The sequence below is a fragment of the Cyanobium sp. Alchichica 3B3-8F6 genome, assembly GCF_024346435.1.
Classification (GTDB): Bacteria; Cyanobacteriota; Cyanobacteriia; order PCC-6307; family Cyanobiaceae; genus Cyanobium_A.
The window spans coordinates 1-215472 of record NZ_JAGQCZ010000002.1 but is presented as its reverse complement, the minus strand read 5'-3'; the positions used below and the strand labels follow the sequence as shown (position 1 = coordinate 215472).

The following is a 215472-nucleotide window of genomic DNA, read 5'->3' as shown; positions in this document are numbered from 1 at the left end:
AAACCGCCCTGGCGGCTGAGGGGCAGCCGTTGCGCTGGGCGATCGTCGCGGTGGAGCCGGCCGCTGCATCCACGCTGGATGTGGTGCTGACGATTGAAGCGGTGGTGCTGGCATGACAGCCTCCCGGCCCCTGCCCACCCTGCTGGTGATTCCCACCGGCATCGGTTGCGAGCTCGGCGGTTACGCGGGCGATGCCCTGCCTGCCGCCCGCTTGCTGGCGGCGGCCAGCGGCTGCCTGATCACCCACCCCAACGTGATGAATGGGGCGGCTCTCTACTGGAGCGACCCGCGCATCCACTACGTGGAGGGATCGGCGTTGGATCGTTTCGCCGCCGGGGCCCTGGCGTTGCAGCCGGTGCGCCGGCAGCGGGTGGGCCTGCTGCTCGATGCCGGTATCGAGGAGGAGTTGCGCTGGCGTCACCTGCAGGTGGCTGAGGGCTGTCGCGCCAGCCTGGGTTTGGAGATCGGCCCTGTGGTCACCACCGATGCGCCCCTTGAGGTTTCCTTGCGCCAGGGGGCCAGCGGTGCCAGCTGGGGGCAGCTCGGCCGCCCCGACGCCCTGCTGCGGGCTGGCCGGCAGCTGCAGGCGGCTGGGGCCACGGCGATCGCCGTGGTGGCCCGCTTTCCGGAGGATCCCGGCAGTGAGGCCCTGGCGGCCTATCGCCAGGGCTCTGGCGTGGATGCCCTAGCCGGCGCCGAAGCGGTGATCAGCCATCTGCTCAGCCGGGAGCTGGGGATCCCCTGCGCCCATGCCCCGGCCCTCAGCCCGCTGCCGCTCGATCCGGATCTCGATCCGCGGGCGGCGGGGGAGGAGCTGGGCTACACGTTTTTGGCCTGCGTGCTGGTGGGCTTGAGCCGGGCGCCCGATCTGGTGTCGCTGGCAGCTGGTGCGTCCGCGCCCTGGGCAGCGGGTGCAGACCTGCTGCAGATCGGTGACGTGGGGGCCGTGGTGGCACCCGCAGGAGCCCTTGGCGGTGCCGCCGTGCTGGCCTGCGCCGAGCGCGGCATTCCCGTGATCGCTGTGCACAACCCCTGTGTGCTGGCGGTGTCGGCGGAGGCCCTGGGGCTCGAGGTGCTGACGGCGGGCAGCTATGCGGCAGCGGCGGGGCTGCTGCTGGCCCTGCGGGAGGGGATCTGCACCGCTGCCCTGGAGCGGCCCCTGCCCCGCCTGCGCTAGTTACTGCAGGCAGGCCATCGGGTGTCGGGGTGTCACCCCCAGGGCCCGGGCCACGCCCGGGTGGCACACGGCCCCAGCCGCGGTGTTGAGGCCTGAGAGCAGCTCGGGGCGATCGGTGACGGCCTCCACCAGGCCCCGCCCGGCCATCACCAGGATGTAGGGCAGGGTGACGCTCACCAGGGCTTCGGTGGAGGTGTAGGGCACGGCGCCGGGCATGTTGCCGACGGCGTAGTGCTGCACGCCGTGGAGGGTGTGCACCGGATTGGTGTGGGTGGTTTCGCGGCTGGTGGCAATGCAGCCCCCCTGGTCGATCGCCACATCGACGATCACCGAGCCAGGCTGCATCTGCTGCACCAGCGCTTCACTCACCAGGGTGGGAGCGCGGCCGCCGGCCGTGAGCACGGCTCCGATCAGCAGGTCGGCCTCCGGCACCAGGCGTTCGATCAGGCTGCGGTTGCTCACCAGGCTCACCAGGCGCCCGCGGCGGTGGGCCTCCAGGTTGCGCAATTTCTGGGGCGAGCGGTCCAGCAGAAACACCTCCGCGTCCATCGCGGCGGTGATCCGGGCCGCATTCCAGCCCACACTGCCTGCCCCCAGCACGACCACCCGGGCCGGCCGCACCCCGGTGCAGCCGCCCATCAGGATGCCGCGCCCGCCGTGGGGTTTTTCCAGCAGGTGGGCCCCCACCTGGGCGGCGATGCGGCCGGCGATCTCGCTCATCGGCGCCAGCAGGGGCAGGGAGCCGTCGTCGAGCTGCACCGTTTCGTAGGCCAGCGCTGTGGTGCCGGCCGCCAGCAGGGCCCGTCCCACATCGGGATAGGCCGCCAGGTGCAGGTAGGTGAACAGCACCAGGTCGGGGCGCAGGAAGGCAAATTCCTCCGGCTGGGGCTCCTTCACCTTCACCACCAGGTGGGCGGCCCAGGCCTCCTCTGCGCTCACCAACCGGGCGCCGGCGGCGGCAAACTGCTTGTCCGTGAATCCTGCCCCCAGGCCAGCGCCGGCCTGGATGCGCACCTCCATGCCCTGGTTCACCAGGTCGCCGGCGGCGTCGGGTGTGAGGGCCACCCGCTGCTCATCGCGCTTGATTTCCGCTGGCACGCCGATGCTGGCCATTGGTGCCGTGTGGCCCGCGCCGGGGCTGGGGGCTGCCATGGATCAGCTACGCAGACGTCCCTCCAGATTGGCGGCGGCGATCGGCATCCGCCAGCCACTGCCAAACGACCGGCTGCCGATCTTGAGCAGGGGCGGGGCCTGGCGCCGCTTGAATTCGGCCCGGCGCAGCAGCGCCATCACCCGATGGGCCAGCTCGGCCGGGGTGCCGTCGGCGATCAGCTCCTCCGGGCTTTGCAGGTGTTCGATGTAGCGGCGCAGGATCGGATCGAGCACGGCGTAGTCGGGCAGCGAATCGCTGTCGCGCTGATCGGGCCGCAGCTCGGCGCTGGGCGGCTTTTCGCGGATGGCCTGCCCCACCAGCTCGCCATCGGCCGGCAGCCCCAGCGCGCGGCGGCAGGGGCCGGCGGCAGGGCTGTCGAGCCAGGCGCAAAGGGCAAACACGGTGGTTTTGTAGAGGTCGCCGATCACCGCCAGGCCACCGTTCATGTCGCCGTAGAGGGTGCAGTAGCCCACGGCCAGCTCACTTTTGTTGCCGGTGGAGAGCAGCAGCTGGCCCTGCTGGTTGGCCACCGCCATCAGCAGGGTGCCGCGGATGCGCGACTGCAGGTTTTCGGCGGCCAGGCCGGCGGGCGGGCCGGCCAGCACCGGCGTGAGGGCGGCGTCGAAGCCGGCCATCAGCGGGGCGATGGGCGCGATCTGGGTGGTCAGCCCCAGCCGGGCGGCCAGGGCCTGGGCGTCGCGCAGCGACCCCTCCGAGCTCCAGGGGGAGGGCATCAGCAGACCCTGCACCCGCTCGCCCCCCAGGGCGGCGGCGGCGATCACGGCCACCAGGGCCGAATCGATGCCGCCGCTCAGCCCCAGCAGCGCAGCGTGGAAGCCGCATTTGCGGGCGTAGTCGGCCACGCCCAGCACCAGGATGCGGAACAGTTGCTCGAGCGGCTCGGGCACAGGGGTGAGCAGGAGGGCGTCCGGGTGGGGGGTGCTGGGGGCGGCGTTGGTGGCGGTGCGGTCGGATGGGTGTTGGAGATGTAATTCTTGTTGTGGTCCTTTTTTGGAGGATGCCGGGGAGGGTTGGCAGCAGGACGCGGGATCCCAGGTCAACACCTGCTCGCGGCCACAGGCCAGCTGGCAGACCACTCCACGACCCGCCTCCACTGCGCTGTCGGCATCCACACCGCCACCGGGATCCACCACGAAGCTGGCGCCGTCGAACACCAGCTCGTCGTTGCCGCCCACCTGGTTGACGTAGACCACGGGGCAGCCCAGCCGGGTGGCGGCACGGCGGGCCAGGCTCTGGCGCAGGGCCACTTTGGCCTGGCCAAAAGGGGACGCCGAGAGGTTGAGCAGCAGGTCGATGTGGTGCGGGAGCAATTCGGCGACGGGATCGGCTCCAGCCAGGCGGTGGCCCTGCAGGTCCTCCTCCACCCAGAGGTCTTCGCAGATCGTCAGCCCGAGGCGCCAGTGGCGGCCACCCTGCTCCAGCTCGAGCAGGCTCGGCTCGCTGGCGGCGCAGAAGTAGCGCTGTTCGTCGAAGACGTCGTAGGTGGGCAGCAGCCGCTTGCGGGCCACCACCCGCCAACTGCCGGCTTCCACCAGGGCCACGGCGTTGAACAGGTTGGGCAACGCCGCCGCGCCATTGGGTTCGGCGATGCCCACCAGCACGGCCAGCTGGGGCAGCTCCTCCGCCAGGGCGTCGGCCAGTTGCTGCAGCACAACACCCTGCTGGGTGATCAGGCTCGGCCGCAGCAGCAGGTCGCGCGGCGGGTAGCCCCAGAGCGAGAGCTCGGGGGTGACCACCAGGCTGGCCCCCTGGGCAGCAACCTGGTGGCAGGCCGCCAAAATCCGCGCGCCGTTGCCCGCCAGGTCGCCCACCAGCGGATTGAGTTGGGCCAGGGCGAGGCGCATCAGGGGCTTTCGAGGTGGCGGTCGAGGCGGCGGGTGTGGCTCGAGCGGGTCAGCCCATAGAGATTGTGCTCCAGCAGCAGCGGCATCAAGGCGGCGGGGATCTGGCTGGGGTCTGGGTTCTGGCGCACCGCCGAGCTGGCGGTGGCGGGCACCTCCAGGTTGAGGCTGATCACCCGGCCGCCGAGGGCCTCGAGCGCCTCGACGCTGCCCGGCTGCAGGGGCCAGCCGGCCCGGGGGGCGATGGCCAGCAGGCAGCGCTCCAGCACCGCCTGGGCCTGCTTCCAGCTGGGGATCTGGGGAGCCAGATCGCTGCCCACCACAAACACCAGCTCGCGGCCGGGCCAGCACGCCGCCGCCCGATCCAGGGCGGTGATCGCCCATGGGCTGCTCAGCTCCTGCCGGTGGCTGAGCCGGGGGTTGCCGATGGCGGCCACCAGTTGGCCGAGCAGGGCCGCCCGCTGCTCTAGGGGCGCGCCGTGTTGCTTGTGGGGGTTGTCGCTGGCCCAGGTAACCACCGTGGGATAGAGCTGCAGCAGCTCCTCCAGCAGGGCCTGGTGGCCGCGGGTGGGCGGATCGGCGCTGGTGCCGAACAGGGCGACCGGGCCTTCGCCAGCCTCAACGGACCAAGTGCTCACGGCAGCAGAGCCTGCAGGTTGGCCGGTGGCTCGGGGCGATCGCCCAGCCACAGGCGCGCCTGGGGATCGGTGCGGGCTAGGCGGCGCAGCAGGGCCCCGGGGCGCCCTCCCCGTTGGGCGCCCCGCAGCAGTTCGGCGGCCGCCAGCCGGCCCGTGAGCCGGGTGGTGTGCACAGCCAGGGCCGCCTGGGCCAGGGCCACCGGCGCGGCCGGCGCCAGGCTGAGCCCGCCGGTGAGCGGCGCCGCCAGCAGCAGCAGCTGGCGCAGCGCCCCCAGCAGCAGCTGGATGCCGAGCTGGGCGCCCCCCAGCAGGGCGTTGTGGCCCGAGAGCCGCCGTAGCAGTTGGCGGGCGCCGGCACCGTGCATGGGCAGGCCGTAGAGCTGGCAGAGCTGCAGCACCAGGGCGGTGTCGCAGGCCAGGCCGCCGGCCAGATCCAGCAGCACCAGAGGGTTGGCGGCCACGCCCGTGGCCTTGAGGGCGGCGAAGCGGCCGATTAGGGATTGGGCGGCCTGGCGGCTGGCCCCCAGACGCCAGCGCTGCAGGACCTGGTGGAAGCGGTCGGCGGCGCCGAGAGAATTGAGGGCCAGCAGTAGCGCTCCGTGCTGCTCCAGCAGCTGTACCAACGCCTGGCGCAGCGGTGCCACCCGGGGCGGCTGGGGGACGCTGCGCACCCGGCCATCGGCCAGCAGCTCGGGCTGGCGCGGTGCAGCGGCCACCGGGATCAACTCCAGGTGCCGGGCGGCGGCGGGCAGGCGCCGCTGGATGCTGGCGATCAGCTCGGCTTGCTCCGCGTCGCTCCAGCAGTCGCAGCGGTTGAGCACCAGCAGCAGCGGCTTGCCGCTGGCCAGTAGGGGCGCGAGGGCGTCGTGCTCGACGCTGGTGAGGTCGCCATCGAGTACAAGCAGCACTAGGTCGGCGCCCAGGGCCACCCGGGCCGCTAGCCGAGCCCGGGCTGCAGCGGCAATTTCATCGATGCCGGGGGTGTCCACCAGTTCCACCCGCTGCAGGCCAGCAATCGGCTGATTCCAGGCCCGGGCGGCCTGGTGGCGGGTGCAGCCATGGGCCACGTCGGTGGCGAAGGCCGCCTCCCCTAGCAGGGCATTGAGCAGGCTCGACTTGCCCACCCCCACCCGGCCGAACACGGCCACCCGCAGGCAGCGTTGGCGCAGGCGCTCCAGCTGGCGATCGAGGGCCTGGCGCTGGCCGTCCAGCTGGCTTTGCTCGCGGCCACTCAGCGTTAGCTGGCGGCGCCACTGCTCCAGCAGCTGTTGGCAGCGCTCAGGGGTGGCGGGCACCGCAGTTGCGCCAGCGGTGGGCCTCATGGCCGGGCTCCCTCGGCGGCGGGTTGGGGCCGCCGCCACCAGCCCGCCAGCACCGCCAGCACCGCCTCGGCGCCGATCACCCCCACAAAGCCGCCGAATTCATCCACCACCACCCGCACGCCGGTGCTGTTGCGGCGAAAGCCGGTGAGCAGCCGGTCGGCGCGGATCATCTCGGGCACGTAGTCGACCGGCTCGCTCAGGGAGGCAGCACTGCGGGCCCCATCGCCCTGAAGCAGGGCCGTGAGCAGCTTCTCTCGGCTGGCCACCCCCAGCACCTCATCCACCTCCTCGCCGAGCACCACCCACCACTCGGCGTTCTGGGCCAGCAAGGCATCGCGCAGCTGGTCGAGGCTGGCGGCCCCTTCCAGGGTGGGGGCCGCGACCCGCGGCGTCATCAGGTCGCGGGCGGTGAGGTCGTTGAGCTGGAACACCTTGGCGATCATCGCCGCCTCATCGGCTTCGATCTGGCCCTTCTGGGAGCCCAACCGGGCCAGCAGGCGAATTTCCTCCTCGTCGGTGCTGATTTCGTTTTCGGCGGTGATCGCTGGCAGCAGCTGCTCCAGCAGCAGCACCAGCGGCAGCATCAGCTGCGCCACCACCGCCAGGGCCGGTGCACTGCCCAGGGCCACCGGCAGGGCCAGGCGGCTGCCCAGGGCCTTGGGCAGGATCTCGCCCAGCAGGATCACCAACACGGTGAGCCCCACTGAAAACAGCGGCAGGGCGATGCCTTCGATGCCCTGGCGGCTGAACACGGTGGCGGCATAGCCGCCCAGCATCAGGCTGCCGAAGATGTTGAAGCCGTTGTTGGCGATCACCAGCACCGAGAGGGTGCGGCCTAGTCGCTGCCGCAGCTGCTCCAGGCGCCGGGCGCCGCGTACGGGCCGGCTGCGGGCCGCCAACTCATGCACGCGCACGGGGTTGACCGTGAGCAGGGCCGCTTCCACCCCCGAGCACAGGGCCGATCCGGCGATCACCACCACCACCAGCAGCGCCAGGGCGAGCAGGTCGTTCATTCCGCCGCGTGACTGCAGGCCATGCACCTATTCAATCGTCCCTGCCAACGCCTATCGCCAACGTCTGCAGCGCCGACTGCTCCAGACTGGCGCCCAGCCAGGCCCCCAGACCGTTACCCATGCTCGATCTGTCGATCTTTGCCCAGCGGCGCACGCGCTTCTTCGAGCTGTTGGGGGAGGCGGCTGCGGTGATTCCGGCGGCGCCGCTCGTCACCCACCACGCTGACTGCGAGTGGCCCTTTCGCCAGAACAGCGACTTCTGGTATCTCACCGGTTTCGATGAACCGGATGCGGTGGCGCTGTTTCTGCCCCACCGGCCCGAGGGCGAACGCTTTGTGTTGTTTGTGGCCCCCAAGGAGCCCAGCGCCGAGGTGTGGAACGGGTTCCGTTGGGGCACCGAAGGGGCGGTGGCTGAGTTTGGTGCCGATCTGGCCCATCCCCGCAGCGAACTGGAGCAGCGGCTGCCCCACTACCTGAAGGGCGCTGAGGGCATCGCCTTCCGCGTCGGCCGGCACCCCAAGGTGGAGCCGTTGGTACTGGCGGCTTGGGCCGGTCAGCTCGATCGGGCCCCCCGCAGCGGCTCGGCTGCCTTTGGTCTGGTGGCCCCCTGCCCGCTGCTGCACGACCTGCGGCTGCGCAAGGGGCCCGAGGAGCTGGAGCGGATGCGGGAGGCGGCGCGCATCTCCGCTGAAGCTCACGAGCTGGCCCGTCAGGTGGTGCGACCCGGCCTCAACGAGCGCCAGGTGCAGGCGGTGATCGAGCAGCACTTCATGGAGCAGGGGGCCCGTGGCCCCGCCTACGGCACGATCGTGGCCGGCGGCGACAACGCCTGCGTGCTGCACTACACCGCCAACAACGCCTCCCTGCGCGACGGCGACTTGCTGCTGATCGACGCCGGTTGCTCCCTGGGCGATTACTACAACGGCGATATCACCCGCACTTTCCCGGTGGGCGGCCGCTTCAGTGGCGAGCAGCGGGCCCTGTATGAGCTGGTGCTGGCGGCCCAGGAAGCGGCGGTGGCGTCCGTGGCGCCGGGGTTCACCGCCGAGGGCGTGCACGACACGGCCGTGCGTGTGCTGGTGGAGGGGTTGCTGGAGCTGGGCCTGCTGACGGGCGATCCCGACGGGATCATTGAGCAGGGGGCCTATCGCCACCTCTACATGCACCGCACCGGCCACTGGCTGGGGCTCGACGTCCATGACGTGGGCGCCTATCGGCTGGGCGAGCACCACGTGGAGTTGGAGCCGGGCATGGTGCTCACCGTCGAGCCAGGCCTTTACGTGAGCGATCGCCTGCCGGTGCCCGACGGCCAGCCCGCCATCGATGAGCGCTGGAAGGGGATCGGCATCCGCATCGAAGACGACGTGGCTGTGACTGAACATGGCCACGAGAACCTCACCGCCGCAGCCCTGAAGGCGCCGGCGGCCCTGGAGCGCTGAGGATCAGGGCAGGGCATCAGCCCAGCTCTGGATGACCCGCAGCCCATCAATCTGCTGAAAATGCACGTCGAAGCTGAACAGGACGGATCCCATCTCAACGGCACTGGCGGCGATCCAGATGTCATTGGTGGGAATGGGTCGACCCTTGCGGCGTAGGTCTCGGTAAATCAGCGCATAGGTGTCGGCGGTGGCCAAGCTGCAGGGGCAGTGGTCGACGCGCCCTGAGGCCAGAAACTGGCTGAGTTCCTCACGGTTGCGAGCTTCGCGCGTGCCGCAGGCGAAGCCCGCCAGCAGTTCTCCGATCACGGTGCTGCTGATCAGCAGCCTGTCGGCACGTTGCACCAGCTCCACGCAAGGAAGAAGGCCCCGCTTAAACCCGGTATAGGCATTGGTGTCCAGGGCAATGGGCCGCATGGCTCAGGCCCAGAGTTCCGGGTCGATCTGTTCGAGGGGGGCGATGGCCGCGCTGAAGGCATCGCTCTCTTCCTCAGACCATGTGCCAGCCAGGTCGTCCAGATCTTGATGCTGGTTGTTCGGTGCGGACGGCTCTCCTGTCAAGCGCCGCAGTACGAGGCGATTGAGGCTGATGCCTTGCTGGCGGGCCTGCTCCTTCAATTGGTTCAGCTGGGCCTCATCCAGGCCGCGAACACTGATGGCTGGCATGGCTGATAGCACTATCTGATTGCAAGCTAGTTCAGCTTGATGGCATCCAGGCGCTTCAGGCGGCTCAGAAGTTCCGTGGTGCTTGCAAGCACCGCATCAGCGCCGGCCTGCCGCAGGCGCGCCTCGTAGGCGGCTCGCGCTTCCGGCTGGTCGTGCAGGTGGGGCGGGGCCACCGCCAGGCTGAGGAAGCGCTGACCAGGGCACTGGGCGCGGGCCCGCTGCACGGTGCGCACATCGGCCACGGTGTCGCCCAGGTAAACCACCGCAGGCGCTTCGGGCCCGAGCACTCCCCCCGCCAGCGGGGCGGCCAGCCGCAGCAGGCCGGTGGGATCCGGCTTATCGGGCGCATCCCCCATGGCGATCAGGGGCGGATCGCTCAGGGCCAGGCGGGTTTGCAGCACATAGCGGCAGGAGGGCGGTTCGGCACCGCTGACGAAGCCGTAGGCCAGATCGGCCGCCGTTAGGGCGGCAAAGAAGGACGGCTGCACCAGCAGCGGCTCGTCGCCGATGAACCCCCGCCATTGGCTGGGGTCGCCCTCGGGATCGCCGCCGAAATAGAAGGCTTCGAACACGGCCACCAGTGCCTCCAACGCCGGCAGAGGTGTGTGGCCTGTCCGCCGCAGCAGCTCCAGCGACGCCTCCCAGTCGTTGTTCCAGCGGCCTTCGCTCTTGAGCGCGTCGATGGCAGTCGGCTCTGGCCGCTGGCCGGCGTAGTGGTGCACCGTTTCCACGATCGACCGGCGGTAGCTGGCGCTCACATCGCGGATCACGCCGTCGATGTCAAACAGCACAACGGCCTGGGGGGGGCTTGGCATCGGCGGTGCTGGCGACATCAGGCTTGGGCGTCGCGCTCGAACTGGGCGCTGGCGGCGGTGGTGGCCTCGCAGCTGAACAGGGCTGCGGCCAGCTCCGGGCTGATCGTGAAGGTGTTCAGACCGGCGCCCGCCAGGCGGGTGAGATCGTGGGGCTGGCGCAGACTGGCCACCAGCAGTCGAACGCTTGAGCCAACGCCATCAAGGCTGCGCTGCATGGCGATCACCTCCGCCACGCCATCGCGGCCCTGGTCGTTGATTCGGCCCAGGTAGGGGGCGATGTAGGCGACCCCCAGGGCGGCGGCGATCAACACCTGGTGGGGCTCGTAGCAGGCGGTGAAGGTGATGGGGATGCCGGCGCGCGTGAGGTCGCGAGCCGCCGCCGCGCCCTCCAGGGTCACGGGCAGTTTCACGGCGATGCGGCCGGGGGCCAGTGCCGCAAGGGCCTGGCCGCACTGCAGCATCTCCGCTGCGTTGGCGCCCCAGGCCTGCAGGTGCAGTTCGGCGATGCCATGGGCCAGGGCCACGCGGCTGAGCTCAGCCAGGCCGTGGAGGCTGCAGGGCTGGTTGGCCCGGCGCAGCAGGGTGGGATTGGTGGTGACGCCGTGGAACAGGCCGCTGGGCAGCCACTGCTGCCAGGCTTGCGGATCGGCCGAATCGAGGAACAGGCGCAAGGCCATGGCCGGGGAGCAGGCCGGTGACCGGCGGAGCGGCTGGTAGGCTAGTTGTTTGACGTGTTGCCTTGAGCGCCGACCCCATGACAGCCACCGAGAGCGCTCCAGGCGCTGATGTGACCGATGCGCCCGAAGTGGCGGCGGCCGCTGAAGACACCACCACCCAGGGGCGTCCGGTGATGCGTGGTGGCAGTGCTGCTCTGGCCACTGCCACTATCGACGAAGACGGCGTTCCTTCCGGTTACACCCCGAAGGCCGACGAAGGTCGCTTCCTGCTCAAGATCCTCTGGTTGCCCGACAACGTGGCCTTGGCTGTTGACCAGATCGTGGGTGGCGGCCCCAGCCCACTCACCTCCTATTTCTTCTGGCCCCGGGAAGATGCCTGGGAAATCCTTAAGTCTGAACTCGAGGGCAAGAGCTGGATCACCGACAACGAGCGCGTTGAGGTGCTCAACAAGGCCACCGAGGTGATCAACTACTGGCAGGAAGAGGGCAAGGGCAAGAGCCTCGACGAGGCCAAGCTCAAATTCCCCGATGTCACCTTCTGCGGGACCGCCTGATCGGTCGTTTTTAGTCAGCCACACTGGCAAGCCGCTTAATCATTCCTGCGCCCCCTCAGGGGGCGCTTTTTTGTGGTTGCTGTGCGGATGTTGTCGTGTGTGGATCGCGCCCACCTGCCTGCTTAGCTCCCATCAAAAAGCGCCCCGGGGAGAGGGCGCTCAGTGGAGATGGGAGATGAGCTCCCGGCTGAACTAGCCCGCCTTGGTGGCCTGGAAACGGGCACGGGCCGTGGCCAGGGCCTGCAGTGCCTTCACCTTGTTGGCACTAGTGGCTTGGCCTTCGAAGGCGGCGGCAGCACTTTGGGCGGCCTCAAAGGCTGCTTCAGCCGAGGCGGCATCAATGCTGCTGCCGAGTTCAGCACCGTTAACCAGCACCGTCACCTCGTCAGCTTCCACTTCGGCGAAGCCACCCATCAGGGCGATCGTCGACCAGGCACCGCCGGAGCGCAGGCGCATCACGCCGGTGTCCAGCGCGGCCAGCATGGTGACGTGGCCCGGCAGGATGCCCACCTGTCCGGTGGTGCTGGGCAGGATCACCTCTTCAGCGGTTCCGTCAAAAACGCTCTGATCGGGGGCCAGAACGCGCAGGGTGAGACTCATGGGTAGGGGTCCTCAGGAGGGAGAGGGAATCAACCCTTGGCGTCGGCGAGGATCTTGGCAGCCTTGGCCTTCACCTGGTCGATGTTGCCCACCAGATAGAAGGAGGCTTCCGGCAGGTCGTCGAGTTCACCGGCAAGGATCATGTTGAAGCCCTTGATGGTGTCGTCGAGCTTCACGTATTCACCCTTCTGGCCGGTGAAGATCTCAGCCACAAAGAAGGGCTGGGAGAGGAACTTCTCGATCTTGCGGGCCCGGTCCACGGTTCGGCGGTCGTCTTCCGACAGTTCGTCCAGACCCAGAATCGCGATGATGTCCTGAAGCTCCTTGTAGCGCTGCAGGGTGGACTGCACAGCGCGGGCGGTGCGGTAGTGCTCATCACCCACCACGGCGGGCTGCAGCATGGTGCTGGTGGAATCCAGCGGATCCACAGCGGGGTAGATGCCCTTGGAGGCCAGGCCGCGGCTCAGCACGGTGGTGGCGTCCAGGTGGGCGAAGGTGGTGGCCGGAGCCGGGTCAGTCAGGTCGTCGGCGGGCACATAGACGGCCTGGATCGAGGTGATCGAGCCTTCCAGGGTGGAGGTGATGCGCTCTTGCAGCATGCCCACGTCGGTGCCGAGAGTGGGCTGGTAGCCCACAGCCGACGGCATGCGGCCCAGCAGCGCGCTCACCTCGGAGCCGGCCTGCACGAAGCGGAAGATGTTGTCGACGAACAGCAGCACGTCCTGCTTGTTGGCATCGCGGAAGTGCTCCGCCATGGTGAGCGCCGACAGGCCCACACGCATGCGGGCGCCGGGGGGCTCGTTCATCTGGCCGTAGCAGAGCGCCACCTTCGACTTGGAGAGATCGTCGGGATTGATCACGCCCGACTCCTTGAACTCCTCATAGAGGTCGTTGCCTTCGCGGGTGCGCTCACCCACGCCGGCGAATACGGATACGCCGCCGTGCTCTTTGGCGATGTTGTTGATCAGCTCCTGGATCAGCACGGTTTTGCCCACGCCGGCGCCGCCGAACAGGCCAACCTTGCCGCCCTGGCGATAGGGGGCCAGCAGGTCGATCACCTTGATGCCGGTCTCGAACACCTTGGGCTTGGTTTCCAGCTCGGTGAGGCTGGGGGCGGGCCGGTGGATGGAGGCGGTCAGCTTGGTGGTGACGGGGCCCTGCTCGTCGACGGGCTCGCCGAGCACGTTGAAGATGCGGCCAAGGGTGGCTTCACCCACTGGCACGGAGATCGGGGCACCGGTGTCGAGGGCTTCCATGCCCCGCACCAGGCCGTCGGTGGTGCTCATGGCCACGGCGCGCACCCGGTGGTCGCCCAGCAGCTGCTGCACTTCAGCCGTCAGGGCCACTTGCTGGCCCGCCGAGTTCTTGCCCTCGATCCGAAGCGCGTTGTAAATCTTGGGCAGCTTGCCGGCCGGGAATTCAACGTCGAGAACCGGGCCAATCACCTGCCGGACGATGCCTTTGGTGCCGGTGGCGGTAGCAGCTGCCATAGGGAAGGAAGACGCAAGGAGTGCTGAGGGGGAACCATCCCACCTGAAGCGGCGCAACCTTACCACCGCCTCTAACCCGCCTCCAGGGGTTCGGTCACCCGCACAGCGCGGGGCTGGCCAGCCCGCCGTGTGCCCGCATAGGTTGGCACTCATCGAGCTTGAGTGCTAAATCGCCTTTTCGGCGCACTTCAGCTCGCAATCCTGTGGCGTCTCAGGCGCCATGCCGTTGCTTTCGCAATTCATCCATGGCTGCTGTTTCTCTCAGCGTCTCCACGGTTAAGCCCCTCGGAGATCGCATTTTCATCAAGGTGTCCGAATCGGAGGAGAAAACCGCCGGCGGCATCCTGTTGCCCGACACCGCCAAGGAAAAGCCCCAGGTGGGTGAGGTGGTGCAGATCGGCCCCGGCAAGCGCAACGATGACGGCAGCCGTCAGGCTCCCGAAGTCAGCGTGGGCGACAAGGTGCTGTACAGCAAGTATGCCGGTACCGACATCAAGCTCGGCAGCGACGAATTCGTGCTGCTCTCCGAGAAGGACATTCTCGCGATCGTCAACTGAGCCCTAACGGCTTGGGCTGACTTAGATCCTGTCCATTCAGATTCAACCCTATAAGGACATCGCCTTCCATGGCTAAGCGCATCATCTATAACGAGAACGCCCGCCGGGCTCTCGAAAAAGGCATTGACATCCTGGCCGAAGCCGTTGCCGTCACCCTCGGCCCCAAGGGCCGCAACGTGGTGCTGGAGAAGAAGTTCGGCGCCCCCCAGATCGTCAACGACGGCGTCACCATCGCCAAGGAGATTGAACTCGAGGACCACATCGAGAACACCGGTGTGGCCCTGATCCGTCAGGCCGCCTCCAAGACCAACGACGCCGCCGGTGACGGCACCACCACCGCCACGGTCCTGGCCCACGCCATGGTCAAGGCCGGCCTGCGCAACGTGGCCGCCGGCGCCAATGCCATCAGCCTCAAGCGCGGCATCGACAAGGCTTCCGACTTCCTCGTCAAGAAGATCGAAGAGCACGCCAAGCCGATCTCCGACTCCAGCGCCATCGCCCAGGTGGGCACCATCTCCGCCGGCAACGACGAAGAGGTGGGGCGCATGATCGCCGATGCCATGGACAAGGTTGGCAAGGAAGGCGTGATCTCCCTGGAAGAAGGGAAGTCGATGACCACCGAGCTGGAGGTCACCGAGGGCATGCGTTTCGACAAGGGCTACATCTCGCCCTACTTCGCAACCGACACCGAGCGCATGGAAGCGGTGCTCGAAGAGCCCTACATCCTGCTCACCGACAAGAAGATCGGCCTGGTGCAAGACCTGGTGCCCGTGCTGGAGCAGATCGCCCGCACCGGCAAGCCTCTGCTGATCATCGCTGAGGACATCGAGAAGGAAGCCCTCGCCACCCTGGTGGTGAACCGTCTGCGCGGTGTGCTGAACGTGGCGGCTGTGAAGGCGCCTGGTTTTGGCGATCGCCGCAAGGCCATGCTCGAGGACATCGCCGTTCTTACCAACGGTCAGCTGATCACCGAGGACGCCGGCCTCAAGCTGGAAAACGCAAAGCTGGAGATGCTGGGCACAGCCCGCCGCATCACCATCAACAAGGACACCACCACCATCGTGGCCGAGGGCAACGAGGTGGCCGTGAAGGCCCGCTGCGAGCAGATCCGCAAGCAGATGGACGAAACCGACTCCTCCTATGACAAGGAGAAGCTGCAGGAGCGTCTGGCCAAGCTGAGCGGCGGTGTGGCCGTGGTCAAGGTGGGCGCTGCCACCGAAACCGAGATGAAAGACAAGAAGCTGCGCCTGGAAGACGCCATCAACGCCACCAAGGCGGCCGTTGAGGAAGGCATCGTTCCTGGTGGTGGCACCACCCTGGCCCACCTGGCTCCCGCCCTCGAGGAATGGGCCAAGGCCAATCTCTCTGGCGAAGAGCTGATCGGTGCCACGATCGTGGCGTCCTCCCTCACCGCTCCGCTGATGCGCATCGCCCAGAACGCTGGCGTCAACGGCGCCGTGGTGGCTGAAAACGTGCGCAACAAGCCCTTCAACGAGGGCTACAACGCCGCCACCGGCGAGTATGTCGACATGCTGGCTGCCGGCATCGTCGATCCCGCCAAGGTGACCCGCTCTGGCCTGCAGAACGCCGCCTCGATCGCTGGCATGGTGCTGACCACCGAGTGCATCGTGGCCGACCTGCCCGACAAGAAGGAAGCAGCTCCTGCCGGCGGCGGCATGGGCGGCGGTGACTTCGACTATTGATCGAAGCAGGCCAGCCTGATCACTTCAGGCCAGCCTCCTGTCTTCTGATCACTGTCACTGAGGAATGGGGAGAGTGAGGGTTTACCCTCCTCTCCCTTTTTTGTGGCATTCGCTGAATCGTGGGGGTGTTTTGATTGAGCTGCATGTTTTGGAGGCGCTCGACGCTCTGCTCTGGTTGCGGTCGGCTGAGCAGGTGGAGCGGCGCTATGGCACCACCGAAACCACCACGAGCCTTTACCGCAAACGCTGTCTGCAGTTGTTTGGGCTGGCGATGGAGCGTCGCCACGGCGAATGGGAGCTGATCGGTGACACCAGCCTGTTGCTGCGGGAGCGGCACGTGCATCAGGAGGCCCGTTGGCGCGGCTACAGGCCGCTGCGCCTGGAAGCCACCTACTGGTCGGCGCCGTTGCTCAGCAGCCCAGCCCCGGAGGGATGGCTGTTGGGGGCGTCAAACATCGTGGGGGTGCGGCGCACCTTCCAGCTGGTGGACGAGCGCGTCGTTGATGCCCTGATCACGGGATTGCCCGATCTGCCCACCAACCGCAACCCTGATCAGCATCGAAGCGATTGCCGAGTTTCCCTCCCTGGCTCTGCCGGAGGGCTCCTACCCCCTGGTGGAGCAGGCCTTGCGCAGCCTGGGCCTCTGGAACGACGGCGTGCGCATGGCCCGCTACCGCCGCGATCTCTGGGAAGGACGGGCCGAGCAGGAGCTGGTGGTGGGCTATGGCACCGCGCTCAGCTTGGCGGTGAGCGGCGACTCGCTCTGTCGCTTGCCCCTGCAGTTGCCCTTTGCTTCGGGCGATGCGCTGGTGGTTCGGCGGGACTATGTCCAGCATCCCAGGCTGCAGGCTCTGCTGATACAGCTGCATCGGCGCTATCTGCCGATGGTTCGCAACCACGCCGAGGTCGACTTTGATCCAGTTTTTCTGGCCCGAGTCGGCTTGTGAGCTGGGGGGTTTATGCAGAAACTGCAAGGTCTGCGAGATTGTGCGGTGTTCGGCTGAATTCGCGCTTTTTAGTGAATTGGTGACACTACGGTTGCCCAACTATGGCTGCGCTCTGAGTGGTCTCAGTGGAGGTGTTGGCGGCGTTGGATGCCCTGTTGTGGCTGCGCACCGGTGAGCGCGCTGCCGCCTATCTCGAGTGCACCCAGTCGACGGTGAGCCGCCACAGCCGCCGCTGTCTGCAGGTGTTTGGCCTGGCGATGCAGAAACGGGCAGGCGAATGGTGCCTGCAAGGAGACCAAGCTCTGATTGATCTGGAGCGCGCCGTGCATCAGCTGCTGCGGTGGCGGCAAGGCCGCTGCCTGCGGCTTGACAGCCAACACTGGTGCGGCCATTTGTTGGCCACGCAGCTGCCCGACGCCTGGACGTGCGGCAACTCCAATTATCTCGAATACCAGCGGCCGCACGAGCTGTTGCTCCATGGTGTGATCGATGCCTGGCTTTGCTCCGCACCCGATCTCCCCGACCATCCCGACCTGCACGCCATCCAGCTCACGGCCATGCCGCTGCACATGATGGTGAGGCCCGGTCACCCGCTCCTGCAGCGTGGTGATCGGCTCTCCTTCGCGGATCTGGCCGACTACCCCGTGCTGCCGTTGCCCGATGGCGCCTTCCCCAAGGCCCAGCGCATCCTCGAAGACCACAACCTCTGGTCGTGTCCGGAGCGGGATCGGCGTGTCCAGCAGGCCTGCTGGTTTGACACGGTGCCCGTGGAGGACTTGATGATCGGCTTCGGCACGCCCCTGCAGCGGGTGACGGGCTTCTTGGATGGCTGCGTGCCCTTGCCGCTCACCTTGCCGATCACAGTCGGGGAGGCCCTGGTGGTGAAACGGGAGTTTGTCGCCCGCTCCCATCTGCGCAGCCTGCTGGCCGCACTGGTCGGCAGGGCCACCCAGTTGGCCGCCGGGCTCGAGGTTGTGGAGGTGCTGCTGAGCACTCAGCCGGGCTTGAAGGTCAGCGCAACGCCGTTGTTGCAATAACGCTTGCCGGTGGGCTTGGGGCCGTCGTCGAAGACATGGCCTTGGTGGCCTCCGCAGCGCTGGCAGTGGTATTCGGTGCGCGGCACGATCAGCTTGAAATCCAGCTTGGTGGCGATGCCGTTGGGCAGGGGTTGCCAGAAGCTGGGCCACCCGGTGCCGCTGTCGTATTTGGCCTTGGAGCTGAACAGCGGTAAAGCGCAGCCGGCGCAGAGATAGGTGCCCGCACGTTTTTCGCCGTTCAACGGACTGGAGAAGGGCCGTTCGGTGCCTTCCTGGCGCAGCACCTTGTAGGCGGGCGGGCTGAGCCGTTGTTTCCAGGCGGCTTCGCTGAGCTGCCAGGCCGGATCCTGGGCTTTGGAGGCGGCTTCGGCGCGGGAGGCACCGGTGAAGAAGGCACCCAGGCTGGATCCCAGGGCCACCAGTAGGTTGCGGCGCGGCATTGTCATCCGAGCGTGCCTAGTTCAGCCAGCCGGCGCTGAGCACCACGGCCAGCCCCAGAAAGATGGCCAGCAGCGTCCAGCTGATGCGGTTGAGGGTGGCTTCCGCGCTGCGGGCGCTGGTGAACATGGACCCGCCGCTGGCGGCCAGACCGCCCATGCCGTCGCCCTTGGGGCTGTGCAGCAGCACACTGATGATCAGCAGCACGCCACTGCCGATCCACACCCACGACAACACAGACGTGATCATGGCCTCTCCGCTGATGGACGCAGGCTAAACGCCCAGCGTCTGGGGGATGCGGCTGGCGTCGGCGGTGGCGCCTGCGGGCAAGACCAGCGACGCGCCGCTCATCGTTGCTGGTTTCGGCAGGTTCAGGATTTCGAGGATGGTCGGGGCGATGTCGGCCAGCCCGCCTTGGTCGCGCAGCAGCACATTGGTGCCATGGCCGGGCAGTTTGCGCTTTTCGCCCTCCACCAGGATCACGGGCACCGGGTTGGTGGTGTGGGCGGTCCAGGGGCGGCCATCGGACCCTTCCATCGTCTCGGCGTTGCCGTGGTCGGCGGTGATCAACAGGGTGCCACCCATGCGATTGGTGGCCTCCATCAGTCGGCCCACGCAGGCATCCACGGTGCTGATCGCTTCTGTGGTGGCCTCCATCTTGCCGGTGTGCCCCACCATGTCGGGGTTGGCGTAGTTGATCACCACCAGGGAATAGATGCCCTTTTGGATGGCAGCGATGCAGCTGTCGGTGAGTTGGCTCGCCGACATGGCGGGGGATTGGTCGTAGGTGGCGACGCGGGGTGAGGGCACCAGATGGCGGTCTTCGCCTGGGAAGGCCTGCTCGATCCCCCCATTCATGAAATAGGTGACGTGGGGATATTTTTCCGTTTCGGCGGTGCGGAACTGACGCAGTCCAGCCTCGGAGACCACCTGTCCCAGCAGGCCATCCAGGGATTCCGGTGGGAAGGCCACCGCCACCGGTAGGCCCTTCTCGTATTGGGTGAAGGTCACCACATCGAGTGGGGTGATCGCCTCCCGTTCGAAGCCGTCAAAGTCGGGCACCACCAGGGCCCGAATCAGTTGCCGCACCCGGTCGGGGCGGAAGTTGAAACACACCAGGGCATCGCCCGCCTCAATCAGCCCCTCGGCCAGGCGCAGGGGCTCCAGGAATTCATCGCCAATGTCCAGGGCGTAGGAGGCATGGATGGCATTGACCGGGCTGAGCTCGGAGATGGGGGCTGGTTCGGTGTAGAGGCGGTAGGCCTTCTCGGTGCGGTCCCAGCGGTTGTCGCGGTCCATCGCCCAGTAGCGGCCGCTCAGCGTGGCGATCCGCCCGACGCCAGCCCGGCTGATCTGATCCTGCACCTGGGCGACGAATCGGGGGGCGCTGCTCGGGTCGGTGTCGCGGCCATCGGTGATGACATGCACGCAGACATCTGACAGACCCCGCGCTGCAGCCCAGCGCAGCAGCCCACCCAGGTGGGTGATATGGCTATGGACGCCCCCGTCGGAGCAGAGGCCGATCAGGTGCAGGGTGCCTCCCCGTTGGATCAGGCCATCGGCCAGGGCGTTGAGTACGGGGTTGGCGGCGAGGCTGCCGTCCTTGACGGCCTGGCTGATGCGCACCAGCTCCTGGCGGATGATGCGACCAGAGCCGATGGTGAGGTGTCCGACTTCCGAGTTGCCCATTTGGTCGTCAGGTAAGCCAACGGCCGACCCACTGGCTTCAATCAGGGTGTGGGGATAGGCGTGCCAGAGGGCATCCATCACCGGGGTGCTGGCGGCGCGAATGGCGTTGTGTTCGTCTTCGTGGCGGTAGCCCCAGCCATCCAGGATGGCGAGCACGACGGGGGCGACAGCCGCAGATTCTCGAAACGCCGGAGGTGAGCCTGCGTTCAGGGTGGATTGCTGCTGGGAGGGAATTGTTGTCACCCGTCTCACCTAGCGGCGTTGGGACCAACGCCTTCCAAATCCAACCTACAGTGCAGATGTGCTGCGATCCCCGCCGAACCCGGTACGGTCAGCCTTTGGCGACACCCAATCGGTGCTGATCGATCGGCTTGAACTGCTCTCGGCCCAGGATCTGGGGCGCACCCTCGACCGGCTGGCCTCCCAAGTGTTGGAGAGTGTCACCAACAGTCGGGACTTGGTGCTGCTGGGAATCCCCACCCGCGGTGTCGCGTTGGCCGCGGTGTTGGCCCAGCGCTTGGCGGCGATGACGGCTCACCCGATCGATCAGGGCACAGTGGATCCAACCTTCCATCGGGACGATCTGGAGCGGGTGGGAACCCGACTGTCCCAGCCCACCGATCTGCCGGTGGCGCTGGATGGGCGTGAGGTGGTGCTGGTGGACGATGTGATCTTCACGGGACGCACCGTGCGGGCAGCACTTGAGGCCCTGCAGGCCTGGGGACGGCCGAAGCGGGTGCGCTTGCTGGCCATGGTGGATCGTGGCCATCGGGAGCTGCCGATCCAACCCGACTTCTGCGGTCGGGTGGTGCCGACAAGCCGCCAAGAATCGATCCAGCTCTGCCTGCAGGGGATCGATGGGGAGGAAGGGGTGTACCTGGTGAGGCCGGAGATCTAGGCGGGCTCGAGTTCGTCGCCTCGGAAATGGGCCCGGAATTTGCCGAAGGCCACCACCACCGGCAGGGTGGGGCTGATCACCCGTCCCTTCCACTCGTTGAGAACAGTCACCACTTCGCCTTGCTGACCCTGCAGGTCAAAGGCCTCGCCGCGGTGCTGGGGGTGGTGGTAGACGACCACGCTGTGGGAGACCTTGACCTGATCACCTGGCTGCATGGCCTCGAAGTTTGGAGACGGGGCTAATCCTGTCACGCGCCACTCATCGCTTGCAGGCCGTTTCTGGTCCGGCTTCCACCACCCTGCCGCCCAGGGCCCGGCAGGCGGCCTGGAATGCCGACCATTCGTCCATGCCGCTGGCAATCCGCTGGCGCACCTGGGCGTCGAGCTGTGAGTCGGGCACCGTGTGCGGCAGTTGGCCGTGGGCGTCCCGTTCGCGCTCCTGGCCCTTGAGGCTCTCAATGCTTTGCGTCACCTTGGCCTGCACATCGCGGCTGTGGGTTTTCCACCAGGGATGGTCGATGCGGGTCAGGGCATCGAGGGCTTCCCACCAGCGCTGTTGATCGCCAAGGCGTTTGGCGCGCTCGAACTGCAGTCGGTTGCGGGTCCAGTTTTCACGCAACTTGTCCCCCAGGCTGTTGCCGTCGCTCCGCTGGTCGTCGCCCATCTCGGCCAGGAGCGCCAGGGCGCCGGGCAGGTCGCCCTCCTGGAAGCGGCTGAGCGCCTTCTGTTGCAGAGACTGCTGCCACACCACCAGCTGTTGACGGTCGGCCGCTTGGCCGGCCTGGGAATTCACCAGTTGCAGCTGAAGTTGCAGGGCGGGGCTCCATTGCTGTTGCTGCCACAGCTGGGCGGCCTTGCGGCGCCGGCAGTTGCCCTGCTCGGCCGGGGCCTGGCCACCGAGCCAGCGCAGGGCCTCGAGTTGTTCGCTGTAGCGCAGGCAGGCCTCGAGATCGCCTCCCCGGGCGGCCTGCTCCAGGCGTTGCGGCAGCTGTTGCTCCCACCAGTAGGCCGCCCCGACGCCGCTGGCCACCAGACCCAGGGTGAGGCCGAGCCAGAATCGGGGCAGCCTGTGGCGGCGCAGGGCCAAGGCGGGGCTCATGGAGACAGCTTCCGTTTTATGGGCGCATGGGGCCAAATGCACCCTTGCGGGGGCAGCGCCTGTGGCGTCCACCGATTTGGCGCAAGGGGGCTCAGCGCATGGGGGCTCAGCGCACGGCACCCAGCACCCGCGCCTGCGCAGTCCGGCCGCTGCGCAGGTCGGTGGCCTCCAGCACCAGCTGGCCCTGACCATTCACCTGGAAGGCCAGCCGCAGGCAGTCCTCGCCGGGCTGGCCCGGGGTGTCGAGGGCCACGGGTGGGGGCTGGTGGCTCCAGGCCCGGACCCGGCCCTGACCCGCTGGTCGCTGGCGCAGCACCGGTAGGCCGCCCTCGAACACCACTTCGCTGCGCTGTTCGTTGTCGGGTTCTCCCAACACCAGCTCCAGGGCGCGTTGGTCGGGGTTGTTGCAGGCGAGCACCAGCTCCAGCGGCCGCTCACTGGGCCAGGCTTGCCCCGCCACAAACAGGGGTTGCCAGTGGTGGCGACCGGAGCGCTGGTCCCAGCAGCGCAGGCTGACGCCATGGCGCAGCACGTCGCGCACCTGAACGCCTGGTGTGAGCGCTAGGGCCCCGAGGGCCACGGCTTCGACCGGACGCTCGTCGCGCAGGGGCACGCCGCTGCAGCGCTCGCTCAGCCATTGGCGGATCAGGGGGATGCGGCTGCTGCCTCCAACCGGCAGCACGGCGGTGATCTGCTGCAGGGCCAGGCCCTCGCGCCGGGCCGCGGCCAGCACCTCCTCCAGCAGGCCATCGAGTTGGGCGAGCAGGCCCCGTTGCCGCAGCAGGTTGTTGAGGGCACTGCGGCTCAGCCGCAGGGGCTGGGGCGGCTGGCCTGGCCCCGGGGGACTCCAGAGCGCCAGGGCCTCTTCCTTGCTGCTGAGCTGACACTTCAGATTTTCTGCAGCCTGGAGCAGCGCACCATTCAGCGGTGCTCCAGGGCAGAGCTCGGCGGCGATCCAGCGGTCGAGATCCCGGCCCCCCAGGGCCAGGCCTGCTTTGCCGATCACCCGGGCACAGCGCAGGACCTGGCGGCTGGCCCCCAACTCGCGGCCGGCGAAGCGCAGCAGCTGGGCCATCGGTGCCGGCCTGCCCTCGCCCCCTTCCAGGGCCACCAGGGAGAGGTCGATCGTGCCGCCACCGAGGTCCACCACGAGCACCGTGCTGCCGGCCGGCAAGCCCGCCCCGATTGCGGCGGCGGTGGGTTCGTCCACCAGGGCTAGTTCGGGCACGGCCAACTCGCTGCAAACCTCCTGCAGCCATTGGCGATAGCGCAGGTAGCTGTCGATCGGGGCCGTGAGCACCAGCCGCTGCGGTTCCAGGTCGGCGGGCAGCGCCGCCCAGAGCCGACGCAGCAGCAGGGCGCCGGCTTGCTCCGGCGAGAGGGGCAGGCCGTTGCCTGGGGCGGGCTCCATGGCGGCAGATCCGACTGCGGGGGCTGCGCCGATCTGGCGTTTGAAGTCGCGGTGCAGCTGGGGATCGTCGCCATCGGCCAGGCCGGCCTCGAGCACCTGGCGTCCGATCAGGGGCCGGGATGGGGCGGGTTCGCTGAGCCAGAGCAGGGTGGGCACCACCACCGGTTCACTGTTGCTGTAGGGCGGCAAGGCCAGCAGCTGCGCCGCTGCGCCGGGTGCCTGGTAGGCCACCACCGTGGTGCTGCTGCCCAGATCGATCGCCAGGGTGCCGCCCATCCCCCACTTCTAGCCAGGGGGCTGCCGCTGCTGACTTAGGCTTGCTCCATCGAGGTGGTGTTTATGCAGAGCGGTCTTGATCTCAACCCCAAGGAATTGGCCCAGCGGGCCGAAAGCCTGATTCGCCATTCCAGCAACCGCTACCTCACCACGGTGCGCATTGCCTTCCGGGCCAAGCAGCGCCGCTTCGATGATTTCGATGGCCTGCTCGACGACTCGATGATCAAGCCCGTGCAGCGGGCCATTGTTGAGCTCAGCGACGAGCAGGATCAGCCCGACCTGCTGCCTGGCTGAGGCTGGCCCAGGCAGGTTCAGGATGCAGGTGCAGGAGGGTGAGGGGTGGCGTTGGCTGGTGGATCCAGGCCGCCACCCCTTTGCTGTGTTGATCGGCGGCCAGGATTGGGCGGTGGAGCTGACCGCCGATGAGGCGCAGGGGCTGCAAGAGGGACTGGTCCACTTGGTGCAGGAGCATCACGGCCTGGTCGACCAGCTGATGGTGGAGGAGACGATCAGCCTGGAGCTGGAGCGGGGCCCGCTCTGGATGGCCCTGGAGGGCGGCCGAGAGGTGTGGCAGCTGCGGTTTGTGCTCACGCCGGCCTCACGGAGCCGGGCTGTGGAGGGCGGCTGGCGGCCCGAGGCCAGCGTGGCCCTGGTGGCCGCTCTCGTGTCGGCCTTGGCCCAGAACGATCCCAGCTGAGACCCGGCCAATCTGGGTGTTGATCAGCAGTGCTGATCACGGTCGCTTTCCCGCTTGCCCCCCAAGAATCGCGGGTGTTTTGCCCAGGTTTTCCCCAGGCCAGGGGCCCGGATCTGGGTCTGGGGCTTGGCTCTGGGGAGAATGGTGCCGTTGTCTGCTTTCCCCTTGACAGCGCCCGCGGTTACCTCCCGCAGCGGCCCCGGCGGGGTGGGCCGGGTGCAGGTTCCTTGAGGGGCAGGCGATCTCAGCCTGGGAGCCCTGGTTGTAGGGCGTGGAACGGCGATTTGACGGTTGTGAGCGGATGTGGAGAACTGGTGCCAAGTCTTTGTTGAGCCCCAATGGAGTTGCAGACCACTGTTGATGCTCGTCCAGCCAGCGTCGCCCAGGCTGCTGAGGAGCCTGAGTCAGCGGCTGCTGCGATGGTCAGCTTTCACGCCGAGGTGCCGGAGGTGCTGTTGGCGTCGATGCACGATTTCATGGCGCAGCATCCCAACTGGGATCAATACCGCTTGTTCCAGGCAGCCCTCGCTGGCTTTCTGGTGCAGAACGGCCTGCACAGCCGCGGGGTGACCCGCTGCTATCTGGCCAATCTGTTCCCCGCCCAGGTCGGTTTCAGGAGCCCGTGAGCCGGCCCCGGTCGTCGGGGCCGAACAGCTGTTGGTAAGCCGCCGTGAGGGTGCAGGCTGCCAGCGGCAGGGTGACCACGAGCCCGACGAGCAGCACCAGGAAACCGGCCAGCACCAGGCCGAGCAGCACCATGGCCAGCCCCAGAGACTGGAGCCAGTGGGGGTCGGTCGCAGCCCGGCTGCAACGGAAGGCCGCCAAGGGATTGAGACCGCCGATCAGGGTGAGCGGCAGGCTCAGAATCTGGTCGGCACTGAAGTAGATCACAGCGGCAAGGCCCGCCAGCAGCGGTAGCGGGGCTAGCACCGGCTGAATCAGAGTGAGCAACCACGAACTGGCCTGGGCCAGGCGCACGATCAGCGCCAGCACCGCCAGGATCAGCACCAGCATCCCGAAACAGCGCAGCATGGCCCGTCCATCCACCCGCAGCAGGTCGCCCAGCCGGGGCCGCTGTTGGTTGAGGGCCAGCAGCGCTCCACGCATCAACCCCACCACGAGCCAGAGACCCGTGATCACATAGAGGATCCAGGCGAAGCCCGCCAGGGCAATCGGCAGGGGATCGGGCCGCCCCAGCAGCGAGATCACCAGCTTGCTCTGATGGCGGTAGAGCAGTTGGCTCAGCAGATTGATGCCACCACCGATCAGGGTGAATCCCATCAACGCCCAGGGGCTGCAGGCAAAGGCTGCCCAGCCCCGCTCGACCGCGCTGCGAATCGCCAATGGGTTTTGGTGGCGTGGCGCCAGATTGCTCATGGGGATTCCAGCAGCGTCAGCAGCTGTTCGGCACTGCTGACGCTCACCGGCAGGATCGAGAGCCGATTGCCCCGTTTCACCACCCCCAGCTCCTCTGGGCTGAAGTTGTCCCGCAGGGCATCCAGGCTCAGCAGGCTGTCGAAGTGACGCACGTACCGCAGACGGACGCAGTCCCAGCGGGGGCGCTCCGGAGTGGCGGCGGGGTCGAAGTATTTCGAGCTGGGATCAAACTGGCTGGGATCGATGAGCTGGGTTTCGATCACCTCCATCAGGCCCACAATGCCGGGTGGTTTGGTGTTGGAGTGATAGAAGAAAGCCTGGTCGCCGATCTGCATGGCCCGCATGAAGTTGCGGGCCTGGTAGTTGCGAATGCCATCCCAGAGTGTGGTGCCCTCCCGCTGCAGATGGTCGATCCCGTAGACATCGGGCTCGCTCTTCATCAACCAAAAGGCCATGGGCGTCGCTGCGGACGGCTCTGGACTGGATGCTAGAGGTCGACCTCTGGGCCGCTACAGCGCGGCGACCAGTTGCCGGAAGTGATCGCCGCGGGCTTCGAAGTCGCTGTATTGATCAAAGCTGGCGCAGGCGGGTGACAGCAGCACGGCGCGGCAGTGCAGGGTTGTTGCCAGTTCGGCGGCCAGGGGTACCCCCTCGGCCAGACCCGGGCAGCACTGCACCACCCCCGCAAACGCAGCCTCCTCGAGCAGGCGCCTGAATTCCGTCCGAGCAGCGCCATACAGCACCACCGCAGCGGCTTTGTGTTGCAGCGCGGCGAGCCAGCCGGCGGGATTGCCGCGTTTCGATTCGCCGCCGGCCAGCACCACTAGGGGGCCCTCCAAGGCATGGATCGCCACTTCGGCAGCGTCGTAATTGGTGGCTTTGCTGTCGTTGAAGTAGCAGATGCCCTGCTGATCGCGAATTCGCTCGAGCCGGTGGGGTACGCCGGGAAAAGCCCGGAAGGTCTGCTCCATCTGGGGGCCTGAGAGCCCGGCGGCCAGTCCGGCGGCGGCGGCCATCAGCAGGTTCTGGCGGTTGTGGGCTCCGGGCATGGCCAGGCTGTCGGCGGCCATCAAGGGTTCGGCTGCCGCACCAGCGCCAGGCTTGACGGCGCGCATCACCTGGCCGTTCTCGATCCAGAGGCTGGGGTGGATCGTGGCGGGCAGGTCGTTGCGCTGGCCGGCGGTGATCCAGGTGGCCTGGTCCCAACTGCTGGCATGGGCCCGGAGATCGGGGTCGTCGGCGTTGAGGATGCGCAGCTTGGAACGCTCCAGCAGGCTGCGTTTGATGGCGCGGTAAGCATCGAGGCTGCCGTGGCGCTCCAGATGGTCCGGCGTCAGGGTGGTCCAGATGCCCACGTCGGGGGCCACCTGCGGGGCCGCTTCGATCTGGTAGCTGCTGAGCTCCATCACCAACCAGTCGGGCGGCGCTGTGCTGCGTTGCCGCTGCTCCAGCACCAGCTCGGCGGCGGAAAAGCCCACATTGCCGCCCATGGGTGCATCCAGGCCGGCGTGCTGCAGCAGGTGGCTCACCAGGTGGGTGACGGTGGTTTTGCCGTTGGTGCCGGTGATGCCGATCCAGGGCACGGCAGCATCGTTGGCCTGCCAGGCCAGCTCGAGCTCGCCCAGGGTGGGGATGCCCTGGCGGCGCAGCGCTTCCAGGGTGGGGTGATCCCAGCGGATCCCCGGGCTCACCACCACCGCAGCCAGGGGCGCCGTCAGGGCAGCAAAGGTGTCGGGGTGGAGGGGGGCATCCAGCTGGACAGGGATGCCGCTCTGCCGCAGCGCGGCGGCTTTGGCTTCGAGGGCAGGACCGCTCTGGTTGTCGATCACCAGCACGGCGCGCCCTAGATGGTGCAATAACCGAGCTGCGCCGATCCCGGAGCGAGCCAGACCCACAACCACGGTCAAACCGCTTGCCGTGACTGCCATCTCGGACACTGCAGCTGATCTTCAGTCAGGAACGTGGGCGATCAAAGTGGGCGATACTGGAATCGAACCAGTGACTCCTACCGTGTCAAGGTAGTGCTCTACCTCTGAGCTAATCGCCCCAGAAGCTCGCTCACTTTACAGATCGGTTTGCTGGGGGCCGCACCACCTCAGCAGCGCACCAGCTCGATGCGCCAGCGCTCCCGCTTGGTGGCGGTGATGGTCTCAAGCCGTAGCTCGCCCCGGCCCTCCAGCTGCACCCGATCTCCCGCTGCCAGCAGGCGGCTTGCGCTGGAGATGGGCTGCCAGTTGAGTCGCACGCTGCCCTGGCGGATCAGTTCGGCCATGCGGCTACGCGAGATCCCGAAGCCCGCTGAGGCCACCGCATCCACACGCAGGGAGGCCTCCACGGTGTGGAAGCGCCGCGGCTGACGCGCGGCGGGCAGCTGCAGCTGATCGAGGGGGCGGGCTTCCAGCTGCACCTCCACCGTGCGCACCGTGGTGCTCAGCCCAGCAAGGGCCATCGCCTGCTGGGCGGTGAGCACCGCCTGGGCGCCCCGATCGCCCCGCACCCACAGATCGCCCAGGCTGTCGGACTGTGCACCGAGAGCGAGCAGCCCTGCCCGGAAATCGGCGCGTTCGGCGGGATCGAACAGGAAGTTGCCGCTGATCTCCAGGCCCATCAGTGCCTGGGGCACGGCGTTGGGCTCCAGGGCCGCCTCGCGACGCAGCAGCAGCAGGCGCCGCCGCTCAGCTCCCGGGTAGCCACCGCTGCTGCTCAGGCTGAGTTCGCTCAGGTCGCCCAGCCGTTGCTCGGCCTCCTCGCACACCTCGGCGTCCACAAAGGCTGTCCACACCGGCTCCCAGGTGCGCAGGGCCTGGTCGGCCGCGTTGATCACGGCCTTCAGTTCCTGGGGGTGCTTGCTGCCCTCCAGCAGGTCGCGCCGCGGCAGCATCAGATCCACGCCTGCCTAGCCATCGCCCAGGCGCACCACGGCCAACGGTTTGGCCTGCTGCAGGCTGATCCACGGCATCTCAACGCCATTGGCGGTTTCGGCCAGCAGCAGCCAGTGCCCCTCCTCCACCCGGTTGCGCAGGCTGCGGATCCGGTCGTCTTCTTCTGAGCGCACGCTTGCCGCCGCCGCGAAGCTGCCCATCCAGCCCGAGCCCATGCCCAACAGGGCGCCGATCAGGTGCTGACTCCAAGCGCCAGCAAAGGCAAAGGTGTCGAGGTCGGTGATGTAGGTGAAGGTGAGGCCGGCCAGGAAGCCAAAAGGGATCAGCCAGCGGGCCATCGAGCGCTGGCGGTTGCGCCGCGCCACCGCCGGATTGAGCCGCTCCACCTCCGCCAGGGTCTGCTCGCCTGCGCCGATGGCCTCCAACCGCACCATCGGCGGCTGCAACTCCGCCAGTCGGTCCTTCAATTGATGCAGGCGTTTGCGGTCGTTCAACACCACCACCACACTCGTGCCCACGCTGCGCTCGACTCTTTGAGGATGGAGGGATTCTCGCCGCTCACTACACTGCACCGCCGGCTCACCCTCCCAACCGCCGGGCATGACAAAGGTTCTCGTTTCGGATCCCATCGACCAGGCGGGGATCGACATCCTGTCCCAGGTGGCCACGGTCGATGTGCGCACCGGCTTGCCGCCTGAAGAGCTCAAGGCGATCATTGGCGAGTACGACGCCTTGATGATCCGCTCAGGCACCACGGTGACCGCGGATATTATTGAAGCCGCCGACAAGCTGCGGATCATCGGCCGTGCCGGTGTTGGGGTGGACAACGTGGATGTGCCAGCGGCCACCAGGCGGGGTGTGCTGGTGGTGAACTCCCCCGAGGGCAACACGATTGCCGCCGCTGAGCAGGCCCTGGCGCTGATGCTGGCCCTCTCGCGCCATGTTCCCCACGCCCACGCCAGCACCATGGCCGGCGGCTGGGATCGCAAGAAATACGTTGGCAACGAGCTTTACAAAAAAAAGCTCGGTGTGGTGGGCCTGGGCAAGATCGGCTCCCATGTGGCCCGGGTGGCCAAGGCCATGGGCATGGACGTGATGGCCTACGACCCGTTCGTGTCGGCGGAGCGGGCCCAGCAGATGCAGGTGCGCCTGCTGCCCCTGCCGGCCCTGTTTGCTGAAGCCGACTTCGTCAGCCTGCACCTGCCGCGCACGCCGGACACCGAGAACCTGGTGAACGCTGAGCTGCTCAAGACGATGAAGCCAACAGCCCGCATCGTCAATTGCGCCCGCGGCGGCATCATCGACGAGGCGGCCCTGGCCGAAGCGGTGGACAACGGCACCATCGGCGGCGCCGCCCTCGACGTGTATGCCAATGAGCCCCTCGACGCCGGTTCGCCCCTGCGCCAGGTGCGGGAGCGGCTGATCCTCACCCCCCACCTGGGCGCCTCCACCGAAGAGGCCCAGGAGAATGTGGCCATCGATGTGGCCGAGCAGATTCGTGACGTGCTGCTGGGTCTGCCGGCCCGCAGTGCCGTCAACATCCCTGGCCTCAACGCCGAGGTGATGGAGCAGCTCAAGCCCCATCTGCAGCTGGCTGAAACCCTCGGCCAACTGTTGAGCCAGCTGGCGGGTGGCCCGATCAATGAGCTGGAGGTGCGGCTCCAGGGCGACTTTGCGGCCCATCCTCCCCAGCCGCTGGTGGTGGCAGCCCTCAAGGGCCTGCTCTCCACGGCCCTGGGCGACAGCATCAACTACGTGAACGCCAGCCTGGAGGCCAAGGAGCGTGGCATCCATGTGTTGGAGGTGAAGGATGATGCCAGCCGTGATTTCGCCGGCGGCTCGCTGCAGCTCAGCTCCAAGGGTTCCAATGGCAACCACACCGTGACTGGAGCTGTGTTTGCCGAGGGTGAGCTGCGCATCACCACCATCGACGAGTTCCCCGTGAACGTGGCCCCGAGTCGCCACATGCTGTTTACCCGGCACCGCGACATGCCCGGGATCATTGGCCAGCTGGGCTCCCTGCTGGGCGAGCACAACGTCAACATCGCCTCGATGCAGGTGGGCCGCCGCATCGTGCGCGGTGATGCCGTGATGGTGGTCAGCCTCGACGATCCCATCCCGCCGAGCCTGCTGGCCTCGGTGCACGCGATCAACGGCATCCAGGAAGCCCACCCGGTCACCCTCTGATGGTGGCCGCGTCTGGCGGCGCCCCGTTCGGCGCCGGCCCCAGCTGGTGGCGATTGGAACTGGCGGCGCTACCCGAGCTTGAGGAATCTCTGCTGTGGAAGCTCGGGGCCATGGGGATTTCCCGCGTGGCCGTGCAGCATCGGCCCGAAGATCCCGGTGAGCGTCAGCTGGTGGCCTGGCTGCCGGCCATCGATTGGCCCGCACCGGAGCGCACCCAGCTGGAGCGAGCCCTGGCCCCCCTGGCGCAGACCTTTGGCCTGGTGCTGCCGCCGATCCGCTGGAGTGAGCAGGCCGACGAAGACTGGAGCCTTAGCTGGAAGCAGCACTGGCAGGCCGACCCGGTGGGCCAGCGCCTGCTGATCCTCCCCGCCTGGCTCCCCTGTCCGCCCGAGCATGCCGAGCGTCTGGTGATCACCATGGATCCCGGCAGTGCCTTCGGCACCGGTAGCCATCCCACCACCCGTCTCTGCCTGGAGGCCCTCGAGGGCCTTGAGTTGGCCGGGCTGCGGGTGGCCGACCTCGGTTGCGGCAGCGGCGTGCTGGGCCTGGCGGCCCTGCGCCTGGGCGCGGCCTCGGTGGCGGCGGCCGATACCGACTCCCTGGCGGTGCGGGCCACCGCGGACAATGCCGCCCTCAACGGCCTCACGTCCCAGGTGCGGGTGGGCTTGGGCTCGGTAGAGGCTCTGGCTGCCCTGCTCGACGGCCAGCCGGCCGATCTGCTGCTCTGCAACATCCTGGCGCCGGTGATCCAGGCCCTCTGCCCCGCCTTTGAGACGGTGCTGGCCGCCCACGGCGTCGGTCTGCTCAGCGGCCTGCTGGTGGATCAGGCCCCGGCCCTGCAGCATGAGCTGCTTGAGCAGGGTTGGCGGGCGGAGCTCACGGCCCAGCAGAGCCAGTGGGGGCTGATGACGATCCGGCGTGTTGCATAAGGCACGCTGATCTGTGCCTTGGCTTTGATTGGGCTTCCCGGATCCTGGCGCGCAAATCAGCAGGAAAGGCGTGCGGCGGATGTATGAAGGGCGTGTCCTACAGGCCCGGCTTCCGGGTGCCTGTGAGCCCCAATCCTTTTCATGGCTTCCTACAAGGTCACCCTCATCAGCGAGAGCGAAGGCCTCAACAAGACCATCGAGGTTCCTGACGACCAGTACATCCTCGATGCCGCTGAAGAGCAGGGCATCGATCTTCCCTACTCCTGTCGTGCAGGCGCCTGCTCCACTTGTGCTGGCAAGCTGACCGCCGGCACCGTCGACCAAAGCGATCAGAGCTTCCTCGACGACGACCAGATCGAAGCTGGTTTTGTGCTCACCTGCGTGGCTTACCCCACCAGCGACTGCACCATCAAGACCCACGCTGAAGAAGAGCTCTACTGAGCTTGGGTTCCCTGCGAGGCGCCAGTCAGGTCCTGGCTGGCGCCCCTTGAACCATCCAAGCTTGTTTGCCACCCTGCGGGGTGGCTTTTTATTGTCGTCCTGGAGCCTTGTTCAGTGTCAGGCCAGACAATCCCTTTGCGGGGAGCCTCCACACGCGGCACCGTCGAAGTCCTGCTGGAGCCGGGGAGCGAGCACACCAGCCCTGGAGGCCAGTACAGCTATCGGGTGCTGGGCCCCTGTTGCCGTCTGTTTGATCGCGAGGAGCTGCCCTGGCCTTGCTGCCGCCTGGCCTGGCGCAGCAAGGAGCCCAGCTGGCGGCGGATCGGCCGGCGTTTTGTTCCCGATCTGGCCTCGCGCCGCTGTCCCTCCTATGCGGTGGAGCTGCTCCAGCCGGGAGCCCGACCCACCCGCACGGTCATGACCCTGTTTCCGGTGCGTCTGGGGGCAGGCCTGCAGGAGTGGTGGTACAGCAAGTTGCCGGCCTCCCTCGACCATGCCAACAGCCAGCCTCCCGGCCAGTCGGTGACGCCTGAGCAACGCCCCTGAGTCGGGCACCCAAAACGGGCCACAAAAAAGCCGGCGCTGGGGCACCGGCTGATGGGGGATCGGTTCAGATGGGACGCGATCAGAAGTAGATCTTGCCGCCGCCCCACTGCACGCCCTGCACCTTGGGGGCCACCAGGATGTAGCCGGCCATCAGACGCAGATCGTCGTCGTCGAGATCGCGCATCTTCACGAAGATGTCGCTGCTGCGCATGCTGGGGTGGACGTCGGCGATGCTGTACTCCCCGTCATAGGAGGTGGGGTCCTTCATGTAGTCAACCAGGGCCTCCACGTTGTCCCTGGACGGGGTGGCCAGGGCCAGGGTCTCGGGGTCGAGGCCCACGTTCTGGTTGGTCTTGGTGATCCCGCCGGCATGGCACTCGCCGCAGCTGCTATTGAACACCTTGCGGCCGGCTTTGATCTCCTGCTCGCTGAAGGTCACCAGGGTGCCATCGGGGCTGGCCGGCACGGTGAGCTGCTCGGTGCTCCACGCGGCCGCCAGGGCCGGGCCACCGAAGCCCATGCACAACAGCAGAGCCAGGGGCAGGGCCAACAGGGTTCGGGCCAGTGCGCGAACACCCCTGCGGAAGGTGGCCCTGCTGAAGGTGGCTCTGCTGAAGGCAGCCGAGGAGAAGGAGGAGGCCATTGGGAAAAGCCGGCGGGTAGGCGGGAGAGACCGCATCGGAGACCTTGTATCACGGGGGAAGGGCCCTCCGGAGCGGAATCGCGCGAACTGTTGCAGGCCTAGGCCGTGGCCGGTTTGGGTGGCGTGATGTCGATGCTGAGGAAATCCTTGGCCACCACGGTATTGGCGAAGATGGCCCGGGCTTCCGCCACCAGGTCGTCGGGGGTCATCGCATTGCCCGGCATGTAGCGGGGGCTGAGGTGGGTCAGCACCAGCTGCTTGACGCCGGCCTCCAGGGCCGTTTGGGCCGCCATCGTGCTGGTGGAGTGCTGGCGCTGGTAGGCCAGCTCCGCCTCGGCGTGGGAGAAGGTGGATTCGTGGATTAGGAGGTCGGCCCCGGCGGCCAGCTGCACCGCCGCCGCGCAGAACACGGTGTCGGTGCAATACACGACGCTGGCGCCCGGGCGGTCGGGGCCGCAAAGGCTGGCGCCCTTGATGATGCGGCCATCGTCCAGGGTCACGCTGCGGCCAGCCTTGAGCTCGGCATAAACCGGGCCGGGCGGGATGCCCAGGGCCCGGGCACGCTCCACGTCGAAGCGGCCGGGCCGCGGTTTCTGGTCGACCCGGTAGGCAAAGGCCGGCACCCGGTGGGTGAGCGGGGTGCAACGCACGGTGAGGTCGTCGTCGTCGAGCAGCAGGGCGCCACTGCTGGCGGCGGGCTGCACTTTGTGGGTGCGCAGCGGGTAGCCGATGCGGGTGGAGGAGGTGCGCAGCACCCCTTCGAGGTAGTCGCGCAGCGGGTCGGGGCCATAGAGATCGATGCCCGTGCAGGTGCCCGCCAGCCCCAGGCTGGCCAGCAGCCCCGGCAGGCCGAACACGTGGTCGCCATGCATGTGGGTGATGAAGATCCGCCGCAGCTGGCTCACCCGCAGCTCGCTGCGCAGGAACTGGTGCTGGGTGGCCTCACCACAGTCGAACAGCCACAATTCACTGCGCTGGGGCAGCCGCAGCGCCACGGCCGACACATTGCGGCCCCGGGTGGGCACGCCGGAACTGGTGCCTAAAAAGGTGACCTGCACGGTCGTGCCGCCTCTGGCGCATGCTGCCACGCCGGGCACAATGAATCCCCTGAGCAGGAATCTTTCTTTTGGCGCCGCCTTCCCCTCGCCAGCGCGTCCTCTCCTGGTCGGCGACCTGGCTCGTTGCCGGGCCCGCGGCGGCTGTGGTGCTAGCCGGGGCGGCCCCCATGGCCCTGCAGGCCCAGGCTGCTGAGCCCCAGGTGCGGGTGCTGCTGCTGGAGGCTGACCGGATGCCGCTGGCGGCAGGCCAGCAGCCCTTGGTGCTTCGGGCCGGCAGCCAGCGCTGGTTGCTGGCCCCCAGTGAGTCGGTGGTGCTGCAGCTCGCCGCCGGCGACCTCGTGCTGGAGCGCGGCGGTGCCGTGGAGCGCCTGCCCCAGATGTCCGAGCTCTGGCTCGAGCCGGCGGCGCGGCCTTCCGGCGATGGGGCCGATTTCCAGCTGCAGCAGCGGGGCTACCGCGGGCGTCTGCAGCTCCTGGTGGGCGCCTCTGCGGTGCGGGCCATCAACCACGTGCCCCTGGAGGCTTACCTGCCCAGCGTGGTGGGCAGCGAGATGCCGGCCAGTTGGCCCCAGGCGGCTCTGCGGGCCCAGGCGGTGGCGGCCCGCACCTATGCCCTGCGACAGCGCAAGCCCACGGCCCCCTTTGACGTGAGCGCCACCGTGTCGAGCCAGGTGTACAAGGGCGTCGATGCCGAAACGCCCTCCACCCGCCAGGCGGTGGCCAGCACCCGCGGTCAGGTGTTGATCTACGGCTCCAGCCTGGCCAATGCGGTTTTTCACAGCAGCGCCGGCGGCAGCACCGAAAACAGCGGCGATCTCTGGAGTCAGCAGCTCCCCTACCTGGTGAGCGTTCCCGATTTCGATCAGCACAGTCCAGTGCACGCCTGGGAGCAGCGGTTGGAGCCCGAGCAGCTGCAGAAGGCCTTCGGCGAGATCGGCGGAGCCCAGCGCATCGAGGTGCTCGCCACCACCGGCTCAGGACGGGTTCGCCAAGCCCGGGTGATTGGCCCCAGCGGCACCCTGGTGCTCACGGGTGCCAAGTTGCGCAGTCGCCTCGGCCTCAAGAGCACCCTGGTGCGCTTTGAAGTGCTAGCCCCCGAGTTGGCAGCCCTTCCTCCCTCCCTGCCGCCCCTGCCGCCCCTGCCGTCCCAGCCGTTTGATCCGGGGGGCCAGTCGCCCGTGCAGGTGCCCCCGCCGTCGCTGTTGGCGATCGGCCGCGGCTACGGCCACGGTGTGGGCATGAGCCAGTGGGGGGCCCACGGCCTGGCCCAACGGGGCCAGAGCTACGACCAGATCCTGCGCCACTACTACCGCGGCACCGAGCTGCGTCCTTACACCAGCCCCTGAGCGTGGAGCTGCTCGCGTTGCCAGACGCCCAGGCCGTGGCGACGGCGGTGGCCGAACGGGTGTGTCAGGCACAGCAGGCTGAGTTGCCCAAGCCCCTGGGCCTGGCGACCGGGCGCACCATGGAGCCCGTGTATGCGGCGCTGCGGTTGCAGCTGGGCCGGCTCAGGCCTCAGGAGCGGCAGGCCATCCGCGATGGCTGGCTGAGTTTCAACCTCGACGAGTACGTGGGCCTGGCGGCCGACGATCCACGCTCCTTTGCCGCCTTCATGGCTGATCAGCTGCAGCGGCCCCTGGGGTTGCGGGCGGATCAGGTGCGGCTGCCCGATGGCCTGGCGACTGATCCCCAGGCCGAAGCTCACCGCTATGCGACGGCCCTGGCCGCCGCCGGGGGCTTGGGCCTGCAGCTGTTGGGCCTGGGTGGCAACGGCCACGTGGGGTTTAACGAACCCCCCTGCGCTGCCGAGGCCCCCTGCCGCTGCCTGGAGCTGAGCCCCGCCACCCGCGCCCAGAACGCCGGCGCCTTCGGCGGCGATGCAGGGGCAGTGCCGGCCCGGGCCATCACCCTGGGAATGCTGGAGATCCTGGCGGCCGAGCGGATTCTGCTGGTGGTGACCGGTACGGCCAAGGCCGGGATCCTGCGGCGCGTTCTGGAGCAGCCGCCCCACGACAACCTCCCGGCCAGCTGGCTGCAGGGCCATCCCGCGGTCACGGTGATCGCCGATGCCGCAGCCCTGGCTGGTTAAGCGGGCTTGGCGGGCTGGTTCAGCCCATCAGCGTTGCCAGCACGGACTGCATCAGATCCTCGTTGGCCTCCAGGTTGCTGGTGACGCTGCGCACATCGTCGAGGTCGTCGAGGGCGTCGAGCATGCGGTAGAAGGCCCGCAGGCTGTCCTCGTCGCCGAGGGGGCAGGCGGTCTGGGGAATCCAGCGGTGTTCCCAGCCGCCCACGGGCAAACCCTGGTGGCGCAGGCCGTCTTGTAGGGCTTCGAGGGCCTCGAAGGCGCCGAACACCTCGGCCCCCTCGCCATCGAGCTCGTAGCCCAGGGCTGCTGGCCCGCCCCGCTCCTCCAGCGTCAGCAAGCTGTCCAGCAGCGCCTCCTCCTGCAGGCCGGGCTGCTCGATCCGCACCACCGCCCGCTGCTCAAACAGGTAGCCCACGCAGCCCGTCTCGCCCAGGTTGCCGCCGTGTTTGCTGAAGGCCAGGCGCACGTCGGCGGCGGTGCGGTTGCGGTTGTCGGTGAAGGCCTCGATCAGCACCGCTACCCCGCCGGGGCCATAGCCCTCGTAGCGCACAGCCTCAAAGGCATCGCCCGCGCCGCTGCCCTGCCCGGAGCCCTTGGCGATGGCCCGCTCGATGTTGGCGTTGGGCACGCCGGCGGCCTTGGCCTTCTCGATCGCCGTACGCAGCTGGAAGTTGCCAGCTGGGTCGGCTCCACCCCGGGCTGCCACGGTGATTTCCCGCCCCAGCCGGGTGAACACGGCACCTCGCTTGGCGTCCACCACCGCTTTGGTGCGTTTGATCTGGGCCCACTTGCTGTGGCCGGCCATCGGAGGGTGCGGGGAAAAACGGCGGGGTCAGCCAGTGGCGTTGAACACCAGCTTCGGCTGCAGCAGGCCGGTGCCATTGGCGCGGGCCATGCCGGCCAGGTTGCCATCCGGGGCCAACACGGCGACCGGCTGTTCGGCAGCCAGCTCCTGGCCGGGCTCCAGGGGCGCTGCGGCGGCCAGGGCCCTGCCGCATCGCCAGCCCGCCTGCTCTGTTTCATCCAGCTGCCGTCGGGGCAGGTGCGCCAGGGCCGCCAGGGGATCCAGCAGGGGCGGCAGGGGCGCCTGCTCGAGACGCTCCAGCGGCACGGCTTGTTCGAGGCTGAAGCCCAGGGCCTCGGTGCGTCGCAGCCCGGCCAGGGCGCTGCCGCAGCCCAGTGCCTCCCCCAGGTCGCGTGCCAGGGCGCGGATGTAGGTGCCGGCCGAGCAGCGCACCAGCAGCTCCAGGCTGCCGGCCGCGGCATCCCAGCCCAGCAGCTCCAGCCGCTGCACGGTCACCGGCCGGGCCGCCAACTGCAGCTGCTCCCCCTGGCGCACCCGGGCATAGGCCCGCTGGCCGTCCACATGCACCGCCGACACCTGGGGCGGCACCTGCTGGATCGGGCCGCGAAAGGCCGCCAGGGCCGCCTCCAGATCGGCCGCCGTCAGGGCGGGCACGGCGGCGCGGCTCAGCACTTCTCCTTCCAGGTCGTCGCTGACGGTGCGCACCCCCAGTTGCACCACGCCCCGGTACGTCTTGTCACCCTCCAGGTAGGGCAGCAGCCGGGTGGCGGGGCCAAGGGCGATTGGCAGCACGCCGGTGACGGCGGGATCCAGGGTGCCGCCATGCCCCACGCGGCGCAGGCCGTAGGCACGCCGCACCCGGCCGACGCAGGCGTGGGAGGTGAGGCCGGCGGGCTTGTCGAGCACCAGAAAGCCGCAGGGCTGGTCAGCCATGGATCGGAGCGTCAGCCTTGCAGGGTCCCATGTTCGGCCTCGATGACCCTGCAGCAGCGCCGTGACCTCGCGTTTCTGGTGCTGGCCGGCATCTTTCTCGGCACCATGGGCATGCTCAATATCCTCGGGCTCACCCGCTTTCTGCAGCTGGGCAGCATCGGCTCCTGGCCGATCGTGGTGGCTGTGGGCGCCCTGCCCTATCCGGTCACTTTCCTCTGCACCGACCTGATCAGTGAGCTGTGGGGTGAGCGCAAAGCCGGGCAGCTGGTGTGGGTGGGCCTGGCGCTCAACGGCTGGATCGTGCTGATCCTCTGGCTCGGTGGCATCCTGCCGGGTCTGGCCGGTGCGCCGGAGGCCACCTTCTTCGAGGTGCGCCGCCTGGCCTTCGGGGCGGTGGGGGCCTCGATGGTGGCCTACCTGGCAGCCCAGTTCACCGATGTGCGCCTGTTCCATTTCTGGAAACGCGTCAGTGGCGGCAAAGCCCTGTGGCTGCGCAACAACGGCTCCACCCTGGTGAGCCAGCTGGTGGACACCACGGCGGTGGTGTTGATCAGCCACTACGCCAGCCATCTGCTGCCGGTGCGCGCCGGCGAGCCGGTGCTGCCCCAGTTGGCCTCGTTCATCGCCAGCGGCTACCTGTTCAAACTCATCGCCGCCCTGGCCGACACCCTGCCCTTTTATGGCTTGGTGGCCTGGCTGCGGCGCTGGCTGGAGGTGCCCGGCGACGGAGCCGAGTTGCTCGACGGGGTGCCTGAAGGGGCCCCGAATCCCGGCACCTAGGTTGGCCTCAACCTGCACAGGGATGGCGTTGGTGGTGGAGAGGCAAGAGGGGGCGGCGCTGGCTTCACCCTTAACGGTGGAGCAGTTTTTGGTCGATGGTTTTGCCCTGCGGCCCCAGTTGGCCGCTTTCCTTGAGATCGCCTTGCCGGAGCTGGAGCGCCGCCTGCCCAGCAGCACCAACGATCTTGCTGCCCTGCATCCGGGGGCCTTTGATCCCAACCAGGTGGAGCAGTTCTACGAAGACGCCGTGGGCACCGGCCATCTGCTCGAGTTGGCCGCCTGGCACCTCGGCAGTGCCGATTACATCGCCGACACTCTGCGCCTTCAGCAGCGCTTTGCGGCCGGTCAGGTGCTCGACTTCGGTGGCGGCATCGGCAGCCATGCCTTGGCGGCGGCAGCCCTTCCCCAGGTGGAGCAGGTGTGGTTTGTGGATCTCAACCCCCACAACCGCGCCTTCGTGGAGGTCCGCGCCGCCGAGCTTGGCCTGGCCGGCAAGTTGCGCTGCTTCCGCGATCTGGCCGATCCGGCCCTGCCCGCGCGCTTCGACACGATCGTCTGCCTGGATGTGCTCGAGCACCTCAGCGATCCGGCCGCCCAGCTGGAAATTTTCGCCGAACGCTTAGCACCGGAAGGGATTGCCTTGCTCAACTGGTATTTCTTCAAGGGGTTTCAGGGCGAGTACCCCTTCCACTTCGACGCCCCTGAGCTGGTGGAGGCCTTCTTCCGCACACTCCAAAGCCGCTTCCTGGAGGTGTTCCACCCCTATCTGATCACCACCCGGGCCTACCGGTTGGCCTGAAGGGTCCCCTGAGCGGGCGCGGGGCTCTGGCCATCAAAAAGCCGGCGGGGTTGTCCGCCGGCTGGTGCTTGAAGATCGGCTCGCCGGGATGGCTTGCAGCTCGATCAGCCGACGGCGATGTTGATGCGCTTGCGGCTGCGCAGCCCGCGCTTGATGCTGTCGAAGCTCACCACGCCGTCCACTAGGGCGAACAGGGTGTCGTCGGAGCCGCGGCCAACGTTCACGCCAGGCAGCACGGAGGTGCCGCGCTGACGGATCAGGATTGAGCCGGCGCTCACAGTTTCACCGCCGTAGCGCTTGACGCCCAGACGCTTGGAGTTGGAGTCGCGGCCGTTGCGCGTGGAGCCTGTGCCTTTCTTGTGGGCCATGGATCGGAGGAAGCAGGGATAGGGGTCTCAGGAACGTAGGCGTGGAGCGCGAGGTACCGGGTTTCAGGCGATCGCCATACCGCCGACGGAGATCGACTCGACCATCACACGGGTCAGCTCCTGACGGTGACCGTTCTTGCGCCGGGTCTTCTTTTTGGGGCGCATTTTGTAAACGATGATCTTGGGGCCGCGGCGATGCTCCATCACTTTCAGCGCCACGCTGGCGCCTTTGACGTAGGGCTGGCCGAGGGTGGTGGCTTTGCCGTCGTTGACCAGGAGCACGTTGTCGATGGTGAAGTTGCCATCAACATCGACTGCGACCCTGTCGAAGTCGTAGTAGCGGTTCGGTTGCAGCCAGAACTGCTGGCCTGAGGCCTCAACAATGGCGTAAGGACCGGATGCAGCGGCAGTTTCGGGGGTTGGGCTCATGGCAGCAAGGGCGCGGACAGGCTGACGGGCGGTCCTCAGGAGCGGAGTGGTCTCCGGCGAAGGACTGGCCGTCATTCGGCCTGGCACACACAATCAAAAGACAAACAACAATCTTCCCGCTCTGGCCCTCCTTTCGTCAACATTTGGGAGCCATTCCCGCGGGTTGTCCCGCTGCCGAAGCGGTCCATGCCCGAACCGGCTCTCACCATCGCTTCCCTGATCCGCGACCCCCGGCTGCAGGACGCCAGCTCCCGATGGCTGGCGGGTGGTCGCTGTGCGCTGGTGTGGGTGGATCCGGCCAGCGATCCCGTGGAGCAGCTGGATCGGCGGCGCGAAGAATTCGATGCGGTGCTGCTGGAGCAGGGGGCCCTCTCCCCCCAGTCCTATCAAGCCCTGTCGGATCTCGGCCTGTTATTGCCGGCTGTGGTGATTGGTGCGGTGAGTGGCCGGATCGAATTTCACGATGCGGAGGTGCACCTACCCCCCGATCAGCTGGAGCAGCTCAGCTACAGCCTCGATGCGGCGGTGTCTCGTTTCCTGCGGCATGGCCTGGCGGCGGCGAGCAGTTCCCCTGCCGGCCAGACCCCCGACACGCCCGACCGCTGGAAGTTGGCCAATCGGCTCAAGGGCCGGCTCGGGTTTGTGGGCGTGTTCTACAAGCGCGATCCCTCCCGGTTTCTGCGCAACCTGCCGGAGCTGGAGAGCCATGAGCTGATCCATTCCCTCGAGCGCACCTATCGGGATCTGCTGCTCAGCTACTTCCGGGATCCGGCTGCCGCCAACCAGGCCCTGGAAAGCTTTGTGAATACGGCTTTTTTTAGTGATTTGCCGATCACCAAAACTGTTGAGATTCACATGAATCTCATTGATGGTTTTTCCAAGCAGCTCAAGCTGGAAGGACACAAAAACGATTTTCTCCAGGATTACCGACTAGCCCTACTCGACGTGATGGCCCATCTCTGCGAGATGTATCGCCGCTCGATTCCACCCGATGCCCCCTTGGCTGGCTTGCCGGTCGAGGTGTCCGGCCAGTCCTCGATGGCTTGACCCAGGAGCTTCTTTCACCATGACTCCACGCAAGACCTACATCCTCAAGCTCTACGTGGCGGGCAACACGCCAAACTCGATGCGTGCCCTCAAGACGTTGCGCAACATTCTGGAAACGGAATTCCGGGGGGTCTATGCCCTCAAGGTGATCGATGTGCTGAAAAATCCCCAGTTGGCGGAGGAAGACAAGATCCTCGCCACCCCGACCCTCGCGAAGATCCTGCCACCGCCGGTTCGGCGGATCATTGGCGATCTCTCCGACCGGGAGCGGGTGCTGATCGGTCTGGATCTCCTCTACGAAGAGCTCACGGAGGAGGCTCTGGCTGACGAGGCATTTTCTCAGGAGGCCTTCGGTGATGACCGGCTCGGCGATGCGCCTTCAGCCGCTCCTACAGATCCTCTCCCTTCCCAGGGGCCGCTGACCTGAGTAGTTTTTTATCAGACCCCCACCGTCGATGCAGGATCCCAGCCCTAACATTAACCCCCTGATGCAGGTGCAGAAGCTCCCGACTGGGATCGAGGGCTTCGATGACGTGTGCCATGGCGGGCTGCCGATCGGCCGTTCCACCCTGATCAGCGGTACCTCGGGCACCGGCAAAACGGTGTTTTCGCTCAACTTCCTGTGCAACGGCATTCGCCAGTACAACGAGCCTGGGATCTTTGTCACCTTTGAAGAGTCGCCGCTCGATATCTTGCGCAACGCCGCCAGTTTTGGTTGGAATCTGCAGGAGATGGTGGAGCAGGATAAGCTTTTCATCCTTGATGCTTCGCCGGATCCGGAGGGTCAAGATGTGGCGGGCAGCTTTGATCTTTCCGGTCTGATCGAGCGAATCAACTATGCGATTCGCAAATACAAGGCCCGCCGTGTGGCGATTGATTCGATCACGGCTGTGTTCCAGCAATACGATGCTGTGTCGGTGGTGCGGCGTGAGATTTTTCGGCTGATTGCCCGCCTCAAGGAGATCGGTGTCACCACGTTGATGACCACCGAGCGTATCGATGAATATGGCCCGATTGCCCGCTACGGCGTTGAGGAGTTTGTTTCCGACAACGTGGTGATTCTGCGCAACGTGTTGGAGGGTGAGCGTCGGCGGCGCACCTGCGAGATCCTCAAGTTGAGGGGCACCACCCACATGAAGGGGGAATTCCCCTTCACGATGGGAGCCCATGGCATCAGCATCTTCCCGCTGGGGGCGATGCGTCTCACCCAGCGCAGCTCCAATGTGCGGGTGAGCTCTGGCGTGCCGCGGCTCGATGAGATGTGCGGCGGCGGCTTCTTCAAGGATTCGGTCATCCTGGCCACTGGCGCCACCGGCACCGGTAAAACGTTGCTGGTCAGCAAGTTCGTCGAGAACGCCTGCGATAACAAGGAGCGGGCGATCCTATTTGCCTACGAGGAATCCCGGGCCCAGCTGCTGCGCAACGCCACCAGCTGGGGGATCGACTTCGAGCAGATGGAGCAGGACGGCCTGCTCAAGATCATCTGTGCCTATCCCGAATCCACGGGATTGGAGGACCACCTCCAGATCATCAAGACCGAAATCAGCCAGTTCAAGCCGTCGCGGATGGCGATTGATTCCCTCAGTGCCCTGGCTCGGGGGGTAAGCCATAACGCCTTCCGCCAGTTTGTGATCGGCGTCACCGGCTACGCCAAGCAGGAGGAGATCGCCGGCTTCTTCACGAACACCTCTGAGGAGTTCATGGGCAGCCACGCGATCACCGATTCCCACATCTCCACCATCACCGACACGATCCTGCTGCTGCAGTACGTGGAGATTCGCGGTGAGATGGCCCGCGCCCTCAACGTGTTCAAGATGCGGGGCTCCTGGCACGACAAGGGCATCCGCGAATTCGTGATCACCAGCAACGGGCCGGAGATTAAGGACTCCTTCTCCAATTTCGAGCGGATCATCTCCGGTGTTCCCCACCGCATCACCACCGATGAGCGCAGTGAGCTCTCGCGGATTGTGCGGGGCGTGGCCGACGACGACCGCTAAGAAAACGACCGCTAAGCGAAGGGTTGATTACAGGGTGACAGCCTGGTCGTAGCGGCGCCGCTCAGCCAAGAGCTGCAGCTCGTCGGTGTCGGAATCCTCCAGAGGCAGGTCAAACCAGAAGATGGTGCCCACTCCGGGCTCGCTGGCCATGCGCACCTGGGTGCCGTGCTTCTCGAGAATGCCGCGCACGATTGACAGGCCCAGCCCCGTGCCTGCCTCGGTGTGCACAGCGTTTTCGACCCGGAAGAAGCGCTCGAAGATGCGCTCCTGGTCGGCTTCGGAGATGCCACATCCGCTGTCGGCGATCTCGATCCGCAGCCTGGGCAGCGGTGAGGTGAGCTCGCAACTTGGACTCTCGCTGTTCGGGGCCGTGCTCGGGGAGAGCTGGCAGAGGTCAGGCCACGGGTAGGCCCGCAGCTGCAGTTGTCCGTCCTTGGGGGTGAACTTGAGCGCGTTGCCCACGAGGTTGTCGAACACCTGCAACAGCAGGTCCCAGTTGCCCAACACCCGGGGCAGCAGGGGGTCGGCATTGAAGGCCAGGGTCACGCCTTTTTCGTCCGCGTTGAGCCGGTAGGTGCGCAGGGTCTGCTCGATGGCGGGGGCCAGCTCCATGGGTTCGAGGGTCCACACCCGCTCCGACTCCAGGCGGGAGAGGTCGAGCACATCGTTGACGAGTCGGGTGAGGCGATCGGTTTCGGCATTGGCGATGCCGAGGAATTCCCGTTTTTCCTCCTCGGTGAGCTGGTCGCCCAGGTCGTGGAGGGTTTCCACGTAGCTCTTGATGTTGAACAGCGGCGTGCGCAGCTCGTGGGACACGTTGCTGATGAAACGGCTCTGGGCTGCGTTGAGTTCCACCTCGCGGGTGAGGTCCTGAATGGTCATGGCGATGCCCTTGAGGCTTTCGCCGCTGGCATCGCGCACCGACTGCAGCACGATCCGCAGCGTCCGAGATGGTTCGCCGAAGCTGCAGCGCACATCGGTGGTGTCGCGATCGCGGCAGGTGACGCTGTCCAGGGGGGATTGCAGCTCCATGGCCAGCCGTTCGGGCAGCTCGGCGATCAGGTCATTGCCTTCGAGGTTGCGTCCTTCCCAGCGGAACAGGCGACGGGCGGTCGGGTTGGCCAGCACGATCGCCCCCTCCGCATCGAGCAGCACGGCGCCATCGGCCATGGTGGCGATCAGCGATTGCTGCTTCACCTGGGCAGCGGTGAGCTCTTCGATGTTGGCGGCTTTGTAGTCCTCCAACTGGGAGGCCATGGTGTTGAAGCCCGCCAGCAATTCGCCCAGTTCGCCCCCCACCGGCAGGGCCAGCCGCGTTTCAAACTTGCCTCCGGCGATCGAGCGCACCCCCTGCAACAACTCCTTCACCGGGCGGGTGATGGTGAGGGCGTTGAACACCGCCCCCAGGATCACCAGCACCCAGATCGAGATGAACACCGCCACGGTGACCTCCCGGGTGAGGGCGGCACTGGCCAGCAGGGTTTCATTGGGGTTGATGCCGAGGGCCAGCACCCCCAGGTAGCGCCCCTCGCTCACCATCGGCACGAACACGTCAGTCACCTGGCCGTCTGGGCTGAGGTGCTGGCGGATCAGCGGGGTGTCGGGCCGTTTCTGAAGGTCGGCGGGCAATTCGAGCCGGCGGCTGAGCAGCAGCTCGCTGCTGCCGGAGCTGGCCCCGATCGGGATGCCCAGGTAGATCACCCCTTCGGGGTCGGCGAAGAAGATGTAGCGAAGGCTGCGGCTGGAGCGCCAGAAGCGATCGGCCACCGCCGCCAGCTCGCGGTCGTTGGCCTCGGCCACCAGCGGCGTGACGTTGGCGGAGAGCAGCAGCCCCAGATCGCGGGCATAGCGGGTGTCGCTCATCCGGGCATCCCGCTGGATGCCGTTGAGGGCAAAGAAGGTGATGCCCGTCATCAGCAGGCTCACCACCAGGGTGGCCACCGCCAGCAGCTTGGTCTGCAGGCTGAATTCCGCCCACCAGCGGCCCAGGGCAGCGCGCCAGCTCATCGGCTGCGCACCTGATGGCCGATGTCGCGCCGGGCGGTCATGCCCTCGAAGTGCACCTGGGCCAGGCCGGCGTAGGCCCGCTCGAAGGCGCTGTCGAAGTCGTCGGCCTGGGCCACCACCGCCAACACCCGCCCGCCGCTGGTGCGGCAGCTGCCGTCTGAGTCGCGGCGGGTGCCGGCGTGGAACAGCTGCAGCTGGGCGCTGGGCTGCAGCTGGCTGGTGATCGGATCGCCTTGGCGGATGGTGCCGGGGTAGCCCTGGGCGGCGGCGATCACGCAGGCACTGCAGCCCGCGCTGATCGTCAGCGGTGGGGCTTGGTCGAGGCGGCCGGTGGCGCAGGCCAGCAGCACCTGGGCCAGCTCAGGGCCCAGCAGGGGCATCAGGGTTTCGCACTCCGGATCGCCAAAACGGCAGTTGAATTCGATCACGCTGGGGCCGCTCTCAGTGAGCATCAGGCCGGCGTAGATGACGCCCCGGTAGTCGATGCCGCGGGCCCGCAGGGCGGCCACGGTGGGTTCGAGCACCAGGCGACGCACCTCGTTCAGGCCTTGGGCATCGAGCAGTGGCGCCGGCGCGTAGGCCCCCATGCCGCCGGTGTTGGGGCCTGTGTCGCCCTCGCCGATGCGCTTGTGGTCCTGGGCGGGGGGCAGCAGCACCATCCGCTCGCCGTCGCAGAGGGCAAACACCGAGACCTCTGGCCCGAAGGTTCGCTCCTCCAGCACCAAGGAGGCCCCGGCTGCGTCAGCGTTGGCGTCGAAACGACCATCAAAGATCTCCGCAACCGCGGCCGTGGCTTCCTCCAGGGTCTCGGCCACGGTGACCCCCTTGCCCGCCGCCAGGCCATCGGCCTTGACCACCAGGGGCCGGCCTTCGCGCTCCAGGATCTGCAGAGCCTGCGCGCAGCTGCTGGCAGGCCAGTAGCCGGCGGTGGGGATGCCTGCCTCCAGCATCAGCGCTTTTGCCCAATGCTTGCTGGCCTCCAGCTGGGCCCCATCGGCCCCCGGCCCGAACACCGGCACCCCCGTGGCCCGCAAGGTGTCGGCCAGGCCTGCGGCCAGCGGGGCTTCCGGGCCGACCACCACCAGCTCAATCGCCTGGTCGCGGCAGGCGGAGATCAGGCCGGCCTGATCGGATTCGGCAATCGCCAGCTGCCGGCAGCCGGGCAGGTCGGGGGTGCCCCCATTGCCGGGGGCAATCCACACCGCTTCCACACCGCTGCAGCGCGCCAGCGCCCAGCCCAGGGCATTTTCGCGACCACCGCCACCGATCACCAGGATCTTTGCGGGGGTTGGGCAGGGGGCGGAGGGCATGGGGCCGGGTGAGGGGCGAAACTGGGGGTGGATGGGGTGTAGCAGCTCTTCTAGGTTGAAACCTGCTGAGCGGGCCGCCGCGCCCTGTAGTTCGACATGCCGGCAAGCGCAACGCCATTCTCCCCCCGAGCCCGGCAGCCCTTTTACCGGCAGCCCGTTTACCGGCAGCCCCTGTACCGGTTGCGGTGCCTCCAGGGGCGGGTTGCCATCGGCGTGGGTATGGGGTTGGTGGCGCTTGGGGGCGCCCTGCCTGCAGCACTCTGGGCCAAGGCCCCACCAGCGGCCCCTGATCCGGTCTTGGCGGCTCTGCTGCGCAGCGGTGATCTCAGCGCCCTCAACGGGGCCTGCACCGCCGCCCTTGAACGGGGCGATGGCCTGCAGTTGCGGCGCCTGCAGCAGCGTTTGCTGACGATCCATCCGGCCCCCCAGCCCCTGGCGGTGGTGCTGGCCAATGCCAACAGCTTGCTGAGCTGTGGAGCCCCCGATGGGGCCTTGGCGGTGCTCGGCCGCGTGAGCCCTGCGGCAGGGGCCGAGCGGGCGCAGTGGCTGGTGCTGCAGTGGCGCGCCGCCCAGGCGGGTTTGCACCACCAGCTGGCTGCCGATGCCCTGGAGCGGCTGGCGGCCGGCAACCTGGCGTCTCTGGCATCGCTGGAGCTGCCGGTCGGCCAGCGCCAGGACGGCACTCCGGTGTCGCGCCCGGCCCTGGATCTGCTGGCGAGCCACCTGGAGAGCCTGGGCCAGCGGCAACGGGCGGCCGAGGTGCTGGTCAGCAGTGCCCAGCCCGGGGCTGCGACGGCGGTCCGTCTCTCGCAGGCGGTGGCTCTGCTGGATGGACTGCCCGCCCCTGAGCAGGATCGCTTGCTGGAGCTGGCTCTCGAGCAGGCTGCCGCGGCGGGGGCGTGGGGGCTGGTGGCCCAGATTCTCGATCAGCAGCTGGCCCTCGTCAGCAGCACGCCAGAGTCGGCTGCGCGGGTGCGGGAGCGCCGCTTGCGGCTCAGCGGCGGCATCGACGATGCCTACGGAGAATGGCTGCTGCGCCGCCGCGATCCGGCGGGCTCAGCACGGCAGCTCGAACTGGAGCGTCAATTGCGTTCTCCTCGCGCCCCCGGCGGCCATGCTGCACCCCCTACTCCCGTGTCCCAGCCATGACGGCTTACAGCCTCGGTTCACTCCTCTACGAAGGCAAGGCCAAGCGCGTCTTTGCCACCGACCAGCCCGAGGTGGTAGCGGTGGAATACAAGGATGACGCCACGGCCTTCAATGCCCTCAAAAAGGCCCAGCTGGCTGGCAAGGGTGAGCTCAACTGCAGGATTTCGGCCCTGCTGTTCGAACACCTTGCTTCCCGTGGGGTGCCCACCCATTACTTAGGGGTGGGAGGAGAGCGCTGGATGCTCTGCCGGCCCGTGCGGGTGATTCCCGTTGAGGTGGTGATCCGCAACATCGCTGCGGGCTCGCTCTGCAAGCAGATGCCGATCGAGCCCGGCACGGCTCTGGAGCCACCGCTGCTCGATCTCTATTACAAAGACGACGCCTACGGTGATCCCCTGCTCACCGAGGCCCGGTTGGAGCATTTGGGGCTGGTGACCCCGCAGCAGCGCCGGCAGCTGGAGGATCTGGCGCGTCAGGTCAACCGCGAGCTGTTGGCTCTGTTTGGTTCGCTCGGGCTGCAGTTGGTGGATTTCAAGATCGAACTGGGGTTTATCACCACCGGTGAATTGGTGGTGGCTGATGAGATCAGCCCAGACACCTGTCGGCTCTGGGATCGGGGCGTGGCCGATGCACAGGACCGCATTTTGGACAAGGATCGATTCCGACAGGATTTAGGTGGTGTTGTCGAGGCCTACGGGGAGGTCCTCAAACGGGTCCAAGGGGCCTGTCCAGAACCCAGGGTCTACGGGTAAGGTCGACGGCATTTACGGCCCGACCGCGCCGTCCCCCAATCACATGGCTGGCTTGCTGGGTTTGAAGGCTGCGTGGCCCCTGGTTGGTGCCGCTCTCCTTTCGGCGACTCCTGCCCTCGCCCAGCCAGCCAGCGAACAGCCCCCTGAATCCAGGCCGGTTTCCGAGCAGCTCGATAACCCCCTGGCGGAACCGGCGCCCGCCCCAGCTACCCCTGCCCAGGCCGAACCCGCCCAGCCCGCCGCAAAGGCTGAGCCCAAGGTGTTGATTGCCGAGGTGGTGATCGAGGGCCTCCAGGGCCATCCCGAGCAGGAGCGGCTCGAGTTGGCCGCCTACGCCGCCATGGCGGCCACCCCCGGCACCCAGGTAACCCGCTCGGAACTTCAGACCGACCTGTCGGCGATCTACGCCAGCGGCTGGTTTTCCGATGTGCGCATCCAGCCTGTTGATGGCCCCTTGGGCGTCCGCCTCGTGGTGGTGGTGGTGGCCAACCCGGTGCTGGAGCAGGTCAAGCTCGATCCCGCCGACCTGAAGCTGCCTGAGCAGGTGGTCAAGGACACCTTTGCGGCGGACTACGGCAAGACTCTCAACCTCAACACCCTGCAGACCCGCATGCAGGAGCTGCAGCGCTGGTATGCCGACCAGGGCTACTCCCTATCCCGGATCACCGGCCCCAGTCGGGTGAGTCCGGAAGGGGTGGTGGAGCTGCTGGTGCGTCAGGGCACTGTCGAGGGGGTGGAGGTTCAGTTCCTCAACAAGGAGGGCTCGGCCACCAACGACAAGGGCGAGCCGATCCGGGGCAAGACCAAGCCCTGGGTGGTGACCCGAGAGGTCTCCCTGCGGCCCGGTCAGGTGTTCAACCGCCGTGAGCTGGAGGAGGACATCAAGCGCATCTATGGCACCGGCCTGTTCAGCGACGTCAAGGTGACGCTCAGGCCGGTGCCGGCCGAGCCCGGCAAGGTTGTGATTGTGCTGGGCATCGTCGAGCAGTCCAGCGGTTCCCTCTCCGGTGGCCTGGGGTACAGCCAGAGCCAGGGTGTGTTCGGCCAGATCCAGCTGCAGGACAGCAACCTGTTTGGTCGCGCCTGGGACCTGGGCACCAACATCTCCTACGGCCAATACGGCGGCCTCGGTGATATCACCTTCACCGACCCCTGGATCAAGGACAACAAGTACCGCACCTCGTTCCGGGCTCGCGTCTTCTTCAGTCGGGAAGTTCCCCAGCTTTTTCAAAATGAAAACAATTTTGCCTTGAATGATCAGGATCTTAACGGGCGAGATTTTGTTGTTTCCAAAATTGTAGGCAGGGATCTTGACGCTGGCACTACTGAAGTAACTACTAATTTTGACACGGTGGCGCTTCAGAGGATTGGTGCCAACGTACAATTTGTGCGCCCGCTCAATGGCGGCAATCCCTACAAGAAAGCGCCCTGGAACTTGATCCTGTCTTTCGGTGGTCAGGAAGTGACACCGATGGACTTTTCGGGCAGCAAATATTCCTACGGCGTGGTGGGAGCCACCAGCTCTCCGATTACCGTTCCCAGCAACCAGGTGATCTGCCTGGCCTACAACTGCGCTTCTGAAAACCAGTTGCTGAGCTTCCGCGTGGGTGCTACCTACAGCACCCTCAACGATCCCCGCAATCCCACCAAAGGCAACTTCCTGAGTCTGGGCACCGAGCAGTTTATTTCCGTTGGAGAAAATTCCCCCACGTTTAACCGTGTGCGGGGCAGCTTCACCCACTACATCCCTGTGGAGTGGTTGAAGATCTTCAAGGGTTGCCGTCCTAAGCCTGGTGAGACCAAGGATTGCAAACAGGCCCTCGCCTTCCAGGTGTCGGCTGGTTCGTTGATCGGCAGTGAGATTCCGCCTTACGAGGCTTTCTGTTTGGGGGGTGGCAATTCCGTGCGCGGTTACTACGACTGTGACCTTGGCGTGGGCAAGAGCTTTGCTGAGGCCACGATCGAATACCGCTTCCCGATCTTCAGCATCATCAGTGGTGAGATCTTCTTTGACGCCGGCACCACCTTCGGCACCCAGGGCGATATCCAAGGTAATCCGGGTGGTCTGCTGGGTAAAAAGGGTCAGGGCTATTCCCCGGGGATCGGCGTGATCGTCACCACTCCCGTGGGCCCCCTACGGCTGGAAGCCGCCACCCAGGACTTCACCAGTGACTGGCGCTTCAACCTCGGCGTCGGCTGGAAGTTTTAGTGGTGCAGTGGCCAGCTGATTACACCGGAGCCTGGACTCTCCAAACCCCGGTGCAGCGCCGCGGTGTGGGCCTGCATAGCGGCCAGGAGGGCACGGTGCGGCTTCAGGCCTCGGAGCGTCCGGGTTTCTGGGTGGGCTGGCTCGATGCGCCAGAGCTTCCGCTGTGCCGATTGGCGCCGGGCCAGGTGAGTGACACCCAGTTGTGCACGGCCTTGCATCTGGGCCCACGCCGGTTGGCCACGGTGGAGCACCTGCTGGCAGCCTTGGCCGGTATCGGGGTGACCCAGGCCGAGATTCTGGTGAGCGGTGAGGAGATTCCCCTGTTGGATGGATCGGCCCTGCCCTGGGTAGAGGCCTTGGCCGAGGCGGGGTTGCGGGCCCTGCCGGCCCCCTCTACCGGCGTCGAGCTGGAGGCTCCGCTGACGGTGAGCCATGGCTCCAGCTTTGCCACGGCGTTGCCTTACGCCGGCCTGCGGCTGGGCGCTGCCATCGAATTCACCGATGCGGCCATCGGGCGCCAGCTGTTTTCTCTGGAGCTCACCCCTGGCACGTTTGTCGATGAGATCGCCCCGGCCCGCACCTTTGGTCTGCGCTCCCAGGTGGATCAGTTGCGGGCAGCGGGGTTGATTCAGGGGGGCTGTCTTGAGAACGCCCTGGTGTGTGACGGCGAGACCTGGCTCAACCCGCCGCTGCGGTTTGCCGAGGAACCCGTGCGCCATAAAATCCTGGACTTGTTGGGAGACCTTGCACTCGTCGGCCTACCTCGGGCCCAGGTGTTCGCTTACCGCGGCTCCCATGGGCTTCACACCTCCCTGGCGGCTGCTTTGGCTGACTTGCCTCCCGCCATTCCCTCTCCCGGTTGATCCCCTTGTCTGAGTCCAGTTCTCCGGTTCCCGCATCTCCGCTGCCCGCCTCAGCGGGAGCCAGCAGGGAGGTGATCCTCACCACGGAGCAAATCCAGGGATTGCTGCCCCACCGCTACCCCTTCGCCCTGGTGGATCGGGTGATTGAGCACGAGCCCGGCAAGCGGGCTGTGGCGATCAAAAATGTCACCATCAACGAGCCGCAGTTTCAGGGCCATTTCCCGGGTCGCCCGCTGATGCCGGGGGTGTTGATTGTGGAGGCCATGGCCCAGGTGGGCGGTCTGATCGTGACCCAGATGCCCGATCTGCCCAAGGGGTTGTTTGTCTTCGCCGGAATCGACGGGGTGCGCTTCCGCCGGCCTGTGGTACCTGGCGACCAGCTGCTGATCACCTGTGAGTTGCTCAGCCTCAAGCGCCAGCGCTTCGGCAAGGTGAAGGCTGAGGCCAGCGTCGATGGCCAGCTGGCCTGCTCCGGCGAACTGATGTTTTCACTGGTGGCTTGAGCGATGGCCACGACCATCCATCCCACCGCTGTTGTTGATCCCAGGGCCGAGCTGGCCGATGGGGTCAGTGTGGGGCCCTATGCGGTGATCGGCCCTGAGGTTCAGCTCGGCCCCGATTGCCGCATCGGCCCCCATGTGGTGCTCGATGGTCGGGTGCGGATGGGCCGCGGCAATCGCATCTTTCCTGGCGCCTGCATCGGCCTGGAGCCCCAGGATCTGAAATACACCGGCGATCCCACCGAGGTGGTGCTCGGCGATGACAACACCATCCGTGAGTGCGTCACCATCAACCGCGCCACGACCGGCCATCAACAGACGCGCCTGGGCAGGGGCAACCTGTTGATGGCCAACAGCCATCTCGGCCACAACTGTGAACTGGGTGACCGGATTGTGATCGCCAATGGGGTGGCTGTGGCCGGCCATGTGGTGATCGGCGACCGTGCCGTGATCGGCGGCGTGTTGGGTGTCCATCAGTTTGTGCACATCGGCACTTTGGCGATGGTGGGGGGGATGAGCCGGATCGAGCGGGATGTGCCCCCATTCACGATGGTGGAGGGCCATCCATCCCGCGTGCGGGCCCTCAACAAGATCGGCCTGCGGCGCAGTGGCCTGGTAGAGCTCGACGACGGCCGGCAGTTTGAGGACCTCAAACAGGCCTGGACCCTGCTGTATCGCCGCTCTCTGACTCTGGCTGAGGCCCTGGGGCAACTGCGCTGTCAGCCCCTGCATGGCGCAGCCGACCAGCTCTGCACGTTCCTGGAAGCCTCCCTAGGCCCATCGCGCCGCGGGCCGATTCCGGGGGCGCGCTGATGCTGCGGTTGCTGGTGAGCACCGGCGAGGTGTCTGGGGATCTGCAGGGGGCCCTGTTGGTCAGGGCGCTGCATGAGGAGGCCCAGCGCCGCCAGCTGGATCTGGAGATCGTGGCGCTTGGCGGCGAGCGGATGGAGCGGGCCGGGGCCGAGTTGCTGGCCAACACCACCCGCATGGGGGCTATCGGCCTGCTGGAGGCCATCCCCTTTGTGTTGCCCACCTTGAAATTGCAGCGGCGCCTCAAGCGTTGGTTCCGCCGTGACCCGCCCGATGGTGTGGTGCTGATCGACTACATGGGCCCCAACGTGAGCCTTGGGCTACGCCTCAAGCACAAGTTCCCCAGGGTGCCGGTCACTTATTACATCGCCCCCCAGGAATGGGCGTTCAAATTCGGCAACGGCGGCCGCTCCAATCTGATCAGCTTCACCAACCAGATCCTGGCGATCTTCCAGGAAGAAGCCCGCTTCTACCGCTGCCGCGGCGCCAACGTCACCTACGTGGGCCATCCGCTGCTGGACACCATTGGCCAGCTGCCCAGCCGCCAGGAGGCCCTGCGTCAACTTGGCCTGCGTGATGCGCCGGTGCTGCTGCTGATGCCGGCGTCTCGGCGCCAGGAGATCCATTACATGCTGCCCCACATCGTGGCGGCGGCGGCGGAGCTGCAGCGTCAGCGGCCCGAGCTGCAGGTGGTGGTGCCAGCAGGCCTGCCGGGATTTGAAGCCCATCTGTCGAGGCAGTTGAGCCAGGCAGGGGTGCGCGCCGAGATCATTGCCGCCTCCGATTCCGACCAGCTCAAGGCCTACCTCTGTGCCGCAGCGGATCTGGCGCTGGCCAAGTCGGGCACCGTCAACCTCGAGCTGGCCCTGCGGGGCGTGCCGCAGGTGGTGGTGTACCGCGTCAGCGGGGTCACCGCCTTTGTGGCCCGCTACATCCTGCGCTTCAGCGTGCCCCACATCTCGCCGGTCAACCTGGTGCTGGGCGAGCGGCTCGTGCCCGAGTTGCTGCAGGAGGATCTCTCAGCTGCGGCGATTGTGAGGGAAGCTCTGCCCCTGCTCGATAGCGCCAGTGCGGCCCGCCACAGCATGCTGGAGGGCTACCGCCGTCTGCGGCTCGAATTGGGGGAGCCTGGCGTCACCCAGCGGGCGGCCGCGGCCATCTTTGACCAGGTGCTCAACGCCGCATGATCCAAACCCCCCGGCCCCTGGCCTGGCTGCCCAGCCTGGTGCTGCCTGTGCTGCTTCCTCTTCTGTTCCTGCTGCCGTTGGGCCTGTTGTCGCCTGGCCCAGCCTGGGCGGACCCGGCCCAGAAGGCTGCTTCGGTTCAAGAGGCTGTGCTGGCGGGGGGCTGTTTCTGGTGCCTGGAGCACGACCTCGAGAGCTTGCCCGGGGTGCTGGATGCCGAGAGCGGCTACAGCGGCGGGACCGTGGCCCAGCCCACCTATGGCCAGGTGTCGGCCGGAGGCACCGGCCACCAGGAGGTGGTGCGGGTGCGCTTTGATCCAGCTCGCCTCAGCTACGCCGCTCTGCTGCGGGCGTACTGGCGCAACATCGATCCCCTCGATGGCGGCGGTCAGTTCTGCGATCGCGGTACGTCCTACCGGCCCGTCATCTTCACCAGTGGCCCCGAGCAGCAGACCCAAGCCGAGGCCAGCCGCCTGGCGACAGCTGCGGAGCTGGCGCGGCCCGCTGCCAGCCTGCAGGTGCAGATCAAGCCCCTGACGCGCTTCTGGCCGGCGGAGGGCTACCACCAGAACTACGCGGAACGCAACAGCGTCAAATACAACTACTACCGCTGGGCCTGCGGCCGGGATCGGCGGCTCGATGCGGTGTGGGGCAAGCGAGCCCGCAGTGGCATGGCCTGGGTTTCGAGCAGGAAGTCCTGACGCAAGAGCAGTAACTGGGGAGCAGCGGACCCGTGGACTCTGCTGCAATTATGAGGAAAATCTGTAGGGGCAGGGTGGTTTTGGTCAATCAGACGGCTGTAGTAGAGCGGCTTTCCGCCCTTCCCAATCCCTTGACGCTTCTCTACCGTGATGCGTGCCTCTGTGCGCAGCCCTGTATGTATCTGCTGACCATTCGCGACGGTCTGCAGACCCGCCACGTTGGGCCTTACGGGAGCCCGAAGCAGGCTGCGGATGATCTGGATCGCCTGCTGCCCCTCTGTGGGGAGCGGGCCCGCTGGCAGATCCATGCCCTCGAATCGCCTGCCCAGCTGATGGCCAGCCTGGGGGCAGCCGCTAGCGCTGATTTGGGCGTGGCTGCCTGAGAGCCGCCTTCAGCTGCGGCCGGGATAGCCGCGCAGCAGGCCGCTTTCGACCATCAGACCCACGCCCGCATTGATCAGAATCAGGCCGAAGGTGCCATACCAAAACCAGGGGCCTGGGCTGGTGAGTGTTTCCACCTTGCCGCTGGCCGCCAGCACCTGAATTCCCTTGCGGATCACCGCTTCGCCGAAGAGGCAGAGCCCCGCTGGCAGCAGCAGCACCCCCAGCTGAGCTTTGACATACCAGCGGATCTTCTGGACGGCCATGGAGCGAGCTAAGGCGTCAGGACTCCAAACCTAGGCTGCTGATCAAATCCGGGCTGATGGTCCCGTGGCGGCGCCGGAGCAGATCCAGTTCACCAGGGTGCGTACGCCGAAACCAGTGGCTCCGGCCGGGTCGGCCCCCCGCCCCTTGTCACTCCAGACGGTGCCGGCGATGTCGAGGTGGGCCCAGGCCAGCTTCGGGGTGACGAAGTCCTGCAGGAACAGGGCGGCGGTGATCGAGCCGCCAGGGCGGGGGCCGGTGTTTTTGAGGTCGGCGACCGGGCTCTTGAGCCCGGCCTTGTAGGAGCTGCGCAGGGGCATCCGCCACAGGTCTTCGCCGCCGGCCTGACCAGCGCCCAACAGCGCTTCGGCCAGGCCGTCGTTGTTGGACCACAGCCCCGCCATCTCCTCGCCCAGGGCGATCACGCAGGCACCGGTGAGGGTCGCCAAGTCCACCACCGCATCGGGCTCCAGCTTGCAGGCATACACCAGGGCGTCGGCCAGGGTGAGGCGCCCCTCGGCGTCGGTGTTGTTGATCTCGATGGTCTTGCCGTTGGAGGCGGTGAGGATGTCGCCGGGGTGCACAGCGCCGCCGCTGATCATGTTTTCGCAGGCCGCCACGATCACGTGCACCTCCACGCCGGCGGGCTTCAGCTCAGCGATGGCGCGGGCCGCTCCCAGCACCGCGGCGCTGCCGCCCATGTCGTATTTCATCATCTCGATCTGGGAACCGGCGGTTTTGAGGTTGTAACCGCCGGAATCGAAGGTGAGACCCTTGCCCACCAGGGCAATGCGGCGTTGCACGGGCCCGGCCGGGGTGTAGGTGAGATGGATGAATTTCGGGGCCAGATCGGACCCCTGGGCGACGCCGAGGTAGGCCCCCATGCCGAGGGCTTCGCAGTCGCTGCGCTCCAGCACCCGCAGCGTGATGCCGAAGTCGCGGGCGATGGCCGCGGCGGTGTCGGCCAGGTGCTGGGGTGTGGCCACATTGGGGGGCGCAGCCACCAGTTCGCGGGCCAGTTCGACGCCGGCGCAGGTGGCGTTCACCGCAGCCAGGGTGGGCTCGGCTGCCTTGGCTACCCCGATCAGGCTGACCGTGGCGGGCTGGGGTCTGGGCTCGGCTTCGCTCTTGAAGCGTTGATCACTGAACAGGGCCAGGCGGGTGGCCTCAGCCATGGCGCCGGCAGCGGTGCCGGCCTCCAGCCCTTCGAGCGGCAGGGCCAGGGCCAGGTGGCGGGCTCCGGCGGCCGCCGCGGTTTGGCTGGCGGCGGCGCAGGCCTGGCGCAGGCCGGCCAGGCTGAAGTCGGCCGGGGCGCCCAGGCCTACCAGGATGAGGGTCTGGGGGGTGGCGTCCAGGCGATCCAGGCTGATGCATTCGCCCGGCTTGGCCTTGAAGCGCCGCTGTTCGAGGCGTTTGGCCAGAGGCTGGCCCAGGGCCGTGGTCAGCTTCTGCAGCTGGGGGTGCTCCGGGCGATCGTCGGCACCGGCGAACAGGCCGACGGCCAGGCAGTCGCCGTCCCACTGGCTCAGGGCCGCGGGCAGGTCGTCGGGGATGCAGCGAAACTCCATGGGCCGGCCGGGGTTGGCGGCGATCGTAGCCAGCGCGCCTAGGCGGGATCGGCCTGGAACGGTGTGGCCCAGCGGCTGCGCGTTTCCTTGTTGAAGGGCGGCAGCCAGCGGCGAATCAGCGCCTGCTCCAGGGCCCGTCGCGGCCGAACGGCGGCGGGCACATCCAGCCAGAAGCGAATGCTGAGCTGGCAGCCCAGGCCGACCTTCAGCAGGGCCTCGCTGTAGGCGGCCAGGTAGGCCTTGCAATCGTGCTCGCCTTTCCAGCGCCGATCAGCCCGGCCGGTTTCGCCCACGTAGAGCAGCAGCGGCTGGGGCAGGCCGGCGGGGCGATCGGTGACCACGTACAGGGCGGCCCCCTGCTGGGGTGCGGCGGGCCAGCGCCAGAACGACAGGGGCTGGGGCTGCAGGCTGAGGGGCTGGAAGCGCTCGGCTTCGCCCTGGGGATCCTCGGGAGGGGTGGCAAACAATGACCCCTGCTGGCCGCCCCCCTCCTGGTTGGCAAACAGGGGTTGCTGGTGGGCCGCCAGCCGGGCCTGCCACTCCTGCAGCTGGTGGGTCAACAGAGGAAGATCGGCGCCCTCGGCATGGGCCGCTCCCCCGAGGGCCGATCCAGCAAACAACTCCCCTTGGCGCGCCACGGCCCTAGGACCCCTTGCTGGCCGGCGGCAGCACCGGACCGGCTGGCCCCGGTTGGAAGCGCACCTTGCCGATCCAGGCTTCCACCAACGCCGCCGGCAGCTGCAGGCGCTGTTGCAGGTCGGCCAGATCGCGGAAGGGGCCGCGCCCCCGCTCGCGCAGCAGCCGGCGCAGCCGTTCCGGATCCAGTCCCAGTTCTTCGAGTTGCGTGGCCGTGGCGCGGTTCAGATCCAGGGGGCTGAACGGTTGCACCGGCAGGGCGGGTTCGCCATACCAGCGAAACTCCAACAGGGGGCCCCAGCTCTCCACCACCGCTGCGGGCAGCTCCAGCAGCCGTTGCAGATCCTCGATCCCGCTGAGCTGCACGCCCCCGGCCTGGAGCCGCAGCAACAGGTCCACCTGGGCCGCTTCGATGCCCGGCAGCCGCAGCCAGTCGGCGGGGGTGGCGCGGTTGACGTCCAGCCGCCAGCCCAGGGCGGCAGCGCGACGAACCGCCCCGGCATCCTCAAGCTTGAGCGCGGGGTTCTGCTGCAGCTTGAGAGCCAGCATGTCGCGTTCCACCTGCTCGCGATCCGAGCTGTCCGGCTGGTCGGCGGGGGCCGGCCGCTCGGGCTGGGGGCTGCGGCGGGCGGCTGGGATCTGCCCGGTGGCCCTCAGCAGCTGACGAGCGAGGGGATCCAACCAGTGCCGCTGGGCCATGGCGGATCGCGACTGCAACAACGGTGATCTGAACCTAGCGGCCAGCTCAGGCTTCAGGCCAGTCGATCAGCCCCCAGCGCAGGCCCAGCACGGCGGCGTGGGTGCGGTCGCGGGCCGGCAACTTGCGGCACAGGTGACGCAGGTGGGTTTTCACCGTGTCTGCTGAAACGTACAGCTGCTGGCCGATTTCGCCGTTGCTGTCACCCTGGGCCACGAGGCTGAGCACCTGCCGCTCCCGCTCGCTCAGCGGTTCGAGCGGGCCGCCATCGCCATGGCCCCGGCGAAACAGCTCTGCCAGGCTTCGGTCGACATACACCCCGCCGCCGCTGATGGCATGGATCGCAGCAAGCGAACTGCCCAGCCCCATGCGGGATTCCACCAACAACCCATCACAACCAGCCTCGATGGCGCTCTTGATCGCCTCCTGGCGCTGCTCCTGACTGATCAGCAGCAGGGTGTGAATGGTGGGCCAGCGCTGTTTGATCGCCTGCACCAGGGCCACGCCAGAGCCCTCCTCCAGGGTGTCGCTGAGAACCACCATGCTGGGCTGATGCTGTTCCACCAGGGCAAGGCCGGCCGCTTCGCAGGTGGCGGCCACCACCAGGTGGTCCTGTCCGATCAGACCGCCCACAAACGTGCAAAGCAGGGCCCGGTTGCCGAAGCAGACCACCAGCCGGGCGTCCCGCAGCAGGTTGTGGATCTGGCTGGTGTTGCGGCGGATCTGGTCAAGTTTTGGCGTGAAGTCCATGGGTGGGGTTCACGGCAGCATGAGCCGCATGCTGGCTGAGGCTGGCCGGGGTGGCATCGCGATTACGTCTATCCGCACTCCCCAGGGCGGCTTGACTTCACCAGAATCACAGAATCGCTGCACTGCCAGGGGCATGGCGTTCTTTGAATCCGAAATCGTTCAGGACGAAGCCAAGCGCCTCTTTGGCGACTACCAGCAGCTGATGCAGCTGGGCAGTGAGTACGGCAAGTTCGATCGGGAGGGCAAGAAGCTCTACATCGAAAAGATGGAGGACATGATGGAGCGCTACCGGGTGTTCATGAAGCGCTTCGAGCTCTCCGAGGATTTCCAGGCCAAGCTCACCGTCGAGCAGCTGCGCGCCCAGCTCAGCCAGTTCGGCCTGACGCCGGAAACGATGTTCCAGCAGATGCACCAGACCCTCGAGCGCATGAAGGGTCAGCTCGATGCTCCCGCCTAGGGCCTGACGGCGATCCCGTCGCGGCTGCGTACGATCCGGCCACCCAGTCGCCCCTGGCCCCGGTGCCGATGACAGGACCGCAACCAACCGTCGTGCATCCTCATGGGGCCTTGCCGGCCTGGCTCGCCCGGGGGATGGCGGATCTGTTTCCGGCCGGCGCCGCCGTCGGGGCTGGCGAGGATCCCGATCAGCAGCTGGCGGCTCGCCTTGCCGAGGCGGAGTGCAGCGGCAGGCCCCTGCGCATCAAGCTCGGCATCGATCCCACCGGCTCCGACATCCACCTGGGCCACTCGATTCTGTTCCGCAAGCTGCGGGCCTTTCAGGACGCCGGTCACACCGCGGTGCTGATCATCGGCGACTTCACCGCCCGCATCGGTGATCCCACCGGCAAGAGCGCCACCCGGGTGCAGCTCAGCGCCGCCGCGGTGGAAGCCAATGCCGAAACTTATCTGGTGCAGCTCGGACTCGGCCAGGATCCGTCGCGCGCGCTCCTGGATTTCGACACCCCTGGCCGCCTCGAGGTGCGCCGCAACAGCGAGTGGCTTGCGGGTCTCGATTTGCCCGAGGTGATCGAGCTGCTGGGCATCTCCACCGTGGGTCAGATGCTGGCCAAGGAGGATTTCGCCAACCGCTACGGCTCGGGCACGCCCATTTCCCTGCACGAGTTCCTGTATCCGCTGCTGCAGGGCTACGACTCTGTGCAGGTGCAGGCTGATGTGGAGCTGGGTGGCACCGACCAGAAGTTCAACGTGGCCATGGGCCGCGACCTGCAGCGCCACTTCGGCCAGCGGCCCCAATTTGGCTTGTTGTTGCCGATCCTGCCGGGGCTTGATGGCGTGCAGAAGATGAGCAAGAGCCTGGGCAACACCGTGGGCCTCTCTGAAGACCCGCTCTCGATGTATTCGAAGCTTGAGAAGGTGCCGGATGCGGTGGTGAACGACTACCTCACCTTGCTCACCGATCTGGAGCTGGCCGCCCTGCCCGAGAACCCCCGCGAGCGTCAGAAGGCGATGGCCCTGGAGATCACCCGGGCTCGCCATGGTGATGCGGCGGCTGATGCGGCCCAGGTGGATGCGGCCAAGCTTGTGGCTGGTGCCCAGGGCGCCGGGGCGGCCGATGCCGAGGTGCCGGAGGCTTCGCTGGCGGCAGTGAACTTCCCCGCCAAGGCTTTCTATCTGCTCAGTGCTGTGGGGATCTGCGCCAGCAGCAGCGAGGCCCGGCGCCAGATCCAGGGGGGTGGGGTGAAGCTCGATGGCCAGAAGCTGGCCGATCCCAACCAGGAGTTCACCGGCCCGGCCGAGCTGGCGGGCAAGGTGCTGCAATTGGGCAAGAAGACGTTCCGGCGGCTGGTGGTGGGCTGATGGCTGGGCTCCTGGGTGCACATCCGGCTGATCGAATCATCGTGGCCCTCGATGGCATGGGACCGGATCAGGCACTCGCCTTTGCCGCGGCGATTCCTGAGCTGCGCTGGGTGAAGGTGGGCCTCGAACTGTTTGTGGCGGGCGGCCCGGCGGTGGTGCGGCAGCTGCGCGATCAGGGCAAGCGGGTGTTCCTGGATCTCAAGTTCCACGACATCCCCGCCACCATGGCCGGCGCCTGCCGCAGCGCCACGCGCCTCGGGGCTGAGCTGATCACGGTGCACGCCTGTGCCGGCCATGACGCCTTGGCTGCCACCCAGGCTGCTGCCCTGGAGGCCGCCAACGACGCCGGCCTGCCCGCTCCCACCTTGCTGGCCGTGACGGTGCTCACCAGCTGGGAGTCCACCGGTTTCGCTGCCCAGCTTGCGATTGACGAGCCTGTGTCCGCCTACGTGCCCCGCTTGGCCCGGCTGGCGGCGGCGGCCGGCATCGGCGGCTGCGTGTGCTCGCCCCTGGAGGTGGCGGCCCTGCGGGCAGCCCATCCTGAGCCCTTTGCTCTGGTGACACCAGGCATTCGCCCGGCCGGCTCTGCCCTGGGGGATCAGCAGCGGGTGATGACGCCGGCCCAGGCCCTGGTGGCGGGTGCCAGCCAATTGGTGATCGGTCGCCCGATCACGGCCGTGCCCGATCCGGCGACGGCTTTTGCTGCCTGCTGCGCTGAGCTCTCAGGCCACCAGTGAGCCCTGAGGCACCAGCTCGGCGTAGAGCGCCTCGAGGGCATGGATGTTGCCTTCCAGGGTGTAACGCTCCAGGGCCCGGGCCCGGGCCCGGCGGCCCAGCTCTTCCGTGAGCACCGGCTGATCCCGCAGCACCGGCAGCAAGGTGCGCAGCTGGGTGGTCACCCCCTGGGTGCTGATCACGATGCCGGCGCCCCCCTCCAGCACTTCACCATCGGCTCCGGCGTCGGTGGCGATGCAGGCGGTGCCACTCGCCATGGCCTCCAGCAGGGCCAGGCTCAGCCCTTCCACCAGCGAGGGCAGCAGAAACACTTCGGCCAGTTGCTGAAACGCCACCCGCTGCTCGAGGCTGGGTTCGTATCCCCACCACACCACGTCGGGTTCATCGCCTGGGGTCTGCAGGGCGCTGCGCAAGGGACCATCGCCCACGATCACCAGCACGCAACCCGCCGGGCGCACCAGCCGCCAGGCCTTGATCAGGGCTTCCACGTTCTTCTCGGTGGCCACCCGGCCCATATAGAGAAAAACGCGCCGGCCGGCAAACCGCTGGCGCAGCTCCTGCAGCTCGGGGCTGGCCGCTGCCTGGGCACCGGTGGCCGGTGCCGGCCGCCAGGTGTCGGTGTCGACGCCATTGGGGATCACGGCCAGCCGTTCGGCCCGCACGCCCAGGCGCAGCAGCACCTCGGCCTGCAGCTCCGAAAACACGATCACCCGGTCGAATTTGGCCAGGGTTGGGGCGTAGAGCTGGTAGGTGAGCTGCTGGGTGCCGGCGGTGAGGTTGCGCAGGCTGGCATCGAAGGCCGGATGGAAGGTGGCCACCACCGGCAGCCCCAGCTGCTGGCAGAGATCGGGCAGGCGGAAATCCAGCGGCGAGAGCGTCAGGCTGGCGTGCACCAGGTCGGGCTTGAGCCGCTCCAGGGATTCCCGCAGCTCCCGCTGGGCGCCCAGTGAAGGAATCGTGTACACCTGCGATTTGACCAGGTAGGGCAGGGCCACTTCCGGGCCGCCGCCGTTGCTGTCTCCGAGGGTTTCGACCTCCGTGAGGGCCTCGCCCGACCGGCCCAGGCTGCCGGCGGGGGTGTCGAAGTGGATGAAGCTGATCCCGTGGCCACGGCTGCGCAGCGCATGGGTGGTGCTCAGTCCATAGGTGACATTGCCGCAGAACGGGTTTTTTTTGCCCAGCCAGGCAATGTGGGCCACCAGGGCTCGCGCGTCCGGAAATCCACGCTAACAGCGCTGCCAGGGCCGCTCCATCACCGCTGCCGCCAGGGCGATCGCCGCCAGCCCCCACAGCACCGGCAGCAGGCCGTAGCGGCTCACCACTGCACCAGCCAGCACCAGCGGCAGGCTCAGGGCGATGTTGATCAGGTTGTTCTGCAGGCCAAACACCTTGCCGCGCAGGTCCTCGGGCGTCTCCTCCTGGATCGTGGTCTGGGCGGGGATCGCCAACAGGGCCGAACCCACGCCCAGCACGGCGCAGAGCAGCAGGGTGAACACGAGGTTGCCGCGCAGCTGGCCCAGCAGCACCAGGCTCCAGCCGATGGTGCCCAGCCCCGTGGCGGCCAGGTGGCGACGGTTGAGGCCTTGGCCGAGCTGGGCCACCGCCAGGGCTCCGGTCGCCAGCCCCAGGCCGCTCATGGCCAGCAGGGTGCCGAACTGGGTGGGCCCCAGCCCGGGGATCGCCGAGGCCAGGCTGATCGCCAGCACGTAGAGGGCCGCCAGCAGGCTGTAGAGCAGCACCAGTTGCACCATGGCGCTGCGCACCCGTGGCTGCTCCCGCAGCACCTGGAGGCCCTCGCCGATTTCCTGCCACACGGAGCTGCGGCTGAGGGGCCTGGGTTGTTCCCGCCAGCGGATCCGGCTGATCGCCACGGCCGCCAGCCCATAACAAAAGGGCAGCAGCAGGAATTCACCGCCATCCATGCCGATCTGGCGCAGGCCCAGGTGCAGCAGCCGCAGGATCGGGTCGCCCAGGGCGAAGCCCACGATCGTGGCGGCCATGCTCGTGGCCTGATACAGCGAATTGGCCGCCAGCAGCTGATCGCTGGGCACCAACTGGGGGATGGCCGCCTGTTCGGCGGGGGCGAAGAACTGGGTGAGCACCGATTCGAGCAGGGTCATCAGCACCAGACCCCAGTAGCCCCAGCTCAAGCCGAGCCACTCGGGCCCCTCCACCAGGCAGAAGGGGGCCAGCAGCACCAACGCCGCCCGCAGGCCATTGGAGGCCACCATCACAGCCCGTTTGGGCCAGCGGTCGGCCCACACCCCGGCCACCGTGCCGAGCAGCATCGCCGGAATCGTGTTGGCCACGTAGATGCCCGTGGCCAACAGGGTGATCATCTGGGCCCGGGTTTCGGGCAGATCGAGGCGGATCGCCGAGGCCGCCTCGGCCAGGGCGGGGTTGGCCTCCGGGGTGCCCTTCACCCAGGTCTGGGCGATCAGGAACACCATCAGCACGATGTAGAACTTGTCAGCCAGCTGCGAAAAGATCTGGCCCAGCCACAGCCGGCGGAAATCGGGCAGCGCCAGAACGCCTTGCAAGCCGGTGGCGTTGGAACTGCCGCTCAATCTGGCCTGGGCTGCTGCTGGCCCGTCATGATGCCGCAAGGCCTGGGGCCAGGCCCGTGCGCAGCAGCCGGTAGGCCCGCGGTTTGCGGCCCAGGTGCTCCTGGGTCCAATGCTCCACCAGCTCGAGCAGGTGCAGCCAAACCGGCAGCGGTCCCATCAGCTCGCCATCGCGCCGGCGGGGCAGGTTGGGCCGAAGCAGCCGTTGCAGCAGGGCCAATTCCGAGGCGTTGAGCACCACCCGCGCCCCAGGCACCCCGCCGATCGCCAGGCCCTCGCTGGGCACCAGGCTGCAGCGCCAGTCCCAGTTGCCCAGCGGCGGCTCCAGGGGCTCGCCGCTGCGGGCGCAGCGTCCGAGCGGTAGGGCATAGCCGCCCAGGGCGAGCAGGTGAACGCTCCCTTGCACCGCAACCGCCAGGGCCTCCAGATCGCAGCCCCGCTCCCGCACCAGCGCATCGAGGCGCCCCAGCTGCATCAGCAGGTCGGCGAGCATGCCCGGCGCCGGAGCTTCGCTGGGGACCAGGGCCAGGCAGAGCTCGCAGAGGGCCTGGGCAGCGGCCAGGGCCTCGAGTTGCTGGGCCAGGCCGCTGTAGCTGCGCAGCACCTTCAGTTGGCGCACCCGCCGCAGGCCGCTGCGGCCACCCACCTGCAGCCGCAGATGGCTCAGGGGCACGGCGGCGGCCAGGCTGCTGCGGGGTTTGCGCGCCCCGGGCACCGCGAGTCGGATCACCCCCTGGTCGTCGCTGAGCAGGGTCAGCAGGCGATCGTTTTCACCGAGGGGCTTGCAGCTCAGGGCCAGTCCTTCCAGGCTCTCCTCGGGCACGGCAGACTCAGCCCCGCAGCGCCTGGGCCAGGGCCACGCCGCGGCTGGTGCCCAGGCGTGTGGCGCCGGCTTCCACCAACGCCAGGGCCTGCTCGAGGTTGGTGATGCCGCCTGAGGCCTTGATCGCGGCCCTGCCGCGGGCCAGCTCCTTGAGCTGCCGCACCTGCTCCACCGTCACCGGCGGACCGAAGCCGCTGCCGGTTTTGAGGAAGCGGGCGCCGGCGTCGATGCTGATCTCCACCAGCAGGGCCAGGGCCTCGGGATCCAGCTTGCCCACCTCCAGGATCACCTTCACGGGCAGGTCCAACTCGCAGATGGCCGCCAGTTCGTCGTGGACCGGTGTGCTGGCCCGGTCGGCCAGGGCTCCGAAATCCGGCACCACATCAAGTTCATCGGCGCCGGCCGCGGCGGCCGCTTCGGCTTCGGCCTGCTTCACCGCCGATGGCACCGCGCCGAAGGGAAACCCCACCACCGCAATCAGTTGGGGGGTGCGGCCCTTGCCCTCCCGGGGCAGCTGCTCCCGGGCCGTGGCCACCCAGCGAGAGGCCACGCACACCCCGGCAAAGCCGAAGTGGCGGGCCTCCTCGCAGCATTGCCGGATCGCGCCCTGGCCCTGGTGAGGATCCAGCAGGGCATGGTCGATCAGGGGGGCCAGGTCGGGCCGGTCGGCGCTCACGCCTCCTTGGCCTGGATCACCCCGAAGCCGCCATGGTTGCGGTGATACACCACCTGGATCTGGCCGCTCTCCGCGTCGCGGAACACGTAGAAGTCGTGGTCGATCAGCTCCAGCTGATGCTGGGCGTCGTCGAGGGTCATCGGCGGCATGGCAAAATACTTGCGCCGCACGCCTCGGTTGGGCAGTTCGGGCTCCTTGCCGTCCACCAGGGTGGCTCCCGGCGGCGGCAGGTTGGCAGCAGCGCCGGCCTCCTCATCGCGGGCGGAGCGGTGCACCGGACCCTGGGCCTGCTCGTGGATGCGGTCTTTGTAGCGGTGCAGCTGGCGGCTGAGCTTGCTGGCCACCAGGTCGATGCTGGCGTAGAGGTTGTCGCTGCGCTCCTGGGCCCGGATCACGGTGCCGTTGGCAAACATCGTCACCTCCACGGTTTGCTGCGGCACCCGCGGGTTGCGGGCCACCGACAGGTGCACGTCGGCCTCTTTGACGAGGCCTTCGAAGTGGTGAATGGCGCGGGTCAGCTTGGTTTCGGTGTACTCCCGGATGGCCGGGGTGACGTCAAGATTGCGGCCATGGATCAGCAGTTTCATCAGATGGCAACCGCCTCCGGTGCTCTGGTGCCCCAACGCTAAGAACGGTTGGTGATGTGCCTCAAGCTCGACGCAATCCTTTTCGAAGCGGCGCAACCGGTGCCGTTTCTGCTGGGCTGGGAAGCCCAGCGCAGCCTGCAGCAACGGCTCCTGCTGGACCCTGAAGGGCCGGAGGCGGTGCTGCTGCTGGAGCATGAGGCCTGCTACACCCTGGGCCGCGGTGCCTCGGAGGCCTTCCTGCGCTTCGATCCGGCCGCCCCACCGCTGCCGCTGCACCGCATCGATCGCGGCGGCGAGGTGACCCACCACGCCCCGGGCCAGCTGGTGCTCTATCCAGTGCTCAACCTGCAGCGCCATGGCGCCGACCTGCACCTCTACATGCGCCAGCTGGAGCAGGTGGTGATTGATCTGTTGGCCGGCCTGGATCTGCAGGGGGAACGGATCGCCGGGCTCACCGGGGTGTGGCTGGAGGGCCGCAAGGTGGCGGCCATCGGCGTGGGGGCGCGCCGCTGGATCAGCCAGCACGGCCTGGCCCTCAACGTGGATGGCGACCTGGCGGGCTTTGCGGCGGTGGTGCCCTGCGGCCTCGCCGACCACCCGGTGGGGCGACTGGCCGACTGGCGGCCTGAGCTCACCAGCGAGGGGCTGCGCCAACCGCTGCTGGCGGCCCTGGCCGATCGGTTTGGTCTGGCCCTGCGTCCACCGAAGCCCCAGGAACGGCTGCAGGGGTGGTAACCCTGGGGCTGAGCTCCGCCGCCCCTCTCGCCATGGCCCGCGCCGTCTCCCCCGCTGAGATCCACTGGAGCGGCAGCCGTCGCGATCAGCAGGCCCTGGCCCGTCGCAGCGACTGGAGTCAGATCACCGGCCTGGAGCAACTGTGGCCCGTGCTGGCCGAGCGCCATGGCGAGGCCCTGGCCCTGGAGGCACCGCACGCCTCCATCCCGGAGCAGCTCAGCTATCGCCAGCTGCACCAGCGCATCGAGCAGGCTGCGGCGGCCTTCGCCGGCCTTGGGGTGGGTGCGGGGGATGTGGTGGCCCTGTTCGCCGAAAACGGCCCCCGCTGGCTGCAGGCGGATCAGGGGCTGATGCGGGCCGGCGCCGCCGATGCGGTGCGGGGCAGCGCCGCGCCGCTGGAGGAGCTGCGGTACATCCTCGACGACTCCGGCGCCGTGGCTCTGGTGGTGGAGTCGGCGGCGTTGCTGGAGAAGCTCGCCCTCGAGAACACCCGGCTGGCCCGGCTGCGTTTCGTGCTGGTGTTGGAGGGCGAACGGGGTGAGGGAACGCCGCCGGTGCCCTGCCTGAGCTGGGGCGAACTGCTCGAGCGCGGGGCGGCGGCGTTGGCCTCCGGCACGCCGGCCCCGCCCCCGCCAGGGGACGGAGCCCGCCTCGCCACGATCCTGTACACCTCCGGCACCACGGGGCAGCCCAAGGGTGTGCCCCTCAGTCACGCCAACCTGCTGCACCAGCTGCGGCACCTGGGGGTGGCCGTGGCTCCCCGGCCCGGTGACCGCGTGGTGAGCGTGTTGCCGATCTGGCATTCCTACGAGCGCAGTGCCGAATATTTCCTGCTGGCCTGCGGCTGCCGGCAGACCTACACCACCCTCAAGCAGCTGCGTGCCGATCTGCAGCGGGTGCGGCCCCACTATCTGATCAGCGTGCCGCGCCTGTGGGAGGCCCTGCTCTCCGGCTTCGACGATGCCCTGACGGCGATGCCCGCCTCGCGGCAGCGGTTGCTACGGGCCGCCCTGGCCAACAGCCGCGCCTACGGCCAGCAGCGTCGCCAGGCCTTCGATCTCACCCTGACGCCAGAGGGCTGGCCGGCCCGGGTTGGAGCCGCGGGGCTGGCGCTGTTGCGCTGGCCGCTGCACCGGCTGGCGGCGGCGCTGCTTTGGCCCAAGGTGCGTCAGCAATTGGTGGGCGGGCGGTTGCGCACCGCCATCAGCGGCGGTGGCGCCCTGGCCCTGTACGTGGATGGTTTTTTCGAGGCGATCGGCATCGAGCTGCTGGTGGGCTACGGCCTCACCGAAACCAGCCCGGTGCTCAGCTGCCGCCGCAGCTGGGCCAACCGCCGCGGCAGTGCCGGCCAGCCGCTGCCGGCCACCAGCCTGCGGATCGTCGATCCCGAAACCGGCGCCCTCCTGGCCCTTGGCCAGCGGGGCCGGGTGCTGGCCCGCGGCCCCCAGGTGATGGCGGGCTACTGGCGCAAGCCTGAGGCCACCGCTGCGGTGCTGGATGGCGAGGGTTGGTTTGATACTGGCGATCTGGGCCAGTTGCTGCCCGATGGCTCCCTGGTGCTCACCGGCCGGGCCAAGGACACGATTGTGCTGAGCAGCGGCGAGAACATCGAGCCCGGCCCGCTGGAGGAGGCCCTGGTGGCCAGTCCCCTGATCGAGCAGGTGATGCTGGTGGGCCAGGACCGCAAGCAGCTCGGCGCCCTGCTGGTGCCCAAGCCCGAAGCCCTGGCTGCCTTCGCCGCAGCCGCCGGCCTCATCACCCAGGTGGACGGCGACCCGGCGGGCGAGGCGGCCCTGCTGCGCGCCCTCACCCGCGAGTGCAACCGGCTGCTGGCTGCTCGCCCGGGCTCCCGGCCCGATGAGCGCCTGGCCGGGGTGGCCTTGGTGGAGCCCTTCAGCCTCGACAACGGCCTGCTGACCCAGACCCTCAAGCAGCGCCGCGACCGCATCGCCGCTCGGGATGGCGGCGCGATCGCCGCGATCTACACGCCCCGGTGAGGTGCGGCCAACCGACCGTTGACCCCCGCCCGCCGCGCTGACAGCCTGAATGCTGCTTTGCATCCCCCATGGCTGACGGCTCCCTGACGATCAAGCGCACGATCACTGTGCGTGCCGTGGTCACACCCCGCTGGAAAGAGGATGCTGAGCGCGAGCTGAGCAACGCCATCGCCAACGTCGACGGTCAGTTGTCCCAGCTGGAGCAGGAGGGTCAGCAGCTGGTCGACGAGATCCGTCGCCAGAGCGCCAATCCGCTCGATCCGCGGGTGCAGGACCAGGTGGCTTCGGTGCAGCAGCAGGTGGCCGCCAAGCGGGCCGAGCTGGAAGAGCAGAAACGTCAGATGCTCGAGCAGCAGCGCCAGGTGCGGGAGCTGGAGATGGAGCAGATCGTGGAGCAGGGGCAGATCGAAAGCCTGTGCGAGGTGAAGGTGGGCGACAACCTGGTGGAGAAGCTGCAGGCGGCTGTGCTGGTGCGCGATGGCGTGATCGAGGCCATCGAAGCCGGCGCCTGAGCAGCTCCACTCGCCGAGCCCAGGAGCCCCAATCAGGAGCCACGTAAAATCCGCCCAACTGCGCGGCAGACCCCCGTTGGCCACCCACCAAATCTTTATGCCGGCCCTCTCCTCCACCATGACGGAGGGCAAGATCGTGGAGTGGCTTAAGAAGCCCGGCGACAAGGTGGAGCGCGGTGAATCCGTGCTGGTGGTCGAGTCCGACAAGGCCGACATGGACGTTGAGTCGTTCAACGAGGGCTTCCTGGCTGCGGTGCTGATGCCGGCCGGTGGCACGGCGCCGGTGGGCGAGACCATCGGCCTGATTGTGGAAACCGAGGCCGAGATCGCTGAGGCGGCGGCCAAGGCCCCCGCCGCTCCCGCGGCTGCGGCCGCTCCCGCACCGGCTCCCGCTGCGGCGGCTCCAGTGGCAGCTCCTCCGGCTCCGGTGGCGGCTCCACCGGCCCCCGCTCCCGCTCCAGTGGTGGCGGCTCCGGTGGTGGCCCCCGCGTCGACGGCCAGCGGTCGGGTGGTGGCTTCCCCCCGGGCCAAAAAGCTCGCATCCCAGCTGGGCGTTGACCTGGGCGGTTTGCGCGGCAGCGGTCCCCACGGCCGCATTCAGGCCGACGACGTGCTCGCCGCCACCGGGCAACCGATCACGGTGCCCCGGGTGGCCGAGGGCTCGGGTCCGGCCGCCGTGGCGGCTGCCGGCGGTAACGGTGCAGCCCCGGCGGCTCCTGCGCCTGCCGGTGAAGCCTTTGGCCGGCCCGGTGAGAGCGTGAGCTTCAACACCCTCCAGGGCGCGGTGAACCGCAACATGCTCGCCAGCCTGGCGGTTCCCTGTTTCCGGGTGGGCTACACGATCAGCACCACCAAGCTCGACGCCTTCTACAAGCAGGTGAAGCCCAAGGGCGTCACGATGACGGCCCTGCTGGCCAAGGCCGTGGGCGTGGTGCTGGCCCGCCACCCCCAGGTGAACGCGGCCACCAGTGCCGATGGCAGCGCCATGAGCTTCCCCGCCGCGGTGAATGTGGCGGTGGCGGTGGCCATGGAGGACGGCGGCCTGATCACCCCGGTGCTGGCGAATGCCGACAAGACCGACATCTATTCGATGGCCCGCAACTGGGCTGATCTGGTGAGCCGCGCCCGCAGCAAGCAGCTGCAGCCGGAGGAATACAGCACCGGCACCTTCACCCTGTCCAATCTGGGGATGTTTGGCGTCGATCGCTTCGACGCGATCCTGCCCCCCGGCACCGGCGCCATCCTGGCGGTGGCGGCCTCTCGGCCCACCGTGGTGGCCGGCAAGGATGGCTCCATGCGCGTGGCCAACCAGATGCAGGTGAACCTCACCTGCGACCACCGCACCATCTACGGTGCCCACGCTGCCGCCTTCCTCAAGGATCTGGCCCAGCTGATCGAGACCAACCCCGAAAGCCTGGCGCTCTGATTCTCTTGCGACTGTGAATCAGCCTGCAGCCACCGCTCTGATCCGCTGGCTGCTCGGCAGGCCTCTGCCGAAAGCTGCCGCTGCCTCCGAGCGCCTGCCCAGCGTGCAGGCCCTGCCGATCCTGGCTTCCGATGCCCTGTCTTCGGTGGCCTATGCCACGGAGGCTGCCCTGGGGGTGCTGGTGCTGGCCGGCAGCCAGGCGCTGCGGTTGTCACTGCCGATCACCCTGGCGATCATCGCCCTGATTGCCATCGTGGTGGCGTCCTATCGCCAGACGATCGAGGCCTACCCCCAGGGCGGCGGCTCCTACGTGGTGGCAAGGGAGAACCTAGGCACCGGCCCCTCCCTGCTGGCGGCTGCCGCCCTCTTGGTGGACTACACCCTCACGGCGGCGGTGAGCCTGATGGCCGGCACCCAGGCCCTCTCCTCGCTCTGGCCAGGGCTACTCCCCTATGAGGTGCCCCTGGCGCTGCTGTTGCTGCTGGCGGTGGGCTGGGCCAACCTGCGCGGCCTGCGCGAAGCCGGCCAGGCCTTCAGCATTCCCACCTACGCCTTTGTGGTGATGGTGGCGTTGCTGGCGGTTTTTGGCCTCCAGAACCTGGTGGTTGCCCATGGCTTTACCCCCGACGCCCCGCCGGACATCCGGGCCGTGGAGCCCCTGGGTCTGTTTCTGGTGCTGCGAGCCTTCAGCTCCGGTTGCTCGGCCATGACCGGCATCGAGGCCATCGCCAACGGCGTCTCGGTGTTTCGCGAGCCAGCCGCGCGCCGGGCCCGCGCCACGATGCTGGTGATGGGACTGATGCTGGGGGCCATGTTCCTGGCCGTCAGCGGCCTGGCCTATCTCTACGGGGTGGCGCCCGACCCCGATCGCACCGTGCTGGCCCAGGTGGGCATGCGGGTGTTCGGTGCCGGCAGTGGGCTGTTCTGGGCGCTGCAGATCACCACCCTGCTGATTCTCACGCTGGCGGCCAACACCGCCTTCGCGGGCTTTCCGCGCCTGGCGGCGATGCTGGCCCAGGACCGCTTCCTGCCACGTCAGATGGGCTGGATCGGCGACCGGCTGGTGTTCCAGAACGGCATCGCCGTGCTGCTGGCGGCCACGGCCCTGATCATCCTGGTGTGCCGCGGCGACACCACCGTGGCGGTGAACCTGTACGCCCTGGGCGTGTTCATGGCGTTCACCCTTTCGCAGGCCGGCATGGTGGTGCGCTGGTGGCGCCGGCGCGGTGCCGGCTGGTTCGGTCGGCTGGCCATCAACGCGTTGGGGGCCTTCACCACGTTGGTGGTGCTGCTGGTGATCGTGGTGAGCAAGTTTGCCGAGGGCGCCTGGACGGTGGTCATCGCCATCCCCCTGCTGGTGTGGTTGCTGGCCAGCATTCGCCGCCGCTATCGCCGCGTCTACGCCGCCATTGCCTTGCCTGTCGATGCCCAGAGCAGCGTTGTTCTGCCCCAGCGGCGCGATCCGGTGGGCAACCGCAGCATCGTCTGGATCGCCTCCTTCTCCCGTCCCTCCCTGGATGCTCTGCGCTACGCCGCCACGGTGTCGGATCAGGTGACGGCGGTGTGGGTGCGCTCGGAGGGCGACGACATCGAGCTGATCCGCGGCGACTGGCAGCGGCTGGTGGGCGAGTCGCCCGGCATCAGCCTGCGGATCCTGGACAGCCCCTTTGCTTCTCTGATCGATCCGTTCGTGGCGTTTGTGACTGGAGAGCAGCAAGCCCACCCGGAGGTGAGCCTCACGATCGTGATGCCGATGGCGATCCCGCGCTATCGCTTTGATTCCCTGCTGCTCAACCAGCGCGGCATCAACATGCACCGGGCGCTTGATGCCAGCGGCAACCGGGTGTTCACCCTGGTGCGCTACTACCTGCCGGCATGAGCCAGGGCCTGCTGCCATGAGCGATCCCGCCGATCTGCGGCTCTCCAGCTACGACTTCCAGCTTCCCGAGGAGCGCATCGCCCAGCAGCCGGTGGAGCCCCGCCATGCCGCCCGGCTGCTGGCGGTGGACCCGCCCGGGGTGGGCCCTGCTCCCCTGGCCCGCCACCTCACGGTGTGGGAGCTGCAGCAGGAGTTGCAGCAGGGTGATCTGCTGGTGGTGAACGACACCCGGGTGCTGCGGGCCCGCCTGGAAGCACGCCGGCCCAGCGGCGGTGCTGTGGAGCTGTTGGTGCTGGAGCCCTGGCAGGGTGGCCAGGGCCAATGGCTCTGCCTGGCGAAGCCCGCCAAGAAGCTCCGGCCGGGCGATTGGATCGAGGTGGTGGCCGATGGCCAGCCGCCCCTGGCGGTGCAGGTGCTCGGCAGCGACCCCACCACCGGCGGTCGCATCGTGCAGTTTCCGCCGCAATATGCCGATGCGGCGGCCCTGGAACCGCTGCTGATCCATTACGGCGCCATCCCGCTGCCGCCCTACATCCACGAGCACGACGCTGCCGACAACGAGCGCTACCAGACCCGCTATGCCGCTCGCCCCGGAGCGGTGGCTGCGCCCACGGCGGGCCTCCACCTCAGCGACGCCTTGCTGGCGGCGATCCGGGAGCGGGGCGTTGAGCTGGCCACCACCACCCTGCACGTAGGCCTGGGCACCTTCCGGCCGGTGGAAACGGAAGATCTGCGCCACTTGGAGCTGCACAGCGAGTGGGTGGAGGTGAGCCCGGCGCTGGTGGCCGCGGTAGCCGCCTGCCGGGCCCGCGGCGGCCGGGTGATCGCCATCGGCACCACCTCGGTGCGCAGCCTCGAAGCCGTGGCCCAGCTGCACGGCGGCGAGCTGCGGCCCCACACCGGCCCCGTGAATCTGGTGATCCAGCCCGGCTATCGCTTTGCCGTGGTGCAGGGCCTGCTCACCAACTTCCACCTGCCCAAGAGCTCCCTGCTGCTGCTGGTGAGTGCCCTGATCGGTCGCGAGCGCCTGTTGGCGTTGTATGCCGAGGCGATCGAGCGCCAGTATCGCTTCTTCTCCTATGGCGACGCCATGTGGATCGCGCCGGAGGCGGTGCTCAGTTCAGCCGCTCCATCGCTTTAAAGGGCCGGAGCTGCCAAGAACCTCAAGGCAGGATTACTGCTGGACTGCTGGCCAGAGAGGGAAAGAGGGGCCAGCAAAAAGCCCCCGGTTGGGGCCGGGGGCTGGGCAGGGCTGGCTTCAATCAGCCGAGCATGTGGGGATCAGGCAGCAGCCAGGTTGGCAGCCACGAAGTCCCAGTTCACTAGCTTCTCGAGGAAGGTGGTCATGTAATCGGGGCGGCGGTTCTGGTAATCGAGGTAGTAGGCGTGCTCCCACACATCCATGGTGAGCAGGGCCTTCTGGCCGTGGGCCAGGGGCAGGTCGGCGTTGGGGGTTTTGATGACCTTGAGGGTGCCGCCATCGAGCACCAGCCAGGCCCAGCCGCTGCCGAACTGGGTGGCGCCGGCGGTCTTGAACTGCTCGACGAAGGCTTCAAAACTGCCGAAGTCAGCGTTGATCTTGTCGGCGAGGGCGCCGCTGGGCTGGCCGCCGCCACCGGGCTTCATGCACTGCCAGTAGAAGCTGTGGTTCCACACCTGGGCAGCGTTGTTGAACACACCGGCCTTGCTGGCATCGCCGGCCACGGAGGTGATGGTGTCTTCCAGGCTCTTGCCGTCCAGGTCGGTGCCGGCCACCAGGTTGTTGAGGTTGGTCACGTAGGCGGCGTGGTGCTTGCCGTGGTGAAACTCAAGGGTGGAGCGGGAGATGTTGGGCTCGAGCGCATCGAGGCCGTAGGGCAGCGCGGGCAGCGTATGGGCCATGGATGGGAAACAAAGGAAGGGGGCAGGGTGGATTGGCGCAGCACAGAATCAGCGCAACCCACCAACCAGAGTAGGCATCTTAACGATTGCGTTCTGCGGCTCAGCCGCCGATGCGCAGCAGTTCGACCTCGAAGGTGAGGGTGGCATTGGGGGGAATGACGCCGCCGGCGCCGCGCTCGCCGTAGGCCAGATCAGGGGGAATCACCAGCTTGCGCTTGCCGCCCACCTTCATGCCGGCCACGCCCTCATCCCAGCCCTGAATCACCCGGCCACCGCCAAGGGGGAAGGAGAACGGCCCGCGGCCGTAGCTGCTGTCGAATTCGCTGCCGTTGGCCAAGGTGCCGCGGTAGTTCACCACCACCGTTTCACCGGCCACGGCTTCGGCGCCATCGCCCACCACCAGATCGGTGATGCGCAGGCCGCTGGGGGTGGTGCGCTCCTTGGGAGCGTTGAGCTCGCCCCCGAGGCCGCTGGCCTGGGCGATCTCAGCGCCGCTGGTCTGGTCGTTGTCGCTGGCCATCACAAACAGGGTGGGGTTGGGGTCGTCGGGGTCCAGTTCGAAGCGGCTGGTCACGGCCGGCCTGGCCGGCGCGTTGGCTGGAGCTGGGCTGGACAGCACGGCCGCTTCGGCAGCGCCACCGGGGTTGGCCGCCTGCACGGTGGTGGGATTCACCAGTTGGCTCACCAGGGCCAGCACCAGGCAGGCCACACACACGGCCGAGCTGATCAGGATGTCGCGCATGGGACCCCGCAGGTTGATCCGATTCTGCCGGGCAGTCGGCTGGCGTGCTCCCTTCAGTCGGGACTGTCTCAGTCGGGAATGTCCACTTCGGGGGGGGCTTGGGCTGGTGGTTGCTGGCGCAGGCCCCGCTCCAGACGGTCAATCCGGCCGCGCAGTTCATCGAGCTCCCGCTGCCGGGCCAGGCCCAAATCCTGCAGCAGCTGGTCTTTGTTGCGCTCCAGCTGGCGCTCGGCCTGCTGCTCCAGTTCGGGCGTTTCGCCCCGTAGGGCCTTCAGCACGTCGTCCACCAGGGCTGGGGCCTGGCTGGGATCGAGCTTGCCGCTGCGCACCCAGGCCTGGGTGACCGTGCGCAGTCGCTCCGACACCAGTGAGGTGGTGCCGAGGCCACGCAGCAGCAGTTGTTGGAGCGGGTTGTTCGGATCCATGGCGGCAATCGTCCTGCTTCACCTTGGCGCTTCCTACGCTCACTGGCCATGGGCAATGACCGGCTAGGGGGGTGGTGGCTGGCCGGGATGTCCGGGCTGCTGGCGGGGTTGGCGCTGCCCCCCCTGGGGCTGCCGCCCCTGCTCTGGCTGGCGCTGGCGGGGCTGTGGGCCCTGCCGGGCTCGGCGATCGGGGCCCGGGGCGGGGCCCTGTGGGCAGGGGCGGCCGTGCTGGTGAGTCACCGCTGGTTGCTGGGGCTCCACCCCCTCGACTGGATCGGCGTGCCGGGCCCCTTGAGCCTGCCGCTGGCCATGCTGCTGCTCGCGATCTGCGCCCTGGCGGGGGCTGGCCTGGTGGCCTTCTGGGTGGCCCTGGCCCAGCGCTTCGACCCCCGCCGGTTGAGCAGTGCCCTGTTGTTGAGCGCCGGTTGGGGCCTGGCGGAGGTGCTGCTGGCCAAGGGGCCGCTGTTCTGGCTGGGGTTGGGTGCGGCGGCGCTCCCCGGCGACCGACCCCTGGCAGGCCTGGCCGCCCTCGGCGGCAGCGGCCTGCTGGCCACCTTGCAGCTGCTGATCGGTTGGGGCCTGTGGCGCTGCGCGACGGTGCCCCAGCCCCGGGCCTGGATCGCTGCCACCGCTGCTGGCGTGGTTCTGAGCCATGGCCTCGGTGCAGCCGTGCTGGCGGCGCTGCCCCTAGGCCTGCCTGCGGGGCAGACCAGCTCCGGCGTGGAGCGGGTGCTGGTGCTGCAGCCGGCGATCCCCACGCGCCAGAAGTTTCAGTGGGCCCAGCAGCAGCGGTTGCAGCAGCGCTTAACGGCGGCGCTGGCGGAGGCGCAACAGCGCCGGGTGGATGCAGTGCTGCTGCCCGAGGGGGCCCTGGGGCTCGAGCCTGAGCTGGCGGCGCCGGTGCCGGTCGAACTGATCAGTGGTGGTTTCCGCTGGCAGGAGGTGGCCGGGGAGCCGCAGCAGCGCAGCGCCCTGCTGCGCATGGCTCCGGGGGAGCAGCAGGCCAGCAGTTGGCTCGACAAGCATCGGCTCGTGCCCTTGGGGGAATGGGTTCCCCTGGCGGGGCTGGGGCGATGGAGCGGTTTGTCGGCCGTGGGCGGCATCGAGCCGGGAGCGGCATCGCGGCTCCTGCCCCGGCCAGCGGGGGCCATTGCCGGGGCCATTTGCTACGAGCTCTCCGATGGTGCCGCCCTGGCCACCGCCAGCCGCGCTGGGGCGGGCTGGTTGCTGGCCAGTGCCAACCTCGACCCCTATCCCGCGCTGTTGCAGCAACAGTTTCAGGCCCTGGCCCAGCTGCGGGCGATTGAGACGGGCCGCTGGCTGGTGAGTGCGGCCAACACTGGCCCGAGTTTGTTGGTGAATGCCCGCGGCCGGGTGGTGGCCTCCCTGCCAGCGGGTCGGCCAGCCACGGGCGTGTTTGCCGTGCCCCGCCTGCAGACCCTCACCCCCTACGACCGCTGGGGCGAGGCTCCCTTGCTGCTGCTCGCCGGAGCCGCGGCGTGGCAGCGGCGGCCGAGGGCGTGACCCAGGGCCACCAGCACCAGGCCGCCCAGCAGGCTCGCCGCCAGCACCAACAGGCTGTCCCAGGCTTCGCCAGCCCGCAGGGCCCGGGCCAGTTGCAGCATCCAGGAGGAGAAGGTGGTGAGGGATCCGCAGAAGCCGATGCCGGCCCACAGCATCAGCCGCTTGCGCCGGACGGACTGGGCCAGCACCAGGCCCAGCAGCAGGCAGCCCAGCATGTTGGCGATGAAGTCGGCTCCCACCAAGCCGCGCAGGCCGCCGACTTCCGCCGTGCCGATGGCCTCAAGGCGCCAGCGCAGCAGGGCCCCGGGGATCGCTCCGGCGGCCACCAGGGCTAGATCGCGCAGGTCGCCACGGAGGCTGCGGGCGGGGGTGGTGCTCATGTCTCGGCCCCCAGGGAGAAGCCCGTCAGCATCGCCAGCAGCCCGCCGGCCACCGAGCCCCCGGCCAGCACGGCCGCTTCGCGCCAATGCCTGGCCACCAGCTCCGCCCGCAATTCGGCCGAGAAGGTGGAAAAGGTGCTGAAGCTGCCCAGAAAGCCGGTGCCGATCAACAGGAGCACCCGGCGGGATGCATCACCACAACTCTGCTCCAGGCCCACCATCAGGCCGAGGGCGAAACAGGCAATCAGGTTGACCCCGAAGGTGCCCCAGTGCCGCCTGGGCAGCACCGGTTCGAGGTGATCGACGACCCGGCAGCGCAGCCAGGCGCCCGGGACAGCGCCGATGGCCACCAGCAGGGCGTCAGCTCCTGGAGCTCCTGCGGCCATGGTTCAGCACTGGTGCCCCATCAGTCTGCAGTTCTGGGTGTTGGGGTCGCCTCGCTCAAGGCAGGGTTGGTAAGGGTGTCGGATCCTGGCGGCGAAACAGGCCATCGAGGTAGTGGCGGGCCACAACGCGGTCCTGGCAGCCGTGCTGGAACAGGAAGCCGGCCAGGGCGGCCTGCATCAGGCGGTACTGGTCCCACTGGGGATGCAGCCGGACAAACTCCCGCATCGCGTCGTAGAGGTCTTCCGGAAACTGGTTTTCGACCGAGACGGAGTTTGGGGGGGTGGTCCGGGATCTGGAGCATGGAGGCGTTGCCCTGAGCGAGCCCCCATCAGGCCACGCCACTGGCTCCGCCGTCAAAGGGCGTCCCAACAGGCGAGTCCGGCAAGACCCACAGACCCCAGGCCCGGGCCACAGGCACTTTCGGGCTTTTTTCCAGTTTGGCGCGCGCTCGGAAGTCGCCTGCGCAGAAGCGTCAAGGGGCCGGCCCGTTTTCCCCATCCCCGGACTCAGACGGGTGATGGACGGGGCCCTTCCGCCTCTCCATCCCTGTGGAAAAGGCCTCTAAACATTGGGGAGAAGCGACCCGGCTTGGGGAAAAGATCACTGCTCAGCAGTGGTGATCAATCCCAGGCTTGCGAGCAGGAGCGCTCATCTCTGGGGGCTAGATGCACCCACCACACCCGTCTGCTTCAAGATCTGTTACGATCATGTCAAGTTTCGTAACCAACGAACATTCATGGCTGATTCCGCTTCCCGTTTCGGTTTTGTTGCTTTTGCTGAAACCTGGAATGGTCGCCTGGCCATGCTCGGTTTCGTGATCGGCCTCGGCACCGAGCTGCTGACCGGACAGGGCATCCTGGGCCAGCTGGGTCTGGGCTGAGCCCCTCGGGCTTCGGCCTAACGAAAAGCCCGGCCAGCTCTGCTGGTCGGGCTTTTTTGTGTTGATTCAGAGCCTGCTGGTCTGATTGAAGTCGCTCACTCCGCCTTGGCCGCGCTCACGGCAAAGAAGGGATCGCCCTTGCCGCCGATCCAGCCGAGCACACCCGGCGCGGGGGTTTCTTCTGCCAGCAGCTGGGGCTTCGACCAGCCCTGGGCCAGCAGCACCTTCGCCACGGTGGCGAGGTGGTCGCGGTCGCCGCCCTCGGTCCAGATCTGGGGGGCTTTCTGGAAGAACATCCGGTTGCTGAAGGCCACGATCACCTCGCCTCGGGGCCGCACCACCCGCAGCAGTTCGGCGGCTACGGCTTCGGGTTGCTGCAGGTACTGCCAGCCGGCCACGATCAGCGCAACATCCACGCTGTTATCGGCCAGGGGAAGATCCTGATCGGTGTTGAGGTTTTGCACCCAGTGGCGATCGAGCCGGGGGTTGGCCGCCAGCTCTTCGGCGTTGAGGCCGTGGCCGATCACCTCCTGGTAGGTGAGCTCTTCGGGCAGATGGCTGACCCAGCTGCTCATCAGGTCCAGCACCACCGCGCAAGGCGGGATCCGCTCGCGATACAAGGTGGTCAGGCGCGCCCGGAAACTGGCATCAAGGTGATGCACGAACCGCGGCTCGGCGTAAAAGAGGGCGTCGTCGGAGCGATCGAGCTTGTCGCGATCAGCGTCGCTCAGCACGGGAACAGGCACAGGCACGGGAGCGGATGGGGGCACGGTCTAGGTGGGCCGGGCCGCAAATCAGATGCGCCTTACCAGGCGGGACCCTGTGAGGCTAGAGTTTGCAAATCTCTTTAACAATTGGGAGCGACGGCGCATGTTCACGCTTGAGAAAGCCACCCAGATCTTTCCCGACACTATGTCGGCCGACGTTGTGCCGGCCATCACGGCCCGTTTTCGGCTGCTGAGCGCCGAAGACCAACTGGCGCTGATCTGGTACGCCTACCTCGAGATGGGCAACACCATCACCGTCGCGGCCCCCGGTGCTGCGCGCATGCAGTTTGCCGAGCCCGTGCTCAACCAGATCAAGGCGATGAACTTCGCCGAGCAGAGCGCGGTGATGTGCGAGCTCGCCAACCGCACCGACACCCAGATCGGCCGCACCTACTCCTGCTGGTCGGTCAATATCAAGCTGGGCTTCTGGTATCAGCTGGGTGATTGGATGGCCGCCGGCCTGGTGGCGCCGATCCCCGAGGGCTACCAGCTCTCGGCCAACGCCTCCGCCGTGCTGAGCTCGGTCAAGGGCGTGGATCAGGGTCAGCAGATCACCCTGCTGCGCAACTTCGTGGTGGACATGGGCTACGACCCCGCCAAGGGCGAAGGCCAGCGCGTGATGGAGCCGATTGCCGCTCCCACGCCCGAGGAGCAGCGCAAGCGCGTGTTCATCGAGGGGGTGATCAACCCCACGGTGAACAGCTACATGGACCAGCTCAACGCCAACGACTTCGACAACCTGATCGACCTGTTCCTGGCCGACGGCGCCCTGCAGCCCCCCTTCCAGAAGCCGATCGTCGGTCGCGACGCCATCCTGCGCTTCTTCCGCGAAGACTGCCAAAACCTAAAGCTCCTGCCTGAGCGCGGTTTTGCTGAGCCCACCGAGGGAGACTTCACCCAGATCAAGGTCACGGGCAAGGTCCAGACCCCCTGGTTTGGCGCCGGCATCGGCATGAACGTGGCCTGGCGTTTCCTGCTCAATCCCGAGGGCAAGATCTACTTCGTGGCCATCGACCTGCTGGCCTCCCCGGCTGAGTTGTTGAAGCTGGGCCGTTGAGCAGGGCTTTGTGCCCCAGCCAAAGCCGTCTGACCACCACCACCCATCGCGGTCTGCTGCTCGCCGCAGTGATCTTGCTCGCCTGGCTCGCTTCCCTGCTGGGGCTGCTCAGTCTTGATTTGAGTCGGCTGCACGGGGCGGCCCTGGTGGCTCTGGTGGTGGTGTCCACGCTGGGGAGAACCTGGCTGCAGACCGGCCTGTTCATCGTTGGTCACGACGCCATGCATGGCGTGCTGGTGTTGGAGCGGCGGGGCTGGAATGATCGCCTTGGTGTCGTTGCCCTGGCGCTCTATGCGGCTTTGCCCTACGTGGCTTGCAGCCGCAATCACCAGAACCATCACCGGTTCACCGCCAGTGCGGATGATCCCGATTTCCATGGCGACCCCCGCGCCGGAACGCTGGGTTGGTACCGGCGCTTCATGGCTGGTTACCTTTCGGCGGGCCAGATGATGCGGCTGCTTGGCGGCTGGGGCTTGTTGGCGTTGATCGCCTGCCGGCTCCATCCGGCGGGCTGGATCAACGTGCTGCTGTTCTGCACCTTGCCCCTGCTGCTCAGTTCGCTGCAGTTGTTTGTGTTCGGCACCTATCTGCCGCACCGGCGCCAGCGGCTGCCCCATCAGCAATCCCAGGCCGACAGCCTCGATCTGCCCCCCTGGCTTTCGCTGCTGGCCTGTTATCACTTCGGTTACCACCGGGAGCACCACGACAGCCCGCAACTCGCTTGGTTCGAATTGCCCGCCCAACACCGCCGCGCCCGCCCGTCTCGGCGGGACCCAGGGCTCGCGGCAGCCTGAACCCCCGACTAACGTCCCTGCCAGGGCGCTTAAATCAAATGATGGAGACCATGCTGGAGGGATGGACGGAATCGGAACAGGCCGTCGCCCGCGAGGCCTTTGACCGCGCCTACGGCAGGGCTGTCGACCAATTGGTGGCGTCGGTGCAGGCCCAGGCCGTGGCGCTGGGCTCTGCCGAAACCGTGTGGGAGCTCCACGATTTTCTCAGCATCGAGCGGCACACGATTGAAGGGCGGTTTGATTTCCGCCTCGACGGCATTTTGTTTGTGTTTGCCAGTTTGGTGAAGGAAAGCTTGCTACAGATCGACGAACTGGCGGGTCTGGACGCTGAAAAACTGGCCAAGATCGAGGCCATGTCTCGCTTTTAGGCCCTGCTGTCTCCCCGCTTGGGCTGCGTCGGCAGCGGTAGCGGTATGGGTTGCTGGAGCACCGGCAACAGGCTGTTGATGCCGAGCATCACAAAGGCAAGGGCCCCCACCAGCGCCAGCAGACGCAGCCCCCAGGGCCGACCTTGGTCGTTGGGCCAGTCGTCGGAATCGGGCATGGGCCTAGATGTAAAACATCGGCTGTGGCTGCCTGAGGGCATCCCGCTCTCGCAACAACTGGGCCAGTGAGGTGGAGGCGAGCAAAGTCTCTCGGGCCTGCTCCAGTTTCTGCTCAAGGGCCGTCAGCACCAGGAACGTGGCGTCGCCAGGATCGCCCTGCCGCTCGCTGTTGCGGCTCCCTTCCAGAACATTGACCACGTCGGCAACGGTGATGCAGTCGGGATCCCTGGCGAGCTGAAAGCCCCCTCGTGGGCCGCGGATGCTGGTCAGCAGGCCGACTTTTCGCAGGTCGGTGAGCAGTTGCTCGAGGTAGCGCTCTGGGATGCCATGGCGCCGGCAGATCTCCCCGCTTTGCACCAAGGTGCCTGAGGGATAAGCTGCCGCCAACTCCATCAGGGCGACGAGTCCATAGTCGGTCTTGGCGCTGAAGCCCATGGCCGGGGATGGACAACCGTCATTGTGTCAGCCCAAGACCGGTGGTATGGATGCAATGGCAGCTGACCCCGTGGATCCCCAGCGTCAGGTGGGCCCTGCTCCGGTGAGCCTGGCCGATGCCAGCCGCTTCTGGCTCCAGCTTGGGGTGGTGAGCTTCGGTGGACCCGCCGGTCAGATCGCCCTGTTGCACCGTGAGTTGGTGGAACGCCGCCGCTGGCTGAGCGAGCGGCGCTATCTGCACGCGCTCAACTACTGCATGCTGCTGCCGGGGCCGGAGGCCACCCAGCTCGCCACCTATCTGGGTTGGTTGATGCACGGCGTGCCTGGTGGCCTGATTGCCGGAGGGCTGTTCCTGCTGCCCTCGGTGCTGGTGCTGACGCTGCTCTCCAGCGTCTACGTGCATTGGGGCCAGTTGCCCCTGTTGGTGGCGGTGTTCGCGGTGCTCAAGCCAGCGGTGCTGGCGATCGTGGTGGTGTCGGCCTGGCGGCTGGGTCGGCGTGCGCTGCGCTCGTTCTGGCTCGCCGGCATTGCGTTGGCTGCCTTTTTGGCCCTTGCGGTGCTGGGTCTGCCCTATCCCTTGGTGGTGGGTGTGGCGGCGCTCACGGGTGCCTTGGTTGGCCGCTGGCGTCCCGAGGCCTTGCTGCTCCCACCGCCGCTGGGGCCGGCCGTTGCAGGGCTGGTGCCAGGGCCGGCCCAAGCGCTGCTGCAGCCTGAGCCCATCCATGGCGATCACACGCCCACGCCAGCCCACGCCCGCTTCAACCGGCGACGCCTGGCCCGCACCCTGCTGATCTGGGCGCTGGCCCTGATCCTGCCCCTGGCGATGCTCACCGCAATGGCCGGCTGGAATGGCACCCTGCCCCTGATGGCCCGCTTCTTCACGCGGGTGGGCCTGCTCAGCTTCGGCGGGGCCTATGCGGTGCTTCCCTACGTCGCCCAGGGGGCGGTCGAGCAGTTTGGCTGGCTGTCGGCGGCCCAGATGGTTGACGGCCTGGCCCTGGGGGAGACCACGCCGGGGCCGCTGATCATGGTGGTGGCCTTCGTGGGCTTCATGGGCGGCTGGACCACCGGTGCCGGGGCTGTGGCCGCCACCCTGGTGACCGTGTGGTTCACCTTTCTGCCCTCCTTCGGTTTCATCCTGGTTGGCGCCCCGCTGGTGGAGGCCAGCCGAGACAACCTCCGCATCGGCGCACCCCTCACCGCCATCACCGCTGCGGTGGTGGGCGTGATCGCCAGCCTGGCCCTGTTCTTTGCGGGCCCGGTGCTCTGGCCAGCCGGGCGCTTCGATGCCGCGGCGGCTCTCGTCGCCGGGCTGGCGATGCTGGCTCTGGTGCGATGGCATTGGAGTGTGCTGCAGCTGATTGGTGTGGCCGCAGGCCTGGGTGTGTTGATGCAGTTGCTGGCCCCGCGTTGAGCGCGCCAAGCCAACGCCTCATCGCCTCGCACCTCCCAACTTCCTATTGTTCGATGGAGCTATGGCTCCTGGTATGGATTTCGCCACTGCTGCTTCCGCGCCTGACCCCAAGGCACCGCTAGCTAAGCAACGCCAGTGGCTGGAGCTGCAGCGTCTCGCCTTTGCCAACGACCAAGCCGAGATGCGCTTCGAAAGCGAGGCCCTGGCCGATGAGATTGGTCTGACGGTCAACCTCACCCGCTTTGAGCCCCGGGAGAAGCATCAGGCGTTTGCCCATAAAGCCTCCTTACTGCTAGCCGGCGACATGGCCGTCAGTGCTGCTGCCTATGTGCCCTTGGTCGCCAGCACCGAGGACTACAGCGAAAGCACCCTTGGGATTCCATATCAAGGTGGCACGCGTTATCGGATTGAGGGACGCGATTGGTTTGATCGGGCCGGCCATCAGGCCATCTACCTCCCAGGTCAGGCTTATGAAGTGGAAACCGACCACTTCAATGGCCTGCTGTTCAACCTCAATCCCCAGCGCCTGGTTCAAACCATTGGCCGGGAAAGCAAAAGCCGGATTCCGCTTGAGCTGGCCGAGCGTTGGGTGGAGCGGCCCGTGCCGATCAATCTGTGCGATCCGCGCATGATCCAGCAGCAGCGCATCATTGAGAGTGGTCTCGAAACTCTGGCCAGCAACAGTGGCATTGGTTTGGGGCACCCCTATTCATCACTGGCACTTGGGCTGGAAACATTGGTTTATCAGTGCAGTGCCCGCATGCTGCTGATTTCCCTAAACTGAGCCAATCTGCTCTTGGTATAGCCCCCACTACTGGCAATACGAGCTGAGTTCGTTGGCATTGAGGCCAGCAGTCTTCAGCGCCACCATGAATTTGTCGGCAGCACTCCCTGCAACTGCCAAGCTTCCATCTAGTTGTAGAGGGTGACCACGTGGATGCCCAACTCCTCTGAAATCCGAGCTTCGCCTGGCGCTTCCACGGCCACCACCATCATGGTCAGCATGATTGAAACAGTCCTGCGGGATGAGCTCATCGGCGATTGGAAAGCAAAGATGCGCGAAATCATTCCCTCCTATGGGCACGATCTCAAGCAGGATGCGGCGATGTTGACCAAGGTGCGCGCTGAAACAGCTGAGATCCTTGGTTTGCAGAATGCTTAAATTGTACTGATTCGACCCAGGAGGCACGCTGATCGACCTGTTCAAACCCCTGGTGCTTGATCCCGGCAATGCCTGCTTGCAGAGCTGCCCGTGACTCCGGTTCGTGCTCCGGCAGCGGTTGCCCTGGCTGGCTGGTTGCTGCTGGGGCTGTTGTTTGGGCTGCTGATGTGGCCCTATCAGGCCCTCTCAGAACTGGGCTTCCTGTTGCAGCGGGGGCTCTGGCTGGCGGCTCAACCCCGGCCGCTACTCGGCTGCGTGGTGGTGTTTGCGGCCACGAGCCTGCTGGTGCTGCTGGCTTGGGGGCCGCTGGCCGCGGGCCGCGGTGGCGGCACGACGGCGCTGCTCGCCCTCGATCGCGCGCCCCAGGCTGAGCGCAGCGCCCGGGAGGCGCTCTGGCTGCAACAGCTCAGCCTCGCCACCCAGCTGCGGCGGCTGCCCCTGATGCTGCTCACCCACCTGGGCGGCTTGGCGGTGGGGGTGGAGTCGCCCTCGGTGGCGCTGGGGGCGAGCGTGCTGCTGGCCATCCGCCGGCGCTGGCCTCGTTTTCAGCTGCTGGCTGCCCTTCCGCCGCAACTGGTGGCCGTGATCGGAGGCGCAGCCGGGCTGGGGGCGGCGTTTCGCTCCCCCCTGCTGGCCGTGGCCTATGGCCTGGAAGAGCTGGGCCAGCGCAGCGGTCTGCCGCTGGTGCTGCCAGCGCTGCTGCTGGCGGGCAGTGGCACCCTGCTGGCCACCACCACGGGCCAGCCGGCCCGTCTGCCGGGCCTGGATCTCGGAGCCCTGGCACCGGAGCTGTGGGGCTGGGTGGTGCTGCTCACCCTGGTGGGAGCCGCTGGAGGAAGCCTGTTCGTGCGCTTGCTGCTGCCCGCAGCCGCCTGGGTGAAACGCCTGCTGGCCAAGCGGCTGCTGCTGGGTGCCCTGCTGCTGGCCGCCAGCCTCACGCTGCTGGCGTTCGTCAGTGGCGGCCTCAGCCTCAACGACGGCTCTCTGTCGCTGGCGGCGGCCCTGAGTGGTGAATCCGTGGGATCACCGCTCCTCTGGCTGTGGCGCCTGCTGGCCAGCGTGCTCAGCCTTGCCCTGGGGGCCCCCGGGGGGTTGATGCACGACAGCATGAGCCTCGGAGCCTTGCTGATCAGTCCGCTGCAGGGCCTGCCAGGGCTCACCAGCAACGACCTGGCCCAGCTGGCAGCGGTGGGGGCCACGGCCCTGTTCGCCGCTGCCCATGGCGCGCCGCTGTTCTGCGCCGCTTTTGTGTTCACCTTGCAGGGGGATCCGGCTCTGTTGCCGCTGCTGCTGCTGGTGGCCGCGATGGCGGCAGCCCTCGGCGAGCGCTGGCGTGGCGAGGGCTGGAACGACCACCAGGTGCGGGTGTTGCTGGAGGCGAAGCCCAGCGCCCCTCAGAACCCGAGCGCGACCCCATCGAGCCGGTGATCCACGGCCTGCTGGGGATTCATGCCCCGATCGAGGGCGTTCACCAGGATCTCGGTGAGCCCATGGGGGTGGGCGTTGCCCTCCGGATCCACGGCGCACACGTAGCTGGCGTCGCCGGTAATCTTCAGTTGCGGCTTAGATTGTGAACCGTTCCTGGCATTGCCGTGGAGCTATGTCTAATCGTGGATGACCAGCGGGGTGTGGCGGGCTGCGATGACGGCCTGCACAAAGCTGCGCTTCTGAAAACGGGTCCAAATGTTGGCTGATTGAAACCCTGTTCTTGTTTGGAAGTGCTGCCACCACTGACGGATATCGTCCCGTTCGAGCAGCTGGAGCTCGTCGGTCATGCTGAGACGAGCCAGTAATACCGCCACCACGATGTCGGCCCGGCTAAGACGATCCCCAAAAAGGCCTGCTTCAAACTGTGGTGCTGGCAGAGCACAGAGATGAGCGTGCACCTGCTCGCGCATGGATTTCAAGGTTTGGGCTGGTGGCACATCGGTCAAGGCCGCCAACCGCTCACGATCCTGCTGGGCTTTGGCCCGCAGGGATGCGCCACCGTCAGCTGCCTGCTCCGCCCTGGCCTCAAGGCTTCGGCTCAGGCCCCCTAGCACCCTCTTCACAACTGGAAGGAGCAGGGGCTTGCTCACCAGCAACTTGCTGAAGGTGAGGTTTTCGATCGAAATGGCGTAGTGGTCAGTTACAACCTGGTCAATCGCTGGCGCCAACCCCGCATCAGCATCCAGCCAATTCGCGCCGGCCTGGTGAGCGCTGAAAGCGAGGATGTCGGCGCTGTCGGTCAGCAGCAGTCCGGGGCCACGCAGCGTGGGCACCGTCATATGGGGGTTGAGCTGGCGGTAGGCATCGCTCAACTGCTGCTTGGCGATGTGGATATCCAGGAGTCGACTGATGGTCGCCACCCCCGCTTCTGCCAGTGCCAACCGCGCCACCATCGAGTAGTAGGAGGGGGCAGCATGAAACAGCTCCAGCACGGGTCTCTCCAGATCGACCTGAGTGTGATGTACGGGGCTCCTGAATGCCAGGCTCACCACGTTGGGGCTGTGGCTTGGCTCAAAGCGCCCCATGCGCTCCGATGCAGCACACACAAAAAAACCCAGGCTGGGCCTGGGTTCTCTCGATGGAGCCAAGCGGATTCGAACCGCTGACCCCCTGCATGCCATGCAGGTGCTCTACCAGCTGAGCTATGGCCCCGAAAAGGCGCTTTGGCAGCAATGACGCTGGTCGTCTCGCTTTGGCCCGTGGGCCTTGCCGTGCGCTAGTTGAGCTTACAACGCTGCCTGTTCAGACCTGGCGCCAGACGGCCACCAGCTTGCCCTGCACCGTCACTTGGTCTGCGGGAAGCACGATTGGTTCGTAGGCCGGGTTGGCGGCCTCCAGGGTCACCGTGGCGCCACTGCGGTGGAAGTGCTTGAGGGTGGTGCCACTGCCTGGCACCAGGGCGCTCACGATCGTGCCGGCCTTGAGGCGGCTGGGGTCGGGCACCGGCTCCAGCAGGACCACGTCGCCATCAGCGATGTGGGCATCCACCATCGAATCGCCGTTCACCGTGAGGGCAAACAGGCCGCGGGTGTCGAGCACCGGGGCCAGGTCGAGTCGCTCCTGGACGTCGTCGAAGGTTTCCACCAGGCCACCAGCGGCCACGGCGCCTAGCACCGGAATGCCGCTGGCCATGCCGCCCAGCAGTTGCAGGGTGCGGGCCTGGCCCTCCTGCCAGGTGATCCAGCCTTTCAGCTGGAGGTGGCGCAGGCGGCTTTGGATCGGCGCCGGCGAGCGCAGCCCCATGGCCTCCATCATCTGGCGGATCGAGGGGCTGTGGCGGTGGGCGCCGATGTAGTCGGCCAGCCAGTCGTAGAGCTCCCGCTGGGCCGTGGTCAGCTCTTGCTGGGTGTCGTGATGGCCTTGATGAGCAGGCTGGGGCACCGGGTTGGCGTCGCTGATACAGATGTACCGCCTCGTGGGCGCTTTGTCCAGCTCTGTCGCGGGCGGATTTCGCTTAAAGGCTGGGCGACAGGGATGGAACCGGCGAAGTCGACGGGAGCGTGCCGCCATCCGGTTCAGGGCTCGGCCAGCAGCGCCGCCAGCAGGGCCTGCTGGGCGTGCAGGCGGTTTTCGGCCTGATCGAAGATGCGGCTGGCGCTGCCCTCCATGGCACCGGCGCTGATCTCCAGGCCCCGATAGGCCGGCAGGCAGTGCAGCACGATCGCCCGGGGATCGGCCTCCGCCACCAGCTCTTCGTTCAGGCACCAGCCGGCAAAGGCCCGCTCCCGCTCCGCCTTTTCCTCTTCCTGCCCCATCGACGCCCACACATCGGTGTAGAGAGCATGGGCGCCGCGCACGGCCGCCACCGGCTCATGCAGCACCTCCACACTGCTGCCGTGGGCCGCTGCCAGGGCGCGGGACTGGTCGAGCACCGCGGCGTCGGGCTCGAAGCCTTTGGGGCAACCGATGCGCACGTTCACACCCAGCAGGGCACCGCTGAGCATCAGCGAGTGGGCCACGTTGTTGCCATCGCCCACGTAGCTGAGGGTAAGACCAGCCAGCTCGCCGAAGGCCTCCTGCAGGGTGAGGAAGTCGGCCAGGGCCTGGCAGGGGTGCTCCAGGTCGGTGAGGGCGTTGATCACGGGGATCGAGGCCCAGTGGGCGTAGTCCGCCAGTTCTTCCTGGGCGAAGGTGCGGATCGCCAGGGCATCCACGTAGCGGCTCAGCACCCGGGCCGTGTCAGCCACGGGCTCGCCCCGGCCCACCTGGGTTACCTGGGGGTTGAGGTCGAGGGTTTGGCCGCCGAGGCGCGCCATGGCCACCGAAAAGCTCACCCGGGTGCGGGTGGAGGCCTTGGTGAAGATCAGGCCGAGGGTCTTGCCGTCGAGATTGATGTGGCTGCGCCCGGCCTTGAGGTCGGCGGCCAGCCGCAGCATGCTCAGCGTCTGTTCGGCGCTCAGGTCGGCGGAGGAGAGGAGATCCCTGCCGCGCAGCTCAGCCAGGGCCGGGTATCCGTTGATGGCAGCCATGGCTGCATCTCTAAAGAACCCTTATCCGTGATCAGGTGCCCCGGCGTCAAGGCCTCAGGCCGTCACCCCGGCCTCCTCGGGCAGCACGCTGCTGGCCAGCAGTTCCTTGAGGTTGTCTCCTTCGATCACCTCCTTCTCCAGGATCTGTTGGGAGATGCTCTCCATCAGGTCCCGGTTGTGGTGCAGGATCGCCAGTGCACGCGCGTGGGCGTTGTCAACCAGGGTGCGCACCTCCTTGTCGATCGCCTGAGCCGTGGCATCGCTGACGGAACGGCGGGGGTTGTTGCCGCCGCCGAGGAAGCGGCCGCCGCCTTGCTTGTCGTAGGCAAGGGGCCCGAGGGTTTCACTCATGCCATAGGTGCCCACCATCTGCTCGGCGATGTCGGTGGCGCGCTGCAGGTCGTTGGCGGCTCCGGTGGTGACTTCACCAAACACGATCTCCTCGGCGCTGCGGCCGCCCAGCAGGGTGGCGATCTGGCCTTCGAGGTCTTCCTTGGAGTTGAGGAAGCGCTCTTCGGTTGGCAGCTGCAGGGTGTAGCCCAGGGCGCTCATGCCCCGGGGCACGATCGAGATCTTGGCCACCTTGCTGCCGCCGGGCATCAGGTGGCCAACGATCGCGTGGCCCACTTCGTGGTAGGCCACCACTTTCTTCTCGTCGGGCTGGAGCACCCGGCTCTTCTTCTCCAGGCCAGCCACCACGCGCTCAATCGCTTCGTTGAGGTCGGCCTGCTCCACTTCGGTGCGGTAGGCGCGGGCCGCCAGCAGGGCCGCCTCGTTCACCAGGTTGGCCAGGTCGGCACCGGCAAAGCCACTGGTGGCCTGGGCGATTTTGTCAACGTCAACGCTGCTCGAGAGCTTCACCTTCTTGGCGTAGATGTCAAGGATCAACTTGCGACCAGACAGGTCGGGGCGATCCACCAGCACCTGGCGGTCGAAACGACCCGGGCGCAGCAGTGCAGCATCGAGGGTTTCCGGCTGGTTGGTGGCCGCCAGCACGATCACCGGTTTGTCCTGGCCGGTGAAGCCATCCATCTCGGTGAGCAGCTGGTTGAGGGTCTGCTCGCGTTCGTCGTTGCCGCCGACCACACCCATCGAGCCGGAACGGCTCTTGCCGATGGCGTCGAGTTCGTCGATGAAAATGATGCAGGGTGCTTTCTTTTTGGCCTCTTCGAAAAGATCACGCACTCGGGCTGCGCCGGCGCCGACGAACAGCTCCACGAATTCGGAGCCGGAAATGATGAAGAAGGGCACTTCCGCCTCGCCGGCCACAGCCTTGGAGAGCAGGGTTTTGCCAGTGCCGGGAGGGCCCACCAGCAGCACGCCTTTGGGAATGCGGGCGCCGATGGCGGCGTAGCGCTCGGGCTTCTTGAGGAAGTCGACGATCTCGGCGAGTTCGGCCTTGGCCTCATCCACACCGGCCACATCGGCGAAGGTGACCCGGGATTCCTCATCGGGCACGTACACCTTGGCCTTGCTCTTGGTGAAGCTCAGGGCCCCCTGGGCGCCGCCGCCCATCTGGCGGCGGGCGAAGAACTGGAGCACCAGGATGAAGATCAGCGGCGGCACCACCCAGCTCAGGGCCGTGGTGATGAAGCTGGGCTTCTGGGGCGGCGCGGCGGCAAACTCGACCCCGTGCTGCTCCAGCCGCTGGGGCAGATCCATGTCGAAGATCGGCGTGGTGGAGAGCACGGTGGGTGCGCCCTCCTCAGAGGCTTCCTTGAGCTCGTAGCGGATCTGGTCGGAGGTGATGTAGGCACGCTTGACGTTGCTGTCGTTCACCTGGTCGATGAACAGCGAGTAGGGCACCCGCGGCACCTGGGCTCCCTGGTTGGGTAGGAAGTTGCTGAACAGCAGCAGCACGCCGAAGCCGATCAACACCAGGTTGATAATTCCGAAGCGGCGGTTGGGGCGGTTGTCGTCCTGGCGGATCGCCATGGTGCGGCAGCCAAAGGTCTAACCAAGCTAGGCCTGTGCTCCCCATCGGCGATCGAGCCAAGGTTGGGAGAACCGAACGCGCCCCCCCAGTCCTCAAGTCGCCTATTGCTGCATGTGTGGTCGCTTTTCGCTCGGCGCCGATCTCGCCCGCCTGCTGCCGCAGCTGCAGGGCCCCCTGCCGCCGGGGCTGGCGGCCCACTACGCCCCCCGGGCCGAGGTGCGCCCGGGCGAACCGCTGTTGATCCAGCGTCAGGAGCACGGCCAGCTGCAGGTTGCCCTGGCCCTGTGGGGGCTGCTGCCCGAGTGGGTCAAGGACCCGGCCACCGCCCACCGGTCTGTGCATGCCCGCGCCGAGACCGTGGCGCTCAAGCCCAGTTTTCGCGGCGCCTGGCGCCATCGCCGCTGCCTGATCCCCGCCGATGCTTTCTGGGAACAGGGCCGTTGGATCCGCCGGCGCGACGGCAAGTTGTTCTGGCTGGCCGGCCTCTGGGACCGTTGGATCGGCCCGGATGGCAGCGAGCTGGAGAGTTGCTGCGTGCTCACCAGTGCCCCCAACACCCTGCTGGCGCCGATCCACCGGCGCATGCCGGTGGTGATTCCCACCGGGCTGGAGGAGGCCTGGCTGGCGGTCGCTGACGGCCCCGGCCTGAGAGCCCTGGAGCCGCTGCTGCTCCCCTGGGATCCCGCTGGCTGGCTAGCCGATGGCCCGCCGTCGTGGCTAGACCAGCCCCAGTTGGAGCTGAATCTGTGAGCCTCGAGCAACTGGACGCCTTCCTGGCCGCTGCCCGGCAGACGCCCGACCTGGCGGCCCAGCTGGCGGAGCCCCTGGAGTTGCCGGCCTTCCTGGAGCTGGCCCGCGGCGCCGGCTATGCGCTTGAGGAGGCTGATGTGATCGCCGCGCAGCAGCGGCAGGAGGCCAGCCTCAGCGATGCGGAGCTGCAGGAGCGGGCCGGAGCGGAAGGCCGGCGGTTGCGCAATTTCATCCATGCCTGAGCCCGCCATGGCGGCAGCCGTTGAGCGGGTGTGCGACTACCCCCGGCCGCCAGCCCTGGTGGAGAGCGCTGCCCATGTGCGGGTGGAGGCCCTGGGCCAGCTGCTGGCGGAGAGCCATCGCATGTTGCGGGTGCTGGAAACCTTCCATCCCCCCACCATCTACCTGCCGCCCGAAAGTGTGCGGCTAGAGCTGTTGCAGCCCAGCGCCGGCACCAGCTTCTGCGAGTGGAAGGGGGTGGCCCATTACTGCGATGTGGTGGTCGATTCGGGCAGTCCGGCCGAGCGCCGCCTACGCCGGGCAGTGTGGACCTACCCCGAGCCCACCCCCGCCTTCGCGGCGCTGGCGGGTTGGTTTGCTGTGTATCCAGCCCTGATGGATGGCTGCTGGCTCGATGGCGAGCGGGTCGTGCCCCAGCCGGGCGGTTTCTACGGCGGCTGGATCACCTCCGCGGTGGTGGGGCCCTTCAAGGGGGATCCGCTGCATCCGCAGTTGAGGTAGGGCCATCGTTTGAGATCACCGTGCGGGTGGGGAAGGGCATGGCGGCCCCGGCCTGCTCCACCACCTCGCCGATCAACAGCAACACCTGCTGCCTCAGGGCCCAGGCTGCTTGCAGGTCGCCGCTGGCGCCGAAGCACAGCAGTCGCAATAGCAGGCCCGAGTCGCCGTAGTCGACGAAGTGCACCAGCCGGTCCCTGACCCGGTCAATCCCAGTCAGGGTCTCAAGCCGCTCCCCCAGGGTGTGGATGATGGCCTCGATGCGGCCGCGGTCGGCGTAGCGGAGTCCGAATTCGATCCAGATGCGGCGGTTGTCGATCTGGGCCAGGTTTTGCAATGCCTGGCTGGTGAAGATGCCGTTGGGGATGTAAATCCGCTGGCGGTCGGGATCACGCAGCTCGGTGTAAAACCAGCCCACCTTCTCCACCGTGCCCAGCAGGTTGAGCGCCGGCAGGTTGATCGTGTCGCCGAGAGTGAAGGGCCGGTTGATGTAGAGGCTCAAGCCGCTGAGGCCGTTTTCCACGATCGTGCGGGCACCGAAGCCCAGGGCCGCGGCGCCGAAGCCCCCGGCGGTGATCAACACCCCTGCCGACACCCCCAGCAGCTCGAGTGCCTTGAACAGCACCACCAGCAGGGCAGCGCTGCAGAACAGCTTGTCGAGCACGTCGAACAGGAAGAGCTGGTCTTTGGGGGCGAGGTGCGGCAGCAGCTGAGCGGCGTAGTGCTCATCGCGCTGCTTGAGTTCTCGGCGCCAGCGCAGCAGGGTCCACACCACGCCGATGCTGAGCAGCAGATCGCGCACCTGCAGGCCCTGATCCGGCCCCGCCAGCCACCAGCCCACACTGCTGAGCAAGACTGTTCCGGCCAGGCTGAGCCGACCGTTGAGCAGCAGGGCGCGAACCAGGGAGCCGCTGCGGCAGCGCCGGCCAAGCCGATCCAGCAGCAGCCACACGACCAGGGCCAGCACCGCCCCCGCCAGGGGGAGCTGCAGCGCGAAGGGCAGGTTGGTGGTGGGCATGGCGCTCAAGGGAAGGAGGGGGCTGGGGGTTCGGGGGTTGGGGTGGTGAGCCGCCAGAGCAGATCGGGGCCGAGGGCCAGGGGGGGGTGGGCAGGCCAGGCCGGCACCTCGGCCATGGCGCTGTAACCCAGCTCGCCCAGGGGTGTACGGGCCGGCTCGCCGCCCATCAGTTTCGGGGCGATCACGGCGGCCACCTCCTGCACGCAGCCGTCGCGCACGGCCGCGGCGGCCAGCTCCGGCCCGCATTCCCACAGCACCTGGTTGCAGCCGCGGGCCGCCAGGGCCTCCAGCAGGGCCCGGGGACTGCAGAGCTCCAGTTCCAGCCGGGGTACGCCCTGCTGATCGAGGGCGGCGCAGGCCTGCGGCGGTGCCTCGGGGCCATGGGCCACCAGGGTGGGCGCGGCGGCCTGGCTCCAGAGCTGGGCGTTGGCCGGCAGATCCAAGCTGCGGCTGAGCACCACCCGCAGGGGTTCGGGATCGCGCCGTCCGCGGCTGGTGAGCAGGGGGTCGTCGGCGCGCACCGTGCCGCCCCCCACGATCACCGCATCACACTGGCTCCGCAGCCGGTGCACCCACTGCCGTGCCTCCGGGCCGCTGATCCATTGGCTGGCGCCGTTGCTGAGGGCGGTGCGGCCGTCGGCACCCATGGCCCATTTGAGCAGTCCCAGGGGGCGGCCCGTGGCGACGCGATGGCAGAAGGCGCGGTTGAGGGCGCGGGCTTCCGTCTCGGCCACCCCGGTGATCACCGCGATGCCGGCGGCCCGCAGTTGGGCCAGGCCGCCGCCGGCCACCTGGGGGTTGGGATCGGCCATGGCCACCACCACCCGGGCCAGCCCCGCGGCGATTACGGCGCCTGTGCAGGGGGGCGTGCGGCCGTGGTGGCAGCAGGGCTCCAGGGTGACCACCAGCGTGCCGCCGCGGGCCCGCTCGCCCGCCTGAACCAGGGCGCCCACCTCGGCGTGGGCGTCACCAGCCCGGGCGTGGTAGCCCTCCCCCACCAACGCTCCGTTGGCATCGAGCACCACCGCACCCACCAAAGGGTTGGGGCTGGTGCGGCCGGTGCCGAGGGCCGCCAGCTGCAGGGCTCGCTGCATCCAGGGGCGCCAGGGGCTGGGTTCGGGGCTGGATAAGGGGGGTGGCACTGAAGAAGGTGTGGAAGAGCAACAAAGCGAGTGGAGAAAAACTAAAAGAGATATCAGTCGTCCCTGAGGGATGTTTGATCCATCCGTTGTTTCCCTGAATTCATCATTTCCGTGTAAGACAGGGCCCTGGGGCGTTCCTGATCCAAGGAGATCGTCTTCAGAGAAATCGTCTTCAGAGAAATCGTCCTCTGATCCTCGCCTTGACTCCGAGCCTTTCCGGCCAGGAGTTTTGCAGCCATCCAGCCGATGGTCAACGAAAAAGCCAGGCCAATTGTTATGCTCATGGCTGCATGATGGCGTGGAAACGCAGCGCTGCAATCTCTGTTTGTTCGCGTCTGAGCAGAAAGGTGATTCACGGGTTGTCTGGCGTCACTGCGCCGATGCCGGAGGCCTTATCTCGTCTGCAGCTGGTGCAGTGGGCAGCGGGGGAGGATTTTGAAGGGGCATAGAGGCCGGGGCAGGCAGAGATGGAGCGCCGGGAGACTGAGACTGCGGACTCTGGGTGCTATTTCCGCGGTCTTTGAGCTCTTTTTGCAACGTCTCAATTAAAAGCCGCTGATCTTTTATTTGCCCATCCATTCCATCAAAGTATCTCACGGCAGCAACGGCGGCAACCGCAATGGTTGTCAGGCTTGCAACAACCGCGATGCTCTTGGAAAAGCTAACCATGATGCCGTCCTCGTGCGCAATTGTTTCGTGATTCTATCTTGATCAATTCAGCTGTGCCCTGTGGCTCAGTGCCCCGCCCTGATTGATACTCGTTGCGTTGCAGAGGGGCTGTCGTTGGCAATCCTGACTTGCTGGCTAAGCCATCGGCAGGCTGCGCCATTCCGCCACGACAAATGGCGGCACCGGCAGTTCCACAAACACTCCCGGCAGCACCAGGCGCAGGGGCCGGTCCTGCTTCAGGTCGGCCAGCAGCGGGGCCAGGTCGAATTCGGCGGCGGCGGCGCGGCCGTCTCCGGCCAGCTGGGGATTGGCCAGGGTCACATCGGCCAGCTCCCAGCGGAAGCGACCGCTCTGCACCTGCAGGGCCGTGGGGTGGTCGAGGCGCACCTTGCCGGGGTAGCCGACGATCCGCAGCTTCAGGGGCCCGCCGGGAGGGCCTTCGCGGTAGGCCACCACCTGCCAGCTCTGGTAGTCGAGGTCGCGCAGGCTTTCGAGGCTGCGCACCACCGGGGTGCCGTTCTCGTCGTTGTGGGCATGCACCAGGGACTGGGCGGCGGGGGGTAGGCCCAGCCAGAGGGTGGCGGCCAAAAGAGGGGCCAACAGAGGGGCCAGCAGCAGGGCAAGCAGGCGCTTCATGGCTGGCGCTCCGCCCCGGGGATCGCTTGCCAGTTGGTGTGGGTGGCCCACAGGGCCCAGATCGCCATCGCCCGCAGGTAATGGCAGGCCCGGAAGGTGTTGACCCCGGTGATGGCTTCCGGAGTGCGGAACTGCAGGCCGCCGCTGTACACCTGCTCGACCACGGCAGCGGTGATGGCGAAGGCGGTGTCGGTTTCGCCCATCAGGCGGTAGTAGGCCGCCAGGCCGAAGTTGATGCCGGTCCACACCTCCAGCGGGTGGGTGCCGTTGGGATCGAGGGGCGTGCCGTCGCGGCGTAGGCCGTTGGCCACGCCGAGCGTGCCGCCCTGGAAGCCCTCGAAGCAGGCCTCCTTCACGGCCCGCAGCGCACTCTGGGCCCGGTCGGTGGCGACCACCGGCGGCAGACCCAGCAGCCGGGCGTAGAAATCACCGCAGAGCTGGTCGGCCATCACCACGGGCGTGCCGCTCTCGGCGTCGATGTTGTAGTACTCGCCGTTCCACAGCAGTGGGTCGAAGTTGGCCCGGCTCTGCTCCAGCCAGCTGCCGAATTCGCGCTGCTCGCCGCTCGTGTCGAGCCCCAGCTCCAACTGCAGCTGCTGGGCCATCGCCAGGGCGGCTTCCAGGGCTGCGATCCAGAGGGCGCCGCAGTAGGCGCTCACGCCCTTCAGCGGCCAGTCGTCGAAGGTCTGGTCGGGGGCGCCGCCGTTGTCGGGTAGGCCGTCGTTGTTGGCATCGAAGCCCTTCAGATACCGCAGGGCCTGCACCGCCGCCGGCCAGCAGGACGCCAGAAAGCTGAGGTCTTCGCCGCTTGGGGCCAGCTTGAAGGTGCGCCACACCTGCAGCACGTAGTCGCTGGCCAAGTCCTTCCAGAGGTTGCAGTCTTGATAGGCGGTGTAATTGGTGGCTTCAAACGGCCGCTCGTTGGGGGCGCCCAGATCGTGCGGTGTGGCGCCGGCCACCTTGCGGGGGGCCTCCACCCGGCCCTTGCCCTGGGTGAAATACCAGCCGATCGGCCGGGGAGTGGCATCGGCGGCCGGGATGGCGCGGGCGAAGCTGCGCAGCACGGCCTTGTCGAGCTCGGGCCAGAGCTGCAGCAGGGCAAACGAGCCGTAGAGCCGCACGTCGAGGCTTTCGTACCAGGCGTAGTCGAGGCACTCCAACACCCCAAACTGACCCACCGGATCGCCGCTGCTGGCGGCGGTCCAGAGACTGCCGCCGCTGGCCAGGTCGTAGAGCTCGTTAAACAGCGCCATGCGCAGAGCGTCGGGCAGATCCGTGCGCTCCAGCACCGGCCGTTGCCACGCCTCGATCTGGGCGCGCCAATCGCGCCAGTCGCGCAGGGCCTCGGCGGCGATGGCAGCGGCGCTGCCGGCCTTTCCGCCAAAAAAGTCGGTGTAGCGGCGCAGGGCCCGGGTGCCGGTGGCGAAGGCCGTGACCGGCAGGTCCCAGCTGATCACCAGGGGGATCTCGATGCTGGCGCCGGGCTCCAGCTGGCACCTCACCGCCAGGGCGGCGCTGCTGGGGTCGCCCTCGCTGCTGCGGCGGTCGTTGTTGCTGTCGGGGATCGAGCCATCGCGCGCGAAGGGCTCCCATAGCTCGGCGCCGCTGCCGTGGGGGTTCCAGCGGCTGCAGCGCTGCACCTCCAGGTGATCAGGGGCCGCCAGGCACCACTGCCCCTCCCCTTCCCCGATCGGCGTGGAGCGATCACCCTCCAGCAGCACGCCGCGCAGGTTCTCCCCATCCACCCAGCGGTTGCGCTGGCCCTTGCTGAGGCCGATCGCCGGCACGTAGTTGTGCTCTGGGCTGCCGTCGTCGCGAAACTGGACTGCTGCCGTGGGATCGGTGTTGCTGAACCAGCCGGTGGTGTTGCGCCAGCTCAGCAGCAGCGAGAGGTCGAGGGGGCGGTCGCTGGGGTTGCTCAGCGTCCAGACGAACACCGCCACCGGGTAGCTGGTGCGCTGGTAGTCGCCGGGCAGGATCGGACTGAAGGCCTCACAGCTCACCTCGGCCTGAAACACGCCTTCGTAGCTGGTGCTGCTGAGGGGGTAGCGGGCGGCGTAGGTGCCGGTGGGTTGCTCAGGGGTGCTGGCGGGGTACCAGCTCCAGGCGCTGAGGGGCTCGCCGCCCTCGGGGCGGGAGGCATCGGCCGCCGGCTTCACCGCCAGGGCGTGGGCACGGCTCTGGGTCCCGTCGCTTTCAAACAGAGCGAACTGGCAGTCGGGCAGCGTGCCAAACCAATGCTCGCCGCCGTCGAGGTGCCAGAGGTTGAAGCTGCCGTCAGGGGCTCGGCCGATGCAGCCGGCACCGAAGCCCCCCAGGGGCATGCCGTGGTTGGGGCCGTCATCGAGGTTGCTGGCGTAGCGCACCGTGTAGGGCTGCTGCCAGCCCAGGCCGAACGGGCGGCTCCAGCTGGCGGCGGGTGCGGTCCACCTGCTGGTGCTCGTCCGGCGGCCCCCCTTCCCTTGGAGCAGGGAGGTCAGGGCGGAGAGGCCGAAGCGCGCCATGGGGCCAGAAAAGGTGCGCCCAGCTTGTCAGAGGTCGTTGGCTGGGGGCTGGAAGCCGCCCTGCACCTCCTGATCCACCAGGGCATCGAGGGTGACGGCGGAGCGCACCAGGGCCTGGTAGCGCTGCACCACCCGGCGGTTGCGCTCGATCCAGTTGCCGGGATCGCCGCTGGGCAGGCCCGTGCCATCGCCGGCCAGCAGCTCCAGGTCGCCCTGCTGGGCCAGCAGGGCGAGCACGAGGTCGTGGATGCGCTGGCGGCGGTCGTTCATGGCCAGGCCGAAGGGCACTCGGCTGAGCATCATGGCTCCAGTAACCGTGAAGCGCCCTGGCGCAGCAGGCTGTGTTGGAGGTGATCGGCACCGATGCCAGTGGCTTGGCCGCTCTGGCTCCCCGGGCCCTGGAGCTGGTGCGCCGGGCACGGCTGGTGGTGGCGCCGGCGCGGCTGCTGGGGCCGTTGGAGCCTTGGTGGCACGCGGAGCAGGCGGCCGGGCGCATCGCCCAGGAGCAACCCTGCCCGGCGCTGCTGGCCAGCGACCGGCCGGATCAGATCGTCGGCCCCTTGGAGCAGGCCCTGGCCAGCGGCGAGCCGGCGGTGCTGCTGGCCAGCGGTGATCCGCTCTGGTTTGGCATCGGCCGGTTGTTGCTGCAGCGCTTCCCGGCGGCCCAGCTGCGCTTTCATCCGGCCCCCAGCTCGCTGCAGCTGGCCTTCGCCCGGATCGGCCGCCCTTGGCAGGACGCCAGCTGGATCAGCCTGCATGGTCGCGACCCGGAGCCCCTGGCCGCCGCCTTGCAGAAAAGGCCCGCCGCCCTGGCGGTGCTCACCGATCCGAGCCGGGGCGGGGCCGAGGAGGTGCGGCGGATCCTGGCGGCCTCAGGGCTGGAGGCTGCCTATGCCGTTTGGCTGTGCGAGCGGCTGGGGCATCCCGAGGAGCGGGTGCAGCGGCTCGCCCCGCAGGCGGCGCTGCCCGCCGCAGTCGATCCCCTGCACCTGGTGCTGTTGATCGCCGAGCCGCCGGCGCCCCCCGCCGATCCGGCGGCTCTGCCCTTGTTCGGCCTCGACGATGGCTTGTTTCTCCAGCACGACGACCGCCCGGGCCTGATGACCAAGCGGGAGGTGCGCATCCAGCTGCTGGCCGATCTGGAGCTGCCCGAGCGCGGCGTGCTGTGGGACATCGGCGCCGGTGTGGGCTCGGTGGGCCTGGAGGCCCTGCGGCTGCGGCCTGGCCTGGCGGGCTGGTTGTTGGAGGCGCGGGGCGGTTCGGCGGCGCTGATCGCCGCCAATGCCGAACGGCTGGGGGTGCGGCCAGCGGGGATCCACGAGGGCCGGGCGCCCGACGCCCTGTCGGCGCTGCCCGATCCGGATCGGGTGCTGCTTGGCGGTGGTGGCCGCGAGCGGGCGGCCGTGCTGGCGGCGGTGCTGCAGCGGCTGCGGCCTGGCGGCGTGGTGGTGATCCCCCTGGCCACCGTGGAGGCCCTGGCGGAGCTGCGGCCCCTGCTGGAGCAGGCAGGCTGCCGGGTGGCGGTGGGCCAGCATCAGGCCTGGCGGGGGGCGCCCTTGGCCGACGGCACCCGCCTGGCGCCGCTCAATCCTGTGCTGGTGTTGAAGGGGAGGCTTTCCCAAGCGGCTCAATCCGCACCGGGCTGCCCACCGTGATCCCCAGGGCTTCGGCCTGGCCGGCGGCCAGTTCGAGCACGCCGTCCACCGCTTGGTCGGGGCCGTAGCTGCGGCAGGGCAGCTGAAGGCAGGGTTGGGTGTTGGCCTCGATCGCCACCACCCGGTTGCCTTGCACAAACAGCATGTCGAGGGGTTCGGGGGTGCGGTGCATCCAGAACCGCGCCAGCGAGGGCGGGCTGTAGGGGAACCACATGCCCCGCAGGGGCGGCAGGGGCGGCCGCAGCTGCAGGCCCTTGCTCTGTTTCTCGGGGGTGTCGGCCACCTCCAGGGCGATGCAGCGTTGGGGATGCAGCGGGGCCAGGCACCACTGGGCCGTGATCGGTAGCCATTGGGGCGGGGGCGTGAAGCCGCTCAGCAGCAGGGCCAGGGCCGCCTGCCCGCACCAGCGCAGCTGGGAACGGACACCCATCAGCTGCGCGCCTCCAGCGGGGGCAAGCGCTCGCTGAGGCAGTAGCCCTGGCCGCGGATCGTGTGGATCAGCCGCCGCTCGCCGCCCTCCTCCAGCTTCTGGCGCAGATAGCGCACGTACACCTCAATCACGTTGCTGGTGGTGGCCTGATCGTCGTTCCACACCTGGCGCAGGATCAGCTCGCGGCCCACCACCGTGCCCTTGCGCTCCAGCAGCAGGAGCAGCAGTTGGTATTCCCGCGCCGTTAGGCCCACAGGCCGGGGGCCGCGTTTCACCTGGCGCGTGCTGGGGTTCACCACCAGATCGCCCACCTGCAGCAACTGGGCCGGCACGTTGGTGCGACGGGTCAGATCCAGGTGCAGTCGCAACCGCATCAGCAGGTCGCTGGGGCCGAGGCTCGAGAGCCAGAAGTCGTCGGCACCCGAGCTGAGGCAATGGATGCGGGCCTCCACCGTGTCGTTGCCCACGTCGAGCAGCAGCGGAATGGTGCCCCACTGCGCCCGCAATGCGCCGATCCGCCCGGCCTCTCCTGCCGACAGCAGCACGGCATCGGGGCTGGCAGCCGAGCCCTGGCCAGCGCCGATCCCAAGCTGGGCTTCGCTGCTGCAGGCGTAGCCCGAGGCTTCCAGTCGGGCCGCCAGCGCCTCGGCTTCCGGGCCCACCAGCAGGATCAGGGCTTCGCTCATGCTGCGGTGCCGTTGCCGGGCTTGGCCACGTGGGGCAGGCCCCAGCCCAGTTTGTTGCGTAGCACCTGGAAAAACTCATGGTCGGCCAGGCGCACAAAGCGCACCGGCTGCTCACTGCGGCGCACCAGCACCCGGTCTTCCGGCCAGATGTAGCAACCGGCGCTGCCGTCCACCACCATCATCAGCCGCTCCGGTGTGGCCGGAAACACCGTCACCGGCTCCCGGTCGCTGAACACCAGGGCCCGCGAGGCCAGGGAGTGGGGTGCGATCGGCGTGAGCTGCAGCACCGGGCAATCCGGCGTGATCACCGGGCCACCGGCGCTGAGGGCATAGGCGGTGGAGCCGGTGGGGGTGGAGAGGATCACGCCGTCGGCGGCGATGTCCACCGGGGCGTGACGGCCCACGGCGATCTCGAAATGGCACATCGAGGTGAGCGGCTCGCGGTGCAGGGCCATCTCGTTGAGGCACAGCACCTCCCAGCGCCGCTGGTCGCCGCGCATCACGCTGACGATTAAGGATGTGCGCTCCTCCACCGTCCATTCGCCGCTGAGCACCTGGTCGAGGGCCGTTTCCAGCTGGTGCAGGTAGGCCTCGGCCAGAAAACCCAGATGGCCGGTGTTGACCGTGAGAATCGGCACGCCAACGGGCGCGGTCTGGCGGGCGGCCGAAAGCACGGTGCCGTCGCCGCCGAGCACCACCGCCAGGCTGAGGTCGCGATCGAAGCCCGCCGGCACGCAGGCCGTGTAGCCACGGGTGCGCAGGTGCTGGTCGGGGTTGGCGAAGCCCACCATGCCACCGGAGCTGCTCACCCGCACCACGCCATAGCCCGCCGCCGTGAAGCGCGCCTCAATGGCATCGGCGGTGGCCAGGGCCAGGTCCTTGCCGTCATTCACGATCAGTCCGACGCGGGGCACCGATCGGGGGCGCGGAGGGCAGTCTGAGTTTATGGGGGGGCTGGTTGGATGGGCCTTGGCGGTCTGCTCAGAACTGCTCCAGAAAGCGCAGATCGCTGGTGTAGAGGCGGCGGATGTCGTCGATGCCGTGGCGCACCATGCAGAACCGTTCCACCCCAAGGCCAGCGGCAAAGCCGCTCCAGCGCTCGGGATCGAGGCCCATGCCCGTGAGCACGGCGGGGTCGACCATGCCGCAACCCATCACCTCCAGCCAGCGGCCGCGCCACTGCACATCCACCTCGGCGCTGGGCTCGGTGAAGGGGAAGTAGCTGGCGCGGAAGCGCACCGGCAGATCGCCGAAGAACTGCTGCAGGAAGGCGGTCACCGTGCCGCGCAGGTGGCTGAAATCCAGGCCCTCATCGATGGCCAGCACCTCCACCTGGTGGAACACCGGCGAGTGGGTGGCATCCACCGCGTCGCGGCGATACACCCGGCCCGGGGCGATCACCCGCACCGGCGGCGGGTTGTTTTCCAGATAGCGGATCTGCACGGGCGAGGTGTGGGTGCGCAGCAGCCGGCCGTCCTCCAGGTAGAAGGTGTCCTGCATGTCCCGGGCCGGATGGTGCTCCGGGATGTTGAGGGCGGTGAAGTTGTAGTAGTCGCTTTCGATCTCGGGGCCTTCTGACACCCGATAGCCGAGCCCGGCAAAGATGTCGGTGATCTCCTCGATCGTGCTGATCAGCGGGTGGCGGTGGCCCGGCGGCGTGTAGCTGCAGGGGGCTGTGACGTCGAGGGTTTCGCGGGCAATGCGCTCAGCCATGGCGGCGCTTTTAACAGCGGTCAGGCGCTCGCCCAGCAGAGCCTGCACCTGCTCCTTGAGCACATTGGCCCGCTGGCCGATCAGCGGTCGCTCGTCGCCGGGCAATTTGCCCATCGCCCCGAGCACCCCCGACAGACGCCCTTTCTTGCCCAGCAACCCCACCCGCAGCTCCTCGAGCTCAGCGGCGGTGCTGGCCGCGGAGATCTCTGCCGCGGCCTGGGTTTCCAGCTCCTGGAGCTGGTTGGTGAGCTGCTGCAGGGACACGGTGGCGCTCACGGCTGAGGCGGAGGGAGTGCCGACTGTAAGGAGCCGCCCCAGACCCAACCCCAGTACCGTTGCAGCGAGATGGCGCTGGGCCTGATGGCACCACTCAGGATCCTGATCAGCAACGACGACGGGGTCTTCGCTGAGGGCATCCGCACCCTGGCCAATGCGGCCCTGGCCCGCGGCCACCAGGTGAGTGTGGTGTGTCCGGATCAGGAGCGCTCCGCCACAGGCCATGGCCTCACCCTGCACACCCCCATCCGGGCGGAGCGGGCCGATGAGCTGTTTGACGATGGAGTCCAGGCCTGGGCCTGCAGCGGCACCCCCTCCGACTGCGTCAAGCTGGCGCTCTTCTCCCTGCTCGAGGAGTGGCCGGATCTGGTGCTCTCCGGCATCAACCACGGCCCCAACCTGGGCACCGATGTGCTCTATTCCGGCACGGTGAGCGCGGCGATGGAGGGCACGATCGAGGGCCTGCCCGCCCTGGCGGTGAGCAGTGCCGACTTCCAATGGCGCCAGTTTGCGCCGGCAGCAAGCTTGGCCCTCGATGTGGCCGAGCGGATGCTGGCCGAGGGCTGGCCGGAGCGCATGCTGCTCAACCTCAATGTGCCGCCCCGGCCGGCGGAAGCGATCGGGCCGCTGCGCTGGTGCCGTGCGGCGGTGCGCCGCTACACCGATCAATTTGAGCAGCGGGTGGATCCCCGCGGGCACACCTACTACTGGCTGGCTGGCGAGGTCGTCAACGACCTGGAGGCCGAGGTGTCCGGGCCGGCGGCCTGGCCCACCGACGTGGCCCAGATCAACGGCGGCGGTGCCTCGCTGACACCGCTGCAACCCGACATCTTCTGGCGCGGCGCCACCCGTGACCTGCCCGAGCCGTGAACGATCAGGTTGAGCGGTCGATCAGGCTGATCGGTAAATCCGTTGCAGCATCCACAGGCTGATCCATAGCCCGATCAGGTGGGCAAACAGCACCTGGGTGTTGCCCAGCACCGAAAGCATCTCGATCGAGGTGATCGGCAGCCCCACCAGTCGTCCAGCCGTGCCAGGGGCCGACTGGATCTGCGCCCCGAAGAAGCCCGGCACCTGCTGGGAGGCCTGCACGAACAGGCTGCCCGCGAGCGACTGATAGCCCAACACCGCCAGGGTGAGTCCAACCAGGTCGGCGAACACGCCGCGTTTGATCAGCCGGGCCGTTTCGCCCTTGCTGGGGTGCACGGGGCTGGCCAAGGCCCGTCCGCAGCGCACCACCAGCCAGCTCTGCCAGATGCACCAGAGCAGCAGCAGGAAGGCCAGGGTGGTGAGCGAAATGCCCGGCCCCAGGCCCAGGGCCCGGGCCGAATTGGCGGCAAGGCGACCGCCGATGTTGTTGAACAGCTGCACGCCCACCACCACAACACCCAGCACCACCTGGGCCCAGAAGCGCACCCAGCCCATGCGCCGCAGCGCTGCGGCAATCAGCTGCAGGTCGAGGCGGTCAGCCATTCAGCCATCGCGAGAACAACAGGTCCCAAAGGTGCCATGGGAAGATCGCTTTGGCTCCTGTTGCCTTTGGGTTCCGTAGCGTTGATACCCCTGCGATCACCCCAGGAGGCGCGGCGGCCCACGGCCATTGCCCTCGGCAGCTTCGACGGCCTGCATCAGGGACACCGCCGCGTGATCGCGGCCGTCACCGGAGCTGCGGGCGGGGCGACGCCGACGGTGGTCAGCTTCTGGCCCCATCCGCGCGAGGTGCTGTACGGCGAGCCGCGACTGCGGCTGGATCTGCCCGCCGAGAAGCTGCATCTGCTCGAACCCCTCGGCATTGAGCAGCTGGTGCTGGTGCCTTTCACCCGCGAGCTGGCGGCCCTCAGCCCCGAGGCGTTCGTGGAGCAGGTGCTGGTGGGCCAGCTGGGGGCCCAGCGCGTTGCCGTGGGTGACAACTTCCGCTTCGGGGCCGGCCGCAGTGGCGACAGCCACACGCTGGCAGCGATCGGCCAGCGCCACGGCATCGACGTGCAGGTGCTGCCGATGCTCTGGGACGGCCAGGAGCGGGTGAGCAGCAGCCGCATCCGCCGGGCCCTGGCGGCGGGGGATGTGGCCGAGGCCCGGCGGCTGCTGGAGCGGCCCTATCGCTTCAGCGGCCGGGTGGTGCGGGGCCGGGGGTTGGGTCAGGAGCTCGGCTGGCCCACCGCCAACCTGCAGGTGGACGGGCGCAAGTTTCTCCCCCTCGAGGGGGTGTATGCCGCTGCGGCAACGGTGGCCGGTGGGCCGCTGCTGCCGGCCGTGATGAACCTCGGCCCCCAGCCCACCGTCGATCCGATGGCGCCCTCGGCAGTGGAGGTGCACCTGCTGGATCGCCGCCTGGAGCTCGACGGCCTGGAGCTGGTGGTGGAGCCGCTCCAGCTGCTGCGCCGCCAGCAGACCTTCGCCAGCTTCGAGGCGTTGAGTGCCCAGATCGCCCGCGATGCCGACGAGGCCCGGGCCCTAACCGCCGGGATAGGCGTGGGTCAGGCCCCAGCCGATGAAGGTGGCGATCCCGCCGAGCAGCAGAATCCCTGAAATCAGCACCAGCATCGGGCTGTCGGAGTTGCCTTTGTCCACTCCGCCCGGCTCGCCTGCCATTGGCCCCTGCGCGATGGACCCCACCCTAAACAGCATGGCCAGCGAGGGTCTGGATGACCCAGCTCGCGATCGCTTGATCGACCCAGCTCGCGATCGCTTGATCGACCCAGCTCGCGATCGCTTGATCGACGCCAACCTCGATCGAGCCCGAGAGGGGTTGCGGGTGCTGGAGGACTGGGCCCGTTTCGGCCTGGATCGACGCGACCTGGTGGTGCGCACCAAGGACATGCGCCAGCGGCTGGGCCGGTTGCACCGGGATGCCTACAAATTTGCGCGCCACACAGCCACCGACCCGGCCGCGGGGCTCGGCCATCCGGCCCAGGCGGAGCGCCGCAGCCCCAGCGCCGTGGTTGGTGCCAACGCCGGTCGGGTGCAGGAGGCGCTGCGGGTGCTGGAGGAGTTTGGCCGCAGCAGCGATCCGGAGCTGGCGGAGGAGGCCTCCACCCTGCGCTACCTGCTCTACGACCTGGAAGTGGATCTGCTGCAGGCCTGTCGTCTGGCGGCCACGGGCGGGGAGGGGCGCCGCGAGGCCCTGGCCCACTGCCGCTTGTATCTGGTTACCTCGCCGGTGGCCGATCTGGAGGGCGTGGTGGCCGCGGCCCTCGGGGCCGGGGTGCGCCTGGTGCAATACCGCGCCAAGGAGGCTGCTGGTCTCGACGACCTGCAGAAGCTTGGCCAGGCCCGCGCCCTGCGCCAGCTGTGCGCGGCCCACGGCGCCCTGTTTCTGGTCAACGACCGGATCGACATCGCTCTGGCGGTGGAAGCCGATGGGGTGCATCTGGGCCAGGGGGATCTGCCGCCGGTGGTGGCGCGCCAGCTGCTGGGGCCCGATCGCCTGATCGGCCGCAGCACCCATGCCCTCGCGCAGCTGCAGCAGGCGGTGACCGATGGCTGCGACTACGTGGGCGTCGGGCCGGTGCACGCCACGCCCACCAAGCCGGGCCGGGAGCCGGTGGGCCTTGACTACGTGCGCCAGGCCGCGGCGGCCAGCCCGATCCCCTTCTTCGCCATCGGCGGGGTGGAGGCCAGCAACCTGGCGGCGGTGCGGGCGGCCGGTGCCGATCGGGTGGCGGTGGTGCGGGCCATCACCGAAGCCGTTGATCCGGCTGCCGCCACGGCCGCGCTGCTGCAGGCCCTGGAGGGTTGCCCATGATCACCTTGCAGGTGAATGGCGAACTGCGCCAGTGCTCAGCAGGCCTGAGCCTGGAGCAGGTGCTCGCCGAACTGGGCTACCAGCCCCGGCTGGTGGTGGTGGAGTTCAACGGCGCGATCCTGCTCCGGCAGGCCTGGCCCTCCCAGCCGGTGATGGAATCCGATGTGCTGGAGGTGGTCACCATCGTGGGTGGCGGTTCCTAGATTTCAACCACTTGCTTGCGGAGCCTTGGCGCTTCCGACCCGTCCGACCTTCGGACCCAGCCTGAGCCTGCGGCGCTGTGTCAGTTGGCTGGCCGTGCCGGTGCTGGCGCTCACCCTGCTGCTTGCCCATCCAAGCCCCAGCTGGGCGGCCAGCGGCGGCCGGATTGGTGGCGGCAGCTTCCGTTCGGCCCCCTCGATGCCCCGCAGCTACGGCGGCGGTGGCTATGGCGGGGGATATCGAGGTGGCTACAGCGGCGGCTATCGCGGTGGTTATGGCGGCGGTGGAATTGGCTTTCCCTTCCTGATCCCGATCTTTGGCTTCGGCGGCGGTGGGCTGTTCGGCTTCCTGGTGCTGATGGGCGTGGTGGGTCTGCTGCTCAATGCCGTGCGCGGTGGTGGTGGTGGTCAGGGCCCCGCCCTTGGCAGCGGCCGCGGCGGCGATCTGATTGGCGCGGGACGCCCCGATGGACCGGTCACGATCAGCCAGCTGCAGGTGGGGCTGCTCGCTTCGGCGCGCCAGCTGCAAACCGACCTGCGTCGGTTGGCCGGCAGCGCCGACACCAGCCATGCGGCCGGGCTCCAGGCACTGCTCCAGGAGAGCACCCTGGCCCTGCTGCGCCACCCCGACCTCTGGGTGTACGCCAACGGTGAAGTGGGCCAGGTGCCCTTCGTCAGTGCGGAAGCCACCTTCAACCGTCTGTCGATGGCCGAACGCAGCAAGTTGCAGCGTGAGGTGACCAGCAATGTCGGCGGTCAGCGCTACAGCGATGCCGCCGTCGCGGCGGGCGACAGCGATGCCAGCAGTGATTTCATCGCCGTGACCCTGCTGGTGGCCACCCGCAACCGGATCAACCTCAAGGGTGCGGGCAGCGCCGACCAGCTGCGTGAATCGCTGCAGCAGCTCGGGGCGGTGGGCTCTGCGGACCTGCTTGCGATCGAGTTGATCTGGCAGCCGGAAGGGGCCGGCGAAGTGCTCAGCACCGAAGAGCTGCTCACCGCCTACCCCCAGCTGCAGCACCTCTAGCCCTGGGGGAGCAGCAGTCCTGGGGCGAGTCGCAAACGGCCCGAGGAGATTGGTCCCCAGGCCCTTGCGGTCACCTTGTGGGCTTTCCACACTGCGCTTCACTGCCGGTTGCACCGATGGGTCGTCGCGCGCTGTCCTGGGCGAACACTCCCGTGCTGCTGCAGGCGATTGAACGCTACGAGCAGGGACGGCTGCCCCGATCGATGCAGCTTTGGCTGCAGACCCTGCTGGAAATCGAGGAGTCCGCCCCTACCCCCTTGCGCCCCGGCTGCTGAGGATGCGCACAGCGGCCATGGCGGCCCCGTAGCCGTTGTCGATGTTGACCACCGAGAGCCCTGGGGCGCAGCTGGCCAGCATGCCGTGCAGGGCAGCCACCCCACCGGCGCTCACCCCGTAGCCCACCGCCACCGGCACGCCGATCACCGGCTGGGGCAGCAGCCCGGCCAGCACCGTGGGCAGCGCTCCTTCCATGCCAGCGCAGGCGATCAGCACATCCGCGCCGCGCAGCTCCTCGAGCCGATCCAGCAGGCGATGCAGCCCGGCCACGCCCACGTCGAGCACCAGCTCGGCGGCGATCCCATGGCAGTGCAGGGCCAGCTGGGCCTCGGCCGCCACCGGCAGGTCGCTGGTGCCGCCGCTCAGCACCACCACCCGGCCGCGGCGGGGATCTGGATCCGGCAGGGGGCCGGCCGTGAGGCAGCGGGCCTGGCCGTGGTGCTGGAGTGCCAGCTGCGGCAGCAGCGCCTGCGGCAGCTGGGTGGCCACGGCTTCCGCTTTCTCCGGGGAGATGCGGGTGGCCAGGGCCAGCTCCCCGGCGTCGTGCAGGGCCTCAAGGATCCGCGCGATCTGCTCAGCGCTTTTGTGTTCCCCCCAGATCGCCTCCACCATGCCCAGCCGCTGGCGGCGGCCGAGATCCAGCCGGTGCTCGGCGCTCATGGCCGCTCCCACACCATCTCCACCAGCGCTGGCGTCACCCAAAGGCTGGCGTGGCGCTGCCCCCAGGCCAGTTCGGCTTCCAGGCCGGCCTGCTCGGCGGCGCTCCAGCGGCCGGCGGCGATCAGCTGGGCGGGATAGCTGCTGAGGAAATCAAGCAGCCACTGGGTTTTGGGGTGGTCGCTGGGGGAGCAGGCCATCAGGCTGGAGCTGTGCAGCAGCCGGAAGCCGCGGGCCTCGAGCAGGGCCGGTAGGCGCTGGGCCACGTCGGGATCGCCGCCATGGTCGCGCCAGTGTTGGATGCAGCGCTCCACAAAGCGGGCTAGGGCGCTGCCGCCCGGATGGAGCGCGAAGGTGTTCCACTGCACGTATTCGTGCAGCACCAGCCGGCCGCCGGGGCGCAACGCCTGGCTCACCAGATCCAGCAGGGGCTCAAGCCGGGGTAGAAACATCGCCACCCAGCGACACCAGGCCCCGTCCCAGCTGTCCCCCTCCAAAGCCAGGGGTGGCGACCCGTTGGAGGAGGCCAGGTCGTGTTGCAGGGTGCGCAGCTGGGGCATGGCCTTCTGCTGCAACTGCTGCTGCAGGTGCGCCAGGTAGGCCGGGGCGCTGTCGATGGCCAGCACCTGGCCGGCCGGCCCCACCCGCTCGGCCAGCTCGCAGCTGGCGAAGCCGGGGCCGCAGCCCAGATCGAGCAGCCGCTGACCCGGCCCGAAGCCAGCCCGGTCCCAGGAGCTCAGCATCGCGTCGCGCCAGATCGCATGCTGGCGCGCCAGCCGTTCCCGCTCGATGGCGTGGCTGCCGAGCACATAGGAGGCTCCCCTGGTGGCGGCGCTCATGGCGGCAGCAGTTCCCCTTCAAACACCAGCGGGAAGGGATTGCCCTGCTGCGCACCGGTGGCCTGGCGGGCCAGCTGCTCGAAGCGTTCCTGCACCGCCTCCAAGTCATGGTTGGGGATCGCTTTCCACTGGTCGCGGCTGGCCCAGCGGATCAGCAGGGTGCCCTCCTCGGTGGCGGGGTCCCAGAGCAGCTGGCGATCAAGGAAGCCATCCTGCTGGGCCAACCAAGGCTCCCAGCTGCCCTGTTCAGCGTCGATCCAGGCCTGGCGGGCTTCGGCTGGCACCTTCAGCCGCAGATGTTCCACCACAGCAACCTCAAAACCGCCATCGGGCCGATCCTGCTCGGCGATCGCCACATCGGCATGACCGGCCAGCAGCATCGCCAGGCACAGGGCAACGGCCAGCAACCTAGCCAGAACGCTCATGGCTGCTGCAACAGGGCCACGGCATGGCAGGAGATCCCCTCCTCACGCCCCTCGGCCCCGAGCCGCTCGTTGGTGGTGGCTTTCACCCCCACCTGCTCGGGCTCCAGGCCCATCCGGCTGGCAATGGCGCTGCGCATGGCCTCGATGTGGGGCTTGAGCTTGGGCCGCTCGGCCACGACCACGCTGTCGATGTTCACCACACTCCAGCCCCGTTCCATCACCAGGGCCACCACTTGTTCCAGCAGCTCCAGGCTGTCGGCCCCTTTCCACTGGGGATCGTCGGGCGGGAAGTATTTGCCGATGTCACCCAGCGACAGGGCCCCCAGCAGGGCGTCCATGATCGCGTGCACCAGCACGTCGGCATCGCTGTGGCCATCGAGGCCCAGGCCATCCGGGTGCTCCAGCGGTTGCCCCCCCAGGATCAGCGCCCGACCCGGCACCAGGCGATGGATGTCGTAGCCGTTGCCGATGCGGAATTGCATCTGCCCCTGATGTCTGCTCTCAGTCTCCCCCAGGCCCCATCACCTGCAGCTGGTTGCCGTCACGGCCCATCACGGTGACGTAGCTGCCCGGTGGCAGGGGGTGGGAGCCCTTGAGGTTGACGGCGCTCCAGCTCTGGCCTTGCCAGCGCACCCGACCCGTATCGCTCTCGGCAAAGCCGCTGATCACCTCGGCCGTCTCTGCAAGCGGCAGGCTGCGGTGGCGTTGCCGCCGCGACCAGCGCCGCAGGCCCAGCACCCCCAGGCCCGTGAGCCCCAGCAGCAGTCCCAGCTGCAGCCCTGGTGGCAGGGGCCACCAGGCCGTGGCCACCGACAGCCCCAGGGCTGCCACCGCGGCGGGCAGCAGCCCCTCGACATCCGCGCCCGCCAGGCCCAGCACCAGCAGACCGGCGGCCAGCAGCAGCCAGAGGAGGGGCATGGGGGCCATGGGGTGCGGGCGCGGGCGGTTCGTTGTGCCCATGCTGACTAGCGTTGGGATTCCTAGCTCGGAGCCCGGCCGTGGAAGCGCTGTTGTCTTTGCCCGCCCTGGCCTTGATGGCCCTGCTGGGGGTGAGCAGCGTCAAGGTCACCAGCGGCGGCCAGTCGCGGCTGGTGGAGCGGCTGGGCAAGTACGACCGCCAGCTGCAGCCGGGGCTCTCCTTCGTGTTGCCGGGGGTGGAGAAGGTGGTGAGCCACGAATCCCTGAAGGAGCGGGTGCTCGACATCCCGCCCCAGCAGTGCATCACCCGCGACAACGTCGGCATCGAGGTGGATGCGGTGGTGTATTGGCAGCTGCTCGAGCACGCCCGCGCCTACTACGGCGTCGACAACCTCCAGGCGGCGATGGTGAACCTGGTGCTCACCCAGATCCGCGCCGAGATGGGCAAGCTCGACCTGGATCAAACCTTCACCACCCGTCAGGAGGTGAATGAGGCGCTGCTGCGGGAGCTGGATCAGGCCACCGATCCCTGGGGGGTGAAGGTGACTCGCGTCGAGCTGCGCGACATCCAGCCGTCACGCGGCGTGCAGCAGGCGATGGAGCAGCAGATGACCGCCGAGCGGGAGAAGCGGGCGGCGATTTTGCGCTCCGAAGGCGAGCGCGACTCCCAGGTGAATGCGGCCCGGGGCCGGGCCGAAGCCCTGGTGCTGGATGCCGAAGCCCAGGCCAAGCAGCAGACCCTGCTGGCCCAGGCCCGAGCCGATGCGGCCACGCGCCTGGCCGAGGCGATGCAGGCCAACCCCCAGGCGTCAGAAGCGATCCGGCTGTTGCTGGCCCGCGACTGGATGGCGATGGGCGAGCAGATGGCCCAGGCCCCCGGCGGCAGCGTGCTGATGGTGGACCCCCAGAGCCCGGCGGCCCTGCTCACCGCCCTGCGGAATCTGCAGCAGGGTCAGGGCTGAGGCCTATTGCTGCTGTTGTTGCTCCTGCCAGCGGGCATACAGATCGGGCCGGCGCGTGCGGGTGCGCTGTTGCTGCTGCTCAGCGCGCCAGCGGGCGATGGCGCCATGGTCGCCGCTGCGCAGCACTGCCGGCACCTCCATGCCCCTGAACTCGGCAGGCCTGGTGTAGTGGGGGTGCTCCAGCAGCAGGGCGCTGTGGCTCTCGTCGTCGAGGCAGGCCTCGGTGCCCACGGTGCCGGGCAGCAGCCGCACCACCCCGTTGATGATCACCGCCGCCGGTAGCTCGCCGCCGGTGAGCACGAAATCGCCGATCGACACCTCTTCGTCGGCCAGGCTGCGAATGCGCTCGTCGAAGCCCTCGTAGTGGCCGCAGATCAGCACCAGCTGGTCGAAGCTCGTGGCCCAGCGGCGCAGATCGGCCTGCTCCAGCGGCTGGCCCTGGGGCGACATCAGCAGCACCCGCCGCCGCGGCAGCACAGGGATCGCCTCCACCGCGGCAAACACCGGCTCGGGCTTGAGCACCATGCCGGCGCCGCCGCCGTAGGGGTCGTCGTCGACTTTTTTGTACTTGTCGGTGGCGAAGTCGCGCGGGTTGTGGGTGTGCAGCGCGGCGATGCCCGCAGCAAAGGCCCGGCCGATCACCCCCAGGCTCAGCAGGGGTGCAAAGGCCTCCGGGGCCAGGCTCACCACGTCGAGACGCATCAGCTGGCGGGCTCGGCGGGCCGGCTCACCCGCCGGATCTCGGAGCTGAAGCAGGCGCGGCCTGGGCTGCCATCGGCGCGGCTCTCCACGGTGGAGCGCAGGCGCAGGTTGGGCTTGGTAAACCAGATGCGCTCGCGCACCTCCGCGTCGCCGCTGCTGAGGCTGAGCTCCAGGCTGCCGTCGGGCCAGAGCTGCCAGCGGCCCTGTTGGTCGCCGTTGCGGAAACTGCCATCGGCACTGAACTGCAGCTCTTGGGCGGTGCCGTCCTTCGGCCCCACCTGCAGGCCGCCGGGAGCGTCTGCGGTTTCGGGCTCCAGATAGGCAACCAGCAGCTCGCCGCGTTCGCTGCTGTGCCACTCGTCGCCGTTCTCCCCCTCCAGGCCGGCATCGAGGGCAAAGCGGCTGCGCAGCCCCATCCACTCGCCGGCGCAGCAGCGCAGGAAGGCGCCGATCTCCTGGGGGGGAAAGGGGGCAGCGTTGGTGCGTGACTCGGTGCTGGGCTCGCTCATGGCCTCGATTCTCTCAGCCGCCTGATCTACGCGTCGCCAATCCAGATCACCTGCTGGCCGTAGCCGCGGAGGATTCGATCAGCCGTTAGCAGGGTGAGGCCGTGATGGATGGCCTGGGCCACCAGCAGCCGATCGAAGGGGTCGCGATGGATCAAGGGCAGATGCTGTACCGCCACACAGTGTTCAGGCGCGATTCCCAGTTCCTGAAGACCCTGCTGCTTCAGCCCATCACGCAACTGAGTGGCGTCTACGAGGAATCCGGGTTTGCCGAGAGAGGTTTTGATCGCCACTTCCCAAAGGCTCACAACGCTGTATAGCAACGGCAAGCGGCGATCACTGAGGTTCCCACGCAACGTTGCCGGTAGGCGCTCCGGGGCGATGGCCATCCAGAGCAGAAGCTGGGTGTCGAGCAGTTGCGGGCTCAAATTCGGTTGGCTTGAGCTGGCTGTTTCCATCAGCCGAACATCGACTCGATGTCCTCCTGGAAGTCGGCTTTGAGGTCGCAGTTCAGAACAGCAGACCCCTGCAGAAAGCCGAGCTCGCGCTGGCGAGGAGTCTCATCCACCGGCACCAGACGCACCAGCGCCTTGCCGGCTCGGGCGATCACCACCTCCTCGCCATCGAGTGCCTGCTCCACATACCGGGAGAGATGGGTCTTGGCGTCGTGGAGGTTGACCTGCATCAACACAGCTTAGCCGGTAAAGCGGCTAAGCAGCCTCGACCTAGTCCCCTCGGTAGCCCAGCTCAGCCAGGCGGGCGGCGCTGCGGCGCCAGTTGGGCACCACCTTCACGAACAGCTCCAGATACACCGGCCCGCTGAACACCTTTTCCATCTGCAGCCGCGCCCCCTGGCCGATGGTTTTGAGCATGCTCCCCCCCTTGCCGATCAGGATGCCCTTCTGGCTGGAGCGCTCCACCAGCACCGTGGCCAGCACGGCGGTGCGGGGGCCGTCGTCGACCACCCGATCAATACTCACCGCCACCGAGTGGGGCACCTCCTCGCGGGTGTGGCTGAGCACCTGCTCACGGATCAGCTCGGCCATCAGCAGCTGCTCGGGCTGGTCGCTCACCGCATCGGCCGGGTAGAGCTGGGGCCCCGGCGGCAGCTCGGCGCTCAGCGCCGTCACCAGGGCTTCGGTGCCCTCGCCGTTCAGGGCGCTCACGGGGTGCAGGGGCCAGTCGCCCACCAGGTCGCGGTAGCTGGCGGCCAGCTCGTCGGCCCGGGCCGGATCCACCAGGTCGGCTTTGTTGAGGGCCACATGCACTGGGGCCCGGGAGTGCTGCAGCAGCTCCACGATGAAGCCATCGCCACGGCCCGCCGGCTCGCTGCCATCCACCAGCAGCAGCACCACATCCACTTCGCCGATGGCGCCCCGGGCGCTCTGCACCAGCCGCTCCCCCAGCAGGTGGTGTGGCTTGTGGATGCCCGGGGTGTCGAGCAGCACCAGCTGGGCCGCCGGGGTGGTGAGGATCGCCCGCAACCGGTTGCGGGTGGTTTGGGCCACCGGCGAGGTGATCGCCACCTTCTGGCCCACCAACTGGTTGAGCAGGGTGGATTTGCCCACGTTGGGCCGGCCGATTAGGGCCACGAAGCCGGAGCGGTAGTCGGCGTTCCGTCCTGGTGCCGATCCGGCCCCACCGGCTCCCAGTAGCCGCGCCGACTCCTGCGGATCGGGGATCGGCAGGATCTGGCCTTCCAGGATCTCACCGTCGTTGATCGCGTCGTCGTTGGAGGGGGGCGGGGGCGTGGTTGTCATGGGTTAACAGTGCCAGCCCATCGGACCCGGGGGAGTTTCCATAGGCTCGGAGGGCAGAGCACCGCTGGCTCCATGTCTGAGACACCCGACACCCTTCGCGAACCCACCTTCCAGCAGGCCATGGAGATCACGGCCCAGTGGCTGGCGCTCTGGGAAAACGGGGAGCTCAGTGACGAGGTGCTGGGCGATCGGGTGGCCGAGTTGGTGGCCAGCCGCGATGGCGCCCGGGGCTTCTTCGTGGTGAGCCTGGCCGGTGATGGCCCGCTGATGGATCGTTTGCCGGAGCCGCTGCTGCTGCAGCTGCGGCTGGCTGGCGCGGGGGTGGTGGATCTGACGGCCCGCAACCTGGCCATGAGCACGGCGATGGTGTTGCACCATCAGCGTGCTGGCGATGGGGTGCAGCAGGGGGCGTCGGAGCGGGTGCAGGCCCGCTGCACCGACTTGCTGCGCGGCTTGGAGCCCCAAGCCGTCAAGCAGCGGCTCGAAACCTTGTTGGCGGCCACGGCAGGGGAAGGGGAGGATGTGGCATTTCTGGACCGCTGGGGCTACGACACCGACCAGAGGGCAGCCATTGCTGCGGCGATCGACGCGGTGGCTGAGGGGTAACGCAGGCCAAAATGGCCGAGCCAGCAGCTGCCCTGTTCATGGTGATGCGCTCCAGGGTTTTCGCTTTGGCGGCGGCGGCGTTGCTGGCGCCAACCTCCGCCCGGGCGATTGAAACCATCAAGCTGCGCTTGCCGCTGCTGGAGACCGATTTCGTGATCCGGGTTTCGGAGTTGCGCAGCCCCCAGGCCCTGATGGCAGGGGACAGCGATCTGGCCGAACTCGACCGGGCGACCGGCGGAGCGATCGGTCAGAAGCTCAAGGCGGTGATGCAATCCAACCTGCCCCTGGAGCTGGGGGCCGTGGTGCGCAATGCCCAGGGCTCGCCGCTGCTGGAGCAGGTGCTGTTGTTGGTGGGGGCCCTGGGCGACATCGACGGCCTGCCCGAGCCCCTCCAGCCAGCCCAGTTTGAGGCGGCCATGCAGCGGGCCGCCGCCCAGGGAAGCATCAGCCTGCTGGATGTGCTGGAGCAGTTGCCCGGCGACAGCGTCACGGTGCAGCTGGGGCGCCTGGGCTCATCGGTGCAGCGATTCCGGGCCCAGCGCCGTCAGGCCGACCAGCTCGTGGCCTCCCTCCCGGCCGTGACCAGCCAGGGGCCCTGGCTAGAGGCCGGGCGGTTCTCCACCGCGCGGCGGGAGCTCACCATTGCGGTGAAGCACCGCCCGGAGCCCCTGGCTGTGGTGGTTCTGGAGTCGAGCGCATCAGTACCCGCATCCGCTCCTGCCAGCGACCGGTTGGTGGTCATCTCCCATGGCCTGTGGGACGACCCCAGCAACTTCGAGGGTTGGGCCAGCCACCTGGCCAGCCACGGCTACACGGTGGTGTTGCCCCGCCATCCCGGCAGCGACCAGAGCCAGCAGCGGGCGATGCTGGCCGGCAAGGCGCCGCCGCCGAGCCCGCTGGAGCTGGCCTTGCGGCCCAAGGATGTGTCGGCGGTGATCGATGCGGCGGCAGACGGCCGGCTTGGCTTGCGCCGGCCGGTGAACACCCAGGCGGTGCTGGTCGCCGGCCATTCCTGGGGAGCCACCACGGCGCTGCAACTGGCTGGAGCCCGCCCCACCCCCAGCCGGCTCAAGGAGCTGTGCGATGAGGTGGGACATCCCTCCCGCAATCTCAGCTGGGTGTTGCAGTGCAACTTTGTGGGATCCGCCGAGAGCGCCGCCCTGGTGGATTCCCGCGTGCTCGCCGCCGTGGCTGTGAGTCCGCCGATGCTCCTGTTGTTTGACGTCGAGTCGGTCCAGACGATGCCCGCCAAGGTGTTGGTGGTGAGCGGCAACAGCGATTGGGTGGTGCCTTCTGGCCCGGAGGCGATTGAGCCCATGGGTCGGGCCACCCGCTCAGCTGGCAGCGGCCACCGCCTGGTGTTGGCTGAACGGGCGGACCATTTCAATCTCCGCTCCCCCCAGGGCGATGGCGGTGGGGCCCTGCGTGGCTTGCTGTTGGCCTGGTTCAATGCCGCTGCCCAGGCTGGCCCGGGAGTGACTCCCCAATTGCCCGCTGGTGGTTGGGGCAGCAGCCGCCATCCGCTGCGGGATGTCACCACCACCCTGCCCCAGCTCGCCGTGCCGGCGGTCGTCCAGCCATAAAAAAGCGCCCCACTGGGGCGCTGCAGAAAGCTCTGGGACGCGAGCTCAGTCGCGGCGGCCGCCGCCCTGGAGGGCAATGATCAAGCGCAGGATGAAGATAAACAGGTTGATGTAGGTGAGATACATCCCCAAGGCGCCTGCCAGATATTGGTCGTCGCTGTAGGTGCGTGGCATCGTGTAGAAGTCAACAAATGCTGCCCCTACGAACAGCACCGTGCCGAAGCCGGCAATCAGCAGTTCGAAGGTGCCGCCACTGAACACGCCTGGGGCAAAGATGCCACCGACGATCTGCACGACCATGGCGATCAGCAGGCCGACGATGCCCAGACCCACTACGCCGCTCAGCGCTTGGCCGATGTTGTCGCTCATGCGGCGACCCACCACTGAGGCCACCACAAAAGTGATGCCCGTAGCCAGGGTGGCTGTGCCGATGGCGCCGACACCAGCAGCACTCACCGCGTAGGAAACGATGCCGCTGAGGGTGAAGCCGGTTAAAAGGCTGTAGGCCGACAGCAGCGGCAGGGCAGTGTTGTTGTTGCCCTTCAGGGCCACATTCTGGGCCACGAAGAACAGGATGAAGTTGCCGATCAGGGCCACCCAGAACAGGGGCATGAACAGGGCTGGGCTGCTGGCCATCAGGGCCAAACCTCCCATCACTCCACCGGCGGTGAGCACCATGCCGCCGCCCACATAGGGCAGGGCCTTGTTGACCACATTGGGGCCAACTAGGGCACTCGATTGGGCCTCACGGATGGCCTGTTGAAAATTGCTGCTGGCCGGCATGGCACACCAGTGGTATCGAAGTTTCTATATCCTGCCAGCGACATGCAGGCAACGGGAGGCCCTGCTGGCGCTCGTCGGTGCGGATCTCCCTATCGGGACGGGCTCAGGTTTGGCGCTTTGGCTTCAGAACTTGTCACCAGCCTGGTTGTTTGAGCTGGGCCATAGCTCCGCCGCGAGCACTGCAACGCCGATGCCGATGCATGATTCAGCCAAGCGCAGCAGGGCATTTAGCCCCGGACTCAGCTTCGGATCCAGGCTGCCGGTGACCATCACAACGACCACGGTGATAGCTGCCAGGCGGCCATGGCTCGGCACATTGATCGCTGCGCAGAGCGCAACGGTGGCGAAAATTGCCACGGCCATGCCCAAAGGGTGAAAGGGAAGCAGCGTCAGGTAGATGGCACTGGTGCCGGCGCCTATGGCTGAACCCAAAATTCGCAGCGAGGCTGAGTTGGTTGCCTCCCTGCGGGTGGCCTGGGTTACCACGATCGCGGAGATCGCCGACCAAAGCCCGCCGATCTTGGGTAGGTAGCCCGGGAACAGATTCGTGAACCAGTAGCCGAGCAAATAAGCCACCAAAGCCGCTACGGCGATCTCGGCGGGGATGCGCAGACGCTCTGCTTTGTTCATGGCTCAGGCTCACTGCACTGACCATCGAATCGCCTTTTAACGGCAGGCGCCAGCTTGGTGGCATCGCGATCGGCATAGGCCTCCACCAGCCGCTGCACTAGCGGGTGGCGCACCACGTCAGCCGCGGTGAGCTCGCAGATCGCCACCCCCTCCACCCCCTGCAGCACCTGGGCAGCTTCCTGCAGGCCGCTTTTTACCCCATAGGGCAGGTCCACCTGGGTGGGATCGCCAGTCACCACCATGCGGGAGTGTTCCCCCAGCCGGGTCAGCACCATCCGCATCTGGGTGGTGGTGGTGTTTTGGGCTTCGTCGAGGATCACAAAGGCGTCGGCCAGGGTGCGGCCGCGCATGTAAGCCAGTGGCGCCACTTCAATCACCCCTTTTTCCAGCAGGGCACCGGTGCGCTCGGCGCCAAGCAGGGCGTGCAGGGCGTCGTAGAGGGGGCGCAGGTAGGGATCAACTTTCTGCTGCAGATCGCCCGGTAAAAAACCGAGCCGCTCGCCCGCCTCCACCGCCGGGCGAGTGAGCACCAACCGCTCGACTTTGCGCTCGGTGAGCATGCGCACCGCCTGAACTGCGGCCAGAAAGGTTTTGCCCGTGCCAGCCGGGCCGAGGGCAATGGTGAGGTCGTGGCGCTCCATAGCTTCCACGTAGGCCAGCTGGCGCAGGGTGCGCGGGCGCAGCAGCTTGCCACTCTGGCTGCGGGCCAGCACCTGGCTGCCCAGTTGTTGATGCTCCGTGCTCCTGCCGGTGTCGAGGGCCTGCAGGGCTACCCGCACATCCACCTGGGTGATGGCTTGGCCTTCCTGCCACAGGGGGCGAAGCAATTCCACCAATGCGGCAGCTCTCTCCATCTGGCTGGGAGGTGCCTGAATGACCAAATCCAGCCCCCGCAGCACTAGCGAAGCTCCGGTGAGGGCTTCGAGATGGCGCAGGGTGGATGATTCAGCGTCACCTGCCAGGGCTAGAGCCGCGGCAGGATTGGGCAGGGGAATGGCAAAGCTTGTGGGCCCCTTTGGCTCCGCCATGGGCCGAACGCTCAAGCTTCGGCGGTAGCGGCGGCTTCCGTAGTTGCTTCTTCGGCACTGGCGGCTTCGGCACTCGCGGCTTCAGCAGCGGCCTTGGCTTCGGCGGCAGCAGCAGCTTCAGCAGCTTTTGCTTCAGCAGCTTCCTTGACAGCCTGCTTGGCGGCAGCTTCGCGGGCATCAGCCTGCTTTTGCTTGCCAACGACCTCGGCAGGGCGCACGGTCTTCTCGATCAGACCACCCTTCTCCAGCAAGGAGCGCACCGTGTCGGTGGGTTGGGCCCCTTGGCCCAGGCGAGTGCGGATCGCCTCGGTGTCGAGACGGGTCTCTTTAGTACGGGGGTTGTAGAAGCCCAGCTCCTCGAGCGGACGACCGTCGCGACGGGAGGTGCTGTTGGTGGCCACGAGGCGGAAACTCGCTTCCCGCTTCTTTCCAAACCGCTTCAGGCGGAGCTTGATCATCGTGGCCTTGCGCTAGGTGTCCAAAGAAGCAATGTACCCGGTCGGGTGCTCATAGCTCCCCGAAGCCCTTGCGTTTCTTGGCCGGCCTGGCGGGCCGCCGCCCCCCACCCCCAGCGCCACCCATGGGACCGGGCATGGTTGGTATTCCTGGCATCCCTGGCATCCCGGGCATGCCGCCCATTCCCGGCATGCCGCCGCCTTTGGTCATCTGCTGCATGAAGCCGCGCATCTTCTGGAAGTCGGCCAGCACCTTGTCGACATCGGCCGGCGCGTGACCACTGCCTGCGGCGATGCGGCGGCGGCGGGAGGGCTGGGAGGCCAGCAGTTCCGGCTGCTGCCGTTCGGCCTCGGTCATTGAGCCGATCATCGCCTCGATCCGCTTGAGCTGCTGCTCGCCTTGCTTGAGCATGCCGTCGTCGATCTTGTTCATGCCCGGGATCAGCTTCATCAGGCCGCCCAGGGAGCCCATGCGCTTGATCAGGCGCATCTGCTGCAGGAAGTCGGAGAAGTCGAAGCTGGCTTCCTGCAGCTTCTGCTGCATCTTGGCCACATCGGCCAGCTCCACCTCCTTGGTGGCCTTCTCCACCAGGGTGAGCACGTCGCCCATGCCGAGGATGCGGCTGGCCATCCGCTCGGGGTGGAAGGGCTGCAGCGCCTCCACTTTCTCGCCGGTGCCGATGAACTTGATCGGCGCTCCGCTCACCTTGCGGATCGAGAGGGCCGCACCACCGCGGGAGTCGCCGTCGAGCTTGGTGAGCACGGCACCGGTGATGCCCACCTGCTCGTGGAAGGAGCGGGTGAGCTCGGCCGCTTCCTGGCCGATCATCGAATCCACCACCAGCAGCACCTCGTCGGGCTGCACGGCCTCCCGGATCCGCACCATCTCCTCCATCATCGCGGTGTCGATCTGGAGGCGGCCGGCGGTGTCCACCAGCACCGTGTCGAAGCCTTCGGCCTTGGCTTTGGCGATGCCGGCGGCGGCGATGGCTTCCGGCTTGGCGTCGATGCCGAGGCTGAACACCTCCACGCCGATCTGGTTGCCGAGGGTTTTGAGTTGCTCAATGGCGGCTGGGCGGTACACATCCGCTCCCACCAGCAGCGCTTTGCGACCCTGCTCCTTGAGGTGCAGGCCGAGCTTGGCGGTGGCGGTGGTCTTGCCGGCGCCCTGCAGGCCGGCCATCAGCACCACCGTCGGGGCCCCGGCCACGCCGCCGGCAGCCAGGGGCGCGTTCTCGCCGCCCATGGTCTCGACCAGCTGTTCATGCACCAGCTGGATGAATTTCTGATCCGGGCTCACGCCCCGCACCACTTCGGCGCCAACCGTCTTGCGGCGCACCTCGTCAACGAAGTCCTGCACCACCGGCAGGCTCACATCCGCCTCCAGCAGGGCCCGGCGCACCTGCTTGAGCGCCCCCTGCACGTTCGTTTCGGTGATTGAGGCCTGGCCCCTCAGGCTCTTGACCGCATCTTCAAATCGCTGGGACAGCTCGTCAAACATCGCGTTGCCGCTCGGGGACCAGGGGCGGGGCGTGGCCCCAGGAGTGAAGCGATCGTAAAAACCGGCCCGGCGGGCACGGGGGCGGTGTTCCGGGAGGTTGGTGATTCAGGGGGCTTTTTGGAAGCTCACCAGCCGCCAGATGCCACCATCGCGGCCGAACACATAGCGGTTGCGCAGCGCGAGCTTGGTGGGCTCGCCTTGTGGGTCTCCCTTGGCGTTGAGCCGCTGGTCGGCATAGCGCAGGTTCACCGTGGCGGCGATCCGGTTGGCGCTCTGTTCATCGATCACCACGGAGGTGATCGCGGTGCTGATGGTTTGGGTTTCGCCGCGTGCCTGATCGGCTGCGCGCTCAGCTTCAAGGCGAGACAGTTGAGTCGGACGGGCCAGCATCTCCAAGGGAATGCGGCTGTTCTTGCCAGCCAGGATGGAGGCCTTGGCATCGAGCCAGGCTTCCAGCAGCGCCTGAACCTGCTCTTCGCTGGGGGTCTCGGCGCGCAACGGCACAGTGGCGGGTGGAACCGGGGTCGGTGTGGGCTGCACGGGGATCGGGGTGCGGCCCGGGCCGGGGGCTGGGGGCCGTGGGCGCATCACCGAGGCGAGGGCCACCAGCACCACGCCGGCCCCAACGGCCGCTGCCGTGGCCGTGCGGCGCGAGGGTCGCTCCAGCTGCGGCCAGCGCCAGTTGAAGCGCATGGTCTCCAGCCAGGCTGCCGGGTTCCAGCCGTCACCATCAACGTCCCCGTCGTCGTTGTTGACCGGGGTCAACGGCTGGGTGGTGGTGTCCGCTGGGCTGCCGGCATCGACGGCCACGCCCCAGGGGAGGGTGCTGTCGGTGACGGCCGGAGCGGGCGGACGGTCGTGCTGCTCCACGTAGGTCTGCACATCGCGATCGGCGAAGTAGGCCTCCAGATCAGGATCGGCCTCAAGGTCGCGGTAGCCGGGCAACACATCGCGGGCCAGCCAGTCGCGGCAATAGGCACAGAGCTGGGCCAGGGGATCCGGGCTCTGCTGGTCGGCCCAGCGCTTCAAGTCCGGCGTGGCGCCCTGTTCAAAGGCGGCGCGGGCTTGCTTTACCTGGCCCAGCAGCAGGTGCTGGCAGGCCAGCAGCGGTTGCACACCCTCCTGGCCGCTGGCCTCGAGCCGTTGCCGGGCGGCGGCAATGCGTTCGGGTTTGCGTTGGGCAAAGCCGGAGGCGGTGAGGGCGGTGCTGGTCAGAAAATCGGCTGCGGCGGAGGTTGGCGCCCAGCGGCTGAACAGGTCCACCTGCTCCTGCACCGTCAGGAAGGCGCGGATCTGCTTGAAGAAGGCCTGGAACTCCTCGGGGCCCATGCTGGGATCCCCGAAGCCTTCGAGTCCGCCGCGACGGGCCACCAGCGCCTCGAGCAGGGCCAGTCCCTCGGCCCGCTCCGTCTGGGCCGTGAGGTTGCGGCTGAGCAGGTCGAGTACGCGGTAGGGCCGGAGGTTGTCGAGCTCGTCGCTCAGTTGCTGACGGATCGCCGGCAGTTGGCCCATCCGTTGCAGCAGCTGCTGGCCCCGCTGAAGGGTCTGGGCGGCGGCCTCATAGTGCCGTTGCTGATGCAGATCGGCGGCTGCGGCCAGGCAGGCCAGGCCCGCTAGCAGGGTGAGGTCGGCCTCACGGGTGCTGCCCAGCGCCGGTGCCTGGGGCGGCTGCAGGGCGCGGCAGGCGATTTCGAAACAATCAAAGGCCTGACCTGCCTCCAGCATCAGCAGCAGGCCTCCCACGTCCTTGCTGGTGGGCACATCCAGCGCCGGCATTACAGACTGCTCGCTGCCCGCCAGGGCGGTGAGGTCGGATTCGTAGGCCTGGCGCCGGCTCGCGTCGCTGAGCAGGTCGGCGCTGGCCCGCAGCAACTCTTCGCGGGCCAGCAGGGTGTCCTGGGTGAAGCCCTGGTCTGGGGCGCGGTCGATGCGTTGCTGCAGGGTGTGGAGCAACGCCTGCAGGTCGGTGGTCGGGCTAACTCCGAGCAACCGGAAGTGATCGATCGGCAGTTCCAATCCAGACCCGTCACTGACGGCTGACTCTAGGCAGGGTCAGCAGTTTTGCCAGAGATTGCCGGTCCCATTGAGATCGGACCTCGTAGAGTTGATTCATGACGCAGGCAGACATGGGCCCTGACATCACGGCTGTTTCTGGAACGGCTGCTACCGGAGCACCGTCCTGTTCCGCCGACGCCACCAGCCTGGTTGGTGCTCATGCCGAGCGTCTGGAGAACCTTTACCCCTCCACCCCGGCCACGGTGACGCGGGAGGAGGGCTTGATGCTCTACCGCGACATGACCCTGGGGCGGCGCTTCGAAGACAAGTGCGCCGAGATGTATTACCGGGGCAAGATGTTTGGCTTCGTGCACCTCTACAACGGCCAGGAGGCCGTGAGCACGGGCGTGATCAAGGCGATGAAGATGCAGCACGACTGGTTCTGCAGCACCTACCGCGATCACGTCCATGCCCTCAGCTGCGGCGTGCCGGCCCGCGAGGTGATGAGCGAGTTGTTCGGCAAGGAAACCGGCTGCAGCAAGGGTCGCGGCGGCTCGATGCACCTGTTCTCCAAGGAGCACCATCTGCTGGGCGGTTACGCCTTCATCGGGGAAGGCATCCCTGTGGCCCTCGGCGCCGCCTTCACCAGCCGCTACAAGCGCGACGCCCTGGGAGATGCCAGCAGTGATGCGGTCACGGCGGCCTTCTTCGGCGATGGCACCTGCAACATCGGCCAGTTTTACGAGTGCCTCAACATGGCGGCCCTCTGGAAGCTGCCGATCCTGTTTGTGGTGGAGAACAACAAGTGGGCCATCGGCATGGACCACAACCGCGCCACCAGTGATCCGGAGATCTGGCGCAAGGCAGCTGCCTTCGGCATGGCCGGCGAAGAGGTGGATGGCATGGATGTGCTGGCGGTGCGCGGTGCTGCCCAGCGCGCCATTGAGCGGGCCCGGGCCGGTGAAGGCCCCACCGTGCTCGAGTGCCTCACCTACCGCTTCCGCGGCCACTCCCTGGCCGACCCCGACGAGCTGCGGGCCGAGGCGGAGAAGGAGTTCTGGGCGAAACGCGACCCGATCAAGGCCCTGGCCGCTCGCCTGATCGAGCAGGGCCTTGCCTCCGGCGAGGAGCTCAAGGCGATCGAAAAGGAGATCGACGCCGAGGTGGCCGATTGCGTGGAATTCGCCCTCGCCGCCCCCGAGCCCAAACCCGAGGAGCTCACCCGCTACATCTGGGCGGAAGATTGAGCGGAAGGCCGATCAGATCCCGTGCAGACGGGCCTGCTCAGCGGCGGCCCTGAACACCAGGCTGTGGCGCTTCACCAACGGCTCCAAGGCGTCGTAACCGCCACCGATCACCGTGGCAACCGGGATACCGCGCCGTAGGCAGGCATCGAGCACCAGTCGGTCGCGGTTGATCAGGCCATCGCTACTGAGGCAGAGACGTCCCAGGCGATCGTCGCGGTGGGGATCCACTCCGGCGTTGTAGAGCACCAGTTGGGGGAGCTGCTGATCGAGCAGCTCGGGGATCAGATCTCCAATGGCGTGCAGGTAGTCGACATCCTCGAGGCCATCGGCGAGCGGCAGGTCGACGTTGCTGCGCTGTTTGCGCAGCGGGAAGTTGCTGGCGCAGTGGGCCGAAAAGGTGAACACCCGCGGCTCATCAGCAAAGATCGCCGCCGTGGCATCCCCCTGATGCACGTCCAGGTCGATCACCATCAGCCGCTGCACCGCCCCCTCTGCCAGCAACACCTGGGCCGCCACGGCACAGTCGTTGAAGATGCAGAAGCCGCTGCCGTGATCCGGGAAGGCGTGATGGGTGCCGCCGGCGAGGTGGCAGGCCACCCCATGGCGCAAGGCCAGACGGGCGGTGAGCACCGTGCCGCCAACGGCCAGCCAGGTGCGCCGCACCAGCGGCAGGGTTGCGGGTAGACCGATGCGCCGCTGATCGGCGGCCGTGAGCGCGTTGCGGGCAAAGGCCTGGTGATAGGTGCGTTCATGCACCAGTTCCAGCCAGCGGCGCGGCGCGGGCAAGGGGGTGTGCAGTTGCTCAGGGCTGGCGAGCCCCTGCTGGTGCAGCAGCTGGTGCAGCAGCCGAAACTTCGCCATCGGGAAGCGATGGCTGCTGGGCAGCGGGGCCGAGTAGGCCGGGTGGTAGATCAGCGGCGGCCCCAGAGCCCTAGAGCGTGGTGGGCGTGCGGCGGGTGAGGTTGCGCAGCTTGCGCAGGGCCTTGAGCTCCACCTGGCGCACCCGTTCCCGTGACACATCCAGCTGGCGGCCGATTTCCGCCAGGGTGTGGCGCTCCTCGCCTTCCAGCCCGAAGCGCAGGTGCAACACCTGACGCTCCTGGTCGCTCAGGTGGCTCAACCAGCGTCCCAGTTGCTCATGGTGGATGACCCGCTCCACCCGATCGAGGGGTTCCTCGTTGGAGGAGTCAGCGATCAGATCACCCAGGAAGCTGCGCCCCTCATCGCCGTTCACGGGCGCATCCAGGCTGGAGGTGGTGAGGGCCTGGCGCAGCAGGCCATCGAGCTCGTCGATGGGTATCGCCATGGCTTCGGCGATTTCCTGCCGGCTGGGCATGGCACCCAGTTTGTGGGCCAGATCCAGGCTCACCTTGCGGATGGCCGACAGCCGTTCGCTCAGGTGCACCGGCAGGCGGATCGTGCGCGACTGGCAGGCGATCGCCCGGGTCATGCTCTGGCGAATCCACCAGAAGGCGTAGGTCGAAAATTTATAGCCCCGGGTTGGGTCAAATTTCTCAACGGCCCGCTCCAATCCCAGCGATCCTTCCTGGATCAGATCGAGGAGTTCGAGGCCTTTGCCTTGATACTTTTTGGCAACACTGACCACTAAACGCAAATTGGCCTTCATCATGCGCTGCTTGGAGCGCTTGCCGATGCGGAGCAGCTTCTTTTCCAGGTCGGTGTAGTCCCGCTCTCCTTCTTCCAGCAGGCGCATCATTGTCTGCACCTGGTTGCCGAGTTCGATCTCTTCGGCTGGTGTGAGCAGAGGTTCGCGACCGATCGTCGCCAGATACCAGGTGATCGGGTCGCTACTTCGTCGACGACTGCTTTCGCTAGCTCCTAGGGGAGAGGAGGTCATCGGAGCGCCTAGAGAGGACAATGACTATCCAGGCAAATTCACTGTTTCGAGTGTGTTTTCAGCAACCCTTTAGCTTTCAATTGCAAAACAACACAGAACCGTCCTGGGTTGGGGCGGCTGCGCTGCAACTTGGTGTGGTGATCAACACAACTGGGCTAGCTTTTGCGCCACCTCCAGGGGGGTGGCGGCGCCCTGGTTGCTGGGTGCACGGAGTTGCAAGCCGGCCTGGGCGTGGGCCAGGGCCGCTGCAGCCAGCCAGGAGGCATCGGCGCCGCCTGTGGCGGCCATGGCCATCGCCCCCAGGCCTGCGGCGTGGCCCGCCAGCACATCGCCGAGGCCGGCCCTGGCACTGGTGGGATTGGCCTCCAGCAGTTGCCAGCGGCGGCCATCGGGGGCTGCCACCACACTGCGCGCCCCTTTAAGCAGCACGCAGGCGCCGCAGCTCCGGGCCGCCTGGGCGGCGGCCTCCAGGGCGGTACTGGTGGTGGTAGAGGTGGCGGCGAGCTCAGGAAACAACCGGGCGAATTCCGCCGGGTGCGGGGTGATCCAGGTGGGGCCCTGGCGCTGTTGCAGCCAGCTGATGGCGCTCAGGCCGAGGCCCTGGGCCACCGGCCCGGCCAGTCGGTTGAGTCCATCGGCATCGAGCACCAGCAGCCCGCTCCAGCCCAGCAGGCTGCGCCAGCAGTCGGCTTCTCCAGGGCCAGCCTGGGGCATCGGTGGAGCCAGCTGGCCCGCAGGCGCGAGGGGCCCGATTCCTGGTCCGATCAGCAGGGCATTGAGCCGCTGCGGGTCGAGCTCGGTGAGTTGATCCAGCCGCAGGCTGCCGTGGTTGTGGCAGGCCAGGGTTTGGCTCACCACCACGTGGGGGTGCTGCTGCCAGAGACTGCTGGCCAGGGCCTCCGGTAGGGCCGCCTGCAGGCTGCCGCAGCCGCTGCTGGAGGCCCCTGCCAGCGCGAGGCTGGCCGCCCCCTGGTAGGCCTCGCTGCCCGCTACCACCAGCAGCCGGCCCCGCTGGTATTTGTTGGCGGCCGGACTGAGTGCGGGCCGGGGTCGGTCGGCCAGATCCCGCGCGGCCAGCCCCAGCGGCTGATCGCAGGGCAGGGTGTCCAGCAGGGATCGGGGCAAGCCCAGGTCGATCCATTCCAGCTGGCCCACGCTCGCCAGGGCCGCGTCCTGCACCAGGCCGGTCTTGACCAGCCCGATCGCGTAGGTGGTGAGGGCCAGGGCCGTGACCGGGCCGGTGGCCTGGCCGCTGTCGGCGCAGAGGCCTGTGGGCACATCCACCGCCACCAGGCCGCCGGGGCGTTGTTGCTGGCGAGCGTGCAGCAGGGGTTCGATCACTGCCCCGGGGGGACGCCGCTGGCCGATGCCCAGCAGAGCATCAATCCAGAGGGGGCTGGCTTCGGGGTTTGGATTGTGATCGAGCAGGGGAATGCCCAGCCAGCGGGCATGGCGGAGGTGCGCTTCGGTGAGCGGCTTGCGCCGCTCAAACGGGCTCCAGAGGGTGGTCGCGACCCCGGCCAGGTGCAGCTCCCGGGCGATCACCAGGCCATCGCCGCCGTTGTGGCCGGGCCCCACCAGCACCAGCGCGCCATCGCGCCTCAACCGCTCGCCGTGCTGCTCCAGCAGCCGCCGCGTGACCGCCAGGGCAGCCTTTTCCATCAGGGCTTCCACCGGCAGGCCACTGGCGAACAGCTGCTCCTCCAGCGCCGCCATCTGGGCGCTGCTCACCAGCAGATGGCGGCCGTCCCGCGCGGGCCAGGCGGGCAATGCGGCTGGCTGCACCAACCCTGTTTCAGCAACTGGGTTTCATGATGGGAGCACTCCTGCCCGCTGTCTGCCCTGTTGTCCGTTTCCGTTGCCACCTCCAGCAGTCCCGCAGCACCGTCCACTCCGGCCGGCCTTGCGGCCCTGGAACGCCTGCGCGCCTGGCCTGGCGAGCATCGGGTGGCCGTGGGGCTGTCGGGCGGTGTCGATAGCTCCCTCACGGCGGCGCTGTTGGTGGAGGCGGGCTGGCAGGTGGAGGGGCTCACTCTCTGGCTGATGAGCGGCAAGGGGGCCTGCTGCGCCGAAGGCCTGGTGGATGCGGCCGGTATCTGTGAGCAGCTGGGGGTGCCCCACCACGTGGTGGATTTCCGCGCGCACTTCCAGGCCCAGATTGTCGATTTCCTGGTGGAGGGCTACGCGGCTGGGGTCACGCCGCTGCCCTGCTCCCGCTGCAACCGGGAGGTGAAGTTTGGGCCGATGCTGCAGTGGGCCGAGGCGGAGCGGGGCATCGGCCGCCTCGCTACCGGCCACTACGCCCGGGTGCGCCACGGCGCGGTGAGCGACAACGGCCGCCACCAGTTGTTGCGGGGCCTGGATACCCAGAAGGATCAGAGCTACTTCCTCTACGACCTGCCCCAGGAGGCCCTGGGCCGTCTCGTGTTTCCCCTGGGTGAGCTGACCAAGGCCGACACCCGCCTGGAGGCGGAGCGCCATGGCCTGCGCACGGCCAAGAAGCCCGAAAGCCAGGACCTCTGCCTGGCGGATCACCACGGCTCAATGAAGGCCTTTCTGGATGCCTATTTGCCGCCGCGCCAGGGCCAGATCGTGCTCGCCGATGGCACGGTGGTCGGCGAACACGACGGCATCGAGCACTTCACGATTGGCCAGCGCAAGGGGCTAGGCGTGGCCTGGAGCGAGCCGCTGCACGTGGTGCGGCTCGATGGGGCGATGAACCAGGTGGTGGTGGCGCCCCGGCGCGAGGCGGCCCGCCCTGAAGCGGTGGTGGGCGCGGTGAACTGGGTGTCGGTGCCCCCGCCCGAGGAGCCGATCGTGGAGCCGTTTGAGGTGGCGGTGCAGGTGCGGTACCGCAGTGCCCCGGAGCCCGCCCTGCTCTTCCCCCTGCCCGCCACCGAGGCCGACCGGGCCGCTGGCCGGCCCCATCGGGTGCGGCTCGAGTTTGCAGACGCGCAGTTTTCGATCACGCCCGGGCAGGCGGCGGTGTTTTACGAGGGTGAGGTGCTGCTCGGCGGTGGGCTGATTCAGGCCTGATCACCAGCGCTCATCACCAGCCCTGATCACCAATAGGGATCGCTCGCCAGCTCCACCGTTAGCGTGCCGCTGCGGCTGGCGGGCACCGTGGCAATGCAGGCCCGCACCACCTGGCCGTTCACCTCGATTTCGCAGGCCCCGCAACTGCCCCCCAGGCAACCGGTGGGGATGGCCACCCCGGCCTGGCGGGCTGCTTCCAGCCAGTCGCTGCCGCTGGCGATGCGACTCTGGTGGCCGTGGGGCCAGTGGATCAGCACCTCGGTCATGGCTCCTGCAGTAAGGGATCCAGGTTGACGTGCTGCGCAAAGGCATCGGCGAGCCGATCGAGCAGGGCTTCGCGCTGGCGGCTGTGGTGCGGTTGCCGTTCGCTCAGGCTCGGCAACCCCTTGCGCTGCCGCAGTTGGTTGAGCCAGCGCCGCCGCCAGGGGCCGCTCTCAAACACCCCGTGCAGATAGGTGCCGACCACCAGTCCGCCCTGGTCGCCAAAGGCGGCCACCCAGCCCAACGCCGCATCGGCGCAGAGGGGCTGGCAGGCGTCGAGCGCGGTGGTGCGGCCGCGGTGCAGCTCGAAGCCCTCCAGCTCCAGGGCATCGCCCGCGGCAGCTGGCCAGAGGGCGGGGCTTCGGCGTTGGCGCAGGGCCTTACCCTCGCCAAACACTGTGCTCAGTGGTAGCAAGCCGATCCCGGCTGCACCGGTGCCGGCTTGCCCCTCCAGCCCATCGGGATCACTGAGCTCGCGCCCCAGCAGTTGCATGCCGCCGCAGATGCCGAATACGTGGCCGCCGCAAGCGACATAGCGCTTCAGTTCCTCTCCCAGGCCACTGGCGTCCAGGGCGGCCAGATCCCGCAGGGTTTGCTTGCTGCCCGGCACGATCACCGCATCGGGCTGGCCCAGCTCCTCCCCTGGCGCGAGCCAGCGCAGCTGCACCGTCGGTTCGGCCTCTAGGGGGTCGAGGTCGGAGAAGTTGCTCAGCGACGGCAGCCGCAGCACGGCGATCTCCAGCTCTGCTCCCCGCTTGCGGCCGCGGCGCTCCAGCAGGTCGAGGGAGTCTTCCGGGGGGAAGAGCTCATCGAGCCAGGGCATCACCCCCAGCACCGGCACGCCGGTGTGGGCCTCCAGCCAGCGCCGCCCTTCATCGAACAGCTCGCGGCGGCCGCGGAAGCGGTTGATCAGCAGGCCGCGCACCAGGGGGCGCTCCACCGGCCGCAGCAGGCCCAGGGTGCCCACCAGCTGGGCGAAGACGCCACCGCGCTCGATGTCGGCCACCAGTAGGCAGCGGGCCCGCAGGTATTGGGCCAGACGCAGGTTGGTGAGGTCGCGGGATTGCAGGTTGACCTCCACCGGGCTGCCGGCCCCCTCCAGCACCAGACGCCCGCCGGGATGGGCCGCCTGCAGGGTCTGCAGCCCCTGGCGGATCGCCGCCCAGCCGGGGCGAAACCAGTCGCGGTAGTAGCGCTCGGCGCGGGCGCTGCCCACCGAACGGCCCAGATGAATCAGCTCACTGGTGGAATCGCCCTGGGGCTTGAGCAGCACCGGGTTCATGCTGTGGTGCGGCTCCAGGCCGGCGGCCCAGGCCTGCAGCGCCTGGGAGTAGGCCATCTCGCCGCCGGTCTGGTCCACCCAGGCGTTGTTGCTCATGTTCTGCCCCTTGAAGGGCAGGGGCGTTTCACCGCGGCGGCGCAGCACCCGGCAGAGGGCGGCGGTCATCAGCGATTTGCCGGCACCACTGCTGGTGCCTAGCACCATCAGGGGGTTGGGTGGGGCCTGGCTCATCCGTTGGCCCTGCTGTTGTCGACAAACCAGCGTTCGAGTTCCAACCAGGGCAGCTCGCCCGCCGCAAGCCGTTGAATCGTCAGAACAATGCTTTCATTGCCGGCTTGGAAGCTGAAGCCGTTGAGGCCCAGGAAAACAACGGCTACGAGAAACCCGCTCCTTTTGTTCCCATCGCTGAAGGGGTGCGCGCGCACAATTGCCTCGGCGTAAGCGGCTGCCAGTTGGGGGATTGTGCCCAGTTCTCCGTAGACCCAACGCTGCCTGGGCCTGGCAAGGGAAGAGGCCAGAGCGATCTCGCTGCGAACACCCCGAAGTCCACCATGCTCCAGGGTCTGCTGGTGGTGGATGGCTTTCACCGCAACGGCAGGCACCCATCGCGGTTCCTGGACGTCGCTCAACGGGCCAGTTCACGCAGGGCGGCTTGGAATTTGCGCGCCGCATCCGTTGCGAGTGCCAGTGCTTCCTGCACCGTTGGATCGAAGGGGGAGAGCAGGATGCCGTGCTCAGTTTCGATCGCTTGCACGCGGTCTCCCGGAGCCAGGTGAAACCGGCGGGCCATCTCGGAAGGGATTGTGGCGCTGACAGACCCGCCAGCCTGACGAAGCGTGACTTCCGTTGGCATCGCCCTGTGGCAAGTAGCACTTGAATGCTACGCGCTACTGCCGTTCACAGCCGGGGTCGCCGCCGGCGCAGGCCGTGCTGGAGCCGATCCAGCAGCGTGGCGGTAGGAATCTCATCGGGCCATTGGGCCAGCAGCGTGCGGCCCATCGGCGTGAGGCGCACCCGTTCGGTGAGGCCCTGGCCATCCACCTCCCGCCGCAGCACTCCCAGTTGGATCAGCCAGATCCACTGGGCTTCGATTCGATCGGGAGTGGGGGTGCCCCGGCAGAGGCTCCGGTGGTCGTTCCGGCGGCAGAGTTCGTTGCTGCTGAGGGCCTGCTCCGCCACCGTTCTGTAGAACGCCAGGCGAAAGGGCAAGCAGCGCAGGGCCTGGCTGGCGCGCTGCTGGGCACGCCGGTCGTGGAGGAGGGGGTCGAGGAGCAGGCGGTCGATTGGGGTGGCGGCCCGGTGTTGCATAGAGGGATTCTCCCTGACCCCATGCTCGTTCTTGCTTCGGCGTCTCCCGCCCGTCGGCGTTTGCTGGAGCAGGCCGGCATCCCCCACCGGGTGCAGGTGAGCGGCGTGGACGAGGCAGCGATCCAGCACAGCGATCCGAGGCAGCTCGTGCAGCAGCTGGCGCGGGCCAAGGCGGCGGCGGTGGCATCCACCGTGGCGGAGGGCTTTGGCGAGGGCGCTGCGGTGCTCGGCTGTGATTCGCTGTTGGTGTTTGAGGGGGAGGTGTTTGGCAAGCCCGCCGATGCTGCGGAAGCCCAGGCGCGCTGGCAGCGGATGGCCGGGCACTGGGGAGAGCTGATCACCGGCCACTGCTTATTTGCTGGTGGCCAGGGTCTGGGGGGCCACTCCAGCCCCCAGCTCGCCGCGGTGGTGACCCGCGTGCAGTTCGCGTCCCTGAGCCCAGCGGAGATTGAGGCCTATGTGGCCACCGGCGAACCGCTGCAGTGCGCCGGCGGCTTTGCCTTGGAGGGCCGCGGCGGCTTGCTGGTGGAGCGGATCGAGGGGTGTTTCAGCAATGTGATCGGCTTGAGCCTGCCCTTGCTGCGCCGCTGGCTTGCGGACTAACCGCAAGCCAGGGCTTCACTGGCCCAGCAGGATGTCGAGCAGCTGGCCCCAGCTGGTGCCGCTGGTGGCTGCGGTTTCGGGCGTCATGGTGAGCACCCGATCCGACCAGCTGAAGCTGAGCGTTCGCCCCTGGTCGCGCACCTGCACCGGCCAGGTGGTGCCGTTGCGATCACTGATCTGGTACGTCCCGCCCCTTGGCCTTCGCGGCAGGCAAGACGGGGTTCAACCCAAGGGCCGTGCTGAGCAGGCTGGCGCTCACGGCGCTGACCAGCACCGGCGGAAGCTGGGGACGCTTCATGCAGGCAGTCTTGAGTACTGCTGGAAAGCTATGCAGCCTGGAGCGGGGCAATAAAAAAGCCCCCGCATGTGGCGGGGGCTGAGGCAGAACTGCATCCGATGGTTGCGGATTCAGATCAACACAAGGGCTCAGTCGAGGTCCGGCATGGCCAGGGTGGGCTCGGCCTTGCGGTCGATCCCTTTCTCGAAACCGGCAGCGGCAGCGCGGGCGCGGCCGGCGTGCCAGAGGTGACCCACCAGGAAGAAGAAGGCGAGCACAAACTGCGTGGACGCCAGCCACTGGCGGATGTTCACGAAGTTCACCGAGTTGGGCTCGGTGATGATGCCGCCCACCGAGTTCAGGGACGCGTTGGGAGCGTGGGTCATGTATTCAGCCGCGCGGCGCACTTGCCAGGGCTGAATGTCGTTCTGGAGCTTGTCGAGGCTCAGGCCGTTGGGGCCGCGTAGGGGCTCCAGCCAGGGGCCGCGGAAGTCCCAGAAGCGCATGGTTTCACCACCGAAGATGATCTCGCCGGTGGGTGAGCGCATCAGGTATTTGCCCAGACCGGTGGGGCCCATGGCCGAACCGATGTTGGCGCCCAGGCGCTGGTCGCGCACCAGGAAGGTGAAGCTCTGGGCCTGGGAGGACTCGGCGTTTGTGGGGCCGTAGAACTCCGAGGGATAGGCGGTGTTGTTGAACCAAATGTAGGCCGAGGCGATGAAGCTCATGAAGCTCAGGGCGCCAAGGCTGTAGCTCAGGTAGGCCTCACCATTCCAGATGAAGGCGCGGCGCACCCAGCCGAAGGGCTTGGTGATCGCGTGCCAGATGCCACCAAAGATGCAGATCAGACCGATCCAAATGTGGCCACCAATGATGTCTTCCATCGAGTTGACCCCGATGATCCAACCTTCGCCACCGAACGGGGCGCGGGTGAGATAGCCGAAGATCACTCCGGGGCTGAGGGTGGGGTTAGTGATGATGCGCACATCGCCACCGCCCGGGGCCCAGGTGTCGTAGACGCCGCCGAAGAACATGGCCTTGAAGACCAGCAGCAGGGCGCCGACGCCGAGAAGGATCAGGTGATAACCAATGATGTTGGTCATCTGGTTTTTGTCGCGCCAATCCTGGGAGAAGAACGAGGAGTAGTTCTCGAGGATTTCAGGGCCGCGGAGGGCGTGATACAGACCGCCCAGGCCGAGCACGGCCGAGCTGATCAGGTGCAGCACACCGACCACAAAGAACGGGTAGAGATCGGTGACCTCGCCGCCGGGGCCCACGCCGTAGCCAAGGGTGGCCACGTGGGGGAACAGGATCAGGCCCTGTTCATACATGGGCTTGTCGAAGGTGAAGTGGCTCACCTCGAACAACATCATGGCGCCGGCCCAGAAGACCATCAGACCCGCGTGGGCCACGTGGGCGCCGAGCAGGCGGCCGGAGAGGTTGATCAGACGGGCATTGCCCGCCCACCAGGCATAACCGGTGGAGTCGAGGTCTCTGCCTCCGACCACCAAGTTGGAATTAAAGGGCGTTTCCACGGGGCAGAACCTCTTCAGGGAAGACGAAGTTTTCGTGCGGCTGGTCAGCCGGTGCCATCCAGGCACGCAGACCTTCATTCAGAAGAATGTTCTTCGTGTAGAAGGTTTCAAATTCGGGGTCCTCAGCGGCGCGGATTTCCTGCGACACGAAGTCGTAGGCGCGCAGGTTGAGAGCCAGGCCGATGATGCCGATGCTGCTGGTCCACAGACCCATCACCGGCACGAACAGCATGAAGAAGTGCAGCCAGCGCTTGTTGGAGAAGGCGATCCCGAAGATCTGGCTCCAGAAGCGGTTGGCGGTGACCATCGAGTAGGTCTCCTCTTCCTGGGTGGGCTCGAACGCCTTGAAGGTGTTCGACTGATCGGAGTCTTCGAACAGGGTGTTCTCCACCGTGGCGCCGTGGATGGCGCACAGCAGAGCACCGCCGAGGATGCCGGCCACGCCCATCATGTGGAACGGGTTCAGCGTCCAGTTGTGGAAGCCCTGCAGGAACAGCAGGAAGCGGAAGATCGCCGCCACCCCGAAGGACGGAGCGAAGAACCAGCTGCTCTGACCGAGCGGGTACATCAGGAAGACACTGACGAACACCGCAATCGGGCCGGAGAAGGCGATGGCGTTGTAGGGGCGGATGCCCACCAGACGGGCGATCTCGAACTGACGCAGCATGAAGCCGATCAGGGCGAAGGCGCCGTGCAGGGCCACGAAGGGCCAGAGGCCACCGAGCTGGCACCAGCGCACGAAGTCGCCCTGGGCCTCAGGGCCCCAGAGCAGCAGCAGGCTGTGACCCATGGCGTCAGCGGGGGTGCTGACGGCGGCGGTGAGGAAGTTGCAGCCCTCCAGATAGGAGCTGGCAATGCCGTGGGTGTACCAGGAGGTGACAAAGGTGGTGCCGGTCAGCCAGCCACCCAGTGCCAGATAGGCGGTGGGGAACAGGAGCAGACCCGACCAACCCACAAATACGAAGCGGTCGCGCTTGAGCCAGTCATCGAGGATGTCGAACCATCCCCGCTGCGGCATGCGCCCTACAGCGATCGTCATGGTGATGAAACGGAGCGGAAAACCCGCGGAAGCTGAGGGATTACTGGGCAATGGTAACAATGTTGAAGGGGATCGCGAGGCCGTTTGATACGGGCTGACATGGGCCGCTCTGGCTGGGATTTCGGGATCCGTGCCGGCGTTGCATCCAGGCGCTGCGACCGGTCAGGATGACAGCCATTGTTTGTGCGTTCCCATGGTCTCCTCCCCCGCGATCGAGTTGCTCGAGCTGCCGGTGCTGGGGTCGCGGCGGCTCTCCAACGTGTTGGTGGCCGTGGTGGTGACCACCGGCGGCCTCGGCTTCCTGCTCACCAGTGCGTCCAGCTATCTGGGCACCGACCTGCTGCCGATCGGCCACCCGGCTGAGCTGGCCTGGTTGCCCCAGGGGCTGGTGATGGGGCTGTATGGCCTGGCGGCCATGGCCCTATGCGCCTATCTCTGGGCCGTGATCGGCATCGATGTGGGAGCCGGCAGCAACCGCTTTGACCGGCAGGCCGGCACGGCCACGATCAGCCGTCGCGGCTTCCGCCAGATGATCACAGTGGACATCCCCCTGCGTGATATCCAGGCGGTGAAGGTGGAGGTGCGCGATGGTCTCAATCCCCGCCGCCGCCTGGCGCTGAAGGTGCAGGGACGCCGCGACATGCCCCTCACCCGGGTCGGCGAGCCGATGCCCCTGGCCGACCTGGAGCTCTCCGGCGCCCAGTTGGCCCGCTTTCTGGGTGTTCCCCTGGAGGGCGTCTGATGGCTCGGATCTGGTTGAGCCGCCTGGTGCTGGGCGGGCTGTTGCTGCTGGCGCCGTTCACTCTGGTGGCTTGCGCCGCCGATAGCAGCAGCCGTCAGCTGGGTTGCAGTGCTGCGAGTACCCCCTGCCTGAGTGGTTCGGCCACCGTGGCCCTGCAAACCAGCAAGGGCGAGGTGCAGCTCCAGCTCGAGGGCGCCGCGGCGCCGCTGACCGCCGGCAATTTTGTCGATCTCGTCAAACGGGGCGTGTACAACGGCACGGTGTTCCACCGGGTGGTGCGCGAGCCGGTGCCGTTTGTGGTGCAGGGAGGGGATCCCGGCAGTGCTGATCCGAAGGTGCCAGCCAGCCAGTACGGCCTGGGCAGCTATGTGGATCCCGTCAGCGGTGAAGCCCGCCTGATCCCTTTGGAGATCAAGCGCAGCGATGAGCCCGAGCCCCGTTACGGCGAACCGGTGACGGCGCCGGGGGTGACCCGGCAACTAGCCCTGGCCCACCAGCGCGGGGCGGTGGCCATGGCCCGCTCCGCCGATCCCAATTCCGCCAGTGCTCAGTTCTATGTGGCTCTGCAGGCTCTGCCTGAGCTCGATGGCCGCTATGCCGTGTTTGGCCGGGTGAGCAAGGGGATGGAGGTGATCGACCAGATCCGCCAGGGGGACAAGATCGTCAAGGCCACGGTGGTGGAAGGCGGCACCCTGGTGCAGGGCAAGCCCTAGGCCGGCACCCGTTTGTTGGAGGCCGTCACCTTCAGGAAGGCGGTGTTGACCCCGGAGGCCCGCTCCAGGGCCACCTTGCCGGTGCGGGCGATCTCGAGGATCCCGTAGCTCTCCATCACCTGTTCGAGGGCCACCAGCTTGCCCGGATCTCCCACCACCTCCAGGGTCAGGGCGTCATCGGCCACGTCCACGACATTGGCTCGGAACACCTGCACCAAATCGAGGATGGCGCTGCGGGTTTCGGCCGGGGCCGACACCTTGAGCAGCATCAGTTCGCGCTCCACGGCGGGAATGCGCGAGAGGTCGATCACCCCGAGCACGTTGACCAGCTTGTCGAGCTGCTTGGTCATCTGCTCGAGGGTGTGGTCGTCGCCCTCCACCACCATCGTCAGCCGGGAGATGCCGGCCTGCTCGGCCGGCCCCACCGCCAGGCTCTCGATGTTGAAGCTCCGGCGGGCGAACAGGCCGGAAATTCGGCTCAGGGCCCCGGATTCGTCTTCCACCAACACCGAGAGGGTGTGTTTCATCGCCTGAGGAACCCGCTGCGGTGGCTTTGCCCCAAATTACCGCCCGGGGCTGGGAATGGGGCCGGTCGCCGGCAGCTGCTCCAGCCAGGCGAGCAGGGCGCCGTTGAAGGCCTCGGCCTGTTCGTCGTGGGGGCAGTGGCCACTGCCATCCAGCAACACCAGGGGCAGATCCGGACGCAACCGTTGCACCTGCTGGGCCACCTGCACCGGCACCAGCCGATCGCGCTGGCCCCAGATCAGCAGCAGCGGCTGCTGGAGCCGTTGCAGCAGAGCTGGCGCGGTGGCGGCATGGGGGCGTAGCGCCATGGCGATGCTCATGGCCCTGAGGGCGCGAACGGCGCCGGGGCGCCTGGCCGGCCTGGCGATCACCCGGTGCAGGTCGCGGTCGCCGATCACGGGCGTGTTGTAGGCCGACTGGATGCCCAGGTCCAGCAGGGGCGAGTGGGCCAGCAGCGGCACCAGCAGCTCCAGCGGCAGCAACCGGCAGAGCAGGGTCACCAGCCAGCGCTGCAGCCGCCGCCACCACGGTGGCCGGCGGGGGGGTCTACCCCGGCTGGTCAGCATCAAGGTGGGGTCCGGCAGGGGGGCGGCCACCACGGCCCGCACCCAGCGGGGGAACAACACGGCGCAGCTGAGGGTCACCAGGCCCCCGAGGGAGTGGCCCACCAGCACCGCCGGCCCCTGCACCACCTGCTCGAGGAAGGCCTGCAGCTGCCGGGCCCAGAGGCGGTTGTCGAGGCGCAGGGCCGGCTGACTGGAAGCCCCGAAGCCGATCAGATCCAGCCCGTAAACGCGCCAGCCCGCGGCGGCGAGCACCGCCGCGTTGCGACGCCAGTGGCCGCTGCCGGCGGCAAAACCATGCACCAGCACCAGGGCCGGCGCCGCTGCATCCCCCAGCGCCCGCCAGTGGCAGCGCTGCCCGCGCCAGAGCCACTCGGCATGGACGCCCCAATCGGTGTCGTTGCCAGCGGCCCCATCGGCCGGAGCTGGGGGTGCAGGCTGGATTGTGACCGCCACCTCGGGATCTCCTGACAGCACACACCGACGATCACTATTGCGAAGGGCGGGCCCGGCTGGAGCCCGGCAGCGGCTTTTTCCGGCCGGAGTCGCGCCCCTCCCGCGATCTGGGGGTGCTGCTGGCGGCCTCCCTGGCGGCCCGCGGCCCGCTGCGGGTGCTCGATGCCATGGCTGGCTGTGGCATCCGCGCCCTGCGTTATGGGCTGGAGGGGGGAGCCGAGGCGGTGTGGGCCAACGACGCTGATCCCGATCGGCTGCCCCTGCTGGAGCGCAATCTCGCGGGCCTGAAGGGTTTGCGCTGCAGCGCCCGCACGGCCCAGCACCTGCTGGCGGAGTGCCTGCAACGCCAGGAGCGCTTCGAGCTGGTGGATCTCGATGGCTTCGGCTGCCCCACGGCCCTGCTGCCGCTGGCCCTGGAGGCGGTGGCCTTCGACGGCGTGCTCTATCTGGCCAGCACCGACGGCCGCTCCCCCACCGGCCACGACCGGCCGGCCGCAATCCGGTTGCTGGGGGCAGCGGCCCGTGCCCATCCGGCCAGCTGGGAGCTGGCCCTGCGTCTGCAGCTCGGCACGGTGGCGCGGGCAGCCTGGGCGATGAGGCGTGGGGTGGAGCCCCTGTTCAGCTTCAGTGAGGGACGCACGTTTCGCACCGCGGTGCGGTTGCGGCGCCGAGCTGGATGCGGTGAGGAGCAGCAGCTCGGCCTGCTGGCCCACTGCCATGGTTGCGGCGCCCAGGAGGTGCAGCCGTTGCTGCGGCTGCGCCAGTGGCTGCCCTGTCTCTGCCCCGCAAGCCAGGCCCAGCCCAGGGTTGCCCAGCCCCTAGCGATCAGTGGGCCCCTCTGGATCGGCCCGCTGCAGGATCCGGCGCTGCTGGCAGCGATGGCCAGCCTCGGCGACACCCTGCCCGGCAGCCTCGGCGCTGCGGGTGCCCGCTTGCTGGGCCAGCTGGCGGCCGATCCAGGGGTACCGCCCGTCTGCTGGCCAACCGCTGAGATCGCCCGCCGGCTCAGTTGCGGCCCGCCGCCCTTGGCGGCCCTGGTGGCCGCCTTGCAGGCCGAGGGCTGGGTGGCGCTGGCCAGCGGCGTGATGCCGGCTCAGCTGCGCAGCGACGCGCCCTGGAGCGTGATCCTGCAGATTGCCCAGCGGTTGGCCGCCCCGGCCGCTGGCGCTGCTAAATAGGAGGGCCTTTCGCCCACCGGCCCATGGCCTCTGAAATCTTCGGCACCGCAGCCCTGTTCTGGGTGCTGATTCCCGTGGGGCTCGCCGGTGGTGCCCTGTTGCTGAAATTGGCCGACAAAGACTGACGACTGCCTGTCGAAGCGGCCTCTGCTCCCGGCTCGACCCAGCCGACGCCTAGGCTCAGGCCCGCTTGAGCGTTGGCGATGCAGGTTCTGGTGGTTGGCGGGACGGGCACTCTGGGGCGTCAGGTCGCCCGCCGAGCCCTCGACGCCGGCCACCAGGTGCGCTGCATGGTGCGCTCGCCCCGCAAGGCGTCCTTCCTGCAGGAGTGGGGTTGTGAGCTCACCCGCGGCGACCTGCTGGAGCCCGAGAGCCTGGCCTATGCCCTCGAAGGGCAGGACGCGGTGATCGACGCGGCCACCGCCCGGGCGACCGATTCCGGTAGCTCTTACGACATCGACTGGAGAGGTAAACAGAACCTGTTTGCGGCCTGCCAGACCGCCGGTGTGAAGCGGGTCGTGTTTGTGTCGCTGCTGGATGCGCATCAACACCGTGATGTGCCCCTGATGGACATCAAGGCCTGCACAGAAGACTGGTTGATGGCCTCTGATTTCGACTACACGATCCTGCGTGGCGTGGCCTTCATGCAGGGCGTGATCAGCCAGTTCGCCATTCCCGTGCTGGAAAGCCAGACGGTGTGGGTGAGTGGTTCGCCCACCCCCATCGCCTACATGAACACCCAGGACATGGCCCGCTTTGCCGTGGCTGCCCTGGAGCATCCCCAGACCGTGCGTCAGGCCTTTCCGGTGGTGGGTCTGCGCGCCTGGACCACCAGCGAAATCACCCAGTTGTGTGAGCGCTTCACCGGCAAGGAGGCCCGCACGTTCCGCGTGCCACCGGCCCTGCTCGGCCTGATGCGGTCGGTGACCGGCTTCTTCGAAGCCAGTTTGAATGTGGCCGAGCGGCTGGCCTTTGAGGCGGTGACCGGCGGCGGTACGGCCCTCGACGCACCGATGCAGGCCAGCTACGAGGCGTTTGGTCTCGACCCAGCCGAAACCACAGGCCTGGAGGCCTATCTCAAGGAGTACTACGACACGATTCTCCGGCGCCTGCGGGAGATGGAATCGGATCTCGACAAGGAAGCCAAGAAGAAGCTGCCCTTCTGAAGCTCGGGCGCCAGTGCGCCTGTACTATTGGGCTGTCGCTCGGATGCGTGCATGTCGGTTGCCCAGATCAAAAACCTGCAGCGCCGTCTGGCGAACCTTGAAGCCGAGGCGATTGAAGAGCTCAACCGAGCCTGCGGCCACGAGCTCTGGCAGGCCCTGGGTTTCGATGCCTTCGACACCCTCGAGGATGGCGACCGTCGTGCTCGGGCGAATTACTACTACGGTCAGTTGCAGACCGTGCGCGAACTCAAGGATGTGGTCGGCTAAGCCGCCCTATCCGCCTCCCCCGGCTCGGCCGGATTTCCCGCCCCCCGCCCGGCCGCCCCGTCCGGGTGAGCTCCAGCCCACGCCTGCTCGGCGCTGCAGCAGCTGCTCCAGGCGGGCCGCTTCCATTGCCGTCACCTCGCGCCATTCACCCGGGGCCAGGCCCGCAAGGTCGAGCGGGGCGTCCCCATCCATCAGGTCGATGGCCACCCGCAGCAGCCGCAGGGTGGGCAGGCCCACGGCGGCGGTCATGCGTCGCACCTGGCGATTGCGACCCTCCCGCAGCTCCAGCTCGATCCAGCTGGTGGGAATGGCGGCGCGCTGACGGATCGGGGGGGTGCGCTCGGGCAGGGCTGGATCGGCGATCACCTGGGCGCGTGCCGGCATGGTGCGTTGGCCCTGGATCAGCACGCCGCTGCGCAACTGCTCCATCGCTTGGGGCTGGTTGGCTGCCTGCCCTTCCACTTGGGCCCAGTAGCGGCGCCAATGGCCGCAGCTGGGATCGGTGAGGCGCTGCTGCAGCCGGCCGTTGCTGGTGAGCAGCAGCAGCCCCTCGCTGTCGGCATCAAGTCGGCCGGCGGCGTACACCCCAGGCACCTTGATGAAGGTCGCCAGGCACTCCCAGTGGCTGCCCGGTTCGGGAGTGAACTGGCTCAGCACCCCGTAGGGCTTGTGGAAGAGGAGGGTGGTCAGGGGAGGCTGATGAGGAGCCTGGCCTCAACTGGCCTGGCGGGCTTTCCAGAGGTTCACCACGCCGATGGAGATCAGCAGCAGCCCCAGATCTATTGACAGAGGCGGCAGAAGCATGGCGATGCCGGAACGGCACAAGTGCCAGAGACCCTATCGCCTGTCGGGCGGCAATTAAGCTGTTGGCAGCGATTGATTCCCAAGACAGCCTCCCCGCATGATCGAGACCTCCGGTGTGATTGAAAAGGAACAGGGCAACGGGTTTTACCTGGTGACCCTGGAGCAGCCGGCTGGTCACCAATGCCTCTGCCGGGCGGCGGGCAAGCTCACCAAGTTCCGGATCAAGCTGCTGGCAGGCGACAAGGTGCTGGTGGAGATCAGCCCCTACGACCTCACCCGCGGGCGCATCACCTACCGGGAGCGCAATGCGGCCGCTGGTCCCCGTCCCGGCGGCAACCGTCCCGGCGGTCCGCGTCGCCGCTGATCAGGCCGGCACTCCGATCAGGGCTTCGATGGCGGCCTTGAACTCGCTGCGTTGCTTCACGCCCCGGAAGGTCTGCTTGAGCTCCTTGTTGTGGAACAGCTGCACCGTGGGCGTACCGGTGACCCCGGCCTGCACAGCGATCTCCTGATCGGCTTCGATGTTGATCTCCACGCCCTGGGCCGCACCGCCGAGCTCATCGAGCACGCGCTTGAGTTGGGGCTTGAGCACGTGGCAGGGTCCGCAGCTCGGTGAGGTGTACACCACCAGCAGGGGCCTGGTGCTGTCGTGATACAGCTTGCGCAGCGCAAATCCACCTTTCTGCCAGAGAGCCTGGGGGTCGTAGTTGCTCTCATCGCTTTCGGCGGTGCGCTTGGGTTCGCCCACCTCGGCGGGGTCCACCGGCTCGTGGCTGACGGTGACTGCCAGGTTGTGGTGGGTCAGCCAGCGCTCGGCGGCGAGGGCTGCCTGGCAGCCGCTGCCCGCCGCGGTGATGCCCTGACGCCACTCGGCATCGGCCACGTCACCGGCGGCGTAGACGCCTTCGCGGCTGGTTTCGGGTCGGCCGGGCTGGGTTACCAGGTAGCCATGGCCATCCACCTCGAGTTGGCCCTTCACCAGACGGGTGTTGGGGGTGTGGCCGATGGCATAGAAGAGGCCTTTGATGGCCAGCTCCTCGGTGGCGTCGCTGTGGGCATCCCGCAGGGTGATGGCCTCCAGCCAGTCCCCGCCGCTGGCATCAGCCAGCTGACGGTTCCAGTGCACGGTGATGGCTGGGTTGGCCAGCACGCGGTCGGCCATGGCACCGCTGGCCCGCAGCTTGTCGCCGCGCACGATCAGGTGCACATGGCTGCCGTATTTGGTGAGATAAACCGCCTCTTCACAGGCCGAGTCGCCACCGCCGACGACGGCCAGTTCGGCCTGTCGGAACTGGGGGGTGGCGCCATCGCAGATGGCGCAAGCGCTGATGCCCCGGCTCCAGAACTGTTCCTCACTGGGGAGACCCAGCCGGTTGGCGCTGGCGCCCGTGGCCAGAATCACAGCCTGGGCTTCGATCGTCTGGCCTTCCGCGGTGATGCGGTAGGGCCGCTGGGCGAGGTCGATGGCGGTGGCATCGGCCTCCACCAGGCGGGTGCCCCAGCGCACGGCCTGGGCCTTCATCTGGTCCATCAGCTCCGGGCCGAGGATGCCGTCGGGAAAGCCGGGAAAGTTTTCAACGTGGGTGGTGGTCATCAGTTGACCGCCGGGAATGCCGCCGTCCTGGAAGCCGGTGACCAGCAGGGGGCTGAGGTTGGCCCGCGCCGCGTAGATCGCGGCCGTGTAGCCGGCGGGGCCCGAGCCCACGATCACCAGATTTTCGACAGCCAGCCCCGGAGCGGTCATGACGTAAGCGGATCGACTATGAGTTGAGCCTAAGGGATGGGCTGCTCGGGCGTGTTGGCCCGGGGCGTGCAGCAGCAAAGGCCAAGGCTGCAATCTTCGAAATTTTTTTGAGTTAACTCAAATTTCCAGGAGTCCGTCGCTTTCCGGGCAAATGCCCTGGCCCAGGTCGTTGGGCACCATCAACACGCTGGCGGCCAGGAGTTCGGGATGCTCCTCCAGGCAGAGCAGCCACTCACGGAATTCTTCTGTGACCGCAAAGCTTTCTTCGTAGTGCTCGAGGCAGTCGAGGGTGGCGCGACGGGCCAAAGCCCAGCTGACGGCAACGGTGAGACGGCGATTCACTGCTGCGTTCATGCTCCGCTCTCCCCCTTGGTTGGAACCACGCTGCCGGGGCGTGCGCCCGGATGAGGTATTGGTTGACACAACGTCGCGTATTTGCAGTAAATGCTTGTATTTCTGCAGCACGGATAGCGCCATTTAGTGCAGAAAACCCGGCAGCTGCGGTCCGCCCATGCGGATCACTTCTCCCAGGTGCTCATCCACCGCTTCCAGGGGGAGCTGGCCGCCCCGGGCAAGGCCGCCGGCATCGCTCAGTGGGGCCGCCAACTTGGCGCGGATCAGATAGGGCTCGCTGAGCGACCAGCTGCGGGCGTAGCGGATCAACAGCGGGTCGGCGGGGGCAAACACGAAGGAGGCATCCCGCGGCACCCCTTCCACTGCGGCTCGGTGGCCATCCATGCGCACGGCCCGGGTGATCGCCTGCACAAAGCGGCTGCGGGTGACCACGGTGGTCAAGTAGGCCACCACCCGCAGCCGCGGGGCATCGAAGCCTTCGGCGCACATGTCGACGCTCACCAGCCAATCGGCTTCCCCGGCCTGGAAGGCAGCCAGGCGCGCGGCGGCGTCCGGATCCTGGGAGTGCACCAGGTGGACCCGATCGCCCTCCTCCTCCAGGAGCCCTGTGATGCGGCGGGCGTGGGCGATGTCGCGGGCGATCACCAGCCCTCCCGCCTCGGGATGACTGGTGCGCACCCGCTCCAGTCGCTTGCGGGCATTGAGCAGCAGCCGCAGGGCAATGCTGCTGCTGTCGCCCAGTTGGATCGCCCGGCGCAGATTGCGGGCCCGCCAGCTCTCGCGCACTTCGGCCGAGAGGGGCGAGGTTTCGGTATCGGCGCTGGCCTGGGGCCGGCCGTGCTCCACCCAGCCGTCCTGAAAGCGGAATTCCAGCGGCCGCACGTCTCCGGCCAGGATCAAGTGGCGCGGTTCGACGCTCAGGTCGGGGACGATCCGCTCGATCACGTCATCACCCTCCTGCACCCGCACCCGGCGGGCGGCGCAGAAGGCCAGGTTGTCGGCCCGGAAGGGGGTGCCGGTGAGCCCCAGTCGCAGCTGGGCTCCGGCGGTGAGCTGGCTGAAGGCGAATCCCCAGGCGGCGGCTTCCGGTTCGTCCGGATCGAGGCCCAGGTGGTGCACCTCATCGGCAATGGCCAGCCAGCGGCCGAGCCCGGCCTCGGGCAACCTGGCTTCGAGATGGCTGCGGTGCCGGCCGGCGCTCTGGTAACTCAACAGCAGTCCATCCCAGGCGCTGGGGGCCCCCAGGGCGGCCAGCCCCTGCTCGGGGTCCCACTCCCGCAAACGCAGGTTCAAGCGTTCTGCGGCCGCCAGCCACTGGCGGGCGATCGAGCTGCGGTGGCAGAACACCAGAAAGCGATCGAGCCGTTGCTCCCGCTGCAGGGTGTGGAAGCTGAGCAGGGCGCCCAGCGTCTTGCCGGCTCCCGGGCCGGCGTGAATCAGCACGTCGTGACCGCCCGGCTGGCTATTAACCAGGCGGGCTCGCAGCAACTGGATCAGGCGGCTCTGCCACTGCCTGGGCCGGATCCCAGGAGTTGCCGGCGCCTTGATGCCCAGATCAAACGAGGGGAAGGCCATCGCGCCATTGTGGCCAGGGTGGCCGGGCCGTCAGCAGGCTTGCGGCAAATGAGTGATGTGGCCTATGGGTTTGGGCCCAGCCGTGCCTACGTTCGGGCCATTCACAAGGTCTGCGCTGCGCTCGCCATGGCCCATCCCTGCTCCGATCCCAATGGCTGGGCCTGGCCCCTCGCCCAGCAGCAACGCCATCTCAACCAGTGCTGGGCCCTGGAATGCGACATCGATCCGATGATCCTGCGGGCCCGCCACCTGCGTCACCAGGGCGCCCTGCCCCAGGCCAGTTGCGTGGAACAGGAGCTCTTGCCCCTGTTCTGACTCCCTGCCGGGTTGGCCGGGCAGCTGCTAGATGGGCAACTGCGATGGGCAACTGCGCACATTTTCCTTCAGTGTGTTGCCCCCAGTAGGGGCATTCCCCCCTAATAGAACGAGAGGGCCTCTGGGGATCCACTTGGCTGATGTCTTGATCCTGCGGGAGCGCAGTGCTGGGGAGTGCCGAGTGGCGGCTACCCCAGAAACGGTGCGGCGCCTGCGGGCCCGCGGCCTGAATGTTCGATTGGAACAGGGGGCGGGCCTGGCTGCCGGGTTTGCCGACGCCGACTACGCCGATGCCGGCGCCCAGCTGGTGGAGTCTGGGGCCGGCCTTGGCGGGGGAGTTGATGCGGTGCTCTGCGTTAACCCGCCAGCTGCCGAGGTGCTCGATCAGCTCAAGCCCGGCGCCTTGGTGGCCGGGCTGCTGGCTCCTTACGGAGCGGCGGCGATGGTGGAGCAGCTCCAGGCCCGCCGCGTTTCGGCTCTGGCCCTGGAGCTTTTGCCCCGAATCAGCCGGGCCCAGAGCATGGATGTGCTGTCGTCGCAGGCCAACATCGCCGGCTACAAGGCGGTGCTGCTGGCGGCGGCGGCCCTCGATCGCTACGTGCCGATGCTGATGACGGCCGCCGGCACGATCCAGCCAGCCCGGGCCCTGATCCTCGGTGCTGGGGTGGCCGGTCTGCAGGCCCTGGCCACGGCCCGGCGGTTGGGAGCGGTGGTGTACGTGAGCGACGTGCGGCCGGCGGCCAAGGAGCAGGTGGAATCGCTGGGTGGGCGTTTTCTGGCGCCGCCCGAGCAGGAGGAGCGCCCGGCCGAGTCGGGCGGCTATGCCAAGGCGGCCAGTGAGGCTTTCCTGGCGGCCCAGCGGCAGCAGCTGGCCGAGCAGCTGGCCCTGGCCGACATGGTGATCTGCACTGCCCAGGTGCCGGGCCGGCGGGCACCACGGCTGATCTCCGAGGAGATGCTGGCGGGCATGCGGCCCGGCTCGGTGGTGGTGGACCTGGCGGTGGCCCAGGGCGGCAACTGCGCCGGCACGGTGTGCGGCCAGACCGTGGAGCGCCATGGGGTGCTGCTGATTGGTGGCGACGGGTTGCCCAGCTCCGTGGCCAACCACGCCAGTGCCCTTTATGCGCGCAACCTGGCTGCCCTGGTGGAGCACGTGCTCGGTGAGGGCGGCTTCCAGCTCGACGAGCTGATCACCCAGGAGGACCCGATCGTGGCGGGTTGCCTGCTCACCCACGCCGGCGCTTGCCGTTTCCCCGACCTCGTTTCCGGAGCCAACTGATGAGTGCCCTGACCCAAGCCCTGTGGGTGCTGCTACTCGGCAGCCTGCTGGGCCTTGAATTGATCGGCAAGGTGCCGCCCACCCTGCACACGCCGCTGATGAGTGGCGCCAATGCCATCAGTGGCATCACGATGCTGGCGTCGCTCACCCTGATCGGCCAGGCCAACGGCCAGGTGCCCTTGTTGGTGTTGGGTTCCCTGTCGCTCGGCTTCGCCCTGTTCAACGTGGTGGGCGGCTTCCTAGTCACCGACCGCATGCTCGCGATGTTTTCTCGTAAAAAGACCCGCTCCGGGGGGGCACGCTGATGGCCGGACTGAATCTGTTGCCCGCCCTGATCGACCTGGTGGCGGTGTTGCTGCTGGCCCTGGGCATCAAGGGCCTCTCCAAGGTGAGCACGGCCCGCTCCGCCAATGGCCTGGCCGCCCTGGCCATGGGTCTGGCGGTGCTGGGCCTGCTGATTCAGCAGCCCCTCAGCCCCCAGGCCTGGCTCTGGATTGCCATTGGCACCACCGTGGGCGGGTTGCTGGGGCTGGTCACCGCCCGGCGGGTGCCGATGACAGCCATGCCCGAAACCGTGGCCTTGTTCAACGGCTGCGGCGGCATGGCGTCGCTGCTGGTGGCCCTCGGTGTGGCGCTCTACGGCTCGGGAGGCTCCCCGGGGTTGGTGGAGCAGATCTCGATCGTGATCTCCGTGTTTGTGGGCGCGATCACCTTCAGCGGCTCGATCGTGGCGATGGGCAAGCTGCAGGGCTGGATCGACACCCCCGGCTGGACCCAGAGCTCCCTGCGCCACGGCGTCAACATCGCCCTGGCGGTGGCCTGTCTGGTGGGGGCTTTGGCCCTGCCTGGGGCGATGGCCGGCTCTCCCCTCTGGCTGCTGGTGGTGGCCTCGAGCTTGCTGGGCATTGGCGTCACCCTGCCGATCGGCGGGGCCGACATGCCCGTGGTGATCTCCCTGCTCAACTCCTATTCCGGGGTGGCCGCTGCCGCTACCGGCTTTGTGGTGGGCAGTCAGCTGCTGATCGTGGCCGGCGCCATGGTGGGCGCAGCGGGCCTGATCCTCACCCAGGTGATGTGCACCGCCATGAACCGCTCCCTGGTGAGCGTTCTGTTCGGCGGCGCCCTCGGGGGTTCTGCGAGCGTGGGCGGTGGCGGCGACGAGGCGGGCTACACCCGCATCACCAGCTGCAGCGCCGAGGAATGCGCCCTGGCGCTTGAGGCCGCTGAGCGGGTGGTGTTCGTGCCGGGCTACGGCCTGGCCGTGGCCCAGGCCCAGCACGCTCTACGGGAGCTCTCCAAGCTGCTGGAGGCCCATGGGGTGGAGGTGAGCTATGCGATTCACCCGGTGGCCGGCCGCATGCCGGGCCACATGAATGTGTTGCTGGCGGAGGCCGACGTGCCCTACGAGCAACTGCTCGAGATGGACACGATCAACCCCGAATTCCCCCGCACCGATGTGGTGATCGTGCTGGGCGCCAACGACGTGGTGAACCCCGACGCCAAGAGCGATTCCAGCAGTCCGCTGTACGGCATGCCCGTGCTCGAAGTGGATCAGGCCCGCCAGGTGTTTGTGGTCAAGCGCAGCCTGGGAGCGGGCTACGCCGGCATCAAGAACGCCCTGTTTGAGCTGCCCCAGACGGCCATGGTGTTTGGCGATGCCAAGGTGGTGCTGAATGGCCTGCTCAGCGAGCTGCGCAGCATGGGCGTGGGCAAGAAGGCGGCCGCCTGAAGCGGGTGATGCAGGAGCTGGTGCAGGGCCTGGGGCTGGCTCCATTCCAGCAGCGCTGGCCCTGGATCGGCCCCGACCTGCAGACCCTGCGGGACACCTTCAAGCCGCCCCTGTTGCCGCCGGATCAGGGGGAACCCCTGGCCCTGGCGGTGGGGGATCAGGCCTCCCTGCTGGCAATGGTCGACCCGCCGCGGCCGGTTGCTCCTGGCCAGCGGGCGGAGCCGCGGGGCTTGGTGGTGTTGCTGCATGGGCTGGGGGGATCCAGTGAGCGGGAAGGCCTGCGGCGGATGGGCCTGAGTCTGCAGGCCGCTGGTTTTGCGGTGTGGCGGTTGAATCTGCGTGGGGCGGGCCCGGGCCGGCCGCTGGCGCCGGGCACCTATGCGGCCCGCTGCGATCGCGATCTCTTGCCGGTGCTGCTTCGAGCGCGCGAGCAGGCCGGAAGCCGGCCGCTGCTGGGGGTGGGGATTTCGCTGGGGGGCACGATGCTGCTGAACGCAGCCCTGGCCGCCCCGGGGGCGTTGGATGCACTGGTGTGCACCAGCAGTCCGCTGGATCTGGCCCGCTGCTCCCAGCAGATTGAGCAGCCCCGCAACCGCGTCTACCAGCGCTGGCTGCTGCGCCGGCTCTGTGCCCAGACCCTCGCCGATCCCTTCGGGGTGAGCGCCGCCGAGCGCTGGGCGCTGGAGGGTCCGGATCGCCCCCGCACGATCCGCGCCTTCGACGCCGCCATCACCGCCCCCCGTTGGGGCTACCGCTCAGTGGAGCACTACTACCAGGAGGCCTCGCCCCTGCCCCGGTTGCTGGGTGCCCATGGGGACGGCAGCAGCGACCCACCGGCCCTGCCGCCCACCCTGTTGCTGCATGCCCTCGACGATCCCTGGGTGCCGGTCAGCGGTGCCCAGGCCCTGGCGGCCCAGTCGCTACCCGGGGTGGAGGTGGAGTTCACGGCCCGTGGTGGCCACAACGGCTTCCATGGCGTCGGCGATGCCCCACTGAGCTGCTGGGGCGATCAGCTCACGGTGCGCTGGCTGAACCGGCTGCTGGTGCGCTGAAGGACATGCGCTTGAGGATCCAGGCCTCGATCGGGGTGCCGCCGAGCACGTGCTCCCGCAGGATCCGCTCGATGCGCTCGGGGGTAACGCCGCCGTAGACGATGCCCTCGGGCCAGATCAACAGGATCGGGCCCTCGGCGCAGATGCGCAGGCAGTCGGCCTTGGTGCGCAGCACGATCCCCTCGGGGCGTTGCGGATCCTCCAGGCCCAGCTCGCGCACCAGGCGCTTGAGGGTGTCCCAGCTGGCGGCCCCCACGGCTGGATCGGGGCAGCAGAGCGCTTTGTTGGGGGTGGCGCAGAGCAGCAGGTGGTGGGAGATCACGAAGTTTTCACCACTGGCGCTGGCTCAGGCGGGGAGTGCGGCGGTGGGGCGAGCGTTCAACCGGGCTGCAGCCTCACGCACCGCCTGACGGGACCAGGCGTCCACGGCCAACACGTCGGACAGGGAGGGGTTGGCGGTGAGGTCGGCCTGGTGGCGATCACACACCACGTCGATCAGTTTCGGAATATCGAGGAAGTGGATCTGCTCCTCGAGGAAGAGAGCCACGGCCTGCTCGTTGGCGGCGTTCATCACCGCCGGCATGGTGCCGCCAGCGCGGCCGGCTGCGTAGGCCAGCTGCATGCAGGGGTATTTGGCCGGGTCGGGGGCGCGGAAGGTGAGCGAGCCCACTTCGGTGAGATCCAAGCGGCGCCAGGGGGTGGTGAGCCGCTCCGGCCAGCTGAGGCAATACAGAATCGGCAGCTTCATGTCGGGCCAGCCCAGCTGGGCCAGCACCGAGGAATCGGTCAGCTCCACCATCGAGTGGATGATCGATTGCGGGTGGATCACGATCTCAATGGCGTCGTAATCCAGGCCGAACAGGTAGTGGGCTTCGATCACCTCGAGGCCCTTGTTCATCAACGACGCGCTGTCGACGGTGATCTTGCGGCCCATGCTCCAGTTGGGGTGGCTGGTGGCATCAGCCACGGTGGCCTTGGCCAGATCAGCCGCATCCCAGTCGCGGAAGGCGCCGCCGCTGGCGGTGAGCTGGATGCGGCGCAGGCCCGGGGTGGGCACGCCGGTGGAGAGCCGCGCGGTTTCGGCGTAGGGGGTGCCCTGCAGGCACTGGAAGATGGCGGAGTGCTCCGAATCGGCCGGCAGCAGCCGCGAGCCTGATTTCGCCAGCTCCGGCAACACCACCGGGCCGGCGGCGATCAGGGTTTCCTTGTTGGCCAGGGCCAGGTCTTTGCCGGCGCGGATGGCGGCCAGGGTGGGCAGCAGGCCGGCGCAGCCCACAATTCCCGTCACCACCAGATCGGCCGTGGGCCAGGCGGCTGCTGCGCAGAGGCCGTCGGAGCCGCCCAGCAGTTCGGGCAGCTGGGCCGGCCGGGCGGCGGGCTCCAGGGCGTTCAGCCGCTCGCGCAGCTCGGCCACGCGTTCGGGATCGGCCAGCGCCACCGCCTCGGGGGCGTGGCGGCGGATCTGCTCCACCAGCAGATCGAGGTTGTTGCCGGCGGTGAGCGCCACCACCCGGAAGCGATCCGGAAACTCCTCGGCCAGCTCCAGGGTTTGGGTGCCGATCGAACCAGTGGAGCCCAGCACGCTGATGGCTTTCACGGCGGGTCCCCTTAAGGTTTCGGCGACTCAGTCTCCCATTGCCCCCTGCTGATGACCGAAGCGCGTTCGCTGGCTGCCCAGCCTTCGCGGCCCTACGTGCTGCTGTGCGGGTTGGCCATGGGTGCCGCCGATGTGGTGCCCGGCGTCAGCGGCGGCTCGATGGCTTTCATCCTGGGCATCTACGCCACCCTGCTGGAGGCCATCGCCGGCTTCGATCTGGGGCTTTTGAAGCTGATGGGCCAGGGGCGCTGGGCGGCGGCGGCGGCCCGCGTGCGGCTGGGTTTTCTGCTGCCGCTGCTGGCTGGTGTGGCGGCTTCGGTGCTGCTGCTGGTGCGGCCGATCACCTGGCTTTACGAAGATCACCCGGTCTTTTTGTTTGCCTTCTTCTTCGGCTTGATCGTGGGTTCGATCGTGTTGATCGCCCGCCAGGCCCACTGGGGAAGCAGCGGGCTGGTGGCGATGGCGATTGGGGCGGCGGCGGCGCTGGTGTTCGTCACGCGGGTGCCGGTGACCATGCCCCACGACCCTTTCACTGTGTTTTGGAGCGGGGCTGTGGCGATCATGGCGATGATCCTGCCGGGGATTTCCGGCTCCTTCCTGCTGCTGATCCTGGGCCAATACCAGCACGTGATGGAGGCCGTCAAAGGACTCGACCTGCCGACCCTGCTGCCCTTCGCCCTGGGCTGCGTGGTGGGGCTGCTCAGTTTCGTGCGGCTGCTGCGTTGGTTGCTGCAGCGCTGGCATGGCCAGACCGTGGCCCTGCTGGTGGGTGTGATGGCCGGCTCGCTCTGGAAGATCTGGCCCTTCCGCACCGTTCTGGACAGCGCCACCAACGCCAAGGGCAAGCTGGTGGTGCTGCGCGATGCCCTGGCGGCTCCCCCCGATGCTGGGGCCCTGGTGGTGGCGCTGCTGCTGGGGGCACTCGGCGTGGCCCTGGTGGTGGGCCTGGAGTGGCTGCAGCAGCGCGTTGGCGTGGCCGAGATGGGTGGCTGAGCTCCTGGGGCAGGACCTGGCTGACGTGGAGCTGGTGTTTTGCGACTCCTGGCTGCTGGCGCTGGCCAAGCCGTCGGGCCTGCTGAGCCAGCCGGGGCTGGGGCCCGAGTTGGCTGATTCGCTGATCAGCCGCGCCCAGCGCCGCTGGCCCGAAGCCCGGCTGGTGCACCGCCTCGATCGCGACACCTCGGGCCTGATCCTGCTGGCCCGGGATGCCGACACCCACCGACTGCTGAGTGGCGCCTTTGCCGATCGGCGCGTGCACAAGACCTACCTGGCGCGGGTGCAGGGGGTGCCGGCGGCCCGTGGCGGCCTGATCGATCAGCCCCTGGCGCGCCTCGCCACCCGGCCGCCCCGCTATGGCGTGGTGCCGGTGGCGGCCGGCGGCAAACCGGCCCTCACCCGCTGGCGGCGGCTGGATCCTTGCCGGTCTGGCAGCACCCTGCTGCTGCAACCCCATACCGGCCGCTCCCACCAGCTGCGGGTGCACCTCGCCTGGCTGGGGCATCCGGTGCTTGGCGATCCGCTCTATGGAGATCCGGCCTCAGCACCACGCCTGCTGCTCCATGCCGCCGGCCTGCGGCTGCGCCATCCCGTTACGGGGGCGCCGCTGCGCTTGCGGTGTGCCGGACACTGGGGCAACTTCGGCAGCCCCCTGGATGGTCCGCCCCCGTTCAAGCCAGCCAGCCCCGAGCCCCTCAGCTCCAAACCCTGCTGCCGTTGAGCGGGGCCGCCCGCCCGAGAGCTGGGGCTCGGCCCTGAGCTTTGTGCTGGCGGCCGCCGGCAGTGCGGTGGGGTTGGGCAATCTCTGGGGCTTCGCCTACCGGGCCTCCCAGGGGGGCGGGGCGGCCTTCGTGCTGCTCTACGTGCTGATCGTGGCCCTGGTGTGTCTGCCGGTGCTGGTGGCCGAGATGGTGCTGGGCCGCAGCACAGGCCACTCCCCACTGCTGGCACCGATCACGGCTGGCGGTCGCCGCTGGGCGCCGCTGGGCTGGTTGTTTCTGGCGGCGGCCGTGGGGATCCTGGCTTACTACGCCGTGCTGATGGGCTGGACCGGCCTGAGCCTGGTGGAGGCGCTGCTGCGCGAGCTGCCGGCTGACATGGCCGCAGCGGAAGCCCATTTCGTCGGCATCAGCAACGGCGGCCCGGCGGTGCTGGGCCAGGTGCTGAGCATGGGCCTCACCGGCCTGGTGGTGGCGGCCGGGATTCGGCGCGGCATTGAGCGGCTCACCAGCTGGGGCGTGCCGCTTCTGTTTGTGTTGCTGCTGGCCCTGGCGATCTGGGCGAGCTTCCTGCCGGGCGCCCAGGAGGGCTACCAGGGCTTTTTGCTGCGCTGGGATCCCAGCAAGCTGATCGATCCCACCACGATCCGCAACGCGTTCACCCAGGCCTTCTTCTCGATTGGTGCTGGCATCGGCTGCATCCTGGCCTACGCGGCCTACCTCGATCAGAGCAGCGCCCTGCCGCGCGAGGCCGTGAGCGTGGTGGGGCTCGACACGGCCGTGGGCCTGATGGCGGGTTGCGTCACCTTCCCCGTGGTGGCCAGCTTTGGCCTGGGCGATGTGGTGAGTGGCAGCACGGTGGGCGCCCTGTTCATTGCCTTGCCCACCGGTCTGGCTTCGCTGGGGGGAGCCGGGCGGCTGGTGGCGGTGTTGTTTTTCGCCCTGGCCTACATCGCGGCGATCACCTCATCGGTGTCGCTGCTGGAGGTGCCGGTGAGTTCGCTGATCGACCGGCTGGGCTGGAGCCGACGCCGCACCACCTGGTTGTGCGTGCTGGCGATCACCCTGCTGGGCCTGCCCGCCGCCCTCAACGTGACGGTGCTGGAGCGCATGGACGCCCTGTTTGGTGGGGTGCTGCTGATTGCCGCGGGGTTGGCGATGGCGGTGCTGCTGGGTTGGGTGGCCCCCCAGCGCCTGCAGTCCGACCTGGCTGGCTGCGACAGCTCGCCGCGGCTGCAGCGGCTGCTGTTGTTTGGCTTGCGCTGGGTGTCGCCACTGGCGATCGCAGTGGGCTTGACCGTGTCGATCGCCGATCTGCTGCACAGCTGGACGGGCTAAAGCTGCCCCCGGCTCCATCGCTGCTTCGTAGGCTCCGTGGGCTGCCGAGGCTTGGGCCCGTGAACGCTTTTTTCCAGCGCTGGAATTTCATCGAGCGGGCCCGGCTAGAGCGCCAGCTGTGGGATGCCTTCGAGCGCAAGGAAGACCTGGAAGCGCTGGTGGAAACCTGCCCGCCCGGGTTTCAGAAGGAGGTGTGGATCGCCACCCTGCGGCGGATTCGCAAGATCGAGCGGCTGATGCAGGGTCAGGAGGCGCCGGCAGCCGGCAGGGGCGAGGACTGACGCCTCAGCTGCGCAGCCACTCAGTTCCGCAGCCACTCGGTGACGCCGCCGGGTCGGTCGATCAGCTCGATGCCCTGGGCCTTGAGGGCGTCGCGGATGCGGTCGGCCTCTGCGAAGTTGCGGGCGGCCTTAGCGGCCTGGCGCGCCTCGATCTGGGCTTGAATCTCATCGGTGCTGGGGCCTTCTGTTGCGGCTTGGGCGGCATCGCCGGCTTCGGGTTCGAGGCCCAGCACCCCCGCCAGCTCCCGCAGCAGCTCGCCCTGGGCGGCCAGGGATGGGCTGGTTGCCTCGGCAGCGGCGCTGGTATCGCCCCGCTCCAGCCGGTTGGCGAGCGCGCGCAGCGGTTTGGCCAGCTCAAACAGCACCGCCAGGGCTGCTGAGGTGTTGAGGTCGTCGTCCATGGCGGCGGTAAAGCGCGCCCGGGCGGCGGCGAGTTCTGGGGTGGCGCCGGGTGCGGCGCTTGCGGTGCTGGCCAGGCCGAGGGCGGCGTTGAGGCCCTTCCAGCCGGTGGCGGCGGCCTCGAGGGCTTCGGCGGTGAAGTCGAGGGGCTTGCGGTAGTGGGCCTGCAGGGTGAACAGGCGCAGCGTCATCGGTGAGACCCCCGAATCCAGCAGGGCGCGGATGGTGGTGAAGTTGCCGAGGGATTTCGACATCTTCTGTCCGCCCACATTCACCATGCCGTTGTGCAGCCAGTAGCGGGCCAGCTGTTGGCCGGTGGCTGCTTCCGACTGGGCGATCTCGTTTTCGTGGTGGGGAAAGATCAAATCGGCACCACCGAGGTGGATGTCGATCGTGTTGCCCAGCTCCTCGCGCACCATCGCCGAGCACTCGATATGCCAGCCCGGCCGCCCCGGTCCCCAGGGGGAGGGGAAGCTGGGCTCGCCGGGTTTGGCGCCTTTCCAGAGGGCGAAGTCGAAGGGGTGCTGCTTGCGGGCTTCCTCTTCCGTGCCCACCCGGCCCGCCGCATTGTCCTGCTGTTCGGCCAGATCGCGGCCGGAGAGCTTGCCGTAGCCGGCGTGCTTCATCACGGCGAAGTACACATCGCCATCAGCGCTGTAGGCGGCCCCTTTGGCCTCGAGCTCCTCAATCAGGGTGCGAATGGCATCGAGCGATCGGGTGGCCCGGGGCATGCGATCCGGCGGCAGGATGTTGAGCCGGGCCATGTCGGCCACGAAGGCCTCGATGTTGCGCTCGCTCACCGCTTCCATCGAGCTGCCCTCCTCGGCGGCGCGGCCGAGGATCTTGTCGTCGATGTCGGTGTAGTTCTGCACGAACGTCACCCGGTAGCCGCTCCAGCTGAGGTAGCGGCGCAACACATCCCAGGCGATGTAGCTGCGGGCGTGGCCCAGGTGGCAGAGGTCATAGACCGTCACCCCGCAGCAGTAGATGCTTACCTCCCCCGGCACTAGGGGCTCAAACGGCTCGACGCGGCGGCTGAGGGTGTTGGTGAGCTTCAGGGTCATTAGGCTAGCTGTCACTTCGCATCCATCCAGTTAGGGCCGACGCCGGTTTCCACCACCAGGGGCACCGAGAGGGTTACGGCCCGCTCCATGGTTTCACGCGTCAGGGTGAGCACCGGCTCGAGCGCTTCGGGAGCCGCCTCCAGCACCAATTCGTCGTGCACCTGCAGCAACAGCCTTGCCGGACACTGGGCCGCCTCCAGCTCGCGATGCAGCTGGACCATCGCCAGCTTGATGATGTCGGCGCTGGAGCCCTGGATCGGCGCATTGGCGGCGGCCCGCAGCTGCTGGGCCTCCATGCCGCCGCGGCGGGCCACCTCCAGGTCGATCTCCAGGGGATCCTTGCCGCGCAGGCGGCCTAGGCCGTTGGGATCGAAGTGGAACGGCCGGCGCCGGCCCAGGATTGTTTCCACGTAGCCCCTGCTCAGGGCCAGCCGCTCCTGCAGCTCAAGGAAGGCAAACACCTTCGGGTAGCGCTGTTTGTATTTGGTGAGGAAGTCTTTGGCCTCGGCCTGGCTGACGCCCGTTTCCCTGGCGAAGCGCTGGGCGCCCATGCCATAGATCACGCCGAAGTTGATCGTTTTGCCCAGGCGGCGCTCATCCGGCGTCACCGTGTCCTTCTCCAGCAGCAGGCGGGCGGTGAGGGCATGCACGTCATCACCCGTGCGGTAGGCCTCCACCAGCACCTCCTCGCCGCTGAGGTGGGCCAGGATACGAAGCTCGATCTGGGAGTAGTCGGCGCTGATCAGGCTCCAGCCTTCCTCCGGCAGAAAGGCTTTGCGGATCCGCCGCGAAAACTCGGTGCGGATCGGGATGTTCTGGAGGTTGGGGTTGCTGCTGGAGAGCCGGCCAGTGGCCGTCACCGCTTGGTTGAAATCGGTGTGCACCCGCCCCGTTTCCGGCTCCATCAGCACCGGTAGGGCATCCACATAGGTGCTCTTGAGCTTGCTGAGGGTGCGGTGCTCCAGCACCAGAGGCACCACTGGGTGGGCGTCTTCGAGTTTTTCGAGCACCGCCGCATCCGTGCTCCAGCCGGTTTTGGTCTTGCGGGATTTCTTGCGGTCGAGCCCGAGGGTGTCGAACAACAGCTCGCCCAGCTGCTTCGGCGAGGCCAGGTTGAAGTCGACCCCAGCGGCCGCTTTGGCCTCGGCATCCAGGCGCTCGAGCGTGGTTTTGAGCTCGCTGCTGAGTTCGCCCAGGTAGGCGGTGTCGATGCGGATGCCGGTGGCCTCCATCAGGGCCAGCACCGGCTCAAGGGGCAGCTCCAGCTGGTCGAGCAGCTGGGGCAGGGCCTCGCCCATGGCCGTGAGCTCGCGGCGCAGCAGCTGGGCCAGGCGCCAGGTGAGGTGCACATCCATGCCGCAATACAGGGCGGCTTCGGCGATTGCCACGGCGGCAAAATTGGCGCCCTTGGGCACCAGGTCGGTGTAGCTGGTGGGGGTGAATCCGAAGTTGCGCGCGGCCATGGCCTCGAGGCCGTGTTTGTCGCCGGCATCGCGCAGGTAATCGGCCAGCAGGGTGTCCATCACCACCCCGCCCAGCGGCAGGCCGTGGCGCAGCAGGATCAGTCGGTCGTACTTGGCGTTCTGGAGGGCCTTGGGGTGGGCGGCGCTGGCGAGCCAGGGGGCCAGGGCGGTGAGCACCGCATCCAGGGGCAGCTGAGGCGGTGTTGCCGGCGGCTCGCTGAGCAGATCGGGCGCCTGCGGGCTGTGGTGGCCGATCGGGATGTAAGCGAGCTCGGCCCGGCCGTCGCCCCAGGCCAGGCCGATGCCCACCAGCTCGGCCTGGAAGGGATTGAGGCTGGTGGTTTCGGTGTCCAGGGCCACGGGCCGCCCGGGGTCGGTGCAGCTGTTGAGCTGGGATACAAGGGTCGCCAGGGCCTCGGGGCTGGTGATCAGCTGGGGCTGCAGGGCCGGTAGCCCAGTGTTGAGCGGCTGATTGGGATCTGTTGAACGTTCTGTTTCACAACCTGAAACCTGATTTGCGGTGGCTGTGACGGCCGCACCGCCCGCGGGGCTGGATCCCTCGCTGGGCTGCGGCGGCACGGCCGAGAACAGCTGGGCGAAGGTGGGCACTTGTTTCACCAGGCTGTAGAGCTCCAGTTCCTCGAGGCTGCCGGCCAGGGCCTCGGCCTTCACAGCCCCCAGTTCCAGCCGCGGCTCGGCGGGCAGGGGAATGTCGATCAGGATTTCGGCCAGCATCCGCGAGCGGTAGGCGTTCTCGCGGTCGGCGCGCAGTTTGTCGATCAGGGCTCCCTTGAGGGCCCCCTGGGCGGGCTTGGGGCGGGAGGCGTCGGACTCGGCCAGCTGGTCGAGGGCGGCGTAGATGCCGTCCACATGCTCGAACTCCTTCAGCAGGTTGATGGCGGTCTTGGGGCCCACGCCCTTGACGCCGGGGATGTTGTCGGAGCTGTCGCCGGTGAGTGCCTTGAGGTCGACCACCTCCTCCGGGGTGACGCCGAGCTTGGCGATCACGCCGTCGCGGCGGATCTCCGTAGGGCCGCTGTTTTTGGCGTAGGGGCCGCCGCCCATGTACAGCACGGCGATGTCGCGCTCGTCGTCAACCAGCTGGAACAGGTCGCGGTCGCCGGAGAGAATCCGCACCCGCCAGCCGGCGTTGGCAGCCCGGTTGGCCAGGGTGCCCAGCACGTCATCGGCCTCGTAGCCCGGCGCCATCGCCAAGGGGATGTCGAGACTTTCGGCAAGGATTTGCTGCAGGTTGGCCAGATCGGCAAAAAAGTGCTCCGGCGCCTCGTCCCGGTGGGCCTTGTAGGCCGCGTCGGCCTCGTGGCGGAAGGTGGGCTCGGCCGTGTCGAAGGCCACCACCAGACCATTGGGCTTGAGTCCCTTGCAGTTGTCAAGCAGGGCCTTGAGGAAGCCGTAGGTGACGCTCGTGGGGATGCCCTCTTTCGTGCTCAGGCCCCCCTCGCCGCCTTTGGAGAAGGCATAGAAACTGCGAAAGGCCAGGGAGTGGCCATCGATCAGCAGCAGCAGGGGCTTGGTGCCAGGGGCCACGGTGCTGCAAGCGGTGATGGGTCGAGCCAGCCTGCCAGAGCTCAGGGGGTCAATTCGGATGCCGCGATTGTCACCACGGGGTCAGCCATGCTCAGGCTAGGGATCGGGGCCCAATCTGCACTGGGTGTGCCGTGTCGTCGACTGTCCGGGCCCTGTTCTCCTGGCCCTGTTGTCGGGATCCTCTTGTCGACGCCTCTCAGAAATGTGGTTCTTTTTGTGGTCACAATTTTGACAGGAGACGCCGAGACCATGCAGGCGACCACGACCACGGCGACGGCCACCGCCAGCACCAGCACCGCCACCTTCAGCCCCTGCGGCCAGTACCGCTGGTGGCTGGAGCGGGTGTGGGAGCCGGCGGCGCCGCGGCTGATCTTCATCGGCCTCAATCCTTCGCGGGCCGACGGCCGGCGCGACGATCCCACCCTGCGGCGGCTGCTGGGCTTTGCCCGCTGTTGGGGCTACGGCGCTTTGGAGGTGCTCAATCTGTTTGCCCGCGTCAGCCCGTCGCCCGCGGTGCTGCGCCGCGCTGCGGATCCGGTGGGGGGCGCCAGCGATGACTGGATCCGGCGGCGCCTGGTGGCGAATCCTGAGGCCACCTTTTGGCTGGGCTGGGGCAACCAGGGGGCCTGGCGGGGGCGGGATCAGGTGGTGCTTGCGTTGCTGGTGGGTCGCCGTTTGGGGGCCCTGGGGCTCACGGCCGCCGGCCAGCCCCGTCATCCCCTCTATGTGGCCGGCGATGTTGCGCTGCAGCGCCTGGCATGGCACAACCCTGAGGCTCTGGGGCATCCTGTGGGCATGCCCGAGTTCTCCGTCCCCCCGCCGCCGGCAGCGACGCCATGTCCCGCATCCCCCGCCGCTACGCCGTGCATCTGCACATGAGCGGCGGCCAGACCGAAACCGTCCACTTCCAGACCCTGGAGGCCTTCCAGCAGTGGTATGGCGGTGTGCTGACGGCCTCATCGCCCGACACCTTCGTGAACGTGCCGATCAGTGATCTGGAGGGCGAATACCTGGTGGTGCGACCCAGCGGCGTGATCGGCATCCACGTGGAGCCCAAGTTCAACGCCCTCGATGAATGACACCTGAGCGGCTGGGTCTGCTCTGGGGCGTCACTGTTTTTTCCGGGGCGATCGCCCAGGCTCTGGCCTGGCTCACGGGTTTGCCCGGGGTGGTGCTGTTGCTCAGCGCCGGCCTGGTGATTGGCCGCTCCGGCTTTGGTTTGGTGGAGCCCTTGGATCTGGGTCCAGGCCTGGGCACGGTGGTGGGCCTGCTGGTGAGCCTGGTGCTGTTTGACGGCGGCATCAACCTGCGCTTGCCCGACGATGGCACCAGGCAGGCGGTGCTGCGCATCGTGCTGGTGCGGCTGGTGCTGGCCCTTGCCGCCGGCCTGCTGGCCGCCCACTGGCTGGCCGGGCTCAACTGGTCGCTGGCGGCGGTGTTCAGCGCCATCGTGCTGGCCACCGGGCCCACGGTGGTGAATCCGCTGGTGCGCCAGATCCGCCTCTCGCCGCCCCTGGGCGAGGTGCTGGACGGCGAGGGGTTGGTGCTGGAGCCGATTGGGGCTGTGCTGGCCCTGCTGCTGCTGGAGCTGGCGCTGGGCGATTTGCACGGTTGGCGGGAGCTGGCTCAGGGGCTGCTGCAGCGGCTCGGCGGTGGGGTGGCGATCGGGGCCGTGTGCGGCTGGGTGCTGGCTGAAGTGCTGCGCCGTATTCCTGCCCAGCCGGCCGGGGCCCTGCGGCTGCAGCTCACGGTAGGCAGCCTGTTCCTGATGTTCAGCGGCTGTGAGCTGCTGCTGCCCGAATCGGGCTTGCCGGCGGCCGTGGCGGCCGGGGTGGTGGTGGGTCGCCGTCCTGACACCGACGCCGCCGAGCTCGATGCGCTGATCCGCCAGCTGGCCCAGTTGGCGATCACGATGCTGTTTCCCCTGCTGGCGGCTGATGTGAGCTGGGCCGAGCTCAGCCCCCTGGGCTGGGGCGGCGTGGCCTGCGTGCTGGTGTTGATGCTGGTGGTGCGCCCCGTGGCGATCGGCTTGGCCACCTGGGGCCTCGACTTCAGCCTGCCCCAGCGGGCCCTGCTGGCCTGGTTGGCGCCCCGCGGCATCGTCACGGCTGCCGTGGCCAGCCTGTTTGCGATCCGCCTGGAGCAGGCTGGGGTGGTGGGGGCCGGCCGCCTGCAGGGGCTCGTGTTTCTGACGATCCTGCTGACCGTGGGCCTGCAGGGCCTCAGCGCCGGTCCCCTGGCCCGCAGGCTGGGGCTCTCAGAGGCAGCGGCTGATGCGGAGCCGGTCGGCGCCGCTGCGGTGCAGCAGCAGCCAGGTGGCCAGTAGGTCGGGACCCTGGAGGCTGCCGAGCAGGGCGGCCCGCAGGCTCTTCATGATCACCCCTTTTTTCACCCCGGCGGCGGCGCAGGCTTCGCCCAGCAGGGCCTGGGCCTGCTCAGCGTCCAACGCCCCGTCCAGCGCTGCGTTGGTTGCGGGCTCGGGCAACCGCTCCAGCAGCGCGGCGAGGGCTGGGCGGGCGCCCTCGCTGGCGAGCTGGGCCACGGCGGCCTCCTGCAGCTCCGGGGTGGTGAAGAAGGGGCGCGCCTGCTCCACCCCATCGGCGAGCAGGCTCAGGGACGGGCCGATCAGGCTGCAGAGGTCGATCTGCCAGGCGGGGTCTGAGCTGACCTGGCCGGGCTCCGTGCCCCAGCCATGCTCAGCCCACAGGGGGGCCAGCTGCTCCCGCAGGGTCTCGGGGCCGAGGCCGTGCAGCACCTGGCCATTGAGCCAGTTGAGCTTGTCCCAGTCGAAGCGCGCACCGGCCCGGTTGACCCGCTCGAAGTCGAACACTGCCGCGGCCTCGGCCAGGGTGAAGCGCTCGCCCATGCCCTCCGGCGGCGACCAGCCCAGCAGGGTCATGTAGTTGGCCAGGGCTTCGGCGGTGTAGCCCATGGCTCGAAACTCGCTCACCGAGGTGACGCCATCCCGCTTGGAGAGCTTCTTGCCCTCCTGGTTGAGGATCAGCGGGGTGTGGGCAAACACTGGAGGCTCGGCGCCGAGGGCTGCGTAGAGCAGCAGCTGCTTGGCGGTGTTGGCGATGTGGTCTTCGCCGCGAATCACGTGGCTGATCGCCATGGCGGCGTCGTCCACCACCACCACCAGGTTGTAGAGGGGGTCGCCGATCTGATCGGCGGGGGCGCGCCGGGCGATCACCATGTCACCGCCTAGGTCGCTGCCGCTCCAGCGCATCGGGCCGCGCACCAGGTCGGTCCAGGTGATGGTGGCGTCGTCGTCGATGCGGAAGCGGATGGTGGCTTCGCGGCCCTCGGCGATGAAGGCTTGCTGCTGCTCGGGCGTGAGATCGCGGTGGCGGTTGTCGTAGCGGGGGGCTTTTTTCTCGGCGGCCTGCTGCTCGCGCATGGCGGTGAGCTCCGCTTCGCTGGCAAAGCACCGGTAGGCCTGGCCGGAATCGAGCAGCTGCTGGATCGCGGCCCGGTGCTCGGCGATGCGGGCGCTCTGGATCACTGGATCGCCGTCCCACTGGAGCCCCAGCCACTGGAGCCCGTCGAGGATGTTGGTGGTGTATTCAGCCTTGCTGCGCTCTTTATCGGTGTCCTCAATGCGCAACAGAAACTGCCCGCCCTGGCGCCGGGCAAACAACCAGTTGAACACCGCCGTGCGGGCGGTGCCGAAATGCAGGGTTCCCGTGGGGCTCGGGGCCAGTCGCACACGCACTGGACGAGAAGCTTGCCCTGCCACGGACTGCGCAGCACCCACAGGGACAACTCCTAATTCAGGGGAAACGGGACTGACGGGATTCGAACCCGCAACTTCCGCCGTGACAGGGCGGTGCTCTAACCGGTTGAACTACAGTCCCAGTCAGCCTTTCGGCGTTCTGTGTCGTGCTCGGGGTTTGACCCTTGAGCAACTTGAAAAGTATCCGTGATCGCCGGTCCGATCGTCAACCAACTGGGCAAAAGACCAGCGAATGCAAATCAGACCGGCATCCCGAATGGGCATTGCGCAGCCTTAGGGCTGATCAGGGGCGAAAGCCCGCAGGCTCAATCAGGCGCACCTGATTTCCCCGTGCCGTGAATTCACGACCTTGATCGCTCTGAACGACCACACGGCCACCGGATTTCACCCGGATCACCCGCGCCCGAACCCACCCCAGAGCGGCTGATTCGAGCACCTTGACCACATCTCCGGGTTGTAGATCCAACTCCATGCTCGAAACCTGGAAACTGCAAAATGGGACATCGAACGCGCCGTGGAGGACTTGAACCCCCGACATCAGGTTTTGGAGACCTGCGTTCTACCAACTGAACTAACGGCGCAAGGCCGATGCCCCGTAAACATGAGGCCGCTTTTGTTAAACCACCCTGTCTGAAGAATGCTCGTCAGACAGTGAGGAAACATGTTGGCAACCTCAGCGGTCGAAGCGTTGCTTGACCCGTGTGGCTTTACCCACCCGATCGCGCAGATAGAAGAGCTTCGCCCGACGCACCTTACCGCGGCGCTCCACTTTCACGGAAGCAACCTGGGGGCTGTGCAGCATGAAGACCCGCTCCACACCGATGCCCTGGAAGATGCGGCGCACGGTGATGGTCTCATTGAGACCGCCGTGGCGCTTGGCGATCACCACCCCTTCGTAGGGCTGCACGCGCTCCTTGTTGCCCTCGCGAATTCGCACACCCACCTTGACGGTGTCACCGACGTAGATCTCGGGGAGTTCGTCCTTGAGCTGTTCGGCCTCAAAGGCGCGGATCAGGTCCTGGGCGCTGAGCTTGCCGGTGGTGGCCTTCACGGACGTGGCGGGCTTGGCCTGCACAGCGGTGGCCGTGCTCGCTTCTGCCGTCTTGGTCTCGGTGGCGCTGGCCTCCTCAGAACCCTGCTCTGCCGGGTTTACGGCTTGATTGTCTGTCGACTCCGTTGCCATCTCAGCTCCGCGACGCCTTGCCAAACCGACAGTGTACCGGCTGAGGTGTCGCTCTTCCCTCAAACGCCATGCCTGAGCCCGCAACGATCCGGTCCCATTGGTAGCTTGAAGGTGAGCCTTTTCCATCGCTGCCGGCGTCTCCCAGCATGAATCTGTTTGCCGATCTGCTGGCCAGCACCAAGGGGTCTGCCGGCAGCGCAGTGGTTGAGACCGGCCCCCGCATTCAGAAAGGTCGCCGCGGGGTTGAGATCAAATCGGCCCGCGAAATCGACACGATGCGCCAGGCCAGCCGCATCGTGGCCACGGTGCTGCGCGAAATCCTGGAGATGGCGGCCCCCGGCATGACCACCGGCGACCTCGACCGCCACGCCGAGAAGCGCATCCGCGAGATGGGTGCCACCCCTAGCTTCAAGGGGTATCACGGTTTCCCCGCCAGCATCTGCGCCTCGATCAACAACGAGGTGGTGCATGGCATCCCCAACAGCAAGCGCGTGATCCAGGCCGGCGATCTGGTCAAGATCGACACCGGCGCCTACTTCGACGGCTACCACGGCGACAGCTGCGTCAGCCTCTGCGTGGGGGAGGGCGCCACCGAGGAGGCCCAGACCCTCTGCCGGGTGGCCCAGGAATCGTTGATGAAGGGACTGGCCCAGATCAAGGCCGGCAACACCCTGCTGGACATCGCTGGTGCCGTGCAAGACCACGTGGAAGCCCATGGCTTCGCGGTGGTCGAGGACTACACCGGCCACGGCGTCGGCCGCAACCTGCACGAGGAGCCCTCGGTGTTCAACTTCCGCACCCGGGACATGCCCAACATGAAGCTGCGCCCGGGCATGACTCTGGCGGTGGAGCCGATCCTCAATGCCGGCAGCAAGGCCTGCCGCACCCTCAAGGACCGCTGGACCGTGGTGACCGTGGATGGCAGCTGGTCGGCCCAGTGGGAACACACCATCGCTGTCACCAGTGATGGCTGCGAAATCCTCACCGACCGCGAGTTCTAAGCTCCAGCTCAGCGGCTGGGGCGCGTTAATGCCTTGAAGTAGGCCCAGCGGCCCAGGCTGGTGAGCGGCATCAGCACGTAGGTGAGGGGGTTGGGGGTGACGATGATCAGGTTGAAGCCCAGGCGGGCCTGGGCCAGCACCTGGGAGGCCACGAAATCAGCCCCCATCACCCCGATCGGGTTGAGGGCGGAGCGGAATGGTCCCAGCACCAGCCGGCGGATCCGCAGGGGCCCTTCGGCTCCGGCCAGATCCAGGGCCCGCAGGCTCACAAGTGTGCCCAGCAGCCGTTTGCTCAGCTCGTAGAGCGGGCTGAAGGCTGGTTGGATCTCCGCTTCGGAGGTGTTGATCCACACCTCCGCCCGGGGGCGGCCGTTGCTGGGCCGCTGCTGCACCACCTCGGCAAACAGCTCCAGCAGCCGCCAGCTGCTGAGGGCGTTGACCTCCAGGGCCAGCTCTGTGGTTTCGCGGCTGCGGGCCTGTTGCTGGTTGACACCGTGGTTGAGCACCAGCACATCGACCCGCTCCAGCAGCGGTCGCAGGGCCTGCTCTTCGCCGATCTGCCATGACACCTGCTCGAGCGCGATGGTTTCGCCGGCGTCATCGCGCAGGTCGAGGGGCCGGGTGCTGCTGGTGAGGGCCACCAGCTGCGCGCCCTGGCGCGACCACCGGCGCAGCAACGCCTGTCCGAGGCTGCCGCTGGCGCCGGTCACGGCCACGGTGCACGCATAAGAACTGGACATGGGCCTGGTGCAAACGGCGGCTGAGGTATCACCATGGTGGAATTCCGCCGACGGACTGGCCGCCTGGATGGCTCCTGGCACTCCCCCTGAAGCCGTTGCGCCCCTGGTGCCTCTGTTTGCTCCCTACTGCGGGGGCTTGGTGCATCAGGCGTTGTTGGAGGAGGCGCTGGCCAGCCTGCTGGTGGGCGAGTGGGCCGGCCGGCGGTTGCTGCAGGGCGGCCGCAGCCACGCCCTGCAGCTGCGTTGGAGTGGCGAAACGGCGCCCCTTGAAGTGCTCCACTGCGACCTCACCTTCCCTGCCCTGCCGCAGGTGGCCTACGCCTTTGATCTGCCCTGCCACCAGCTGGTGCAGTGGTTGATGGAGCGGCAAGGGGATGAGCTGCCGTCGAGCTTCTGGCATTGGTTGCTGCTGGGGCAGCCTCCCATCGCCACCGAACCGGTGGGCAGCGCCGCCTAAATTTCACGGTCAAGACATGCCCCAGCGAGGTTGACCGATGGCCCCCACCTTGCTGATCGGGTCCTGCGAAGCCTTCAGCGGCAAATCCGCCGTGGTGTTGGGCCTGGCTCGCCAACTCAGCCGTCAGGGCATTCCTGTGCGGTTTGGCAAACCCCTCGCCACCAGTCTTGATGAGGCGTCCACCGAATCGGGCCAGTCGCCCCTGTTGGATGCGGATGTGCGCTTCATCGGCGCCACCCTGGGGCTACCGGAAGCCCATCTGATCCCCTCCTTGCATGTGCTGGATGGGGCGACGGCCCAGCAGCGCTTGGTGCAGGGCGATCTGGAGCCCGGCCCAGGCTTCGCCCTCTTGCGCCAGCAGCTGGCCGAGACCCCCGATGGTTTGACCCTGCTGGAAGCTGCCGGCAGCCTCCATGAGGGCCTGCTCTATGGCCTCAGCTTGCCCCAGCTGGCCGAGGGCCTCGAGGCCACCGTGGTGCTGGTGCATCCATGGTTGGACAGCCGCAGCATCGATCCGTTGCTGGCTGCCCAGGCCCAGCTCGGTGAGCGCCTGGCGGGGGTGGTGCTTAACGCCGTCAAACCGGAGCTGGTGCCCCAGCTGCGGACCGAGCTGATACCGGCCCTTGCCCAGCTCGGCTTGCCCGTGCTGGGGGTGATGCCCCAGAGCCCACTGCTGCGCAGCGTCACGGTGGAGGAGCTGGCCCTGCGGCTCGGGGCCCAGGTGCTCTGTTGTCCGGAACGGCTCGATCTGTTGGTGGAAACCCTGTCGATCGGTGCCATGAACGTGAACTCGGCGATGGAGTTTTTCCGCCGTCGCCGCAACATGGCCGTGGTGACCGGGGCTGATCGCACTGACATCCAGCTGGCGGCTCTGGAGGCCTCCACCCAGTGCCTGATCCTTACCGGGGCCGGTGAACCCCTGCCCCAGCTGCTCAACCGGGCCGAGGAACTGGACGTGCCCCTGCTCAAGGTCGAGCACGACACCCTCACCACCGTTGAGGTGATTGAGCAGGCCTTTGGTCACGTGCGCCTGCATGAAGCGGTCAAGGCCAGCTTCGCCTTCCGGCTGGTGGAGGAGCATTGCAATTTCGAACCGCTGTTCAGGCGATTGCAGTTGCCCGCGATGGCGAAATAACGCTGCTAGTTTCAAAGCGCAGGCTGCGGGCTACTGGTGACCCGGTCCCTTGATCTTCCGTCGCTCGATCGGATCGACACCCTTGCCCAGGAACTGGCGATGCTCCAGGACAGGAGCAAACGGCGCATTGCCATTTTGGGCAGTCGCCACGTTCCAGTCGTGTCCATCCACCTGGTGGAACTGGTGGCCCGCTCCTTGGCCCAGGAAGGCCACAATCTGATCACCTCCGGCGCCCAGGGGGTCAATGCGGCCGTGATCCGCAGCGTGCTGGAGATCGATCCGGCCCGGCTCACCGTGTTGCTGCCCCAGAGCCTCGATCGTCAGCCGGGTGAATCGCGCGACCAGCTCGAGCGGGTGCTGCATCTGGTGGAGAAGCCCGAGCACGACGATCTGCCCCTGCCAATGGCCAGCAGCCTCTGCAACCAGGACATCATCAGCCGCTGCGACCAGTTGATCTGCTACGCCTTCCACGACAGCGAAACCCTGCTGGCCAGCTGCCGCGTGGCCGAGGACATGGGCAAGGTGGTCAGCGTGATGTTCTTCGACTGAGGCCTGGTTGCTAGGCGCCCAGCACTGCCCTCAGCCCTTCCACGTAGAGCACCCCGGAGCACACCAGACCGCCAGCCCAGCACAGGCCGCGCACCGCAGGCACGTTGCCCACGTAGACGCCGATGTAGGCCAGGCGCAGGGCGGGGTGCAGCCAGGCGGCGATCAGGGCCACCGGGCTGCTGACGCCGGCCAGCAAGCACAGCAGGGCTGCTGGAGCATGCAGGGTGAAGGCCTCAAAGCAGTTTTGGTGCGCCCAGGCGGCGCGCTTCCCCCAGGCCGGCAGCCGCTCAAACATCGCCCTCGGGGCGGCCAGGTCGGCCATCTGGAAATTCGCCTGGGAGCGGGCGGCCCCGAGGGGCACGGTGCTGAACACCACCACACCGGCGGCCAGCAGCAGCGACCAGGCAAAGGGGGCGAGGGAGGCACTCATGGCGGCAGGCAGCGTGGACGATGGATCCAGGTTGGCAGGCCGCACCTACGATTCGCGCACGTTTCCGCCCGACCGACCAGCCCCATGGCCGACACCTATTCCTTTGATGTGGTGAGCGATTTCGATCGCCAGGAGCTCGTCAACACGATCGACCAGGTGCGCCGCGACGTGGGCACCCGCTACGACCTCAAGGACTCCAACACCGAGATCGAGGTGGAGGAGACCAGCCTCACCATCACCACCGCCAGTGACATGACCCTCCAGGCCGTGGAGGATGTGCTGCGCCAGAAGGCCACCAAGCGCAATCTCTCACTGAAGATCTTTGACTTCCAGACCCCCGAGCCCGTCGGCGGCAACCGGGTGAAGCAGGTGGTGAAGCTGCGTAAGGGCCTCAGCCAGGAGCTGGCCAAGAGCCTGAGCAAAACCGTCCGTGATGAGCTCAAGAAGGTGACCGTCTCGATCCAGGGCGACAGCCTGCGGATCACCGGCAAGAACAAGGACGACCTGCAACAGGCCATCAGCCTGCTCAAGGCCCAGGACGTGGAGGTGCCGCTGCAGTTCGAGAACTACCGCTGAGTGGCGGGCTGGCGGTTCTGGATTGATCGCGGCGGCACCTTCACCGATGTGGTGGGGCGGAGTCCTGCCGGTGAGCTGGTGGTGCGCAAGGTGCTGTCGGTGCAGCCTGATTGCCCGGGCGATCCGGCCGTGCGTGCCATCGGGGCGGTGCTGGGCCTGCCCTCCGGCGGCGCGCTGCCAGCGGGGTTGGTGCAGGAGGTGCGGCTCGGCACCACCGTGGCCACCAATGCCTTGCTGGAGCGGCGCGGGGCCGGGGTGGTGCTGCTGATCAACCGGGGCTTTGCCGATCTGCTCACCATTGGCGACCAGCACCGCCCGGACATCTTTGCCCTGGCGATCGAGCGGCCCCAGCCTTTGCGCCTGCGGGTGCTGGAGGTGGATGGGCGGCTGGCGGCCGATGGTGCAGAGCTCGAGCCCCTATCGCTGCCCGAGGGGTTGCGCCAGCAGTTGCGGGCCGCCCAGGCCGACGGCTACACCAGCTGCGCCGTGGCCCTGCTGCACAGCACCCGCAATCCCTGCCAGGAGCTGCAGCTGGGTGCCTGGCTGCAGCCCCTGGGCTTTGAGGCCGTGGTGCTCTCCCACCAGCTCAGCGGCCAGCCCCGGCTCGTGCCCCGCGGCCAGACCGCCGTGGTGGAGGCCGCGGTGGCACCGGTGCTGCGGCACTATCTGGGCCAAGTGGGGCAGGCCCTCGGGCCGGATACCCGGCTGCGGGTGATGCGCTCCAGTGGTGCCCTGGCAGCTCCGGAGGTGCTGCTCGCCAAGGACACGATCCTCTCGGGGCCTGCCGGGGGCATGGTGGGGGCCGTGGCGGTGGGCCGTCGGGCCCTGGAGGCTGCCGGCTTGCGGCCCCAGCCGATCGTCGGCTTCGACATGGGTGGCACCTCCACCGATGTCTTCCATTTCGATGACCGGCGAGGCGATCTCGCCTGGGAGCGCAGCCCCGCCACCGAGATCGTTGGCCTGCAGCTGCAGGCGCCGATGCTGCCCATCCACACCGTGGCCGCCGGTGGTGGCTCGATCCTGCGTTTCGATGGCCTGCGGCTGCGGGTGGGGCCGGAGTCGGCTGGTGCCGATCCGGGGCCAGCGGCCTACCGCCGCGGCGGCCCGCCCACGATCACCGATGCCAACCTGCTGCTGGGCCGGCTGCCCATCGCAGCCCTGCCGGCGCTGTTCGGTCCCAGCGCCGACCAAACCGCCGATGGGCAGGCCGTGGAGCAGGCCTTTGCCGAGCTGGCGGCCGTGATGGCGGCGGTGGCGCCAGGCATCACACCCGAGCGGGTGGCCGAGGGGGTGCTGCAGATCGCCATCGAGACGATGGCCGGGGCCCTGCGCCGCATGTCGATCCAGCGCGGCCACGACCTGCGCGAGGCGTTGCTGGTGAGCTACGGCGGCGCCGGCGGGCAGCACGCCTGCCGTCTGGCCGAGGTGCTGGGCCTATCGCGGGTGCTGCTCCATCCCCTGGCGGGTGTGTTGTCCGCCTATGGGCTCGGCATGGCCGAGCAGTCGCTGTTGCTGGAGTGCTCGCCAAGGCTGCCGCTGGCGCCTGCCTCGTTGCCCGTGTTGCGCCAGCACTGCGCAGCCCTGGTGTGCCGGGGCGTGGAGGACTTGCGGCAGGTGGGAGATCTGGGTGACGCCTCCCCTCAGATCCGGGTGCGGCTGGAGCTGCGGGCGCCCGGCAGTGAGCGGGGGTTGGAGGTGCCCTGGTCGCCCCAGGATTCCGCCCCTGATGCTGCCGCCGATGTGGTCCCCGATGTGGCCGTGTTGGCTGCGCTGCGGCAGGCCTTTGCCGCGAGTCATCAGCAGCGCTACGGCTACTTCCCGGTTGGCGATGACTGGATTGTGGAGCGGTTGCTGGTCGACATCACCTCCTCCGGTCAGGAGCTGCCCGGTCAGGAGCTACCCGCTGACGGGACGGAGTCCGGTTGGGCAGCAGGGGGGGATGGGGCTGGGACTGCGACTGGGAAGGGCGCGCCGGCCGCCGCCAGCACACGCCTTTGGCTGGGTGAGCAGCTCGGCTGGCAGAGGGTGCCCCTCTGGCAGCGCGACCACTTGCGGCCCCAGATGCATCTCCAGGGCCCGGCCCTGGTGGTTGATCAAACCACCACCACCGTGCTGGAGCCCGGCTGGCAGGCGTTGGTGCTGCCCGACGGGGCGCTGCTGCTGGAGCGGCAGTCGCTGGCACACCCGGTTTCCGCTGAGAGTTCTGTTGGCGGTTCCGTTGCGAGTTCTGTTGCACAACCTGTTGAACATCCGGTTTCGAGCCCCGCCGCGCCTGCCGACCCCACTGTTCTGGAGCTCTACAACCACCGCTTTTCGGCCATCGCCGAGCAGATGGGCGGCCGGCTGCAGCAGAGCGCCCGGTCGGTGAACATCCGCGAGCGTCTCGACTTCTCCTGCGCTCTGTTTGACGCCGCCGGGTTGCTGGTGGCCAATGCCCCCCATATTCCGGTGCATCTGGGCTCCATGGGAGACAGCGTAGTCAGCCTGCTCAAAGCGATCGCGCGGGGTGATCGCCCTCCCTTGGCGCCCGGGGATGTGGTGCTCTCCAACAACCCCTACAACGGCGGCACCCATCTGCCGGACATCACGGCCATCACACCCGTGTTCGCGCCAGGATCGCTACCTGGGGCCCAGGTGCCCGCGTTTTTTGTGGCCTCGCGGGGCCACCATGCCGATGTCGGAGGCATCACCCCCGGTTCGATGCCCGCCTTCAGCCGCACGATCGCTGATGAGGGGCTGCTGCTCGACAACGTGCCGTTCTTCAGCCATGGCAGCTTTGATGAGTCGTTGTGGCGGCAACGGCTCGCTGCCGGTTGTCATCCGGTGCGTAACCCCGACCAATTGCTCGCCGATCTCCAGGCCCAGGTGGCCGCCAATCGCCTGGGGGTAGACGGGCTGGGGCGCCTGATCGATCGCCATGGCCTGCAGGAGGTGCAGGCCTATATGGCCCATGTGCAGGCCCATGGGGCCGCGGCAGTGGGCCAGGCCATGGCGCGGCTCCGCAGCGGCCAGGCCCGGGTGGAGCTCGACCATGGCGCCCACATCCAGGTGGCCGTGTCCATCGATGCCCAGGCCGGGCGCGCCCGGGTCGACTTCAGCGGCAGTTCGCCCCAGCACAGCGGCAATCTCAATGCCCCCCTGGCTGTCACCAAGGCGGTGGTGCTCTACGTGCTTCGCTGTTTGGTGGGCGAGTCGATCCCGCTCAATGCCGGTTGCTTCGCGCCCATCGAGCTGATCGTTCCAGAGGGATCCCTGCTGCATCCCCGTCCCCCGGCGGCGGTGGTGGCCGGCAATGTGGAGATCTCCCAGGCGGCGACCAATGCCCTGTTTGCCGCCCTGGGCATCCAGGCGGCGGCCCAGGGCACGATGAACAATCTGAGCTTCGGCAATGCCCAGCTTCAGTACCACGAAACGATCTGCGGTGGCACCGGTGCCGGCCGGCATCCAGGAGGCGTGGGCTATGCGGGTGCTTCAGCCGTGCAGAGCCACATGACCAATTCCCGGCTCACCGATCCAGAAATCCTGGAAAGTCGCTTTCCGGTGCGGGTTGAGCGCTTTGCGATCCGCGCCGGCTCCGGCGGGGCTGGCCGGTTCTGCGGTGGCGATGGGGTGGTGCGGCAGCTCCGCTTTCTTGCGCCGATGGACGTTTCCATGATTTCCGGCTCGCGCCGCGTTCCGCCGGCGGGTTTGGCCGGCGGCGCGGCGGGGGCCTGCGGCCGCAACAGCTGGATCGGGGCCGATGGCTCCAGCCGGGAGCTGGAGGGCTGCTTTGAGCAGACGCTGCAGCCGGGGGAGGCCTTGCGCATCGAGACGCCGGGCGGTGGTGGTTACGGCGCGCCGGAGCAACCATGAGCGTTCGCATACTGGCGCTGGCGATCACGGCGGTGCTGGCCTCCCCGGCCCAGGCCGAGATCCTGCAGGAGCGCAGCCAGCGCTTCCATCCCCAGTGGTCACCGGGCGGCATGGTGGCCAGCCAGGAGCAGTGGGCCTCCCAGGCCGGGGCTGAAATTCTGGCCCGTGGCGGCAACGCGGTGGATGCGGCGGTGGCCACGGCCTTCGCCCTGGCGGTCACCCTGCCCCAGGCCGGCAATCTGGGCGGCGGCGGCTTTCTGGTGCTGTGGCTGCCGGGTCCGTCGCCGGCGGCCGCGCGCGGTTGTCTGGCGCTCCCTGGCGCGCGGGCTGGGGCCAGCCCTGAGCTGCGCCTGGGCCGCGGCACGGCCGTGGCGGTGAACTTCCGCGAAACCGCCCCTTTGGCCGCCACGGCTGGGATGTTTCTCGGCGCCGATGGTGAGGTGGACCGTGCGCGGGCCACCCGCAGCCCCTTGAGCGTGGCCGTGCCGGGAACCCCCGCCGGGCTGCTGCTGACGCACCGTTGTTACGGCCGGCTGCCCCGGGCTGCGGTGCTGGCGCCGGCCATCCGGCTGGCCAGCCGCGGCTTCCCGGTGGGCAAGGAGCTAGCCGATTCCCTGCAGCAGGCTGCGCCGTTGCTCCGCGCCGACCCCACCTCCAACGCGCTGTTCCTGGCGCGCCCGCTGCGCCCCAGCGACCGCTGGCGCCAGCCTCTGCTCGCCACCAGCCTGCAACGCCTCGCGGCCCAGGGTGAGCGCGGCTTCTACCAGGGCCCCATCGCCGAGGCCCTGGTGGCATTGATGCACCAACGGGGCGGGCTGATTCGCCATGCAGATCTCGACGGCTACCAGGCTCAGCTGGTGCGCCCCTTGCAGGTGCGGTTCCAGAGCCATCCGGTGCTCACCATGCCGCCCCCCAGTGGCGGTGGGGTCACCCTGGTGCAGCTGCTCCAGGTGCTGGAGCCCATGCCCCTGGCTCAGCTGGGCCTCAACAGTGCCGCCAGCCTGCACCGGATGGTCGAGGCGATGAATCTCGCCTACCGCGACCGCAACCACTGGCTCGGCGACCCCGACCAGGTGGCCATGCCGCTGGAGCGCCTGCTCAGCCCGGCCCATGCCAACAGCCAGCGCGCCCGCATCCGCAGCGATCGCCACCGTCCTGCGGCCGAATTGGCTGCGGAGGGCCCCAGCTCCGGCGGCACCAACACCACCCATCTGTCGGTGGCTGATCGCCAGGGGGGCCTGGTGGCCCTCACCACCACGCTCAACTTCGCCTACGGCAGCGGCATCAGCGTTCCTGGCGCCGGCTTCCTGCTCAACAACGAGATGGACGACTTCACCACAAAACCCGGTGTGGCCAATGCCTATGGCCTGGTGCAGGGAGCCGCCAATGCCATTGCCCCCGGCAAGCGGCCCCTGAGCTCGATGACGCCCACCCTGGTGTTTCGTGCCGATGGCAGGCCCTGGCTGGCCACCGGCAGTCCTGGAGGCAGCCGCATCATCACTACGGTGTTGCAGGTGCTGCTCAACCGCATGGTGCATGGGCTGAATCTGGCCTCAGCCGTGGCCAGCCCCCGCATTCACTCCCAGCTCTGGCCCGACCAGATCAGCGTGGAACAGGGCCTCAGCCCCGACACCACCGCCAAGCTGGAGGCGATGGGCCACCGGCTTGTGATCACGGCGGCGATGGGTTCAGCCAACAGCGTTGAGGTGCTGCGCGAGGGGGGCAGCCTGGGGGTCGCCGACCCCAGGCGCCTCGATGCGGCGGCCGTTGGCGACCTGCAACTCAGCTGGCCGGCTGAGTTGGAGCCGTGATCAGGTTGATGGCGGAGAACCCCAGGCCGATGCCGAACAACATGCCGATGGCCCAGATGCTGTCGGAGGGCCACTCGGCGATCAGCATGCCGCCGAGCACGGCGGTGACGATGCCGTCGAGCAGCACCAGCGCGCGGGCAGGGCCCTGGCCGGTGGCCGCGGCGGCCAGTTCCATCACCCCCTCAAAGGCGAGCAGGAAGCCCACAAACAACGTGAGGCTTACTTCACTGGCGATCGGGAAGGCGAGCACCCAAACGCCGCCGCCCAGGTAGAGCAGGCCGGAGAGCAGGCGGAAGATTTTGCCCTTGGTGTCGCCCTCGCCGGTGAAGCGTAGCAGCTGGGACACCCCCGCGACCACCGACACCCCCCCCACGGCAATGGTGAGCAGGGTGGCCGAGACGAAGGGCAGCACGATCGACAGCCCGGCTGCGGCAAACAGCAGGGCGGCGGTCACCCAGTGCAGGGTGGGGGAAGCGGGAACCGTCACCGGAGAAAACACAGAAGAGCAGCCACCCTAAATCGCCCGCTTGGCAGGAATTGCAGCTTGATTAAGTGTCGCTGTCAGCAAACCATAACCGCCGTGTAGCAAACCATCACAGCTTGCTGGCCTGTTGGTGAGTTCGCTGCAGTGTGGAGTTCAACCGTGTTGGTTAGGGCCCCATGCTTGAGCTGCTGCCGCCGCTCAACGACCACAACCTTCCCTGGATGGACACCATCCATCCGATCGTGGTGCATTTTGTGATCGCCATGGGCTTGATCACGTTTGTGTTTGATCTGATCGGTGTGTTGACCCGCCGGCCAGCGCTGTTTGAGGTCAGCTTCTGGAACCTGCTATTTGCCACCGCAGCAATTTTTGTGGCGATTATGTTTGGCCAGATCGAGGCGGGACTGGCCAATCCCTACGGAGCCTCGCGCGATCTGCTCAACCTGCACAGCACGATCGGCTGGTCGCTGGCTGGGGTGTTGTCGCTGATGTCGGGGTGGCGCTACGTGATCCGCAGCAAGGACCCCCAGCAGCTGCCGCTGGCCTTCCTCGGTGCTGGAGGCCTGCTGACGGCCCTGATCGTGGTGCAGGTCACCCTCGGCAATCAGCTGATCTGGGTGTATGGGCTTCACACTGTGCCGGTGGTGCAGGCGACGCGGGCGGGGTTGGTGTGATGGAAAGCGCACTGGAATTCATTCCGGCCGGCTCACCCATTGAGCAGTTGGCCGCTGACCTCGGCTCCAATGGCTTGCCCTATGCCCTGCCGATTCACCCCAACCTGGTGCATCTCACGATCGGCTTGTTCGTGATCGCCATTGCCTTTGATATCGCTGGCGCTCTCTATCCAGTGGAGAAGCGGGTGTTCCGCTTTCTGGCCCTGCCGGTGACCCGCGGCGGCTTCCACGATGTGGGTTGGTACAACCTGCTGGCCTGCGCCATTGCCACTTTTTTCACCGTGGCGGCCGGCTTCTTCGAAATGCTGCTGGCGGTGCCGCTGCCCGGTGTCACCAGCACCATCGGGCTGCAGAGCATGGAGACGATGCTGTGGCATGGCGTGGGCGGTGTGGTGATCCTGCTGGTGATCGTCGCGATGACGGTGTGGCGCGGCTACCAGCGCTTCGTCTGGCGCCGCGACATGGGACGCCAGGTGCAGTGGCTCTACCTGCTGGTTGGCCTCGGACTGTTTCTGGTGATCGGGCTGCACGGCACCCTCGGGGCGGAGTTGGCGGGTGAGTTTGGTGTGCATGTCACCGCCGACCAGCTACTCGCTGCCGGTGCCGATCTCAAGGAGGCCCTGCCATGAGCAACGCTCCCGGGCGCCCCCAGCCTCCCGTGGGCTCCCGGCCGGCCATCAGCCGCCTGGGCCTGGTGGCCTTGATCGGCTGGATCGCCCTACTGGTGGCCTTGAGTTGGTGGATGGCGCAGCAGGCCTACCGCTGGCTGCCGGTGCAGGCATCCACCGCAGCCCCGCTCGTGGATGGGCTGTTCAGCTTTGAAACCGGGATTGGCACCTTCGTCTTCGGAGCGGTGGTGTCCGTGATGGTGTGGGTGATCGTGATGCACCGCGCTGAGAAGTACGACGAGAGCGATGCCGAGCCCATCGAGGGCAACACCCGCCTCGAAGTGATCTGGACGGCCATCCCTTTCGTGTTGGTGATGGCCATTGCCGTCTACACGATGCGCGTGAACACCAGCCTGGGGGTGCTGGGCCCGATGGAACACATCCATCTGGCCAATCCGATCGAAGACCAGGGCGGCTACCCGGGGGATCGGCTGCCGGCTGAGCAGGTTGAGGTGATTGCCCGGCAGTGGTCGTGGGAGTTTCGCTATCCCGAGGCCAACGTCTCCTCCACCGAGCTCCACCTGCCGGTGGATCAGCCCGTCACGTTCCGACTGGTGTCCGACGATGTGCTTCATGGCTTCTACATCCCGGCTTTCCGCCTCAAGCAGGATGTGATCCCCGGCCGGGCCATTGATTTCAATCTCACCCCCATCCGGGAAGGTCGTTATCGCCTGCGGGATTCCCAGTTCAGCGGCACCTGGTTTGCGGCCAACCAGGCCGATGTGGTGGTGGAAAGCCCGGAGGCCTATCAGGCCTGGCTCCAGAACGCAGCAGGCCAGCCCCTGCAGTCCGGCCTCAGCGATGCCACGACGGAATTCGTAGCCCGGCGGCAGCTCAAAAAAACCGGCTGGGCCACGGTGAAGCCGGCTCCACCGCCCCAGGTGAACGTTCCCGGATCCAACACCTTGCCGCACGACGCCTGAGCCCGATGACCTCCGCCACCTTCCCGCCCAGTCCCCCTGAAGAGGCCTCTTGGAGCCGTTATTTCGGCTTCAACACCGATGCCAAGGTGATTGGCATCCAGTACATCGTCACAGCCTTTTTCTTCTTTCTGATCGGTGGCCTGCTGGCCATGATCATCCGTGGTGAGTTGATCACACCAGCCTCCGATCTGGTGGACCGCACGGTGTACAACGGCATCTACACGATGCACGGAACGATCATGTTGTTCCTGTTCATCTTCCCGGTGTTGAACGGGCTCAACAACCTGTTGATCCCCACCATGATCGGCGCCCCGGACATGGCCTTCCCTCGCCTCAATGCGGTGGCGTTCTGGCTGGTTCCCATTTTCGGAACCCTGCTGATCGCCAGCTTCTTCGTGCCAGGGGGGCCCGCCTATTCCGGCTGGTGGTCCTACCCCCCGGTCAGCATCCAGAACCCCTTGGGGCACTTCATCAATGGCCAGGGCCTTTGGCTCACCGCCGTGGCCCTATCGGGGGTGTCATCGATCATGGGGGCGGTGAATTTCGTCACCACGATTCTGCGGATGCGGGCCCCTGGTATGGGCTTCTTTCGCATGCCGGTGTTTTGCTGGACAGCCCTGGCAGCCCAAAGTTTGCAGTTGATCGGTCTGCCGGCGCTCACCGGTGGGGCGATCATGCTCTTGATGGACCTCAACTTTGGCACCAGTTTCTATCAGCCGGAGGGGGGCGGTGACCCCGTGCTCTATCAGCACTTCTTCTGGTTCTATTCCCACCCGGCCGTCTACGTGATCATCCTGCCGGTGTTCGGCATCTTCTCCGAGCTGTTCCCCGTCTATTCCCGCAAACCCCTCTTCGGCTACGTCTACGTCTGCCTGGCCTCGTTCATCATCGTCGGCCTGGGGCTGATCGTGTGGGTGCACCACATGTTCCCCAGCGGCGTTGCCCAGTGGATGCGCAATCTGTTCATGTTCACCACCATGTTGATTGCGGTGCCTACTGGCGTGAAGGTGTTCGCCTGGCTGGGCACCATCTGGCGCGGTAAATTGCGGCTCACGACGCCGATGCTGTTCTGCCTCGGCGGCCTGTTCAACTTTGTGTTTGCGGGCATCACGGGCATCATGCTGGCCACGGTGCCAGTGGATATTCATGTGTCGAACACCTATTTCGTGGTGGGCCACTTCCACTACGTGATCTATGGGGCGGCGGTGATGGGCATCTTTGCTGCCATCTACCACTGGTTTCCCAAGTTCATCGGCCGCATGCCCTATGAGGGCCTTGGCAAACTTCATTTTTTGCTCACCTTTGTTGGGGCCAACCTCAACTTCCTGCCGATGCATCCCCTGGGGCTAATGGGCATGCCCCGTCGGGTGTCGAGTTACGACCCGGAATTTGCCTTCTGGAATGTGCTGGCCAGCCTGGGGGCTTTCCTGCTGGGGGTGTCGATCATTCCCTTCCTACTCAACATGGTGAGCGCCTGGGTGCGGGGACCGAAGGCCACCCACAACCCCTGGAATGCCATTGGCCTGGAGTGGTTGCTGCCCTCTCCTCCGCCGGAGGACAACTTTGGTGAGCACGTGCCCACCGTGATTAGTCGTCCCTATGGCTATGGCACTGGTGAGCCCCTGGTTGACCATCAGGCCGAAATCGAACGGGAGCTCACCCTTCAGGAGGCCAGCACATGACCGCCACCGTTGATTCAAATAGACCCGATTCCAACACCGCCCATCCCAAGCACAACCTCACGGGCTTCATCATCTTTCTGTGCTCTGAAAGCGTCGTTTTTCTGACGTTCTTCAGTGGGTTCGCCATTCTGAAAACCAGTGCTCTCAATTGGTTGCCTGCGGGCGTGGCGGGTCTGGAGTGGCGTATGCCGCTGATCAACACCGTGGTGCTGGTGTCCAGTTCCGGCACCATCTGGCTGGCAGAGCGCTGCATGGCCAAGGGCAACCTGCTGGGGTTCCGGGCGTTCTGGCTGGTCACCATGGCCCTGGGGGCCTATTTCCTTTACGGCCAAGCCGTTGAGTGGAGTGGTCTGCAGTTTGGCTTTACTTCAGGCACGTTCGGGGGCACCTTCTATTTGCTCACAGGCTTTCACGGCCTGCATGTGGCCACTGGCGTGTTCCTGATGGGCCTGATGCTGGTGAAGTCGTTCATTCCCCAGAATTATGCGGGGGGAGAGCAAGGGGTGCAGGCCACATCCCTGTTTTGGCACTTCGTGGATGTGATCTGGATCATCCTCTTCGTGTTGATTTACGTCTGGCAGCGCACTTGAGCTGCACGTCCTGTTGAACACCTACGCATGATCATCGACGACCGCCATTACGACGTCATCATCATCGGCAGCGGTGCAGCCGGCGCCACCATGGCGAGGTCCTTGGCCAATGCTGGTCACGCGGTGCTGTTGCTGGAGCGTGGCCAGCAGATGTCCTTGGCCGACCAAAACGTGGCCGATGTCGACCTCTTCCGCAAGGACCGCTATCACCCCAAGGAGCAGTGGTTTGGTACCGACGGGGACCCGTTCTCTCCCCAGACCATCTACGCGCTCGGTGGCAACACCAAGATCTGGGGGGGCGTGCTGGAGCGGTTGCGTGAGCAGGAATTGGCCGGCCTCGCGCTGCAGGAGGGCCAGGCGCCAGCCTGGGGGCTCAGCTATAGCGACCTCGAGCCCTGGTACGACCAGGCGGAAAGCCTGTATCGCGTGCATGGACAGCGGGGTGTTGATCCCACAGAGCCCCGCTCCAGCGGCAATTACGCCCTCGCCCCCAAACCCGTTGAGCCCTTCTTCGAAGAGCTGCGTTTGGCGTTTGACCGCCAGGGCGTGAATCCCTATCCCCTGCCTCAGAGCTGGTCGGAATCGCTGGCTGATCCCTCCGGTGATGCGGAGCTGTTTGGGGTGGATCCCGCCCGCGCTTCTGCCGCGGTGGTGGTACGAACCGGCGCCCAGGTGCAGCGGTTGCATGTCAATCCCACCGGCACGGAGGTGCGGGGTGTGGAGGCCCTGGTGAATGGCCAGAGCTGGTTGTTCATGGGCCATCAGGTGGTGCTGGCGGCCGGGGCCATCAACAGCGCCGCGATCCTGTTGCGCTCGGCCACCGATCGCCATCCCCGGGGCCTGGCCAACGGCTCCGACCAGGTGGGCCGCAACTTGATGAAGCTGCAGCTCACCTCCATCCTGCAGCTCGCCACCGAGCCCAATAGCGGTCGCTATGGGCGCAGTTACGGCATCAACGACTATCTCTGGGGCGACAAGAACGTTTCCTTCCCGCTGGGTTCGATTCAGAACGGCGGCGGCGTTCTGCAGGATGCCCTGTTTGCTGAGTCGCCGCCCGTGCTCTCGCTGGTGACCAAGCTGCTGCCCAACTTCGGCCTCGAGCAGCTCGCTTCCCGCTCGATCAGCTGGTGGGCGATGAGCCCGGTGCTGCCCGATCCCCACAACCGCGTCAGCCTGCGTGGGGATCGCATTCAGATCACCTATCAGGCCAACAACCGCGAGGCCCATGACCGCCTCGTCTACCGCTGGATCGACACCCTCAAGGCGGTGGAGGCCGATCCTGATTGCCATGTGGTGAAAGAAGCCCCCACCCATCCCCGCGGCGAGGCGCCCCTATCGGCCATGGGCTACAGCTGCGGCAGCTGCCGCATGGGCGACAACCCGGCCACCTCGGTGGTGGATCTGCAGGGCCGCAGCCACGAGGTGTCCAACCTCACCATCGCCGATGCCAGTGTCTTCCCGGCCTGTCCGGCCATGGGCTTCGGTCTCACCGTGATCGCCAATGCCCTGCGCATCGCCGATGGCCTCAAGGCATCCCTGCGATGACGTCAACCCCCCCGGTGACCACCATTCCCGAGGCCGCCCGCATCCTGGAGCGCGACCAGGGCCTCCAGCCCTGGACCCTTTGGGGCAGTTACCTGCCCGATCGCCAGTGGGGCACCGTGCGGGAGGACTACTCCGCCGATGGCGATGCCTGGCGCTCCTTCCCCCACGATCAGGCCCGCTCGCGGGTCTATCGCTGGGGAGAAGACGGACTGCTGGGCATCTGCGATGAGCAGTGTCGGCTGTGTTTCTCCCTGGCCCTCTGGAATGGGGTCGATCCGATCCTCAAGGAGCGACCCTTTGGCCTGAGCAACCCCGAGGGCAACCATGGCGAAGATATCAAGGATTACTACTACCACCTCGCCAACACTCCCACCCATAGCTTCATGCGGGGGCTGTACAAGTATCCCCAGGCTGAATTCCCTTACCAGCAGCTGGTGGATGAAAACGGCCGCCGCAGCCGCAGCGAGCCGGAATACGAGCTGGTGGATACGGGCATCTTTGATGCCAGCCGCTACTTCGACGTCGTCATTGAATACGCCAAGGCCTCAGCCACCGACCTGCTGATCCGCATTCGCGTCACCAACCGCGGGCCTGATCCTGCCCCCCTCACCCTGTTGCCCACCCTGTGGTTGCGCAACACCTGGGGCTGGGGCTACCCCGACGAGCAGCGCCAGCCGATGGGCCTGGACGGTGACGCACTGGTTACCGGTGACGTTCCAAATTTGGGGGCCTACGAGCTGCTCTGCCGGGATGGGGGCACCTGGTTGTTCACCGACAACGAGACCAACCACCAGCGCCTCTACGGCCAGCCCAATACCACCCCTTTTAAAAAGGATGGGTTTCACCGTTATGTGATCGGCGGTGAGGTGGAGGCGATCAATCCAGCCCAGTGCGGCACCAAGGCGGCCCGCTTGTTGCAGCGCACCCTCGCTCCGGCAGAGGAGTGGGTTGTCGAACTGCGCCTGCGGAAACGGTTGGATGGGCGCGTGCCCAATGCCGATGCTGAACCACCTTTCGGGCCCGCTTTTGATGCGCTGTTCCAGGTGCGGGAGGCGGAGTGTGTGCAGTTCTTTGAGCACACCTTGCCGGGGCTAGACCCCGAGGATCGCTTGATTCACAGCTCCGCCCTGGCGGGGTTGCTGTGGTGCAAGAAGTACTACGGCTGGAGCGTGCTGCGCTGGCTCGAGGGGGATCCCACCCAGCCCACGCCACCGGCCAACCGCTGGCACACCGATACGGCTCTGTGGAGTCGACTTCACGCCCACCATGTGATCTCGATGCCGGATGCCTGGGAGTACCCCTACTTCTGCCAGTGGGATCTGATGTTCCACGCCGTCGCCTTCGCCATCTTCGATCCAGAGATGGCGAAGCAGCAGGCGATGTTGCTGCGCAGCCCCCACTACACAGCCCCCAGCGCCCAAACCCCCGCCTATGAGTGGGCTCTCTCCGATCCCAATCCGCCGATCGGCGCCTGGGCGGCGATGCGGATTTACCAGATCGATCGCAAGCAGAGCGGCCAGGCCGATCAGCCCTTCCTGCGGGCCGCCCTGCGCAAGCTGTTGCTCGAATACGGCTGGTGGGCCAACCGCAACGATCGCTCCGGCGACAACGTGTTTGAGGGGGGCTTTCTGGGTCTCGACAACATCGCCGTGTTTGATCGGCGTTTTCCACTGGCCGATGGCAGCCGCATTGAGCAGTGTGATGGCACGGCCTGGATGGCGTCCCTCAGTCTCAATTTGCTCAACATCTCGGTGGAGCTGAGCCGTGAGGAGCCTGAGTATGCCGACACCTGCGAGCGCTTCGTTTACGACTTCACGCAACTGGCCATCACCCTCAACACGCGTTCAGAAAGAGGCTTCCTGAACTGGGATGAGGACGATGGCTTCTACTACGACGTGATCAAGAGGCCGGACGGCAGCACCGACTACCTGCGGACCCGTACCCTTTCGGGTCTGGTTCCCCTGCTGGCGGTGGCGAGTTTCGACCGTGAAACCGTCGGTCGCCTACCGGTGCTCGATGTGCTCAAAAGCATGGCCTGGTTTGTGCATGAGCACACCACGCCCACCTGGTTGGAACACAACCTCGGCCAGTGGCATAACGACCGCATCCTCTACACCCTGGTGCCGGAGGATCGCCTGCGACGCATCTGTGAGCGTCTGTTTGACGAAGAGGAGTTCCTCTCCCCCTACGGGATCCGCTCCCTGTCCAAGGTGTACGGCGACCATCCCTATTCGTTCACGGAGGGCTCCGATAGCCAGATCCTGGCCTACAGCCCGGGGGACAGTCCTGTGGCGATGTTTGGGGGCAATTCCAATTGGCGTGGGCCGGTGTGGATGCCGATCAACTTCCTGCTGATTGAGTCGTTGCAGAAATACGCCCATTACTACGGGGACAACTTCAAGGTGGAGTTCCCTACGCGCTCCGGCAACTGGCTCAATCTTTGGGAGGTGTCGCTTGAGCTCGAGAAGCGCTTGGTGGGCCTCTTCAGGCGGGATGGATCCGGGCGGCGGGCCTTCAATGGTGATGTGGAGTTGTTCCAGACGGATCCCCACTGGATGGATCTGATCCAGTTCAACGAATACTTTCACGGAGACAATGGCCGTGGTGTGGGTGCTTCCCACCAGACCGGATGGAGCGCCACCGTCGCCAAGATGGTTAACCAGTTGAGTCGTTATTCATCTGGTTAACGCTTGATCTGTTCAGCCTTCAAAGCCTCCTGATTCTTCTCCGATTCTTCCAGCTCAGCCATGACCCACGCCTCCCATCACAGCGAGCTTCCCGGTCCTTCCCTGGCCATCTCTCCGTTGCCGGCAGCTGGTCAGTTGGAGGTGGCCGATGGGGCCCACTTTGATGTGGTGATCATTGGCAGTGGTGCCGGTGGTGGCACCCTGGCGCGCCATCTGGCTCCCAGCGGGCTGAAGATTCTGGTGCTGGAGCGGGGCGATTGGCTGCCCCAGGAGCCCCAGAACTGGGATGCGGAGGAGGTGTTCCAGAAGGGGCGCTACGTGTCCAAGGATGTGTGGCACGACAAGCACGGCAAGCCGTTTCAGCCCGGCAGCCATTACTTCGTGGGTGGAGCCACGAAGATATATGGCGCGGCTCACTTCCGGCTGCGCCAGCAGGATTTTGAGCAGCTCAATCATTTCGACGGCATTTCGCCAGCCTGGCCCCTGCGTTACAGCGACTTTGAGCCCTATTACCAGCGGGCCGAGGAGATGTACCACGTGCACGGCCAGCGGGGGGAAGATCCAACCGAGCCCCCCTGCAGTGGTCCGTACCCCCATCCGCCGGTGGCCCATGAGCCCCGCATCCAGCAGTTGGTGGATGATCTGCGATTGGCCGGATTGCATCCGTTCCATGCCCCCAGTGGGGTGATGCTGGATGAGGCCAACATGCCCTTCAGCCGCTGCCGCAAGTGCAATTGCTGCGATGGCTTCCCCTGTTTGGTGCACGCCAAATCCGATGCGGAGGTGCTGGGGATGCGGCCGGCCCTGGCAGCGCCGAACGTGTCGCTGCTGACCCGGGCCCATGTGCGCCGTCTGCAGACCGACCCCTCCGGCCGCAGCGTGCAGGCGGTCGAGCTGGAGCGCGATGGCCAACCGATGACCGTGCGTGGGGATGTGGTGGTGGTGAGCTGTGGGGCTGCCAACAGCGCCCGGCTGCTGTTGATGTCAGCCAACGACAAGCATCCCCGCGGGCTGGCCAACAGCTCCGACCAGGTGGGGCGCCATTACATGTTCCACAACAGCAAGGCCATGGTGGCCCTGGCCCATGAGCCGAACACCACCGTGTTTCAGAAAACCATCTCGATCAATGATTGGTATCTCGGTGATGCCGACTTTGACTACCCGATGGGCAACATCCAGATGACGGGGAAGACCAACGGCACGATCATGAAGGGCTATGCGCCGCTGGAAACCTTTCTGATGCCGGGTTGGTCGATGGACAAAATCGCCGAACATGCTCTCGATTTCTGGATCTCCTCCGAAGACCTCCCCGATCCCAACAACCGCGTGACCGTGGATGGCGAGGGTCAGATTCATCTGGCCTACACGCCCAACAACCAGACGGCGGCCCAGCGACTCTACGGCCGGCTTACGGGGATGCTCGACCGGCTCTATCTCAAAAATCACCTGGTGGAGCGGCAGTTTTATATCAAGAACGACATGTCGATCGCGGCGGTGGGCCATCAGGCTGGCACCTGCCGCTTCGGCAGTGATCCGGCCACCTCAGTGCTCGATCTCAACTGCAAGGCCCACGACCTCGACAACCTCTACGTGGTTGATACCAGCTTCATGCCGACCATCGGCGCGGTGAACCCTTCGCTCACTGCCATCGCCAATGCCCTGCGGGTGGGCGATCATCTGCGCGAGCGGCTCAGCCGCTGAGATCAGGCCAGCATCGTTTTGAGCAGATCAGCGATCAGCAGGTTGTCGAGGGAGAACAGGCCGCCACCGCAGCTGGCCAGCACCGCACACATCACCACATACATGGCGGCCTTCTCCCAGCTGGGGGGGTCACCCACCCCCATCGGGCCGGCGTAATCGCCTGGGGGGATCTGGTAAGGGTCGGGGCCGATGAATGGAAAGCCCGCCTTGAGCTCCACAACCACCGCATAGGCCATCGACACCAGGATGGCCAGGGCCGCCAGGGGGGTGAGCAAGCCCGGAATCAGGGCGATGCCCGCGCCCCACATCGAAGCAGCGGAGAGAAAGCACAGCCACTCGGGGGTCTGCATCGCCGTGGCCCAGGTTTTGAGGTTGCGCAGTTTGGGCCAACCGTGGCGAATGAAGCAGATCCCCAGGAACAGCCGCAGGATCAGCAGAGATGCCTGGGCCAGGGTGGATGGTGCCGCCGGCACCAACAGCTCCACCACGGTGATCTCCATTGATTCTGGGCTGCAAGGTGGGCTCAACGTACCCAGTTCAGTCAACCCTGGCCATGATCGTCACAGGCTCCAGATCCGGTCGTGCCGGCAGCACCCATGGTGATTTCCGCGCCCCCTGCCCGATGCACGCCTGCCCCTGGATCCAGCGCTCCGCTCGGGGCCACGCCGGGTGATGGCGGCGTCAACTTCAGCCTCTATGCCAAGGACGCGACCCTGGTGGAGCTGTGTTTGTTTGATCGCCCGGACGATGATGAGCCGGCTGTGGTGGTGCAGCTTGAAGGAGAGCAGCACCGCACCTCCCACTACTGGCATGCCTGGCTGCCGGGGCTGCAACCGGGCCAGGTGTACGGCTACCGCGTGCATGGCCCCCAGGATCCATCGCGGGGTTTGCGCTTTGATCCCTCCCTGCTGCTGATCGATCCCTACGGATTAGCTCTGGCGATGCCGAGCGACTCCGCCGGTGCCATGAAAAGTGTGGTGGTCGATCCCGATGGCTACGACTGGGAGGGGGACCAGCCCCTGCGCCGTCCGGCCCGGGAAACGGTGATCTACGAGTTGCATGTGCGGGGCTTCACGGCTGATCCCAGCTCGGGAGTGGCCGCGCCGAAGGCCGGTACCTATGCCGGTCTGATCGACAAGATTCCCTATCTGCAGGAGCTGGGCATCACGGCGGTGGAGCTGTTGCCGGTGTTCCAGTTCGATGTCCACGACGCGCCAGCGGGGCTGCCCAACTACTGGGGTTACCAGCCGATCTCCTTCTTTGTGCCCCATCACGGCTACAGCACCCGCTGCGATCCCCTGGGCCCCCTCGACGAGTTTCGGGATCTGGTGAAGGCGTTGCACCGCGCCGGCATCGAGGTGATTCTCGATGTGGTGTTCAACCACACGGCTGAGGGTAATGAAACCGGCCGCACCTTCAGCTATCGGGGGATTGCCAATGCCGATTACTACCTGCTGGATCAAGATCCCAGCCGTTATGCCGACTACACCGGCTGCGGCAACACCCTCAACGCCAACAATCCGGTGGTGCGGAGGCTGATCCGCCACAGCCTGCGCTATTGGGTGGAACACATGCATGTGGATGGATTCCGTTTCGATCTGGCTTCGGTGCTCGCCCGCGACGAAACCGGTCAGCCCTCACCGTTGCCGCCGATTCTCTGGGATATCGACACCGATCCGGTGTTAGCCGGCATCAAGTTGATCGCCGAGGCCTGGGATGCGGCCGGGCTCTATCAGGTGGGTCGCTTCGTTGGCGACAACTGGCAGGAGTGGAATGGACGCTTCCGGGATGATGTGCGCCGGTTCCTCAAGGGCGATGGGGGAATGGTGCCCCAGGTCAGCCAGCGGTTGATCGGCAGTCCCGACATCTACGGCTATGAGCATCGCCGGGCGGAGACCAGCGTCAACTTCATCACCTGCCACGACGGCTTCACCCTGGCGGATCTGGTGAGTTTCAACGCCAAACACAACGAAGCCAACGGCGAGGCCAATCGTGATGGTAGTAGCGATAACGCCAGCTGGAACTGTGGCGTTGAAGGGCTGACGCAGGATCCGGATGTGCTGGCCCTGCGCCAGCGGCAGATGCGCAACTTCTTCACCCTGTTGTTGCTGGCGGATGGCACCCCGATGCTGGGCATGGGGGATGAGGTGTGCCGCAGCCAGCAGGGCAACAACAACGCCTACTGCCAGGACGCCCCGATCAGTTGGTTCGACTGGAGCCTGGTGGAGCGCCATGGAGATCTGCGGCGCTTCGTGCAGCAGTTGATCGCCTTCCGGAGCCGTCGTGATGTTGTGCTCGAGGGGCAGGAGCTGTTGCTCGAGGATCTGCTCCTGCGCAACCAGGTGACCTGGCATGGGGTGGTGCCGGGTCAGCCCGACTGGAGCGATGCTTCCCGTTCCTTTGCGGTCACCATCACCAGCAGTTGCCATCGCTACCGCCGGCATCTGATGGCCAATGCCTGGTGGGAACCGCTGGACTTTGGGCTGCCCCCCGCCGATGCTGGTTCCCAGCCTTGGCGCCACTGGATCGACACGGCCCAGCCGAGCCCTGGCGATGTTGTGGGCTGGGGCGACGGCCCGCCCGTGGTTGGGGATCACTGCGAGGTAGCCCCCCGCTCGATTCGGGTGCTGGTGGTGGAGTTACCGGCCTAACCCTGGATCACTTGCAGCTGGTGGCCATCGGGGTCGGCCAGCTGCAGGGCGCGCTCGCTGCCTACCAAGGCGGCCTGGTCGCCCAGCGCAATCACGCCGCCATGGAGCACCTGGCCTCCGAAGGCCTCCGCGGCTGTGGCGATGCGATCCAGATCGGCAACCCGCAGGCGGATCTGCCAGTGGGCCAGGTCCTGGGCCCCCTGATCCGCGGGCCTGGGTCTGCCGCTGTTGGGGGGCTGGTAATTGAGGCATTCCACGCCGGCGCCCGTGGGGCAGCGGTGGCCTGTGATGCGCACCCGGGTGTCCTGAAGGCCATCGAGCCCATCCTGGGTGGGGCCGCTGTTCACTCCATCGCCGCCCAGCTTCAGGCCCAGCAGCGTGTCGTAGAAGCGGCAGCTGCGCGGGGTGTCGGCCACAGAGAGAGCGCTGTGGTCGATCCCCAGGAAGGGGGCGCTGGCTGGCGGGGGGGCATGCCAGCGGGCCTCGCCCTTATCGGGGGGAAACTGCAGCAGCTCCAGGTTGTGCCCCTCCGGATCGCGAAACTTGAAGGCCTGGATGCCGGCGGCGGCGGTGTTCCACGCCGGCAGGGTCTGGGGGGCGGTGGACACCTCCACCAGGGAGCCGTTGGCAATCGCCTGGCGCGCCTTGGCGCTGGCGGCGTCCAGATCGCTCACCACGATGCAGATGTGTTGAAACCAGAGGTCGCAGCTGCGGGAATCGGCCGGAATCGGGCGCCCAGGCCGCAGGCCGTCGCCCAGGCTCAGCACCTCGGTGAGCTCGAGGGTGGCGTCGCCCAGGTGCAGTTGCACCAGCTTCAACCGCGAGCCGGGCAGGCCCACCAGCTGGGCATAGGGGCCTGCTTCCACCAGCAGGCTTTCGCTACGCCTGAAGCCCAGGTTGGTTTCGAAGAAATCGGCAGCCCTTTCAGCGTTGGCTGTGGTGAAGCCGATGCTGCTGATTTGGGGAGTCTGGAGAGCCATGGCGCAGGAGCTGTCGATCGTTAGGTGTCCAGGGCATGGGCACCAGCGGCGGCGATGCTGCTGTCGATCTCGGGCGTCATGCCGGACACGCCGACCGCTCCCAGGCAGCTGTTCTCCTGCAGCAGGGGCAGGCCACCAGCCATGGCGGCCGCTGGTTGTCCGAAGAGCCCTGCGAGTTGCAGCAGCGCCGGCCGCTCACCGTTGATGCTGGCCTCCAGGGCCGCGGTGGGCTTGCCGTTGAGGGCTGCCATGCGGGCCTTGGCGACGGCGGCCTCGGCGCTGGCCGGGCTGGATCCATCGCGGCGCTCGAGCACCAGCAGGTGGCCGCCAGCATCAACGACGGCGATCGACACGCAGGCCTGATGCTGGTCGGCCGCCAGGTGGCTGGCCGCGACAATCGAGCGGCAGTCGGCGAGCTCGAGGTGGGGTTGGTGACGCATCAGCTCCAGACGATTTTTGCCAGCCACAGGTGCCCCTGAAGTTCAACGCCAGCGGCGGCGGCCTCCAGGTCGGCTTCTGAGAGCTTCAGGGTGGCTTCGGCCTGGTGCTGGACCAGCTCCACGCCGCTGAAGCTGTAGCCCATGGTCGCCCCCAGCTCGGCGATGGCGTTGAGGTTGGGGCAAGTGGTGAAGCGCTCCAGCAGGGCTGGATCCCCCTTGACGGTGGTCAGAAAGGCTTCGAGTTGGTCGCGGGCCATGGTGGGGAAGAACGTCAGGGCGCCTGGGCGCCACGGGTATTGGTGAACAGGGCGTAGATCGCCTTGGAGGCGCACAGGAACAGGCGGCTGTGGTGCCGATCGCCGAAGCAGAGGTTGGAGACCCGGTGGGGTACCAACACCTTGCCCAGCAGGGTGCCATCTGGGGCGATGCAGTGCACCCCGTCGGCGGCACCGCACCAGAGGTTGCCGTGTTCGTCGACGCGGAAACCGTCGGCCCAGCCAGGGGTGACCTTGTGGAAGATCTCCCCACCAGAGAGGCTGCGGCCGTCTGCAGCTACATCAAAAACCCGGATGTACTGCCGCGGTTCGGCGACGCCAGCGGCGCCCGATTCAGCCACGTACAACTTGCGCTCATCCGGCGAGAAGGCGAGGCCATTGGGGCCATCGAAGTCGCTGGCCATCACGGTGACTGCACCGGTGCTGGGATCGAGGCGGTAGAGGGCGGGTGGTTGCTCCGACGGTTGGCGACCGCCTTCGTAGTCGTTGAGCAGCCCATAGAGGGGATCGCTGAACCAGATCGAACCGTCGCGCTTCACGACGACATCGTTGGGGGCGTTGAGGCGCTTGCCATGGGCCTGGTTGGCCAGCATGGTGACCGTGCCATCGGTCTCCAGGCGCGTGAGGCAGCGGCTGGCGTGGTGGCAGGTGATCAGGCGGCCCTGGCGATCACGGATCTGACCGTTGCCGTAATCGGAGGGTTCCCGAAACACGCTCACCCCGTGCTCGGGGCTCCAGCGCATGGTGCGGTTGTTGGGGATGTCACTGAACAGGAGACAGTTGTGGTCGCCGAACCACACCGGGCCCTCCACCCAGCGAAAGCCGTCGGCCAGCAACTCCAGATCGGCGTTGAACAGCACCAGCGCGTCGAAGCGCCGATCGAAGCTCACCGTGCATTCAGAGGGTTGGCTCACGCGAAATAGCCGGGCCGCACCCCGGTCCATAGGTTGTCGTTGCGCTGAATGATCAGCTGCAGACAGGGTTCATCGCCCACCTGGGCCGAGAGATGACCCTTGGCTCCCGAAGCGATGGCGATGCATTGCTGGTCGCCGCCGAAGGAGAACTCCCCGGGGCCGAACACCTGCTTCTGGCCATCCATGCTTTCCACCGACCAGCTGCCGCGCAACACGTAGATCCACTTGGGGATGTGGTTTTCGTGCCAGTCGGCAGTCCAGCCCACCGGCAGCAGGGTGAGAAAGGCATTGCCTTCCTTGATCAGGTCCAGGCTCCACTGGGGGGAGTCATTCGGACCCAGCACCCCCAGGGTGTACGGAGCCATGGTGCAGAGGGTCTGCCGGCTGATGCCGTTGTCGTCGGTCCAGAGGTGCCAGTAGGGCAGCGAGGCTGGCTGGTTGGGATCCGGCATGGGAGGTGACGATCAGTCTTTGATGGCGATGGCGGAGATTTCCAGCTGGATGCCCAGCACCAGGGCTGACACCTCCACCACGGCCCGCGACGGGTAGGCCTGGGGGTCGGTGAAGAACTCCTGCCAGACGGCATCCACGGTGTCGAGCGTGTCGATGTCGGTGAGGTAGACGACGGCACTCACCACATCTCCGGCCGAGAACCCCGCCTCCTCCAGCACCGCCATCATGTTGCGCATCACCTGCCGGGCTTCCAGGGTGATGTCGCCGTCGCCAACCTTGTTGCTGGTGAGCGGATCCACCGGCAACTGACCGGTGATGAACAACGTGTTGCCCACCTGGAATCCCTGGCTGTAGGAGGCCACAGGCTTCGGGAATCGATCACTGTGAATCGCCCTGCGAGCAAGCGGGGTCATGGTGAGCGGTCGGTGTGCCATTCACCGTAGTGAAGGCGCTCCTTCTGTCACCCACTTGTGATGGACGTGTTTCAGCCTGCGGCGCGAGCGCGCCGAGCTGCTTACCCTGCAACCATTCCACCGATTCCTTCCATGACTGCCAGCTCCAGCACCAATCCCCTGGCTGGCCAGAGCCTCTCCACTTTCCTGCAGGGCAAGGTGGCCATCGTGACCGGTGGCAACAGCGGCATCGGCAAGGCGATCGTGGAAAACCTGGCTGAACTCGGCGCCAAGGTGGTGATCGACTACCGCTCCCATCCAGAGGCGACAGAGGGGCTGGAGCGCGAAATCGGCAGCTATGGGGGCAGCAGCTTTGGCGTTCAGGCTGATGTGTCGAACCTGGATGATTTGCAGCGGCTGGTGCAGGCGGCAGTCGACAAATACGGCCGCCTCGATGTGATGGTGAACAATGCCGGCGTCGAGACCCGCACCTCGATCCTCAACACCACACCCGATGATTTCGACAAGGTACTTAACGTCAATTTGCGTGGTGTCTTCTTTGCCTGTCAGTACGCCGCCAAGCAGATGATTGCCCAAGGCGGCGGCGGCCGGATCATCAACATCTCCTCGGTGCACGAGGACTGGCCCATGCCGGAGAACACTCCTTATTGCTGTGCCAAGGGAGGGGTGCGCATGCTGACGCGTACCGCCGCGCTGGAACTGGCTTCCCATGGCATCACGATGGTGAATGTGGGCCCCGGCGCCGTGGCCACGCCGATCAACGACTCCACCATGAACAATCCGGAGTTGCTGGCCAAGCTCGATGCGGCCATTCCCTTGGGGCGGATGGCCCAGCCCGAGGAGATCGCTCGGGTGGTGGGTTTCCTGGCCAGCGATGCCGCCAGCTACATCACGGCCACCACGATCTTCGCCGACGGCGGCATCATGCAGAGCAGCCCGGGTCTGTGAGCTGCCGCTGAACCGGAGAGGTCAGGATGCGCCTGACACGAGCCGACATCTCGCGACTGCGCAACCGGCATCGGGGCTATCTGATCACCCTGGCGGTGGAGGTGGCCCTGCTGCTGCTGTTGCCACTGGCGCAGGTTCATCTCTGGCTGCTGTCAGCGATGTTGATCGTGCTGGCGTTGGTGTTGATGGTGTTTGTGAGCCGTTATTCACCGCTGCGCCAAACCCGTCCGCTGATCTATGGCCTCGGTGGACTGGCGATCGCTCTTGAAGTGGTCTGGCATGTCGCCCTGAATGGGATGCCGCTGCTGGGCCGTGCGTTCACCATCCCCCACGTCATCGTGTGGCTGGTCTTTCTGTTGCTTGCGGTGATCCGCAAGGTCAAGACCCTGATCCGCGAGCCGTTTGTGACGGTGTCGGTGGTGATGGGGGCAGCATCGGGCTATCTGCTGGTGGGGCTGGCGGGGGGGCTGCTGCTCACGGCCCTGTGGGTGCTGCATCCGGCAGCGTTCGACCTCACGTCCCTGCCGCCGGTACTGCCGTCGTCGGGGGCGAACGTGGCGGTAGCCCCAGCGCTGATGGCGGCCTCCTTCACCATGCTCACCACCATCGGCACCACGGTGCTCAAGACCAGCCATGTGGCCGGTCAGGTGGTGACCACAGTGATCACCGTGGTGGGCCAGCTCTATGTGGCCATTTTGATTGGCCTGATTCTTGGACGTTTCCGCTGGAGGGCCTGATGCGGCGCCGCCACCGCTTTTATCGCCATGTGTTTGTGGTGTCCCTGCTGGTGATGGCCTCCATGCCGTTGCCCTATCCGTTCCGCCGTCTGGCGCTGTCCGGTACGGCCGTGCTGATCGGGCTGTTGGCCGTTGAATTGGGCCAGCCCGTTCGCCCACACCAAACCCGGCGCCACTGGAGCGACACCCTCTACCGCTGGAGCGGCCTGGCCGGGATTGTCTTTCAGCTCATCTGGATGGCCAGCCCCACCACCTTTGCGTTCGTTGGATTTCCGGTGTTGCTGGTGATCACGCTCTTCATCTTTTGGAGCCTCAAACGGCTGCTGATCTGCCTGGCCCAGGAAACCCGCATCGGCATGCCCGTGCTGTCGGGTGCGGTGGCGGGCTACCTGTTGCTCGGTATTAGTGGTGGGTTGCTGTTTGGCGTGATGGAAACGGTGGCGCCGGGCAGTTTTCTTAACGAGTCGCAAGGAGGGCGGGAGCTGGTGCTCAGTCAGCTGCCTCTGAATGCCGCGGGGCTGCAGGTGTGGAGCCTCGACTTCACCCGGATCCACTACTTCGCGTTCGTCAGCCTCACCACCGTTGGCTACGGCGACATCATTCCAGGCACCCCACCGGCCCAGATGGCGAGTGTGGCGCTCAGCATCTGTGGCCCGCTGTATCTGGCGATCGTGATGGGTCTGTTGATCAGCCGCTACACCCTGCAGAGTGAGGAGGAGCAGGCCCTGCTCACGGAGCGAGAGTCTGCTCCTCCAGCCCCACCTCCACGTTCAGGTGCTGATTCGGACGGCCCGTGATCAGCATCGAGGCCCGTTGACGGGTGGCGATCGCCCACAACCATTTGGTGAGCAGGGTCAATCGATTTTCATTGGCGGGCATGAACATCAGGTGGGCCAGGCCCCAGAGAATCCAGCCCGGTAGGCCGCTCACCTTGAGGCCGCGGAGGTCGGCGACGGCATGGAGTGGACCCAGCACCGCCATCGTGCCGAAATCGGTGAACGCAAACGCCTTGTGGGAGCGGCCCTGGATCTGGGCCACGATGTCGGCTGCCACCCAGCCACCCATCTGCACGGCGGGCCCGGCCATGCCGGGTAGAGGTTTGCCGTCCGCTGTGTGGCTGTAGGCGCAGAGGTCGCCGATCACCCGGATTTCCGGATGGCTCGGCACCGAGAAGTCGGGCTCCACCACCACACGGCCGCCCCGGTCGACGGTGCAACCGCTGGCATCGGCCAGCACCTGGCCCAGATGGGAGGCCCGCACGCCGGCGGTCCAGCAGATGGTGGCGGCCTCCAGGTTGCGGGGGCCATCGGCGGTGTTCACCACCACCTTGCCGGCCTCGATCGTTTGCACCCGCCCGCCCAGCAGCAGCTCCACCCCGGCCGACTGCAGGTAGCTGCCGGCGGCTGCCGACAGGCTGGGGTCCATGGCCCGCAGCACCCGGTCGCCCGGGTCCACCAGGGTGACCTTGCACAGGCGAGGATCCAGCTGCTTGAAGTCGCGGCCCAGGGCATGGGCCATCAGCTCCATCAGGGAGCCGGAGAGTTCGCAGCCCGAGGGCCCGCCCCCCACGACGACGGCCGATTGCAGAAAGGCCCGCCGGGCCGGATCGGGGGTTTGCTCGGCTTCTTCAAGGGCCAGCAGCACCCGGCGGCGGATCTCATCGGCGTGCTCGAGGATCTTCATCGGCGGCGCCGACTCGCGCCACTCGTCGTGGCCGAAGTAGCTGCTGCCGGAGCCCGCCGCCAGGATCAGGTGGTCGTAGGCCAGTTGGCGGTCGTTGAAGACAATCTGGTTCGCCTGGGTGTCGATTTCTTTGACCTCACCCAGCAGCACCTGCACATTCGGGGCCTGGCCCACCATTTGGCGCAGCGGCGAGGCCACGTCGCCCTCTGACACCAGCCCTGTGGCCACCTGGTAGAGCAGCGGCTGGAACAGGTTGAAGTTGCGCTTGTCAACCAGGGTGACCCGCACCGGTTGATTGATCAGGGCGTGGCAGGCCTTGAGCCCGGCGAAGCCGCCGCCCACGATCACCACATGGGGAAGGGTTTTCAGCCTCTGATCGGGGGGCTCGAGTTCCAGGAAGAAGCGTTCGCGGGCCATCATTCCCAAAACAGTGGCTTCAAGGTATCGATCCCGGGCCGGTTTGGCCTGCTAGAGGTGGGCTGATTGTGGACACCGACATGTCTGTTGCATCGATCCAGGCTTTTGTGGCCCGCGTGGCTGATGACGTCGCCCTGCGCGACAAGCTGCATGCCGCTGCCGGGGTTGATGACATCGTTGCCCTCGCCTCGGAGCATGGCCACGCCATCGACAAAACTGTGCTGCTGCGCGAGCACGCCAAGGCCCTGGGCAGCGCCAAGGACCATGAGCTCGCCGGGATCAACAGCTGGGGCGATGCGCTGATGCATTGCTTTGGTGTCAGCGATAACGAGTGACGACAACCTGCTTGGGCGCGACCTTTACGGCGCGCCCAGGTAGGCCGCTCTGAGGCTCGGGTTGGCCAGCAATTCGCGCGCGGGCCCCTCCAGGGTCAGCTGGCCGGCTTCGAGCACATAGCCGCGGTCGGCGATCTCCAGGGCCGCCTGGGCGTTCTGCTCCACCAGCAGCAGGGTGAGGCCGTCCTGGTGGAGTTGTGCCAGCACCTGCATCACCTCGCCCACCAGCTTGGGTGCGAGCCCCAGGCTGGGTTCATCCAGCATCAGCAGCGCGGGCCGGCCCATCAGCGCCCGGGCAATCGCCAGCATCTGCTGTTCGCCGCCGGAGAGGGCTCCGGCCAGCTGCTGGCGGCGCTCTGCCAGCCGCGGGAACAGGCCGTAGCAGCGCTCCAGGTCGGCGGCGATGCCGGCGCGATCACGGCGGAGGTAGGCGCCCAGGATCAGGTTGTCGGCCACGCTTTGACGGCCGAGCACCCGCCGGCCCTCGGGGCAGTGGCCGATGCCCAGCTTCAGCAGGCGATGGGCGGGCACCCCCGCCAGTGAAGCGCCGCGCCAGAGGATCTGCCCTGCGCTGGCCGGCACCAGGGCCGAGATGGCCAGCAGGGTAGTGCTCTTGCCGGCGCCGTTGGAGCCCAGCAGGGTCACCAGCTCGCCCTGGTGCACGGTCAGATCGATGCCGCTGAGGGCCTGCACGCTGCCGTAGCGCACGCGCAAGCCCCGCAGTTGCAGCAGCGGCGTGCTCATGAGGCACTGCCTCCAGTGCCGAGATAGGCCTCGATCACCTGGGGGTTGCGGCGCACCTCCGCGGGCGTGCCCAGGGCAATCCGCACGCCGAAATCGAGCACGGCCAGGCGGTCGCACAGGCGCATCAGCAGCGGCACGTGGTGCTCGATGATCATCACGGTGAGCTGGTGGCGCTGGCGCAGCGCGCCGATCAGCTCGCAGAGCTGGTCTTTTTCGGCGGGGTTGAGGCCGGCGGCGGGCTCATCGAGCAGCAGCAACTCGGGGCTGGTGGCGAGGGCCCGGGCCATCTCCAGCCGGCGCCGATCGCCATAGGCCAGGGTGCCCGCCTGCCGTTCGGCCAGGGCGCTGAGCCCGAGCTCCTCCAACAGCTGCCAGGCCGTGTCCAGCCGCTGGCGTTCGGCGTGCTGGTGGTTGGCACTGTTGAGCACCCCCCCGATGACGCTGCTGCGCGGGCGGCGCTGCAGGGCCACCAGCAGGTTGTCCAGCACCGAGAGGCCCTCGAACAGGCGCAGGTTCTGGAAGGTGCGGGCCAGGCCCAGGCGGTTGAGTCGATGGGGCGCTTGGCCGGTGATGGCGCCGCCGCGCCAGAGCACCGCGCCACTGCTGGGCGGTGTGACGCCCGAGATCAGATTGAACAGGGTGGTTTTGCCGGCGCCGTTGGGGCCGATCAGTCCAAAGATCTCACCGGGTTGCACGGCGAAGTTCACCCGATCGAGGGCCAGCAGGCCGCCGAAGCGGCGGCTCAGATCCATCACCTCCAGCAGTGGCTGGCTCATGGTTTGACCTCCTCGGCTGGGCTACCACCACGGCGCTCGCCCCAGCGGCCCAGCCGCTCCAGCAGCCCCGGGGTGATCAGCCCTTGGGGGGCCAGCACCGGCCCCAGCAGGATCACCAGGCCGAACAGCACCAGGCGCACATCGCCCACGGGCCGCAGCAGCTCCGGCAGGGCCGTGAGCAGCAGGCCGCCCACCACCGGGCCCAGCCAGGTGCGCGAGCCGCCCAGGATCACAAAGGCCAAGGTGGTGATGCTGGCGTCGAAGGAGCCCTGGCGGGCATTCCAGGTGTTGAGGAAGTGGGCGGCCAGGGCGCCGGTGCTGCCGGCCAGCACAGCGCTGAGCACGAAGGCGGTGAGCTTCACCCGGGTGGTGTCGATGCCCATGCAGCGGGCGGCCAGTTCGTCGTCGCGGATGGCGGCCATGGCACGGCCCAGGGGCATCCCCTCCAGCCGCTGGCAGAGCCAGCCCGCCAGCGCCAGCAGGGCCAGGGCCGGCAGCAGGTAGCCGGCGGCGGTGGCGAAGGGCTGGGGGATGGCGAAGATCCCCACCGCTCCGCCGGTGAAGGGCAGATTCAGGATCGCCACCCTCACGATCTCCACCAGGGCGATGGTGGCAATGGCCAGGTAGATCCCCTGCAGCCGCAGCACCAGCCGCCCCACCAGCAGGGCCAGCAGCCCGGCCAGCAGGCCCCCCAGCACCAGCTCCAGCAGCAACGAGGGCACCGGAAACCCGCCAGAGGCGGTGGCCCCGAGGGCGCTCCAGCGGGTGGAGAGCAGAGCCGCCAGGGTGCCGCCCACCGCATAGAAGGCTGGCGTGGCCAGCGACAGCTGCCCTGCCGCCAGCGGCAGGTACACCGAAAGGCCGAGCAGGGCGCCCAGCAGCATCTGCACCAGCAGGCCGTTGTCGATCACGGGGCGGCCCTCCTCACACCTTCTCCACCGTGCTGCGCCCCAGCAGACCGCTGGGGCGCAGCAGCAGCACCGCAAACAGAATCGCGAAGGCCAGGGCATCGCGCCAACCGGAGGCCGCACTGGGCACCAGCGCTTCTGCTAGGCCCATCAGCAGCCCGCCGGCGATCGCGCCGGGCACGCTGCCCAGCCCGCCCAGCACCAGCACCGCCAGCCCCTTGAGTCCGTAGCTGATGCCGAAGTAGGGGCCCGGCAGGCTCACGCTCACGCCGATCAGGCCGCCGCCTAGCCCCGCCAGAGCACCACTGAGAAAGAATGCCAGCCGCACCATCGCCGCGCTGGGGATGCCGAGCAGCTGGGCGGTTGTGGCGTCTTCCGCCACCGCCCGCAGGGCTCGGCCGCCCTTGCTGCGCTCCAGCCAGAGGCTGAGCACGAGCACGGCGGCGGCCGAGATCAGCAGCAGCAAGAGCTGGATTGTGCGGATTCGCGCGCCGCCGATCACCAGCACATCCGGCAGCCCGGCCAGGGCATCGGTGCTCTGGGGGAAGGCATAGCCCTCGGCCCCCATCAGCAGTTGCAGCAGGTTCACCAGCACCACGCCAGCGCCGAGGCTGGTGATCAGGGCCAGCAGGGGCTCGGCGTTGCGGCGTCGCAGCGGCGCGAAGGCCACCTGCTCCACCAGCAGGCCGATCAGGCCCGAGCCAGCCGCCGCCAGCAGCAGCGCCAACCAGAAGGGCAGCCCGCTCGGGAACCCCCAGCCCGGCAGGGCGCCGTTGACGCCGATCTTGCCGCCCATCAATAAAAACGTGAGATAGCCCCCCACGGAAAACAGGGCGCCCTGGGCGAAGTTGATCACCCCGAGCACCGAGAACACCAGCGTGTAGCCCAGGGCCACCAGGGCATACACGCCACCGCTGGCGGCGCCATTGAGCAGGAGTTGCAGCAGGGCTTCGATCACGGCTTGCTCTCCTGCCCTTGAATCTCCGTGAGTGTGCGCTCGCGCACCAGGGCAAAGCGCCCGTCGCGGCCGCCGGGGGCCATGCGCACTTCGGCCACATAAAAGCGATCCTGCAACACTTCACCCTCGGGGCTGAAGCCGATCGGGCCCAGTGGCGTGTCGTAGGTGCCGTTGAGCAGTTCGGTCATCAGGTTGGCGCGTGCCTGGCCGAGGGTCACGCCCGTGAGCCCGCCTTTGCGTGCCAGCCGTTGGATGGCTTCAAACAGCACCTGGTAGGCGGCAAAGGCCTGGGCGGTGATCTGCGGCGGCGGCCGATCGCCGTGGGCTTGTTGAAAGAGTTGCAGGAAGCGGCGGTTGATCGGCGTGTTGAGCTCGGGGCTGTAGGCCTGGGCGATCAGGATGCCGTCGCACCAGCGCTGGCAGATCGGATAGATGTTCGGCGTGTTGAGGCCGTTGCCCACCACGATTTGGCCGCGGTAGCCCAGCTCGCGCAGCTGGCGGATTAAGTTGCCGCCGGCCACCGCCTGCACTGACAGCACCACCAGCTGGGGATTCAGCGGCAGGGCTGAGGTGATTGGCGTCTGGAAGTCGTTGTCGGCCAGCTGGGTGCGCTGCACTGTCACAGGGGTGAGCCCGCGGGCGGCGAGGGCTTTCTGGAAGATGGCCACCTCGGCGGTGCTGTAGGCGTCGTCCTGGGCGTAGAACACCGCCACGCGCTTGATGCTGGGGTCGCGGCGCAGGGCCTCATCCAGCGAGAGCGGCGCGATCACCGAGCTCTGGGCCGACACGCGGCTAATGAAATGGCCGATCTCGGGGATCCCTTGGGCGGTGTTGGAGGGGGCTACCACCGGCACCCCCTGGCGCTGGGCGATTGGATCGGCCGCGAAGGCCTGCTGGGAGAGGGTGGGACCGATCAGGGCGATCACCCCCTTGCGGATCAGCAGGTTGAAGGCGGCAATGGCGCTGGGCTCATCGGAGGCACCGTCCTCTAGTTGCAGCTGCACCGGTCGCGAAGGGGCTTCAGCCTGCTGGGCCCAGCGCTCGGCCACGGCCAGACCCATGCGCTGGTCCTGGCCGTAGAGGTTGGCGTTGCCGGTGAAGGCGATGGCGGCCCCAAGCGTGAGCGGGCCCGCCGGGAGTGGCTTGGCGGCTGGATCCGCGCTGCGGCCCAGCCAGGCGAGGGCGCCGATGCCGGCGGCCAGTAGGGCTGCCAGCCTCAGGGCTCCGCGCTGGCGGCCCTCGATCGGGCCAGCGCTGGGCAGCCTGTCTTGGCGAACAGCCGTCGATGGCGGGGGGGTGGTCGTCATCAGCAGGGCATTGGTGCGGATGCTGGGCGCTGGCGTGAGCCCTGTCAACACGTCCAGACTCAGTCAGCTGGTCTAGTTTGGTCTGGTCTGGTGTTAATGGGCCATGGAAGGACGTGTCCGTGTAACGCGCACGGTGAACATGCTGGAAGCCAAAACGCAGCTCTCCCGTCTTGTGGATGGGATTGAGCGAGGGCTGGAAACGGAGGTTGTGATTGCACGCAACGGCCGCCCTGTGGCCCGGCTCACCAGCCTGGCGTCTTCGCAGCGGCCGCGACGGTTGGGCTTGGCCAAAGGGATTGTCGTGGCGCCGGCTTCGATTGATGCAGCCAACCCGCTGATCGCTGATCTGTTCGAGCAAGGCTGATGCGCGTTCTTCTTGATACGCACACCTTCCTGTGGGCCATCAGTGACGATGCTCGGCTTGGGGATGTCAGCAGGTCTCTGATCTTTGATCAGGCTGAGAAGGTGCTGCTGAGCCACATTTCACTATGGGAGATTGCGATCAAGCACGCGCTGGCTCGGGCCGATATGCCGGTATCGGCGGCTGAGGCGACCCACTGGGCAGAGGCCTCTGGTTTTGATGTGCTCCCTTTGGCACTGGAGCACATCCTGACGCTGGAGCAACTCCCACTCCATCACCGTGATCCTTTTGATCGCCTGTTGGTGGCGCAGGCGATCAGCGAGCCTTTGACCCTGCTGAGTGCTGATGCTGCGTTGGTTCCCTATGGAGCCATGCTCCTCGATGCACGGTGTTGATCACGCCACCGCCGCGAAGCACTCCCGGAAGGCTGCAATCGTGGCGTCGATGTCTTCGTCGGAGTGGGCCAGGGAGGTGAAGCCGGCCTCGAAGGCGCTGGGGGCCAGATACACGCCGCGCTCGAGCATGGCGCGGTGCAGCTTGCCGAAGCGGGCTGTGTCGGCGGCCTTGGCGTCTTCGAAGTTGTGCACCGGGCCCTCGCACAGGAAGAAGCCAAACATGGCGCTGATCGAGCCGCCGGTGATCGGCAGGCCGGCGCTGCTGGCGGCCTCGAGGATTCCGGCGATCAGACGCTTGGTGATCGCGTCGAGGCGCTCGTAGGTGCCGGGCTGCTTGAGCAGCTCCAGGGTTTTGATGCCGGCGGTCATGGCCAGGGGGTTGCCGCTCAGGGTGCCGGCCTGATACATCGGGCCGGCCGGGGCCACCATGCTCATGATGTCGGCCCGGCCGCCGTAGGCGCCCACCGGCAGGCCGCCACCGATCACCTTGCCCATCGTGGTGAGATCAGGGGTGATCCCAAACTTGGCCTGGGCGCCGCCGTAGCTGATGCGGAAGCCGGTCATCACCTCGTCGAACACCAGCAGGGCGCCGTTGTCTTTGGTGAGCTCCCGGATGCCCTCCAGGAAGCCGGGCTCTGGGGTGATGAAGCCGGCGTTGCCCACCACGGGCTCAAGGATCACGCCGGCGATCTCACCGGGGTTCTCGGCGAACAGCGTCTTGACCGCTTCGAGGTCGTTGTAGGGGGCCGTGAGGGTGCTGGCGGCGGTGGTGCGCGGCACGCCCGGCGAATCCGGCAGGCCCAGGGTGGCCACCCCGGAGCCGGCCTTCACCAGGAACATGTCGGCGTGGCCGTGGTAGCAGCCCTCGAACTTGATGATCTTTTCGCGGCCGGTGAAAGCGCGCATCAGACGCAGCACCGACATGCAGGCTTCGGTGCCGCTGTTCACGAAGCGCACCATCTCCACCGACGGCACCGCGTCGATCACCATGGCGGCAAGGGTGTTCTCCAGCTCGCAGGGGGCGCCGAAGCTGGTGCCCTTGTCGAGGGCGGCATGCAGGGCGGCGATCACCTCAGGGTGGGCATGGCCGCAGATGGCGGGCCCCCAGCTGCCGATGTAGTCGATGTAGCGGTTGCCGTCCACGTCCCAGGCGTAGGCACCCTTGACCCGGTCAAACACGATCGGCTGACCGCCCACGGAGCGGAAGGCCCGCACCGGTGAGCTCACGCCGCCTGGCATCAGCTTCTGGGCAGCACTGAAGAGTTCCTGGGACCGGGTGGTGTGATGCACAGGAGCCGAAACAGGAGCCGAGGTCAAGGCGGGATCCGCGGAGGGTGAAAACCGCCAACCATCCTGACCTAAAACCGGCCCCTGTGCTTCCTCGGTAAGTTCAGGGGGCTTGCTACGGATCTCCTGAGCGTCAACTGGCCAGAGCTGGAGCGGCACCTGCGGCGGTTGTTGCCCTCCCGTGCCGTGGTGTCGGCCCGCCAGGAGCTGCTGGCCTACGACTGCGACGGCCTCACCCTGACCCGCCACCAGCCGCGCCTGGTGGTGCTTCCGGAGACGACAGATCAGGTGGCTGCTGTGGTGCGGCTCTGCCACCAGCAGGGGGTGCCGTTTGTGGCCCGGGGCAGCGGCACCGGCCTTTCCGGCGGCGCCGTGGCTGAAACCGAGGCCCTGGTGATTGTCACCAGCCGCATGCGCCAGGTGCTGGCGCTGGATCTCGTCAACCGCCGCATCACGGTGCAGCCCGGCGTGATCAACAGCTGGGTGACGCGGGCGGTGGCCGGCGATGGCTTTTATTACGCCCCTGACCCCTCCAGCCAGGTGGCCTGCAGCATCGGCGGCAATGTGGCTGAAAATTCCGGCGGCGTGCACTGCCTCAAGTACGGCGTCACCAGCAACCACGTGCTGGAGCTGGAGGTTGTGTTGCCCGATGGCAGCGTCACCACCCTGGGCAGCGCGCTCGACGAAACCCCCGAGCTCGACCTGCGCGGTGCCTTCATCGGTAGTGAGGGCACCCTGGGTATCGCCACGGCGATCACCCTGCGGCTGCTGCGGGCTCCCCAGAGCGTGGCGGTGCTGCTCGCCGATTTCACCAGCATGGAAGCGGCAGGAGAAGCGGTGCGACTGGTCACCGCGGCAGGGATGTTGCCCGCGGGCATGGAAATGATGGATCGCCTCACGATTGAGGCGGTGAACGATTACTTCGGTGTGGATGAATACCCCCGTGATGCGGCGGCGCTGCTGCTGATCGAGCTGGACGGGCAGGAGCGGGAGGTGACGGCGGCGGTGGAGCTGGCCACCGAGCTCTGTCACCAGGCGGGGGCCCGCACCGTGCGCCAGGCCACCGATGAGCAGGAGCGGGCCCTGCTGTGGAAGGGCCGCAAGTCGGCGATCTCCGCCCTGGGGCGCCGCTTTCCCAGCTACTACCTCCAGGACGGCGTCGTACCCCGCAGCGCCCTGCCCCGGGTGCTGGCGGCAATCGAGGAGCTCAGCGCCAGCCACGGATTGCCGGTGGCCAACGTGTTCCATGCCGGCGACGGCAACCTCCACCCGCTGATCCTCTATTCGAGCCAGGAGCCCGGCATTCAGGAGCGGGTGCAGGCCCTCGGCGCCGCAATCCTGCGGCTGTGCGTGGATGCCGGCGGCAGCATCACCGGCGAGCACGGCGTGGGTGCAGACAAACGCTGCTATCTCGACTGGATGTATAGCCCCGACGACCTGGCCACCATGAAGCTGGTGCGCCTGGCCTTTGATCCGCACGGCTTGGCCAACCCCGGCAAGATCTTCCCCACTCCCCGCAGCTGCGGCGAGTCGGCACGGCGACGCAGCGCCGACGAGGCCCTGGCTCACCTGCCGGTGTTCTGAGCGCCGCCGCCGCTAGAGCGCGTTGTCGTTTTCGTTTTCGTTGTCGTTGTCGTTGTCGTCTTCGTCGCCCTCGTCGTCTTCGGGTGGCCACACCAGGTTGACCACCACCGGCGCGTGGTCGCTGGGTTGTTCGTTGCCCCGGGTGGCCTTGTGGATTACGCAGCCGGTGGCGCAGTCCATCAGCTCCTCGGAGAGGTAGATGTGGTCGATCCGCCAGCCCCGGTCCCGGTCCCAGGCGCCGGTGCGGTAGTCCCACCAGCTCCAGTGGCCGCTCTCGGGCTCGAACACCCGGAACACGTCGCTGAGCCGCTCACCCAGCGCCGCCTGCAGGGCCGTGCGCTCGGCGTCGCTGGCCATGATGCCGCCGCTGAGGCGATCGGGATCGTGAATGTCGCGGGCCTCGGGGCCGATGTTGAAGTCGCCCACCATGCAGAGCGGATCGCCCTGCTGGTCCTGTGCGTCTAGATAGCGCTGCAGGCAGGCCAGCCACTCCAGCTTGTAGGCGTATTTCTCGCTGGTGAGGGAGCTGCCGTTGGGCACATAGAGATTCAGAACCCGGATGCCGTCGATCAGGGCACTGATCACCCGTTTCTGCTCGCTCAGTCCCGGGGCCTCCTGGTCGTTGGGCAACAGGGCGTCCAAGCCGATCTGCACGTTCTCGAGGGGCAGGCGGCTGAGGATGGCGACGCCGTTGTAGGCCTTCTGGCCGCTGATTGCCGCGCTGTAGCCCAGGGCCTCGAAGGCCTGCTGGGGAAACAGCTCATCGGTCACCTTGGTTTCCTGCAGGCAGAGCACGTCGGGCCGTTCCTGCTCCAACCAGGCCAGCACCTGATCCAGGCGGGTGCGCACGGAGTTGACGTTCCAAGTGGCGATCCGCATGGGCCTGAAGAGGCGCAACTAAGATGAGTATCCGAGCAATCCGGAGAGGTGCCCACCATGCCTGCTGTGCGCTTCCCTGTTTTGATCGGCACGGTTTTGGGATTTTCCACTGCAAGCCTTTTGGGAGCCAGCGTTTTGCTGGTCACCGGAGCTGAATCCGCCCTGGCCCAGGAGAAGGGCTACGGCCAAACCATCAGCAGCCCCCAGCAGCAACGGGAGCTCGATTACGGCACCGGCCCCGCTCGGGGTGGATCGGTGCTGGATTCTGCCAATCCGATCGACCTGATGAACAAGCTGCGTCGGGCCACGGCCATGGACGACGCCACCCAGCCGGGTGATGCGGTGGATGCCGCCCTCAGGGATTTTCACTCCCAGCCGTCGCCGCCGGCGTCGGCTTCGCCGGCAGCGACGGTGAAGGGGCCTTGAGTGGCGCCAGGCCCCAGGCGGCGGCCACCTGATCCAGCTGCGGGTCGCTGGGGCCAGGCTTGCGGGCCCGGGCCAGGGCCAACGACTCCTGGGCGCCCTTGGTGTCGCCCCGTTCCTGCTGCAGCATGGCCCGCGCCAGCAGCGGGCGCTGGTCGGTCGGAAAGCTCGCCGCCAGCTTCAGCAGCAGGGATTCGGCCTGGCTGGGTTGGCTGCGCTTGTGCAGCACGTTGGCCAGCAGCAGGCCGATGGGCAGGGCCTCTGGTTTGAGTTGGGGTTTGCTGGCCCGCGTCAGGGCGGCCTCCAGCTGGCTCTGGGCCTGGGCGCCCCGCCCGGTTTCCAGCTGCAGCAGGGCCATCAATTGCAGGCCTTCGATCTGGTCGGGCCGCAGATTGAGCAGTTGCCGCACCTCCCGTTCGGCGCCGCTGCGGTCCTGTTGGTCGCGGCGTAGTTCCGCCAACAACAACCGCAGCGACCACTGCTGGGGTCGCTGATCGGCCAGCTGCTCCAGCAGCGCCGTGGCTTCCGCCTTGCGGTTGAGGGCCACCAGCAGCTCCAGCAGGCGCTGCTGCTCGGCCTCGCTGGCCTCGCCCTGGTCGAGGCGCTGCTGCAGCCCGGAAGCCTGGCGCTCCAAGCCCTGGCGGCTGGCATCGATTCCAGTGGCTCCGCTTTGCAGCTGGCCCAACCACCAGCCACCGGCGATGCACAGGGCTCCGAATCCGGCTGCGGCCGCCCCTATCCAGATGCCGGAGCGGTCAGGAGCGGGCGGCATCGGCGCAGGGGATGCGGGGATGTCCAGTCTGCCCCGCGTCCCTCGACCTAGGGCCAATTAATGTTGGGCTCATGCGCCAACACCCGATTTCTCCGGTCACCGAACCCACGCAGTACCGGGCCATTGGCGTGGTGCGTGGCGTGTACGTGCCGACCGACGCTGAGCAGCTCACCCGCGGGGTGATTCGCACTGCGGATGGCACCGAGCTTGAGGCTGTTGTGCTGGGCCGCCTGCTCACCCTGATGCGGCGCCATCTCAACCTGGAGGAACCCCATCTGTGGGTGGTGTATCCCCGCTCTCGCGAGGAGGAGGGGCTGCACCTGCAAATGGTGGGTGTCTGGGAGCCCAGCACCCTGGCTGCCGGCGAGGAGACCGAGGCGCCTGCTGAGGAGGTGGCTTCGACGAAGCCAGTCGCAACCGAGAGCGCTGCCGATGCCCTGCCGGAAGGCGACGACTACTTCTCGGTGAGGGGCGAGCTGATTTACACCCGGCCCGAAACCGGCGACCTGGTGGTGAAGGTGCGGGTGATGCCCCGCCCCGATGGCAGCAAGCCGGTGCCCTTCAAGCTGCAACTCAAGGGGGAGCTGCCCCTGGAGCACCTGCGCCACTTCGTGGCCCTCAACCTGCGCCGTCAGGGTCAGCTGCTCCAGATGGAGAGCTTTGAGGTGATCGGTCCGGTGGCCCAGCGGGGCAACCGGGGTGGCAAGGGGCGCCGCGATGGGGGCTCGGCCAACAAGGGTGGCAAAGGTGGCAAGGGGCGTCCCCCCGCGGCCAGCCAGGGTGGTGGTCACACCGGCGGGCAGCGCAACAGTGCCGTCAGCCGGCCGGCGCCCTAGGTGAACGATCGGGGCCGCCAACCACAACCCACCAGTCATGAGCAACCAGCCATGACCAAACCCCTGGCGGCTGGCCTCGCCGTGGCCCTGGTGAGTTTGGCGGCCATCCTGGGGCCGGCCCTGGGGCTGTCGCCCTGGCTGATCACCGGAGTGGTCGCCGTCGGCATGGGCGGCCTCACCCTGGATGCAGCCCGCTTCGGCGGCCGTGGCGGCCATGTGCTGGCCGAGGCCCTGCCGGGGGGGCAGGCGAGGCTGCGGCGGATTGCCATTCATGAGGCCGGCCACCTGTTGGTGGCACGGCAGGAGGCGATGCCAGTGCGGCAGGTGCTGGTGGGTTCCTTGGCTTGCCTGCGCGCCGGCCTCAACACCAGCGGCAGCACCGAGCTGGAGCCGCCGGCCCACGCCAAGTTGCCCCCTGAAGAGCTGCGCCGCTGGAGCCGGGTGCTGCAGGCGGGCATGGTGGCCGAGCAGCTGATCTATGGCCAGAGCGTTGGCGGCTCCGACGATCGCGCCCTGCTGGGCCGGCTCTGGGGCCTCTCCGGCCACGATGTGGAGTCGGCCCAACGGGAACAGCGCCGGGCCCGCCGTGAGGTGGAGCAGCACCTGCGGAGCCTCCAGGTGGAGTTGCAGGCGGAGGCCGAAGCCCTGCTGGCCCTGGCCCCGCGGCTAGGGCGCTCCCAGGCCGGAGAGGCCTGAATGACGCTGGCGCTGCTGGATGCGCCCACCGGTCTGGCCGGCAACATGCTGCTGGCGGCCCTACTGGATCTGGGGCTGCCCGAGGCGGAGATCCATCGTCCCCTGGCGGCCCTGGGCCTGGCCGAGGCCTATCGGCTGGAGCAGGAGGAGCGCCGCAGCGGAGGCCTGCGCGGTTTGCACCTGGCGGTGGTGAGCCTGGAGCCGCAGCCGCCCCATCGCCATTGGGGCGAGCTGCGCGGTCAGCTGCAGGCGGCCCCCTGGCCGGTGCCGCTGAAGCAGCGGGTGCTGGAGGTGTTTGGTTTGCTGGCGGCGGCAGAGGCGGCGGTGCATGGCCATAGCCCCGAGCAGGTGCACTTTCACGAGGTGGGAGCCCTCGATGCCCTGGTGGACGTGGTAGGCGTGTGTGCTGGCCTGCTGCACTTCGGCGTGGGAGAGCTGGTGTGCAGCCCGCCGCCGGCGGGCCACGGCGAGGTGGCTACCGCCCACGGCACCCTGCCCCTGCCGGCGCCTGCCGTGCTGGAGCTGGCCCGCTTGCGGGCGATTCCTTTGGCTTCGGCCAGGGGCTTTCCCCCCGGGGAACTCACCACCCCCACGGGCCTTGCCCTGGCGGCCTGCTGGGCCACGCGCTTTGGCCAGCCCCCGACCCATGTGCCCCGTCAGGTGGGGGTGGGGCTGGGCTCAAGGACCTTGAACCGCCCCAACCTGCTGCGGCTCAGCCTGGCCGATGGCGGCAGGTTTGATTCCAGTACCCACCAGCACCAGAGCACCCCCCAGCTTGAAACCGTGCTCCTGCAGCAGGCCCAGATCGACGACGCCACGCCCGAAGATCTCGCCTTCCTGAGCGAAGAGCTGCGTCGGGGCGGGGCTGTGGAGGTGTTCAGCCAGCCGATCGCCATGAAGAAGGGGCGGGCGGCTCAGCTGCTCACGGCCCTGGTGCCACCGGAGCGGGCTGAGGGGTTGCGGGCGGTGTGGTGGCGGCACAGCACCACCCTGGGGGTGCGGGAGCAGCTGCAGAGCCGCTGGGCGCTGCAGCGCCGCAGTCTGGAGTTGGCCACGCCCCTGGGGCCGGTGCGGGTCAAGCAGGCCCAGCTGCCCGATGGGCGCTGGCGCAGCAAAGCAGAACACGACGACCTGGTCGCCCTGGCGCGCCAGCACACACTGGGGATCGATCAGGTGCGGGCCATGGTGCAATCGGCCCTCGACTCCCTCCCCCCTCCCCAGCCTTGATGCTTCCGCCTTCGTTCCACGCTCTGGTTCAGCGCTGCCGGGGTGGGCTGGCGCGTCTGGCTGCCCGGCTGGGGGGTTGGTTGGGGGCCCTGCCACCTGTTCCCGGGGGCGTAAAGCTGTGGATCAGCTTGCTGAGCTTCGGGTTCCTGTTGGCGGCCCTGGCGGGCCACGGCCGCCAGCTGCTCCAGCTCAGCCTCGACGGCCAGGGATGGCTGTGGCTGCTGCTCGGGGTGGGCGTCAGCCTGCTGAGCCTGGCTGCCAACGGGCTGGCCCTGGGGGTGGTGCTGCGCTGGCTGGGGCAGCGCCCCCGTTGGCCAGAGCTGGTGCGCGCCTACCTCGACACCAACCTGCGCAAGTATTTGCCCGGTGGCATTTGGCACCTCACCAGCCGGGTGCAGCTGCTGCGCAGCGCTGAGGCCCCGTTGCAGGCGCCTGCCCCGGGGGGGCTGGCCCTGGCGGCGGTGCTGCTCGATCCCCTGGTGGCGGCGGTGGCGGCCTTGGCGCTGGTGGCAGCTGGCGGCTGGCAACACGGCCTGGCCCTGCTCTGTTGGCTGCCCCTGGCGCTGCTCATGCCCCGCTGGCTCAACCCGGTGCTCAGCCGCCTGGAGCGCCGTAGGGCACCGGAGCTGGGGATGGACAGCGAAACCGCCGCAGGGGCACCACCCATTCGCGCCTATCCCTGGCCCCTCCTGCTGGTGCAGCTGGGCTTTGTGCTGCTGCGCTTTGCCGGTTTCGCCTGCTGCGTGCAGGCCTTCGACCTCTCCTACAGCCTCGGCTGGGGCGGCTGGCTCGCGGGTTTCGCGGTGGCCTGGACCGCCGGACTGGTGGTGCCCGGGGCCCCCGGCGGCCTTGGGGTGTTTGAGGCGGTGCTGCTGCTGCGCCTGGGTTTTGCGATTCCTGAGGCGCCCCTGCTGGCGATCGCGATCAGCTACCGGCTGGTGGTGACGCTCGCCGATCTGTTGGCGGCGCTCACGGCCCGGCTGGATCGGCCGCGGCTGCCCCAGAGCTCAGCAACAGCTCCCTGAGGCCTGCCCGTCGCCCGTTGTGCCGAAGGGCAGGCTGCTGCCACAGCCGGGGAACAGACCGTAGTGGCGGCTGAAGTCGCCGATGAAGCTGAAGTGGGGGGCGAAGCGCGTGGCCTGCAGCATCCGGAATGTGTTGCCGCACACCGGGAACACGCGCCCGGTCTCGATGGCGTGGTGGCCATCGAGGTCGAAGCGATGGGGGTGATGGGGGATCGTGCCCCGGTAGATCACCGCTTGGCCATGGTCTTCGCAGGCATCTTCCAGCTCGGCGATGTGAAAGAGGCGATAGGTGGCCGAGAAGAAGCGGGCTTCGCCCACCAGCGGTGCCAGGGCCGGGTCGGTGATCTGGATCTCGCGATCGGCCACCAGCCGCGGGTCGATGAAGCCGGCCTCGCGGGCCAGGCGCAAAAAGTCGTTCCAGTAGAGGGCGCCGCCGAGGCATTCGCCATAGAGCATTGGATCGCGCCGCACCGCCTCCGGTAGGCGCCGATCCACGTAGACGTCGGAGAAATACATCTCGCCGCCCGGCTTGAGCAGCCGTTTGACACCCCGCAGCACCGCGGCTTTGTCGGTGGAGAGGTTGAGCACACAGTTGCTCACCACCACATCGAAACTGCCAGGCTCCAGGGGTAGCTGGTCGAGCGCTTCGATGGTGCCCTCGAGGAACGACACATTGGCGTAGCCGAATTGCTCGGCATGGAAGGCCAAGTGCTCCCGGGCCACCGCCAGTTGCTCCGCGGTCATGTCGACCCCCACCACCGAGCCGGAGGGTCCCACCAACTGGGCCAGGGCGTAGACGTCGCGGCCGGAACCACTCCCCAGGTCGAGGACGCGACAGCCCTCCAGCAGCGGCGGACAGATCAGCCCGCAGCCGTAGTAGCGGGCCAGCACATCCGGGTGGATGCGGGCCAGCAGGGGCCGTAGCCAGTCGGGCACCGCATCGGCATCGCAACAGGCGCTGGTTTTCAGGTCGGCCGTGCAGCTCAGCTCCTGGCCGTAATAGGCCTGAACGGCGGCTTGGGTGGGCATGGCGGCGCGCGACCGGTGGGAATGGTTCAGTCTGCCTGCGCCGGTTGGGGAGTGGGGAGGGCGCAGGCCCGATCGAGGGCCATCACCCGGGCCCTGCACCCCATGGCATCTCTTCGCAACTGTGTTTATTGTTGAGAAGCCTGAGGACGCTGCGTTGCCCGCCGAACCCAGCCTGCGCAACAGTCTCCACGATCGTGGCCAGCGGCTGACCCCCCAGCGCCAGCGCGTGCTGGCCCTGTTTGAGCGCATCGGTGAGGGCAGCCATCTGGGCGCCGAAGAGGTGCACCAGCGCCTGCTGCGCAGTGAGGAGCGGGTGTCTCTGGCCACCGTGTATCGCACCCTGCGGCTGCTGAGCTCGATGGGGTTGTTGCAGGAATTGGAGCTGCCCGAGGGGGGGCGTCGCTTTGAGCTCGCCAGCGATGCCCACCGCGACCATCACCACCTCGTGTGTGTGCGCTGCGGCCGCACCGAAGAGTTTGAGAACGCCGAGGTGCTCCAGGCCGGCGAACAGGCCGCTGTGCACCATCGTTTTCGCCTGCTGGAGTGTGTGCTCAATGTGCGGGCCCTCTGCCCCAGTTGTGCGGCGGAGGAATAGGTCCGCGCGTGCGCGCTGATCCGCGCGCAGCTCTTTGCAAAAGCGCCAGCGAGGCTGACGCTCTCAGGCGCCCTCCTTAGCCTGAGGGTCCTGCGTGCATCCACGGCAATGCCTGGATCGGTCAGTTGTTCTCCGCGGGCCCATCCCAGTCGCCTGCTCGGCGCCGTGGCGGAGCGGCACTGATGAACCTCACCAACGAACTGGCCAAGCAGCGCAACCGTGATGCGGCGGAGCGCACCTTGATGGCTTGGATTCGCACCTGTCTGTCGTTGATCAGTTTCGGGTTCGGTCTCGACAAGATCATTGCCGCCATTGATCGCGCCACGGCGGACAACGGCGTTCAGGTGGAACGCGGCGTGCAATTGGTGGCGGCGGCTTTCATGATCACCGGCGTGCTGTCAATGGCGGGCGCCACGGTGCAATACCGCCGGGAATTGCGCCGTCTCCAGCACGACGACTACGTCTACCGCAACAAGCCTCAGCTGGCGGCGGCCACCGCGGTTCTTATCACCCTGATCGGTGTGGTGGCACTCGTGCTGATCACGGTGCGCTCCAACAGCTGAGTCCACCCGTTTCAGCCGCTTGATTTCCACCGCTCGCGTTCTGTGTCGATGGCTCCTTCCCCGTCTGTATTGGTTCCGGCCACCCTGTTCACGATCATGTTTGCCCTGGGGGTAGGCCTGCCACTGGATGGCTTCAGCCGCTGGCAGCAGCAGCGCGGCGTGTTGCTGCGAGGTCTGCTGGGTACTTGCGTGCTGGTGCCCCTGGCGGCGGTTGCGTTGCTGCTGTGGCCGGCCACCCTGAGCCTGTCCCAGCCTGCCCGTTTTGCCATCGCCCTGATGGCGGTGAGTCCGAGTGCACCGTTACTGCTGCGCAAGGCTGGCAAGCAGGGGGGCGATCGCTCCCTGGCGGCCCTGCTTCAGGTGGGGGCCGCCCTGGTGGCGATCCTGTCGATTCCCCTGTTGGCGATCCTGATCACCCGCATCTTCGGGGTGTCCGGTTGGGCGATTGAGGCGCGCCATGTGGCAGGCCAGGTGGCGCTGGCCCAGCTGGTGCCGCTCCTGCTTGGACTGCTGCTGCGGCGCTTTGCGCCCCAGTGGGCCAGTCGCCTGGAGGCACCCCTTGATCGGATCGCCAATGTGCTGTTGCTGCTCCTGGTGCTGGTGGTGTTGGCCAAGACGGCACCGCTATTGACCACCTATGTCGGCGCCAATCTTGTGGCCCTACCCGTGATGGGGGCCTTGGTGTTGATCAGCTTGGCGTTGGGCTATGGCCTGGCCGATCGGGATCCTCAGCAGCGGGTCACCCTGGCCTTGGTGACCTCGATGCGCAATCCCGGCCTGGCGCTCCTGCTGGCTGGAACGTATGCCCCGGAGGTGCCTGCGGTAAAGCTGGGCATCCTGATGTATTTACTCATCACTGTGCTGCTCTCGATTCCGTTTTTGCATTGGCAACGGCTGCGGCAGGCCTGATCGGGCCAGACCCAATCCACCCATCGATGGCTTTGCGGTTTGCGCCGAAGTTTAGCGTTCGCGCCAATGTTTTTCTCTTTGAAATTGGGTGTGAAGAAGTGCACGAATCTGCTGCAGTCGGAAGTGCCTATCACCATCCTTCGAGGAGGTGCAGTTGCCTCCTCTCACTCCCATGCCCAACGGAAAGCCCAACATTCTCATTCTCTGGGGCGATGACATCGGCCAGAGCAACCTCAGCTGCTATAGCCACGGGCTGATGGGGTATGAGACCCCCAACATCGACCGGGTGGCCAAAGAAGGCGCCAAGTTTATCCACTACTACGCCGAGCAGAGCTGCACTGCCGGCCGATCCGCCTTCATCACCGGTCAGAGCGTGTACCGCACCGGCCTCTCTAAGAGTTTGCTGAAAAACCCAGCCCGCGTGACAATGGGCCAACTGCCCACCTGAGGTGCGAGGTCACCGGGAGCGCAGCGGCTCTCTGTTCTCCTGCGTGTCGATCGAGGAGCGGATCCCGGCCAGTCATCCACTGCGGCGGATCCGGAAACTGGCCGATCAGGCCCTCGATCGGCTCAATCCCACCTTCTGCGCGCTTTACGCCTCAGAAGGCCGGCCATCG

General features: G+C 67.5%; 243 protein-coding genes, 4 tRNA genes and 1 pseudogene (1 of these 248 only partly in view). 118 read left to right on the top strand and 130 right to left on the bottom strand.

Annotated features, from left to right (window positions below):
* On the top strand, window positions 1-116 hold the 3' portion of the coding sequence (locus KBY65_RS02985; protein WP_254988526.1) for a hypothetical protein. Its footprint begins 79 nt before the window's first position; the window shows 116 of its 195 coding nt (coding positions 80-195); its start codon lies off the left edge, out of view; its stop codon occupies window positions 114-116.
* Complete coding sequence (locus tag KBY65_RS02980) at window positions 113-1177, top strand: DUF3326 domain-containing protein (protein ID WP_254988527.1); 1065 nt, start codon at window positions 113-115, stop codon at window positions 1175-1177. Before KBY65_RS02985 ends, KBY65_RS02980 begins: the two co-directional genes overlap by 4 nt.
* Here the strand turns inward: KBY65_RS02980 and ald are convergent, their stop codons facing one another.
* From ald to KBY65_RS02955, 5 genes are read right to left on the bottom strand one after another with little or no spacing between them, the layout of a single operon-like run.
* On the bottom strand, window positions 1178-2329 hold the full coding sequence (gene ald / locus KBY65_RS02975; RefSeq protein ID WP_255000469.1) for an alanine dehydrogenase: 1152 nt from the start codon (window positions 2327-2329) through the stop codon (window positions 1178-1180).
* Window positions 2330-2332: 3 nt separating this feature from the next.
* Window positions 2333-4195 (bottom strand): NAD+ synthase, encoded by a 1863-nt coding sequence (locus KBY65_RS02970; RefSeq protein WP_255000468.1) that lies wholly within the window; start codon window positions 4193-4195, stop codon window positions 2333-2335.
* Window positions 4195-4830, bottom strand: coding sequence for a nicotinate-nucleotide adenylyltransferase (locus tag KBY65_RS02965; RefSeq protein WP_254988530.1), 636 nt, complete (start codon window positions 4828-4830; stop codon window positions 4195-4197). Before KBY65_RS02965 ends, KBY65_RS02970 begins: the two co-directional genes overlap by 1 nt.
* Window positions 4827-6152, bottom strand: a complete 1326-nt coding sequence (locus KBY65_RS02960; RefSeq protein ID WP_094561345.1) for a GTP-binding protein — start codon at window positions 6150-6152, stop codon at window positions 4827-4829. The genes KBY65_RS02965 and KBY65_RS02960 overlap by 4 nt, the downstream gene beginning before the upstream one ends.
* Window positions 6149-7165 carry a CNNM domain-containing protein gene (locus KBY65_RS02955; protein ID WP_254988531.1) on the bottom strand — a complete coding sequence of 339 codons (1017 nt, stop codon included), beginning with the start codon at window positions 7163-7165 and terminating at the stop codon, window positions 6149-6151. The genes KBY65_RS02960 and KBY65_RS02955 overlap by 4 nt, the downstream gene beginning before the upstream one ends.
* A gap of 119 nt (window positions 7166-7284) precedes the next feature.
* Between KBY65_RS02955 and KBY65_RS02950 the strand changes: the two genes are divergently transcribed.
* On the top strand, window positions 7285-8604 hold the full coding sequence (locus tag KBY65_RS02950) for an aminopeptidase P N-terminal domain-containing protein (RefSeq protein WP_254988532.1): 1320 nt from the start codon (window positions 7285-7287) through the stop codon (window positions 8602-8604).
* A gap of 3 nt (window positions 8605-8607) precedes the next feature.
* On the opposite strand, the gene KBY65_RS02945 is transcribed toward KBY65_RS02950, so the two are convergent.
* Genes KBY65_RS02945 through KBY65_RS02930 form a run of 4 tightly spaced genes read right to left on the bottom strand, consistent with a single transcriptional unit; the run spans window position 8608 to window position 10759 of the window.
* On the bottom strand, window positions 8608-9018 hold the full coding sequence (locus KBY65_RS02945; protein ID WP_254988533.1) for a type II toxin-antitoxin system VapC family toxin: 411 nt from the start codon (window positions 9016-9018) through the stop codon (window positions 8608-8610).
* A 3-nt stretch (window positions 9019-9021) separates the two neighbouring features.
* Window positions 9022-9267, bottom strand: a complete 246-nt coding sequence (locus KBY65_RS02940) for a FitA-like ribbon-helix-helix domain-containing protein (RefSeq protein WP_094561341.1) — start codon at window positions 9265-9267, stop codon at window positions 9022-9024.
* Between the two features lie 26 nt (window positions 9268-9293).
* Window positions 9294-10082 carry a TIGR01548 family HAD-type hydrolase gene (locus tag KBY65_RS02935; protein ID WP_255000466.1) on the bottom strand — a complete coding sequence of 263 codons (789 nt, stop codon included), beginning with the start codon at window positions 10080-10082 and terminating at the stop codon, window positions 9294-9296.
* Window positions 10083-10099: 17 nt separating this feature from the next.
* Window positions 10100-10759 carry a transaldolase family protein gene (locus KBY65_RS02930; protein WP_094561339.1) on the bottom strand — a complete coding sequence of 220 codons (660 nt, stop codon included), beginning with the start codon at window positions 10757-10759 and terminating at the stop codon, window positions 10100-10102.
* Between the two features lie 77 nt (window positions 10760-10836).
* Between KBY65_RS02930 and KBY65_RS02925 the strand changes: the two genes are divergently transcribed.
* The gene (locus KBY65_RS02925; RefSeq protein WP_409996614.1) at window positions 10837-11313 is read left to right on the top strand and encodes a 30S ribosomal protein PSRP-3; all 477 of its coding nucleotides are present in this window, start codon (window positions 10837-10839) and stop codon (window positions 11311-11313) included.
* 192 nt (window positions 11314-11505) lie between these two features.
* Here the strand turns inward: KBY65_RS02925 and atpC are convergent, their stop codons facing one another.
* Both atpC and atpD read right to left on the bottom strand, forming a co-directional pair.
* Window positions 11506-11913 (bottom strand): ATP synthase F1 subunit epsilon, encoded by a 408-nt coding sequence (gene atpC / locus KBY65_RS02920; RefSeq protein ID WP_254988534.1) that lies wholly within the window; start codon window positions 11911-11913, stop codon window positions 11506-11508.
* A gap of 29 nt (window positions 11914-11942) precedes the next feature.
* Window positions 11943-13403 carry a F0F1 ATP synthase subunit beta gene (gene atpD, locus KBY65_RS02915; RefSeq protein ID WP_094561336.1) on the bottom strand — a complete coding sequence of 487 codons (1461 nt, stop codon included), beginning with the start codon at window positions 13401-13403 and terminating at the stop codon, window positions 11943-11945.
* A gap of 245 nt (window positions 13404-13648) precedes the next feature.
* Here atpD and groES point away from each other — a divergent pair, with 245 nt between their 5' ends.
* Window positions 13649-13960 (top strand): co-chaperone GroES, encoded by a 312-nt coding sequence (gene groES, locus KBY65_RS02910; RefSeq protein WP_094561335.1) that lies wholly within the window; start codon window positions 13649-13651, stop codon window positions 13958-13960.
* A gap of 68 nt (window positions 13961-14028) precedes the next feature.
* Complete coding sequence (gene groL / locus KBY65_RS02905) at window positions 14029-15663, top strand: chaperonin GroEL (protein WP_094561334.1); 1635 nt, start codon at window positions 14029-14031, stop codon at window positions 15661-15663.
* A 390-nt stretch (window positions 15664-16053) separates the two neighbouring features.
* On the opposite strand, the gene KBY65_RS02900 is transcribed toward groL, so the two are convergent.
* Window positions 16054-16203: a hypothetical protein gene (locus tag KBY65_RS02900; RefSeq protein WP_255000462.1), complete on the bottom strand. Its 150-nt coding sequence runs from the start codon at window positions 16201-16203 to the stop codon at window positions 16054-16056.
* 74 nt (window positions 16204-16277) lie between these two features.
* Between KBY65_RS02900 and KBY65_RS02895 the strand changes: the two genes are divergently transcribed.
* Both KBY65_RS02895 and KBY65_RS02890 read left to right on the top strand, forming a co-directional pair.
* Window positions 16278-16610 carry a hypothetical protein gene (locus tag KBY65_RS02895; protein ID WP_255000461.1) on the top strand — a complete coding sequence of 111 codons (333 nt, stop codon included), beginning with the start codon at window positions 16278-16280 and terminating at the stop codon, window positions 16608-16610.
* A 116-nt stretch (window positions 16611-16726) separates the two neighbouring features.
* Window positions 16727-17647, top strand: a complete 921-nt coding sequence (locus KBY65_RS02890; protein WP_255000460.1) for a LysR substrate-binding domain-containing protein — start codon at window positions 16727-16729, stop codon at window positions 17645-17647.
* On the opposite strand, the gene msrB is transcribed toward KBY65_RS02890, so the two are convergent.
* From msrB to gpmI, 3 genes are read right to left on the bottom strand one after another with little or no spacing between them, the layout of a single operon-like run.
* Complete coding sequence (gene msrB / locus KBY65_RS02885) at window positions 17605-18087, bottom strand: peptide-methionine (R)-S-oxide reductase MsrB (protein ID WP_094560117.1); 483 nt, start codon at window positions 18085-18087, stop codon at window positions 17605-17607. The two genes, KBY65_RS02890 and msrB, sit on opposite strands and share 43 nt — an antisense overlap.
* A gap of 16 nt (window positions 18088-18103) precedes the next feature.
* Window positions 18104-18334 (bottom strand): preprotein translocase subunit SecG, encoded by a 231-nt coding sequence (gene secG, locus KBY65_RS02880; protein ID WP_094560118.1) that lies wholly within the window; start codon window positions 18332-18334, stop codon window positions 18104-18106.
* Window positions 18335-18358: 24 nt separating this feature from the next.
* A complete protein-coding gene (gpmI, locus tag KBY65_RS02875; RefSeq protein WP_255000459.1) occupies window positions 18359-19930 on the bottom strand; it encodes a 2,3-bisphosphoglycerate-independent phosphoglycerate mutase in 1572 nt (523 codons plus the stop codon).
* Window positions 19931-20129: 199 nt separating this feature from the next.
* Here gpmI and pyrR point away from each other — a divergent pair, with 199 nt between their 5' ends.
* Window positions 20130-20672, top strand: coding sequence for a bifunctional pyr operon transcriptional regulator/uracil phosphoribosyltransferase PyrR (pyrR, locus tag KBY65_RS02870; protein WP_254988442.1), 543 nt, complete (start codon window positions 20130-20132; stop codon window positions 20670-20672).
* Here pyrR and KBY65_RS02865 read toward each other — a convergent pair.
* From KBY65_RS02865 to KBY65_RS02855, 3 genes are all read right to left on the bottom strand, one after another.
* Window positions 20669-20887 (bottom strand): ferredoxin-thioredoxin reductase variable chain, encoded by a 219-nt coding sequence (locus KBY65_RS02865; RefSeq protein WP_094560119.1) that lies wholly within the window; start codon window positions 20885-20887, stop codon window positions 20669-20671. The two genes, pyrR and KBY65_RS02865, sit on opposite strands and share 4 nt — an antisense overlap.
* Before the next feature lie 43 nt (window positions 20888-20930).
* Entirely contained in the window at window positions 20931-21770 is an 840-nt protein-coding gene (locus KBY65_RS02860; protein ID WP_233128550.1) for a hypothetical protein, read from the bottom strand.
* 106 nt (window positions 21771-21876) lie between these two features.
* Entirely contained in the window at window positions 21877-23457 is a 1581-nt protein-coding gene (locus tag KBY65_RS02855; RefSeq protein ID WP_254988444.1) for an Hsp70 family protein, read from the bottom strand.
* Window positions 23458-23520: 63 nt separating this feature from the next.
* Between KBY65_RS02855 and KBY65_RS02850 the strand changes: the two genes are divergently transcribed.
* The 3 genes from KBY65_RS02850 to KBY65_RS02840 all read left to right on the top strand — a co-directional run bounded on the left by KBY65_RS02850 (window position 23521) and on the right by KBY65_RS02840 (window position 24780).
* Window positions 23521-23751 carry a DNA-directed RNA polymerase subunit omega gene (locus tag KBY65_RS02850; RefSeq protein WP_094560121.1) on the top strand — a complete coding sequence of 77 codons (231 nt, stop codon included), beginning with the start codon at window positions 23521-23523 and terminating at the stop codon, window positions 23749-23751.
* Window positions 23752-23773: 22 nt separating this feature from the next.
* Window positions 23774-24154, top strand: coding sequence for a DUF1818 family protein (locus tag KBY65_RS02845; RefSeq protein ID WP_094560122.1), 381 nt, complete (start codon window positions 23774-23776; stop codon window positions 24152-24154).
* 338 nt (window positions 24155-24492) lie between these two features.
* Window positions 24493-24780, top strand: a complete 288-nt coding sequence (locus KBY65_RS02840) for a DUF2811 domain-containing protein (protein ID WP_409996613.1) — start codon at window positions 24493-24495, stop codon at window positions 24778-24780.
* Here the strand turns inward: KBY65_RS02840 and KBY65_RS02835 are convergent.
* The 6 genes from KBY65_RS02835 to KBY65_RS02810 form a co-directional block, all read right to left on the bottom strand.
* Complete coding sequence (locus KBY65_RS02835; protein ID WP_255000458.1) at window positions 24767-25498, bottom strand: hypothetical protein; 732 nt, start codon at window positions 25496-25498, stop codon at window positions 24767-24769. The two genes, KBY65_RS02840 and KBY65_RS02835, sit on opposite strands and share 14 nt — an antisense overlap.
* A 29-nt stretch (window positions 25499-25527) precedes the next feature.
* Window positions 25528-25986: an EVE domain-containing protein gene (locus KBY65_RS02830; RefSeq protein WP_094560124.1), complete on the bottom strand. Its 459-nt coding sequence runs from the start codon at window positions 25984-25986 to the stop codon at window positions 25528-25530.
* Window positions 25987-26040: 54 nt separating this feature from the next.
* The gene (gene murD, locus KBY65_RS02825; protein WP_255000457.1) at window positions 26041-27459 is read right to left on the bottom strand and encodes a UDP-N-acetylmuramoyl-L-alanine--D-glutamate ligase; all 1419 of its coding nucleotides are present in this window, start codon (window positions 27457-27459) and stop codon (window positions 26041-26043) included.
* A gap of 47 nt (window positions 27460-27506) precedes the next feature.
* Window positions 27507-27578 (bottom strand) — tRNA-Val (locus KBY65_RS02820).
* A 48-nt stretch (window positions 27579-27626) separates the two neighbouring features.
* Window positions 27627-28412 carry a photosystem II S4 domain protein gene (locus KBY65_RS02815; RefSeq protein WP_094560233.1) on the bottom strand — a complete coding sequence of 262 codons (786 nt, stop codon included), beginning with the start codon at window positions 28410-28412 and terminating at the stop codon, window positions 27627-27629.
* 15 nt (window positions 28413-28427) lie between these two features.
* Entirely contained in the window at window positions 28428-28931 is a 504-nt protein-coding gene (locus tag KBY65_RS02810; RefSeq protein WP_094560125.1) for a hypothetical protein, read from the bottom strand.
* Window positions 28932-29013: 82 nt separating this feature from the next.
* On the opposite strand from KBY65_RS02810, the gene serA reads away from it, so the two are divergent.
* From serA to KBY65_RS02790, 4 genes are all read left to right on the top strand, one after another.
* A complete protein-coding gene (gene serA, locus KBY65_RS02805; protein WP_094560126.1) occupies window positions 29014-30600 on the top strand; it encodes a phosphoglycerate dehydrogenase in 1587 nt (528 codons plus the stop codon).
* On the top strand, window positions 30600-31529 hold the full coding sequence (prmA, locus tag KBY65_RS02800) for a 50S ribosomal protein L11 methyltransferase (protein ID WP_255000456.1): 930 nt from the start codon (window positions 30600-30602) through the stop codon (window positions 31527-31529). Before serA ends, prmA begins: the two co-directional genes overlap by 1 nt.
* Window positions 31530-31670: 141 nt before the next feature.
* Complete coding sequence (locus KBY65_RS02795; protein ID WP_094560128.1) at window positions 31671-31970, top strand: ferredoxin; 300 nt, start codon at window positions 31671-31673, stop codon at window positions 31968-31970.
* Between the two features lie 114 nt (window positions 31971-32084).
* Window positions 32085-32516: a hypothetical protein gene (locus tag KBY65_RS02790; RefSeq protein ID WP_409996612.1), complete on the top strand. Its 432-nt coding sequence runs from the start codon at window positions 32085-32087 to the stop codon at window positions 32514-32516.
* A gap of 79 nt (window positions 32517-32595) precedes the next feature.
* On the opposite strand, the gene psbV is transcribed toward KBY65_RS02790, so the two are convergent.
* A complete protein-coding gene (psbV, locus tag KBY65_RS02785; protein WP_094560129.1) occupies window positions 32596-33159 on the bottom strand; it encodes a photosystem II cytochrome c-550 in 564 nt (187 codons plus the stop codon).
* A gap of 98 nt (window positions 33160-33257) precedes the next feature.
* Window positions 33258-34217, bottom strand: coding sequence for a ribonuclease Z (gene rnz, locus KBY65_RS02780; protein WP_255000455.1), 960 nt, complete (start codon window positions 34215-34217; stop codon window positions 33258-33260).
* Between the two features lie 68 nt (window positions 34218-34285).
* Here rnz and KBY65_RS02775 point away from each other — a divergent pair, with 68 nt between their 5' ends.
* Window positions 34286-35563 carry a SpoIID/LytB domain-containing protein gene (locus KBY65_RS02775; RefSeq protein ID WP_255000454.1) on the top strand — a complete coding sequence of 426 codons (1278 nt, stop codon included), beginning with the start codon at window positions 34286-34288 and terminating at the stop codon, window positions 35561-35563.
* Window positions 35564-35580: 17 nt separating this feature from the next.
* Window positions 35581-36306: a glucosamine-6-phosphate deaminase gene (locus tag KBY65_RS02770; protein ID WP_255000453.1), complete on the top strand. Its 726-nt coding sequence runs from the start codon at window positions 35581-35583 to the stop codon at window positions 36304-36306.
* Between the two features lie 19 nt (window positions 36307-36325).
* Here KBY65_RS02770 and KBY65_RS02765 read toward each other — a convergent pair whose 3' ends face one another.
* Complete coding sequence (locus KBY65_RS02765; RefSeq protein ID WP_094560131.1) at window positions 36326-37111, bottom strand: YebC/PmpR family DNA-binding transcriptional regulator; 786 nt, start codon at window positions 37109-37111, stop codon at window positions 36326-36328.
* A gap of 27 nt (window positions 37112-37138) precedes the next feature.
* Window positions 37139-38044, bottom strand: a complete 906-nt coding sequence (gene truB / locus KBY65_RS02760) for a tRNA pseudouridine(55) synthase TruB (RefSeq protein ID WP_255000452.1) — start codon at window positions 38042-38044, stop codon at window positions 37139-37141.
* Between the two features lie 42 nt (window positions 38045-38086).
* Here truB and KBY65_RS02755 point away from each other — a divergent pair, with 42 nt between their 5' ends.
* A complete protein-coding gene (locus KBY65_RS02755) occupies window positions 38087-38824 on the top strand; it encodes a queuosine precursor transporter (protein ID WP_094560133.1) in 738 nt (245 codons plus the stop codon).
* 31 nt (window positions 38825-38855) lie between these two features.
* Window positions 38856-39623 (top strand): class I SAM-dependent methyltransferase, encoded by a 768-nt coding sequence (locus tag KBY65_RS02750; RefSeq protein WP_255000451.1) that lies wholly within the window; start codon window positions 38856-38858, stop codon window positions 39621-39623.
* Window positions 39624-39727: 104 nt separating this feature from the next.
* Here the strand turns inward: KBY65_RS02750 and rpmA are convergent, their stop codons facing one another.
* Window positions 39728-39991 (bottom strand): 50S ribosomal protein L27, encoded by a 264-nt coding sequence (rpmA, locus tag KBY65_RS02745; RefSeq protein ID WP_094560135.1) that lies wholly within the window; start codon window positions 39989-39991, stop codon window positions 39728-39730.
* Window positions 39992-40054: 63 nt separating this feature from the next.
* A complete protein-coding gene (gene rplU / locus KBY65_RS02740) occupies window positions 40055-40420 on the bottom strand; it encodes a 50S ribosomal protein L21 (RefSeq protein WP_255000450.1) in 366 nt (121 codons plus the stop codon).
* 186 nt (window positions 40421-40606) lie between these two features.
* Between rplU and KBY65_RS02735 the strand changes: the two genes are divergently transcribed.
* From KBY65_RS02735 to kaiC, 3 genes are all read left to right on the top strand, one after another.
* Window positions 40607-41467: a circadian clock protein KaiA gene (locus KBY65_RS02735; RefSeq protein ID WP_255000449.1), complete on the top strand. Its 861-nt coding sequence runs from the start codon at window positions 40607-40609 to the stop codon at window positions 41465-41467.
* 19 nt (window positions 41468-41486) lie between these two features.
* Entirely contained in the window at window positions 41487-41894 is a 408-nt protein-coding gene (gene kaiB, locus KBY65_RS02730; RefSeq protein WP_255000448.1) for a circadian clock protein KaiB, read from the top strand.
* A gap of 61 nt (window positions 41895-41955) precedes the next feature.
* Window positions 41956-43464: a circadian clock protein KaiC gene (kaiC, locus tag KBY65_RS02725; RefSeq protein ID WP_409996611.1), complete on the top strand. Its 1509-nt coding sequence runs from the start codon at window positions 41956-41958 to the stop codon at window positions 43462-43464.
* Window positions 43465-43491: 27 nt separating this feature from the next.
* Here the strand turns inward: kaiC and nblS are convergent, their stop codons facing one another.
* Both nblS and purD read right to left on the bottom strand, forming a co-directional pair.
* Complete coding sequence (gene nblS, locus KBY65_RS02720) at window positions 43492-45471, bottom strand: two-component system sensor histidine kinase NblS (RefSeq protein WP_255000447.1); 1980 nt, start codon at window positions 45469-45471, stop codon at window positions 43492-43494.
* Window positions 45468-46781, bottom strand: a complete 1314-nt coding sequence (gene purD, locus KBY65_RS02715) for a phosphoribosylamine--glycine ligase (protein ID WP_255000445.1) — start codon at window positions 46779-46781, stop codon at window positions 45468-45470. Before purD ends, nblS begins: the two co-directional genes overlap by 4 nt.
* A gap of 96 nt (window positions 46782-46877) precedes the next feature.
* On the opposite strand from purD, the gene KBY65_RS02710 reads away from it, so the two are divergent.
* The 9 genes from KBY65_RS02710 (at window position 46878) to KBY65_RS02670 (ending at window position 55332) form a co-directional block, all read left to right on the top strand.
* On the top strand, window positions 46878-47930 hold the full coding sequence (locus KBY65_RS02710; RefSeq protein ID WP_255000443.1) for a hypothetical protein: 1053 nt from the start codon (window positions 46878-46880) through the stop codon (window positions 47928-47930).
* Complete coding sequence (purC, locus tag KBY65_RS02705; RefSeq protein ID WP_255000442.1) at window positions 47927-48682, top strand: phosphoribosylaminoimidazolesuccinocarboxamide synthase; 756 nt, start codon at window positions 47927-47929, stop codon at window positions 48680-48682. Before KBY65_RS02710 ends, purC begins: the two co-directional genes overlap by 4 nt.
* Before the next feature lie 43 nt (window positions 48683-48725).
* Window positions 48726-50891 carry a BamA/TamA family outer membrane protein gene (locus KBY65_RS02700; RefSeq protein ID WP_094560144.1) on the top strand — a complete coding sequence of 722 codons (2166 nt, stop codon included), beginning with the start codon at window positions 48726-48728 and terminating at the stop codon, window positions 50889-50891.
* Window positions 50891-51754, top strand: a complete 864-nt coding sequence (gene lpxC, locus KBY65_RS02695) for a UDP-3-O-acyl-N-acetylglucosamine deacetylase (protein WP_094560145.1) — start codon at window positions 50891-50893, stop codon at window positions 51752-51754. The genes KBY65_RS02700 and lpxC overlap by 1 nt, the downstream gene beginning before the upstream one ends.
* A 5-nt stretch (window positions 51755-51759) precedes the next feature.
* Window positions 51760-52257, top strand: coding sequence for a 3-hydroxyacyl-ACP dehydratase FabZ (gene fabZ, locus KBY65_RS02690; RefSeq protein ID WP_369802030.1), 498 nt, complete (start codon window positions 51760-51762; stop codon window positions 52255-52257).
* A 3-nt stretch (window positions 52258-52260) separates the two neighbouring features.
* Entirely contained in the window at window positions 52261-53067 is an 807-nt protein-coding gene (gene lpxA, locus KBY65_RS02685) for an acyl-ACP--UDP-N-acetylglucosamine O-acyltransferase (RefSeq protein ID WP_094560146.1), read from the top strand.
* The gene (gene lpxB, locus KBY65_RS02680; RefSeq protein ID WP_094560147.1) at window positions 53067-54251 is read left to right on the top strand and encodes a lipid-A-disaccharide synthase; all 1185 of its coding nucleotides are present in this window, start codon (window positions 53067-53069) and stop codon (window positions 54249-54251) included. The genes lpxA and lpxB overlap by 1 nt, the downstream gene beginning before the upstream one ends.
* On the top strand, window positions 54248-54949 hold the full coding sequence (msrA, locus tag KBY65_RS02675; RefSeq protein WP_255000441.1) for a peptide-methionine (S)-S-oxide reductase MsrA: 702 nt from the start codon (window positions 54248-54250) through the stop codon (window positions 54947-54949). Before lpxB ends, msrA begins: the two co-directional genes overlap by 4 nt.
* Window positions 54950-55125: 176 nt before the next feature.
* Window positions 55126-55332 carry a hypothetical protein gene (locus KBY65_RS02670; RefSeq protein ID WP_255000440.1) on the top strand — a complete coding sequence of 69 codons (207 nt, stop codon included), beginning with the start codon at window positions 55126-55128 and terminating at the stop codon, window positions 55330-55332.
* 9 nt (window positions 55333-55341) lie between these two features.
* Here the strand turns inward: KBY65_RS02670 and KBY65_RS02665 are convergent, their stop codons facing one another.
* Genes KBY65_RS02665 through KBY65_RS02645 form a run of 5 tightly spaced genes read right to left on the bottom strand, consistent with a single transcriptional unit; the run spans window position 55342 to window position 59245 of the window.
* The gene (locus KBY65_RS02665; RefSeq protein WP_094560150.1) at window positions 55342-55596 is read right to left on the bottom strand and encodes a hypothetical protein; all 255 of its coding nucleotides are present in this window, start codon (window positions 55594-55596) and stop codon (window positions 55342-55344) included.
* A gap of 42 nt (window positions 55597-55638) precedes the next feature.
* Window positions 55639-57162, bottom strand: coding sequence for a leucyl aminopeptidase (locus KBY65_RS02660; protein ID WP_254988465.1), 1524 nt, complete (start codon window positions 57160-57162; stop codon window positions 55639-55641).
* A 38-nt stretch (window positions 57163-57200) separates the two neighbouring features.
* Window positions 57201-57800, bottom strand: a complete 600-nt coding sequence (locus tag KBY65_RS02655; RefSeq protein ID WP_094560152.1) for a hypothetical protein — start codon at window positions 57798-57800, stop codon at window positions 57201-57203.
* Between the two features lie 4 nt (window positions 57801-57804).
* Window positions 57805-58497, bottom strand: coding sequence for a type II secretion system protein GspK (locus KBY65_RS02650; protein ID WP_255000439.1), 693 nt, complete (start codon window positions 58495-58497; stop codon window positions 57805-57807).
* Between the two features lie 46 nt (window positions 58498-58543).
* Window positions 58544-59245: a response regulator transcription factor gene (locus KBY65_RS02645; RefSeq protein WP_255000438.1), complete on the bottom strand. Its 702-nt coding sequence runs from the start codon at window positions 59243-59245 to the stop codon at window positions 58544-58546.
* 133 nt (window positions 59246-59378) lie between these two features.
* Between KBY65_RS02645 and KBY65_RS02640 the strand changes: the two genes are divergently transcribed.
* The 3 genes from KBY65_RS02640 to pyrF all read left to right on the top strand — a co-directional run bounded on the left by KBY65_RS02640 (window position 59379) and on the right by pyrF (window position 61800).
* The gene (locus tag KBY65_RS02640) at window positions 59379-59702 is read left to right on the top strand and encodes a DUF1825 family protein (RefSeq protein ID WP_094560155.1); all 324 of its coding nucleotides are present in this window, start codon (window positions 59379-59381) and stop codon (window positions 59700-59702) included.
* A 68-nt stretch (window positions 59703-59770) separates the two neighbouring features.
* Window positions 59771-61063 carry a tyrosine--tRNA ligase gene (gene tyrS / locus KBY65_RS02635; RefSeq protein WP_255000437.1) on the top strand — a complete coding sequence of 431 codons (1293 nt, stop codon included), beginning with the start codon at window positions 59771-59773 and terminating at the stop codon, window positions 61061-61063.
* Window positions 61063-61800: an orotidine-5'-phosphate decarboxylase gene (pyrF, locus tag KBY65_RS02630; protein WP_094560157.1), complete on the top strand. Its 738-nt coding sequence runs from the start codon at window positions 61063-61065 to the stop codon at window positions 61798-61800. The genes tyrS and pyrF overlap by 1 nt, the downstream gene beginning before the upstream one ends.
* On the opposite strand, the gene KBY65_RS02625 is transcribed toward pyrF, so the two are convergent.
* The 5 genes from KBY65_RS02625 to hpf are packed head-to-tail and all read right to left on the bottom strand — an operon-like array spanning window position 61786 to window position 66448.
* Window positions 61786-62997 carry a glycosyltransferase family 4 protein gene (locus KBY65_RS02625; RefSeq protein ID WP_255000436.1) on the bottom strand — a complete coding sequence of 404 codons (1212 nt, stop codon included), beginning with the start codon at window positions 62995-62997 and terminating at the stop codon, window positions 61786-61788. The genes pyrF and KBY65_RS02625 overlap by 15 nt on opposite strands.
* A gap of 27 nt (window positions 62998-63024) precedes the next feature.
* Window positions 63025-64365: an MFS transporter gene (locus tag KBY65_RS02620; protein WP_255000435.1), complete on the bottom strand. Its 1341-nt coding sequence runs from the start codon at window positions 64363-64365 to the stop codon at window positions 63025-63027.
* Window positions 64366-64390: 25 nt separating this feature from the next.
* Entirely contained in the window at window positions 64391-65185 is a 795-nt protein-coding gene (gene recO / locus KBY65_RS02615; RefSeq protein ID WP_094560160.1) for a DNA repair protein RecO, read from the bottom strand.
* Between the two features lie 7 nt (window positions 65186-65192).
* Window positions 65193-65861: a deoxyribose-phosphate aldolase gene (gene deoC, locus KBY65_RS02610; protein ID WP_094560161.1), complete on the bottom strand. Its 669-nt coding sequence runs from the start codon at window positions 65859-65861 to the stop codon at window positions 65193-65195.
* The gene (hpf, locus tag KBY65_RS02605; RefSeq protein ID WP_094560238.1) at window positions 65858-66448 is read right to left on the bottom strand and encodes a ribosome hibernation-promoting factor, HPF/YfiA family; all 591 of its coding nucleotides are present in this window, start codon (window positions 66446-66448) and stop codon (window positions 65858-65860) included. Before hpf ends, deoC begins: the two co-directional genes overlap by 4 nt.
* 54 nt (window positions 66449-66502) lie before the next feature.
* Here hpf and lipB point away from each other — a divergent pair, with 54 nt between their 5' ends.
* The 6 genes from lipB (at window position 66503) to queA (ending at window position 74138) form a co-directional block, all read left to right on the top strand.
* Window positions 66503-67183: a lipoyl(octanoyl) transferase LipB gene (gene lipB / locus KBY65_RS02600; protein ID WP_094560162.1), complete on the top strand. Its 681-nt coding sequence runs from the start codon at window positions 66503-66505 to the stop codon at window positions 67181-67183.
* A 32-nt stretch (window positions 67184-67215) separates the two neighbouring features.
* Complete coding sequence (locus KBY65_RS02595; RefSeq protein WP_255000433.1) at window positions 67216-69180, top strand: AMP-binding protein; 1965 nt, start codon at window positions 67216-67218, stop codon at window positions 69178-69180.
* Window positions 69181-69248: 68 nt separating this feature from the next.
* On the top strand, window positions 69249-69692 hold the full coding sequence (locus KBY65_RS02590) for a YlqD family protein (RefSeq protein ID WP_094560163.1): 444 nt from the start codon (window positions 69249-69251) through the stop codon (window positions 69690-69692).
* Between the two features lie 76 nt (window positions 69693-69768).
* The gene (locus tag KBY65_RS02585; protein ID WP_255000432.1) at window positions 69769-71118 is read left to right on the top strand and encodes a dihydrolipoamide acetyltransferase family protein; all 1350 of its coding nucleotides are present in this window, start codon (window positions 69769-69771) and stop codon (window positions 71116-71118) included.
* Window positions 71119-71131: 13 nt separating this feature from the next.
* Window positions 71132-72997, top strand: a complete 1866-nt coding sequence (locus KBY65_RS02580; protein WP_254988478.1) for an APC family permease — start codon at window positions 71132-71134, stop codon at window positions 72995-72997.
* Window positions 72998-73013: 16 nt separating this feature from the next.
* A complete protein-coding gene (gene queA / locus KBY65_RS02575) occupies window positions 73014-74138 on the top strand; it encodes a tRNA preQ1(34) S-adenosylmethionine ribosyltransferase-isomerase QueA (protein WP_254988479.1) in 1125 nt (374 codons plus the stop codon).
* Window positions 74139-74278: 140 nt separating this feature from the next.
* Here the strand turns inward: queA and KBY65_RS02570 are convergent, their stop codons facing one another.
* From KBY65_RS02570 to KBY65_RS02560, 3 genes are all read right to left on the bottom strand, one after another.
* Entirely contained in the window at window positions 74279-74878 is a 600-nt protein-coding gene (locus KBY65_RS02570) for a superoxide dismutase (protein WP_094560166.1), read from the bottom strand.
* A 100-nt stretch (window positions 74879-74978) separates the two neighbouring features.
* Window positions 74979-75620 carry an FKBP-type peptidyl-prolyl cis-trans isomerase gene (locus tag KBY65_RS02565; RefSeq protein WP_255000430.1) on the bottom strand — a complete coding sequence of 214 codons (642 nt, stop codon included), beginning with the start codon at window positions 75618-75620 and terminating at the stop codon, window positions 74979-74981.
* A gap of 68 nt (window positions 75621-75688) precedes the next feature.
* Window positions 75689-76045 carry a phasin family protein gene (locus KBY65_RS02560; protein WP_094560168.1) on the bottom strand — a complete coding sequence of 119 codons (357 nt, stop codon included), beginning with the start codon at window positions 76043-76045 and terminating at the stop codon, window positions 75689-75691.
* A 48-nt stretch (window positions 76046-76093) separates the two neighbouring features.
* On the opposite strand from KBY65_RS02560, the gene KBY65_RS02555 reads away from it, so the two are divergent.
* The gene (locus tag KBY65_RS02555) at window positions 76094-77569 is read left to right on the top strand and encodes an apolipoprotein N-acyltransferase (RefSeq protein ID WP_255000428.1); all 1476 of its coding nucleotides are present in this window, start codon (window positions 76094-76096) and stop codon (window positions 77567-77569) included.
* Here the strand turns inward: KBY65_RS02555 and KBY65_RS02550 are convergent.
* The 3 genes from KBY65_RS02550 to KBY65_RS02540 are packed head-to-tail and all read right to left on the bottom strand — an operon-like array spanning window position 77494 to window position 78561.
* Window positions 77494-77949, bottom strand: a complete 456-nt coding sequence (locus KBY65_RS02550; RefSeq protein ID WP_255000426.1) for a FluC/FEX family fluoride channel — start codon at window positions 77947-77949, stop codon at window positions 77494-77496. The genes KBY65_RS02555 and KBY65_RS02550 overlap by 76 nt on opposite strands.
* Window positions 77946-78335: a fluoride efflux transporter FluC gene (locus KBY65_RS02545; protein ID WP_255000424.1), complete on the bottom strand. Its 390-nt coding sequence runs from the start codon at window positions 78333-78335 to the stop codon at window positions 77946-77948. Before KBY65_RS02545 ends, KBY65_RS02550 begins: the two co-directional genes overlap by 4 nt.
* A 55-nt stretch (window positions 78336-78390) precedes the next feature.
* Entirely contained in the window at window positions 78391-78561 is a 171-nt protein-coding gene (locus tag KBY65_RS02540; protein ID WP_094560172.1) for a DUF2811 domain-containing protein, read from the bottom strand.
* Window positions 78562-79072: 511 nt separating this feature from the next.
* Here KBY65_RS02540 and KBY65_RS02535 point away from each other — a divergent pair.
* On the top strand, window positions 79073-79216 hold the full coding sequence (locus tag KBY65_RS02535) for a chlorophyll a/b-binding protein (protein ID WP_254936282.1): 144 nt from the start codon (window positions 79073-79075) through the stop codon (window positions 79214-79216).
* Window positions 79217-79311: 95 nt separating this feature from the next.
* Here KBY65_RS02535 and KBY65_RS02530 read toward each other — a convergent pair whose 3' ends face one another.
* The gene (locus tag KBY65_RS02530; RefSeq protein WP_255000422.1) at window positions 79312-79962 is read right to left on the bottom strand and encodes a class I SAM-dependent methyltransferase; all 651 of its coding nucleotides are present in this window, start codon (window positions 79960-79962) and stop codon (window positions 79312-79314) included.
* A gap of 124 nt (window positions 79963-80086) precedes the next feature.
* Between KBY65_RS02530 and KBY65_RS02525 the strand changes: the two genes are divergently transcribed.
* From KBY65_RS02525 to KBY65_RS02515, 3 genes are read left to right on the top strand one after another with little or no spacing between them, the layout of a single operon-like run.
* Window positions 80087-81040, top strand: coding sequence for an orange carotenoid-binding protein (locus KBY65_RS02525; RefSeq protein ID WP_094560174.1), 954 nt, complete (start codon window positions 80087-80089; stop codon window positions 81038-81040).
* Window positions 81037-81834: a fatty acid desaturase gene (locus KBY65_RS02520; protein ID WP_255000421.1), complete on the top strand. Its 798-nt coding sequence runs from the start codon at window positions 81037-81039 to the stop codon at window positions 81832-81834. The genes KBY65_RS02525 and KBY65_RS02520 overlap by 4 nt, the downstream gene beginning before the upstream one ends.
* Window positions 81835-81884: 50 nt before the next feature.
* The gene (locus KBY65_RS02515; protein WP_255000419.1) at window positions 81885-82202 is read left to right on the top strand and encodes a hypothetical protein; all 318 of its coding nucleotides are present in this window, start codon (window positions 81885-81887) and stop codon (window positions 82200-82202) included.
* Here KBY65_RS02515 and KBY65_RS02510 read toward each other — a convergent pair.
* A complete protein-coding gene (locus KBY65_RS02510) occupies window positions 82199-82378 on the bottom strand; it encodes a hypothetical protein (protein ID WP_094560176.1) in 180 nt (59 codons plus the stop codon). The genes KBY65_RS02515 and KBY65_RS02510 overlap by 4 nt on opposite strands.
* A 4-nt stretch (window positions 82379-82382) precedes the next feature.
* Window positions 82383-82814, bottom strand: coding sequence for an RrF2 family transcriptional regulator (locus KBY65_RS02505; protein ID WP_094560177.1), 432 nt, complete (start codon window positions 82812-82814; stop codon window positions 82383-82385).
* A 55-nt stretch (window positions 82815-82869) separates the two neighbouring features.
* On the opposite strand from KBY65_RS02505, the gene chrA reads away from it, so the two are divergent.
* The 4 genes from chrA (at window position 82870) to KBY65_RS02485 (ending at window position 86818) form a co-directional block, all read left to right on the top strand.
* A complete protein-coding gene (chrA, locus tag KBY65_RS02500; RefSeq protein WP_255000418.1) occupies window positions 82870-84228 on the top strand; it encodes a chromate efflux transporter in 1359 nt (452 codons plus the stop codon).
* Between the two features lie 73 nt (window positions 84229-84301).
* Complete coding sequence (locus KBY65_RS02495) at window positions 84302-85012, top strand: hypothetical protein (protein ID WP_255000417.1); 711 nt, start codon at window positions 84302-84304, stop codon at window positions 85010-85012.
* Window positions 85013-85165: 153 nt separating this feature from the next.
* Window positions 85166-85390 (top strand): malate:quinone oxidoreductase, encoded by a 225-nt coding sequence (locus KBY65_RS02490; RefSeq protein ID WP_255000416.1) that lies wholly within the window; start codon window positions 85166-85168, stop codon window positions 85388-85390.
* A 90-nt stretch (window positions 85391-85480) separates the two neighbouring features.
* Window positions 85481-86818: a chloride channel protein gene (locus tag KBY65_RS02485; protein WP_255000415.1), complete on the top strand. Its 1338-nt coding sequence runs from the start codon at window positions 85481-85483 to the stop codon at window positions 86816-86818.
* On the opposite strand, the gene KBY65_RS02480 is transcribed toward KBY65_RS02485, so the two are convergent.
* The 6 genes from KBY65_RS02480 to ftsH all read right to left on the bottom strand — a co-directional run bounded on the left by KBY65_RS02480 (window position 86785) and on the right by ftsH (window position 91782).
* Window positions 86785-86919, bottom strand: coding sequence for a gamma-glutamyltransferase family protein (locus tag KBY65_RS02480; protein ID WP_233128557.1), 135 nt, complete (start codon window positions 86917-86919; stop codon window positions 86785-86787). The two genes, KBY65_RS02485 and KBY65_RS02480, sit on opposite strands and share 34 nt — an antisense overlap.
* A gap of 75 nt (window positions 86920-86994) precedes the next feature.
* Entirely contained in the window at window positions 86995-87810 is an 816-nt protein-coding gene (locus KBY65_RS02475; RefSeq protein WP_255000414.1) for a glutathione S-transferase family protein, read from the bottom strand.
* 147 nt (window positions 87811-87957) lie between these two features.
* Window positions 87958-88030, bottom strand: a tRNA-Ala gene (locus KBY65_RS02470).
* 90 nt (window positions 88031-88120) lie between these two features.
* The gene (gene lexA / locus KBY65_RS02465) at window positions 88121-88759 is read right to left on the bottom strand and encodes a transcriptional repressor LexA (protein ID WP_094560182.1); all 639 of its coding nucleotides are present in this window, start codon (window positions 88757-88759) and stop codon (window positions 88121-88123) included.
* A 134-nt stretch (window positions 88760-88893) separates the two neighbouring features.
* Window positions 88894-89847, bottom strand: coding sequence for an ornithine carbamoyltransferase (gene argF / locus KBY65_RS02460; protein ID WP_094560183.1), 954 nt, complete (start codon window positions 89845-89847; stop codon window positions 88894-88896).
* A gap of 54 nt (window positions 89848-89901) precedes the next feature.
* Entirely contained in the window at window positions 89902-91782 is a 1881-nt protein-coding gene (gene ftsH, locus KBY65_RS02455) for an ATP-dependent zinc metalloprotease FtsH (protein ID WP_255000413.1), read from the bottom strand.
* Window positions 91783-91894: 112 nt separating this feature from the next.
* Here ftsH and KBY65_RS02450 point away from each other — a divergent pair, with 112 nt between their 5' ends.
* The 3 genes from KBY65_RS02450 to KBY65_RS02440 are packed head-to-tail and all read left to right on the top strand — an operon-like array spanning window position 91895 to window position 93274.
* Window positions 91895-92533, top strand: a complete 639-nt coding sequence (locus KBY65_RS02450) for an SOS response-associated peptidase (protein ID WP_094560185.1) — start codon at window positions 91895-91897, stop codon at window positions 92531-92533.
* Window positions 92530-92775, top strand: a complete 246-nt coding sequence (locus KBY65_RS02445; RefSeq protein WP_254988617.1) for a Nif11-like leader peptide family RiPP precursor — start codon at window positions 92530-92532, stop codon at window positions 92773-92775. Before KBY65_RS02450 ends, KBY65_RS02445 begins: the two co-directional genes overlap by 4 nt.
* 7 nt (window positions 92776-92782) lie before the next feature.
* Window positions 92783-93274 carry a DUF427 domain-containing protein gene (locus tag KBY65_RS02440; protein ID WP_094560244.1) on the top strand — a complete coding sequence of 164 codons (492 nt, stop codon included), beginning with the start codon at window positions 92783-92785 and terminating at the stop codon, window positions 93272-93274.
* Here the strand turns inward: KBY65_RS02440 and KBY65_RS02435 are convergent.
* The 6 genes from KBY65_RS02435 to KBY65_RS02410 all read right to left on the bottom strand — a co-directional run bounded on the left by KBY65_RS02435 (window position 93240) and on the right by KBY65_RS02410 (window position 99540).
* Entirely contained in the window at window positions 93240-94289 is a 1050-nt protein-coding gene (locus KBY65_RS02435) for a mechanosensitive ion channel family protein (protein ID WP_255000411.1), read from the bottom strand. The two genes, KBY65_RS02440 and KBY65_RS02435, sit on opposite strands and share 35 nt — an antisense overlap.
* A 5-nt stretch (window positions 94290-94294) precedes the next feature.
* The gene (gene ribD, locus KBY65_RS02430; protein ID WP_255000409.1) at window positions 94295-95383 is read right to left on the bottom strand and encodes a bifunctional diaminohydroxyphosphoribosylaminopyrimidine deaminase/5-amino-6-(5-phosphoribosylamino)uracil reductase RibD; all 1089 of its coding nucleotides are present in this window, start codon (window positions 95381-95383) and stop codon (window positions 94295-94297) included.
* Between the two features lie 101 nt (window positions 95384-95484).
* Complete coding sequence (locus KBY65_RS02425) at window positions 95485-95715, bottom strand: hypothetical protein (RefSeq protein ID WP_254988621.1); 231 nt, start codon at window positions 95713-95715, stop codon at window positions 95485-95487.
* Between the two features lie 520 nt (window positions 95716-96235).
* A complete protein-coding gene (locus KBY65_RS02420) occupies window positions 96236-96736 on the bottom strand; it encodes a DUF3122 domain-containing protein (RefSeq protein WP_255000407.1) in 501 nt (166 codons plus the stop codon).
* Complete coding sequence (locus KBY65_RS02415; RefSeq protein WP_255000405.1) at window positions 96733-99240, bottom strand: GH116 family glycosyl hydrolase; 2508 nt, start codon at window positions 99238-99240, stop codon at window positions 96733-96735. Before KBY65_RS02415 ends, KBY65_RS02420 begins: the two co-directional genes overlap by 4 nt.
* A 27-nt stretch (window positions 99241-99267) precedes the next feature.
* On the bottom strand, window positions 99268-99540 hold the full coding sequence (locus KBY65_RS02410; protein WP_255000404.1) for a hypothetical protein: 273 nt from the start codon (window positions 99538-99540) through the stop codon (window positions 99268-99270).
* A gap of 41 nt (window positions 99541-99581) precedes the next feature.
* On the opposite strand from KBY65_RS02410, the gene cbiE reads away from it, so the two are divergent.
* The gene (cbiE, locus tag KBY65_RS02405; protein ID WP_255000403.1) at window positions 99582-100895 is read left to right on the top strand and encodes a precorrin-6y C5,15-methyltransferase (decarboxylating) subunit CbiE; all 1314 of its coding nucleotides are present in this window, start codon (window positions 99582-99584) and stop codon (window positions 100893-100895) included.
* Here the strand turns inward: cbiE and KBY65_RS02400 are convergent.
* The 4 genes from KBY65_RS02400 to pheS form a co-directional block, all read right to left on the bottom strand.
* Window positions 100825-101325, bottom strand: a complete 501-nt coding sequence (locus KBY65_RS02400; RefSeq protein WP_255000401.1) for a DUF192 domain-containing protein — start codon at window positions 101323-101325, stop codon at window positions 100825-100827. The genes cbiE and KBY65_RS02400 overlap by 71 nt on opposite strands.
* Entirely contained in the window at window positions 101325-102011 is a 687-nt protein-coding gene (locus KBY65_RS02395) for a winged-helix domain-containing protein (RefSeq protein WP_255000399.1), read from the bottom strand. The genes KBY65_RS02400 and KBY65_RS02395 overlap by 1 nt, the downstream gene beginning before the upstream one ends.
* Window positions 102008-102925 carry an NAD(+) kinase gene (locus tag KBY65_RS02390; RefSeq protein WP_255000398.1) on the bottom strand — a complete coding sequence of 306 codons (918 nt, stop codon included), beginning with the start codon at window positions 102923-102925 and terminating at the stop codon, window positions 102008-102010. The genes KBY65_RS02395 and KBY65_RS02390 overlap by 4 nt, the downstream gene beginning before the upstream one ends.
* A 67-nt stretch (window positions 102926-102992) precedes the next feature.
* On the bottom strand, window positions 102993-104000 hold the full coding sequence (gene pheS, locus KBY65_RS02385; RefSeq protein ID WP_094560196.1) for a phenylalanine--tRNA ligase subunit alpha: 1008 nt from the start codon (window positions 103998-104000) through the stop codon (window positions 102993-102995).
* 84 nt (window positions 104001-104084) lie between these two features.
* Here pheS and surE point away from each other — a divergent pair, with 84 nt between their 5' ends.
* A complete protein-coding gene (surE, locus tag KBY65_RS02380; RefSeq protein ID WP_094560246.1) occupies window positions 104085-104870 on the top strand; it encodes a 5'/3'-nucleotidase SurE in 786 nt (261 codons plus the stop codon).
* A 21-nt stretch (window positions 104871-104891) separates the two neighbouring features.
* Here surE and KBY65_RS02375 read toward each other — a convergent pair whose 3' ends face one another.
* Window positions 104892-105473 (bottom strand): DUF3611 family protein, encoded by a 582-nt coding sequence (locus KBY65_RS02375; protein WP_094560197.1) that lies wholly within the window; start codon window positions 105471-105473, stop codon window positions 104892-104894.
* Window positions 105474-105554: 81 nt separating this feature from the next.
* On the opposite strand from KBY65_RS02375, the gene KBY65_RS02370 reads away from it, so the two are divergent.
* From KBY65_RS02370 to KBY65_RS02350, 5 genes are all read left to right on the top strand, one after another.
* Window positions 105555-106529, top strand: a complete 975-nt coding sequence (locus KBY65_RS02370) for a bifunctional riboflavin kinase/FAD synthetase (protein WP_255000396.1) — start codon at window positions 105555-105557, stop codon at window positions 106527-106529.
* 76 nt (window positions 106530-106605) lie between these two features.
* Window positions 106606-107745 carry a thiamine phosphate synthase gene (locus KBY65_RS02365; RefSeq protein ID WP_255000394.1) on the top strand — a complete coding sequence of 380 codons (1140 nt, stop codon included), beginning with the start codon at window positions 106606-106608 and terminating at the stop codon, window positions 107743-107745.
* Window positions 107742-107948: a sulfur carrier protein ThiS gene (gene thiS, locus KBY65_RS02360; protein WP_255000393.1), complete on the top strand. Its 207-nt coding sequence runs from the start codon at window positions 107742-107744 to the stop codon at window positions 107946-107948. The genes KBY65_RS02365 and thiS overlap by 4 nt, the downstream gene beginning before the upstream one ends.
* A 25-nt stretch (window positions 107949-107973) precedes the next feature.
* The gene (locus KBY65_RS02355; RefSeq protein ID WP_409996610.1) at window positions 107974-108972 is read left to right on the top strand and encodes a DUF1517 domain-containing protein; all 999 of its coding nucleotides are present in this window, start codon (window positions 107974-107976) and stop codon (window positions 108970-108972) included.
* A 116-nt stretch (window positions 108973-109088) separates the two neighbouring features.
* Window positions 109089-109247, top strand: coding sequence for a hypothetical protein (locus KBY65_RS02350; RefSeq protein WP_254988628.1), 159 nt, complete (start codon window positions 109089-109091; stop codon window positions 109245-109247).
* Here KBY65_RS02350 and larB read toward each other — a convergent pair.
* From larB to KBY65_RS02325, 5 genes are read right to left on the bottom strand one after another with little or no spacing between them, the layout of a single operon-like run.
* The gene (gene larB / locus KBY65_RS02345; protein ID WP_254988629.1) at window positions 109222-109908 is read right to left on the bottom strand and encodes a nickel pincer cofactor biosynthesis protein LarB; all 687 of its coding nucleotides are present in this window, start codon (window positions 109906-109908) and stop codon (window positions 109222-109224) included. The genes KBY65_RS02350 and larB overlap by 26 nt on opposite strands.
* Complete coding sequence (locus KBY65_RS02340) at window positions 109905-110744, bottom strand: methyltransferase domain-containing protein (RefSeq protein WP_094560202.1); 840 nt, start codon at window positions 110742-110744, stop codon at window positions 109905-109907. Before KBY65_RS02340 ends, larB begins: the two co-directional genes overlap by 4 nt.
* Entirely contained in the window at window positions 110741-111169 is a 429-nt protein-coding gene (locus tag KBY65_RS02335; protein ID WP_255000390.1) for a TIGR03792 family protein, read from the bottom strand. The genes KBY65_RS02340 and KBY65_RS02335 overlap by 4 nt, the downstream gene beginning before the upstream one ends.
* Complete coding sequence (ispF, locus tag KBY65_RS02330) at window positions 111166-111651, bottom strand: 2-C-methyl-D-erythritol 2,4-cyclodiphosphate synthase (RefSeq protein ID WP_094560203.1); 486 nt, start codon at window positions 111649-111651, stop codon at window positions 111166-111168. The genes KBY65_RS02335 and ispF overlap by 4 nt, the downstream gene beginning before the upstream one ends.
* A 19-nt stretch (window positions 111652-111670) precedes the next feature.
* On the bottom strand, window positions 111671-112096 hold the full coding sequence (locus KBY65_RS02325; protein ID WP_255000388.1) for an NfeD family protein: 426 nt from the start codon (window positions 112094-112096) through the stop codon (window positions 111671-111673).
* A gap of 71 nt (window positions 112097-112167) precedes the next feature.
* Between KBY65_RS02325 and KBY65_RS02320 the strand changes: the two genes are divergently transcribed.
* Window positions 112168-113049 carry an SPFH domain-containing protein gene (locus tag KBY65_RS02320; RefSeq protein ID WP_255000387.1) on the top strand — a complete coding sequence of 294 codons (882 nt, stop codon included), beginning with the start codon at window positions 112168-112170 and terminating at the stop codon, window positions 113047-113049.
* Window positions 113050-113052: 3 nt separating this feature from the next.
* Here KBY65_RS02320 and trmD read toward each other — a convergent pair whose 3' ends face one another.
* From trmD to era, 5 genes are read right to left on the bottom strand one after another with little or no spacing between them, the layout of a single operon-like run.
* Window positions 113053-113751: a tRNA (guanosine(37)-N1)-methyltransferase TrmD gene (gene trmD / locus KBY65_RS02315; RefSeq protein WP_255000385.1), complete on the bottom strand. Its 699-nt coding sequence runs from the start codon at window positions 113749-113751 to the stop codon at window positions 113053-113055.
* Complete coding sequence (locus KBY65_RS02310) at window positions 113751-114260, bottom strand: phycobiliprotein lyase (protein WP_255000383.1); 510 nt, start codon at window positions 114258-114260, stop codon at window positions 113751-113753. Before KBY65_RS02310 ends, trmD begins: the two co-directional genes overlap by 1 nt.
* Before the next feature lie 26 nt (window positions 114261-114286).
* Window positions 114287-114685, bottom strand: coding sequence for a type II toxin-antitoxin system VapC family toxin (locus tag KBY65_RS02305; protein WP_255000381.1), 399 nt, complete (start codon window positions 114683-114685; stop codon window positions 114287-114289).
* Window positions 114686-114714: 29 nt separating this feature from the next.
* Window positions 114715-114942 carry a type II toxin-antitoxin system Phd/YefM family antitoxin gene (locus KBY65_RS02300; protein ID WP_094560209.1) on the bottom strand — a complete coding sequence of 76 codons (228 nt, stop codon included), beginning with the start codon at window positions 114940-114942 and terminating at the stop codon, window positions 114715-114717.
* 40 nt (window positions 114943-114982) lie between these two features.
* Window positions 114983-116017 (bottom strand): GTPase Era, encoded by a 1035-nt coding sequence (gene era, locus KBY65_RS02295; protein ID WP_255000379.1) that lies wholly within the window; start codon window positions 116015-116017, stop codon window positions 114983-114985.
* Window positions 116018-116089: 72 nt separating this feature from the next.
* Between era and KBY65_RS02290 the strand changes: the two genes are divergently transcribed.
* Both KBY65_RS02290 and KBY65_RS02285 read left to right on the top strand, forming a co-directional pair.
* A complete protein-coding gene (locus tag KBY65_RS02290) occupies window positions 116090-116623 on the top strand; it encodes a hypothetical protein (RefSeq protein ID WP_255000377.1) in 534 nt (177 codons plus the stop codon).
* A gap of 11 nt (window positions 116624-116634) precedes the next feature.
* A complete protein-coding gene (locus tag KBY65_RS02285; RefSeq protein ID WP_255000376.1) occupies window positions 116635-118206 on the top strand; it encodes an alpha/beta hydrolase family protein in 1572 nt (523 codons plus the stop codon).
* 45 nt (window positions 118207-118251) lie between these two features.
* Here KBY65_RS02285 and KBY65_RS02280 read toward each other — a convergent pair whose 3' ends face one another.
* The 6 genes from KBY65_RS02280 to KBY65_RS02255 all read right to left on the bottom strand — a co-directional run bounded on the left by KBY65_RS02280 (window position 118252) and on the right by KBY65_RS02255 (window position 124619).
* Window positions 118252-118989, bottom strand: coding sequence for a Bax inhibitor-1 family protein (locus tag KBY65_RS02280; RefSeq protein WP_255000375.1), 738 nt, complete (start codon window positions 118987-118989; stop codon window positions 118252-118254).
* Between the two features lie 123 nt (window positions 118990-119112).
* Window positions 119113-119619 carry an FUSC family protein gene (locus tag KBY65_RS02275; RefSeq protein WP_255000374.1) on the bottom strand — a complete coding sequence of 169 codons (507 nt, stop codon included), beginning with the start codon at window positions 119617-119619 and terminating at the stop codon, window positions 119113-119115.
* On the bottom strand, window positions 119616-120647 hold the full coding sequence (locus KBY65_RS02270; RefSeq protein WP_094560215.1) for a PhoH family protein: 1032 nt from the start codon (window positions 120645-120647) through the stop codon (window positions 119616-119618). The genes KBY65_RS02275 and KBY65_RS02270 overlap by 4 nt, the downstream gene beginning before the upstream one ends.
* Before the next feature lie 11 nt (window positions 120648-120658).
* Window positions 120659-121105: a 30S ribosomal protein S16 gene (rpsP, locus tag KBY65_RS02265; protein WP_094560216.1), complete on the bottom strand. Its 447-nt coding sequence runs from the start codon at window positions 121103-121105 to the stop codon at window positions 120659-120661.
* A gap of 49 nt (window positions 121106-121154) precedes the next feature.
* Window positions 121155-122603: a signal recognition particle protein gene (gene ffh / locus KBY65_RS02260; protein ID WP_255000373.1), complete on the bottom strand. Its 1449-nt coding sequence runs from the start codon at window positions 122601-122603 to the stop codon at window positions 121155-121157.
* A 105-nt stretch (window positions 122604-122708) separates the two neighbouring features.
* Window positions 122709-124619, bottom strand: coding sequence for an ARC6/PARC6 family protein (locus tag KBY65_RS02255; protein ID WP_255000372.1), 1911 nt, complete (start codon window positions 124617-124619; stop codon window positions 122709-122711).
* Window positions 124620-124714: 95 nt separating this feature from the next.
* Here KBY65_RS02255 and pdhA point away from each other — a divergent pair, with 95 nt between their 5' ends.
* Window positions 124715-125845 (top strand): pyruvate dehydrogenase (acetyl-transferring) E1 component subunit alpha, encoded by a 1131-nt coding sequence (gene pdhA, locus KBY65_RS02250; protein WP_094560219.1) that lies wholly within the window; start codon window positions 124715-124717, stop codon window positions 125843-125845.
* Between the two features lie 12 nt (window positions 125846-125857).
* Here the strand turns inward: pdhA and KBY65_RS02245 are convergent, their stop codons facing one another.
* The 3 genes from KBY65_RS02245 to KBY65_RS02235 all read right to left on the bottom strand — a co-directional run bounded on the left by KBY65_RS02245 (window position 125858) and on the right by KBY65_RS02235 (window position 129488).
* Entirely contained in the window at window positions 125858-126772 is a 915-nt protein-coding gene (locus KBY65_RS02245; protein WP_094560250.1) for a histone deacetylase, read from the bottom strand.
* A gap of 4 nt (window positions 126773-126776) precedes the next feature.
* On the bottom strand, window positions 126777-127703 hold the full coding sequence (locus tag KBY65_RS02240) for a sigma-70 family RNA polymerase sigma factor (protein WP_094560220.1): 927 nt from the start codon (window positions 127701-127703) through the stop codon (window positions 126777-126779).
* Window positions 127704-127844: 141 nt separating this feature from the next.
* Entirely contained in the window at window positions 127845-129488 is a 1644-nt protein-coding gene (locus KBY65_RS02235; RefSeq protein WP_315860019.1) for an NAD(P)H-hydrate dehydratase, read from the bottom strand.
* Window positions 129489-129548: 60 nt separating this feature from the next.
* On the opposite strand from KBY65_RS02235, the gene mnmA reads away from it, so the two are divergent.
* The gene (gene mnmA, locus KBY65_RS02230; RefSeq protein ID WP_409996609.1) at window positions 129549-130739 is read left to right on the top strand and encodes a tRNA 2-thiouridine(34) synthase MnmA; all 1191 of its coding nucleotides are present in this window, start codon (window positions 129549-129551) and stop codon (window positions 130737-130739) included.
* A 26-nt stretch (window positions 130740-130765) separates the two neighbouring features.
* Here mnmA and KBY65_RS02225 read toward each other — a convergent pair whose 3' ends face one another.
* From KBY65_RS02225 to KBY65_RS02205, 5 genes are all read right to left on the bottom strand, one after another.
* Entirely contained in the window at window positions 130766-131005 is a 240-nt protein-coding gene (locus tag KBY65_RS02225; RefSeq protein ID WP_094560224.1) for a 2Fe-2S iron-sulfur cluster-binding protein, read from the bottom strand.
* Complete coding sequence (locus KBY65_RS02220) at window positions 131002-132486, bottom strand: cobyric acid synthase (protein ID WP_255000497.1); 1485 nt, start codon at window positions 132484-132486, stop codon at window positions 131002-131004. Before KBY65_RS02220 ends, KBY65_RS02225 begins: the two co-directional genes overlap by 4 nt.
* Window positions 132487-132509: 23 nt before the next feature.
* The gene (locus tag KBY65_RS02215) at window positions 132510-132911 is read right to left on the bottom strand and encodes a type II toxin-antitoxin system death-on-curing family toxin (protein ID WP_094560225.1); all 402 of its coding nucleotides are present in this window, start codon (window positions 132909-132911) and stop codon (window positions 132510-132512) included.
* A complete protein-coding gene (locus KBY65_RS02210) occupies window positions 132908-133072 on the bottom strand; it encodes a type VII secretion target (protein ID WP_143592865.1) in 165 nt (54 codons plus the stop codon). The genes KBY65_RS02215 and KBY65_RS02210 overlap by 4 nt, the downstream gene beginning before the upstream one ends.
* Before the next feature lie 107 nt (window positions 133073-133179).
* Entirely contained in the window at window positions 133180-133590 is a 411-nt protein-coding gene (locus KBY65_RS02205) for an Npun_F0494 family protein (protein ID WP_198953858.1), read from the bottom strand.
* A gap of 21 nt (window positions 133591-133611) precedes the next feature.
* On the opposite strand from KBY65_RS02205, the gene KBY65_RS02200 reads away from it, so the two are divergent.
* Window positions 133612-134193, top strand: a complete 582-nt coding sequence (locus KBY65_RS02200; protein WP_255000370.1) for a nucleoside triphosphate pyrophosphatase — start codon at window positions 133612-133614, stop codon at window positions 134191-134193.
* A gap of 15 nt (window positions 134194-134208) precedes the next feature.
* On the opposite strand, the gene KBY65_RS02195 is transcribed toward KBY65_RS02200, so the two are convergent.
* From KBY65_RS02195 to psbD, 3 genes are all read right to left on the bottom strand, one after another.
* A complete protein-coding gene (locus tag KBY65_RS02195) occupies window positions 134209-134340 on the bottom strand; it encodes a hypothetical protein (RefSeq protein ID WP_254988648.1) in 132 nt (43 codons plus the stop codon).
* Window positions 134341-134619: 279 nt separating this feature from the next.
* Entirely contained in the window at window positions 134620-136005 is a 1386-nt protein-coding gene (psbC, locus tag KBY65_RS02190; protein WP_094560227.1) for a photosystem II reaction center protein CP43, read from the bottom strand.
* Window positions 135989-137044: a photosystem II D2 protein (photosystem q(a) protein) gene (gene psbD, locus KBY65_RS02185; protein WP_255000368.1), complete on the bottom strand. Its 1056-nt coding sequence runs from the start codon at window positions 137042-137044 to the stop codon at window positions 135989-135991. Before psbD ends, psbC begins: the two co-directional genes overlap by 17 nt.
* 193 nt (window positions 137045-137237) lie before the next feature.
* On the opposite strand from psbD, the gene KBY65_RS02180 reads away from it, so the two are divergent.
* Both KBY65_RS02180 and KBY65_RS02175 read left to right on the top strand, forming a co-directional pair.
* On the top strand, window positions 137238-137786 hold the full coding sequence (locus KBY65_RS02180) for a photosystem I assembly protein Ycf4 (RefSeq protein ID WP_094560930.1): 549 nt from the start codon (window positions 137238-137240) through the stop codon (window positions 137784-137786).
* Entirely contained in the window at window positions 137786-138499 is a 714-nt protein-coding gene (locus KBY65_RS02175) for a peptidylprolyl isomerase (RefSeq protein ID WP_094560932.1), read from the top strand. The genes KBY65_RS02180 and KBY65_RS02175 overlap by 1 nt, the downstream gene beginning before the upstream one ends.
* Here KBY65_RS02175 and ilvN read toward each other — a convergent pair.
* Both ilvN and KBY65_RS02165 read right to left on the bottom strand, forming a co-directional pair.
* Window positions 138496-139026, bottom strand: a complete 531-nt coding sequence (ilvN, locus tag KBY65_RS02170; protein WP_094560934.1) for an acetolactate synthase small subunit — start codon at window positions 139024-139026, stop codon at window positions 138496-138498. The genes KBY65_RS02175 and ilvN overlap by 4 nt on opposite strands.
* A 36-nt stretch (window positions 139027-139062) precedes the next feature.
* Window positions 139063-140043 (bottom strand): alpha/beta fold hydrolase, encoded by a 981-nt coding sequence (locus tag KBY65_RS02165; protein WP_369802044.1) that lies wholly within the window; start codon window positions 140041-140043, stop codon window positions 139063-139065.
* 113 nt (window positions 140044-140156) lie between these two features.
* Between KBY65_RS02165 and KBY65_RS02160 the strand changes: the two genes are divergently transcribed.
* The 4 genes from KBY65_RS02160 to KBY65_RS02145 all read left to right on the top strand — a co-directional run bounded on the left by KBY65_RS02160 (window position 140157) and on the right by KBY65_RS02145 (window position 142654).
* Window positions 140157-141221, top strand: coding sequence for a N2,N2-dimethylguanosine tRNA methyltransferase (locus KBY65_RS02160; RefSeq protein WP_255000367.1), 1065 nt, complete (start codon window positions 140157-140159; stop codon window positions 141219-141221).
* A 23-nt stretch (window positions 141222-141244) separates the two neighbouring features.
* Window positions 141245-141346, top strand: coding sequence for a cytochrome b6-f complex subunit PetM (gene petM / locus KBY65_RS02155; protein ID WP_094560938.1), 102 nt, complete (start codon window positions 141245-141247; stop codon window positions 141344-141346).
* A gap of 78 nt (window positions 141347-141424) precedes the next feature.
* On the top strand, window positions 141425-142387 hold the full coding sequence (locus KBY65_RS02150) for an NAD(P)H-binding protein (RefSeq protein WP_094560940.1): 963 nt from the start codon (window positions 141425-141427) through the stop codon (window positions 142385-142387).
* A 51-nt stretch (window positions 142388-142438) separates the two neighbouring features.
* Window positions 142439-142654: a hypothetical protein gene (locus KBY65_RS02145; protein ID WP_094560942.1), complete on the top strand. Its 216-nt coding sequence runs from the start codon at window positions 142439-142441 to the stop codon at window positions 142652-142654.
* A gap of 6 nt (window positions 142655-142660) precedes the next feature.
* On the opposite strand, the gene KBY65_RS02140 is transcribed toward KBY65_RS02145, so the two are convergent.
* The gene (locus KBY65_RS02140) at window positions 142661-143344 is read right to left on the bottom strand and encodes a pseudouridine synthase (protein ID WP_255000496.1); all 684 of its coding nucleotides are present in this window, start codon (window positions 143342-143344) and stop codon (window positions 142661-142663) included.
* 211 nt (window positions 143345-143555) lie between these two features.
* Between KBY65_RS02140 and infA the strand changes: the two genes are divergently transcribed.
* Window positions 143556-143822: a translation initiation factor IF-1 gene (infA, locus tag KBY65_RS02135; protein WP_094560946.1), complete on the top strand. Its 267-nt coding sequence runs from the start codon at window positions 143556-143558 to the stop codon at window positions 143820-143822.
* On the opposite strand, the gene trxB is transcribed toward infA, so the two are convergent.
* From trxB to KBY65_RS02120, 3 genes are all read right to left on the bottom strand, one after another.
* On the bottom strand, window positions 143823-145202 hold the full coding sequence (trxB, locus tag KBY65_RS02130) for a thioredoxin-disulfide reductase (protein WP_255000366.1): 1380 nt from the start codon (window positions 145200-145202) through the stop codon (window positions 143823-143825).
* 117 nt (window positions 145203-145319) lie between these two features.
* On the bottom strand, window positions 145320-145556 hold the full coding sequence (locus KBY65_RS02125) for a hypothetical protein (RefSeq protein WP_094560950.1): 237 nt from the start codon (window positions 145554-145556) through the stop codon (window positions 145320-145322).
* A 123-nt stretch (window positions 145557-145679) separates the two neighbouring features.
* Window positions 145680-147131: a DEAD/DEAH box helicase gene (locus tag KBY65_RS02120; protein ID WP_255000365.1), complete on the bottom strand. Its 1452-nt coding sequence runs from the start codon at window positions 147129-147131 to the stop codon at window positions 145680-145682.
* Window positions 147132-147179: 48 nt separating this feature from the next.
* Here KBY65_RS02120 and KBY65_RS02115 point away from each other — a divergent pair, with 48 nt between their 5' ends.
* The 5 genes from KBY65_RS02115 (at window position 147180) to KBY65_RS02095 (ending at window position 151506) form a co-directional block, all read left to right on the top strand.
* Window positions 147180-147446, top strand: coding sequence for a hypothetical protein (locus KBY65_RS02115; protein WP_315860018.1), 267 nt, complete (start codon window positions 147180-147182; stop codon window positions 147444-147446).
* A gap of 133 nt (window positions 147447-147579) precedes the next feature.
* On the top strand, window positions 147580-148725 hold the full coding sequence (locus KBY65_RS02110) for an NAD(P) transhydrogenase subunit alpha (RefSeq protein WP_255000364.1): 1146 nt from the start codon (window positions 147580-147582) through the stop codon (window positions 148723-148725).
* A complete protein-coding gene (locus tag KBY65_RS02105) occupies window positions 148725-149030 on the top strand; it encodes an NAD(P) transhydrogenase subunit alpha (RefSeq protein WP_094560956.1) in 306 nt (101 codons plus the stop codon). Before KBY65_RS02110 ends, KBY65_RS02105 begins: the two co-directional genes overlap by 1 nt.
* Complete coding sequence (locus tag KBY65_RS02100) at window positions 149030-150454, top strand: NAD(P)(+) transhydrogenase (Re/Si-specific) subunit beta (protein WP_255000362.1); 1425 nt, start codon at window positions 149030-149032, stop codon at window positions 150452-150454. The genes KBY65_RS02105 and KBY65_RS02100 overlap by 1 nt, the downstream gene beginning before the upstream one ends.
* A gap of 8 nt (window positions 150455-150462) precedes the next feature.
* On the top strand, window positions 150463-151506 hold the full coding sequence (locus tag KBY65_RS02095; protein ID WP_255000361.1) for a YheT family hydrolase: 1044 nt from the start codon (window positions 150463-150465) through the stop codon (window positions 151504-151506).
* On the opposite strand, the gene KBY65_RS02090 is transcribed toward KBY65_RS02095, so the two are convergent.
* Both KBY65_RS02090 and KBY65_RS02085 read right to left on the bottom strand, forming a co-directional pair.
* A complete protein-coding gene (locus KBY65_RS02090; RefSeq protein ID WP_255000359.1) occupies window positions 151469-151828 on the bottom strand; it encodes a (2Fe-2S) ferredoxin domain-containing protein in 360 nt (119 codons plus the stop codon). The two genes, KBY65_RS02095 and KBY65_RS02090, sit on opposite strands and share 38 nt — an antisense overlap.
* A 24-nt stretch (window positions 151829-151852) precedes the next feature.
* On the bottom strand, window positions 151853-153103 hold the full coding sequence (locus KBY65_RS02085) for a 1-deoxy-D-xylulose-5-phosphate reductoisomerase (RefSeq protein WP_255000357.1): 1251 nt from the start codon (window positions 153101-153103) through the stop codon (window positions 151853-151855).
* A 51-nt stretch (window positions 153104-153154) separates the two neighbouring features.
* Here KBY65_RS02085 and KBY65_RS02080 point away from each other — a divergent pair, with 51 nt between their 5' ends.
* From KBY65_RS02080 to KBY65_RS02065, 4 genes are read left to right on the top strand one after another with little or no spacing between them, the layout of a single operon-like run.
* On the top strand, window positions 153155-154096 hold the full coding sequence (locus tag KBY65_RS02080; RefSeq protein ID WP_255000356.1) for a DUF368 domain-containing protein: 942 nt from the start codon (window positions 153155-153157) through the stop codon (window positions 154094-154096).
* Complete coding sequence (locus tag KBY65_RS02075; RefSeq protein ID WP_255000355.1) at window positions 154089-154820, top strand: RluA family pseudouridine synthase; 732 nt, start codon at window positions 154089-154091, stop codon at window positions 154818-154820. Before KBY65_RS02080 ends, KBY65_RS02075 begins: the two co-directional genes overlap by 8 nt.
* Window positions 154756-156156 carry a sodium-dependent transporter gene (locus KBY65_RS02070; protein ID WP_255000354.1) on the top strand — a complete coding sequence of 467 codons (1401 nt, stop codon included), beginning with the start codon at window positions 154756-154758 and terminating at the stop codon, window positions 156154-156156. The genes KBY65_RS02075 and KBY65_RS02070 overlap by 65 nt, the downstream gene beginning before the upstream one ends.
* Before the next feature lie 59 nt (window positions 156157-156215).
* Window positions 156216-156437: a hypothetical protein gene (locus KBY65_RS02065; protein WP_255000353.1), complete on the top strand. Its 222-nt coding sequence runs from the start codon at window positions 156216-156218 to the stop codon at window positions 156435-156437.
* Between the two features lie 20 nt (window positions 156438-156457).
* Here KBY65_RS02065 and cysS read toward each other — a convergent pair whose 3' ends face one another.
* Both cysS and polA read right to left on the bottom strand, forming a co-directional pair.
* On the bottom strand, window positions 156458-157900 hold the full coding sequence (gene cysS, locus KBY65_RS02060; protein ID WP_094560972.1) for a cysteine--tRNA ligase: 1443 nt from the start codon (window positions 157898-157900) through the stop codon (window positions 156458-156460).
* Between the two features lie 11 nt (window positions 157901-157911).
* Window positions 157912-160911, bottom strand: a complete 3000-nt coding sequence (polA, locus tag KBY65_RS02055; protein ID WP_255000351.1) for a DNA polymerase I — start codon at window positions 160909-160911, stop codon at window positions 157912-157914.
* A 249-nt stretch (window positions 160912-161160) separates the two neighbouring features.
* On the opposite strand from polA, the gene KBY65_RS02050 reads away from it, so the two are divergent.
* Genes KBY65_RS02050 through KBY65_RS02040 form a run of 3 tightly spaced genes read left to right on the top strand, consistent with a single transcriptional unit; the run spans window position 161161 to window position 163237 of the window.
* Window positions 161161-161790 (top strand): DUF1643 domain-containing protein, encoded by a 630-nt coding sequence (locus tag KBY65_RS02050; protein ID WP_255000350.1) that lies wholly within the window; start codon window positions 161161-161163, stop codon window positions 161788-161790.
* The gene (locus KBY65_RS02045; protein ID WP_094560978.1) at window positions 161748-161990 is read left to right on the top strand and encodes a hypothetical protein; all 243 of its coding nucleotides are present in this window, start codon (window positions 161748-161750) and stop codon (window positions 161988-161990) included. The genes KBY65_RS02050 and KBY65_RS02045 overlap by 43 nt, the downstream gene beginning before the upstream one ends.
* Window positions 161987-163237 (top strand): cation:proton antiporter, encoded by a 1251-nt coding sequence (locus tag KBY65_RS02040; protein WP_255000349.1) that lies wholly within the window; start codon window positions 161987-161989, stop codon window positions 163235-163237. Before KBY65_RS02045 ends, KBY65_RS02040 begins: the two co-directional genes overlap by 4 nt.
* On the opposite strand, the gene gltX is transcribed toward KBY65_RS02040, so the two are convergent.
* The 5 genes from gltX to rplS form a co-directional block, all read right to left on the bottom strand.
* The gene (gene gltX, locus KBY65_RS02035) at window positions 163169-164626 is read right to left on the bottom strand and encodes a glutamate--tRNA ligase (protein WP_255000348.1); all 1458 of its coding nucleotides are present in this window, start codon (window positions 164624-164626) and stop codon (window positions 163169-163171) included. The genes KBY65_RS02040 and gltX overlap by 69 nt on opposite strands.
* Before the next feature lie 68 nt (window positions 164627-164694).
* Window positions 164695-164768, bottom strand: a tRNA-Asp gene (locus KBY65_RS02030).
* A 162-nt stretch (window positions 164769-164930) separates the two neighbouring features.
* Window positions 164931-165119, bottom strand: a complete 189-nt coding sequence (locus KBY65_RS02025) for a hyperconserved protein Hcp (RefSeq protein WP_006043540.1) — start codon at window positions 165117-165119, stop codon at window positions 164931-164933.
* A 36-nt stretch (window positions 165120-165155) separates the two neighbouring features.
* Window positions 165156-165228: transfer RNA gene (locus KBY65_RS02020), tRNA-Trp, on the bottom strand.
* A 92-nt stretch (window positions 165229-165320) separates the two neighbouring features.
* Entirely contained in the window at window positions 165321-165830 is a 510-nt protein-coding gene (gene rplS / locus KBY65_RS02015) for a 50S ribosomal protein L19 (RefSeq protein ID WP_254987734.1), read from the bottom strand.
* A gap of 146 nt (window positions 165831-165976) precedes the next feature.
* On the opposite strand from rplS, the gene map reads away from it, so the two are divergent.
* On the top strand, window positions 165977-166831 hold the full coding sequence (gene map / locus KBY65_RS02010) for a type I methionyl aminopeptidase (RefSeq protein ID WP_094560986.1): 855 nt from the start codon (window positions 165977-165979) through the stop codon (window positions 166829-166831).
* 8 nt (window positions 166832-166839) lie between these two features.
* Here map and KBY65_RS02005 read toward each other — a convergent pair whose 3' ends face one another.
* The gene (locus KBY65_RS02005; protein ID WP_094560988.1) at window positions 166840-167571 is read right to left on the bottom strand and encodes an NAD-dependent epimerase/dehydratase family protein; all 732 of its coding nucleotides are present in this window, start codon (window positions 167569-167571) and stop codon (window positions 166840-166842) included.
* A 67-nt stretch (window positions 167572-167638) separates the two neighbouring features.
* On the opposite strand from KBY65_RS02005, the gene ebsA reads away from it, so the two are divergent.
* The 3 genes from ebsA to KBY65_RS01990 are packed head-to-tail and all read left to right on the top strand — an operon-like array spanning window position 167639 to window position 169712.
* Window positions 167639-168028: a type IV pilus biogenesis protein EbsA gene (ebsA, locus tag KBY65_RS02000; RefSeq protein ID WP_255000346.1), complete on the top strand. Its 390-nt coding sequence runs from the start codon at window positions 167639-167641 to the stop codon at window positions 168026-168028.
* Between the two features lie 37 nt (window positions 168029-168065).
* The gene (locus tag KBY65_RS01995) at window positions 168066-169163 is read left to right on the top strand and encodes a phosphotransacetylase family protein (protein WP_094560990.1); all 1098 of its coding nucleotides are present in this window, start codon (window positions 168066-168068) and stop codon (window positions 169161-169163) included.
* A 36-nt stretch (window positions 169164-169199) separates the two neighbouring features.
* Window positions 169200-169712, top strand: a complete 513-nt coding sequence (locus tag KBY65_RS01990) for a DNA recombination-mediator protein A (protein WP_094560992.1) — start codon at window positions 169200-169202, stop codon at window positions 169710-169712.
* Window positions 169713-169722: 10 nt separating this feature from the next.
* On the opposite strand, the gene KBY65_RS01985 is transcribed toward KBY65_RS01990, so the two are convergent.
* On the bottom strand, window positions 169723-170142 hold the full coding sequence (locus tag KBY65_RS01985; protein ID WP_094560994.1) for an MAPEG family protein: 420 nt from the start codon (window positions 170140-170142) through the stop codon (window positions 169723-169725).
* Window positions 170143-170226: 84 nt separating this feature from the next.
* Here KBY65_RS01985 and KBY65_RS01980 point away from each other — a divergent pair, with 84 nt between their 5' ends.
* The 3 genes from KBY65_RS01980 to ggt are packed head-to-tail and all read left to right on the top strand — an operon-like array spanning window position 170227 to window position 176381.
* Entirely contained in the window at window positions 170227-170718 is a 492-nt protein-coding gene (locus KBY65_RS01980) for a YajQ family cyclic di-GMP-binding protein (RefSeq protein WP_094560996.1), read from the top strand.
* Window positions 170719-174570 carry a hydantoinase B/oxoprolinase family protein gene (locus KBY65_RS01975; protein WP_255000345.1) on the top strand — a complete coding sequence of 1284 codons (3852 nt, stop codon included), beginning with the start codon at window positions 170719-170721 and terminating at the stop codon, window positions 174568-174570.
* Window positions 174567-176381, top strand: a complete 1815-nt coding sequence (gene ggt, locus KBY65_RS01970; RefSeq protein WP_255000344.1) for a gamma-glutamyltransferase — start codon at window positions 174567-174569, stop codon at window positions 176379-176381. Before KBY65_RS01975 ends, ggt begins: the two co-directional genes overlap by 4 nt.
* Here the strand turns inward: ggt and KBY65_RS01965 are convergent.
* Window positions 176353-176868, bottom strand: coding sequence for a DUF308 domain-containing protein (locus KBY65_RS01965; protein WP_255000343.1), 516 nt, complete (start codon window positions 176866-176868; stop codon window positions 176353-176355). The two genes, ggt and KBY65_RS01965, sit on opposite strands and share 29 nt — an antisense overlap.
* Before the next feature lie 173 nt (window positions 176869-177041).
* On the opposite strand from KBY65_RS01965, the gene KBY65_RS01960 reads away from it, so the two are divergent.
* From KBY65_RS01960 to KBY65_RS01925, 8 genes are read left to right on the top strand one after another with little or no spacing between them, the layout of a single operon-like run.
* The gene (locus KBY65_RS01960; RefSeq protein WP_255000342.1) at window positions 177042-177539 is read left to right on the top strand and encodes a DUF2231 domain-containing protein; all 498 of its coding nucleotides are present in this window, start codon (window positions 177042-177044) and stop codon (window positions 177537-177539) included.
* Entirely contained in the window at window positions 177539-178168 is a 630-nt protein-coding gene (locus KBY65_RS01955; protein ID WP_254987729.1) for a DUF2231 domain-containing protein, read from the top strand. Before KBY65_RS01960 ends, KBY65_RS01955 begins: the two co-directional genes overlap by 1 nt.
* The gene (locus KBY65_RS01950) at window positions 178165-179130 is read left to right on the top strand and encodes a cytochrome c oxidase subunit II (protein ID WP_255000341.1); all 966 of its coding nucleotides are present in this window, start codon (window positions 178165-178167) and stop codon (window positions 179128-179130) included. Before KBY65_RS01955 ends, KBY65_RS01950 begins: the two co-directional genes overlap by 4 nt.
* A gap of 5 nt (window positions 179131-179135) precedes the next feature.
* A complete protein-coding gene (locus KBY65_RS01945) occupies window positions 179136-180812 on the top strand; it encodes a cbb3-type cytochrome c oxidase subunit I (RefSeq protein WP_255000340.1) in 1677 nt (558 codons plus the stop codon).
* Window positions 180809-181402 carry a heme-copper oxidase subunit III gene (locus KBY65_RS01940; RefSeq protein WP_094561009.1) on the top strand — a complete coding sequence of 198 codons (594 nt, stop codon included), beginning with the start codon at window positions 180809-180811 and terminating at the stop codon, window positions 181400-181402. The genes KBY65_RS01945 and KBY65_RS01940 overlap by 4 nt, the downstream gene beginning before the upstream one ends.
* 27 nt (window positions 181403-181429) lie before the next feature.
* Window positions 181430-182947, top strand: a complete 1518-nt coding sequence (locus KBY65_RS01935) for a GMC oxidoreductase (protein ID WP_254987725.1) — start codon at window positions 181430-181432, stop codon at window positions 182945-182947.
* Window positions 182944-185634 (top strand): MGH1-like glycoside hydrolase domain-containing protein, encoded by a 2691-nt coding sequence (locus tag KBY65_RS01930; RefSeq protein WP_143592891.1) that lies wholly within the window; start codon window positions 182944-182946, stop codon window positions 185632-185634. The genes KBY65_RS01935 and KBY65_RS01930 overlap by 4 nt, the downstream gene beginning before the upstream one ends.
* Window positions 185635-185694: 60 nt before the next feature.
* Window positions 185695-187335 (top strand): GMC family oxidoreductase, encoded by a 1641-nt coding sequence (locus KBY65_RS01925; RefSeq protein WP_094561013.1) that lies wholly within the window; start codon window positions 185695-185697, stop codon window positions 187333-187335.
* 2 nt (window positions 187336-187337) lie between these two features.
* Here the strand turns inward: KBY65_RS01925 and KBY65_RS01920 are convergent, their stop codons facing one another.
* Window positions 187338-187835 carry a DoxX family protein gene (locus tag KBY65_RS01920; protein WP_094561015.1) on the bottom strand — a complete coding sequence of 166 codons (498 nt, stop codon included), beginning with the start codon at window positions 187833-187835 and terminating at the stop codon, window positions 187338-187340.
* Between the two features lie 96 nt (window positions 187836-187931).
* On the opposite strand from KBY65_RS01920, the gene KBY65_RS01915 reads away from it, so the two are divergent.
* A complete protein-coding gene (locus tag KBY65_RS01915; protein WP_094561017.1) occupies window positions 187932-189986 on the top strand; it encodes a glycogen debranching protein in 2055 nt (684 codons plus the stop codon).
* Here KBY65_RS01915 and KBY65_RS01910 read toward each other — a convergent pair.
* The 6 genes from KBY65_RS01910 to KBY65_RS01885 are packed head-to-tail and all read right to left on the bottom strand — an operon-like array spanning window position 189983 to window position 193461.
* A complete protein-coding gene (locus KBY65_RS01910) occupies window positions 189983-190966 on the bottom strand; it encodes a VOC family protein (RefSeq protein ID WP_094561019.1) in 984 nt (327 codons plus the stop codon). The genes KBY65_RS01915 and KBY65_RS01910 overlap by 4 nt on opposite strands.
* Window positions 190967-190986: 20 nt before the next feature.
* Entirely contained in the window at window positions 190987-191406 is a 420-nt protein-coding gene (locus KBY65_RS01905; RefSeq protein ID WP_094561021.1) for a GlcG/HbpS family heme-binding protein, read from the bottom strand.
* Window positions 191406-191663, bottom strand: coding sequence for a Nif11-like leader peptide family RiPP precursor (locus KBY65_RS01900; RefSeq protein WP_255000339.1), 258 nt, complete (start codon window positions 191661-191663; stop codon window positions 191406-191408). The genes KBY65_RS01905 and KBY65_RS01900 overlap by 1 nt, the downstream gene beginning before the upstream one ends.
* A 14-nt stretch (window positions 191664-191677) precedes the next feature.
* Window positions 191678-192595 carry an SMP-30/gluconolactonase/LRE family protein gene (locus KBY65_RS01895; RefSeq protein ID WP_233128639.1) on the bottom strand — a complete coding sequence of 306 codons (918 nt, stop codon included), beginning with the start codon at window positions 192593-192595 and terminating at the stop codon, window positions 191678-191680.
* Window positions 192592-193047, bottom strand: a complete 456-nt coding sequence (locus KBY65_RS01890) for a hypothetical protein (RefSeq protein WP_094561027.1) — start codon at window positions 193045-193047, stop codon at window positions 192592-192594. The genes KBY65_RS01895 and KBY65_RS01890 overlap by 4 nt, the downstream gene beginning before the upstream one ends.
* Before the next feature lie 12 nt (window positions 193048-193059).
* Window positions 193060-193461, bottom strand: coding sequence for a Rid family detoxifying hydrolase (locus KBY65_RS01885; RefSeq protein ID WP_255000338.1), 402 nt, complete (start codon window positions 193459-193461; stop codon window positions 193060-193062).
* Between the two features lie 132 nt (window positions 193462-193593).
* Between KBY65_RS01885 and KBY65_RS01880 the strand changes: the two genes are divergently transcribed.
* From KBY65_RS01880 to KBY65_RS01870, 3 genes are read left to right on the top strand one after another with little or no spacing between them, the layout of a single operon-like run.
* Window positions 193594-194409 (top strand): SDR family NAD(P)-dependent oxidoreductase, encoded by an 816-nt coding sequence (locus KBY65_RS01880; protein ID WP_094561031.1) that lies wholly within the window; start codon window positions 193594-193596, stop codon window positions 194407-194409.
* Between the two features lie 26 nt (window positions 194410-194435).
* The gene (locus KBY65_RS01875; RefSeq protein WP_094561033.1) at window positions 194436-195146 is read left to right on the top strand and encodes a hypothetical protein; all 711 of its coding nucleotides are present in this window, start codon (window positions 194436-194438) and stop codon (window positions 195144-195146) included.
* Complete coding sequence (locus KBY65_RS01870; RefSeq protein ID WP_255000337.1) at window positions 195146-195943, top strand: potassium channel family protein; 798 nt, start codon at window positions 195146-195148, stop codon at window positions 195941-195943. Before KBY65_RS01875 ends, KBY65_RS01870 begins: the two co-directional genes overlap by 1 nt.
* Here KBY65_RS01870 and KBY65_RS01865 read toward each other — a convergent pair.
* The gene (locus KBY65_RS01865) at window positions 195876-197246 is read right to left on the bottom strand and encodes an NAD(P)/FAD-dependent oxidoreductase (protein ID WP_094561081.1); all 1371 of its coding nucleotides are present in this window, start codon (window positions 197244-197246) and stop codon (window positions 195876-195878) included. The two genes, KBY65_RS01870 and KBY65_RS01865, sit on opposite strands and share 68 nt — an antisense overlap.
* 80 nt (window positions 197247-197326) lie before the next feature.
* On the opposite strand from KBY65_RS01865, the gene KBY65_RS01860 reads away from it, so the two are divergent.
* Entirely contained in the window at window positions 197327-197581 is a 255-nt protein-coding gene (locus tag KBY65_RS01860; protein ID WP_254987714.1) for a Nif11-like leader peptide family natural product precursor, read from the top strand.
* Between the two features lie 24 nt (window positions 197582-197605).
* Here the strand turns inward: KBY65_RS01860 and KBY65_RS01855 are convergent, their stop codons facing one another.
* From KBY65_RS01855 to KBY65_RS01835, 5 genes are read right to left on the bottom strand one after another with little or no spacing between them, the layout of a single operon-like run.
* Window positions 197606-198325, bottom strand: coding sequence for an ABC transporter ATP-binding protein (locus tag KBY65_RS01855; protein WP_094561039.1), 720 nt, complete (start codon window positions 198323-198325; stop codon window positions 197606-197608).
* Window positions 198322-199101, bottom strand: coding sequence for an ABC transporter ATP-binding protein (locus KBY65_RS01850; protein ID WP_255000336.1), 780 nt, complete (start codon window positions 199099-199101; stop codon window positions 198322-198324). The genes KBY65_RS01855 and KBY65_RS01850 overlap by 4 nt, the downstream gene beginning before the upstream one ends.
* Window positions 199098-200012, bottom strand: coding sequence for a branched-chain amino acid ABC transporter permease (locus tag KBY65_RS01845; protein WP_233128640.1), 915 nt, complete (start codon window positions 200010-200012; stop codon window positions 199098-199100). The genes KBY65_RS01850 and KBY65_RS01845 overlap by 4 nt, the downstream gene beginning before the upstream one ends.
* Window positions 200013-200025: 13 nt before the next feature.
* A complete protein-coding gene (locus KBY65_RS01840; RefSeq protein WP_255000335.1) occupies window positions 200026-200967 on the bottom strand; it encodes a branched-chain amino acid ABC transporter permease in 942 nt (313 codons plus the stop codon).
* Window positions 200964-202274: an ABC transporter substrate-binding protein gene (locus KBY65_RS01835; RefSeq protein ID WP_255000334.1), complete on the bottom strand. Its 1311-nt coding sequence runs from the start codon at window positions 202272-202274 to the stop codon at window positions 200964-200966. The genes KBY65_RS01840 and KBY65_RS01835 overlap by 4 nt, the downstream gene beginning before the upstream one ends.
* A 103-nt stretch (window positions 202275-202377) precedes the next feature.
* Here KBY65_RS01835 and KBY65_RS01830 point away from each other — a divergent pair, with 103 nt between their 5' ends.
* Entirely contained in the window at window positions 202378-202638 is a 261-nt protein-coding gene (locus KBY65_RS01830) for a type II toxin-antitoxin system Phd/YefM family antitoxin (RefSeq protein WP_255000333.1), read from the top strand.
* Entirely contained in the window at window positions 202638-203030 is a 393-nt protein-coding gene (locus KBY65_RS01825) for a type II toxin-antitoxin system VapC family toxin (RefSeq protein ID WP_255000332.1), read from the top strand. Before KBY65_RS01830 ends, KBY65_RS01825 begins: the two co-directional genes overlap by 1 nt.
* On the opposite strand, the gene hemL is transcribed toward KBY65_RS01825, so the two are convergent.
* The gene (hemL, locus tag KBY65_RS01820; RefSeq protein ID WP_255000331.1) at window positions 203031-204347 is read right to left on the bottom strand and encodes a glutamate-1-semialdehyde 2,1-aminomutase; all 1317 of its coding nucleotides are present in this window, start codon (window positions 204345-204347) and stop codon (window positions 203031-203033) included.
* A 141-nt stretch (window positions 204348-204488) separates the two neighbouring features.
* On the opposite strand from hemL, the gene KBY65_RS01815 reads away from it, so the two are divergent.
* Entirely contained in the window at window positions 204489-205901 is a 1413-nt protein-coding gene (locus tag KBY65_RS01815) for an FAD-linked oxidase C-terminal domain-containing protein (RefSeq protein WP_369802045.1), read from the top strand.
* Window positions 205902-205913: 12 nt separating this feature from the next.
* On the opposite strand, the gene xth is transcribed toward KBY65_RS01815, so the two are convergent.
* Window positions 205914-206780 carry an exodeoxyribonuclease III gene (gene xth / locus KBY65_RS01810; protein WP_255000329.1) on the bottom strand — a complete coding sequence of 289 codons (867 nt, stop codon included), beginning with the start codon at window positions 206778-206780 and terminating at the stop codon, window positions 205914-205916.
* Between the two features lie 135 nt (window positions 206781-206915).
* On the opposite strand from xth, the gene KBY65_RS01805 reads away from it, so the two are divergent.
* On the top strand, window positions 206916-207206 hold the full coding sequence (locus KBY65_RS01805) for a hypothetical protein (RefSeq protein WP_233128642.1): 291 nt from the start codon (window positions 206916-206918) through the stop codon (window positions 207204-207206).
* Here KBY65_RS01805 and KBY65_RS01800 read toward each other — a convergent pair.
* Window positions 207136-207975: a hypothetical protein gene (locus KBY65_RS01800; protein WP_143592893.1), complete on the bottom strand. Its 840-nt coding sequence runs from the start codon at window positions 207973-207975 to the stop codon at window positions 207136-207138. The genes KBY65_RS01805 and KBY65_RS01800 overlap by 71 nt on opposite strands.
* Window positions 207976-208046: 71 nt before the next feature.
* On the opposite strand from KBY65_RS01800, the gene KBY65_RS01795 reads away from it, so the two are divergent.
* Genes KBY65_RS01795 through KBY65_RS01780 form a run of 4 tightly spaced genes read left to right on the top strand, consistent with a single transcriptional unit; the run spans window position 208047 to window position 211759 of the window.
* The gene (locus KBY65_RS01795; protein ID WP_254987707.1) at window positions 208047-208811 is read left to right on the top strand and encodes a hypothetical protein; all 765 of its coding nucleotides are present in this window, start codon (window positions 208047-208049) and stop codon (window positions 208809-208811) included.
* A 51-nt stretch (window positions 208812-208862) separates the two neighbouring features.
* Window positions 208863-209507, top strand: coding sequence for a hypothetical protein (locus tag KBY65_RS01790; RefSeq protein ID WP_094561083.1), 645 nt, complete (start codon window positions 208863-208865; stop codon window positions 209505-209507).
* Window positions 209508-210734 (top strand): LarC family nickel insertion protein, encoded by a 1227-nt coding sequence (locus tag KBY65_RS01785; protein ID WP_094561059.1) that lies wholly within the window; start codon window positions 209508-209510, stop codon window positions 210732-210734. It abuts the gene before it with no gap.
* Window positions 210734-211759 carry a lysylphosphatidylglycerol synthase domain-containing protein gene (locus KBY65_RS01780; protein WP_255000328.1) on the top strand — a complete coding sequence of 342 codons (1026 nt, stop codon included), beginning with the start codon at window positions 210734-210736 and terminating at the stop codon, window positions 211757-211759. The genes KBY65_RS01785 and KBY65_RS01780 overlap by 1 nt, the downstream gene beginning before the upstream one ends.
* On the opposite strand, the gene KBY65_RS01775 is transcribed toward KBY65_RS01780, so the two are convergent.
* A complete protein-coding gene (locus tag KBY65_RS01775) occupies window positions 211742-212788 on the bottom strand; it encodes a methyltransferase domain-containing protein (RefSeq protein ID WP_255000327.1) in 1047 nt (348 codons plus the stop codon). The two genes, KBY65_RS01780 and KBY65_RS01775, sit on opposite strands and share 18 nt — an antisense overlap.
* A 154-nt stretch (window positions 212789-212942) precedes the next feature.
* On the opposite strand from KBY65_RS01775, the gene KBY65_RS01770 reads away from it, so the two are divergent.
* The 5 genes and pseudogenes from KBY65_RS01770 to KBY65_RS01750 form a co-directional block, all read left to right on the top strand.
* Window positions 212943-213383, top strand: a complete 441-nt coding sequence (locus KBY65_RS01770) for a Fur family transcriptional regulator (protein ID WP_254987703.1) — start codon at window positions 212943-212945, stop codon at window positions 213381-213383.
* Window positions 213384-213565: 182 nt separating this feature from the next.
* Complete coding sequence (locus KBY65_RS01765) at window positions 213566-213946, top strand: YidH family protein (protein ID WP_094561065.1); 381 nt, start codon at window positions 213566-213568, stop codon at window positions 213944-213946.
* A gap of 48 nt (window positions 213947-213994) precedes the next feature.
* Window positions 213995-214855, top strand: coding sequence for a bile acid:sodium symporter family protein (locus KBY65_RS01760; RefSeq protein ID WP_255000326.1), 861 nt, complete (start codon window positions 213995-213997; stop codon window positions 214853-214855).
* A 172-nt stretch (window positions 214856-215027) separates the two neighbouring features.
* The gene (locus KBY65_RS01755; RefSeq protein ID WP_255000325.1) at window positions 215028-215303 is read left to right on the top strand and encodes a sulfatase-like hydrolase/transferase; all 276 of its coding nucleotides are present in this window, start codon (window positions 215028-215030) and stop codon (window positions 215301-215303) included.
* 1 nt (window position 215304) lies between these two features.
* A pseudogene (locus KBY65_RS01750) lies at window positions 215305-215472 on the top strand (IS5/IS1182 family transposase); the annotation flags it as partial.

Bases quoted from the DNA above. Each gene is read 5' to 3' on its own strand.
- KBY65_RS02980 (WP_254988527.1), top strand. From the start codon at position 113: ATGACAGCCTCCCGGCCCCTGCCCACCCTGCTGGTGATTCCCACCGGC.
- ald (WP_255000469.1), bottom strand. From the start codon at position 2,329: ATGGCAGCCCCCAGCCCCGGCGCGGGCCACACGGCACCAATGGCCAGC.
- KBY65_RS02970 (WP_255000468.1), bottom strand. From the start codon at position 4,195: ATGCGCCTCGCCCTGGCCCAACTCAATCCGCTGGTGGGCGACCTGGCG.
- KBY65_RS02960 (WP_094561345.1), bottom strand. From the start codon at position 6,152: ATGAGGCCCACCGCTGGCGCAACTGCGGTGCCCGCCACCCCTGAGCGC.
- KBY65_RS02955 (WP_254988531.1), bottom strand. From the start codon at position 7,165: ATGAACGACCTGCTCGCCCTGGCGCTGCTGGTGGTGGTGGTGATCGCC.
- KBY65_RS02950 (WP_254988532.1), top strand. From the start codon at position 7,285: ATGCTCGATCTGTCGATCTTTGCCCAGCGGCGCACGCGCTTCTTCGAG.
- KBY65_RS02945 (WP_254988533.1), bottom strand. From the start codon at position 9,018: ATGCGGCCCATTGCCCTGGACACCAATGCCTATACCGGGTTTAAGCGG.
- KBY65_RS02940 (WP_094561341.1), bottom strand. From the start codon at position 9,267: ATGCCAGCCATCAGTGTTCGCGGCCTGGATGAGGCCCAGCTGAACCAA.
- KBY65_RS02935 (WP_255000466.1), bottom strand. From the start codon at position 10,082: ATGCCAAGCCCCCCCCAGGCCGTTGTGCTGTTTGACATCGACGGCGTG.
- KBY65_RS02930 (WP_094561339.1), bottom strand. From the start codon at position 10,759: ATGGCCTTGCGCCTGTTCCTCGATTCGGCCGATCCGCAAGCCTGGCAG.
- KBY65_RS02925 (WP_409996614.1), top strand. From the start codon at position 10,837: ATGACAGCCACCGAGAGCGCTCCAGGCGCTGATGTGACCGATGCGCCC.
- atpC (WP_254988534.1), bottom strand. From the start codon at position 11,913: ATGAGTCTCACCCTGCGCGTTCTGGCCCCCGATCAGAGCGTTTTTGAC.
- atpD (WP_094561336.1), bottom strand. From the start codon at position 13,403: ATGGCAGCTGCTACCGCCACCGGCACCAAAGGCATCGTCCGGCAGGTG.
- groES (WP_094561335.1), top strand. From the start codon at position 13,649: ATGGCTGCTGTTTCTCTCAGCGTCTCCACGGTTAAGCCCCTCGGAGAT.
- groL (WP_094561334.1), top strand. From the start codon at position 14,029: ATGGCTAAGCGCATCATCTATAACGAGAACGCCCGCCGGGCTCTCGAA.
- msrB (WP_094560117.1), bottom strand. From the start codon at position 18,087: ATGCCGCGCCGCAACCTACTGGTGGCCCTGGGATCCAGCCTGGGTGCC.
- secG (WP_094560118.1), bottom strand. From the start codon at position 18,334: ATGATCACGTCTGTGTTGTCGTGGGTGTGGATCGGCAGTGGCGTGCTG.
- KBY65_RS02865 (WP_094560119.1), bottom strand. From the start codon at position 20,887: ATGCAGCCAGGTGATCAGGTCAAGGTCTCCCACAGCGTGGTCGTCTAC.
- KBY65_RS02860 (WP_233128550.1), bottom strand. From the start codon at position 21,770: ATGAGCCCCGCCTTGGCCCTGCGCCGCCACAGGCTGCCCCGATTCTGG.
- KBY65_RS02855 (WP_254988444.1), bottom strand. From the start codon at position 23,457: ATGGGCGGCACCCTGGCGATCGATCTGGGCAGCAGCACCACGGTGGTG.
- KBY65_RS02850 (WP_094560121.1), top strand. From the start codon at position 23,521: ATGCAGAGCGGTCTTGATCTCAACCCCAAGGAATTGGCCCAGCGGGCC.
- KBY65_RS02845 (WP_094560122.1), top strand. From the start codon at position 23,774: ATGCAGGTGCAGGAGGGTGAGGGGTGGCGTTGGCTGGTGGATCCAGGC.
- KBY65_RS02840 (WP_409996613.1), top strand. From the start codon at position 24,493: ATGGAGTTGCAGACCACTGTTGATGCTCGTCCAGCCAGCGTCGCCCAG.
- KBY65_RS02830 (WP_094560124.1), bottom strand. From the start codon at position 25,986: ATGGCCTTTTGGTTGATGAAGAGCGAGCCCGATGTCTACGGGATCGAC.
- murD (WP_255000457.1), bottom strand. From the start codon at position 27,459: ATGGCAGTCACGGCAAGCGGTTTGACCGTGGTTGTGGGTCTGGCTCGC.
- KBY65_RS02815 (WP_094560233.1), bottom strand. From the start codon at position 28,412: ATGCTGCCGCGGCGCGACCTGCTGGAGGGCAGCAAGCACCCCCAGGAA.
- serA (WP_094560126.1), top strand. From the start codon at position 29,014: ATGACAAAGGTTCTCGTTTCGGATCCCATCGACCAGGCGGGGATCGAC.
- prmA (WP_255000456.1), top strand. From the start codon at position 30,600: ATGGTGGCCGCGTCTGGCGGCGCCCCGTTCGGCGCCGGCCCCAGCTGG.
- KBY65_RS02795 (WP_094560128.1), top strand. From the start codon at position 31,671: ATGGCTTCCTACAAGGTCACCCTCATCAGCGAGAGCGAAGGCCTCAAC.
- psbV (WP_094560129.1), bottom strand. From the start codon at position 33,159: ATGGCCTCCTCCTTCTCCTCGGCTGCCTTCAGCAGAGCCACCTTCAGC.
- KBY65_RS02765 (WP_094560131.1), bottom strand. From the start codon at position 37,111: ATGGCCGGCCACAGCAAGTGGGCCCAGATCAAACGCACCAAAGCGGTG.
- truB (WP_255000452.1), bottom strand. From the start codon at position 38,044: ATGGCTGACCAGCCCTGCGGCTTTCTGGTGCTCGACAAGCCCGCCGGC.
- KBY65_RS02755 (WP_094560133.1), top strand. From the start codon at position 38,087: ATGACCCTGCAGCAGCGCCGTGACCTCGCGTTTCTGGTGCTGGCCGGC.
- rpmA (WP_094560135.1), bottom strand. From the start codon at position 39,991: ATGGCCCACAAGAAAGGCACAGGCTCCACGCGCAACGGCCGCGACTCC.
- rplU (WP_255000450.1), bottom strand. From the start codon at position 40,420: ATGAGCCCAACCCCCGAAACTGCCGCTGCATCCGGTCCTTACGCCATT.
- KBY65_RS02735 (WP_255000449.1), top strand. From the start codon at position 40,607: ATGCCCGAACCGGCTCTCACCATCGCTTCCCTGATCCGCGACCCCCGG.
- kaiB (WP_255000448.1), top strand. From the start codon at position 41,487: ATGACTCCACGCAAGACCTACATCCTCAAGCTCTACGTGGCGGGCAAC.
- kaiC (WP_409996611.1), top strand. From the start codon at position 41,956: ATGCAGGTGCAGAAGCTCCCGACTGGGATCGAGGGCTTCGATGACGTG.
- nblS (WP_255000447.1), bottom strand. From the start codon at position 45,471: ATGAGCTGGCGCGCTGCCCTGGGCCGCTGGTGGGCGGAATTCAGCCTG.
- purD (WP_255000445.1), bottom strand. From the start codon at position 46,781: ATGCCCTCCGCCCCCTGCCCAACCCCCGCAAAGATCCTGGTGATCGGT.
- KBY65_RS02710 (WP_255000443.1), top strand. From the start codon at position 46,878: ATGCCGGCAAGCGCAACGCCATTCTCCCCCCGAGCCCGGCAGCCCTTT.
- purC (WP_255000442.1), top strand. From the start codon at position 47,927: ATGACGGCTTACAGCCTCGGTTCACTCCTCTACGAAGGCAAGGCCAAG.
- KBY65_RS02700 (WP_094560144.1), top strand. From the start codon at position 48,726: ATGGCTGGCTTGCTGGGTTTGAAGGCTGCGTGGCCCCTGGTTGGTGCC.
- lpxA (WP_094560146.1), top strand. From the start codon at position 52,261: ATGGCCACGACCATCCATCCCACCGCTGTTGTTGATCCCAGGGCCGAG.
- lpxB (WP_094560147.1), top strand. From the start codon at position 53,067: ATGCTGCGGTTGCTGGTGAGCACCGGCGAGGTGTCTGGGGATCTGCAG.
- msrA (WP_255000441.1), top strand. From the start codon at position 54,248: ATGATCCAAACCCCCCGGCCCCTGGCCTGGCTGCCCAGCCTGGTGCTG.
- KBY65_RS02670 (WP_255000440.1), top strand. From the start codon at position 55,126: ATGTATCTGCTGACCATTCGCGACGGTCTGCAGACCCGCCACGTTGGG.
- KBY65_RS02665 (WP_094560150.1), bottom strand. From the start codon at position 55,596: ATGGCCGTCCAGAAGATCCGCTGGTATGTCAAAGCTCAGCTGGGGGTG.
- KBY65_RS02660 (WP_254988465.1), bottom strand. From the start codon at position 57,162: ATGGAGTTTCGCTGCATCCCCGACGACCTGCCCGCGGCCCTGAGCCAG.
- KBY65_RS02650 (WP_255000439.1), bottom strand. From the start codon at position 58,497: ATGGCCCAGCGGCACTGGTTGGATCCCCTCGCTCGTCAGCTGCTGAGG.
- KBY65_RS02645 (WP_255000438.1), bottom strand. From the start codon at position 59,245: ATGGACTTCACGCCAAAACTTGACCAGATCCGCCGCAACACCAGCCAG.
- KBY65_RS02640 (WP_094560155.1), top strand. From the start codon at position 59,379: ATGGCGTTCTTTGAATCCGAAATCGTTCAGGACGAAGCCAAGCGCCTC.
- tyrS (WP_255000437.1), top strand. From the start codon at position 59,771: ATGACAGGACCGCAACCAACCGTCGTGCATCCTCATGGGGCCTTGCCG.
- pyrF (WP_094560157.1), top strand. From the start codon at position 61,063: ATGGCTGGGCTCCTGGGTGCACATCCGGCTGATCGAATCATCGTGGCC.
- hpf (WP_094560238.1), bottom strand. From the start codon at position 66,448: ATGAAACTGCTGATCCATGGCCGCAATCTTGACGTCACCCCGGCCATC.
- lipB (WP_094560162.1), top strand. From the start codon at position 66,503: ATGTGCCTCAAGCTCGACGCAATCCTTTTCGAAGCGGCGCAACCGGTG.
- KBY65_RS02595 (WP_255000433.1), top strand. From the start codon at position 67,216: ATGGCCCGCGCCGTCTCCCCCGCTGAGATCCACTGGAGCGGCAGCCGT.
- KBY65_RS02590 (WP_094560163.1), top strand. From the start codon at position 69,249: ATGGCTGACGGCTCCCTGACGATCAAGCGCACGATCACTGTGCGTGCC.
- queA (WP_254988479.1), top strand. From the start codon at position 73,014: ATGAGCGATCCCGCCGATCTGCGGCTCTCCAGCTACGACTTCCAGCTT.
- KBY65_RS02570 (WP_094560166.1), bottom strand. From the start codon at position 74,878: ATGGCCCATACGCTGCCCGCGCTGCCCTACGGCCTCGATGCGCTCGAG.
- KBY65_RS02565 (WP_255000430.1), bottom strand. From the start codon at position 75,620: ATGCGCGACATCCTGATCAGCTCGGCCGTGTGTGTGGCCTGCCTGGTG.
- KBY65_RS02560 (WP_094560168.1), bottom strand. From the start codon at position 76,045: ATGGATCCGAACAACCCGCTCCAACAACTGCTGCTGCGTGGCCTCGGC.
- KBY65_RS02555 (WP_255000428.1), top strand. From the start codon at position 76,094: ATGGGCAATGACCGGCTAGGGGGGTGGTGGCTGGCCGGGATGTCCGGG.
- KBY65_RS02550 (WP_255000426.1), bottom strand. From the start codon at position 77,949: ATGAGCACCACCCCCGCCCGCAGCCTCCGTGGCGACCTGCGCGATCTA.
- KBY65_RS02545 (WP_255000424.1), bottom strand. From the start codon at position 78,335: ATGGCCGCAGGAGCTCCAGGAGCTGACGCCCTGCTGGTGGCCATCGGC.
- KBY65_RS02540 (WP_094560172.1), bottom strand. From the start codon at position 78,561: ATGCGGGAGTTTGTCCGGCTGCATCCCCAGTGGGACCAGTACCGCCTG.
- KBY65_RS02535 (WP_254936282.1), top strand. From the start codon at position 79,073: ATGGCTGATTCCGCTTCCCGTTTCGGTTTTGTTGCTTTTGCTGAAACC.
- KBY65_RS02525 (WP_094560174.1), top strand. From the start codon at position 80,087: ATGTTCACGCTTGAGAAAGCCACCCAGATCTTTCCCGACACTATGTCG.
- KBY65_RS02515 (WP_255000419.1), top strand. From the start codon at position 81,885: ATGCTGGAGGGATGGACGGAATCGGAACAGGCCGTCGCCCGCGAGGCC.
- KBY65_RS02510 (WP_094560176.1), bottom strand. From the start codon at position 82,378: ATGCCCGATTCCGACGACTGGCCCAACGACCAAGGTCGGCCCTGGGGG.
- KBY65_RS02505 (WP_094560177.1), bottom strand. From the start codon at position 82,814: ATGGGCTTCAGCGCCAAGACCGACTATGGACTCGTCGCCCTGATGGAG.
- chrA (WP_255000418.1), top strand. From the start codon at position 82,870: ATGGCAGCTGACCCCGTGGATCCCCAGCGTCAGGTGGGCCCTGCTCCG.
- KBY65_RS02495 (WP_255000417.1), top strand. From the start codon at position 84,302: ATGGATTTCGCCACTGCTGCTTCCGCGCCTGACCCCAAGGCACCGCTA.
- KBY65_RS02490 (WP_255000416.1), top strand. From the start codon at position 85,166: ATGCCCAACTCCTCTGAAATCCGAGCTTCGCCTGGCGCTTCCACGGCC.
- argF (WP_094560183.1), bottom strand. From the start codon at position 89,847: ATGGCTGCCATCAACGGATACCCGGCCCTGGCTGAGCTGCGCGGCAGG.
- ftsH (WP_255000413.1), bottom strand. From the start codon at position 91,782: ATGGCGATCCGCCAGGACGACAACCGCCCCAACCGCCGCTTCGGAATT.
- KBY65_RS02450 (WP_094560185.1), top strand. From the start codon at position 91,895: ATGTGTGGTCGCTTTTCGCTCGGCGCCGATCTCGCCCGCCTGCTGCCG.
- KBY65_RS02440 (WP_094560244.1), top strand. From the start codon at position 92,783: ATGGCGGCAGCCGTTGAGCGGGTGTGCGACTACCCCCGGCCGCCAGCC.
- KBY65_RS02435 (WP_255000411.1), bottom strand. From the start codon at position 94,289: ATGCCCACCACCAACCTGCCCTTCGCGCTGCAGCTCCCCCTGGCGGGG.
- ribD (WP_255000409.1), bottom strand. From the start codon at position 95,383: ATGCAGCGAGCCCTGCAGCTGGCGGCCCTCGGCACCGGCCGCACCAGC.
- KBY65_RS02425 (WP_254988621.1), bottom strand. From the start codon at position 95,715: ATGAGCATAACAATTGGCCTGGCTTTTTCGTTGACCATCGGCTGGATG.
- KBY65_RS02420 (WP_255000407.1), bottom strand. From the start codon at position 96,736: ATGAAGCGCCTGCTTGCCCTGCTGCTGGCCCCTCTGTTGGCCCCTCTT.
- KBY65_RS02415 (WP_255000405.1), bottom strand. From the start codon at position 99,240: ATGGCGCGCTTCGGCCTCTCCGCCCTGACCTCCCTGCTCCAAGGGAAG.
- KBY65_RS02410 (WP_255000404.1), bottom strand. From the start codon at position 99,540: ATGCTCAGCCGAGTGCCCTTCGGCCTGGCCATGAACGACCGCCGCCAG.
- KBY65_RS02400 (WP_255000401.1), bottom strand. From the start codon at position 101,325: ATGGGTGTCCGTTCCCAGCTGCGCTGGTGCGGGCAGGCGGCCCTGGCC.
- KBY65_RS02395 (WP_255000399.1), bottom strand. From the start codon at position 102,011: ATGAGCGAAGCCCTGATCCTGCTGGTGGGCCCGGAAGCCGAGGCGCTG.
- surE (WP_094560246.1), top strand. From the start codon at position 104,085: ATGGCACCACTCAGGATCCTGATCAGCAACGACGACGGGGTCTTCGCT.
- KBY65_RS02375 (WP_094560197.1), bottom strand. From the start codon at position 105,473: ATGGCTGACCGCCTCGACCTGCAGCTGATTGCCGCAGCGCTGCGGCGC.
- KBY65_RS02365 (WP_255000394.1), top strand. From the start codon at position 106,606: ATGGACCCCACCCTAAACAGCATGGCCAGCGAGGGTCTGGATGACCCA.
- thiS (WP_255000393.1), top strand. From the start codon at position 107,742: ATGATCACCTTGCAGGTGAATGGCGAACTGCGCCAGTGCTCAGCAGGC.
- KBY65_RS02350 (WP_254988628.1), top strand. From the start codon at position 109,089: ATGGGTCGTCGCGCGCTGTCCTGGGCGAACACTCCCGTGCTGCTGCAG.
- larB (WP_254988629.1), bottom strand. From the start codon at position 109,908: ATGAGCGCCGAGCACCGGCTGGATCTCGGCCGCCGCCAGCGGCTGGGC.
- KBY65_RS02340 (WP_094560202.1), bottom strand. From the start codon at position 110,744: ATGAGCGCCGCCACCAGGGGAGCCTCCTATGTGCTCGGCAGCCACGCC.
- KBY65_RS02335 (WP_255000390.1), bottom strand. From the start codon at position 111,169: ATGAGCGTTCTGGCTAGGTTGCTGGCCGTTGCCCTGTGCCTGGCGATG.
- ispF (WP_094560203.1), bottom strand. From the start codon at position 111,651: ATGCAATTCCGCATCGGCAACGGCTACGACATCCATCGCCTGGTGCCG.
- KBY65_RS02325 (WP_255000388.1), bottom strand. From the start codon at position 112,096: ATGGCCCCCATGCCCCTCCTCTGGCTGCTGCTGGCCGCCGGTCTGCTG.
- trmD (WP_255000385.1), bottom strand. From the start codon at position 113,751: ATGCGTCTCGACGTGGTGAGCCTGGCCCCGGAGGCCTTTGCACCCCTG.
- KBY65_RS02310 (WP_255000383.1), bottom strand. From the start codon at position 114,260: ATGAGCGAGCCCAGCACCGAGTCACGCACCAACGCTGCCCCCTTTCCC.
- KBY65_RS02300 (WP_094560209.1), bottom strand. From the start codon at position 114,942: ATGCAGGTCAACCTCCACGACGCCAAGACCCATCTCTCCCGGTATGTG.
- era (WP_255000379.1), bottom strand. From the start codon at position 116,017: ATGACAACCACGCCCCCGCCCCCCTCCAACGACGACGCGATCAACGAC.
- KBY65_RS02290 (WP_255000377.1), top strand. From the start codon at position 116,090: ATGTCTGAGACACCCGACACCCTTCGCGAACCCACCTTCCAGCAGGCC.
- KBY65_RS02285 (WP_255000376.1), top strand. From the start codon at position 116,635: ATGGCCGAGCCAGCAGCTGCCCTGTTCATGGTGATGCGCTCCAGGGTT.
- KBY65_RS02280 (WP_255000375.1), bottom strand. From the start codon at position 118,989: ATGCCGGCCAGCAGCAATTTTCAACAGGCCATCCGTGAGGCCCAATCG.
- KBY65_RS02275 (WP_255000374.1), bottom strand. From the start codon at position 119,619: ATGAACAAAGCAGAGCGTCTGCGCATCCCCGCCGAGATCGCCGTAGCG.
- KBY65_RS02270 (WP_094560215.1), bottom strand. From the start codon at position 120,647: ATGGCGGAGCCAAAGGGGCCCACAAGCTTTGCCATTCCCCTGCCCAAT.
- rpsP (WP_094560216.1), bottom strand. From the start codon at position 121,105: ATGATCAAGCTCCGCCTGAAGCGGTTTGGAAAGAAGCGGGAAGCGAGT.
- ffh (WP_255000373.1), bottom strand. From the start codon at position 122,603: ATGTTTGACGAGCTGTCCCAGCGATTTGAAGATGCGGTCAAGAGCCTG.
- pdhA (WP_094560219.1), top strand. From the start codon at position 124,715: ATGACGCAGGCAGACATGGGCCCTGACATCACGGCTGTTTCTGGAACG.
- KBY65_RS02240 (WP_094560220.1), bottom strand. From the start codon at position 127,703: ATGACCTCCTCTCCCCTAGGAGCTAGCGAAAGCAGTCGTCGACGAAGT.
- KBY65_RS02225 (WP_094560224.1), bottom strand. From the start codon at position 131,005: ATGACCGAGGTGCTGATCCACTGGCCCCACGGCCACCAGAGTCGCATC.
- KBY65_RS02220 (WP_255000497.1), bottom strand. From the start codon at position 132,486: ATGGTGCTAGGCACCAGCAGTGGTGCCGGCAAATCGCTGATGACCGCC.
- KBY65_RS02210 (WP_143592865.1), bottom strand. From the start codon at position 133,072: ATGGCCCGCCGGTTTCACCTGGCTCCGGGAGACCGCGTGCAAGCGATC.
- KBY65_RS02205 (WP_198953858.1), bottom strand. From the start codon at position 133,590: ATGCAACACCGGGCCGCCACCCCAATCGACCGCCTGCTCCTCGACCCC.
- KBY65_RS02200 (WP_255000370.1), top strand. From the start codon at position 133,612: ATGCTCGTTCTTGCTTCGGCGTCTCCCGCCCGTCGGCGTTTGCTGGAG.
- psbD (WP_255000368.1), bottom strand. From the start codon at position 137,044: ATGACGATCGCTGTAGGGCGCATGCCGCAGCGGGGATGGTTCGACATC.
- KBY65_RS02180 (WP_094560930.1), top strand. From the start codon at position 137,238: ATGGTCTCCTCCCCCGCGATCGAGTTGCTCGAGCTGCCGGTGCTGGGG.
- KBY65_RS02175 (WP_094560932.1), top strand. From the start codon at position 137,786: ATGGCTCGGATCTGGTTGAGCCGCCTGGTGCTGGGCGGGCTGTTGCTG.
- ilvN (WP_094560934.1), bottom strand. From the start codon at position 139,026: ATGAAACACACCCTCTCGGTGTTGGTGGAAGACGAATCCGGGGCCCTG.
- petM (WP_094560938.1), top strand. From the start codon at position 141,245: ATGGCCTCTGAAATCTTCGGCACCGCAGCCCTGTTCTGGGTGCTGATT.
- KBY65_RS02150 (WP_094560940.1), top strand. From the start codon at position 141,425: ATGCAGGTTCTGGTGGTTGGCGGGACGGGCACTCTGGGGCGTCAGGTC.
- KBY65_RS02145 (WP_094560942.1), top strand. From the start codon at position 142,439: ATGTCGGTTGCCCAGATCAAAAACCTGCAGCGCCGTCTGGCGAACCTT.
- infA (WP_094560946.1), top strand. From the start codon at position 143,556: ATGATCGAGACCTCCGGTGTGATTGAAAAGGAACAGGGCAACGGGTTT.
- trxB (WP_255000366.1), bottom strand. From the start codon at position 145,202: ATGACCGCTCCGGGGCTGGCTGTCGAAAATCTGGTGATCGTGGGCTCG.
- KBY65_RS02125 (WP_094560950.1), bottom strand. From the start codon at position 145,556: ATGAACGCAGCAGTGAATCGCCGTCTCACCGTTGCCGTCAGCTGGGCT.
- KBY65_RS02120 (WP_255000365.1), bottom strand. From the start codon at position 147,131: ATGGCCTTCCCCTCGTTTGATCTGGGCATCAAGGCGCCGGCAACTCCT.
- KBY65_RS02115 (WP_315860018.1), top strand. From the start codon at position 147,180: ATGAGTGATGTGGCCTATGGGTTTGGGCCCAGCCGTGCCTACGTTCGG.
- KBY65_RS02105 (WP_094560956.1), top strand. From the start codon at position 148,725: ATGAGTGCCCTGACCCAAGCCCTGTGGGTGCTGCTACTCGGCAGCCTG.
- KBY65_RS02100 (WP_255000362.1), top strand. From the start codon at position 149,030: ATGGCCGGACTGAATCTGTTGCCCGCCCTGATCGACCTGGTGGCGGTG.
- KBY65_RS02095 (WP_255000361.1), top strand. From the start codon at position 150,463: ATGCAGGAGCTGGTGCAGGGCCTGGGGCTGGCTCCATTCCAGCAGCGC.
- KBY65_RS02080 (WP_255000356.1), top strand. From the start codon at position 153,155: ATGACCGAAGCGCGTTCGCTGGCTGCCCAGCCTTCGCGGCCCTACGTG.
- KBY65_RS02070 (WP_255000354.1), top strand. From the start codon at position 154,756: ATGGTCCGCCCCCGTTCAAGCCAGCCAGCCCCGAGCCCCTCAGCTCCA.
- cysS (WP_094560972.1), bottom strand. From the start codon at position 157,900: ATGACCCTGAAGCTCACCAACACCCTCAGCCGCCGCGTCGAGCCGTTT.
- KBY65_RS02050 (WP_255000350.1), top strand. From the start codon at position 161,161: ATGCAGGCGACCACGACCACGGCGACGGCCACCGCCAGCACCAGCACC.
- KBY65_RS02045 (WP_094560978.1), top strand. From the start codon at position 161,748: ATGTCCCGCATCCCCCGCCGCTACGCCGTGCATCTGCACATGAGCGGC.
- KBY65_RS02040 (WP_255000349.1), top strand. From the start codon at position 161,987: ATGACACCTGAGCGGCTGGGTCTGCTCTGGGGCGTCACTGTTTTTTCC.
- KBY65_RS02025 (WP_006043540.1), bottom strand. From the start codon at position 165,119: ATGGAGTTGGATCTACAACCCGGAGATGTGGTCAAGGTGCTCGAATCA.
- rplS (WP_254987734.1), bottom strand. From the start codon at position 165,830: ATGGCAACGGAGTCGACAGACAATCAAGCCGTAAACCCGGCAGAGCAG.
- map (WP_094560986.1), top strand. From the start codon at position 165,977: ATGAATCTGTTTGCCGATCTGCTGGCCAGCACCAAGGGGTCTGCCGGC.
- KBY65_RS02005 (WP_094560988.1), bottom strand. From the start codon at position 167,571: ATGTCCAGTTCTTATGCGTGCACCGTGGCCGTGACCGGCGCCAGCGGC.
- ebsA (WP_255000346.1), top strand. From the start codon at position 167,639: ATGGCTCCTGGCACTCCCCCTGAAGCCGTTGCGCCCCTGGTGCCTCTG.
- KBY65_RS01995 (WP_094560990.1), top strand. From the start codon at position 168,066: ATGGCCCCCACCTTGCTGATCGGGTCCTGCGAAGCCTTCAGCGGCAAA.
- KBY65_RS01985 (WP_094560994.1), bottom strand. From the start codon at position 170,142: ATGAGTGCCTCCCTCGCCCCCTTTGCCTGGTCGCTGCTGCTGGCCGCC.
- KBY65_RS01980 (WP_094560996.1), top strand. From the start codon at position 170,227: ATGGCCGACACCTATTCCTTTGATGTGGTGAGCGATTTCGATCGCCAG.
- ggt (WP_255000344.1), top strand. From the start codon at position 174,567: ATGAGCGTTCGCATACTGGCGCTGGCGATCACGGCGGTGCTGGCCTCC.
- KBY65_RS01960 (WP_255000342.1), top strand. From the start codon at position 177,042: ATGCTTGAGCTGCTGCCGCCGCTCAACGACCACAACCTTCCCTGGATG.
- KBY65_RS01955 (WP_254987729.1), top strand. From the start codon at position 177,539: ATGGAAAGCGCACTGGAATTCATTCCGGCCGGCTCACCCATTGAGCAG.
- KBY65_RS01950 (WP_255000341.1), top strand. From the start codon at position 178,165: ATGAGCAACGCTCCCGGGCGCCCCCAGCCTCCCGTGGGCTCCCGGCCG.
- KBY65_RS01945 (WP_255000340.1), top strand. From the start codon at position 179,136: ATGACCTCCGCCACCTTCCCGCCCAGTCCCCCTGAAGAGGCCTCTTGG.
- KBY65_RS01940 (WP_094561009.1), top strand. From the start codon at position 180,809: ATGACCGCCACCGTTGATTCAAATAGACCCGATTCCAACACCGCCCAT.
- KBY65_RS01935 (WP_254987725.1), top strand. From the start codon at position 181,430: ATGATCATCGACGACCGCCATTACGACGTCATCATCATCGGCAGCGGT.
- KBY65_RS01930 (WP_143592891.1), top strand. From the start codon at position 182,944: ATGACGTCAACCCCCCCGGTGACCACCATTCCCGAGGCCGCCCGCATC.
- KBY65_RS01925 (WP_094561013.1), top strand. From the start codon at position 185,695: ATGACCCACGCCTCCCATCACAGCGAGCTTCCCGGTCCTTCCCTGGCC.
- KBY65_RS01920 (WP_094561015.1), bottom strand. From the start codon at position 187,835: ATGGAGATCACCGTGGTGGAGCTGTTGGTGCCGGCGGCACCATCCACC.
- KBY65_RS01915 (WP_094561017.1), top strand. From the start codon at position 187,932: ATGGTGATTTCCGCGCCCCCTGCCCGATGCACGCCTGCCCCTGGATCC.
- KBY65_RS01910 (WP_094561019.1), bottom strand. From the start codon at position 190,966: ATGGCTCTCCAGACTCCCCAAATCAGCAGCATCGGCTTCACCACAGCC.
- KBY65_RS01905 (WP_094561021.1), bottom strand. From the start codon at position 191,406: ATGCGTCACCAACCCCACCTCGAGCTCGCCGACTGCCGCTCGATTGTC.
- KBY65_RS01900 (WP_255000339.1), bottom strand. From the start codon at position 191,663: ATGGCCCGCGACCAACTCGAAGCCTTTCTGACCACCGTCAAGGGGGAT.
- KBY65_RS01890 (WP_094561027.1), bottom strand. From the start codon at position 193,047: ATGCCGGATCCCAACCAGCCAGCCTCGCTGCCCTACTGGCACCTCTGG.
- KBY65_RS01885 (WP_255000338.1), bottom strand. From the start codon at position 193,461: ATGACCCCGCTTGCTCGCAGGGCGATTCACAGTGATCGATTCCCGAAG.
- KBY65_RS01880 (WP_094561031.1), top strand. From the start codon at position 193,594: ATGACTGCCAGCTCCAGCACCAATCCCCTGGCTGGCCAGAGCCTCTCC.
- KBY65_RS01875 (WP_094561033.1), top strand. From the start codon at position 194,436: ATGCGCCTGACACGAGCCGACATCTCGCGACTGCGCAACCGGCATCGG.
- KBY65_RS01870 (WP_255000337.1), top strand. From the start codon at position 195,146: ATGCGGCGCCGCCACCGCTTTTATCGCCATGTGTTTGTGGTGTCCCTG.
- KBY65_RS01865 (WP_094561081.1), bottom strand. From the start codon at position 197,246: ATGGCCCGCGAACGCTTCTTCCTGGAACTCGAGCCCCCCGATCAGAGG.
- KBY65_RS01860 (WP_254987714.1), top strand. From the start codon at position 197,327: ATGTCTGTTGCATCGATCCAGGCTTTTGTGGCCCGCGTGGCTGATGAC.
- KBY65_RS01855 (WP_094561039.1), bottom strand. From the start codon at position 198,325: ATGAGCACGCCGCTGCTGCAACTGCGGGGCTTGCGCGTGCGCTACGGC.
- KBY65_RS01850 (WP_255000336.1), bottom strand. From the start codon at position 199,101: ATGAGCCAGCCACTGCTGGAGGTGATGGATCTGAGCCGCCGCTTCGGC.
- KBY65_RS01835 (WP_255000334.1), bottom strand. From the start codon at position 202,274: ATGACGACCACCCCCCCGCCATCGACGGCTGTTCGCCAAGACAGGCTG.
- KBY65_RS01830 (WP_255000333.1), top strand. From the start codon at position 202,378: ATGGAAGGACGTGTCCGTGTAACGCGCACGGTGAACATGCTGGAAGCC.
- KBY65_RS01825 (WP_255000332.1), top strand. From the start codon at position 202,638: ATGCGCGTTCTTCTTGATACGCACACCTTCCTGTGGGCCATCAGTGAC.
- xth (WP_255000329.1), bottom strand. From the start codon at position 206,780: ATGCGGATCGCCACTTGGAACGTCAACTCCGTGCGCACCCGCCTGGAT.
- KBY65_RS01800 (WP_143592893.1), bottom strand. From the start codon at position 207,975: ATGCCGCCCGCTCCTGACCGCTCCGGCATCTGGATAGGGGCGGCCGCA.
- KBY65_RS01795 (WP_254987707.1), top strand. From the start codon at position 208,047: ATGCGCCAACACCCGATTTCTCCGGTCACCGAACCCACGCAGTACCGG.
- KBY65_RS01790 (WP_094561083.1), top strand. From the start codon at position 208,863: ATGACCAAACCCCTGGCGGCTGGCCTCGCCGTGGCCCTGGTGAGTTTG.
- KBY65_RS01785 (WP_094561059.1), top strand. From the start codon at position 209,508: ATGACGCTGGCGCTGCTGGATGCGCCCACCGGTCTGGCCGGCAACATG.
- KBY65_RS01780 (WP_255000328.1), top strand. From the start codon at position 210,734: ATGCTTCCGCCTTCGTTCCACGCTCTGGTTCAGCGCTGCCGGGGTGGG.
- KBY65_RS01775 (WP_255000327.1), bottom strand. From the start codon at position 212,788: ATGCCCACCCAAGCCGCCGTTCAGGCCTATTACGGCCAGGAGCTGAGC.
- KBY65_RS01765 (WP_094561065.1), top strand. From the start codon at position 213,566: ATGAACCTCACCAACGAACTGGCCAAGCAGCGCAACCGTGATGCGGCG.
- KBY65_RS01760 (WP_255000326.1), top strand. From the start codon at position 213,995: ATGGCTCCTTCCCCGTCTGTATTGGTTCCGGCCACCCTGTTCACGATC.
- KBY65_RS01755 (WP_255000325.1), top strand. From the start codon at position 215,028: ATGCCCAACGGAAAGCCCAACATTCTCATTCTCTGGGGCGATGACATC.